Origin of the sequence: Mycobacterium paraintracellulare (assembly GCF_000276825.1) — a bacterium.
GTDB classification, from domain to species: Bacteria; Actinomycetota; Actinomycetes; order Mycobacteriales; family Mycobacteriaceae; genus Mycobacterium; species Mycobacterium intracellulare.
The window spans coordinates 1,131,101-1,361,786 of record NC_016948.1 but is presented as its reverse complement, the minus strand read 5'-3'; the positions used below and the strand labels follow the sequence as shown (position 1 = coordinate 1,361,786).

The 230,686-nt window shown below is 68.5% G+C and carries 201 protein-coding genes and 2 riboswitches (2 of these 203 cut by a window edge); of the genes, 88 read left to right on the top strand and 113 right to left on the bottom strand.

What is annotated here, in order from left to right; genetic code table 11:
* Together OCQ_RS06550 and OCQ_RS06545 are read left to right on the top strand one after the other, a co-directional pair.
* Positions 1–323, top strand: the 3' portion of a protein-coding gene (locus OCQ_RS06550) for a VOC family protein (RefSeq protein ID WP_008254757.1). 91 nt of this gene lie to the left of the window's left edge; the window shows 323 of its 414 coding nt (coding positions 92–414); its start codon lies beyond the left edge, outside the window; it ends in the stop codon at positions 321–323.
* Positions 324–366: 43 nt separating this feature from the next.
* Positions 367–756, top strand: a complete 390-nt coding sequence (locus OCQ_RS06545; RefSeq protein ID WP_014384074.1) for a VOC family protein — start codon at positions 367–369, stop codon at positions 754–756.
* Between the two features lie 17 nt (positions 757–773).
* Here the strand turns inward: OCQ_RS06545 and OCQ_RS06540 are convergent, their stop codons facing one another.
* Genes OCQ_RS06540 through cysD form a run of 3 tightly spaced genes read right to left on the bottom strand, consistent with a single transcriptional unit; the run spans position 774 to position 4,088 of the window.
* Positions 774–1,259, bottom strand: a complete 486-nt coding sequence (locus tag OCQ_RS06540) for an Rrf2 family transcriptional regulator (protein ID WP_008254753.1) — start codon at positions 1,257–1,259, stop codon at positions 774–776.
* Positions 1,260–1,317: 58 nt separating this feature from the next.
* Positions 1,318–3,159: an adenylyl-sulfate kinase gene (gene cysC, locus OCQ_RS06535; RefSeq protein ID WP_008254752.1), complete on the bottom strand. Its 1,842-nt coding sequence runs from the start codon at positions 3,157–3,159 to the stop codon at positions 1,318–1,320.
* On the bottom strand, positions 3,159–4,088 hold the full coding sequence (gene cysD, locus OCQ_RS06530; RefSeq protein WP_008254750.1) for a sulfate adenylyltransferase subunit CysD: 930 nt from the start codon (positions 4,086–4,088) through the stop codon (positions 3,159–3,161). Before cysD ends, cysC (OCQ_RS06535) begins: the two co-directional genes overlap by 1 nt.
* A 112-nt stretch (positions 4,089–4,200) precedes the next feature.
* Here cysD and OCQ_RS06525 point away from each other — a divergent pair, with 112 nt between their 5' ends.
* Positions 4,201–4,641 carry a PaaI family thioesterase gene (locus tag OCQ_RS06525; RefSeq protein ID WP_008254748.1) on the top strand — a complete coding sequence of 147 codons (441 nt, stop codon included), beginning with the start codon at positions 4,201–4,203 and terminating at the stop codon, positions 4,639–4,641.
* A 74-nt stretch (positions 4,642–4,715) separates the two neighbouring features.
* Here OCQ_RS06525 and OCQ_RS06520 read toward each other — a convergent pair whose 3' ends face one another.
* Positions 4,716–5,207, bottom strand: coding sequence for a beta-class carbonic anhydrase (locus OCQ_RS06520; RefSeq protein WP_014384073.1), 492 nt, complete (start codon positions 5,205–5,207; stop codon positions 4,716–4,718).
* 212 nt (positions 5,208–5,419) lie between these two features.
* Between OCQ_RS06520 and OCQ_RS06515 the strand changes: the two genes are divergently transcribed.
* From OCQ_RS06515 to OCQ_RS06500, 4 genes are all read left to right on the top strand, one after another.
* The gene (locus tag OCQ_RS06515) at positions 5,420–6,397 is read left to right on the top strand and encodes an ABC transporter permease (protein WP_008254743.1); all 978 of its coding nucleotides are present in this window, start codon (positions 5,420–5,422) and stop codon (positions 6,395–6,397) included.
* Positions 6,398–6,498: 101 nt separating this feature from the next.
* Entirely contained in the window at positions 6,499–7,374 is an 876-nt protein-coding gene (locus tag OCQ_RS06510) for an ABC transporter permease (protein WP_008254741.1), read from the top strand.
* Positions 7,371–9,206, top strand: coding sequence for a dipeptide ABC transporter ATP-binding protein (locus OCQ_RS06505; protein WP_008254738.1), 1,836 nt, complete (start codon positions 7,371–7,373; stop codon positions 9,204–9,206). Before OCQ_RS06510 ends, OCQ_RS06505 begins: the two co-directional genes overlap by 4 nt.
* Positions 9,207–9,240: 34 nt before the next feature.
* Complete coding sequence (locus OCQ_RS06500; protein WP_050989410.1) at positions 9,241–10,875, top strand: ABC transporter family substrate-binding protein; 1,635 nt, start codon at positions 9,241–9,243, stop codon at positions 10,873–10,875.
* Here OCQ_RS06500 and OCQ_RS06495 read toward each other — a convergent pair.
* From OCQ_RS06495 to OCQ_RS06485, 3 genes are all read right to left on the bottom strand, one after another.
* The gene (locus OCQ_RS06495; RefSeq protein WP_009955263.1) at positions 10,862–12,106 is read right to left on the bottom strand and encodes an alpha/beta hydrolase; all 1,245 of its coding nucleotides are present in this window, start codon (positions 12,104–12,106) and stop codon (positions 10,862–10,864) included. The genes OCQ_RS06500 and OCQ_RS06495 overlap by 14 nt on opposite strands.
* Before the next feature lie 95 nt (positions 12,107–12,201).
* Positions 12,202–14,823: an AAA family ATPase gene (locus tag OCQ_RS06490; protein ID WP_008254732.1), complete on the bottom strand. Its 2,622-nt coding sequence runs from the start codon at positions 14,821–14,823 to the stop codon at positions 12,202–12,204.
* The gene (locus OCQ_RS06485; protein ID WP_008254730.1) at positions 14,820–15,971 is read right to left on the bottom strand and encodes a metallophosphoesterase family protein; all 1,152 of its coding nucleotides are present in this window, start codon (positions 15,969–15,971) and stop codon (positions 14,820–14,822) included. The genes OCQ_RS06490 and OCQ_RS06485 overlap by 4 nt, the downstream gene beginning before the upstream one ends.
* Before the next feature lie 162 nt (positions 15,972–16,133).
* On the opposite strand from OCQ_RS06485, the gene OCQ_RS06480 reads away from it, so the two are divergent.
* A complete protein-coding gene (locus tag OCQ_RS06480) occupies positions 16,134–16,637 on the top strand; it encodes a SixA phosphatase family protein (protein ID WP_014384072.1) in 504 nt (167 codons plus the stop codon).
* 92 nt (positions 16,638–16,729) lie between these two features.
* Here the strand turns inward: OCQ_RS06480 and OCQ_RS06475 are convergent, their stop codons facing one another.
* Positions 16,730–17,260 carry a DUF3558 domain-containing protein gene (locus tag OCQ_RS06475; RefSeq protein WP_009953976.1) on the bottom strand — a complete coding sequence of 177 codons (531 nt, stop codon included), beginning with the start codon at positions 17,258–17,260 and terminating at the stop codon, positions 16,730–16,732.
* A gap of 8 nt (positions 17,261–17,268) precedes the next feature.
* Positions 17,269–17,826 (bottom strand): DUF3558 domain-containing protein, encoded by a 558-nt coding sequence (locus tag OCQ_RS06470; protein ID WP_008254722.1) that lies wholly within the window; start codon positions 17,824–17,826, stop codon positions 17,269–17,271.
* Between the two features lie 181 nt (positions 17,827–18,007).
* On the opposite strand from OCQ_RS06470, the gene OCQ_RS06465 reads away from it, so the two are divergent.
* The 3 genes from OCQ_RS06465 to OCQ_RS06455 all read left to right on the top strand — a co-directional run bounded on the left by OCQ_RS06465 (position 18,008) and on the right by OCQ_RS06455 (position 23,632).
* Positions 18,008–19,774: an ABC transporter ATP-binding protein gene (locus tag OCQ_RS06465; protein WP_009953975.1), complete on the top strand. Its 1,767-nt coding sequence runs from the start codon at positions 18,008–18,010 to the stop codon at positions 19,772–19,774.
* Positions 19,771–21,687, top strand: coding sequence for an ABC transporter ATP-binding protein (locus tag OCQ_RS06460; protein WP_009953974.1), 1,917 nt, complete (start codon positions 19,771–19,773; stop codon positions 21,685–21,687). The genes OCQ_RS06465 and OCQ_RS06460 overlap by 4 nt, the downstream gene beginning before the upstream one ends.
* 178 nt (positions 21,688–21,865) lie before the next feature.
* On the top strand, positions 21,866–23,632 hold the full coding sequence (locus OCQ_RS06455; protein WP_008254716.1) for a serine/threonine-protein kinase PknH/PknJ: 1,767 nt from the start codon (positions 21,866–21,868) through the stop codon (positions 23,630–23,632).
* Between the two features lie 43 nt (positions 23,633–23,675).
* On the opposite strand, the gene OCQ_RS06450 is transcribed toward OCQ_RS06455, so the two are convergent.
* Together OCQ_RS06450 and OCQ_RS06445 are read right to left on the bottom strand one after the other, a co-directional pair.
* Positions 23,676–24,248 (bottom strand): hypothetical protein, encoded by a 573-nt coding sequence (locus OCQ_RS06450; protein WP_008254711.1) that lies wholly within the window; start codon positions 24,246–24,248, stop codon positions 23,676–23,678.
* Positions 24,249–24,527: 279 nt separating this feature from the next.
* Positions 24,528–25,652, bottom strand: coding sequence for an adenylate/guanylate cyclase domain-containing protein (locus tag OCQ_RS06445; RefSeq protein WP_014382055.1), 1,125 nt, complete (start codon positions 25,650–25,652; stop codon positions 24,528–24,530).
* 40 nt (positions 25,653–25,692) lie between these two features.
* On the opposite strand from OCQ_RS06445, the gene OCQ_RS06440 reads away from it, so the two are divergent.
* Complete coding sequence (locus OCQ_RS06440; protein ID WP_008254704.1) at positions 25,693–26,217, top strand: DNA-deoxyinosine glycosylase; 525 nt, start codon at positions 25,693–25,695, stop codon at positions 26,215–26,217.
* Between the two features lie 78 nt (positions 26,218–26,295).
* Here the strand turns inward: OCQ_RS06440 and OCQ_RS06435 are convergent, their stop codons facing one another.
* On the bottom strand, positions 26,296–27,639 hold the full coding sequence (locus OCQ_RS06435) for an amidase (RefSeq protein WP_232065651.1): 1,344 nt from the start codon (positions 27,637–27,639) through the stop codon (positions 26,296–26,298).
* A 128-nt stretch (positions 27,640–27,767) separates the two neighbouring features.
* Between OCQ_RS06435 and OCQ_RS06430 the strand changes: the two genes are divergently transcribed.
* Entirely contained in the window at positions 27,768–28,202 is a 435-nt protein-coding gene (locus OCQ_RS06430; RefSeq protein WP_009953969.1) for an HIT family protein, read from the top strand.
* Positions 28,203–28,421: 219 nt separating this feature from the next.
* Complete coding sequence (locus OCQ_RS06425) at positions 28,422–32,288, top strand: bifunctional diguanylate cyclase/phosphodiesterase (RefSeq protein ID WP_014384070.1); 3,867 nt, start codon at positions 28,422–28,424, stop codon at positions 32,286–32,288.
* Between the two features lie 7 nt (positions 32,289–32,295).
* Here the strand turns inward: OCQ_RS06425 and OCQ_RS06420 are convergent, their stop codons facing one another.
* The 3 genes from OCQ_RS06420 to OCQ_RS06410 are packed head-to-tail and all read right to left on the bottom strand — an operon-like array spanning position 32,296 to position 35,338.
* On the bottom strand, positions 32,296–33,327 hold the full coding sequence (locus tag OCQ_RS06420; protein WP_009953967.1) for an LLM class flavin-dependent oxidoreductase: 1,032 nt from the start codon (positions 33,325–33,327) through the stop codon (positions 32,296–32,298).
* A 47-nt stretch (positions 33,328–33,374) separates the two neighbouring features.
* Positions 33,375–34,505, bottom strand: a complete 1,131-nt coding sequence (locus OCQ_RS06415) for an FAD-binding protein (protein WP_008254693.1) — start codon at positions 34,503–34,505, stop codon at positions 33,375–33,377.
* Positions 34,502–35,338, bottom strand: coding sequence for a uracil-DNA glycosylase (locus OCQ_RS06410; RefSeq protein WP_014379570.1), 837 nt, complete (start codon positions 35,336–35,338; stop codon positions 34,502–34,504). The genes OCQ_RS06415 and OCQ_RS06410 overlap by 4 nt, the downstream gene beginning before the upstream one ends.
* A 65-nt stretch (positions 35,339–35,403) precedes the next feature.
* Here OCQ_RS06410 and OCQ_RS06405 point away from each other — a divergent pair, with 65 nt between their 5' ends.
* From OCQ_RS06405 to OCQ_RS06395, 3 genes are all read left to right on the top strand, one after another.
* On the top strand, positions 35,404–36,771 hold the full coding sequence (locus OCQ_RS06405; RefSeq protein WP_008254690.1) for an FAD-binding oxidoreductase: 1,368 nt from the start codon (positions 35,404–35,406) through the stop codon (positions 36,769–36,771).
* Positions 36,772–36,885: 114 nt separating this feature from the next.
* Positions 36,886–38,127, top strand: a complete 1,242-nt coding sequence (locus tag OCQ_RS06400) for a cytochrome P450 (RefSeq protein WP_008254689.1) — start codon at positions 36,886–36,888, stop codon at positions 38,125–38,127.
* Positions 38,127–38,708, top strand: a complete 582-nt coding sequence (locus OCQ_RS06395; protein WP_008254688.1) for a TetR/AcrR family transcriptional regulator — start codon at positions 38,127–38,129, stop codon at positions 38,706–38,708. Before OCQ_RS06400 ends, OCQ_RS06395 begins: the two co-directional genes overlap by 1 nt.
* Positions 38,709–38,825: 117 nt before the next feature.
* On the opposite strand, the gene OCQ_RS06390 is transcribed toward OCQ_RS06395, so the two are convergent.
* Both OCQ_RS06390 and OCQ_RS06385 read right to left on the bottom strand, forming a co-directional pair.
* Positions 38,826–39,965, bottom strand: coding sequence for an acyltransferase family protein (locus tag OCQ_RS06390; RefSeq protein ID WP_014382023.1), 1,140 nt, complete (start codon positions 39,963–39,965; stop codon positions 38,826–38,828).
* The gene (locus tag OCQ_RS06385; RefSeq protein WP_014382022.1) at positions 39,962–41,665 is read right to left on the bottom strand and encodes a DEAD/DEAH box helicase; all 1,704 of its coding nucleotides are present in this window, start codon (positions 41,663–41,665) and stop codon (positions 39,962–39,964) included. Before OCQ_RS06385 ends, OCQ_RS06390 begins: the two co-directional genes overlap by 4 nt.
* A 99-nt stretch (positions 41,666–41,764) precedes the next feature.
* Here OCQ_RS06385 and OCQ_RS06380 point away from each other — a divergent pair, with 99 nt between their 5' ends.
* Positions 41,765–42,367: an LppP/LprE family lipoprotein gene (locus OCQ_RS06380; protein ID WP_036390547.1), complete on the top strand. Its 603-nt coding sequence runs from the start codon at positions 41,765–41,767 to the stop codon at positions 42,365–42,367.
* A 60-nt stretch (positions 42,368–42,427) separates the two neighbouring features.
* On the top strand, positions 42,428–45,841 hold the full coding sequence (locus tag OCQ_RS06375) for a TM0106 family RecB-like putative nuclease (protein ID WP_014384069.1): 3,414 nt from the start codon (positions 42,428–42,430) through the stop codon (positions 45,839–45,841).
* 5 nt (positions 45,842–45,846) lie between these two features.
* Here OCQ_RS06375 and OCQ_RS06370 read toward each other — a convergent pair whose 3' ends face one another.
* Positions 45,847–47,847, bottom strand: coding sequence for an MFS transporter (locus tag OCQ_RS06370; protein WP_014384068.1), 2,001 nt, complete (start codon positions 47,845–47,847; stop codon positions 45,847–45,849).
* A 273-nt stretch (positions 47,848–48,120) separates the two neighbouring features.
* Between OCQ_RS06370 and OCQ_RS06365 the strand changes: the two genes are divergently transcribed.
* The 4 genes from OCQ_RS06365 (at position 48,121) to OCQ_RS06350 (ending at position 54,707) form a co-directional block, all read left to right on the top strand.
* The gene (locus OCQ_RS06365; protein ID WP_029385054.1) at positions 48,121–48,900 is read left to right on the top strand and encodes a hypothetical protein; all 780 of its coding nucleotides are present in this window, start codon (positions 48,121–48,123) and stop codon (positions 48,898–48,900) included.
* Between the two features lie 182 nt (positions 48,901–49,082).
* Positions 49,083–52,835 carry a multifunctional oxoglutarate decarboxylase/oxoglutarate dehydrogenase thiamine pyrophosphate-binding subunit/dihydrolipoyllysine-residue succinyltransferase subunit gene (locus OCQ_RS06360; RefSeq protein ID WP_014384067.1) on the top strand — a complete coding sequence of 1,251 codons (3,753 nt, stop codon included), beginning with the start codon at positions 49,083–49,085 and terminating at the stop codon, positions 52,833–52,835.
* Positions 52,836–52,916: 81 nt separating this feature from the next.
* Positions 52,917–53,744 (top strand): SDR family NAD(P)-dependent oxidoreductase, encoded by an 828-nt coding sequence (locus OCQ_RS06355; RefSeq protein ID WP_008254671.1) that lies wholly within the window; start codon positions 52,917–52,919, stop codon positions 53,742–53,744.
* 111 nt (positions 53,745–53,855) lie between these two features.
* Positions 53,856–54,707: an SDR family NAD(P)-dependent oxidoreductase gene (locus OCQ_RS06350; protein WP_014384066.1), complete on the top strand. Its 852-nt coding sequence runs from the start codon at positions 53,856–53,858 to the stop codon at positions 54,705–54,707.
* A gap of 5 nt (positions 54,708–54,712) precedes the next feature.
* Here the strand turns inward: OCQ_RS06350 and OCQ_RS06345 are convergent, their stop codons facing one another.
* The 3 genes from OCQ_RS06345 to OCQ_RS06335 all read right to left on the bottom strand — a co-directional run bounded on the left by OCQ_RS06345 (position 54,713) and on the right by OCQ_RS06335 (position 57,834).
* Positions 54,713–55,585, bottom strand: a complete 873-nt coding sequence (locus OCQ_RS06345) for a glycine betaine ABC transporter substrate-binding protein (protein ID WP_008254666.1) — start codon at positions 55,583–55,585, stop codon at positions 54,713–54,715.
* Positions 55,582–56,781: an NAD(P)-dependent malic enzyme gene (locus OCQ_RS06340; RefSeq protein WP_008254665.1), complete on the bottom strand. Its 1,200-nt coding sequence runs from the start codon at positions 56,779–56,781 to the stop codon at positions 55,582–55,584. The genes OCQ_RS06345 and OCQ_RS06340 overlap by 4 nt, the downstream gene beginning before the upstream one ends.
* A gap of 63 nt (positions 56,782–56,844) precedes the next feature.
* Entirely contained in the window at positions 56,845–57,834 is a 990-nt protein-coding gene (locus OCQ_RS06335; RefSeq protein WP_008254662.1) for a malate dehydrogenase, read from the bottom strand.
* A 179-nt stretch (positions 57,835–58,013) separates the two neighbouring features.
* On the opposite strand from OCQ_RS06335, the gene corA reads away from it, so the two are divergent.
* On the top strand, positions 58,014–59,108 hold the full coding sequence (gene corA / locus OCQ_RS06330; protein ID WP_008254660.1) for a magnesium/cobalt transporter CorA: 1,095 nt from the start codon (positions 58,014–58,016) through the stop codon (positions 59,106–59,108).
* An 85-nt stretch (positions 59,109–59,193) separates the two neighbouring features.
* Here the strand turns inward: corA and OCQ_RS06325 are convergent, their stop codons facing one another.
* From OCQ_RS06325 to OCQ_RS06300, 6 genes are read right to left on the bottom strand one after another with little or no spacing between them, the layout of a single operon-like run.
* On the bottom strand, positions 59,194–59,787 hold the full coding sequence (locus tag OCQ_RS06325) for a suppressor of fused domain protein (RefSeq protein ID WP_041784837.1): 594 nt from the start codon (positions 59,785–59,787) through the stop codon (positions 59,194–59,196).
* Positions 59,784–60,962, bottom strand: a complete 1,179-nt coding sequence (locus tag OCQ_RS06320) for an ABC transporter ATP-binding protein (RefSeq protein WP_014382019.1) — start codon at positions 60,960–60,962, stop codon at positions 59,784–59,786. The genes OCQ_RS06325 and OCQ_RS06320 overlap by 4 nt, the downstream gene beginning before the upstream one ends.
* 4 nt (positions 60,963–60,966) lie before the next feature.
* A complete protein-coding gene (locus OCQ_RS06315) occupies positions 60,967–61,806 on the bottom strand; it encodes a carbohydrate ABC transporter permease (RefSeq protein ID WP_014382018.1) in 840 nt (279 codons plus the stop codon).
* Entirely contained in the window at positions 61,796–62,680 is an 885-nt protein-coding gene (locus OCQ_RS06310; protein ID WP_014382017.1) for a carbohydrate ABC transporter permease, read from the bottom strand. The genes OCQ_RS06315 and OCQ_RS06310 overlap by 11 nt, the downstream gene beginning before the upstream one ends.
* A gap of 50 nt (positions 62,681–62,730) precedes the next feature.
* Complete coding sequence (locus OCQ_RS06305) at positions 62,731–64,143, bottom strand: extracellular solute-binding protein (RefSeq protein ID WP_008254648.1); 1,413 nt, start codon at positions 64,141–64,143, stop codon at positions 62,731–62,733.
* A 23-nt stretch (positions 64,144–64,166) separates the two neighbouring features.
* A complete protein-coding gene (locus OCQ_RS06300; RefSeq protein WP_008254647.1) occupies positions 64,167–64,694 on the bottom strand; it encodes a general stress protein in 528 nt (175 codons plus the stop codon).
* A gap of 183 nt (positions 64,695–64,877) precedes the next feature.
* On the opposite strand from OCQ_RS06300, the gene OCQ_RS06295 reads away from it, so the two are divergent.
* The 5 genes from OCQ_RS06295 (at position 64,878) to OCQ_RS06275 (ending at position 70,111) form a co-directional block, all read left to right on the top strand.
* Complete coding sequence (locus tag OCQ_RS06295) at positions 64,878–65,456, top strand: DUF4190 domain-containing protein (RefSeq protein ID WP_008254645.1); 579 nt, start codon at positions 64,878–64,880, stop codon at positions 65,454–65,456.
* A gap of 60 nt (positions 65,457–65,516) precedes the next feature.
* Positions 65,517–66,824, top strand: coding sequence for a magnesium transporter MgtE N-terminal domain-containing protein (locus OCQ_RS06290; RefSeq protein WP_008254643.1), 1,308 nt, complete (start codon positions 65,517–65,519; stop codon positions 66,822–66,824).
* Complete coding sequence (locus OCQ_RS06285) at positions 66,821–67,363, top strand: DUF1003 domain-containing protein (RefSeq protein ID WP_008254638.1); 543 nt, start codon at positions 66,821–66,823, stop codon at positions 67,361–67,363. Before OCQ_RS06290 ends, OCQ_RS06285 begins: the two co-directional genes overlap by 4 nt.
* 104 nt (positions 67,364–67,467) lie before the next feature.
* On the top strand, positions 67,468–68,790 hold the full coding sequence (locus OCQ_RS06280; protein WP_179960063.1) for a lytic transglycosylase domain-containing protein: 1,323 nt from the start codon (positions 67,468–67,470) through the stop codon (positions 68,788–68,790).
* Positions 68,791–68,956: 166 nt separating this feature from the next.
* Positions 68,957–70,111, top strand: a complete 1,155-nt coding sequence (locus tag OCQ_RS06275; protein ID WP_008254633.1) for an Mrp/NBP35 family ATP-binding protein — start codon at positions 68,957–68,959, stop codon at positions 70,109–70,111.
* 7 nt (positions 70,112–70,118) lie between these two features.
* Here OCQ_RS06275 and tatB read toward each other — a convergent pair whose 3' ends face one another.
* From tatB to sigE, 4 genes are all read right to left on the bottom strand, one after another.
* On the bottom strand, positions 70,119–70,538 hold the full coding sequence (gene tatB, locus OCQ_RS06270) for a Sec-independent protein translocase protein TatB (protein WP_009956299.1): 420 nt from the start codon (positions 70,536–70,538) through the stop codon (positions 70,119–70,121).
* Positions 70,539–72,053, bottom strand: coding sequence for a serine protease HtrA (htrA, locus tag OCQ_RS06265; protein ID WP_014384064.1), 1,515 nt, complete (start codon positions 72,051–72,053; stop codon positions 70,539–70,541).
* A 154-nt stretch (positions 72,054–72,207) separates the two neighbouring features.
* A complete protein-coding gene (gene rseA / locus OCQ_RS06260; protein ID WP_020821917.1) occupies positions 72,208–72,603 on the bottom strand; it encodes an anti-sigma E factor RseA in 396 nt (131 codons plus the stop codon).
* Positions 72,604–72,744: 141 nt separating this feature from the next.
* Positions 72,745–73,500 carry an RNA polymerase sigma factor SigE gene (sigE, locus tag OCQ_RS06255; protein ID WP_014384063.1) on the bottom strand — a complete coding sequence of 252 codons (756 nt, stop codon included), beginning with the start codon at positions 73,498–73,500 and terminating at the stop codon, positions 72,745–72,747.
* Positions 73,501–73,701: 201 nt separating this feature from the next.
* On the opposite strand from sigE, the gene OCQ_RS06250 reads away from it, so the two are divergent.
* From OCQ_RS06250 to OCQ_RS06230, 5 genes are all read left to right on the top strand, one after another.
* Complete coding sequence (locus tag OCQ_RS06250; RefSeq protein WP_009956306.1) at positions 73,702–74,370, top strand: O-methyltransferase; 669 nt, start codon at positions 73,702–73,704, stop codon at positions 74,368–74,370.
* A gap of 72 nt (positions 74,371–74,442) precedes the next feature.
* A complete protein-coding gene (locus OCQ_RS06245) occupies positions 74,443–75,081 on the top strand; it encodes a TetR/AcrR family transcriptional regulator (protein WP_009956308.1) in 639 nt (212 codons plus the stop codon).
* Positions 75,071–76,036 (top strand): ABC transporter ATP-binding protein, encoded by a 966-nt coding sequence (locus OCQ_RS06240; protein WP_014941451.1) that lies wholly within the window; start codon positions 75,071–75,073, stop codon positions 76,034–76,036. Before OCQ_RS06245 ends, OCQ_RS06240 begins: the two co-directional genes overlap by 11 nt.
* Positions 76,033–77,676 carry an ABC transporter permease gene (locus OCQ_RS06235; protein WP_014384062.1) on the top strand — a complete coding sequence of 548 codons (1,644 nt, stop codon included), beginning with the start codon at positions 76,033–76,035 and terminating at the stop codon, positions 77,674–77,676. Before OCQ_RS06240 ends, OCQ_RS06235 begins: the two co-directional genes overlap by 4 nt.
* Positions 77,677–77,683: 7 nt before the next feature.
* On the top strand, positions 77,684–78,358 hold the full coding sequence (locus OCQ_RS06230; protein WP_009956312.1) for a methyltransferase family protein: 675 nt from the start codon (positions 77,684–77,686) through the stop codon (positions 78,356–78,358).
* Between the two features lie 113 nt (positions 78,359–78,471).
* On the opposite strand, the gene glgC is transcribed toward OCQ_RS06230, so the two are convergent.
* The gene (glgC, locus tag OCQ_RS06225; protein ID WP_008254617.1) at positions 78,472–79,686 is read right to left on the bottom strand and encodes a glucose-1-phosphate adenylyltransferase; all 1,215 of its coding nucleotides are present in this window, start codon (positions 79,684–79,686) and stop codon (positions 78,472–78,474) included.
* Positions 79,687–79,842: 156 nt separating this feature from the next.
* On the opposite strand from glgC, the gene glgA reads away from it, so the two are divergent.
* The gene (gene glgA / locus OCQ_RS06220) at positions 79,843–81,015 is read left to right on the top strand and encodes a glycogen synthase (protein ID WP_014384061.1); all 1,173 of its coding nucleotides are present in this window, start codon (positions 79,843–79,845) and stop codon (positions 81,013–81,015) included.
* Between the two features lie 27 nt (positions 81,016–81,042).
* Here the strand turns inward: glgA and OCQ_RS25845 are convergent, their stop codons facing one another.
* The 7 genes from OCQ_RS25845 to OCQ_RS06190 form a co-directional block, all read right to left on the bottom strand.
* Positions 81,043–81,216 carry a DUF3117 domain-containing protein gene (locus OCQ_RS25845; RefSeq protein ID WP_003878471.1) on the bottom strand — a complete coding sequence of 58 codons (174 nt, stop codon included), beginning with the start codon at positions 81,214–81,216 and terminating at the stop codon, positions 81,043–81,045.
* A gap of 166 nt (positions 81,217–81,382) precedes the next feature.
* Complete coding sequence (locus OCQ_RS06215) at positions 81,383–81,964, bottom strand: DNA-3-methyladenine glycosylase I (RefSeq protein ID WP_014384060.1); 582 nt, start codon at positions 81,962–81,964, stop codon at positions 81,383–81,385.
* A gap of 2 nt (positions 81,965–81,966) precedes the next feature.
* Positions 81,967–82,320 carry a DivIVA domain-containing protein gene (locus OCQ_RS06210; RefSeq protein ID WP_014384059.1) on the bottom strand — a complete coding sequence of 118 codons (354 nt, stop codon included), beginning with the start codon at positions 82,318–82,320 and terminating at the stop codon, positions 81,967–81,969.
* A gap of 59 nt (positions 82,321–82,379) precedes the next feature.
* Positions 82,380–83,378 (bottom strand): glucosyl-3-phosphoglycerate synthase, encoded by a 999-nt coding sequence (locus tag OCQ_RS06205; RefSeq protein WP_014379457.1) that lies wholly within the window; start codon positions 83,376–83,378, stop codon positions 82,380–82,382.
* The gene (gene folP / locus OCQ_RS06200) at positions 83,375–84,250 is read right to left on the bottom strand and encodes a dihydropteroate synthase (protein ID WP_036397383.1); all 876 of its coding nucleotides are present in this window, start codon (positions 84,248–84,250) and stop codon (positions 83,375–83,377) included. The genes OCQ_RS06205 and folP overlap by 4 nt, the downstream gene beginning before the upstream one ends.
* A 127-nt stretch (positions 84,251–84,377) precedes the next feature.
* Positions 84,378–86,156 carry a long-chain-acyl-CoA synthetase FadD6 gene (fadD6, locus tag OCQ_RS06195; protein ID WP_009956208.1) on the bottom strand — a complete coding sequence of 593 codons (1,779 nt, stop codon included), beginning with the start codon at positions 86,154–86,156 and terminating at the stop codon, positions 84,378–84,380.
* Between the two features lie 75 nt (positions 86,157–86,231).
* The gene (locus OCQ_RS06190) at positions 86,232–86,795 is read right to left on the bottom strand and encodes an LOG family protein (RefSeq protein ID WP_020188822.1); all 564 of its coding nucleotides are present in this window, start codon (positions 86,793–86,795) and stop codon (positions 86,232–86,234) included.
* Positions 86,796–86,882: 87 nt separating this feature from the next.
* On the opposite strand from OCQ_RS06190, the gene OCQ_RS06185 reads away from it, so the two are divergent.
* Positions 86,883–89,000: an ATPase AAA gene (locus OCQ_RS06185; RefSeq protein WP_041784835.1), complete on the top strand. Its 2,118-nt coding sequence runs from the start codon at positions 86,883–86,885 to the stop codon at positions 88,998–89,000.
* Here OCQ_RS06185 and dapE read toward each other — a convergent pair.
* The 3 genes from dapE to OCQ_RS06170 form a co-directional block, all read right to left on the bottom strand.
* Positions 88,997–90,061: a succinyl-diaminopimelate desuccinylase gene (dapE, locus tag OCQ_RS06180; RefSeq protein WP_009956183.1), complete on the bottom strand. Its 1,065-nt coding sequence runs from the start codon at positions 90,059–90,061 to the stop codon at positions 88,997–88,999. The two genes, OCQ_RS06185 and dapE, sit on opposite strands and share 4 nt — an antisense overlap.
* Positions 90,062–90,223: 162 nt before the next feature.
* Positions 90,224–91,384 carry a PPE family protein gene (locus tag OCQ_RS06175; RefSeq protein ID WP_020415601.1) on the bottom strand — a complete coding sequence of 387 codons (1,161 nt, stop codon included), beginning with the start codon at positions 91,382–91,384 and terminating at the stop codon, positions 90,224–90,226.
* 37 nt (positions 91,385–91,421) lie between these two features.
* Positions 91,422–92,234, bottom strand: a complete 813-nt coding sequence (locus OCQ_RS06170) for a PPE family protein, SVP subgroup (protein WP_014379453.1) — start codon at positions 92,232–92,234, stop codon at positions 91,422–91,424.
* Positions 92,235–92,542: 308 nt separating this feature from the next.
* Between OCQ_RS06170 and dapD the strand changes: the two genes are divergently transcribed.
* Positions 92,543–93,496, top strand: a complete 954-nt coding sequence (gene dapD, locus OCQ_RS06165; RefSeq protein WP_029385460.1) for a 2,3,4,5-tetrahydropyridine-2,6-dicarboxylate N-succinyltransferase — start codon at positions 92,543–92,545, stop codon at positions 93,494–93,496.
* On the opposite strand, the gene OCQ_RS06160 is transcribed toward dapD, so the two are convergent.
* From OCQ_RS06160 to OCQ_RS06145, 4 genes are all read right to left on the bottom strand, one after another.
* Positions 93,493–94,758 carry an MFS transporter gene (locus OCQ_RS06160; protein ID WP_009957210.1) on the bottom strand — a complete coding sequence of 422 codons (1,266 nt, stop codon included), beginning with the start codon at positions 94,756–94,758 and terminating at the stop codon, positions 93,493–93,495. The two genes, dapD and OCQ_RS06160, sit on opposite strands and share 4 nt — an antisense overlap.
* Positions 94,759–94,921: 163 nt before the next feature.
* A complete protein-coding gene (locus OCQ_RS06155; protein ID WP_014384057.1) occupies positions 94,922–96,346 on the bottom strand; it encodes an acyl-CoA synthetase in 1,425 nt (474 codons plus the stop codon).
* 29 nt (positions 96,347–96,375) lie between these two features.
* Positions 96,376–97,284, bottom strand: coding sequence for an alpha/beta fold hydrolase (locus OCQ_RS06150; protein ID WP_014379451.1), 909 nt, complete (start codon positions 97,282–97,284; stop codon positions 96,376–96,378).
* A 132-nt stretch (positions 97,285–97,416) separates the two neighbouring features.
* Positions 97,417–98,877 (bottom strand): aldehyde dehydrogenase family protein, encoded by a 1,461-nt coding sequence (locus OCQ_RS06145; RefSeq protein ID WP_009957214.1) that lies wholly within the window; start codon positions 98,875–98,877, stop codon positions 97,417–97,419.
* A gap of 198 nt (positions 98,878–99,075) precedes the next feature.
* On the opposite strand from OCQ_RS06145, the gene OCQ_RS06140 reads away from it, so the two are divergent.
* From OCQ_RS06140 to OCQ_RS06120, 5 genes are read left to right on the top strand one after another with little or no spacing between them, the layout of a single operon-like run.
* A complete protein-coding gene (locus OCQ_RS06140; protein ID WP_009957215.1) occupies positions 99,076–99,621 on the top strand; it encodes an FAS1-like dehydratase domain-containing protein in 546 nt (181 codons plus the stop codon).
* Positions 99,621–100,061 (top strand): Zn-ribbon domain-containing OB-fold protein, encoded by a 441-nt coding sequence (locus OCQ_RS06135; protein WP_014384056.1) that lies wholly within the window; start codon positions 99,621–99,623, stop codon positions 100,059–100,061. Before OCQ_RS06140 ends, OCQ_RS06135 begins: the two co-directional genes overlap by 1 nt.
* Positions 100,058–100,507 (top strand): MaoC family dehydratase, encoded by a 450-nt coding sequence (locus OCQ_RS06130; RefSeq protein WP_014384055.1) that lies wholly within the window; start codon positions 100,058–100,060, stop codon positions 100,505–100,507. Before OCQ_RS06135 ends, OCQ_RS06130 begins: the two co-directional genes overlap by 4 nt.
* On the top strand, positions 100,504–101,673 hold the full coding sequence (locus OCQ_RS06125) for a lipid-transfer protein (protein ID WP_014384054.1): 1,170 nt from the start codon (positions 100,504–100,506) through the stop codon (positions 101,671–101,673). The genes OCQ_RS06130 and OCQ_RS06125 overlap by 4 nt, the downstream gene beginning before the upstream one ends.
* A 15-nt stretch (positions 101,674–101,688) precedes the next feature.
* Positions 101,689–102,300, top strand: coding sequence for a TetR/AcrR family transcriptional regulator (locus OCQ_RS06120; protein WP_009957220.1), 612 nt, complete (start codon positions 101,689–101,691; stop codon positions 102,298–102,300).
* A 116-nt stretch (positions 102,301–102,416) separates the two neighbouring features.
* Here OCQ_RS06120 and OCQ_RS06115 read toward each other — a convergent pair whose 3' ends face one another.
* Together OCQ_RS06115 and pruA are read right to left on the bottom strand one after the other, a co-directional pair.
* Positions 102,417–103,376 (bottom strand): proline dehydrogenase family protein, encoded by a 960-nt coding sequence (locus tag OCQ_RS06115; RefSeq protein WP_014384053.1) that lies wholly within the window; start codon positions 103,374–103,376, stop codon positions 102,417–102,419.
* Complete coding sequence (pruA, locus tag OCQ_RS06110) at positions 103,376–105,007, bottom strand: L-glutamate gamma-semialdehyde dehydrogenase (protein WP_008254563.1); 1,632 nt, start codon at positions 105,005–105,007, stop codon at positions 103,376–103,378. Before pruA ends, OCQ_RS06115 begins: the two co-directional genes overlap by 1 nt.
* A gap of 83 nt (positions 105,008–105,090) precedes the next feature.
* On the opposite strand from pruA, the gene OCQ_RS06105 reads away from it, so the two are divergent.
* From OCQ_RS06105 to OCQ_RS06090, 4 genes are all read left to right on the top strand, one after another.
* Positions 105,091–106,731: a PucR family transcriptional regulator gene (locus OCQ_RS06105; RefSeq protein WP_008254561.1), complete on the top strand. Its 1,641-nt coding sequence runs from the start codon at positions 105,091–105,093 to the stop codon at positions 106,729–106,731.
* Between the two features lie 10 nt (positions 106,732–106,741).
* A riboswitch (cobalamin riboswitch) is annotated at positions 106,742–106,923 on the top strand.
* A gap of 135 nt (positions 106,924–107,058) precedes the next feature.
* Positions 107,059–108,735, top strand: coding sequence for a PPE family protein (locus OCQ_RS06100; RefSeq protein ID WP_014384051.1), 1,677 nt, complete (start codon positions 107,059–107,061; stop codon positions 108,733–108,735).
* 94 nt (positions 108,736–108,829) lie between these two features.
* The gene (gene fadD21, locus OCQ_RS06095) at positions 108,830–110,566 is read left to right on the top strand and encodes a fatty-acid--AMP ligase FAAL21/FadD21 (RefSeq protein WP_014384050.1); all 1,737 of its coding nucleotides are present in this window, start codon (positions 108,830–108,832) and stop codon (positions 110,564–110,566) included.
* Positions 110,567–110,583: 17 nt separating this feature from the next.
* Complete coding sequence (locus OCQ_RS06090; protein WP_014384049.1) at positions 110,584–111,270, top strand: GAP family protein; 687 nt, start codon at positions 110,584–110,586, stop codon at positions 111,268–111,270.
* Between the two features lie 25 nt (positions 111,271–111,295).
* Here the strand turns inward: OCQ_RS06090 and OCQ_RS06085 are convergent, their stop codons facing one another.
* The 3 genes from OCQ_RS06085 to cysC (OCQ_RS06075) are packed head-to-tail and all read right to left on the bottom strand — an operon-like array spanning position 111,296 to position 113,561.
* A complete protein-coding gene (locus OCQ_RS06085) occupies positions 111,296–111,613 on the bottom strand; it encodes a DUF6955 family protein (RefSeq protein WP_008254554.1) in 318 nt (105 codons plus the stop codon).
* Positions 111,610–112,869, bottom strand: coding sequence for a sulfate adenylyltransferase (gene sat, locus OCQ_RS06080; RefSeq protein WP_008254551.1), 1,260 nt, complete (start codon positions 112,867–112,869; stop codon positions 111,610–111,612). The genes OCQ_RS06085 and sat overlap by 4 nt, the downstream gene beginning before the upstream one ends.
* Positions 112,866–113,561, bottom strand: coding sequence for an adenylyl-sulfate kinase (gene cysC / locus OCQ_RS06075; RefSeq protein WP_008254549.1), 696 nt, complete (start codon positions 113,559–113,561; stop codon positions 112,866–112,868). The genes sat and cysC (OCQ_RS06075) overlap by 4 nt, the downstream gene beginning before the upstream one ends.
* 762 nt (positions 113,562–114,323) lie before the next feature.
* Between cysC (OCQ_RS06075) and OCQ_RS06070 the strand changes: the two genes are divergently transcribed.
* Positions 114,324–115,508, top strand: a complete 1,185-nt coding sequence (locus OCQ_RS06070) for a PPE family protein (RefSeq protein ID WP_014384047.1) — start codon at positions 114,324–114,326, stop codon at positions 115,506–115,508.
* Between the two features lie 74 nt (positions 115,509–115,582).
* Complete coding sequence (locus OCQ_RS06065) at positions 115,583–116,737, top strand: PPE family protein (RefSeq protein ID WP_014384046.1); 1,155 nt, start codon at positions 115,583–115,585, stop codon at positions 116,735–116,737.
* A 12-nt stretch (positions 116,738–116,749) separates the two neighbouring features.
* Here OCQ_RS06065 and pks2 read toward each other — a convergent pair whose 3' ends face one another.
* The 4 genes from pks2 to fdxA all read right to left on the bottom strand — a co-directional run bounded on the left by pks2 (position 116,750) and on the right by fdxA (position 127,274).
* Entirely contained in the window at positions 116,750–123,136 is a 6,387-nt protein-coding gene (gene pks2, locus OCQ_RS06060; protein WP_036454839.1) for a sulfolipid-1 biosynthesis phthioceranic/hydroxyphthioceranic acid synthase, read from the bottom strand.
* Between the two features lie 225 nt (positions 123,137–123,361).
* Positions 123,362–125,725, bottom strand: coding sequence for an APC family permease (locus OCQ_RS06055; protein WP_014384044.1), 2,364 nt, complete (start codon positions 125,723–125,725; stop codon positions 123,362–123,364).
* A 95-nt stretch (positions 125,726–125,820) separates the two neighbouring features.
* On the bottom strand, positions 125,821–126,906 hold the full coding sequence (dapC, locus tag OCQ_RS06050; RefSeq protein ID WP_085978365.1) for a succinyldiaminopimelate transaminase: 1,086 nt from the start codon (positions 126,904–126,906) through the stop codon (positions 125,821–125,823).
* Positions 126,907–126,947: 41 nt separating this feature from the next.
* On the bottom strand, positions 126,948–127,274 hold the full coding sequence (gene fdxA, locus OCQ_RS06045; protein ID WP_007773662.1) for a ferredoxin: 327 nt from the start codon (positions 127,272–127,274) through the stop codon (positions 126,948–126,950).
* Between the two features lie 373 nt (positions 127,275–127,647).
* Between fdxA and OCQ_RS06040 the strand changes: the two genes are divergently transcribed.
* Entirely contained in the window at positions 127,648–127,980 is a 333-nt protein-coding gene (locus OCQ_RS06040) for a hemophore-related protein (protein ID WP_008254522.1), read from the top strand.
* 24 nt (positions 127,981–128,004) lie between these two features.
* On the opposite strand, the gene OCQ_RS06035 is transcribed toward OCQ_RS06040, so the two are convergent.
* The 4 genes from OCQ_RS06035 to mshB all read right to left on the bottom strand — a co-directional run bounded on the left by OCQ_RS06035 (position 128,005) and on the right by mshB (position 133,036).
* Positions 128,005–128,769, bottom strand: coding sequence for a maleylpyruvate isomerase N-terminal domain-containing protein (locus tag OCQ_RS06035; protein ID WP_014941440.1), 765 nt, complete (start codon positions 128,767–128,769; stop codon positions 128,005–128,007).
* Between the two features lie 38 nt (positions 128,770–128,807).
* Positions 128,808–131,450, bottom strand: a complete 2,643-nt coding sequence (locus OCQ_RS06030) for a bifunctional FO biosynthesis protein CofGH (RefSeq protein ID WP_014384042.1) — start codon at positions 131,448–131,450, stop codon at positions 128,808–128,810.
* Between the two features lie 117 nt (positions 131,451–131,567).
* Positions 131,568–132,029: a hypothetical protein gene (locus OCQ_RS06025; RefSeq protein WP_008254516.1), complete on the bottom strand. Its 462-nt coding sequence runs from the start codon at positions 132,027–132,029 to the stop codon at positions 131,568–131,570.
* 92 nt (positions 132,030–132,121) lie between these two features.
* Positions 132,122–133,036, bottom strand: a complete 915-nt coding sequence (gene mshB / locus OCQ_RS06020; RefSeq protein ID WP_008254515.1) for an N-acetyl-1-D-myo-inositol-2-amino-2-deoxy-alpha-D-glucopyranoside deacetylase — start codon at positions 133,034–133,036, stop codon at positions 132,122–132,124.
* A 56-nt stretch (positions 133,037–133,092) separates the two neighbouring features.
* Between mshB and OCQ_RS06015 the strand changes: the two genes are divergently transcribed.
* Positions 133,093–133,707, top strand: a complete 615-nt coding sequence (locus OCQ_RS06015) for a TetR/AcrR family transcriptional regulator (RefSeq protein WP_008254512.1) — start codon at positions 133,093–133,095, stop codon at positions 133,705–133,707.
* Positions 133,708–133,713: 6 nt separating this feature from the next.
* On the opposite strand, the gene OCQ_RS06010 is transcribed toward OCQ_RS06015, so the two are convergent.
* The 7 genes from OCQ_RS06010 to OCQ_RS05980 form a co-directional block, all read right to left on the bottom strand.
* Entirely contained in the window at positions 133,714–135,609 is a 1,896-nt protein-coding gene (locus OCQ_RS06010; protein WP_162130207.1) for an ABC transporter family substrate-binding protein, read from the bottom strand.
* A gap of 45 nt (positions 135,610–135,654) precedes the next feature.
* A complete protein-coding gene (typA, locus tag OCQ_RS06005) occupies positions 135,655–137,544 on the bottom strand; it encodes a translational GTPase TypA (protein ID WP_014379425.1) in 1,890 nt (629 codons plus the stop codon).
* Between the two features lie 195 nt (positions 137,545–137,739).
* Positions 137,740–138,474 carry a respiratory nitrate reductase subunit gamma gene (gene narI, locus OCQ_RS06000; RefSeq protein WP_008254506.1) on the bottom strand — a complete coding sequence of 245 codons (735 nt, stop codon included), beginning with the start codon at positions 138,472–138,474 and terminating at the stop codon, positions 137,740–137,742.
* A complete protein-coding gene (gene narJ, locus OCQ_RS05995; RefSeq protein ID WP_041784830.1) occupies positions 138,467–139,135 on the bottom strand; it encodes a nitrate reductase molybdenum cofactor assembly chaperone in 669 nt (222 codons plus the stop codon). Before narJ ends, narI begins: the two co-directional genes overlap by 8 nt.
* The gene (gene narH / locus OCQ_RS05990) at positions 139,132–140,754 is read right to left on the bottom strand and encodes a nitrate reductase subunit beta (RefSeq protein WP_014384039.1); all 1,623 of its coding nucleotides are present in this window, start codon (positions 140,752–140,754) and stop codon (positions 139,132–139,134) included. Before narH ends, narJ begins: the two co-directional genes overlap by 4 nt.
* Positions 140,754–144,452, bottom strand: a complete 3,699-nt coding sequence (locus OCQ_RS05985) for a nitrate reductase subunit alpha (protein WP_041784829.1) — start codon at positions 144,450–144,452, stop codon at positions 140,754–140,756. Before OCQ_RS05985 ends, narH begins: the two co-directional genes overlap by 1 nt.
* 456 nt (positions 144,453–144,908) lie before the next feature.
* Positions 144,909–145,301, bottom strand: a complete 393-nt coding sequence (locus tag OCQ_RS05980) for a (deoxy)nucleoside triphosphate pyrophosphohydrolase (protein ID WP_014384037.1) — start codon at positions 145,299–145,301, stop codon at positions 144,909–144,911.
* Positions 145,302–145,458: 157 nt separating this feature from the next.
* Between OCQ_RS05980 and OCQ_RS05975 the strand changes: the two genes are divergently transcribed.
* Positions 145,459–145,674, top strand: a complete 216-nt coding sequence (locus OCQ_RS05975) for a hypothetical protein (protein WP_008254496.1) — start codon at positions 145,459–145,461, stop codon at positions 145,672–145,674.
* A 70-nt stretch (positions 145,675–145,744) separates the two neighbouring features.
* A complete protein-coding gene (locus OCQ_RS05970; RefSeq protein WP_009952356.1) occupies positions 145,745–146,029 on the top strand; it encodes a 4a-hydroxytetrahydrobiopterin dehydratase in 285 nt (94 codons plus the stop codon).
* Here OCQ_RS05970 and OCQ_RS05965 read toward each other — a convergent pair.
* A complete protein-coding gene (locus tag OCQ_RS05965) occupies positions 146,026–147,336 on the bottom strand; it encodes a mannosyltransferase (RefSeq protein ID WP_407937423.1) in 1,311 nt (436 codons plus the stop codon). The genes OCQ_RS05970 and OCQ_RS05965 overlap by 4 nt on opposite strands.
* Positions 147,337–147,485: 149 nt before the next feature.
* Here OCQ_RS05965 and OCQ_RS05960 point away from each other — a divergent pair, with 149 nt between their 5' ends.
* On the top strand, positions 147,486–148,238 hold the full coding sequence (locus OCQ_RS05960) for a hypothetical protein (RefSeq protein ID WP_038535309.1): 753 nt from the start codon (positions 147,486–147,488) through the stop codon (positions 148,236–148,238).
* Positions 148,239–148,286: 48 nt separating this feature from the next.
* Positions 148,287–149,348 (top strand): Rv1157c family protein, encoded by a 1,062-nt coding sequence (locus tag OCQ_RS05955; protein WP_014384034.1) that lies wholly within the window; start codon positions 148,287–148,289, stop codon positions 149,346–149,348.
* Between the two features lie 72 nt (positions 149,349–149,420).
* Here OCQ_RS05955 and OCQ_RS25840 read toward each other — a convergent pair whose 3' ends face one another.
* Together OCQ_RS25840 and OCQ_RS05950 are read right to left on the bottom strand one after the other, a co-directional pair.
* Positions 149,421–149,567 (bottom strand): hypothetical protein, encoded by a 147-nt coding sequence (locus tag OCQ_RS25840; RefSeq protein ID WP_003875447.1) that lies wholly within the window; start codon positions 149,565–149,567, stop codon positions 149,421–149,423.
* A 28-nt stretch (positions 149,568–149,595) separates the two neighbouring features.
* On the bottom strand, positions 149,596–150,168 hold the full coding sequence (locus OCQ_RS05950) for an HhH-GPD-type base excision DNA repair protein (protein WP_014384033.1): 573 nt from the start codon (positions 150,166–150,168) through the stop codon (positions 149,596–149,598).
* Between the two features lie 111 nt (positions 150,169–150,279).
* On the opposite strand from OCQ_RS05950, the gene OCQ_RS05945 reads away from it, so the two are divergent.
* The gene (locus OCQ_RS05945; RefSeq protein ID WP_009954635.1) at positions 150,280–150,813 is read left to right on the top strand and encodes a nuclear transport factor 2 family protein; all 534 of its coding nucleotides are present in this window, start codon (positions 150,280–150,282) and stop codon (positions 150,811–150,813) included.
* A 34-nt stretch (positions 150,814–150,847) separates the two neighbouring features.
* Here the strand turns inward: OCQ_RS05945 and OCQ_RS05940 are convergent, their stop codons facing one another.
* Positions 150,848–151,072, bottom strand: a complete 225-nt coding sequence (locus tag OCQ_RS05940) for a DUF5302 domain-containing protein (protein WP_009954636.1) — start codon at positions 151,070–151,072, stop codon at positions 150,848–150,850.
* Positions 151,073–151,120: 48 nt separating this feature from the next.
* Entirely contained in the window at positions 151,121–151,564 is a 444-nt protein-coding gene (locus OCQ_RS05935; RefSeq protein ID WP_008254475.1) for a PPOX class F420-dependent oxidoreductase, read from the bottom strand.
* Positions 151,565–151,639: 75 nt separating this feature from the next.
* Between OCQ_RS05935 and OCQ_RS05930 the strand changes: the two genes are divergently transcribed.
* Positions 151,640–152,161, top strand: coding sequence for a DUF1697 domain-containing protein (locus OCQ_RS05930; protein WP_014384032.1), 522 nt, complete (start codon positions 151,640–151,642; stop codon positions 152,159–152,161).
* A 55-nt stretch (positions 152,162–152,216) separates the two neighbouring features.
* Here the strand turns inward: OCQ_RS05930 and OCQ_RS05925 are convergent, their stop codons facing one another.
* Positions 152,217–152,582: a GntR family transcriptional regulator gene (locus OCQ_RS05925; protein WP_008254464.1), complete on the bottom strand. Its 366-nt coding sequence runs from the start codon at positions 152,580–152,582 to the stop codon at positions 152,217–152,219.
* A gap of 37 nt (positions 152,583–152,619) precedes the next feature.
* Here OCQ_RS05925 and OCQ_RS05920 point away from each other — a divergent pair, with 37 nt between their 5' ends.
* A complete protein-coding gene (locus tag OCQ_RS05920; protein WP_014384031.1) occupies positions 152,620–153,333 on the top strand; it encodes an NAD-dependent deacylase in 714 nt (237 codons plus the stop codon).
* On the opposite strand, the gene OCQ_RS05915 is transcribed toward OCQ_RS05920, so the two are convergent.
* A complete protein-coding gene (locus OCQ_RS05915) occupies positions 153,330–153,962 on the bottom strand; it encodes a class I SAM-dependent methyltransferase (protein WP_014384030.1) in 633 nt (210 codons plus the stop codon). The genes OCQ_RS05920 and OCQ_RS05915 overlap by 4 nt on opposite strands.
* Positions 153,963–154,028: 66 nt before the next feature.
* Complete coding sequence (locus tag OCQ_RS05910) at positions 154,029–156,344, bottom strand: MMPL family transporter (RefSeq protein ID WP_014384029.1); 2,316 nt, start codon at positions 156,342–156,344, stop codon at positions 154,029–154,031.
* A gap of 312 nt (positions 156,345–156,656) precedes the next feature.
* Between OCQ_RS05910 and OCQ_RS27195 the strand changes: the two genes are divergently transcribed.
* The gene (locus OCQ_RS27195) at positions 156,657–156,779 is read left to right on the top strand and encodes a hypothetical protein (RefSeq protein WP_003878506.1); all 123 of its coding nucleotides are present in this window, start codon (positions 156,657–156,659) and stop codon (positions 156,777–156,779) included.
* Positions 156,780–156,924: 145 nt separating this feature from the next.
* On the opposite strand, the gene OCQ_RS05905 is transcribed toward OCQ_RS27195, so the two are convergent.
* On the bottom strand, positions 156,925–157,689 hold the full coding sequence (locus tag OCQ_RS05905; RefSeq protein WP_014384028.1) for a 3-hydroxyacyl-CoA dehydrogenase: 765 nt from the start codon (positions 157,687–157,689) through the stop codon (positions 156,925–156,927).
* A gap of 49 nt (positions 157,690–157,738) precedes the next feature.
* Positions 157,739–158,821 carry a CaiB/BaiF CoA transferase family protein gene (locus tag OCQ_RS05900; protein WP_041785413.1) on the bottom strand — a complete coding sequence of 361 codons (1,083 nt, stop codon included), beginning with the start codon at positions 158,819–158,821 and terminating at the stop codon, positions 157,739–157,741.
* A gap of 120 nt (positions 158,822–158,941) precedes the next feature.
* Between OCQ_RS05900 and OCQ_RS05895 the strand changes: the two genes are divergently transcribed.
* Positions 158,942–159,754, top strand: a complete 813-nt coding sequence (locus OCQ_RS05895) for an enoyl-CoA hydratase (protein WP_009954649.1) — start codon at positions 158,942–158,944, stop codon at positions 159,752–159,754.
* A gap of 92 nt (positions 159,755–159,846) precedes the next feature.
* The gene (locus OCQ_RS05890) at positions 159,847–161,205 is read left to right on the top strand and encodes an NAD(P)H-binding protein (RefSeq protein ID WP_014384026.1); all 1,359 of its coding nucleotides are present in this window, start codon (positions 159,847–159,849) and stop codon (positions 161,203–161,205) included.
* A gap of 1 nt (position 161,206) precedes the next feature.
* Here the strand turns inward: OCQ_RS05890 and OCQ_RS05885 are convergent, their stop codons facing one another.
* Positions 161,207–161,929, bottom strand: a complete 723-nt coding sequence (locus OCQ_RS05885; RefSeq protein ID WP_014381995.1) for a CPBP family intramembrane glutamic endopeptidase — start codon at positions 161,927–161,929, stop codon at positions 161,207–161,209.
* On the bottom strand, positions 161,926–163,074 hold the full coding sequence (locus tag OCQ_RS05880; protein ID WP_014384025.1) for an NAD(P)H-binding protein: 1,149 nt from the start codon (positions 163,072–163,074) through the stop codon (positions 161,926–161,928). Before OCQ_RS05880 ends, OCQ_RS05885 begins: the two co-directional genes overlap by 4 nt.
* 91 nt (positions 163,075–163,165) lie before the next feature.
* Here OCQ_RS05880 and OCQ_RS05875 point away from each other — a divergent pair, with 91 nt between their 5' ends.
* Genes OCQ_RS05875 through OCQ_RS05865 form a run of 3 tightly spaced genes read left to right on the top strand, consistent with a single transcriptional unit; the run spans position 163,166 to position 165,782 of the window.
* Positions 163,166–164,248 (top strand): type III polyketide synthase, encoded by a 1,083-nt coding sequence (locus OCQ_RS05875; RefSeq protein ID WP_043955624.1) that lies wholly within the window; start codon positions 163,166–163,168, stop codon positions 164,246–164,248.
* Positions 164,249–164,268: 20 nt separating this feature from the next.
* Positions 164,269–164,769 (top strand): isoprenylcysteine carboxyl methyltransferase family protein, encoded by a 501-nt coding sequence (locus OCQ_RS05870; RefSeq protein ID WP_014379405.1) that lies wholly within the window; start codon positions 164,269–164,271, stop codon positions 164,767–164,769.
* Positions 164,766–165,782, top strand: a complete 1,017-nt coding sequence (locus OCQ_RS05865) for an NAD(P)/FAD-dependent oxidoreductase (protein ID WP_014384024.1) — start codon at positions 164,766–164,768, stop codon at positions 165,780–165,782. Before OCQ_RS05870 ends, OCQ_RS05865 begins: the two co-directional genes overlap by 4 nt.
* Positions 165,783–165,798: 16 nt before the next feature.
* Here the strand turns inward: OCQ_RS05865 and OCQ_RS05860 are convergent, their stop codons facing one another.
* Entirely contained in the window at positions 165,799–166,590 is a 792-nt protein-coding gene (locus tag OCQ_RS05860; protein WP_009957567.1) for a crotonase/enoyl-CoA hydratase family protein, read from the bottom strand.
* Positions 166,587–167,735, bottom strand: coding sequence for a thiolase family protein (locus OCQ_RS05855; protein WP_008254449.1), 1,149 nt, complete (start codon positions 167,733–167,735; stop codon positions 166,587–166,589). Before OCQ_RS05855 ends, OCQ_RS05860 begins: the two co-directional genes overlap by 4 nt.
* Before the next feature lie 176 nt (positions 167,736–167,911).
* Here OCQ_RS05855 and OCQ_RS05850 point away from each other — a divergent pair, with 176 nt between their 5' ends.
* Positions 167,912–169,354 (top strand): WS/DGAT/MGAT family O-acyltransferase, encoded by a 1,443-nt coding sequence (locus tag OCQ_RS05850; RefSeq protein ID WP_014381991.1) that lies wholly within the window; start codon positions 167,912–167,914, stop codon positions 169,352–169,354.
* Positions 169,355–169,375: 21 nt separating this feature from the next.
* Here the strand turns inward: OCQ_RS05850 and OCQ_RS05845 are convergent, their stop codons facing one another.
* The 10 genes from OCQ_RS05845 to OCQ_RS05800 form a co-directional block, all read right to left on the bottom strand.
* A complete protein-coding gene (locus OCQ_RS05845; protein WP_014381990.1) occupies positions 169,376–170,167 on the bottom strand; it encodes a lysophospholipid acyltransferase family protein in 792 nt (263 codons plus the stop codon).
* Positions 170,164–171,432, bottom strand: a complete 1,269-nt coding sequence (locus tag OCQ_RS05840; RefSeq protein WP_020188677.1) for a cytochrome P450 — start codon at positions 171,430–171,432, stop codon at positions 170,164–170,166. Before OCQ_RS05840 ends, OCQ_RS05845 begins: the two co-directional genes overlap by 4 nt.
* Positions 171,433–171,524: 92 nt before the next feature.
* The gene (locus tag OCQ_RS05835; RefSeq protein ID WP_014381988.1) at positions 171,525–172,187 is read right to left on the bottom strand and encodes a maleylpyruvate isomerase family mycothiol-dependent enzyme; all 663 of its coding nucleotides are present in this window, start codon (positions 172,185–172,187) and stop codon (positions 171,525–171,527) included.
* Positions 172,188–172,274: 87 nt separating this feature from the next.
* A complete protein-coding gene (locus OCQ_RS05830) occupies positions 172,275–173,759 on the bottom strand; it encodes an aldehyde dehydrogenase family protein (protein WP_014384023.1) in 1,485 nt (494 codons plus the stop codon).
* Between the two features lie 90 nt (positions 173,760–173,849).
* Positions 173,850–175,064, bottom strand: coding sequence for a cytochrome P450 (locus OCQ_RS05825; protein WP_014384022.1), 1,215 nt, complete (start codon positions 175,062–175,064; stop codon positions 173,850–173,852).
* Positions 175,064–176,065, bottom strand: coding sequence for an SDR family oxidoreductase (locus OCQ_RS05820; protein WP_014384021.1), 1,002 nt, complete (start codon positions 176,063–176,065; stop codon positions 175,064–175,066). Before OCQ_RS05820 ends, OCQ_RS05825 begins: the two co-directional genes overlap by 1 nt.
* Positions 176,058–177,206: a spirocyclase AveC family protein gene (locus OCQ_RS05815; RefSeq protein ID WP_041785410.1), complete on the bottom strand. Its 1,149-nt coding sequence runs from the start codon at positions 177,204–177,206 to the stop codon at positions 176,058–176,060. Before OCQ_RS05815 ends, OCQ_RS05820 begins: the two co-directional genes overlap by 8 nt.
* Before the next feature lie 5 nt (positions 177,207–177,211).
* Positions 177,212–178,330 (bottom strand): ABC transporter substrate-binding protein, encoded by a 1,119-nt coding sequence (locus OCQ_RS05810; protein WP_009957561.1) that lies wholly within the window; start codon positions 178,328–178,330, stop codon positions 177,212–177,214.
* Between the two features lie 87 nt (positions 178,331–178,417).
* On the bottom strand, positions 178,418–179,278 hold the full coding sequence (locus OCQ_RS05805; RefSeq protein WP_009957560.1) for a CbbQ/NirQ/NorQ/GpvN family protein: 861 nt from the start codon (positions 179,276–179,278) through the stop codon (positions 178,418–178,420).
* A 55-nt stretch (positions 179,279–179,333) separates the two neighbouring features.
* Positions 179,334–181,094 (bottom strand): nitric oxide reductase activation protein NorD, encoded by a 1,761-nt coding sequence (locus OCQ_RS05800; protein ID WP_014941421.1) that lies wholly within the window; start codon positions 181,092–181,094, stop codon positions 179,334–179,336.
* A gap of 140 nt (positions 181,095–181,234) precedes the next feature.
* Between OCQ_RS05800 and OCQ_RS05795 the strand changes: the two genes are divergently transcribed.
* From OCQ_RS05795 to metE, 8 genes are all read left to right on the top strand, one after another.
* On the top strand, positions 181,235–182,224 hold the full coding sequence (locus OCQ_RS05795; RefSeq protein WP_014384017.1) for an SDR family NAD(P)-dependent oxidoreductase: 990 nt from the start codon (positions 181,235–181,237) through the stop codon (positions 182,222–182,224).
* Between the two features lie 142 nt (positions 182,225–182,366).
* Complete coding sequence (locus tag OCQ_RS05790) at positions 182,367–183,542, top strand: acyl-CoA dehydrogenase family protein (RefSeq protein ID WP_179960062.1); 1,176 nt, start codon at positions 182,367–182,369, stop codon at positions 183,540–183,542.
* Complete coding sequence (locus tag OCQ_RS05785) at positions 183,539–184,660, top strand: acyl-CoA dehydrogenase family protein (RefSeq protein ID WP_014384015.1); 1,122 nt, start codon at positions 183,539–183,541, stop codon at positions 184,658–184,660. The genes OCQ_RS05790 and OCQ_RS05785 overlap by 4 nt, the downstream gene beginning before the upstream one ends.
* Positions 184,660–185,307: a nitroreductase family protein gene (locus tag OCQ_RS05780; protein ID WP_014384014.1), complete on the top strand. Its 648-nt coding sequence runs from the start codon at positions 184,660–184,662 to the stop codon at positions 185,305–185,307. The genes OCQ_RS05785 and OCQ_RS05780 overlap by 1 nt, the downstream gene beginning before the upstream one ends.
* 138 nt (positions 185,308–185,445) lie before the next feature.
* The gene (locus tag OCQ_RS05775; protein ID WP_014384013.1) at positions 185,446–186,726 is read left to right on the top strand and encodes a TetR/AcrR family transcriptional regulator; all 1,281 of its coding nucleotides are present in this window, start codon (positions 185,446–185,448) and stop codon (positions 186,724–186,726) included.
* 96 nt (positions 186,727–186,822) lie between these two features.
* Positions 186,823–187,665, top strand: a complete 843-nt coding sequence (locus OCQ_RS05770) for an SDR family oxidoreductase (protein ID WP_008254428.1) — start codon at positions 186,823–186,825, stop codon at positions 187,663–187,665.
* Between the two features lie 86 nt (positions 187,666–187,751).
* Positions 187,752–188,393 (top strand): SDR family oxidoreductase, encoded by a 642-nt coding sequence (locus OCQ_RS05765; RefSeq protein WP_014384012.1) that lies wholly within the window; start codon positions 187,752–187,754, stop codon positions 188,391–188,393.
* 73 nt (positions 188,394–188,466) lie between these two features.
* Positions 188,467–188,690, top strand: a riboswitch (cobalamin riboswitch).
* Positions 188,691–188,859: 169 nt separating this feature from the next.
* The gene (metE, locus tag OCQ_RS05760) at positions 188,860–191,130 is read left to right on the top strand and encodes a 5-methyltetrahydropteroyltriglutamate--homocysteine S-methyltransferase (protein WP_014384011.1); all 2,271 of its coding nucleotides are present in this window, start codon (positions 188,860–188,862) and stop codon (positions 191,128–191,130) included.
* A 66-nt stretch (positions 191,131–191,196) separates the two neighbouring features.
* Here metE and OCQ_RS05755 read toward each other — a convergent pair whose 3' ends face one another.
* Both OCQ_RS05755 and OCQ_RS05750 read right to left on the bottom strand, forming a co-directional pair.
* The gene (locus OCQ_RS05755; protein ID WP_014384010.1) at positions 191,197–192,921 is read right to left on the bottom strand and encodes a DUF3556 domain-containing protein; all 1,725 of its coding nucleotides are present in this window, start codon (positions 192,919–192,921) and stop codon (positions 191,197–191,199) included.
* Positions 192,922–192,973: 52 nt separating this feature from the next.
* Positions 192,974–193,696 carry a potassium channel family protein gene (locus tag OCQ_RS05750; protein WP_009957546.1) on the bottom strand — a complete coding sequence of 241 codons (723 nt, stop codon included), beginning with the start codon at positions 193,694–193,696 and terminating at the stop codon, positions 192,974–192,976.
* A 121-nt stretch (positions 193,697–193,817) separates the two neighbouring features.
* Between OCQ_RS05750 and OCQ_RS05745 the strand changes: the two genes are divergently transcribed.
* Positions 193,818–195,314 carry a potassium/proton antiporter gene (locus OCQ_RS05745; protein ID WP_026071435.1) on the top strand — a complete coding sequence of 499 codons (1,497 nt, stop codon included), beginning with the start codon at positions 193,818–193,820 and terminating at the stop codon, positions 195,312–195,314.
* Positions 195,315–196,415: 1,101 nt separating this feature from the next.
* Positions 196,416–197,795: a flavin monoamine oxidase family protein gene (locus tag OCQ_RS05740; RefSeq protein ID WP_051019762.1), complete on the top strand. Its 1,380-nt coding sequence runs from the start codon at positions 196,416–196,418 to the stop codon at positions 197,793–197,795.
* A 60-nt stretch (positions 197,796–197,855) separates the two neighbouring features.
* Here OCQ_RS05740 and OCQ_RS05735 read toward each other — a convergent pair whose 3' ends face one another.
* Complete coding sequence (locus tag OCQ_RS05735) at positions 197,856–198,377, bottom strand: DoxX family protein (protein ID WP_008254413.1); 522 nt, start codon at positions 198,375–198,377, stop codon at positions 197,856–197,858.
* 213 nt (positions 198,378–198,590) lie between these two features.
* Between OCQ_RS05735 and OCQ_RS05730 the strand changes: the two genes are divergently transcribed.
* On the top strand, positions 198,591–200,168 hold the full coding sequence (locus tag OCQ_RS05730) for a pyruvate, phosphate dikinase (protein ID WP_014384008.1): 1,578 nt from the start codon (positions 198,591–198,593) through the stop codon (positions 200,166–200,168).
* Positions 200,165–200,779, top strand: coding sequence for a hypothetical protein (locus tag OCQ_RS05725; RefSeq protein WP_009957540.1), 615 nt, complete (start codon positions 200,165–200,167; stop codon positions 200,777–200,779). The genes OCQ_RS05730 and OCQ_RS05725 overlap by 4 nt, the downstream gene beginning before the upstream one ends.
* On the opposite strand, the gene OCQ_RS05720 is transcribed toward OCQ_RS05725, so the two are convergent.
* The 3 genes from OCQ_RS05720 to OCQ_RS05710 form a co-directional block, all read right to left on the bottom strand.
* Entirely contained in the window at positions 200,780–202,021 is a 1,242-nt protein-coding gene (locus OCQ_RS05720) for a WS/DGAT domain-containing protein (RefSeq protein WP_041784825.1), read from the bottom strand. It abuts the gene before it with no gap.
* A 4-nt stretch (positions 202,022–202,025) separates the two neighbouring features.
* Positions 202,026–202,928, bottom strand: a complete 903-nt coding sequence (locus OCQ_RS05715; protein ID WP_008254405.1) for an alpha/beta fold hydrolase — start codon at positions 202,926–202,928, stop codon at positions 202,026–202,028.
* Positions 202,929–203,071: 143 nt separating this feature from the next.
* The gene (locus OCQ_RS05710; protein WP_041785406.1) at positions 203,072–203,560 is read right to left on the bottom strand and encodes a VOC family protein; all 489 of its coding nucleotides are present in this window, start codon (positions 203,558–203,560) and stop codon (positions 203,072–203,074) included.
* Between the two features lie 120 nt (positions 203,561–203,680).
* On the opposite strand from OCQ_RS05710, the gene OCQ_RS05705 reads away from it, so the two are divergent.
* Positions 203,681–204,544 carry an alpha/beta fold hydrolase gene (locus OCQ_RS05705; protein ID WP_008254400.1) on the top strand — a complete coding sequence of 288 codons (864 nt, stop codon included), beginning with the start codon at positions 203,681–203,683 and terminating at the stop codon, positions 204,542–204,544.
* Between the two features lie 9 nt (positions 204,545–204,553).
* Here the strand turns inward: OCQ_RS05705 and gnd are convergent, their stop codons facing one another.
* Together gnd and OCQ_RS05695 are read right to left on the bottom strand one after the other, a co-directional pair.
* Positions 204,554–205,576, bottom strand: coding sequence for a phosphogluconate dehydrogenase (NAD(+)-dependent, decarboxylating) (gene gnd, locus OCQ_RS05700; RefSeq protein WP_009953426.1), 1,023 nt, complete (start codon positions 205,574–205,576; stop codon positions 204,554–204,556).
* A gap of 16 nt (positions 205,577–205,592) precedes the next feature.
* Complete coding sequence (locus OCQ_RS05695) at positions 205,593–207,002, bottom strand: glucose-6-phosphate dehydrogenase (protein WP_014384005.1); 1,410 nt, start codon at positions 207,000–207,002, stop codon at positions 205,593–205,595.
* Between the two features lie 122 nt (positions 207,003–207,124).
* Here OCQ_RS05695 and OCQ_RS05690 point away from each other — a divergent pair, with 122 nt between their 5' ends.
* Entirely contained in the window at positions 207,125–207,958 is an 834-nt protein-coding gene (locus OCQ_RS05690) for an adenylate/guanylate cyclase domain-containing protein (protein WP_009953429.1), read from the top strand.
* Here OCQ_RS05690 and OCQ_RS25830 read toward each other — a convergent pair.
* Positions 207,910–208,119 (bottom strand): hypothetical protein, encoded by a 210-nt coding sequence (locus tag OCQ_RS25830; RefSeq protein ID WP_014381976.1) that lies wholly within the window; start codon positions 208,117–208,119, stop codon positions 207,910–207,912. The two genes, OCQ_RS05690 and OCQ_RS25830, sit on opposite strands and share 49 nt — an antisense overlap.
* A gap of 146 nt (positions 208,120–208,265) precedes the next feature.
* Here OCQ_RS25830 and OCQ_RS05685 point away from each other — a divergent pair, with 146 nt between their 5' ends.
* Complete coding sequence (locus OCQ_RS05685) at positions 208,266–208,949, top strand: hypothetical protein (RefSeq protein ID WP_014384004.1); 684 nt, start codon at positions 208,266–208,268, stop codon at positions 208,947–208,949.
* A gap of 48 nt (positions 208,950–208,997) precedes the next feature.
* On the opposite strand, the gene OCQ_RS05680 is transcribed toward OCQ_RS05685, so the two are convergent.
* The 8 genes from OCQ_RS05680 to OCQ_RS05645 form a co-directional block, all read right to left on the bottom strand.
* Positions 208,998–209,321, bottom strand: coding sequence for a putative quinol monooxygenase (locus OCQ_RS05680; RefSeq protein WP_009953431.1), 324 nt, complete (start codon positions 209,319–209,321; stop codon positions 208,998–209,000).
* A gap of 362 nt (positions 209,322–209,683) precedes the next feature.
* Entirely contained in the window at positions 209,684–210,316 is a 633-nt protein-coding gene (locus OCQ_RS05675; RefSeq protein ID WP_232065569.1) for a peptidoglycan endopeptidase, read from the bottom strand.
* Positions 210,317–210,440: 124 nt separating this feature from the next.
* Positions 210,441–210,800, bottom strand: coding sequence for a hypothetical protein (locus tag OCQ_RS26865; protein ID WP_179960061.1), 360 nt, complete (start codon positions 210,798–210,800; stop codon positions 210,441–210,443).
* Between the two features lie 85 nt (positions 210,801–210,885).
* Positions 210,886–211,269: a hypothetical protein gene (locus OCQ_RS05665; protein WP_014941409.1), complete on the bottom strand. Its 384-nt coding sequence runs from the start codon at positions 211,267–211,269 to the stop codon at positions 210,886–210,888.
* A 98-nt stretch (positions 211,270–211,367) separates the two neighbouring features.
* The gene (locus OCQ_RS05660) at positions 211,368–211,766 is read right to left on the bottom strand and encodes a VOC family protein (RefSeq protein WP_009953435.1); all 399 of its coding nucleotides are present in this window, start codon (positions 211,764–211,766) and stop codon (positions 211,368–211,370) included.
* 78 nt (positions 211,767–211,844) lie between these two features.
* Positions 211,845–212,396: a VOC family protein gene (locus tag OCQ_RS05655; RefSeq protein ID WP_038535279.1), complete on the bottom strand. Its 552-nt coding sequence runs from the start codon at positions 212,394–212,396 to the stop codon at positions 211,845–211,847.
* Between the two features lie 57 nt (positions 212,397–212,453).
* Positions 212,454–212,825 (bottom strand): type II toxin-antitoxin system VapC family toxin, encoded by a 372-nt coding sequence (locus OCQ_RS05650; protein ID WP_041784823.1) that lies wholly within the window; start codon positions 212,823–212,825, stop codon positions 212,454–212,456.
* Complete coding sequence (locus OCQ_RS05645; RefSeq protein WP_026071432.1) at positions 212,812–213,018, bottom strand: type II toxin-antitoxin system VapB family antitoxin; 207 nt, start codon at positions 213,016–213,018, stop codon at positions 212,812–212,814. Before OCQ_RS05645 ends, OCQ_RS05650 begins: the two co-directional genes overlap by 14 nt.
* 238 nt (positions 213,019–213,256) lie before the next feature.
* Between OCQ_RS05645 and OCQ_RS05640 the strand changes: the two genes are divergently transcribed.
* A complete protein-coding gene (locus tag OCQ_RS05640) occupies positions 213,257–213,919 on the top strand; it encodes a class I SAM-dependent methyltransferase (RefSeq protein WP_014384000.1) in 663 nt (220 codons plus the stop codon).
* Positions 213,920–213,998: 79 nt separating this feature from the next.
* Here OCQ_RS05640 and ychF read toward each other — a convergent pair whose 3' ends face one another.
* Complete coding sequence (gene ychF / locus OCQ_RS05635) at positions 213,999–215,072, bottom strand: redox-regulated ATPase YchF (RefSeq protein ID WP_009953440.1); 1,074 nt, start codon at positions 215,070–215,072, stop codon at positions 213,999–214,001.
* A 141-nt stretch (positions 215,073–215,213) separates the two neighbouring features.
* Here ychF and OCQ_RS05630 point away from each other — a divergent pair, with 141 nt between their 5' ends.
* Complete coding sequence (locus OCQ_RS05630; protein ID WP_179960060.1) at positions 215,214–216,359, top strand: DUF6542 domain-containing protein; 1,146 nt, start codon at positions 215,214–215,216, stop codon at positions 216,357–216,359.
* Between the two features lie 45 nt (positions 216,360–216,404).
* On the opposite strand, the gene OCQ_RS05625 is transcribed toward OCQ_RS05630, so the two are convergent.
* Complete coding sequence (locus tag OCQ_RS05625; protein ID WP_008254378.1) at positions 216,405–217,403, bottom strand: 4-hydroxy-3-methylbut-2-enyl diphosphate reductase; 999 nt, start codon at positions 217,401–217,403, stop codon at positions 216,405–216,407.
* An 89-nt stretch (positions 217,404–217,492) separates the two neighbouring features.
* Here OCQ_RS05625 and OCQ_RS05620 point away from each other — a divergent pair, with 89 nt between their 5' ends.
* The 4 genes from OCQ_RS05620 (at position 217,493) to OCQ_RS05605 (ending at position 220,757) form a co-directional block, all read left to right on the top strand.
* A complete protein-coding gene (locus tag OCQ_RS05620) occupies positions 217,493–218,092 on the top strand; it encodes a lipid droplet-associated protein (protein WP_009953444.1) in 600 nt (199 codons plus the stop codon).
* Positions 218,089–219,336: an exodeoxyribonuclease VII large subunit gene (xseA, locus tag OCQ_RS05615; RefSeq protein ID WP_014383998.1), complete on the top strand. Its 1,248-nt coding sequence runs from the start codon at positions 218,089–218,091 to the stop codon at positions 219,334–219,336. The genes OCQ_RS05620 and xseA overlap by 4 nt, the downstream gene beginning before the upstream one ends.
* Positions 219,326–219,595, top strand: coding sequence for an exodeoxyribonuclease VII small subunit (locus OCQ_RS05610; protein ID WP_008254374.1), 270 nt, complete (start codon positions 219,326–219,328; stop codon positions 219,593–219,595). The genes xseA and OCQ_RS05610 overlap by 11 nt, the downstream gene beginning before the upstream one ends.
* Positions 219,596–219,656: 61 nt before the next feature.
* A complete protein-coding gene (locus OCQ_RS05605) occupies positions 219,657–220,757 on the top strand; it encodes a 3-beta-hydroxysteroid dehydrogenase (protein ID WP_014383997.1) in 1,101 nt (366 codons plus the stop codon).
* Here the strand turns inward: OCQ_RS05605 and OCQ_RS05600 are convergent.
* Together OCQ_RS05600 and OCQ_RS05595 are read right to left on the bottom strand one after the other, a co-directional pair.
* Complete coding sequence (locus OCQ_RS05600; protein WP_014383996.1) at positions 220,754–222,298, bottom strand: carboxylesterase/lipase family protein; 1,545 nt, start codon at positions 222,296–222,298, stop codon at positions 220,754–220,756. The genes OCQ_RS05605 and OCQ_RS05600 overlap by 4 nt on opposite strands.
* 58 nt (positions 222,299–222,356) lie before the next feature.
* Positions 222,357–225,644: a non-ribosomal peptide synthetase gene (locus OCQ_RS05595; protein ID WP_014383995.1), complete on the bottom strand. Its 3,288-nt coding sequence runs from the start codon at positions 225,642–225,644 to the stop codon at positions 222,357–222,359.
* A gap of 154 nt (positions 225,645–225,798) precedes the next feature.
* Between OCQ_RS05595 and OCQ_RS05590 the strand changes: the two genes are divergently transcribed.
* Complete coding sequence (locus tag OCQ_RS05590; RefSeq protein WP_038535265.1) at positions 225,799–227,070, top strand: glycosyltransferase; 1,272 nt, start codon at positions 225,799–225,801, stop codon at positions 227,068–227,070.
* 7 nt (positions 227,071–227,077) lie between these two features.
* Here the strand turns inward: OCQ_RS05590 and OCQ_RS05585 are convergent, their stop codons facing one another.
* Together OCQ_RS05585 and OCQ_RS05580 are read right to left on the bottom strand one after the other, a co-directional pair.
* Entirely contained in the window at positions 227,078–227,875 is a 798-nt protein-coding gene (locus OCQ_RS05585) for a dienelactone hydrolase family protein (RefSeq protein WP_008254365.1), read from the bottom strand.
* A 12-nt stretch (positions 227,876–227,887) separates the two neighbouring features.
* Positions 227,888–228,589 carry a DUF4245 domain-containing protein gene (locus OCQ_RS05580; protein WP_041784822.1) on the bottom strand — a complete coding sequence of 234 codons (702 nt, stop codon included), beginning with the start codon at positions 228,587–228,589 and terminating at the stop codon, positions 227,888–227,890.
* 55 nt (positions 228,590–228,644) lie between these two features.
* Between OCQ_RS05580 and glpX the strand changes: the two genes are divergently transcribed.
* Complete coding sequence (glpX, locus tag OCQ_RS05575) at positions 228,645–229,724, top strand: class II fructose-bisphosphatase (RefSeq protein WP_026071430.1); 1,080 nt, start codon at positions 228,645–228,647, stop codon at positions 229,722–229,724.
* Between the two features lie 34 nt (positions 229,725–229,758).
* Positions 229,759–230,686, top strand: the 5' portion of a protein-coding gene (locus OCQ_RS05570) for a class II fumarate hydratase (protein WP_008254358.1). Its footprint extends 479 nt past the window's final position; 928 of the gene's 1,407 nt are visible here — the first part of the coding sequence; the start codon lies at positions 229,759–229,761; its stop codon lies off the right edge, out of view.

Genomic DNA, 230,686 nt, shown 5'->3' with positions numbered 1-230,686 from the left:
GGCCGGTGTTGCTGGAGGTCCCCGACAACGCCGACGAAGCCACCCGCAATCAGTTGAGCTTTTTGTTCGGCGGTGTCATCTACGACCTCGGCGGCACGCTGCTCGGCCTGCGGCCCGTCGCCGCGGGCCGCTTCGACGAGAATCGCGTCGGGCTGGACCACATCGCGTTCCGGCTCACCACTAGGGACGAATTGGATTCGGCGGCAGCGCATCTCGATGACCTTGGCGTCACTCACGAGCCGATCAAGGACATCGGGCCGTCTTACATACTGGAGTTCCGCGACCCCGACAACATCGCCCTGGAGCTGACCGCGCCGAAGTAGCGCGTTGTCGCGCGGGGCGTGCGGTGGTTGACTGGACAGAACTATGAGCATCAGTTTCAACCACACCATCGTCGCGTCGCGCGACAAACGAGAATCCGCCGAGTTTCTCACCGAGCTGTTCGGGCTGCCCAGCCGAAAGCCGTTCGGCCACTTCATGGTTGTCGAACTAGAGCACGGTGCCACCCTGGACTACGCGGATGCCCCCGACGGCGCGGACATCCCGCGTCAGCACTACGCCTTCTTGGTGTCCGAGCAGGAGTTCGACACGATCTACGACAAGATCCGGGCTCGTGGCATGCAGCACTGGGCCGATCCGGGCGCCACGCGTCCCGGCGAGATCAACCACAATGACGGCGGACGCGGGGTGTATTTCACCGACCCCTCCGGTCATGCCATGGAGATCCTCACCCGCCCCTACGGGTCGGGCGGCTGAGCCGTTGTGCACGTTGCCTAGTCGCCGGTGCGCGCCGAGCCGTGCCGCTGGCTCTCCTGTTTCCGATAGTCGTCGGCCAGTTGCGCCACATGCTTGGGCAGGCCGCCGGTCGCGACGTCGGCCAGGGTGGTTTGTTCCAGCACGGACCGCATGCTGGCGCGCAGCGCCCGCCAGACGTCGGTGAGCGCGGCGGTCGGTCCCGAATACGGCAGGTCCCCGAGTCCGATGTCGCGGACGCTGGCCAGTGGCCCATCGATGCAGCGCAGGACGTCGGCGATGCTGATGTCGCTGCCGGAGCGGGCCAATTCGTAGCCGCCCTCACGGCCACGATGGCTGCGCACGAGCCGGTCGGTGCGCAGGTTGGTCAGGATGTCGACGAGAAATTGCGGCGGGATGCCCTGGGCCTGGGCCAAGTCGTCGGTCTTCACCAGCGTCCCGTCGGACACCGTGGCGAGCTGGATCATCGCCCGCACGGCGTACTCCGCCTTCGCTGACATGCGCACTCTCAGGATTGTGCCATCCGGTGCGGGCATTTCGGCGCAGCCGGGCGGCACCGGCGTGCTACCCGCGCGATTCGAGCAGGTCGAGGACCCGCTGCGCCTGCTCCTCGATGGTGCCGTCCGGGGTGAGCCGCAGATCGGGATTCGCCGGCGGCTGATACGGACTGTCGATCCCGGTGAACTGGGTGATCTCACCGGCGCGCGCCTTCGCGTACAGCCCCTTGGGGTCACGCTTTTCGCATTCGTCGATGGGGGTGTCGCAGAAGACCTCGATGAACTCGAACCCGGCGTCGGCGTGCACCTTGCGGGCCAATTCGCGTTGTTCGGCCAGCGGGCTGATCGCCGGCACCAGCACGACGTTGCCGCAGTCGGCGAGCAGCGCCGCCACATGCGCGAGCCGGCGCAGGTTCTCGGCGCGGTCGGCCATGGAAAAGCCCAGGTCGGCGTTCAAACCGTGCCGCAGGTTGTCCCCATCGAGAACGTAAGCCAGAGACCCCTTTTCGAGCAGCTTTTGCTCGACCAGCATGGCCACCGACGACTTGCCGGAGCCGGACAGACCGGTGAACCACACCGTCTTGCCGCGGGGCCGGGCCTGCGCGATCGCCGAAGGCTTGTGCCGCACCGTGTTTGGGCTCGCCGCCTGCGCCGACGCGTCGCGCAACACCATGCCGGCGGCCACGGTGCCGTTGGTGTGCGGGTCGATGAGGATGAACGACCCGGTGCTCGGGTTCCGGGTGTACTCGTCGAGGAGCAGCGGAACCTGGGTGCGCAGCGAAATGCGGCCAAGCTCGTTGAGCTTCAACGCCGTCGCGGACTTGTCGCGGTGCAGCGTGTTGACGTCGAGGCGGTAGTCGAGCGCGGTCACCTTGGCGTGCGTGGTGCGGGTGGTGTGCTTGATGACGTAATCGCGGCCGGGCTCGAGCGCCGCGCCGTCGGCCATCCAGCACACCGTCGCGTCGAACTCCTGCGCGACCCGGGGCTGGTTGTGGGTGCGGGCGATCAGATCTCCCCGCGAGATGTCGATCTCGTCGGCGAGGGTGACGGACACGGCCATCGGCGGGAACGCTTCTTCCACCGGACCATTCGGGCCCTCGATCGCGGTGATGCGGGTGTGCTTGCCGACGGGCAGCACCACGACCTCGTCCCCGGCGCGCATGACGCCGCTGGCGACGGTGCCGGCGTAGCTGCGGTGGTCCTGATGTTCGCGGGTGTGCGGCCGGATGACGTACTGCACCGGGAACCGCACGTCAACCATATTGCGATCGCCGGCGATGTACACCTCTTCGAGGTGCGACAACAAGGCCGGCCCTTCATACCACGGCGTCTGGTCCGACTTCGTCACCACGTTGTCGCCGTGCAGCGCGGAGATCGGGATGGTGGCCACGTCGTGCACGTCCAACCGAGCGGCGAAGGCGTGGAACTCGTCGCGGATCGCCTCGAATTTCTCTTTGTCCCAACCGATCAGGTCCATCTTGTTGACCGCGAGCACGATGTGCTGGATGCCCAGCAGGGACGCCAGGAAAGCGTGCCGGCGTGACTGCTCCAACAGGCCGTGCCGCGCGTCGACGAGCACGATCACGAGCTGGGCGGTCGAGGCCCCGGTCACCATGTTGCGGGTGTACTGGATGTGGCCGGGGGTGTCGGCGATGATGAATTTCCGCTTGGGAGTGGCGAAGTAGCGGTAGGCGACGTCGATCGTGATGCCCTGCTCGCGTTCGGCCCGCAAGCCGTCGGTCACCAGCGCCAGGTCGGTGTAGTCGTGGCCGCGGTCCTTGGACGTCTGCTCCACCGCGGCCCACTGGTCCTCCATGACGGCCTTGGAGTCATACAGCAGGCGGCCGATCAGGGTGGACTTGCCGTCGTCGACGGAACCCGCGGTTGCGAGCCTCAGCAAGGTGGCCATCAGAAGTATCCCTGTCGTTTGCGGTCTTCCATGCCGGCCTCCGAGATCCGGTCGTCGGCCCTGGTCGCCCCGCGTTCGGTGAGCCGGGACACCGCGGTCTCGGCGATGACCTCGTCGACGGTGGCGGCTTGCGATTCCACGCATCCGGTGCACGTGACGTCCCCGACGGTGCGGAAGCGCACCGTCGCCTCGAACACCGGCTCGTCGGCGTTGGGCTGCATGTTCTTATCGACCGCCAACAACATGCCGTCACGGCGAAAGACCTTGCGCCGGTGCGCGTAATAGATCGACGGAAGGGCGATGTTCTCGGCGCCGATGTAGGACCAGATGTCGAACTCGGTCCAGTTGGACAGCGGGAAGACCCGGATGTGCTCACCCTTGTGATGCCGGCCGTTGTACAGGTTCCACAGCTCGGGCCGCTGCGCCTTCGGATCCCATTGACCGAACTCGTCGCGGAAGCTGAACACACGCTCCTTGGCGCGGGCCTTCTCCTCGTCGCGGCGCGCCCCGCCGAACGCCGCGTCGAACTTGTTCTCCCGGATGGCGCGAAGCAGGGTCACGGTCTGGATGGGGTTGCGCCCCTGACGTGGCTCGACCACCCGCCCGGCGTCGATGTCTTCCTGGACCGAGGCGACGACCAAGCGCACTCCGTGCTCGTTGACCAGCTCGTCGCGGGTCGCGATCACCTCGTCGAAGTTGTGTCCGGTGTCGACGTGCATCACCGGGAACGGCAACCGGCCCGGACGGAACGCCCGCAGCGCCAGATGCAGCATGACGATGGAGTCCTTGCCGCCCGAGAACAGCAGCACCGGCCGCTCGAACTCGGCGGCCACCTCCCGAATGATGTGGATCGCCTCTGCCTCCAGCGAGCGCAGGTGGCTCAATTCGTACTGTCCGACGGCGGGGGCCGCCTTCAGATCACTGGTCATAGCTTCCTTCACTCGCTAAAACCTGGCAGAACTGACCATATTTGGCATCTTAGCGATATATGAGACCAGCTGGCGCTGGACCTGTCAACCTGGGGTGCGAAAACATGGACGAATGACTTCTCACCCCGGACCTTCTCGCCCGCCCGCGCCCAGCGGCCGCGACGTCATCGCGCAGTTCATCCCCCAGTCCCCGTTCGTCGTCAAGCTGGGCATCGTCGCCGACCGGCTCGAGGAGGACGAGGTGCGGCTGCGGCTGCCCTGGGACCCGTCCAACGTGACGCTCGGCGACATGGTTCACGGTGGGGCCATCGCCACCCTCGCCGACCTCACCGTCATGGCGGCGGCGTGGTGCGGCGTCCCAGCCCCGCCGGAACTACGCGGCGTGACGGTGTCGATGGCGCTGGACTACATGGCCCCGGCTCGGGCCACCGACGTGATCGGCATCGGCCGGGTGCTGCGACGCGGCCGATCGCTGGTCAATTGCGAGGCCGAGATCGTCGACTCGGGGGGCACGCTGGTGGCCAAGGCCTTGGCGACCTACAAGGTCGGCTGAAGGGCCACCGAACGTGCACTGATGGCGGGGATCGGGCCGATTTTTCGCCGTGGCTACACGCTCGGCGCGCGCTTCTAGAGCGTGACCTCGTTGAGCTTGCCGGTGGCGACGTCGAAGAAGAAGCCACGCGCGGAGACCTGCTTGGTGACGAACGGACTGCCCTCGATGCGCCGCAGCGACTGCCGGACGTCCTCGGCGACATCCGGGAACGCCTCGGCCGCCCACGGCGGTTTGACCCCGGTCTCCTCCTGGATGGTGCGCTTGAAGTCGTCGTCGGTGAACGTGAGCATCCCGCAATCGGTGTGGTGAATCAGGATGATCTCTCGCGTCCCCAGTAGTCGTTGGCTGATGGCCAGCGAGCGGATGACGTCGTCGGTGACGACCCCTCCGGCGTTGCGGATGACGTGGGCCTCCCCCTCGTTGAGGCCGAGGAGGCGGTACACGTCGAGCCGCGCATCCATGCACGCGACGACCGCCACATGCTTGCCCGGCGGCATCGGCAGCGGCCCGTTGAAGGTCTTCGCATATTCGGCGTTGTTGCCCAGCAAGTCATCGGTAACCGTCACGCAAGCCTCCTCGACAGTGTCGCGGTCTGAGGCGTGCCGCAATCGCCGCACGGCTCGGTACCGCGGTGCATGTTAACAACCGATCACACGCGATTCACGCATGAGAATCAAGCAGATCTGAAGCTCACCGAACGCGCCCGGCGCTGCACGCGCGACGCCGTGCCGCCGGCTCGATAACCTGTCCCAATGCGACGCGTGCTGTGCGGACGGGTATGACCCGGTTTCTCGCCCGCCGCTTGCTCAACTACGTCGTGCTGCTGGCGCTGGCATCGTTTCTGACGTTCTGCCTGACGTCGGTGGCCTTCAAACCGCTGGACAGCCTGTTGCAGCGCAACCCGCGACCACCACAAGCCGTCATCGACGCCAAGGCCCACGCGCTCGGTCTCGACGAGGCGATCCCGATCCGCTACGCGCACTGGGCTTCACACGCCGTCCGCGGTGACTTCGGCAAGACCGTCACCGGGCAGTCCGTCGGGGAGTCACTGTGGCGCCGAGTCGGAGTGACGCTGCGCCTGCTGGTCATCGGGTCGCTGGTGGGCACCGTCGCGGGCATCGCGGCCGGGGCGTGGGGCGCGATTCGGCAGTATCGGCTCAGCGATCGCGTCGTCACCATGATGGCCCTGCTCGTGTTGAGCACCCCGACGTTCGTCATCGCCAACCTGCTGATCCTGGCCGCGCTGCGGGTGAACTGGGCCGTGGGTCTGCAGATTTTCGACTACACCGGGGAGACATCGCCGGGGGTGTCCGGCGGGGCCGGCGCGCACTTCTTCGACCGGTTGCGGCATTTGGTGTTGCCGTCGTTGACCCTGGCGCTGGCGGCCGCGGCGGGATACAGCCGCTATCAGCGCAACGCGATGCTCGACGTCCTGGGCCAGGACTTCATCCGCACCGCGCGGGCCAAGGGGCTGACCCGCCGGCGCGCGTTGGTCAAGCACGGGTTGCGCACCGCGCTGATCCCGTTGGCCACCCTGTTCGCCTACGGGGTGGCCGGGCTGGTCACCGGAGCGGTGTTCGTGGAGAAGATCTTCGGCTGGCACGGCATGGGCGAATGGCTGGTGCAGGGCATCGCGACGCAAGACACCAACATCGTCGCGGCCATCACCGTGTTCTCCGGCGCGGTGGTGTTGCTGGCCGGCCTGCTCTCCGACGTGTTTTACGCGGCTCTCGACCCGAGGGTCAGGGTGTCATGACCCGCGCCGCCGACGATGCAGAGCGAAGCGATGAGGCGGCGGGGCGTTCATGGACCTCCGCGGCGGATATCGATGGCGCCCACGGGTTTTCGAGTCACGACGTGGCGGACTTCACCTCGCGCCGCACGCTGGTGCTACGCAGGTTTGCGCGCAATCGGTTCGCGGTGGCGTCGCTGATCTTGTTGGTGCTGCTGTTCGTGGGCTGTTACACCCTGCCCGCGGTGCTTCCCTATTCCTACGAGGACCTCGATTTCACCGCGCTGCTGCAGCCGCCCAGCGCGCGCCACTGGCTGGGCACCAACGCGCTGGGACAAGATCTGCTGGCGCAGATCCTGCGGGGGATGCAGAAGTCGATGCTGATCGGTGTGTGCGTGGCGGTCATCTCCACCGGCATCGCCGCCACCGTCGGTTCGGTCTCGGGCTATTTCGGCGGTTGGCGCGACCGTGTGCTGATGTGGCTGGTCGACCTGCTGTTGGTGGTGCCCAGCTTCATCCTCATCGCCATCGTGACGCCGCGCACCAAGGACTCGGCGAACATCGTGATGCTCGTTCTGCTGCTGGCGGGATTCGGCTGGATGGTCAGTTCCCGCATGGTGCGGGGCATGACCATGAGTTTGCGCGAGCGCGAATTCATCCGTGCCGCACGGTATATGGGCGTATCCAGCCGCCGCATCATTGTCGGGCATGTGGTGCCCAACGTGGCGTCCATCCTGATCATCGACGCAGCGCTCAACGTCGCCTCGGCCATTCTGGCCGAAACCGGCTTGAGCTTCCTGGGTTTCGGCATCCAGCCACCGGATGTGTCGCTGGGCACCTTGATCGCCAATGGCACCCAGTCGGCGACCACGTTCCCGTGGGTGTTCCTCTTTCCCGCCGGGGTGCTGGTGCTGATCCTGGTGTGCGCCAACCTGACCGGCGACGGCCTGCGGGACGCGCTCGACCCGGGCAGCACCCCGGTGCGGGGCGGTGCGCGATGAGCCCCCTGCTCGAGGTGACCGACCTGGCCGTGACCTTCGCGACCGGCGGCGATCCGGTGACCGCGGTCCGCGGCGTCAGCTACCGCGTCGAACCGGGCGAAGTCGTCGCCATGGTCGGCGAATCCGGTTCGGGCAAGTCCGTTTCGGCGATGGCGGTCGTGGGCCTGTTGCCCGAGTACGCGCGGGTGCGCGGCTCGGTCCGGCTGCACGACACCGAGCTGCTGGGCCTGGACGACGACGCGATGTCGCGGTTCCGCGGCAAGACGGTCGGCATGGTGTTCCAGGATCCGATGTCGGCGCTGACACCGGTGTACACCGTCGGCGACCAGATCGCCGAGGCGATCGAGATCCACCAGCCGCGGGTGGGACGGCGGGCGGCCCGTCATCGCGCGGTCGAACTGCTCGAATTGGTGGGCATCGCCCAGCCGGAGCGACGCGCCCGCGCGTTTCCGCACGAGCTCTCCGGCGGTGAACGGCAACGGGTCGTCATCGCGATCGCGATCGCCAACGACCCCGACTTGTTGATCTGCGACGAGCCCACCACCGCACTCGATGTCACCGTGCAGGCGCAGATCCTCGAGGTCCTCAAAACCGCCCGCGACGTCACCGGGGCCGGGGTGCTGATCATCACGCACGACCTCGGTGTGGTCGCCGAGTTCGCCGACCGGGCGCTGGTGATGTACGCGGGGCGGGTCGTCGAATCCGCCGAGGTGCACGACCTTTACCGGGACCGCCGAATGCCCTACACCGTCGGGCTGTTGGGCTCGGTTCCGCGGCTGGACGCCGCACAGGGCACCCGGTTGGTGCCGATCCCCGGCGCACCGCCGTCGTTGGCCGGTCTGGATCCCGGCTGTCCGTTCGCCCCGCGCTGCCCGCTGGCCATCGACGAATGTCGGCTCGAGGAGCCGGAACTGCTTCCCGTCGGTGCCGACCATCGGGCGGCCTGCATCCGCACCGATCAGGTGGGCGGCCGCAGCGCCGCGGACATCTACGGCGTCAGCACCACGGCACAGTCGGTGAGACCCGATGACTCGTCGGTCGTCGTCCGGGTGCGTGACCTGACCAAGACCTACCGGCTGACCAAGGGCGTGCTGCGCCGCCGCGCCGGCGAGGTGCGCGCGGTCGACGGCGTCAGTTTCGAGCTGCGGCAGGGCCGTACCCTCGGCATCGTCGGCGAGTCCGGTTCGGGGAAATCGACCACGTTGCACGAGATCCTGGAACTCACCGGGCCCCAATCGGGATCGATCGAAGTGCTGGGCACCGATGTCACGACGCTGAGCCCGGCGAGCAGGCGGTCGCTGCGACGCGACATTCAGGTCGTGTTCCAAGACCCGGTCGCCTCGCTGGACCCGCGACTGCCGGTGTTCGAGCTTCTCGCCGAACCGCTGCGCGCCAACGGGGTCGACAAGGGCGGCACCAACGCGCGCGTCGCCGAGCTGCTCGAGATCGTGGGCCTGCGCCGCGCCGACGCGGTCCGCTACCCCGCCGAGTTCTCCGGCGGGCAGAAGCAGCGCATCGGCATCGCCCGTGCGCTGGCTCTGCAACCGAAGATCCTGGCGCTCGACGAACCCGTCTCCGCGCTCGACGTCTCCATCCAGGCCGGGATCATCAACCTGCTGCTCGACCTGCAAGCGCTCTTCGGCTTGTCCTATCTGTTCGTCTCCCACGATCTTTCGGTGATCAAGCACCTCGCCCACGAGGTGGTCGTGATGCGTTCCGGAACGGTCGTCGAGCGGGGCGACAGCCGGCAGGTCTTCGACAACCCGCAACACGAATACACCCGGCAGCTGCTGGACGCGGTGCCGCGACCCGATCCGGGCGCAGGTGGCTAGCGTCGGCATCCGGTTGGCGGCGGCGCTTTTCGCGATGGCGCTGGCGCTGTCGGGCTGCTCGCCGGCCATCAACCTGATTCCGGAAACGGGGCAAAACGCGCGGATCGGGACGTCCAGCGACATCAACCCGCGCGATCCGGCCACCCTGCGAGACGGCGGTGACCTGCGACTCGCGCTCACCGCCTTCCCGCCGAACTTCAACATTTTGCACATCGACGGCAATTCCGCCGAGGTCGCCGCGATGATGAAGGCCACCTTGCCGCGAGCCTTCGTCATCGGGCCGGACGGCTCGACGACGGTCGACACCAACTACTTCACCAGCATCGAACTGACCGGAACCGCACCGCAAGTGGTGACCTACACGATCAACCCCAAGGCGGTGTGGTCGGACGGCACCCCGATCACCTGGGAGGACATCGCCAGCCAGGTCCACGCGCTGAGTGGCGCCGACAAGAATTTCGAGATCGCCGGGCCCAGCGGCGCCGAGCGCGTCGCCTCGGTGACCCGCGGCGTCGACGACCGGCAGGCCGTCATGACCTTCGCCAAGCCGTACGCCGAGTGGCGCGGCATGTTCGCCGGCAACGGGATGCTGCTGCCCAAGAGCATGACGGCTACCCCCGAGGCGTTCAACAAGGGCCAGCTGGACGGGCCGGGCCCGTCGGCCGGCCCATTCATCGCCACCTCGTTGGATCGGACGACCCAGCGGATCGTGTTGAGCCGCAACCCGAAATGGTGGGGCCCGCGACCGCGCCTGGACAACATCACCTACTTGGTGCTCGACGACGCCGCGCGGCTGCCGGCCCTGCAGAACAACACGATCGACGCCACCGGGGTCGGCACCATCGATCAACTGACCATCGCGCAGCGCACCAAGGGAATCACCATCCGGCGCGCCCCCGCCCCGGCCTGGTCGCACATCACCTTCAACGGCGCCCCGGGGTCGATCCTGGCCGACAAGGCGTTGCGGGTCGCGGTGTCCAAGGGCATCGACCGCCAGACCATCGCCAAGGTCGTCCAGTACGGCCTCACCAGCGACCCGGTGGCGCTGGGCAATCACATCTACGTCGCGGGCCAGAAGGGCTACCAGGACAACAGCGCCGTGGTTCCCTACGACCCGGCCGCGGCCAAGCGCGAGCTCGACGCCCTGGGCTGGAAGCAGGTCGGCCAGTTCCGGGAGAAGGACGGTCGCCCGCTGGTCATTCGTGACCTGTTCTACGACGCCCAGGGCAGCCGACAGTTCGCCCAGATCACCCAGCACAGCCTCGCCCAAATCGGCGTCAAGCTCGAGCTTGTCGCCCGCGCGGGCAGCGGCTTTTTCACCAACTACATCAACGTCGGAGACTTCGACCTCGCCCAATTCGGTTGGCTCGGGGACGCTTTCCCGCTCTCATCGTTGACCCAGATCTATAAGTCCGACGGGGAAAGCAACTTCGGCAAGATCGGCAGCCCGCAGATCGACGCCGCCATCGAGCGGACCCTGGAAGAACTCGACCCCGACAGGGCGCGGGCGCTGGCCAACGACCTCGACCGGCTGATCTGGGCGGAGGGGTTCAGCCTGCCGCTCACCCAGTCGCCCGGGGACGTCGCGGTGCACAGCACGCTGGCCAACTTCGGCGCGGCCGGCCTCGGCGACCTGGACTACACCGCAATCGGATTCACGCGCAGCTGAGCCGGCGCAACAGCCGCGTGGGGACCGGCAGCGCGCCTTCGGCGGCGGCCGCCGTTTCGATCAACTTCCACAGCAGCCGCACCTCGGGGCGCGGCGGCAGCGCGTCCAGCGCCGACGCTTGGGCGGCAAGCCCTTTCAGGTCGCCGCGCCCCACCGCCTCGGCGGCGGCGAGCGCGACGGGCTCGCGGAAATCCAGCGCGCTGTGCGCCATGCTCGGCAGGCTCAAGAGCACCGCATCGGGCAGCAGCGACGCGACGCGCTCGGCCACCGCCGGCGGGGTGATGAGGTCACGGCCGCCGGAAATCACCGCGGTGGGCCAGTTGAAGTTCGGCATTTCCGTGGGCAGGTCATAGGGCTCGTCCTCGAAAGTCACTCGCTGCGTGCGCGCTTCGCTTTCGGCCACTGCGGGGTCCAGCGGCAGGCCGTCGGGTTCGGCGGCGTAGTCCAGCTCGCGAAACGCGATGCGGCTCACCAGATCTTCCTCGTAGCGGAACGGCAGATTGCTCAGGGTGGTGAACCGGGATAGCGTCCACCACAAGAGTTTCCGGCGCTGCAGTAACAGATCGAGTTGACGCTCGAGCAGGTCGGCGCCGCCGTAGCCGTAAATGGTCGCGACGACGTGTGTCGCCGCCGGGGTCATGACGCCGGCGTCGACCAGTTTGCGCATTTTCGGTGCCAAGGCGGCGGTTTCGGGGCTGTCGCCCCGAAGCAGCAGCCGGCGAATCGCCCGGCGCACGATGACGATGTCGTGCCGCGACAGCAGCGGCGAATCGAGCACCATCGCGTGCACGCGGTCGGGATGGCGCACACCCACTCCGGCCGCGATATAGGTGCCGTAGGACGCGCCATAGATGTCGGCCGAGTCGGCGTGGGCGTCGTCGAGCACCGCCGCCACGTCGTCGACGACCTGATTCACGGTCATGGACTGCGGCGGCAGGTCGGCACCCGAATCGTCGTGGCGCGACATCCCCACCCCGCGGTGTTCGATCATGATGACGTCGAGACCGGCCGCCGCCGCGCGCCTGCGCAGTCCCTTGTACATCTGCACCGACGCCACGCCCGGCCCGCCGGGGATGATGACCAGCGGGTGGCGGGACTTGCGGCCCGTGCGCACGTAGTACAGATCGAACTCGTCGGCGCTGTGCGGCGAGATCGGCCGGCGCACGGCGCGCACACCGGGCAATTCCGCCAGCTTCTGCTGCACCCGGCTCCGCTTCGCGTTCATCGTCATTCGTGTCGGACCGCCATGGTCCCATTCTGCAGGCAGCGCATCCCGGCACGCGCCGAGTCGTCACACCCGGCGGTATCGGCTGAGGTCAGCGGCCCTCAGGCGGTGAGGTCGATGCGATGCGCGCCCCGGACACCGTCGTAACGGTCGGGACTGCAGGTGAGCACGATCACCTGCCCGTGAGTGCCGACGCTGTCGAACAACTGACCCATTTTGGCCAGCCGGTCGGGGTCGGTGAAACCCAGTGCGTCGTCGACGACCACCGGCACGGCGTCCTCCTTGGCGACCAGGGCGGCACCGGCGAGCCGGGCCAGGATGCCCAGTTGCTCCTTGGCGCCGCCCGACAAGGATTCATAGGGCACCGTGATGCCGTTGAGCGTGCGGCTACGGATGCACAGGTCGCTGTCGATGTCGACCTCGAAACTCGGCCCGAACACGGGACGTCCGAGCCGCTGCAGCTCCGCGCGATAAGGCTCGACGTAGCGTCTGCGCGTGGTGTCGCGGTGACGCGTCATGACCGAGCGCAGCAGTTTCGCGGCCCGGGCCCGCGCGCCGATCTGACTGTGCTCCGTGGCGGCGTGCTCGCGCTCCGTTTCCGCGGCGTCCAGCTTGCCCTGGCGCCCCTCACTGCCGAACACCGAGAGTTCGATGGTGATCTCACGCAACGCGCGGGCGGCTTCTTCGTAGCGCTCCCGCAGCGACTCGGCTTCCTTTGTGGCCTCGGCCAATTCGGCGGCAACGGCATCGGGGGACGCGGCGGCCAAGGCGGCGGCGAGCTCGCCGACTCGTTGGTCCGCGGCCTGCGCGGCCCGCAACGCCGAGTCCGCCGACGCCGCGAGTTCCTCGTCGCTGACCGAGGCGCGCTCGGCGGCCAGCCGGCCCGCGGTCGCCTGCAGCTCGGCCCGCTGGGCTTCCAACGTGTTCTGCAGAACGGTTGCCCGGGTGGATAACTCGGCCAGCGCCGCGGCGGCGGTGGTGGCGGCCTGGCGGTGAGCCTCGCAGTCGGTCGACGCCGCCGCGTGACCCTGCTGGGCCGCGTCGAGTTCGGCGCGGGCGGCGCCGATGTCCGTGGCACCGGGCGCCGGCTCGGCCGGGTGCTGGGCCCGCAGCTGCGCCAGGCGCGAGCGCATCTCGTCGATCTGCTCGTCGCCGCACAGACCGGCCAGCGTGGCGCCGAGCTGATCGCGGGCGCTCACCAGCTCGCGGCGCCGCTGGTCGGCCGAGCGCGCGGCGGCGAGATCGGCCACCTCGGCGGCGGCCAGCGCCGCCGCCATTTCTTGTTGTGCCGCAGCATGTTTCGTGTGGATATCCAGCGTGGTCGCGCCGGGGGTGACCCGGGCGGTCAGGACGTCGGACACCTCGACCACGGTGGACCCGGCGGCGGTGATCGACCAGCTCTGCCCCGCCGACAACGAGATTCGCTCACCGCCGACCACCAGGTGAATGTCCGCGGCGGCGGTGAATTCGATCGCCGCCGACGTCGACGCCAACTGGTCCCCGATGCGATCGACCGCGGCGCAGGCGTCCTCGATTCGTCGCAGCAGTTCCTCGGTGACGGCGATCGTGCTGAGCTCGGCGCAGATTCGCTCACGATCCCGCTCGATGGCGTCGACCTTGGCCAGCCGGGTGCTCAACCGGTCGGCCTCCTCGAGGTCGGCGAGCCGGTCGACGCCGCGGCGCGCGGCGTCGACCCGGCACTGCAGGTCGGCCAGGACCTGCGTGGCCCGCTGGAGCGTGGCGTCGCACGCCTCGGCCTCGGCGCGCGCCGACGCGTGCGCGGACGCGGCTTGGTCCGCCTGGGCTTCCGTTTCGGCGACAGCGGCGGCGCGGGCGTCGATTTCGGCGAGCAGCTGCAAACGGCTGGTGTGGGCGGCGGTCGCCGCGGCGCTGGTGGCGTCCGCGGCCTCGGCGACCAACTGGGCTTCGCGCTGCTGCGCGGTGAGCTCGGCGATCCGGTCGGCGGCTTCCCGGGCGGCCGCCACGCGCGGGCCGGCGGCGATGCGCCGCTGGGAGAAGTCGGCCACCTGCTCGGTCAAAACGGCGTGGCGAGCGACCCGGTCGTCGACCTCGGCGACGGCGGCCGCGCACTCGGCGACCGCGGCCTCGGCGTCGGCGAGCCGGGCGATCGCGGCGGCCCACGGCCCCGTCGGACGCCCGGTCGGGGTGAAGTACCGCGCGTATTCGGTGTCGATCCGCTCGATCAGCAACGGCTCGGTGCCACAGAGCCCGCCGCTGTCGCCGGCGGCCACATCGAGCGCGCGTGACAGCGCGTCGCACCCGGACAAGTCCACCGCGGCGGTCGACGCCGACTGCAGCACACGCTGGGCATGCCAGAGGTCGCTGTCCACCGTCTCGGCCAGCATCGCCCGCACCCGTTCGTGGGCTTCGTCGCCGGTCAGCTGTTCGCGGCACGGCGTGATGATCGTCAGCTCCGTCTCGCACTTCTTGTGAAACCGCTTGCGATAGACGAAACGGTAGGGGCCGCAACTGATTTCGGCGGAGACCTCGGAGCCCACGTCGCTGTGGGTGGGTTTGACCTGCTTGACTTCCTTCTTCGTCGACCGATCCCGGGACTCCAGGAGCAGGTCCAGCGCCTCGATCATCGACGACTTGCCGATCTCGTTGGCGCCGCACACCACCACGACGCCGTGGTCGGGGAATTCGATCTCCCGGTGCGAGATGCCGCGGTAGTTCGTCAGGATCAACCGGTGCAGCTTCACGCCGCGCCCCGATCAGCGAGGCGCAGCAGCAGCGCCAGCGCCGCCTGGGCGTCGCCGGCGGTGGCGGAATCCTCCTCGCGCGCCGTCGCCATCAGCTCCTCGACCGCCGCGGCGGCGAATCCCCCGATCCCGAGATCGCTGAACTCGCCGTCGGCGGGGATCACCGCCAGGTCGGTGCGCCGTTCCCACAGGCCCAGCCAGGCGAACAACCGCGCGTATTTGTCCAGGCAGGCGTCCAGGGCGGCGCGGTCGGTGACCGTCAACGACCCGGTGAGCGCCAGGCGCACCACGGTTCGGTCCTTGTCGGTCATCAGGTCCAGGTTCACGTCGAGGTCGGCGATGTCGCGGCTCGTGTCGACCTGACGGTGCAGCGTGACGAAGCGCCAGCGTCCGACGTCTCGTGCGGTCACCGAGACCGCGCCCCGCGGGTCGGTTTCGTCGACGTCCACGACCAGGACGTGGCCCGGGTCGGATTCCACGTCATCGAAGTTGGTGACTTCCGGCGATCCGGAATACCAGACCCGGCCGCTGTCGCCGACCTGGGTCAGAGAGTGCTTGTCCCCCAGCGCCACATAGTGCACCGCGCCGCGGGACAGCGCGTCGTCGAGGGTGGCGAGCCGGATCAGCGAGGGCTTGTCCTTGTCGGGGTCCAGGACGTCGACCCCGCCGTGCGCGACGAGGATTCGGGTGCCCGCGGCCGCGGGCAGGCCGTCGAGGACGTCGGCGACCAGGTCGGTGGTCGGCACCTTCGACCGCCACGGCGCGGCGACGATCTCCAGGCCGGGGCGCACCTGATGCACGCCGGCACGGTCGAGCACCACGACGTTGTCGGGACGCTCGGCGGCGAACAGCGCGCTGGTGTACACCGATGAGGCGTCCAGGGGGTCGTGGTTGCCCGGAAGCAGATACACCGGAATTCCGATGGCGCGCATGGCTTCCAGGGACTGTCCGATGACCGTCGGCGGGAGCTGGTTGTGCTCGAAGACGTCGCCCGACACGACGACGAACTCGGCGCCTACCTCCGCGGCGAGCGCCCCCAGACCGGCAACCGCGTCGCGGCGGGCCGCCGAGTAGCGTGGCTGGGCGTCGCCGGCGAGGAAGTGCCGGGTCATGCCCAGTTGCCAGTCGGCGGTGTGCAGGAATCGCATGCGGGCGACCCCCTTTCGAACTGCGTGTTTACCGGGGCATCGCGAGTTTAGGTCTGCGCACCGACAAGACGGGGGACCTCGATCGGCAGGTCTTGGCACTGCGCAAATTCCGGCGCAGCGGGCGTGGCCGGCGGGGTGCCACACTGATTAATCTGATCCTTCGTGACTGCCGAGCGCACCCTGCTGTTGATGCGGCATGCGAAGTCCGACTACCCGGCCGGGGTCGGCGACCACGACCGGCCGTTGGCGCCCCGCGGCGTCAGGCAAGCCGGGCTCGCCGGCGACTGGCTGCGCGCCCACGTGCCCCCCGTCGACGGGGTGCTGTGTTCCACGGCGACCAGGACCCGCGAGACACTGCGGAACACCCGTATCGCTGCGCCGGTGCGATACAGCGAACGCCTCTACGCCAGCACCCCGGGCACGCTGATCGACGAGATCAACACGGTGGACGACGGCATCGGCACGCTGCTCGTCATCGGACACGAGCCGACGATGTCGGCGCTTGCGCTGGGGCTGGGCCGCGCCGGCGGCACCGACGCCGCTGCGGCCGAACGCATTTCGGCCAAGTTCCCGACGTCGGCGATCGCGGTCCTCGCGGTGCCGTGCGCGTGGAACGAACTGGAACTCGGGGGTGCGTCGCTGATCGACTTCGTCGTTCCGCGCTGAGCACACCGCTTCGCCGAACGTCGACTTGTTGGGCTCAAAACGCGAAATCGACGACAACAAGTCGACGTTCGGCGTGGTGGCGCAACCTCGGGCTAGGAGTTGGTGGCCAGCGTCAGTTCCATCAGCTTGATGGCCTGCCCGCACGCATCGATTCCCGGCGCCTGCGGGTTGACCCACCAACCGACCACCCCGGCCGCGTCGCTGGCCACGCCGCACGCGCCGTTGGCGTCGTCGGGACGCATCACGATCGAGTCGATCCCGGCGATGGGCCGCGACTCGATCTTGTACTTCAAGAACTCCGCGACCTTGCGCTCGTTGCTCAGGCTGCCCTGCTCGAACCAGAACCGGGTGATGTCGATCAGGCCGGCCGGGTTGGCCGCCTGCCACCGGCAGATCGCGCCGACGAACGTGCTCTGAATGTCGAGCGGGTCGGCCCCCACGGTCTTGGCCAGGATGTCGCTGGTCAACACCTCACATTCCTTGAGCAGGTTCGGGTATTGCTGCTGGGAGTTGTTGTTGCGGGGCACGTTGCCGCCCGCCTTGACCGCGTTGCCGCCGATCGACCTGGAGCAGCCCGTCAGCACCAGCAGCGCGGCCAGCAAAACCACGGCGGCGGCGCGCATCGGGGCCCTCATTTCGAGTTCGCAATCGACTGACGAGCCAGCTCTTTCGCGATATCGCACGGCGGCGGGAACGGCTTCTGACTGAAACTGATCGACCACTCGATGAAGTCGTCCTGAAACTGAATGCCTACTTCGCACAGCGAGTCACCCAGGTTGGGCTCGTTGCCGACGGCGATGAAACCGCCGTGGCCGTTGATGTTGATGTCGTCGACGCTGGCACGTGAGAGCTCCTCGGTCTTGCGTTCGCGTCCGATCGGGCTGCCGCGATACCAGGAGAAGGAGAAGTGCGGCCCGAGGATGCCGCCCCCGGCGAGCCATTGGCAGCCGACGGAGTTGCGGGCGGTGTTGATCAACCCTGTCACCCGGGTCAGCTCGGCCACCGTCTGGTCGCTGATGCCGCCGCACTGCGGGAACATCGGCCCGTGGTTGCCTTGCCCCTTCTGCGGCGTCGAAGACGCCGTCGCCCCGGGTTTGTTGCCGCCGGAATCGGAGCAGGCGGCAACGGCGGGAATCAGGATCGTCAATGCTGACGCCACAAGAGCCAGCGCCCTCGCGCTACGCCGCACCGCTACCCTGCTTCCGTTCCGCCCGCTGCTCGTCCACACGATGCACTGTAGCGGCAGCCCAGCGGGTCAACCACCGACGCGCCTGAGCAGGTATTTCAATGTCGCCGGCGAGTGCCGTGCGCGCGTTGACCGTCGCCGGTTGGCGGGGACGCCCGGGCCGCCGGTGTGCGACAGTTACCCCATGCTCCTGGCACTGCTGCGCCAGTACATCCAGCCGTACCGCCGGCTGGTCGCAATGCTGATGGTGCTGCAGCTGATCAGCAACCTCGCGTCGCTGTACCTGCCGACCGTCAACGCGGCCATCATCGACGAGGGCGTCGCCAAGGGCGACACCGCCGCGATCGTCCGGCTGGGCATCGTGATGCTCGGGGCCACCGGCTTGCAGGTGTTGTGCTCGGTCGGCGCGGTCTATTTCGGCTCCCGGACCGGGATGGGCTTCGGCCGCGACCTGCGCGCGGCGGTGTTCGAACACGTCCTCACCTTTTCCGAGCGCGAGAGCGCCCGATTCGGCGCGCCGACCTTGCTGACGCGCAGCACCAACGACGTGCGGCAAATCCAGTACCTGGTCCAGATCACGGCCACCGTGCTGGTGACCGCCCCGATCATGTGCCTCGGCGGAATCGTCATGGCCCTGCGCCAGGAGGCGGCGCTGACGTGGCTGTTGCTGGTCAGCGTGCCGGTCATGGCGGTGGCCAACTACTGGGTGATGTCGCACATGCTGCCGCTGTTCCGCAGGATGCAGGGCCTGATCGACGGCATCAACCGCGTGATGCGCGACCAGCTGGCCGGCGTGCGGGTGGTCCGCGCGTTCGCCCGGGAAGGTTTCGAGCGCGACCGCTTCGCGCGCGCCAACGCCGCGCTGTCGAACACCGCATTGACCGCGGGCAACTGGCAGGCGCTGATGCTGCCGGTGACCACGCTGACCATCAACGTGTCCAGCGTCGCGCTGATCTGGTTCGGGGGGCAGCGCATCGATCGCGGCCAGATGCAGGTCGGCTCGTTGACCGCCTTCCTGGCGTACTTCACGCAGATCCTGATGGCCGTGCTGATGGCGACGATGACGCTGGTGGTGTTGCCGCGGGCGTCGGTGTGCGCCGAACGGATCACCGAGGTGCTCACCACCCGTCCCGCCGTCACCGACCCGCCCGGCCCGGCGTCTCCCCCGGGCAAAATCACCGGTGTGGTCCGCCTGGACGGCGCAACATTCACCTATCCCGGCGCCGATCGCCCAGTGCTACAAGACATTTCGTTCATCGCCCGGCCCGGGACCACCACCGCGATCGTCGGCAGCACGGGATCGGGAAAGTCGACACTGATCTCCTTAATGTGCCGGCTCTACGACGTGACCGGCGGAACCGTCCTGGTCGACGACATCGACGTCCGCGATTACCACACCGAGCTGCTGTGGTCGGCGATCGGTCTGGTCCCCCAGCGCGGCTACCTCTTTTCCGGAACGATCGCCGACAACCTGCGTTACGGCGCCGCCCCGGGGCACGACATCACCGGCGACGAGATGTGGGAAGCGTTGCGGGTGGCCGACGCCGACGGGTTCGTGCGCGCGCACCCAGACGGGCTGCAGATGCGGGTGGCCCAGGGCGGCATCAACTTTTCCGGCGGGCAGCGGCAACGACTCGCCATCGCCCGGGCGGTCATCCGCCGCCCCGCCGTCTATCTGTTCGACGACTCCTTCGGCGCCCTCGACGTGCACACCGACGCGCGGGTGCGCGCCGCCCTCAAGCAGATATCGAAGGAAGCCACCGTCATCGTTGTCACCCAACGGGTTTCGACCGCCGCCCAGGCCGACCAGGTGATCGTCATCGACGGCGGAAGGCTGGTCGGCGCCGGCACGCATGAGTCGCTGCTCGCCGACAGCGCCACCTACGCGGAATTCGCCGACTCACAAGCCGTGGGCGCCTTGCCGTCAGGCCACGTCGGGGGCGCGCAATGACCTCGTCGACCAGCACCGCGACCCGGGGCGTGGCCCCGCCGCCGGCCGGGCGATCCCGCGATTTCTGGGGTTCGGCCGCCCGGTTGGTGAAACGACTTGCGCCGCAACGCAGACTGAGCATCGCGGTGATCACGCTGGGCCTCGCGGGCACGGTGATCGGCGTGATCGTCCCGCGGATCCTCGGCCATGCCACCGATCTGTTGTTCAACGGCGTCATCGGGCGGCAGCTTCCCGCCGGCATCAGCAAGGCACAGGCCGTCTCGGCCGCTCGCGGCCGGGGCGAGAACACCTTCGCCGATCTGCTGTCCGGAATGAACGTGGTGCCGGGCCACGGCGTGGATTTCGGGGCGGTCGCGCGGACACTGACGCTGGCGCTGGCCCTCTATCTCGTTTCCTCGGTGCTGATTTGGGCGCAGGCCCGGCTGCTCAACCTCACCGTGCAGCGCACCATGGTGGCGCTGCGTTCCGACGTCGAGGACAAGATCCACCGGTTGCCGTTGTCGTACTTCGACGGGCGCCAGCGCGGCGAGCTGCTCAGCCGGGTCACCAACGACATCGACAACGTCCAGTCGTCCCTGTCGATGACGATCAGCCAGTTGCTGACTTCGGTCCTGACAGTGGTGGCGGTGTTGGCGATGATGCTGTCCATTTCGCCGCTGCTGGTGGGGATCACCGTGCTGACGGTGCCGCTGTCGCTGCTGGCGACACGGGCGATCGCGCGGCGTTCCCAGCGGCTGTTCCTCGCCCAATGGGCGAGCATCGGGCGCCTCAACGCCCACATCGAGGAGACCTACAGCGGATTCACGGTGGTCAAGACGTTCGGCCACCAGGCCGCGGCCCGCGAGCAGTTTCGGGCCCTCAACGGCGACGTCTACCGGTCCAGTTTCGGCGCCCAGTTCTTCTCCGGGCTGGTGGCACCCGCGACCACGTTCATCGGCAACGTCGGCTACGTGGCCGTCGCCGTGGTGGGTGGCCTGCGGGTGGCCACCGGGCACATCACCCTGGGCGACATCCAGGCGTTCATTCAGTATGTGCGGCAATTCAATTCGCCCCTGAGCCAACTGGCCGGGATGTACAACACCCTGCAGTCGGGGGTGGCCAGCGCCGAACGCGTCTTCGCCCTGCTCGACGAACCGGAAGAATCCCCGGATCCCCAGCCCGCGGCGCCCCCGCCTGCCGATGGCGCCCCACGCTGGACCGGCCGCGTGGAATTCGCGCATGTCAGCTTCGCCTACCGGCCGGGCGTCCCGGTGATCGACGACCTGTCGCTGGTTGCCGAACCGGGTAGCACGGTGGCGATCGTGGGACCGACCGGGGCGGGCAAGACCACGCTGGTGAACCTGTTGATGCGGTTCTATGAGGTCGATTCCGGCCAGATCCTCCTCGACGGGGTGGACATCGCCACGTTGGACCGGCATTCGCTGCGGTCGCGGATCGGCATGGTGCTGCAGGACACCTGGCTCTTTGACGGGACGATCGCGCAGAACATCGCCTACGGGCGCCCCGAGGCCGGCGACGGCGAGGTGGTGGCGGCAGCCGAGGCAGCCCACGTCGACCCGTTCGTGCGGTCGCTGCCGGACGGCTACCAAACCCGGGTCAGCGGCGACGGCGCCAACATCAGCGCCGGCGAAAAGCAACTGATCACCATCGCGCGCGCGTTCCTTGCCCGCCCGCAGCTGCTGATCCTGGATGAGGCGACCAGCTCGGTCGATACCCGCACCGAGGCCCTTATCCAGCGCGCCATGTGCGATCTGCGCCGGGATCGGACGAGTTTCATTATCGCGCATCGTCTTTCGACGATCCGCGACGCCGATCGGATCCTGGTGATCGAGGGGGGCCGGATCGTCGAACAAGGCAACCACGCCGAGCTGCTGGCCCGGCGCGGCGCCTACTACGCCATGACCCGCGCATGACAACCGCGGCCGGCGTCGCGGCCACGAAATGCTGGCCCGCCGATTGTCGGCGTTATCATGCGGCGCGACGGGTGGGCGCTTACCGTCATGATTGCTCGGTCACGGGTCGACGATCGGGCGTGCGTCCGCAACGTTGCCACGGGACGGCGGGCCGGGGGTCGGGTTGGAAGGATGAGCAATGAGCGACGAGCAGGCCTCACGGGCGGGGTCGATGTTCGGCCCCTACCACCTGAAACGGCTGCTGGGCCGCGGTGGGATGGGTGAGGTCTACGAGGCCGAACACACCGTCAAAGAGTGGACCGTGGCGGTCAAACTTCTCTCCGAAAGCTTCAGCAGAGACCCCGTCTTCCGCGAGCGGATGAAACGCGAGGCCCGCACCGCCGGACGTTTGCAGGAACCCCATGTGGTGCCCGTGCACGACTACGGCGAAATCGACGGCCAGATCTTTTTGGAGATGCGCTTGGTCGAGGGCACCGACCTGGACAGCGTGCTGAAACGCTTCGGCCCGCTGACCCCGCCACGCGCGGTCGCCGTCATCACCCAGATCGCCTCCGCGCTCGATGCCGCCCACGCCGCCGGCGTCATGCACCGCGACGTCAAACCGCAAAACATCCTGGTCACCGCGGACGACTTCGCCTACCTCGTCGACTTCGGCATCGCCAGCGCCACCACCGACGAGAAACTCACCCAACTGGGCACCGCGGTCGGCACCTGGAAATACATGGCGCCCGAACGGTTTTCCGACGCCGAGGTCACCTACCGCGCCGACATCTACGCGTTGGCGTGCGTGTTGTTCGAGTGCCTGACCGGGGCGCCGCCCTACCGGGCCGACAGCGCCGGCATGCTGGTCTCCGCCCACATGATGGACCCCATACCCGCGCCCAGTCAGCGGCGCCCGGACATCCCCAAGGCCTTCGATGCGGTGATCGCCCGCGGCATGGCCAAAAGGCCCGAGGACCGCTACGCGAGCGCGGGCGACCTCGCGCTGGCCGCCAAGCAGGCGCTGAGCCACCCCGATCAAGACCGCGCCGCCACCATCTTGCGCCGCAGCCAGGAAGCCGCACTGCCCACGGCCGTCAACCCCGATCCCCGGCTGAGCACCGCGCCGCCTCCCCGGCCGTACCAGCCCGCGTTCAACACCCCGCCGCCGTCGCCGTCCGCGGCGCCGTATTACCAAGGCGCCAGCGCCAATTGGGGCGGCCCGCCGCCGCAGTTCGCCAATGCGACGCCGTGGGGTCAGCCCCCGCCCAGGCCCCGCCGCAACGTCTGGCTCATCGTCGCGGCCGTCGCCGTGGTGTTCGTTCTCCTCGGGAGCGGGTTGGGCATCTGGCTGGTCACGCGGCCCGATCCCGAACCGCCACCCCCCGCGCCGCTGGAGGCCGACCGTCTCAGCGCCCTGCTGCTCGGCCCGTCCGATATCAACACCGTGATGGGCTCGTCGACGATGCAGCCGGGCAAACCCATTACGTCGACGGACCATTCGGCGGTGACGGTGTCGACGCCCGACTGCCAGGGCGCGCTCTACACGACCCAAGACCCGGTATATGCGGGCACCGGTTACACCTCGGTGAGTGGACTGGTGTCCTCGGAGCCGGGCGACAACTACGACCACTGGGTGAACCAAGCGGTGGTGCTGTTTCCGTCCGCCGACAAGGCCAAGAGCTTCCTGGAGAACTCTGCGGAGAAGTGGAAGGGCTGCGCCGGCAAGACGGTCACGGTCACGAACAAGAGCAAGACCTATCGGTGGACGTTCGCTCAGGTTCAAGGGAGCCCGCCGAAGATCACGCTGATGGACACCCAGGAAGGCGCCGACGGTTGGGAGTGCCAGCGCGCACTGACCGTGGCCAACAACGTGATCGTCGACATCAACGCGTGCGGGTATCACATCAGCGACCAGGGCGCCCAGATCGCGGACAAGATCGCCGCCAGAATCGCCGACGAGTAGCCGGACGGTTACGCGCCAACGCCGTTAGGGCGTCACGGCATTGCTACGACTGCAGATCGGGACCCTGCGCACGCAGGTCGTCGACCGCCGTCATCGCGTCGCGCAATTTGGCCAGCCATTCCTCGGCATGTTCGCCGACCAGCTTCACCGACCACGCCAGGGCGTCGGCGCGCGACCGCGCGACGCCGGCATCCACCAACGTGTCGAGCACCTGGCGTTCGGGCTGCTTCAGCCGGGTCATCACAGGTACTGCGATGTGGGTGAACAGGATTCGCTCCGAGCCGACCTCGACCCCCCAGGAAACCTTGCGTCCGTAGCGATCCTGGGCTTCGTCGGCGATGTGCATTCTCTCGGATCGCGTCTCCTCGCGGAATCGCGACGCCCGTCCCGCCGCGCGGGCCTCACTCTCCCCGCTCTCGGCGCTCGCCGTGTCCGGGAGCCGTCCCATGACGGTGATCTCTTCGCGGTCGACGATCACCGTGGGGTCGCCGTCGAACCACTTCTCGGGAAGGCGTCCGGCGAACCATTCCGCGGCGTCGCCGGCGTCGGGTTGCTGGGCTTGCTGCCAGCCTCCGGGGCGACCGTACCGCCGCCCATGGGTGTGATGCGCTTTCATGATTACATGATTACACCGTTGCACGTATAACGGAACAGCGTTCGCCGGGGGCGAAAGACGGGCCGGTCGCCGAACACATCTCCACGCCTGAAAACCCGTTGATCCGGGCTGTTGTGCGGCGTATTTTGGGTAGCGAAGCAGGCCCGGGAAGCGACCAATTCGAAGCGCCGGAACACGGGGTAGGAATCCGGCCGCGTAGGACACGCGTAAGACGGAGTCAGACGCCCCCTGGAGTCGCACCGGGCCTGCCCATATTGATGTCACCGCGGCCGGCGGCCGTCAGTCCTCGGCATCGCCGCGCCGGATGCGGAACAGTTTGACCTCGCCCTTGATGCCCTTGAGGTGGCGGGAGCCCGCGAACGATGCCGAAAACTCACCGCGCTCCCCGATGACCTCCCACACCGAATCCGCCGCCAGGACCGTGCCCGGGCGCGCCACGCTCGTGACACGGCTCGCCACGTTGACCGGACTGCCGAACCAATCGCCGGCACGGCTCACCGCCATGCCGGAGGCCACGCCCGCCCGCAGCCGAGGGAAGTCGTTGTCAGAGTCGACGGCTTCGACCAGTTTCAGGACGACGTCGAGCAACGGTTGCGGCTCGGGGCAGACGAACATCACCGCGTCGCCGATGGTCTTGATGAAACGCACCGGAGGAACGGTCATGTCGCGGGCGAGGATGGCCAGCCGGTTGGCCAGATGCCCCAGCTCTTCGGGCGTGACCGCCTCACCGATCCGGGTGAAGCCGACCAGGTCGGCGAAGGCGACGCTGATTTGGCGCGCGCCCGGCAGCGGCTTGCCAGCGGCGCGCTCGGCGGCGTTGACCGCTTCGGTCTCCATCATGTGGCGCAGCTGCATGAACAGCATGTGCTGGATCATCGGGCCCAGCATGGGCGCGATTTTGGTCACCAAAGCCTTTGAGGCTTGGGCGATTTCGAGCTCGCTGGCGCCCGGGCGCATGATCGCCGAAAGCGCCGAGTACCGCATGACCTCGGCGGTCCGCGACAGACCTTCGGCGAGCACCCGGACCACGAGAATCACGTGCTCGGGGTCCAGGCCCAGCTCGACGAACCGCTGGGTGAAGGCGGCGGCCTCGCCGTCGGCGCGCATGTGAACGGCCGCGTCGGGGTCGTCGACGCGGACCAGACCGATGGCGCGTTGCACACGCTGCAGCAGTCCCAGGTCGATGCCGTGGGTCTCGCTGATCTCCCGCGTCGACACGTACGTGCCGTCGTCGCCGATGATGTGGCGGGTGGCCAGCAACAGAGGCGGGTTGGTCGCCCGGATCTCCTCGGCGGTGATGCCCTGCTCGAAGAGCCACCGCACCAGTTCGGCCCGTTCCGTGCGCGCGGTTCCCTCGAGCCCTTCGAGCAGGTCGTCGATGGTGTGGTCGTCCCCGTCGTGCACGTCGCCAACGTACAACGCGGGCGCGGCATGATGTGAGGTGATGAGCACACCGTTGCTGCGGGGATTCCCGCCGGTCGTCGACGAGCGCGCCAGGACGCTGATTCTGGGGTCGTTTCCCAGTGCGCAATCACTGGTGGCGGACCAGTACTACGCCAATCCACGCAACGCGTTCTGGTCGATCACCGGTGAGCTTTTCGGCTTCGACGCCGCCGCGCCCTACGACAGGCGCCTGGCGGGACTGCAATCCCACGGAATTGCGCTTTGGGATGTTCTTCACACGTGCCGCCGCCGCGGCAGTTCCGACTCGGCCATCGATCCAACCAGCCTGACGGTCAACGATTTTGGCGCGTTCTTCGCCGACTACCCCGCCATCACGGCGGTGTACTTCAACGGCGCCAAGGCCGCCGAGCTCTACCGCCGGCGGGTGGTGTCGCCCGACGAGATCCAGTGCCACCGGCTGCCGTCGACCAGCCCGGCCCACGTGATGCGGCCGGGCGCCAAGCTCGCGGCGTGGGCGCCGATCGCGAGCGCGGCGCCGCCGGGCGAAGCGGGTCGGCGCGCGTAGATCAAGCCGATCGCGAGCGCGGCGCCGCCGGGCGCCAAGCTCGCGGCTTGGGCAGTGGTTGCGGAGGCCCGTCCGCTCTCATGACACCGGCGGCCGGCGAAGGGCCCACGGTCGAGCGGCTTCGATCTGCGCCGACAGCGACAACAGCGTCGCTTCGTCATAAGGCCGGCCGACGAGTTGGACCGACATCGGCATCCCGTCTGCGTCGAGGTCCCAGGGAACCACCGCGGCGGGCTGTCCGGTCAGGTTCCAGACCTGTTGGTAGGGAACGTATTGCCCCACCCTCAGCAGGGTCGACACGGCGCCGCGCCGTTGGTAGGCGCCGATACGGGATGGGCCCGTCGCCGTTCCCGGCGTGACGACGACGTCGACATCGTCGAAGATCGCCTGGATCCGCGACACCACGGCCCCCTCGGCCGCCCGCAGGGACTCCATCCGGCGGTCCGAGAAGAAAGACCCCAAGCGGGCCATGTTGCGGGTGCGCGGTTCCAGGCGTTCCGGATGGGCCAGGGCGTCGGCGTCGTCGCAGATGCCGCGCAGGTAGCGGGGCAGGTAGTTGGTGAGGATCGCCGAGGCCGGATATTCCGGGTCGGCCGTAATGACGTCATGCCCGAGGTCGCGAAGCAACGCGCCGGCCTCGTCGACCGCGGCCAACTCCCGCTTGCCGACCCGAACCGGCAGCGGGGTTGGGACCTTGGTGCTCAACGCAATTCGTAGCCGCCCGGGACTGCGGGTCGCCGCGGACACGAACTCGCCCTCGGGCCCGGGCACCGTCGAGGTCGCGTCCAGGAACACGGCAGCGTCGATCACCGTGCGGGCGATCGGGCCGTTGACGCTCAGCCCGTACCAGGCGTCGTCGTGGGGTTCCAGCGATACCCGGTCGCGTTGCGGCTTCAGGCCGAACACGCCGCACCAGGTCGCCGGGATGCGGATCGACCCGCCCCCGTCGGAGCCCAACGCCAGCGGGGCCAGCCCGGCCGCGACCGCGGCGGCGCTGCCGCCGCTGCTGCCGCCCGGCGTGCGCCTGGGATCCCAGGGATTGCGGGTAGCTCCGAAGGTCAGCGACTCGGTGTACGGCAGCATCATCAGCTCGGGCACATTGGTCTTGCCGACGATGACGGCGCCCGCGGCGCGCAGCCGGCGCACCACCTCCGCGTCGGAGCTCACCGCGGGCCGGTGCCCGCCGCTGCCGAAGGTCGTCACCTCCCCGGCGACATCGACGTCGTCCTTGATCGCGACCGGCACGCCGAGCAGGGGCAGCCGTTCGCCCGCGTCCAGGCGGTCCTGCGCCACGGCGGCCTCGTAGCGAGCTTTGTCAGCGAGCACCACGCGGTAGCACCGCAGCTGGCTGTCGAGCTGCGCGATCCGCTCCAGGTAGACCTCGAGCAGCTCCGGTGCGGTCAGTTCACCGTCGGCCAGCATGCGTGCTTGCGCCGCCGCGCCGGCGAAGGCGAGATCGTCGTTCACTGCGGCAGCGTAACCCCGCAATTGGGCCGGGCCCGGGCTGGCGTCGGCGGGGCCGCGGCGCGGCAACAAGTACCGTGGGCGACATGTCCTGCGTGTTCTGTGCGGTCGTCGCCGGGGAAGCTCCGGCCATCCGGATCTACGAAGACGACGACTACCTGGCGATCCTCGACATCCGCCCGTTCACTCGTGGCCACACGCTGGTGCTGCCCAAGCGGCACAGCGTCGACCTCACCGACACCACGCCGGAGACGCTGGCCGGAATGGTCACCCTGGGCCAACGCATCGCCCGGGCCGCGCGCACGACGGAATTGGCCGACGCGACCAACATCGCCATCAACGACGGCAGCGCCGCCTTCCAGACGGTGTTCCACATCCACCTGCACGTCTTGCCGCGCCGCAACGGCGACAAGCTGTCGGTGGCCAAAGGAATGCTGCTGCGCCGCGACCCCGACCGCGACGCCACCGGCCAGATTCTGCGCAACGCACTGGCCCGTATCGACGCAAGTCAACCGGATTAGGCCCGTGGCGGCCGTCCTTCGGCGGCACCGGAAACGGCACCAACCTGGCAAAAGCCACACTTAGCGCGCGTCTGCAGCGGTTTAATGCCCTGTAACTCGTGGTGATGCTGTTGTTTCTTCACCACACAACAGGGGAGCTCAAGCGTGACGAAACGGCGGGCGGTGAATCCGTGGCGGCGGTCGGGGGTGCCGGCACCCGCCGGGTGGTCCCTCGTCTCCGTGTACGGCGTAGCCGGCGTGCTGATCGTGCTGTCGTCGTTCTGGGGATGGCGCGGCCCGTACGGGACGCACCCCATCAACGGGTTCGTCATCGCGATGTGCCTTGCCATCGCGGCGGCATACGCCGCGCGCGCGGCCCGCTTCAAGCCCCGGCGGCAACGATACGGATGGCTGGCGCTGGTGACGGCCCTGCTCGGCTGGGCGGCCGGTGAGGTCATCTGGGCGTTCTACGACGTGCGCCCGGAATTCGATCACGCCACCCACCCTGCGGCAACCGAGTTCGTCCTTCTGCTGTGGCCGGTCGGCGCCATGACGTCGTTGGTGCTGCTGTCCCAATTGTCTCGCAAGAGCCCCCGGCGTCTGCTGCTCGACGGTCTCATCGTGGCGACGTCGCTGTTCGTCATCGCCTGGGTGTTCGTGGTCGAAGCGCAGCTGCAGGAGCATTCCGGCGCGCGGCTGGTGACCTCGGCGGAGGTCTTCGCCGACATCGTCCAGGTGACGACGGCGATCCTGATGCTTTCCCGGGCTCGTCCCGGCGACCGGCCGAGCCGCAGCCTGCTCGCCGCCGGCGTCGCGACCATCTGCATCGCCGACATGGCGCTGGTCTTCTATACCGGCATCGCCAGCTATCACACGGGCGGGGTCGGCGACCTGGTCCGAGTCGCGGGCCTGGCGTTATTGGCGCTCGCGGCCCTGGCCGCCGCGCACGAGCGTCCCGCGCCCGCGCCGCCGGATGAGACCGAGTTCCGGGCCCGGCTGTGGCTGCCCTACTTGCCGCTGATCCTCGCCGCCGCGGCGGGCTGGGCGCACGCGGCGGGCCATTCGATACACGACCCCATGCTCGCCGCGCTGGGCATCCTGGTGGCCGCCGTGCTGGCCCGGCAATTCGTCGTCCTGGTCGACAACCAGAATCTGTTGTCGGAGGTCGCGCGCGAGGCGTTTCGCGACAACCTGACCGGTCTGGCCAATCGCGCCCTGTTCCTGCAGCGCCTGGAACAGGCCGTCGCGCGCCGGCATCCCAACGGCATGCCCATCGCGGTGCTGTGCCTGGACCTCGACAACTTCAAGTCGGTCAACGACGCCCTGGGCCATCCGGCCGGCGACGAGCTTTTGGTCAGGGTGGCCGGGCGGCTCACCGCGGCGTTGGGGGAAAGCGGGACCATCGCCCGGCTCGGCGGCGACGAATTCGCGGCGGTCATCGAGGCTTCCGTCCAAGAATCGCAGGCGGCCGCGCACCGGATCCTCGACGCGTTCACCGGGGCCATCCTGATCGACGGCATTCCGATCATGGTCCGGCCCAGCATCGGATTCACGGTGTGCACCGGCGCATCGGCCTGCACGGTCGACCAGCTGCTGAGGCACGCCGACCTCGCCATGTACGCCGCCAAACGCGAAGGCGGGCAATGCATCCGCAGCTTCATGCCCGACCTGCCGTTGCCGTACGCGTTCCCGGCGTCTCCCGATTCCGGGGAATCCGACGTGGCGCCGCCGGTCGATGGCGGCGGCGGTGTCGCGACGCCGCAGGCGTCACCGCCCGTTTCCGACGTCGCGACACCGACCACGAACTCGCCCTCCGGCGATGTCTCAGACGATGCCCCTCGGCCACCGAGGGGTATCCGGGTGGGCTTCGCGGTGCTGGCGGTCGGCGTGATCGCCTTCGCCGCGTCCAGCGTCGCGCATCCGGACGCGGGACACGGCATGTTCTCGGCCACAACGCTGTATTCGGCGCTGACCGTGTTGGCCGCCGGTCTGGTTGTCCTTCGCGCGTACCGCGTCTCGGCGGACCGGTTGGCGTGGTCACTGATCGCCGCCGGGATGGCGTTCTCGGCCGCGGGCGACATCGTCTACGCGTTGTTTGTGCCCAACGGTCGCTCCCCGTCGGTGGCCGACCCGGTGTACCTGGCGTACTACCCGCTGGTGTACGCCGGGCTGCTGCTGCTCATGCGGGCACGGTTCAAGCGGTTGCCGATCCCGATTCAGCTCGACTCGCTGGTGTGCGCCCTGACGCTGGCGGCGGTGGCCGCGGCCGTGACGGAGGGCCCCATGCGGGCGGCGACGTCACGCACGCCCGCGACGGTGTGGATGGGATTGGTCTACCCCTGGATTGACCTGGTGCTCCTGGCCCTGGCCGCCGGCATGCTGCCAATACTCGGTTGGCGCAATGACTTTCGCTGGGCGCTGCTGATGACCGGACTGGTCGTGTTTGCGGTGGCGGACGTGGCGTACCTGTTCCAGACGACGGCGGGCTCCTATCGGGTCGGCACCTTGCTGGATGCCTGCTGGCCGGCGTCGTCGTTGCTCATCGCGATGGCCAGCTGGTCCCCCTCGTCGCCGACGGCGCCAGTGCCCAGACACCGATTCAGCCCGTATGTCACCCCGGTGACGACATCGGTTGTCGCGCTGGGAGTCATCGTCCTGGCTCATCATTCGCGGCCGGCCGCCACCCTGGCGGCGTTGAGCCTGGTCGTGGCGACCGCGCGATTCTCGCTCACCTTCCGGGACGTGAGCCTGTTGCACACGAACGCCAAGCACGCCATGACCGACGAGTTGACCGCGCTGCCCAACCGGCACTCGCTGGCCAGCGCCCTCACCGCGTTGCCCACTACGGCGCCGGGGCCGACGTCGATTCCGGGCAGAGCGCGCGCGCGGCGGGCTCTGTTGCTGTTGAGCCTGAGCGATTTTCACGAGATCACCGACTCGATCGGTCGCCACTTCGGCGATGAGTTGCTGTGCCACATCGCAAACCGCTTGTCCGGCAGCGTCCGTCGCGACGACATGCTGGCGCGGGTCGGTGATGACCAATTCGCCGTGCTGCTCGCGGACGGGGCCAACCTGACCGCCGCCAGCGCTCAGGCGGGCCGCCTGCTGGAAGCGTTGAGTGAGCCGATCGCGTTGGACCCGATCACCGTGCAGGTCGAAGGCCGCATCGCCATCGCGCTGTGTCCCGACCACTGCGACCACCCGCAAGAGCTGCTGGGCCGCGCCGAAACCGCGATGGCGCACGCCGAATCCGCCCGCAGCAAGATCGCGGTCTACGACTCGTCCTTCGAGGTTTATCGGAACAACGACCCCAACCTCATCGAGGACCTGCGTACGGCACTGTTCGACACCGACGAACTGAAATTGCACTACCAGCCCAAGATCGACGGGCGCGACGGCAGCGTTCACAGCGTCGAGGCGGTGCTGCGCTGGCAGCACCCCACCCGTGGAACGCTGCTGCCGGAAGAGGTCTTGCCCGTCGCCGAGCGCGCCGGACTGATGCGCAAGATCTCCAACCGCACCCTGAGCATGGCGCTGAAACAGGTCCGGTGCTGGCGTGAGCAGGGCATCACGCTCACCGTCGCGGTGAACCTGTCGACGACCAACCTGCTCGACATCGAGCTCGTCGGCACCGTCGAGCGGCTGCTCGCGAATTATGACCTGCCCGCGGACGCGCTCATCCTCGAGATCACCGAGAGCGCGCTGGTGGATTCCGCGCGATCCCGCAACACCGTCGCCGCCTTGCAACGCTTGGGAATTCGCATATCGCTCGACGACTACGGCACCGGCTGGTCGTCATTGGCCCGGCTGCAAGAGGTTTCGGTCGACGAGCTCAAACTCGACCGGATTTTCGTAACCCGCCTGGATCACGACGCACGATCGGTCGCGATCGTGCGGTCCACGGTGGCGCTCGCCCACAACCTGGGCGCTGACCTCGTCGCCGAGGGTGTCGAGAACGAGGCCACCCTGGACGCGCTGCACCGGTACGGCTGCATGATCACCCAGGGTTACGTGCACACCGCGCCGTTGCCGCCGGACGAGTTGCGGAACTGGATCGCCAACCACACACCCGAACCCCACACCAGCCAGTCCCACCGGCGGGCGTGAGCGGGACTCAGAACAGCTCTTTGGCCAACAGCTCCAGCGTCGCGACGCGCGCCGGTGCGGTGTCCGGGTCGGTGCCGCGGCGGGCCGAGGCCACCGGGTTCACCATCACCTCGTCGACGCCGAAGTGTTCGGCGAGCGCGCGGATCTGCTCGGCGGCCTCCGCCGGCGTCCCCAGGACGGCGCGTCGCAGACCACTGTCGACGATCGCCTGCTGCTGTCCGGTCAACTCGGCCACCGCCGCCTCCTCCACCAGCGGCACCGGCCCGAGTGGCTGCCCGGTCCGCAGCCTGGCCATCATCTGCAGGTTGGGCAGCATCAACGCCGTTGCCTCCTGCTGGGTTTCGGCCACCGCGGCGTTGACCGTCAGAAACGTCCGCGGCTCGGCGGCAAACGCGCTGGGCGTGAATCGGGCGCGGTACACCTCGAGCGCCTCTTCGGTTCCCTTGCCGGAGAAGTGATGTGCGAACACGTACGGCAGCCCCTTGGCGGCGGCCAAATGCGCCGAATACATCGACGAACCCAGCAGCCACAGCCGCGGTTCGGTCGCGGCGGCCGGGGTGGCTTTGAGCGTGTAGTCGCCCGAGCGCAGCGGAACCCGCACGCCGCGCGCGCTCATCAGCGCCGCCACGTCGTCGAGGTATTCGGGGAAGTTCTCGATGTCCCGGCCGTCCTGCCCGCCCCGCAGCGCGTAGGAGGTCACGGGGTCGGATCCCGGCGCCCGGCCGATGCCGAGGTCGATGCGTCCGGGGGCGGCCGCTTCCAGCAGCGCGAACTGTTCGGCCACCGCGAGCGGCGCGTGGTTGGGCAGCATCACCCCACCCGAGCCGAGCCGTAGCTGCGAGGTCTGTGGTGCCAGATAGGCGAGGACCACCGGCGGGCTGGTGGCACCGACGGAAGGCATGTTGTGGTGCTCGGCGACCCAGTAGCGGGTAAAACCCAACCGATCCGCGGCCTGCGCCAGCTGCACGGTGGCCGCCAGGGCGTCGCCGGTCGTCTGGTCGGTGCGCACCGGGATGAGATCAAGGACGGAAAGACGCACGATGGCGTCAACGTGCGCGGGCCGGCAAACGTTCCCGAACCCCGGCCCTAGTAGTCCTTGAGGGTGATCGAGGAGACGATGCGGTCGAACACCTCCTGCGGTATCGGTGCGCCGCCGGGAATGTTGTCCACGACCAGCCATTGATTGCGCTGCACGTAGTCGGCGAATTCGCGGTGGTAGTTGGCGAATCCGCGCTCGTGGTCGGCGGTCCCGTCCGAGGTGGCGGACTTAAGCTCGCCGGCGAGGATGTAGGCGCCCAGCAGCGCGACGCTGGTGCCCTGTCCTGACAGCGGCGAGCAGCAGTACCCGGCGTCCCCGACCAGTACCACGCGGCCGTGCGACCAGCGGTCCATCTTGATCTGCGACATCTCGTCGAAGTAGAAGTCCGGTGCGGTCCGCATGTACTCCAGCAGTTGGGGGCGAACCCATCCTTCCCCGGCCATCCGCCGCTCCAGCTCGGCGAACTGGGCTTCGGTGTCGCGGTAGTCGATCCGCAGCTCCGGGTCCATGAAACCCAACATGGCCCGGGCCTCGGCGTTGTGACGCGCGCTGTAGATCCCCGCCATGGTGGAGTCGCCGTAGTGCCACATCTGCCAGTGGTCCAGGTCCAAGAAATTGGGCACGGTGAAGATCGCCGCGTGCGTGCCCAGCCGTTCGATGAAATCCTCCTCCGGCCCGAACACCAATCGCCGCACGTTGGAATGCAATCCGTCGGCGCCGACGACGAGGTCGAATTCCCGTGGTGCGGCACGCTCGAAGGTGACGCGAACGGCCGCACCATCGGCCTCCAACGCGGTGATGGTGTCGTCGAATAGGTAATCGGTCGTCCATTGGCTTGCGCCGTAAAGCAATTCGACCAAGTCGTCGCGCAGCAGTTCGATGTCGGGGCTGTCGATGCGCCCGCCGGTGGGTGTCGATTCGGTGTCGCGCGACAGTTCATTGCCGTCACGGTCGACCACGGAGGAGCCGCGGATTTGCGTCTTGCGCTTCTCGGCGGCGGCCAGCAGCCCCATGCGGTCGAGCACGGTCAGCGCCGGGCCGCGAACGTCGATCGCCTGGCCGCCCGGCCGCGGCCCGGTATGGCGCTCCACCACGGTCACCGAATGGCCGTGCCGCCCAAGCCAAAACGCGGCCGCCGTGCCCGCCACGCTGGCGCCGGAAACGAGAATCTCGCTCACTTGATCCCTGCCAGTTCTTTCGCGTCGCGGAAGATGTCGTCGAGCATTGCCGGTGTCAACCTACCGGTGAACATGTTTTGCTGGCTCGGGTGGTAGCAGCCGAGCAACCGCACCCCGGGGGCGAGGTCGGCAACGGCGCCGTGGCCGAACCGGGGCTTGGGTCTCGCGGCTCTACCGGAGGTGCCCGGCAGTCGCAGCGCGATCTGCCAGCCGAATCCGCCGAGGGCCACGACCACGCGGACGTGGTCGGCCACCAGCTGCCATTCGGCCTGCAGCCAGGGCCAGCAGGTGTCCCGCTCGGCGGGGGTCGGGGCGTTGGCCGGAGGCGCACACCGCACCGGCGCGACGATGCGAATCTGGTTGGTCCGCAACCCATCCGCGGCGTCGACGCTGGTCGGTTGGTTCACCAGGCCGGCCCGGTACAGCGCCGCGTACAACTGGTCGCCCGAGCGGTCGCCGGTGAACATCCGGCCGGTGCGGTTGGCGCCGTGGGCGGCGGGCGCCAGCCCGACGATGAGCAGCCGCGGCCGCGCCGCTCCCCAGCTGGGTACGGGCCGGCCCCAATACGGTTGGTCGGCGAAGGCCCGCCGTTTGACCCTCGCCACCTCCTCGCGCCAGTCGACCAGCCGCGGACAGGCCCGGCACACGCTGACCAGGGCGTCGAGCTCGGGGATCGAGGTGGCCTGTTCCGCGAGGGCGACGACCCGAGCGGCATCGGCCGCCACCGGGGTCTGCGGCGTGGCCGGGTCACCCGGCCATCCGGTGCCCGCGCCAACCGGAGAGTCGAACGGCTGGCCGGTACGCGGGTGGTCGAGCACATGAACATCCTGCATTCAGTGGCCACGTCGTGCAGACCCGGGCACCGTCCGGGGCCGCGACACGGGCTTACTATCGGGCCGTGAGCTCTGACGCCCTGGCCAGCCTGATCGCCGACCTGCCCGACGGGATGGTCGTCACCGATCCCACCGTGACCGAGGGCTATCGCCAAGACCGCGCGTTCGACCCGTCGGCCGGCAAACCGCTGGCCGTGGTGCGACCGCGGCGCACCGAAGAGGTGCAGACCGTGCTGCGCTGGGCCACCGCTAATCGGGTGCCCGTCGTGCCCCGGGGCGCCGGGAGCGGCCTGTCCGGCGGGGCGACCGCCCTGGACAACTGCATCGTGCTCTCGACCGAGAAGATGCGAGACATCTCGGTCGACCCGGTGACGCGGACCGCCGTATGCCAGCCCGGGCTGTTCAACGCCGAGGTGAAAAAGGCCGCAGCCGAACACGGCCTGTGGTATCCGCCGGATCCGTCCTCGTTCGAGATCTGCAGCATCGGCGGCAACATCGCCACCAACGCCGGGGGGCTGTGCTGCGTGAAGTACGGCGTCACCACCGACTATGTGCTGGGCATGCAGGTGGTGCTGGCCGACGGGACCGCGGTCCGGCTGGGCGGGCCGCGGCTCAAGGACGTCGCGGGCCTGTCGCTGACCAAACTCTTCGTCGGCAGCGAAGGCACGCTGGGCGTCGTCACGGAGGTGACGCTGCGGCTGGTACCCAAGCAGAACGCGTCCAGCGTCGTCGTCGCCACCTTCGCCTCGGTGCAGGACGCGGTCGACGCGGTGCTCGGGGTCACCGCCCGGCTTCGCCCCTCGATGCTGGAGTTCATGGACTCGGTGGCGATCAACGCCGTCGAGGACACCCTGCGCATGGACCTGGACCGCGGGGCGGCGGCCATGCTGGTGGCCGGGTCCGACGAGCGCGGCCGCGCCGGTAGCGAGGACGCCGAGATCATGGCCAAGGTCTTGGCGGAAAACGCTGCGACGGAAGTATTTTCGACCGACGATCCCGACGAGGGCGAAGCATTCGTCGTCGCGCGGCGGTTTTGCATCCCGGCCGTCGAAGCCAAGGGATCGCTGTTGCTCGAGGACGTCGGCGTGCCGCTTCCGGCGCTGGGCCGGCTGGTCACCGGGATCGCCGGCATCGCCGCCGAACGCGACCTGATGATCTCGGTGATCGCCCACGCCGGCGACGGCAACACCCACCCGTTGATCGTCTACGACCCCGCCGATGCCGACATGACCGAACGCGCCCACCTGGCATTCGGCGAGATCATGGACCTGGCCGTCGGTCTCGGCGGCACGATCACCGGCGAGCACGGGGTGGGCCGGTTGAAGCGGCCCTGGCTGGCTGGCTATCTCGGGCCCGAGGTGATGGACCTCAACCGGCGCATCAAGCAGGCGTTGGATCCGAAGGGCATCCTCAACCCCGGGTCGGGCATTTAGTTCTGGCTGCTGAGCGCCCGGCTGGCCGGGAAATCGATGTCGACTGCCCGGCTGGCCGAGCACTGGCGTCGCCGGGCGGTTGACATATCTCGGCTGCTGTCGTACGAATAAGACATGGCTGCTGTTATGTCTCAGAACGCACCGGTCGCCTTCCAGCTCGCGACCGCCGCCACCTGGTCGAACCCGTGGCCGATGTACCGCGCGCTGCGCGACCACGACCCCGTGCACCACGTCGTTCCGGCGAATTCTCCCGAGCATGACTACTACGTGTTGTCGCGGCACGCCGACGTGTGGGCGGCGGCCCGCGACCACGAAACCTTCTCCTCGGCAAAGGGCCTGACCGTCAACTATGACGATCTGGAACTGATTGGCCTGCAAGACAATCCACCGTTCGTGATGCAGGATCCACCGGTGCACACCCAGTTCCGCAAGCTGGTGTCGCGCGGGTTCACGCCGCGGCAGGTCGAGGCGGTGGAACCCAAGGTGCGGGAATTCGTCGTCGAGCGCATCGAGGGGTTGCGCGCGGCCGGCGGCGGTGACATCGTCACCGAGCTGTTCAAACCGCTGCCGTCGATGGTGGTCGCGCATTATCTCGGTGTGCCCGAAGAGGACTGGGTGCAGTTCGACGGCTGGACCCAGGCGATCGTCGCGGCCAACACCGCCGAGGGCGGCGTCGCGGGGGCACTGGAGACCGTCGGCGACGCGGTCGGGTCGATGATGGCCTACTTCACCGGCCTGATCGAACGTCGTCGCACCGACCCCGAGGACGACACGATCTCCCACCTGGTGACCGCGGGGGTGGGCGCCGACGGTGACGTCGCCGGCACGCTGTCGATCCTGGCGTTCACATTCACGATGGTGACCGGCGGCAACGACACCGTCACCGGCATGCTCGGCGGCTCGATGCCGCTGCTGCACGAGCGTCCCGATCAGCGAAAGTTGTTGGTGGACAACCCCGAATTGATCACCGACGCTGTCGAGGAGCTGCTGCGGATGACCTCACCGGTCCAGGGGTTGGCGCGCACGACCACCCGCGAGGTGACGATCGGCGACACCACCATTCCCGCCGGGCGCAGGGCGCTGCTGCTGTACGGGTCGGCCAACCGCGACGAACGCCAATACGGGCCCGACGCGGCCGAACTCGACGTGACCCGGTGCCCGCGCAACATTTTGACGTTCAGCCACGGCGCGCACCACTGCCTGGGCGCCGCCGCGGCCCGGATGCAGTCCCGGGTGGCGCTCACCGAGCTGCTGGCCCGATGCCCCGACTTCGAGGTCGACGAATCAGGGATCGCCTGGGCCGGGGGCAATTACGTGCGGCGGCCGCTGTCGGTGCCGATTCGAGTGGGGTCCTGATGCCGGGAAACGACTGGCTTTCCGCGCGGCGCAGCGAAGCGGCCGCCGACCGGATACTCGACGCGGCCGAGGAACTCTATACCCAGCGCGACTCGGATTCGATCGGCATGAACGAAATCGCCAGGGCCGCAGGGTGTTCCCGAGCGACGCTGTACCGGTATTTCGAGAATCGCGAGGCATTGCGCACCGCGTACGTGCACCGCGAGACCCACCGGCTCGGCCGCGCCATCCTCGCGCGCACCGGCGGCATCGAGGACCCGCACGAAAGACTGGTCGCGAGCATCCTGGTCACCTTGCAAATGGTGCGCGAGAGTCCCGCGCTGGCGTCGTGGTTCGCCACGACGCGCCCGCCAGTCGGCGGCGAGTTGGCGGGCCAGTCCGACGTGATCGCGGCCCTGGCGGCGGCGTTCCTGAACTCGTTGGGAGCCGATGATCCCGCGGTGGTGGAGCGCCGGGCGCGCTGGGTGGTCCGGGTGATCGTGTCGATGCTGCTGTTCCCGGGCCACGACGAAGCCGACGAGCGGGCGATGATCGAGGAATTCGTCGTGCCGATCGTGGCGCCGGTGTCCGCCCGCGGCTAGGGCCGCCGGATTCGTCGCGCTCCCGGGCCGGAAGCAATGTCCTCAGCGCCCGCCTCCAAGCAACGTCGGCTCGGCGCGCTGAGCAATGCGCTTGTCGCTGGGAGGCGGGCAAAGGCGCTAGTCGCGAACCCGCGTGAAACGGTGCAACAGCCACGCCAACGGGATCGTCAGCGCCAGCGTCGCGACGAACAGATAAAGCATCGGCCCGGTGTAGACGCGCGCGCCCACCACGTAGTCCATCGCGAATTCCATGGTGATCAGGTGGATCAGGAAGATTTCGTAGGAGATCTCCCCCAGCCACACCATGGGGCGGCTGGCCAACAGCCGCGAATACCATCCGTGATCCCCCAGCGCCAAGGGCGCCACCGCCAGTGCGGCGATCACGGCATAAAAACAGGTCTTGAACAACGCCTCGCTCAACGTCGCCGGGGAGGTGGTGGGCGCGCCGGCGATGGGTGTGGACGCGATGAAATAGCTGATGATCGCCAGCGGGATGGCCACAAACCCGTACGCGCGCACGCCCATCTCCTGCAACACGGTGAGCATCATGCCGGCGAGGAACCAGGCCAAATAGGTGGGCAGCCACAGCCGGGCGCCGTCGGGGAACCAGTGGTCGGTGTGCACGAGAACCAGCCACGCCGGGCTGATCAACGCCATCGCCGCGAGGGCGCCCAGCACCAGCTTCGGCTGCCATTGACGCCGGCATATCAACACCAGCAGCAGGTAGGCCAGCAGCGGGAGGATGACGTAGAACGAGGCCTCCACGGCCAGGCTCCACATCTGGGTCAGCCCCTGGTGCAGATACTTGCCCAGGTAGCCGTTGCAGTAGATCTGGGTCAGCGTCAGGTTGCGCGCCAACCCCAGCCACGAGTGCCCGGGGTTGGGCCCCGCCTCGCGGTAGTGGTACAGCACGTAGGCGAACAACACCGTGACGACGTAGGCGGGCATGATGCGCCGAACCCGGTGCCACGCATAGCGACTCAGCGACGGCGGCGGGCCGCCGGTTGCGGCGGACTTCACCCACGGGCGGAACAACAGGTAACCGGACAGCACGAAGAAGATCGGCACCCCGATCTCCATCCGGGAACCGACCAGGCCCCAATAGCCGTGGGTGTATTTGCCGGTGGTGTAGGCCGCGTGGGTGCCGACGACGAGCAGCGCGGCGACGGCCCGGACGCCCGTCAGCGAGGCGACGCGGTCGACGCGCGAGGTCTGCTCGAGTCCGCCCTGGGCGTCCTGTTCTTCGGACAGCGTCATTCGCCGTGTTTCCTGCGCGGTTTCCCGCCGTCCCGGCCGCCGCGGGCCTTGGCTGAGGACCTGTCCGGCTGAAGGTTGATCAACACCCCCGAGATGCGGGTCTGCTCAAGCCTTTTGAACGTCGACTTGGGCAACTTGGCCGGCAGTTCCACCAACGAGAAGTCCGGGCCGATCGCGATGTGGCCGAAGTCGCTGCGATGCAGCCCTCCCTCGTTGGCGATGGCGCCCACGATGGCGCCCGGACCGATCTTGTGGCGCTTGCCCACCGCGATGCGATACGTGGCGAACGGCCGTGTAGACCTTGGCTTTTCGGGGCGGTCGCGGCGCTCGGTGCGCCGCTCGCGACGCTCGGGCGGAGGTTCGGGCGACATCAGGAATTCCTCGCCGTCGCGGGATTGCAGGGCCAGCGCGGCGGCGATATCGGCCATCGGGGTGTCGTGTTCGCGTTCGTAGTCCTGGACCAGCTTGCGGAACAGGTCGATGCCGGGGGCCCCGAGCGCGGTGGTGATCGAATCGGCGAACTTGGCCACCCGTTGCGCGTTGACGTCCTCGACGGTGGGCAAGGCGGTTTCGGTGAGCGTTTGCCGCGTGGCCTTTTCGATCGCCTTGAGCAGGTGGCGCTCTCGCGGCGAAACGAACAGCAGCGCGGTGCCCGAACGTCCGGCCCTGCCGGTGCGCCCGATCCGGTGCACGTACGACTCGGTGTCATGCGGGATGTCGTAGTTGAGCACGTGCGAGATCCGCTCCACGTCGAGTCCGCGTGCGGCCACGTCGGTGGCGACCAGGATGTCGATGCTGCCGTCCTTTAAGGCGGCGACGGTCCGCTCGCGCTGGCCCTGCGGGATGTCCCCGTTGATGGCCGCGGCGGAGAAACCTCGCGCCCTTAGCTTTTCGGCGACTTCCTCGGTGGCCTGTTTGGTTCTGACGAAGACGATCATCGCCTCGAACGGCTCGACCTCGAGCACCCGGGTCAGCGCGTCCATCTTGCGGGGACCGGCGACCTGGATGTAGCGCTGCGAGATGTTCTCGGCGGTCGCGGTTTTCGCCTTGGTGCTGACCTCGAGCGGGTCGTGCAGGTACTTGGTGGTGAGCTTGCGGATCGCGGGCGGCATGGTCGCGGAGAACAGTGCCACCTGCTTGTATTCCGGGGTCTCCGACAGGATGCGATCGACCTCTTCGGCGAAGCCCATGGTGAGCATCTCGTCGGCCTCGTCGAGCACCAGGTAGTCGACGTGGGACAGGTCCAGCGTCCCCCGTTCGAGGTGGTCGATCACCCGGCCGGGCGTGCCGACCACCACGTGCGCCCCGCGCCGCAGCCCGGCCAGCTGCACGCTGTAGGACGAGCCGCCGTAGATCGGCAGCACGTTGATCTTGGGCAGGTGGGCTCCGTACCGGCTGAACGCCTCGGCGACCTGCAGGGCCAGCTCCCGGGTCGGGGCGAGCACCAGGGCTTGGGTGGCGGTGCTGGTGACGTCGATTTTGGACAGGATCGGGATCGCGAACGCGGCGGTCTTGCCGGTGCCGGTCTGCGCCAGCCCGACCACGTCGGAGCCCGCCATCAGCGCCGGGATCGTCGCGGCCTGGATACCGGTGGGTGATTCGTAGCCGACGTCGGCAACCGCCCGCAGCACCGAGGGGTGGATCTGCAGGTCGGCAAACGTCGTAGAGGCAGCCCCGGTCGAGCTGTCTGAGAGGGTCATCGCCCAAGAAGTCTAGTGGTGACCGGCTGTCCGGCGGTCCGCGTGATCATCAGCACAGCCGAGCGGGCCTCGGCCACGCCTGCCACACCCGCGGCGCCGATGACGGTACGGTGCGTCGATGTGTGGTCGCTACCGTGTCGTACCGAGCCACTGACCTGCTCGGCCGCTGTTGCATTGATCGCCGCCACTTTGACCGGCTGCGGTTCAGGAGATTCCACAGTCGCAAAGACACCGCAGGCAAGGACTTCTGAGACCCCGTCGATCACGGCCCCGGCCACGCCATTGCCGGCCGCCCAGCCGGGCAACGCGCCACCGGCCGATCCATGTGCGGTCAACCTCGCCTCGCCCACCATCGCGAAGGTGGTGTCCGAACTGCCACGCGACCCGCGCAGCCAGCAGCCGTGGAATCCCGAGCCGCTGGCCGGCAACTACAACCAGTGCGCGCAGCTGTCGGCGGTGATCATCAAGGCCAACACCAATGCGGTCAGCCCCACCACCCGCGCGGTGCTGTTCCACCTCGGTCAATTCATCCCGCAGGGCGTCCCCGACACCTACGGCTTCAACGGCATCGACCCGGCGCAAACCACGGGCGACACGGTGGCGCTGACCTATCCGGGCGGGATCCAGGGCCTCAACACCCACGTGAAGTTTCATTGGAACGGCAACGCCGTCGAACTGATCGGCAATACGCCCGCGCACTGATCCCGGGCACGCCCGCCCGGCGCGACCATCGTGTCGGAGCCCTGTCCTACAGTGGCTCCAGTGTTCGTGACCGGCGACAGCATCGTTTACAGCGCGTCGGACCTTGCCGCCGCCGCCCGCTGCGAATTCGCGCTGCTGCGGGATTTCGACGCCAAACTCGGCCGCGGGCCGGCGACCGCGATCGAGGACGAACTGCTCACGCGGACAGCCACCCTCGGCGACGAGCATGAGCGGCGCGAGCTCGCCCGATTGCGCGAGCGATTCGGCGATGCCGTCGCGGTCATCGGCCGCCCGGCCTACACACCCGCGGGGCTGGCGGCGGCCACCGACGCGACGCTGCGCGCCGTCGCCGACCACGCCCCCGCGGTGTATCAGGCCGCGATGTTCGACGGCCGCTTCCTCGGATTCGCCGACTTTCTGGTCCGCGACGGCGAGCAGTATCGGGTCGTCGACACCAAGCTGGCCCGCTCCGAAAAGGTGACCGCGCTGTTGCAACTGGCCGCCTACGCCGACGTGCTGGCGGCCTCGGGTGTGCCCGTCGCGCCCGAGGCCGAACTGCGGCTCGGCGACGGAACGGCCGTGCGGCACCGCGTCAGCGACCTGGTCCCGGTCTACCGATTGCAGCGGGTGCGGCTGCAGCGGCTGCTCGACGACCACCATGCGAGCGGCGCCGCGGTGCGATGGGACGACGAAAGCGTGGCCGCCTGTTTTCATTGCCCGTCGTGCATCGAGCAGCTGCGCGCCGCCGACGACGTGCTGTTGGTCGCCGGTCTGCGGGTAAGCCAGCGGGACAAGCTGTTCAAGGCCGGCATCACCACCGTCACCGAACTTGCCGCCCACAGCGGGCCGGTTCCCGAGCTGGCCGCGGGTGTCGTCACCGCCTTGACCACCCAGGCGAAACTGCAAGTGCGCCAACGCGATACGGGCGTTCCGCAGGTCCAGGTCATCGACGCGCAGCCACTGGCGCTGCTCCCCGAGCCGGACCCCGGTGATTTGTTCTTCGACTTCGAAGGCGACCCGCTGTGGACCGCCGACGGCCGCGAGTGGGGCCTGGAATACCTGTTCGGCGTCTTGGAGGCCGGGCCTACGGGCAGGTTTCGCCCGCTGTGGGCGCACAACCGGGCAGACGAACGCAAGGCGCTGACCGATTTCTTGGCGATGGTGGCCAAGCGGCGCAGGCGCCGCCCCAACATGCACATCTACCACTACGCACCCTACGAGAAGACCGCGTTGCTGCGGCTCGCCGGGCGCTACGGCGTCGGCGAGGACGAGGTCGACGAACTGCTGCGCAGCGGCACGCTGGTCGACCTTTATCCGTTGGTGCGCAGGAGCATTCGCGTCGGCGCGGAGTCATTCAGCCTCAAGGCGCTCGAACCGCTCTACATGGGGTCACAACTGCGCGCGGGCGACGTGACCACGGCGACCGGTTCGATCACCTCCTACGCGCGCTATTGCGAACTGCGCGCGGAGGGCCGCGGCGACGAGGCCGCCTCCGTGCTCAAGGAGATCGAGGACTACAACCACTACGACTGCCGGTCGACACAGGAACTGCGTAACTGGCTGATGTTGCGCGCCTACGAATCCGGTGTCGTACCGATCGGCGCCCAGCCCGTCGGCGACGGCAACACCGTCGAGGACCGCGACGAACTGGCGGTGACCCTGGCGGCGTTCACCGGGGCCGCCGGCATCGACGAGCGCACCCCGGAGCAGACGGCGGTGGCGCTGGTGGCCGCCGCGCGCGGCTACCACCGTCGCGAGGACAAGCCCTTCTGGTGGGCGCATTTCGACCGGTTGAACTTCCCGGTCGACGAATGGGCGGATAACACCGACGTGTTCGTCGCTGAGCGCGCGTCCGTCAGCGTCGACTGGCACACACCTCCCCGCGCGCGCAAACCCCAGCGGCGGCTGCAGCTACGCGGCGAACTCGCGCGTGGCGACCTGAAAAGCGACGTATTCGCGCTCTACAACCCGCCGGCGCCGCCGGGCATGACCGACAACCCGGACCGGCGGGCGGCCGGACGCGCCTCGGTCATCGAGGCCGACGATCCGGCGGTGCCCACCGAGGTGGTGGTCGTTGAACGAGTTGGCAGTGACGGCAACACCTTTGACCAATTGCCTTTTGCGCTGACTCCCGGCCCGCCCATCCCCACCACCGCCCTGCGGGAATCGATCGAGGCGACCGCCACCACGGTGGCCGCCGGATTGCCGCAGCTGCCGCACAGCGCCGTGGTCGACGTGCTGCTGCGCCGAGCGCCCCGGACGCGCAGCGCTGATCCCCTCCCGCACGGCGGTGACACCGTCGCCGACATCACCGCCGCGCTACTCGATCTGAACTCGTCGTACCTGGCGGTTCATGGGCCGCCCGGAACCGGCAAGACGCACACCGCCGCCCGGGTCATCCACGACCTGGTTACCCGACACGGCTGGCGCGTCGGTGTTGTCGCGCAATCGCACGCCACCGTGGAGAACCTGTTGGACTGTGTGATCGACGCCGGTCTGGATCCGCAGCGCATCGCAAAGAAGCGCTACGACCGCCAGTCCCCGCGCTGGCGGGAGATCGATGGCGGCGCGTACGCCGCCTTCCTGGCTGACACACCGGGATGTGTGATCGGCGGCACCGCATGGGATTTCGCCAACGCCAATCGGATACCGCCGAAAAGCCTTGACCTGCTGGTGATCGACGAAGCGGGCCAATTCTGTCTGGCCAACACCATCGCGGTGGCCCCGGCAGCTGACAACCTGCTGCTGCTCGGGGATCCGCAACAGTTGCCGCAAGTCAGCCAGGGCACCCATCCAGAGCCGGTGGACACCTCGGCGCTGGATTGGCTGGTCGACGGTCAGCGCACCCTGCCCGAGGAACGTGGTTACTTCTTGGACCGCTCCTACCGAATGCATCCGGCCGTCTGCGCCGCGGTTTCGGCGCTCTCTTATGAGAACAGGCTGCAGTCCGACGACTGCACGGCCGCCCGCCGCCTCGATGGGTATTCACCTGGCGTGCAGCTACTTTCGGTAGAGCACCAAGGGAACTCGACCGAGAGCCCCGAGGAGGCGGCCGCCATCGTCGCCGCGATCGGACAGCTGCTCGGCGCGGCGTGGACCGACGAGCATGGCACCCGAGCCTTGACCGCCGCCGACGTGCTGGTGCTGGCGCCTTACAACGCCCAGGTGGCGCTGCTGCGCCGCCGCCTGACCGCGGCGGCGCTCGGCGGGGTCCGGGTGGGGACGGTCGACAAGTTCCAGGGCGGACAGGCGCCGGTGGTGTTCATCTCGATGACGGTGTCGTCCATGGATGTGGTGCCACGCGGAATCTCGTTTCTACTCAACAGGAATCGGCTCAACGTCGCGGTCAGCCGGGCTCAGTACGCAGCCGTGATCGTGCGCTCGTCGTCACTGACGGAATACTTGCCCGCCACACCAGCGGGCCTGATCGACCTGGGCGCCTTCCTGGCGCTGACCCAACCCGATCTGCGGTAGACCGGCTAACCGCTCGAGGAGTGCCGGCCCGACCCGGTGGGGTCGTCGTCCGGATCGGGACGGTGGTGTTGACCTCGCAGCGATTCGCCTTCGGTGAAATAGTGGCCCGCCGATCCATTGTGGTGGCGACGCGGCGGCCGGGTGAGCCGATCACCCGGTGGCATCGATTTGGGCGGGCGCCGCACCGCCACCTGGCGAAGGCGTTTGCCGCTGTCCACACGAGAACCGTTGTGGGCATAGCCAATTGGTTGGACCTTTGGTTCATCGAATGCGTTGTGCCACGAATCGGCCCGAGGCGGCACTTCGCTACGCCGTGGCTGCGGGGGATCGAGCCGCGGCGGCGCGGGTTGGCTCGACTGCCCGGCGTCGGGTTCGCGCACCAGCACCAATTCGACGTACTCGTCGTCGTCATAGTCGTCGTCGACGACGTCATCGTCGGGCCCGAGCAGATCGTCGCCGCCCCTACCGTTGTCGGTCCACGGCGCAGAGCCGACCAGGAACAGTGCGGCGATGATCCCGAACAATGCGATGAATGCGGGCAACAGCACCGATTGCGACATCGCGGCCGAGAACGGTTCGCGCAGGAATTCGGGCAGCTGCAACGCCAAGGCACCCTCGTCGGTGGCCCCGCCGGACGGCTGCCGCGGCATCTCGACAGTAATCCGCCAGGTCATGAACGCGGCCATGCCGGCGCTGCCCAGCACCGCGCCCAACTGGCGCACGGAGTTGTATACCGCGGAACCCGCGCCCGCCAGCTCCGGCGGCAAATTCCGCGTCGCGGTGGCGGTCAGCGGTGACCACACGCACGCCATCCCCACACCCGTCGCAAAGAACGGCAACACCAGCCGCCAAATCGGCGTCGTCGGCGACATCTCGAAGGTCAGCCACGTCAGCGCAATCGCCAGCACCGAGAACCCGAAACCGAGCACCGGCAGCGGATGGTATTTGTCGACGATCTTGCCGACGAACGGGGCGAAAACGCCGTTGGCGATCGCCATGGGCGCGATCAGCAGAGCCGAGCGCGTCGGCGAGAGCCCGCACACGGCCTGCGCGTAGAACGTGAGCGGCAACATCATTGCCGTCGCGGCGAAGGAGATGACGGCGACCCCGACGTTGCACACGCTGAAATCGCGGTCACTGAAGATCACCAACGGAATCAGCGGCTCGTGCGCGTTCAGCGACTGCCAGAACGCGAAGGCCGTCATGAATCCGACGCCCGCGACGATCAGCGCCCAAATCCACGGTTGCCAATGTTCGGCCTGCCCCTGTTGCAGTCCGAACACGATCAGGAAGATGCCGATGCCGGACAGCGCGACCCCGATCAGGTCGAAGCGGTGCGACTGGGTGGGCAGCACCGGAATCAGCCAATAAGCCAATCCCAGCCCGATGACACCGATGGGGACGTTGACGAAGAAGATCCACTGCCACCCCAGGCCGTCGACCAGCACCCCGCCGGCCAGCGGGCCGACCAAGCTGGCGACGCCGGCGGTGGCGCCCCACAGGCTGACCGCGACGCCACGCCGCTGCGCCGGGAAGATTCGGGTGATGGTCGACAAGGTCTGCGGAGTGAGCAGCCCGGCGCCGACGCCCTGCACGACGCGGGCCGCGATCAGCATGGTGGCGCTGCCGGCCAACCCGCACCACACCGAGGAGATGGTGAACACCACCAGGCCGAAAAGGTAGAGATTCTTGGGACCGAACCGGTCACCCAGGCGCCCGGCCACCAGCAACACGACCGCATAGCCCAGCAGGTAGGCGCTGGTCACCCAGACCACGGTGTCGTAGCCGATGCGCAAGCTGGCCATGATGGTCGGGTTGGCAATGGCGACGATGGTCGAGTCGACCATGATCATGAAAAAGCCGATCATCATCGCCCACAGCGGGTTCCAGGGGTTCTGCGACTGCGGCGAGCTCTGGGTGAAGAAATCCCAGCGGTGGGCGGACCGCGCCGGCCCGGATCTCGCGCGCCGCGCTCCCCCGGGCGTGCGGGGCGTAGCCGTGGTCATCCACCCCACCTCGTTTCGCTCCCGACGATGCCGTTACGCCGCATCGGCCCGTCCGGTCGATCGGCCTGAACTCCCAGGTCATCGACCGCGCGCGCGGCGAACCGTTCACCACGACGACCGGCCGGCGGCACGGCCGTCGCAGACATCCAGCCTGCATTATTCCCGGCGGCGCAAGAGGGCCGGCAGCCACGGATCCGGTGGGCGTCGATAACGGCGTCAGGATTTGGCGCGGGCACGTTAGCCTGAAAGAACCCCATTTGCAGGAGAGACACTATGCGGGCCCGACGGAACAGGTCGCCGAAGCGGTTATTCACCATGGCCAACGCGGGAGAGGCGCCGACCGGCAAGAACGGTCGACCCAAGATGTCCGCGCGGGCGTTGGCGCAGGTCATCGAGCGCAGCTCGCGGATACAGGGCCCCGCCGCCGAGGCCTATGTGACCCGGCTGCGCAACGCCGATCCCGATGCCAGCCCGGCCGAGATCCTGGCCAAGCTGCAGAAGCGCTACGTGGCCATGGTGACGGCCGGCGGTGTTGCGGTGGGAGCCGCGGCGACCGTCCCCGGAATCGGCACGTTGAGTGCCCTGTCCGCGGCGGCGGCGGAAACGGTGACGTTCCTCGAGGCCACCGCGTTCTTCGTGTTGGCGGTCGCGGTGGTCCACGACATTCCGGCCGATCACCGGGAACGGCGCCGCGCCCTGGTGCTGGCGGTGCTTGTCGGTGACAACAGCGAGCAAGCCGTCACGCAGTTGATCGGTCCGCGGCGCACCAACGGCGGCTGGATCTCCGAGAGCCTGGCCGCGCTTCCGCTGTCGTCGATGTCGGGACTGAACTCGCGGCTGCTCAAGTCGTGGGTCAGGAAGTACACGGTGCGGCGGGGCGCCCTGTTGTTCGGCAAACTGCTGCCGGTCGGGATCGGGGTCGTGGTGGGAGCGGTCGGCAACTACCTCGCCGGCAAGAAGATGGTCCGCAACGCCAACCGGGCGTTCGGCCCCCCACCCGGGCGCTGGCCCCGCGCGCTGCATCTGGTGCCCCCGATCCACGAAGCCGGCTGACCCGCCCCGAGGCCCCGGTCCGCCTGGCAGATTGGTGGCGAGAGGTTAGCCTTTATAGGGCGGCAGCAATGGGTACCGCCATGGATATGAGGTGCTCGGCCCGCCGGGCAGACGAGGGTGCAGGCACCGCGCGATAGCTGCGGTGGCCCTGTAGGACAAAGGGATTGAGGCGAACTGCGGTCGTGAGCAACATAAGTTCACCATTCGGTCAAAACGAATGGCTGGTCGAGGAGATGTACCGCAAGTTCCGCGATGACCCCTCGTCGGTGGATCCGAGCTGGCACGAGTTCCTCGTCGACTACAACCCCGAGCCGACGGGCGAGGCGGCGACGGCCACCCCGACCAGCGGCGATGGCCGGCCGGCCGTGGCCCCCGCCAAGCCGGCCGCAGCGGCCCCCGCCAAGCCGGCCGCGGCGGCCCCCGAAAGCCCCAAGCCCGCGCCCCCCGCCAGCACGGCGCCCCCCGCCAGCACGGCCGCCGGCAACGGGGTCCCGGCGCGCCCCGCGCCGGCGAAGGCCGCCGCCCCCCCGCCGGCCGAAGGCGACGAGTTGCAGACGCTGCGCGGCGCCGCGGCGGCCGTCGTCAAGAACATGTCGGCGTCGCTGGAGGTGCCGACGGCGACCAGCGTGCGCGCCGTTCCCGCCAAGCTGCTGATCGACAACCGGATCGTCATCAACAACCAACTCAAGCGCACGCGCGGCGGCAAGATCTCGTTCACCCACCTGCTCGGGTACGCGCTGGTGCAGGCGATCAAGAAGTTCCCGAACATGAATCGGCACTACGCCGAGGTCGACGGCAAACCCACCGCCGTCACCCCGGCGCACACCAACCTGGGCCTGGCGATCGACCTGCAGGGCAAGGACGGCAAGCGTTCCTTGGTGGTGGCCGGCATCAAGGGCTGCGAGACCATGCGGTTCGCGCAGTTCGTCACCGCCTACGAAGACATCGTGCGGCGGGCCCGCGACGGCAAGCTGACCGCCGAAGACTTTGCCGGCGTGACGATTTCGCTGACCAACCCGGGCACCATCGGCACCGTGCACTCGGTGCCGCGGCTGATGAACGGCCAGGGCGCCATCATCGGCGTCGGCGCCATGGAGTACCCCGCCGAGTTCCAGGGCGCCAGCGAGGAACGCATCGCCGAGCTGGGGATCGGCAAGCTGATCACGCTGACCTCGACCTATGACCACCGCATCATCCAGGGCGCGGAATCCGGCGACTTCTTGCGCACGATCCACGAGATGCTGCTCTCGGATGCGTTCTGGGACGAGATCTTCCGCGAGCTGGGCAACCCGTATCTGCCGGTGCGCTGGAGCACCGACAACCCGGACTCGATCGTCGACAAGACCGCCCGGGTTATGGAATTGATTGCGGCCTACCGCAATCGCGGCCACCTGATGGCCGACATCGACCCACTGCGCTTGGACGGCAGCCGGTTCCGCAGCCACCCCGACCTCGAGATCCTCAACCACGGCCTGACGCTGTGGGATCTCGATCGGGTGTTCAAAGTCAACGGCTTCGCCGGTTCCGAGTACAAGAAGCTGCGCGATGTGCTGGGCCTGCTGCGCGATGCCTACTGCCGGCACATCGGCGTGGAGTACACCCACATCCTCGATCCCGAGCAGCAGGAGTGGCTGCAACAGCGCGTCGAGACCAAGCACGTCAAACCGACGGTGGCCGAGCAGAAGTTCATCCTGAGCAAACTGAACGCGGCCGAGGCCTTCGAGACCTTCCTGCAGACCAAATACGTTGGGCAGAAACGGTTTTCACTCGAGGGGGCGGAAAGCATCATTCCGATGATGGACGCGGCGATCGACCAGTGCGCCGAGCACGGGCTCGACGAGGTGGTCATCGGGATGCCGCACCGTGGCCGGCTCAACGTGCTGGCCAACATCGTCGGCAAGCCGTACTCGCAGATCTTTTCGGAGTTCGAGGGCAACCTCAACCCCGCGCAGGCGCACGGCTCCGGCGACGTCAAATACCACCTGGGCGCCACCGGCGTTTACCTACAGATGTTCGGCGACAACGACATTCAGGTGTCGCTGACCGCCAACCCGTCGCACCTGGAAGCCGTCGACCCGGTGCTGGAGGGCCTGGTGCGCGCCAAGCAGGACCTGCTGGACCGGCGCGCCGAGGACCAGGGGGACGACAAGGCCTTCTCGGTGGTGCCGATGATGCTGCACGGCGACGCGGCGTTCGCCGGTCAGGGCGTGGTCGCCGAGACCCTCAACCTGACCCACCTGCCCGGTTACCGCGTCGGCGGCACCATCCACATCATCGCCAACAACCAGATTGGCTTCACCACCGCGCCGGAGTACTCACGGTCCAGCGAGTACTGCACCGACGTCGCGAAGATGATCGGGGCGCCGATCTTCCACGTCAACGGCGACGACCCGGAGGCGTGCGCGTGGGTGGCCAAGCTGGCAGTCGACTTCCGGCAGGAGTTCAAGAAGGACGTCGTCATCGACATGCTGTGCTACCGCAAGCGCGGGCACAACGAAGGCGATGACCCGTCGATGACCAACCCCGCCATGTACGACGTCGTCGACATCAAGCGCGGGGTCCGGAAGAGCTACACCGAGGCCCTGATCGGCCGCGGCGACATCTCGATGAAGGAAGCCGAGGACGCCCTGCGCGACTACCAGGGCCAGCTCGAGCGGGTGTTCAACGAGGTCCGCGAGCTGGAGAAGCACGGCGCGCTGCCCAGCGAATCGGTGGAGGCCGACCAGATGCTGCCCGCGGGCCTGTCCACCGCGGTGGACAAGGCGTTGCTGGCCCGCATCGGTGACGCGTTCCTGGCGCTACCCGAGGGCTTCACGGCGCACCCGCGGGTGCAGCCGGTCCTGGAGAAGCGCCGGGAGATGGCCTACGAGGGCAAGATCGACTGGGCCTTCGCCGAACTGCTGGCGCTCGGCTCGCTGGTGGCCGAGGGCAAGCTGGTGCGCCTATCGGGGCAAGACACCCGGCGCGGCACCTTCTCGCAGCGCCACTCGGTGATCATCGACCGCAACACCGGCGAGGAGTTCACGCCGCTGCAGCTGCTGGCGACCAACCCCGACGGCACCCCCACCGGCGGCAAGTTCCTGGTCTACGACTCCCCGCTGTCGGAATACGCGGCCGTCGGCTTCGAGTACGGCTACACCGTGGGCAACCCGGACGCGCTCGTCCTGTGGGAAGCCCAATTCGGGGACTTCGTCAACGGCGCGCAGTCGATCATCGACGAGTTCATCAGCTCCGGCGAGGCCAAGTGGGGCCAGCTGTCCAACGTGGTGCTGCTGCTGCCGCACGGCCACGAAGGCCAGGGCCCCGACCACACCTCCGGCCGCATCGAGCGCTTCCTGCAGCTGTGGGCAGAGGGTTCGATGACGATCGCGATGCCCTCCACGCCGTCCAACTATTTCCACTTGTTGCGCCGGCACGCCCTCGACGGGGTGCAGCGCCCGCTGATCGTGTTCACGCCCAAGTCGATGCTGCGCAACAAGGCGGTGGTCAGCGACGTCAAGGACTTCACCGAGATCAAGTTCCGCTCGGTGCTCGAAGAGCCGACCTACGAGGACGGCATCGGCGATCGCAGCAAGGTCAGCAGGGTCCTGCTGACCAGCGGCAAGCTCTACTACGAGTTGGTGGCCCGCAAGGCCAAGGACAACCGGGACGACGTGGCGATCGTGCGGATCGAGCAGCTCGCCCCGCTGCCGAAGCGCCGGCTGGGCGAAACGCTGGACCGCTACCCGAGCGTCCAGGAGTACTTCTGGGTTCAGGAAGAGCCGGCCAACCAGGGCGCGTGGCCGCGCTTCGGCCTGGAATTGCCCGAGCTGCTGCCCGACAAGCTGACCGGGCTCAAGCGGATTTCCCGCCGGGCGATGTCGGCCCCGTCGTCGGGCTCGTCGAAGGTGCACGCCGTCGAGCAGCAGGAGATCATCGACACGGCCTTCGGCTGATTCGCCGTTCACACCCGAAGAAAGTGGGACCGCCGGTACCGGCTAGCCTCGACGCAAACGGGCCGACTAGGAAGGGTGCTCATGCAAGGATTCGCCGGCAAGGTCGCGGTGGTGACGGGCGCGGGTTCGGGTATCGGGCAGGCGCTGGCCGTCGAGTTGGGGCGCTCGGGGGCCAAGCTGGCCATCAGCGACGTCGACCTCGAAGGGCTGGCCCAGACCGAGGAGCAGCTGAAGGCGATCGGCGCCCAGGTCAAGGCGGATCGCCTCGACGTGACCGAACGCGAAGCGTTCCTGGCCTACGCCGACGCGGTCAAAGAGCACTTCGGCACGGTCAACCAGATCTACAACAACGCCGGGATCGCCTTCACCGGCGACGTCGAAGTCAGCCAGTTCAAGGACATCGAACGCGTGATGGACGTCGACTTCTGGGGCGTGGTCAACGGCACCAAGGCGTTCCTCCCGCACCTGATCGCCTCCGGCGACGGGCACGTCATCAACGTCTCCAGCGTGTTCGGGCTCTTCTCGGTGCCGGGGCAGGCGGCCTACAACTCGGCCAAGTTCGCCGTCCGCGGCTTCACCGAGGCGCTGCGCCAGGAGATGGTGGCCGCCGGCCACCCGGTGGCGGTGACCACGGTGCACCCGGGCGGCATCAAGACCGCGATCGCCCGCAACGCCACCACCGCCGAGGGCCTCGATCAGGCCGAGCTGGCCAAGTTGTTCGACAAGCGGCTGGCCAAGACCACCCCGCAGCGCGCGGCCCAGATCATCCTCGACGCGGTGCGCAAGAAGAAGGCGCGGGTGCTCGTCGGCGCGGACGCCAAGGTGTTGGACATCTTGGTGCGCCTGACGGGTTCGGGGTATCAGCAGCTGTTCGGCCCCGTCATGGGCCGGCTGCTGCCCAAGCAGTGATCGATCTCTCAGTGTGACGGGCGCGCGCGTTCACCGTTTCGCCCTGCGCTAGCCACCATCACTGGTAACGATTAGCCTCAACGCGGTCAAGCCTGGTCGAGGGAGTGTTGCATGGATGGGTTCGCCGGCAAGGTCGCCGTGGTCACGGGCGCGGGCTCGGGCATCGGCCAGGCGCTGGCGGTCGAGCTCGGTCGCGCCGGCGCCAAGGTCGCGATCAGCGACGTGGACACCGCAGGGCTGGCGCAGACCGCAGAGCAACTGGCGGCGATCGGCGCACCGGTCAAATCCGACCAGCTCGACGTGACCGAGCGCAGCGCCTTCCTCGCTTACGCCGACGCGGTCAACGAGCACTTCGGCGCGGTCAACCAGGTCTACAACAACGCCGGCATCACGTTCATCGGATCCATCGAGGACAGCCGGTTCAAGGACATCGAGCGCGTCATCGACGTCGACTACTGGGGCGTCGTCAACGGCACCAAGGCGTTCCTTCCGCACCTGATCGCCTCCGGGGACGGACACGTCATCAACATCTCGAGCGCGCTCGGCCTGTTTTCCGCGCCCGGCCAGGCGGCGTACGTCTCGGCCAAGTTCGCCGTCCGCGGCTTCACCGAGGCGCTGCACCAGGAGATGGCGCGCGCCGGTCACCCGGTGCGGGTGACGACAGTGCATCCGGGCGGCATCAAAACCGCGTTCGCCCGCAACGCCACCGGCGTCGAGGGGCTCGACCACGCCGAGTTGGCCAACCTGTTCGAGGAACAGCAGGCCAAGACCACCCCGCAGCGTGCGGCTCAGCTCATCCTCGAAGGGGTGCGCAAGAACAAGGCCCGGGTGCTGGTTGGGCCGGACGTCAAGGCGATGGACCTGGTCGTGCGGCTGACGGGTTCGCGGCCGGAGCTGCTGCTGGGCGGGCCGGTGATGAGCCGGCTTCAGCAGGTCGTGCACCGGCTGCTGCCCAAGCGCTGATTTGTTCAGCGGCCCAGCGGGTGCTCGGCTAACCAGCCGGCCGCCACCGCCTGCGGGTCGGCGCCGGCACGCACTTGCCGGCGCATGTCGACCAGGGCCGCGGTGTCGAGCACGCCGGCCACTTCGTTGATCGCCAACACTTGCCGTTCGCTGAGCGCGTTGCGCCGATACAGCGGCACCACGTTTTCGGCCCGGATCAGCGTGGGCTTGGTGTCGGCCAGCGCGACCAGGTCGGCGGGGACACCCGGGTCGGCGGTGGTCGTCCATGCCGCGGTCAGCCGTCCGGACGCGACCGCCGCGAACATCGTTGTGCCATCCGGGAATTCACGCGGATCCGGAAGGCGGCAGGGGCCGATGGCCGACGGCGCCCGGTGGCCGGCGACGGTCCCGAGGACGAGATCGGCGCAGTGCCGCGGCAGCGTGCTCAAGTCCGCGCTGACGTCGCTGCCGCCCCATGACTTGGCGGTGGCCCGGCTCACCAACAGCACGGGTTTGTCCTCGGCGGCCGTCGTGTAGTCGCCCGCCACGATGCCCTCGGGTAGGGCGGCGATCATCGCTCGGTAGACGTCTTTGTCGGACATCGCTGTGGCGCTTGGCTGCAGGCGTTGCAACACCCGGCCGGTGAAGGCGGGAACGACGGTGATTGCGCCCGAATCCAATTCGGCCTTCGGGTCGGTGGTCGGCTGGAACCGCGCGCCGAATCCGTAGGACCGCAAGGCGGCCACGTAGATGCCGGCCAGCAGCGCCGATTCGGCATCAGACCGGGACCCGACCACGACCTCCGCGCGGGCGCGAGGATCGCCGCCGGTGTCGGTCGCGCAACCGGAAACGGCGAGTATGGCGGCGAGCAGCGGTGCCGCCAGCCTGCCGATTTTCACCCCCCGGAGACGGAAATGTCGGCGGCGATCGCCACGGCCGCGGCAACCGCCTCCCCGACGCGCAGGTCCAGCGGGCTGGGGACGATCCGGTCGGGGGCAAGGTCGTCGCTGACGACGGAGAAGATCGCCTCGGCCGCGGCGACCATCATCTTCTCGGTGATCCGGCGGGCACCCGCCTCTAGCGCGCCGCGGAACACCCCTGGGAATGCCAGCACGTTGTTGATCTGGTTCGGGAAGTCGCTGCGGCCGGTGGCCACCACCGAGGCGTACTTGGCCGCGATCTGGGGGTGGATCTCCGGATCGGGGTTGGACAGTGCGAACACGATTCCGTTGGGTGCCATCGTGGCGATCATCTCTTCGGGGACCACGCCGCCCGACAGGCCGAGGAACACGTCCGCGCCGCGGAGGGCTTCCGCCGCGCTGCCGGTCAGGCCGTCGGGATTGGTGCGCCGCGCCAGGGCCGCCTTGACGTCGTTCATGTCGTCCCGAGCGGTGTGCAGGATTCCGCGCGAGTCGAGGACGGTGATGTCCGAAACACCCATCACCATAAGGAGATTGGTGCACGCGACACCGGCGGCCCCGGCCCCGGACACCACCACCTTCAGCGAGTTCATGTCCCGGCCGAGCAGCTTGCTGGCGCCCATGAGCGCGGCCAGCACCACGATGGCCGTGCCGTGCTGGTCGTCGTGCATCACCGGGCAGTCCAGGGCCTCGATGGCCCGGCGTTCGATCTCGAAGCAGCGCGGCGCGGAGATGTCCTCGAGGTTGACGGCGCCGAACGTCGGGCGCAGGCGCACCAGGGTTTCGACGATCTCGTCGGGATCCTTGGTGTCGAGCACGATCGGGATGGCGTTCAGCCCGCCGTACGCCTGAAACAGGGCGCACTTGCCCTCCATGACCGGCAGCGACGCCGCGGGCCCGATGTCGCCCAGGCCGAGCACCGCGCTGCCGTCGCTGACGACGGCCACCAGCCGGTTCGCCCAGGTGTAGCGGGCCGCCTGAGCGTGGTCGGCGGCGATCGCGCGGCTGACCTGCGCCACGCCGGGGGTGTAGGCGATCGACAGCGCGCGCTGGGTGTCCAGCGGGGACGTCAGGCTCACCGAAAGCTTGCCGCCTACGTGTGCCTCGAAGATCTCGGCATCGGTGATCGCACCATGCTCGGCCTGCGTCTGTATCGATTCAAGCAATTCGGACACGGGGTTCAGGGTAAGGCCTACCCATTAGTAGGCCTAATTGGTGATCTGGGTCATACTCCGGCGTTAGATCAGCTTGAGCTCGGTGACCGCGGTGCGCTCCTCCACCAGCTCGGCGGTGGTCTTGTCGATGCGCCCCTGGGAGAACTCGTCGATCTCCAGGCCCTGCACGATCGACCAGTTGCCGTCCTTGGTGGTCACCGGGAACGACGACACGATGCCTTCGGGCACGCCGTAGGAGCCGTCGGAGTAGACGGCCATCGACACCCAGTCGCCCTCCGGGCTGCCGAGCAGCCAGGAGCGGGCGGCGTCGACGGTGGCCGAGGCGGCCGACGCGGCCGAGGACGCGCCGCGGGCGTCGATGATGGCCGCGCCGCGCTTGGCGACGGTCGGGATGAAGTCGTTCTCGATCCAGGCCTGGTCGTTGACCACCTCGGCGGCATTCTTGCCGCCGATCTCGGCGTGGAAGATGTCGGGGTACTGGGTCGCGGAGTGGTTGCCCCAGATCGTCATCTTCTTGATGTCGGTGACCTTGGCGCCGGTCTTTCGGGCCAGCTGCGAGATAGCCCGGTTGTGGTCCAGCCGGGTCAGCGCCGAGAACCGCTCCTTGGGGATGTCGGGGGCGTTGCTCAGCGCGATCAGCGCGTTGGTGTTCGCCGGGTTGCCGGTCACGCCGATGCGGACGTCGTCGGCGGCAACCTCGTTGAGCGCCTTGCCCTGGGCGGTGAAGATCGCGCCGTTGGCCTCCAGCAGGTCGCTGCGCTCCATGCCCGGGCCGCGCGGCCGCGCCCCGACCAGCAGGGCCAGGTTGACGCCGTCGAAGATCTTGTTCGCGTCCGCGCCGATCTCGACGCCGGACAGCAGCGGGAAGGCGCAGTCGTCGAGCTCCATCACGACGCCCTCGAGCGCCTTGAGCGCGGGCTCGATCTCCAGGAGACGCAGCTCGATCGGGCGGTCGGGGCCCAGCAGCGAGCCACTGGCCAGGCGGAACAAGAGGCTGTAGCCGATCTGGCCGGCGGCGCCGGTGACGGCGACCTTGAGAGGACTTGCGCTCACGTCGATGTACTCCTTGTGGAGAAGGTCGTGCGGATTCCGGTTTCGGCTCGAAACTAGCGCACCCTTTTTCGATCGCATTCTCCGGTCCGCTACCAGGGCTGATCGTCAGGCTTTGAACAGCCGGGACGCGTAGCATGGAGCACCGCCTGGTCGGGACCTGCGCTGCGAGGGAGGTGGATGTGTTCCAAGGATTCGACGCACTGCCCGAAGCGCTTCGGCCCCTCGCGCAGGAACCCGAACCGCAGCCGGGCGCGCGACCGGCCAAGGAGACGCTCGTCGACTGCGCCGTCTACGCCGACGGCCACCGGCTGCCCGGCAAGATCGGTTACGCCGCCTCCCTGGACAAGGTGCGCGAGATCGAAGCGCAGGGGCACGAAGGGTTCGTCTGGGTGGGCCTGCGCGAACCCAGCCAGGCCCAGATGCAGGAGGTGGCCGACGTCTTCGGCCTGCACCCGCTGGCCGTGGAAGACGCGGTGTGCGCCCATCAGCGGCCCAAGGTGGAGCGGTACGACGACACCCTGTTCCTCGTCCTCAAGACCGTCAATTACGTCCGGCACGAATCGGTTGTGCTGGCCCGTGAGATCGTCGAGACGGGCGAGATCATGGTCTTCGTCGGCCGCGACTTCGTGGTCACGGTCCGCCACGGTGAACACGGCGGACTGTCCGAGGTGCGCAAGCGGATGGACGGCGACCCCGAGCAGATGCGGCTGGGCCCCTTCGCGGTGATGCACGCGATCGCCGACCACGTGGTGGACCACTACCTCGAGGTGAGCAGTTTGATGTTGTCCGACATCGACAGCATCGAGGGTTTGGCCTTCGCGCCGGGCAGCAAGATCGACGTCGAGCCGATCTATCTGCTCAAACGCGAGGTCGTCGAGCTCCGCCGGTGCGTCAACCCGCTGTCGGCCGCGTTCCACCGGATCCAGGTGGAGAACAAGGACGTGATCTCCAAGGAGTTGCGGCGCTATCTGCGCGACGTCGCCGACCACCACTCCGAGGCCGCCGACCAGATCGCCAGCTACGACGACACCCTCAACTCGTTGATCCAGGCCGCGTTGGCTCGCGTCGGGATGCAGCAGAACAACGACATGCGCAAGATGGCGGCCTGGGCCGGCATCCTGGCGGTGCCCACCATGGTCGCCGCCATCTACGGGATGAACTTCCGTTTCATGCCCGAGCTGACTTGGACGTGGGGCTACCCGGGGGTGATGGCGGTGATGGTCGTCGTCTGCCTGGTCCTGTATTTCCAGTTCCGCAACCGCAACTGGCTCTGACGCTTCCTCGCCGAGCGTGTACTCACGGCGACGAAATCGCAGAATTCTCGCCCCGAGTGCACGTTCGGCGATGCGCTCAGTACGGTCAGTTGGGTTGTGCGGCGGGGCGATTCGTGTTCAGCACATCGACGCCGTCGTTATCCCACGCTTGCCGCATCGCCTCGGCGCCTTTCAACCGCACCCACGCCGCCTCGGTCGCGGTGATGGGGGTCGCCAACAGGAAGCGCACCGGGTCGCGCGGCGGTTCCAGCGGCAGATCCGCGATCTCGCTGCGGCCCAGCAACACCGCGGTGAACGGCACCTTCCGCGACGGCGACGCCCACAGCGGCGAGCCGAGGTCGATCAGCGCATCGGCACTCAGCACGGCGCCCTCGACGGCGGGAGTTGCCGCCAGTATCGCGATGCTGCGGGCGATGCCGGTGATCGGGCCGGGATCGCGCAACTGGAGGACGATTTCGGCCCGCGGGCCGCGCACCGGGTCGGCGATATCGAGGGTCGGTTCGGCCATGGGGTGGCGCGAGCAGCCCAGGGAGACGTAGTGCACCAGCCCGCTTGTCTCGCGGAATCGCAGCACTTCGATGGTTTCGGTGCCCAGGAATGTCACGCTCGCCGAATCGGGTTCGAGGTCGCCGAAGTGGGCGCGTACATGCGCACGGACCTGCTCCAACGGCTGTGTCACCGCGCGTCCGACGGCGCGATGGTCAGGTTGGCCCCGGAGTCGGCGTCGAAGACCACGAGCCGTGTCGTGTCGAACGCCAACTCGATCGACTGCCCGATGACCGCCTTGGATTCGGCGGGAACCCGTGCCACGAACTGGTTTTCGTGCGCGTCTCCCTCGGCGGCCAGATCGTCCAGTTGCGCCGAGTGCGCGGCCCATGCCGCGGTGGAGAAGTACACGTACTTGTCGGCGCCCAGCGATTCGACCAGGTCGACCTTCACCTCGAAGGTCAGCGCCCTGATGCGCTGGTAACCGTCGATCAACGCGGCGTCGGACAGATGCTCGGGCCGCACCCCCACGATGACGTTGCCCGGCGTGGGGTGCTGGGCGATCACCTCTTGGACGTCCGGTGTCAGCATCACCTCCCCGAAGGGCACCGTCAGCCCGATCGGCGTCAACGTGGCCGGGAAGAAGTTCATCGCCGGCGAGCCGATGAAGCCCGCGACGAACAGGTTGGCCGGGTGCTCGTAAAGCTCATCGGGGGTGCCTATTTGCTGTGCGACGCCCGAATGCATCACCACCACCCGGTCGCCCAGTGTCATGGCCTCGGTCTGATCGTGGGTGACGTAAACGGTCGTCGTGCCCAGGCGCTTTTGCAGCCTGGCGATCTCGCCGCGCATCTGGACGCGCAGTTTGGCATCCAGGTTGGACAGGGGCTCGTCCATCAGAAACGCCTTGGGATGGCGCACGATCGCGCGGCCCATCGCCACCCGCTGCCGCTGTCCCCCGGACAGCTGGGAGGGCTTGCGGTCCAGAAAGTCGGTCAGGTCAAGGGTTTTGGCGGTCTCGGCGACCTTTTGCGCGATCTCGGGCTTCGGCATCTTCGCCAGCGTCAACGGGAACGCGATGTTCTGCCGCACCGTCATGTGCGGGTACAGCGCATAGGACTGGAACACCATCGCGATGTCGCGGTCTTTGGGCGCCTTCTCGTTCACCCGTTCGCCGCCGATGCGCAGCTCACCCGAGGAGATATCTTCAAGCCCGGCAATCATGTTCAGCGTCGTGGTCTTACCGCAGCCCGACGGACCGACCAGGATCAGAAATTCGCCGTCGGCGATGGTGATGTTCAGGTCGTGCACCGCCACGGCGCCGTCGGGATAACTCTTGCTGACATGGTCCAGCACAATCTCGGCCATCGCGTCATCCCTTCACGGCGCCGGAGGTCAACCCGGCGACGATTCGTCGTTGGAAGATTAGAACAAAAGCGATGATGGGAACGGTGATCACCACGGCGCCGGCCGCGATCGATCCGGTCGGCTCCTCGAACTGTGAACTGCCACTGAAGTTCACGATCGCCACCGGCGCGGTGATCGCCGCCTTGGTAGCGGTCAGGGTCAGCGCCAGCAGCAGATCGTTCCAGGCGAAGATGAACACCAGGATCGCGGCGGTCACCACGCCCGGCGCCGACAGGGGGACGATCACCTTACGGAACGCCTGCGCCGGGGAAGCGCCGTCCATTTTCGCCGCCTTCTCCAAATCCCAGGGGATCTCGCGGAAAAACGCCGACAACGTGTAGATCGCGAGCGGCAGCGCGAACGTGATGTAGGGCAGGATCAGGCCCGGCCAGGTGTCGAACAGGCCGACGAAGCGTTCGATGTTGAACAGCGGTGTGACCAACGAGATCGCGGGAAACATCGTGATCAGCAGCGTGGCGCCGACCAGCGCCCGCTTGCCCGGAAAATTCAGGCGCGCGATCGCGTAGCCGGCCATCGCCCCGAGAGTCACCGCGATCGCGGTGGTGATCAACCCGATCCCGACGGAGTTGATCAGCGCCGAGCTGAAGATGTCGCCGCGAAAGATGCCGCGATAGTTGTCCAGGGATACCGACGACGGAATCAGCTTGCCGTCCTTGACCGTTGACGTCGGCTTCAGCGAGAGGCTGAAGATCCACAAAACCGGCAGCAGCGCGTACACCACGACCACCGTGTCGATGACGACCCAGATCGTGGTGCGCCGCGCGTCCTGCCGGTTAGCGGCCATCGACGTCACCACCGGGCGCCGCCGCCCCGAAGACCTTGATGAACAGTAGGGCGATGAGGCCCACGCACACGAAGATCAGCACGCTGATCGCCGAGCCGAGTCCGACGTTGAACCCCTTGAACAGGTTGTCGTAGCCCAGGATCGACACCGAATCGGTGTTGTTGGCGCCGTTGGTCAAGACGTAGATGTTGTCGAAAATGCGGAACGCGTCCAGGGTTCGGAACAGCAGGGCGACCACCACGGCCGGCTTGATGATCGGCAGAGTGACGCCGGTCAGCCGGCGCCAGGGGCCGGCGCCGTCGACCTGGGCGGCCTTCAGCAGCTCCTCTGGCACCAGTGCCAGCCCGGCCAACAGCAGCAGCGACATGAACGGCGTCGTCTTCCAGACCTCGGCGACCACGACGATCGCCAGCGACGGGATCTGCGAAGTCAGCGGAGCGCTGCCATGCGGCAGCAGGTTGGCCAGGTAGCCCGTCCCGGGCGTCCAGGCGTAGTACCAGCTGTACGACGCGACCACGGTGACGATGCCGTACGGGATCAGGATCGCGGTGCGCACCATGCCTTTTCCGACGAGGGTGCGGTGCATCACCAGCGCCAGTGTCAGGCCCAGGACGAATTCGACGGTCACCGACACGACGGTGATGCCCAGCGTGACCGCCAGCGCGGTCCACCAATACCGATCGGTCAGGATCGTCACGTAATTGCCCAGCCCGATGAACGCGGTGTCGTCGGGGACGGCAAGGTTGTTGCGCTGCAGGCTCAACCACACGGCGTAACCGATCGGATAGGCCGTCACCGTCAGCATCAGAAGCGCCGCCGGGGCGACGAGCAACAAGGCCAAGCGCTGTTCGGAGAGCCGGTTTCGGGTCCGCAAACGCGGTGCGACGGAAGACGGCCGGGCGCGCGTTGCGGGGGCGGTGGCCGTCACGGCAACAGCCCCTTCCCGTCGATCGCCTTCTGCACCTCGGCGCTGAGTTCGTCGGCGGTTCGCTCCGGGTCGATCTCGGTGATCGGGCTCAGTGTCGCGGCCAATCGGATGGCCACCGCCTGGTAGACCGGCGTGGCCGGACGCACCGCGGCGTCGGTGAGTTGCCGCCGGATGATCGTGTACATCGGATACTTGGCCTGGAACTGCGGATCGGAATACAGCGACGTGCGCACCGGGGGTAGGCCGCCTGCGATCGACACGTACTTCTGATGTTGCAGGCTGCGCAGGCAGCGGATGGCCTCGAACGCCTCGGCGCGGTGGCGGGTGGTGCTGGCCACCGCCAGGTTCGCCCCGCCGATGGTCACCTTGGCCGGATGACCCGGCGCCACACCGGGATACGGCGCGAAGCCGAAGACCTTCTGGCTGGCCTGATAGGCGATGCGGAATTGCTCGTCGCTGGGCACGAACGTCCCGACGTCGTTGATGCTGCCGGCCAGCCGCGGATCCTGGTTGAGCGGCAGAACGGGCACACCGCCTTTCACCGCGTTCTCCAGCATGGATGCCAGCGCATACGGCCAGTTGACCGCGAGTGCGGCCCGGCCCTGTTCGACCGCCAACCGCGCGGTGCCCTCGTCGGTGCGGGTGATCGACGGATCGGCCCCGGGCGCGGTCGCCACGGATTTGAGGGTCCGCAGCGCATCGACGGTGGCGGCCCGGTGCGCCGGCGTGTCGGTCAACGTGACGCGGCGGCCGTCCTCCGAGAGGACCTGGCCGCCCCCACTGGCCAGCAGCGTGTTGAACCAGACCACCAGGCCTTCGCCCTCATTGGCCTGCACGGCGATCCAGCTGGGCTGCCCCGCGGCGTGCAATCTGGTGGCCTCGCGCACCATCCCATCCCAGGTTCTCGGCGGCTGACGCACCAAATCGGGCCGATACCAAAGTAATTGGGTGTTCGTCGTGACGGGGGCCGCGAACAACTTGCCTTCCCAGCGCGCCGTCGACAGCGGGCCCGGCAGGACGTCGGCCGTCGCGTCGGGTTCGGCGCGCCCCGCGGGATCGTCGGACAGCGGTAGCGCCCAGCCCGCCTCGGCGAACTCGGCCGTCCACACCACATCGAGCGACATCACGTCCAGCGTGCGGTCGCGACCGGTCAGCCGCCGCGCCAGCTGCAAACGCTGCTCGCCGGGGGCTCTGGGCAGACTGATCTGTTGAATGGCGAAGCGGCCATCGAACTGCTTCGTGCAATCCTGAGCGACCGCGGTGAACGTCGCGCCGTCGGCGGCCGTGGTGTAGAAGCTGATTACCAGCCCGTGGGTTCCCGAAGCGCACGCGGGTACCGTCGCGGCGATGGTGAGCGTCGCCAGCGCGATTGCGCCTGCCCGGCGTACGCGCCCACGACGACTCACCACCGCTCACACCTCTCGTGCGCGCCTCAAATCGCCAAGCGCGCCAACAGGTCCCGCGCCTTCTCTGCGTTTTGCGGGTCACACAGCACGTCGTAACGCCCGGCCACCAACTGCATGGTCGAGCTGAAATCCCTTGTGCCACGGGCCATTGAGTACGGAACGGCCGAAGTGATCAGCCCAAAGAAGACACCCGCGACCAGGCCCGTGATCAGCGCACCCCACGGATTGGGACTGAAGAAACCCAGCACCAAGCCGATGAACAGGCCCAGCCACGCCCCGCTCAGCACTCCTCCGCCGAGCACCTTGGGCCACGTCAACCGGCCGGTGACCCGCTCCACCTGCATCAGGTCGACCCCGACGATCGTCACCTGCTGGACCGGGAACTGCTGCTCGGACAGATAGTCGACGGCACGCTGCGCCTCGGCGTAGGTGGGATAGGAGCCGACCGGCCAGCCCCTGGGCGGTGTCGGCAGTCCGGGCGCGCCTCGTCCACGCCCCGTCGCGTTTCCTGGTGTCGCCCCGGGAACCTGCCCAGGCTGGTAAGGATTAGTCATCGCCGTTCATTGTCCTCCGCCTTGGGGATGGTTTCATCTCAGGCCCTCCCCAGCCTAACCACCGGCCTTCCTCCACCTGCGAAAACACGGCGCACGGGGTGGCGGGAACCCTCCCGGGCGCCCGTGGCGCGCTGACGTTTCGCACCCACGGCCACCGGCGGCGGATGGGTTAGGTTGAACACCATGACAGCTCCCGGCGGCGGCTTCGGCGAGGGCGGCCACGACGACAACACCGACTCGCCCCCCACCGGCGGCGAAGCCTCCGAGCCCGCCCCCTGGGAGTCCCCCGCCGCCGAGTCGGCGCCCCCGGCGTACCCGCCGCCGGGTCCCACCGACCACCCGCCCGGGTACCCGCCGTCGTATCCCCCGCCCGTCCCCCCGCCCCCTGGGTACGAACAACCGCCCGGCTACTTCGGACCGCCCTACCCGATGGCGCCGCCGCCGTACGGCGGCCCGCCCCCCTACGGGGCGCACGGATATCCGGGCTATTACCCGCCGCCGGACTACCAGGGCGGCTATCCCACTCAAGCCGCTGTGCCCGGCACCAACGCGCTGGCGATCGCCTCGCTCATCGCGTCGTTCACCGGCCTGTTGTGCGGGCTGGGCTCAATCGTCGCCATAGTGCTGGGCGCGATCGCCCTGGATCAGATCAAGCGGACCCGGCAGGAGGGCTTCGGCCTGGCGGTCGCCGGCATCGTCATCGGGATCGCCACGCTGGTGGTGATTTTGGTGGTCGTGCTCTTCACACTGCGCACGCATTAACGGCCTGACCGCCCCCGGCCGGTCTGCCATCGGGCCGGCGGCTGCCTAGGCTCTACTTCCATGGGATCGGTCAACAGGGTGTACATCGCGCGGCTCGCGCGAATGTTGGTGTTGGGTCCACTCGGGGAATCCGTCGGTCGGATCCGCGACGTGGTGATCAGCATCAGCATCGTCCGCCAGCAGCCGCGGGTCCTGGGACTGGTCGTCGACCTCGCGACCCGGCGCAGCATCTTCATCCCGATCCTGCGGGTCGCGTCCATCGAGCCCAACGCCGTGACGCTGAGCACCGGCAACGTGTCCCTACGCCACTTCGTGCAGCGACCCGGGGAGGTGCTGGCGATCGGCCAGGTGCTGGACACTCAGGTCAAGGTCAACGACCCCGAACTGCCGGAGCTGGCCGGCCTCGACGTGGTGGTCACCGACCTGGGCATCGAACAGAACCGGACGCGCGACTGGATGGTGAGCCGGGTCGCCGTGCGCACCCACCGGCGGCTCGGACGGCGCGGTCCCGTGCACGTCGTGGACTGGCAGAGCGTGCAGGGTTTGACCCCGTCGGCCCTGGCCTTGCCGGGGCAGGGCGTGGCGCAGCTGCTGGGCCAGTTCGAAGGGCGCAAGCCGGTCGATGTGGCCGACGCGATCCGCGGGCTGCCGGCCAAGCGCCGCTACGAGGTGCTCAGGGCGCTCAACGACGACCGGCTGGCCGACATCCTGCAGGAGCTGCCGGAGCAGGATCAGGCCGAGGTGCTCTCGCAGCTGGGCACCGAGCGATCGGCCGACGTGCTCGAGGAGATGGATCCCGACGACGCCGCCGACCTGCTCGGCATGCTGAACCCCACCGACGCCGAGATGCTGCTGACCCGGATGGACCCCGACGAGTCCGCCCCCGTGCGCCGGCTGCTGACGCATTCGCCGGACACCGCGGGCGGCCTGATGACCTCCAATCCGGTGGTGCTCACCCCCGACACGTCGGTCGCGGAAGCGCTGGCACGGGTCCGCGATCCGGACCTGAGCACCGCCCTGTCGTCGATGGTTTTTGTCGCGCGGCCGCCAACGGCGACGCCGACGGGCCGCTATCTGGGCTGCGTGCACTTGCAGCGGCTGCTGCGCGAGGCGCCGGCCGAGCTGGTCGGCGGGATCGTCGACAGCGAGTTGCTCACGCTGACACCGGAGACTCCGCTGGTCGCCGTGACCCGCTACCTCGCCGCGTACAACCTGGTGTGCGGTCCCGTCGTCGACGACCAGAACCACCTGTTGGGCGCGGTCACGGTGGACGACCTGCTCGATCACCTGCTGCCGCACGACTGGCGCGTGGACATGCAGGAACTCGACACCGCCGGCCGGTTCGAAGGACTGGGAGGATCCTCGTGAGCAAATCCACGGCTCCGCGAGGGCTGTACACCCCGCGGACATCGCGCAGATACTCGCCGCGGCTGGACCCCGAGACCGTCGGGCAATTCACCGAGTCCATCGCGCGGTTCTTCGGCACCGGCCGCTACCTTTTGCTGCAGACGGTCGTGGTGTTCGTGTGGATCGCGTTGAACCTGTTCGCGGTGACGGTGCGCTGGGACCCCTACCCGTTCATCCTGCTGAACCTGGCGTTCTCAACCCAGGCCGCCTACGCGGCCCCGCTGATCCTGCTGGCGCAGAACCGGCAGGAGAACCGCGACCGCGTCACGCTAGAAGAGGACCGCCGTCGCGCCGCCCAGACCAAGGCCGACACCGAGTACCTGGCCCGCGAACTGGCCGCGTTACGCCTGGCCGTCGGCGAGGTGGTGACGCGTGAATACCTGCGCCACGAGCTGGATGACCTGCGCGAAAGGCTGGCCAATCTGCAGCCCGGGACCCCGGACTCGGGGCCTCCGCGGCAGGGCGACAACTTGGAGCGCGCGGCTAAGAAATCCAGGTGAGAACCTCTTCAACCATTGCGCCACTCGTGTCACAAGAGTTATGTATGGTGATCTGGTTCACCGAGCTAACAGAAAGTACGCCCAGCTCACACTAGGACGGTCGAGTGCGCATAGGGGGAAGCCGGGGTGCGAGCCCGGCCGCCGCGACTGTGCGGCAGCAAGCACTTCGGAACACGCGCAAGCCGATATTCGGCGTCGCCATGATTACTCCATTGGTCTTCGCGGGCGCCGTCAGCGGGGCGGCTCCTGAACTTCCGGCGCACATGCCGCCGGTCCACGCCGCCGTCACTCCGGTGGCCGCGGTCTCGCCCTCCTTCCCGGACCTCTCCGGGCCCGCCGTCGTCCCAATCGACCGCAGCCCCACCGCCTTTCACGTCGCCGAGCCCGCGCTGTCCGCGCCGCCGCCGGCGATGATCGTCAATGCGCGTGGCGCACTGGGCATTCCGAGCATCGCATTGGCCGCCTACCGCAATGCGGAGCAGAAGATGGCCGTCGCCGCCCCGGGTTGCGGCGTCAGCTGGAATTTGCTGGCCGGCATCGGGCGCATCGAATCGGGCCACGCGGGCGGCGGTGCGGTGGATGCACGCGGGACCGCGATCAACCCGATCTACGGCCCGTCGCTGGACGGCACGCTGCCCGGCAACGAGGTCATCATCCAGAGCAGCGCCGGCAGTCGCGTCACCTACGCCCGCGCGATGGGACCGATGCAGTTCTTGCCGGGGACCTGGGCGCGCTACGCCTCCGACGGCAAGGGCGACGGCGTGGCCGACCCGCAGAACCTGTTCGACTCGACGCTCGCGGCCGCCCGGTACTTGTGCAGCGGCGGGCTGAACCTGCGTGATCAGTCGCAGGTGCTGGCCGCGATTCTGCGCTACAACAACTCGATGCCCTACGCGCAGAACGTGCTGGGCTGGGCGGCAGCCTACGCCACGGGCGTCGTCCCGGTCGACCTGCCGCCGATGACCGGACCGCCGCCGCCGCTGGGCGACGCGCACCTCGAGCATCCCGAGGGGCTCGGACCCAACCTGCCGATGAACATCAACGGCCTGCCGATGGACGACCCGCTGGCGCGCGTGCCGCTGATCGACCTGAGCAGCCCGGCGATGGTCAGTCCGCCGCCGATGTTCCCCTGGATGTCTCCCACGCCTCAGCAGGCGCCGACCCAACTTCCCGGGTGCACCGTGATCTGCATCGGCACCCAAAGCGCGGCGCCCGCGGGGCCCCCGCCACCGTTCGCGCCGCCTGCGCCCTTCGCGCAGCCGCCGTTCGCTCCGCCGCCCCCGGATGTCGTCACGCCCCCGGCACCGATCGCGCCGCCGGCACCCCCGGTTGCGCCGCAAGCCGCACCGTCGCCCAAGCCGGCCGCTCCCCCGGCGGCGCCGAACGCGTCAGCGCCGCTTAAGCCCACGCCGGGCCCGGCCAACTGACCCCGCGGCGATCGCAAGCGCGGCGAAGCCGGGCGCAGCGGGTCGCCGCCAACTGACACGCGGCGATCGCAAGCGCGGCAAGGCCGGGCGCAGCGGGTCGCCGCCAAACGATCCTGAGCGGGTCGCCGCCCAACCGCTCCGTCGCGCACGCCTACACTCGGCGGTGATGTCCAGCCACGACTCTTCTGACGCAGCCGACCTGAGCGCGGCGATTCGCACCGCACTGGGGAAGGTGATCGACCCCGAACTGCGGCGCCCCATCACCGATCTCGGGATGGTCAAAAGCATCGACACCGAACCCGACGGCTCGGTTCACGTCGCGATCTATCTGACCACCGCCAGCTGTCCGAAGAAGAACGAGATCAGCGACCGGGTCAGCCAGGCGGTCTCCGACGTCCCGGGCACCGGCGCGGTGAAGGTCACCCTGGACGTGATGAGCGACGAACAGCGCACCGAGCTGCGCAAGCAGCTGCGCGGTGACGCCCGCGAGCCGATTATCCCGTTCGCACAACCGAATTCGCTGACGCGGGTCTATGCGGTGGCGTCCGGGAAGGGCGGGGTCGGCAAGTCCACCGTCACGGTCAACCTGGCCGCGGCGATGGCGGCCCGCGGCCTGTCCGTCGGGCTGCTGGACGCCGACATCCACGGCCATTCCATCCCCCGGATGATGGGCACCACCGACCGGCCCACCCAGGTCGAGTCGATGATCCTGCCGCCCATCGCGCACGAGGTGCGGGTCATCTCGATCGCTCAGTTCACCGAGGGCAACACTCCGGTGGTGTGGCGCGGACCGATGCTGCACCGCGCGCTACAGCAGTTCCTGGCCGACGTCTACTGGGGCGACCTGGACGTGCTGCTGCTCGATCTGCCGCCGGGGACCGGCGACATCGCCATCTCGGTGGCTCAGCTGATCCCCAACGCGGAGATTCTGGTGGTGACGACGCCACAGCTGGCGGCGGCCGAGGTCGCCGAGCGGGCCGGCAGCATCGCGCTGCAGACGCGCCAACGCCTCGCCGGCGTCGTGGAGAACATGTCCGGGCTCACGTTGCCGGACGGCTCGACGCTGAAGGTGTTCGGTGAGGGCGGCGGCGAGCAGGTGGCCGAGCGGTTGTCGCGCGCGGTCGGCGCCGATGTGCCGCTGCTGGGCCAGATCCCGCTGGATCCCGAGCTGGTGGCCGCGGGCGATTCCGGCGTTCCGCTGGTACTGAGTGCGCCGGATTCGCCGGTGGGCAAGGCGCTGCGCGGGGTGGCCGACAGTTTGTCCTCACGTCGGCGCGGGCTGGCCGGCGTATCGCTCGGGCTCGATCCCAAAGGCCGCTGAAACCGGTTCAGGTCGCGTCGGTGTCGAACGGCGTGCGGTCGCCCGTCTGCTGTTCCGCCCCAAGCGTCTGGCCGTTCGCCGGCGTGGGAGGCGCGGGTGGCGGCGTCTCCGGCGGGGCGCCGTTCACCGGCTTGTCGAAGTTTCCGGTCAGAAACGAGTCGTCGCCGTCCAGCAGGTGCTTGGTGAGCGCGGCGCGGGGGGTCATGCCGCGCAGCTTCTGCAATTCGCTGAGCGGGCCCCGCAGGTCGTCGAACTCGGGCCCGAGGTCCTCGCGCAGCTGACTGGTCACACCGCTGAGGTAATCGCGCGCCTGACGCAGCGCGTTGGCCGACCATCGGATGGCGCCGGGGAGCCGTTCGGGGCCGAGGACCACCAACCCGACCACGACGAGGACGAGCATCTCTCCCCAGCCGACGTTGGCGAACATCTAGCCGTTATCCGGGTCCGGTTTCACCGTCAGGGTGACGTGGCGGCCATCGCGGACCACCTCGATCGGGGAATCCTGGCCGATGGTCAGCTGCCGCACCGCGACCACGAACTCGTCGGCGTCGGCAACCTTGCGGTTACCCACCTTGACGACGACGTCGTTTTCCAGGACGCCGCCCTTCTGCGCCGGACTTCCCGCCTTCACGTTGGCGACCTGGGCGCCGGAGGCGATCGCGTTGCTCACCGAGCGGGTGCTGACGCCCAGCGTCGGATGCACGATCTTTCCGTCCCGGATCAAGGTCTGGGCGACTTCCTTGGCCTCGTTGATCGGGATCGCGAAGCCGAGCCCACTTGCGCTGTCCGACAACGACTTACCCGCGGTGTCGATGCCGATCACCTGGGAATCCATGTCGATCAGCGGGCCACCCGAGTTGCCGTGGTTGATCGACGCGTCGGTCTGCAGGGCGTCGATCACCGTGTCGGTGTCCGAGCCCTCCCCGGACAGCGGAACCGGCCGGTGCAGCGCGCTGATGATGCCGTGCGTCACGGTGCTGCGCAGCCCCAGCGGCGCACCCGCGGCGAGGACCTCGTCACCCACCCGCACCTTGTCGGAATCGCCCAGGCGCGCCACGCTCAGGTTGTCGACGTTGTCGACCTTGATCACCGCCAGGTCGGTCTTGGGGTCGCGCCCGACCAGGTTGGCGGGCACTTCCTTGCCGTCGTTGAACACCACGGTGGTCTTGAACTGGCTGGGGTTGTTCGCCGCTTCGGAGATGACGTGGTTGTTGGTGACGATGTAGCCACGCCCGTCGATGACGACGCCGGAGCCCTGCATGCCCTCCTGGTCACTCTTGGACTCGATGGTCACCACGGAGTTCGCGGTCGCCGACGCCACCTTGGCGAAGCGCCCGGCCGGGCCTTCCCCGTTGCCGTTGGTCGACAGCGTCACCTTGGAGGTGGTGAACGCCTCGGCGACCTCGGCCGTCTTGCGGCCCACCACCCCGCCGACGAGGCCGATGACCAACGCGATGAGCGCCAACACGAGCAGCGCGAGGTAGGACACCCGGCCGCCGAACAGCACGTCGCGCACGCCCAGTTTGCCGCCGTAGCCCAGGGCGGAGCGCGACGTCGATGGCGCGACCGCCGGCGTTCCTAGGGCCGCCGCGGCCCCCGGGTCCCGCCAGGGGTCGTCCAGCTCGTCGGGCTCCCCGCCGTTTTTCTCGGCGGCCAGCGCGCCCACGTCCACGGGGTGGCGTTGCAGCGAATCGGAGCTGCCCTCCGGCCGGTGGAACGCCTCCTCGAGGACGGGGTCGGCCGGACGATCGCTCGGCCGGAATTCGGCCTGGTCCCGGTACTTCTGCGGGCGGACGCGCTCGGCCACGAACGACCCGCGCAACCCGTCGGGACGACTGAACTCCCGACGCGATGCGGGGTCGACCGGCGGACGCGAGACGGGGCGCGGCGCCAGGCGGTTGCCGCTGTCATTGCTTCGGTCGAAGCCTTGGTCGGACGTCACGTTATCCCTTTTGGATCCTCTACTTGAGCGCGCGAGACGGGCCTTTACCGGCCGAGATACGCGGCACCGGCGTTGTCCGTGTCCACCCTAGTATCCACGGCGCGCCGTAGGGCGACATGAACGAGCGTGTGGGGCGAGTGCGCAGCGGGTCCGACTATCGGCGCTTGCGCCGCTCGCGGGCCTCGCGGTCGGCGAAGGGGTCGGAGGCCGGCGCGGTCGAGTCGTCGCGCGAGTCGTAGGGAATTTCGGCCAGCATGCCGAGCAGCGTGCTGGGGATGCGGATGGGGTGGGAGTCGCGCAGCGCCGCGCGCGTCCGACTCTGATCGTCGACCTCGGCCGCGCACTGGGGGCACATCGACAGGTGATGCGCGGCCCGCAGGTGAGCGTTCATCCGCAACTCGCCGTCGACGAACGCGGCGATTGCTTCGACGGACAGGTGCTCGGTGGAACCGAACTGGCGGGGTGCGCCCACGGGCGCGTCGCTCTGGGAGGCGAACTGGGCGGGAAGCCAGGAGAACGCGCGGCGGAACACATGTCCTCGATCGGGCATTACCAGCTCCTTGCCACTCATTCTCATTGCCGCCTCCTCTCGAATGTAGCGCGAGCCGGTGCGCAATACCGCAGCTACGGGCGCAAAGCCGCTGAATATCTACCTGATCGCTCCGCTGCCGAAACAGGCGGGCGACGCTGCCTACGCCGACTGGGCGCGCAGTTCCTGCCGACCGGAGTGGGCGGCCAGGTAGTCCCGCAAGGCTTGGCGTCCGCGGTGGATGCGGCTGCGGACGGTCCCGAGCTTCACGCCCAGGGTGGCACCGATCTCCTCGTAGGACAGGCCTTCGATGTCGCACAGGACGACGGCCGCGCGAAATTCCGGCGGCAGCGAATCGAGCGCGGCCTGCAAATCGGGCCCCAGCCGTGAATCGTGATAGATCTGCTCGGGGTTGGGCTCGTCGGCGGGCACCCGCTCGTAATCCTCGGGCAGCGCCTCCATCCGGATGCGCGCGCGTCGGCGCACCATGTCGAGGAAGAGGTTGGTGGTGATGCGGTGCAGCCACCCTTCGAACGTTCCCGGCTGATAGTTCTGCACGGACCGGAAGACCCGGATGAAGGTCTCCTGGGTGAGGTCCTCGGCGTCGTGCTGATTGCCGGAAAGCCGGTAGGCCAGCCGGTACACCCGGTCGGCGTGCTGGCGTACCAGCTCGTCCCACGACGGCATGGCCGCCTTGTCCCCGGTCGCGTCGAAAACCGCGGTCCCCTGCGGGACGTCCGAGGGCTCCACCCACTCGTCGGTGGGGCGCTCTTGCGCGTGCGACATGCTGGACGGACTGAGAAGAGTGGTGATAATCAATTCCTCCGAATCGGGTGCGCCACCCAGTGGCACTTCGTCATTGACGGCAACAGGCAGCTGCCATTCGGTATTCCCCGTCCAACGCGCTCCGCGATCCATACGGACACCGTCGCGTATCGGCGTATGTGCGGTATATGAACAATCTGAGCTGCGCCTGAGAAACCGTTTCTTGCCCTGCGTTGTGCAGGAAATATCCACCGCGCGGTGACCTTAAACGCGCCGGGCCTCTTGGGCGTGTCGCCAGCGTGCGGTTCAGGCACGCCTGTCCGTTCGTGCGATGAATTGGAATACGCTGCGGGCATGGACGGCACCGACGCAGAAGCCCCTGGCCACACGGCGCCCAGCCGGGCCGAATCGCTGTTTGCCCACGCCGAGGGATCGATATCGGAGGACGCGCTGCTGGCCGCCGCCCGGGAGCGGGCCGTCGACATCGGGGCGGGCGCGGTGACGCCGGCCGTCGGGGCGTTGTTGAGCATGCTTACGAAGCTGAGCGGCGGCAAGGCCGTCGCCGAAGTGGGCACCGGCGCCGGCGTCAGCGGCTTGTGGTTGCTGTCGGGCATGAGCGACGACGGCGTCTTGACCACGATCGACATCGAGCCCGAATACCTGCGGCTGGCCAAGCAGGCGTTCAGCGAGGCGGGCATCGGACCGTCGCGCAGCCGGCTGATCGGCGGCCGCGCCCAAGAGGTGCTCACCCGGCTCGCCGACGAGTCCTATGACCTGGTGTTCATCGACGCCGACCCGATCGATCAGCCGGACTACGTCGTCGAGGGCGTCCGGTTGCTGCGCCCGGGCGGCGTGATCGTGGTGCACCGGGCCGCACTGGGCGGGCGGGCCGGCGATCCGACCGCCCGCGACGCCGAGGTGGTGGCGGTGCGCGAGGCGGCCCGCCTCATCGCCGAGGACGAGCGGCTCACCCCGGCGCTGGTGCCGCTCGGCGACGGCATCCTGGCCGCCGTTCGCGACTGATTCGCACTTTTACGAATTCTTGACGCGGGTCGTCCTTGACCGCGGGCTGAACGCATGTTTAGTGTACTGAACATGCGTTCAGCCGACCTGACGGCCGCCGCCCGGATCCGCGATGCGGCCATCGAGCAGTTCGGCGAGCACGGGTTCGGTGTCGGGCTTCGCGCCATCGCCGAAGCGGCGGGCGTGAGTGCCGCGCTGGTGATCCACCACTTCGGCTCCAAGGAGGGCCTGCGCAAGGCCTGCGAGGACTACATCGCCGAAAAGATCCGCAACACCAAGTCCGAGGCTATCCAGTCCAACGACCCGGCCACCTGGTTCGCCCAGTTGGCAGAGATCGAGGACTACGCACCACTGATGGCATACCTGGTGCGCAGCATGCAGACCGGCGGCGATCTAGCGAACATGATGTGGCGCAGGATGATTGACAACACGGAAGGGTACATGGAAGAGGGCGTGCGCGCAGGGACGATCAAACCCAGCCGCGATCCCCAGGCCCGGGCCAAGTATCTGGCGATCACCGGAGGCGGCGGATTCCTGCTCTACATCCAAATGCACGACACACCAACGGATCTGCGCGCGGTGCTGCGCGACTACTCGCGCGACATGATCCTGCCCGCCCTCGAGGTCTATACCGAAGGGCTGCTGACCGACCGGACCATGTACGACGCGTTCCTGGCTGCCGAAGATCAAGGAGAATTCCATGGCACCTGAAAATTCAGTCGGCTCCGCCCCTGTCGAAATCCGGGGCCTCACCAAGAGATTCGGCGCGGTGCAGGCGCTGGACGGCCTCGATCTCACTGTGCGAGAGGGGGAGGTCCACGGATTCCTCGGCCCCAACGGCGCCGGGAAGTCCACCACGATCCGCATCCTGCTGGGCCTGGTGAAGGCCGACAGCGGTAGCGTGCGGTTGCTGGGCGGTGATCCCTGGACCCAATCCGTTGCGCTGCATCGTCAAATCGCTTACGTTCCTGGTGATGTGACGCTGTGGCCGTCGCTGACAGGTGGAGAGACCATCGACCTGCTGGCCCGCATGCGCGGCGGCATCGACAAGCGGCGCCGCGCGGAGCTGATCGAGCGCTTCGATTTGGACCCGCACAAGAAGGCCCGCACGTATTCGAAGGGCAACCGCCAGAAGGTCTCCCTCATCTCGGCGTTCTCGTCCCATGCCAGGCTGTTGCTCCTGGACGAGCCCAGCAGTGGACTGGACCCGCTGATGGAGAACGTGTTTCAACAGTGCGTGGCGCAGGCCCGTGACCGGGGCACGACGGTGTTGTTGTCCAGCCACATCCTGGCCGAAACGGAAGCGTTGTGCGAACGCGTGACGATCATCCGGGCGGGCAAGACCATCGAAAGTGGTTCGCTGAGCTCCATGCGGCATCTGAGCCGCACCTCGATCAGGGCCGAAATGATCGGCGATCCGGGCGATCTCAGGCGGATCAAGGGCGTCGAGGACATCAGCGTCGAGGGTAATACGCTGCGCGCCCAGGTCGATAGCGAAAGCCTGGGTGAGCTCATCCGCGTGCTCGGTGACGCCGGCGTGAGCAGTCTCGTCAGCCAGCCGCCGACGCTCGAAGAGCTCTTCTTGCGCCACTATGACACGTCCGGAGACGCGTCCGGCGGCGACGGCCGGCACGGGCGCGATGCGCAAAAGGTGTCGTTGTCATGAGCGCGACCACACTGGACCGGCCTCACGCGTCGGCATCGCCTGCGCCCCAGCGCAGTTCGAACTTCTCCGGAACGCTTGCGATGTTGCGGCTATACCTGCGCCGGGATCGGCTCTCGTTGCCGCTGTGGGTGTTTCTGCTGTCGGTGCCGCTGGCGACGGTGTACGTCGGCAGCATCGAAAAGATCTACCCCACCGAGGCCGCCCGTGCCGGGTTCGCCGCCTCCATCATGGCCAGCCCGGCCCAGCGTGCGCTGTATGGCCAGGTCTACAGCGACAGCCTTGGCGCCGTGGGGATTTGGAAGGCCGGGATGTTCCACGTGCTGATCGCGGTGGCCGTCATCCTCACGATGATCCGGCACACCCGCGCCGACGAGGAGAACGGACGGACCGAGTTGGTGGACTCGACCGCGATCGGTCGCTACGCCAGCCTGAGCGCGGCGCTGCTGCTGTCTTTCGGGGCCTCGCTCGGCACCGGCGCGATCGGCGCGGCCGGCCTGCTGAGCACCGACGTCCCGGCGGCCGGGTCACTGGCGTTCGGTGCGGCGCTGGCCTGCTCCGGCCTGGTGTTCACCGCGGTCGCCGCGGTGACCGCGCAGTTGTCGCCCAGCGCCAGGTTCGCCCGCGGTGCCGCGTTCGCCGTCCTGGGAACCGCGTTCACGCTGCGCGCCGTCGGCGACGCCGGGTCGGGCACACTGTCGTGGCTGTCTCCGCTGGGGTGGTCGCTACTGGTCAAACCGTATGCGGGTGATCGCTGGTGGGTGCTGCTGCTGCACCTGGTCACGGCGTCCGCGTTGACCATGGTGGCGTATTGGCTGCTCGCCGGCCGTGACGTCGGCGCGGGGCTCATCGCGGAGCGGCCCGGTCCCGCGACCGCCGCGCCGGCGCTGGGCAACGCGTTCGGGCTGACGTGGCGTCTCGACCGGGCCGCGCTGCTGTTGTGGACGGTCGGACTGTGCCTATACGGGTTGCTGGTGGGCAGCGTGGTGCACGGCATCGGTGACGAGCTGGGCGACAGCGGTCCGGCCCGCGATATCGTCGCGCGGATGGGCGGCACCAGCGCCCTCGAGCAGGCCTTCATCGCCGTGGCTTTCGCCATGATGGGCATGGTGGCCGCCGCGTTCGCCGTTTCGCTCACGTTGCGGTTGCACCAGGAAGAATCCAGCCAGCGAGCCGAAACGGTGCTGGCCGGCGCGGTGTCGCGAACTCGTTGGCTCGCGAGCCATTTGGTGACCGCGCTGGGCGGATCCGCGCTCGCGATGCTGGCCTGCGGGGTAACCGCCGGAGTTGTCTACGGCATCGCGGCCGGCGATGTGGGCGGCAAACTCGCGATGGTCGTCGCAAGCGCGGCGGTCCAACTCCCGGCCGTCTGGCTGTTGTCGGCCGTGACGGTCTGCGTATTCGGCGTCGCGCCGCGGTTCACACCGGTGGCCTGGGGCGTGCTGATCGGTTTCATCGCTCTGTACCTGATCGGATCGTTGGCCCGGTTCCCGCAGTGGTTGCTCGACCTGGAACCGTTCGGGCACATCCCGAGAATTGGCGCCGATTTCACCGCCGTGCCCTTGCTATGCCTACTGGCCATCGACGTAGGGTTGGTAATTCTGGGCGCCCTGGCTTTTCGGCGCCGCGATCTACGCTGCTAGGAGCGAGATGAAAACCGGGATCCGCGTGACGACGACATCCCTCGGAGGCATTCTCTCGTGGGTGTTGATCCTGCTCTTGCCGGCGGGCACGCTGCACTACTGGCAGGCGTGGGTTTTCATCGCCGTGTTCACGGTGGCGACCATCGTGCCCACGGTCTACCTGAGCAGGGCCAACCCCGCGGCCCTGCAGCGGCGCATGCGTGCCGGCCCGCGGGCCGAACCCCGAACCTCGCAGAAGTTCATCATCACCGCCTCGTTCCTGGGTCTCTTCGCGACGATGGTGTTCAGCGCGCTCGATCATCGGTTCGGCTGGTCGTCGGTACCGGTCTGGCTGTCGCTGCTCGGCGATCTGCTGGTGGCGACCGGGCTCGGCATCGCCATGCTGGTGATCGTCCAGAACAACTATGCCGGCGCCACGGTCACGGTGGAAGCGGACCAGACCTTGGTGTCCGGTGGCCTGTATCGATTCGTGCGCCATCCGATGTACGTCGGAAACGTGATCATGATGATCGGTATCCCCCTGGCGCTCGACTCGTATTGGGGGCTGCTCTTCGTCATCCCCGGCACCATCGTGCTCGCGCTGCGCATGTTCGACGAAGAGAAGCTCCTCTTCGACGAATTGCCCGGGTACCGCGAATACGCCGAGCGCGTGCGCTACCGGTTGGTTCCCTACCTCTGGTAGCCGGCGCGCCGAGGGTATTGGCCCGGCGTCGGCGCCACCAGGCGCGACGATGTTGCGGATCAACAACTTTCGCAATGTCGGCGCCGAAGCACGCTTCGCGGTGCGTGACCGAGCTAGATCCAGACGCCCTTGCCCACCGCGACCACACCGCCGGCGCTGATCGCGAAGCGCTCGCGGTCCTTCTCCAGGTCCACCCCGACCATCTCGCCCGGCCCCACGACGACGTTCTTGTCCAGGATCGCGTGGCGCACCACCGCGCCACGGCCGACGCGAGCGCCGGGCATGATCACGCTGCCCTCCACGATCGCGCCGTCGTCGACCACGACGTTGGACGAAAGCACCGAGTTGCGCACCGAGGCCGCCGAGATGATGCTGCCGGCGCCCACCACCGACTCCTGCGCGGAACCGCCGTTGACGAACTTTGCCGGCGCCAGGTTCTCCGACTCGCCGCGGATCGGCCAGCGCTTGTTGTAGAGGTTGAACACCGGATGCACCGACACCAGGTCCATGTGTGCGTCGTAGAACGCGTCGAGCGTTCCGACGTCACGCCAGTAGGCCCGGTCACGGTCGGTGGCGCCGGGCACCTCGTTGTCGCTGAAGTCGTACACCGCGGCCATCCCGTCGTCGACCAGTCGCGGGATGATGTCACCACCCATGTCGTGATCGGAATGGTCGTCGTCGGCGTCCGCGCGGATCGCGTCGATGAGCACCTTGGTGGTGAAGATGTAATTGCCCATCGACACGAACGTCGTCTCGGGGTCGTCCGGGGTGCCGGGCGGATCCAGCGGCTTCTCCACGAATTGGCGGATGCGCCCGGACTCGTCGGAGTCGATACACCCGAACGCGGTGGCCTCGCTGCGCGGCACCCGGATGCCGGCGACGGTCGCGCCCGCCCCGCTGTCGATGTGGAACCGGACCATCTGCTCGGGATCCATCCGGTACACGTGGTCGGCGCCGAAAACCACTATGTAGTCGGGGTCTTCGTCGTAGATCAGATTGAGCGACTGGTAGATCGCGTCGGCCGAACCGGTGTACCAGCGCGGACCGAGCCGCTGCTGCGCGGGCACCGGGGTGATGTACTCACCGGCCAAGCCGGACAACCGCCAGTTCTGTGATATGTGACGGTCCAGTGAATGCGACTTGTACTGCGTCAGAACGCAGATCCGCAAATAGCGGGCGTTGACGAGGTTGGACAGCACGAAGTCGATCAGCCGATAGGCGCCGCCGAAGGGAACCGCGGGCTTGGCGCGATCCGCGGTCAGCGGATACAGCCGCTTGCCCTCACCGCCGGCCAGGACGATGCCCAGCACGTGTGGTGCTTCCCTCATGGTGTCAAACCTATCGGCCGCCGCGAAACGCTGCCAGGGGGAAGGGGCTATTGCCCGCGTTCTGTGGGGCTGTCTGTCAAGGTATTTGGCTGCGCGGGCGCACCGAGGGTGCCGCCCGGCTCGCGGCCGTCCCCGTCGCGGAACTACCGTGCGGGTATGCGGGTGGCGATGATGACTCGGGAATACCCCCCAGAGGTCTACGGAGGGGCGGGCGTACACGTCACCGAACTCGTCAGCCAATTGCGCCGGCTGTGCGCGGTGGACGTGCATTGCATGGGGGCACCCCGGCCGGGCGCCCAGGGCGTGCAGGTGCATCAGCCCGACCCGCGGTTGCATGGCGCCAACGCGGCGATGACGACGCTGTCCGCCGACCTGCTGATGGCCAACGCGGCATCGGCGGCCACCGTGGTGCATTCACACACCTGGTACACCGGCATGGCCGGGCACCTTGCCGCGCTGCTCTATGACGTCCCGCACGTGTTGACCGCGCATTCGCTCGAGCCGCTGCGCCCGTGGAAGGCCGAACAACTCGGCGGGGGCTACCGGATCTCGACCTGGGTCGAACACACCGCGGTGCTGGCCGCCGACGCGGTGATCGCGGTGAGCTCCGCGATGCGCGAGGACATCCTGCGCGTCTACCCCGCGCTGGATCCCGGGGCCGTGCACGTCATCCGCAACGGCGTCGACACCGACGTGTGGTGCCCGGCGGCCCCATCGCAGGGCGAGTCGATGCTGGCCGCACTGGGTGTCGATCCGGACCGTCCTCTGGTGGTGTTCGTGGGCCGCATCACCCGGCAGAAGGGCGTCGCGCACCTGGTGGCGGCCGCCCACCGGTTCAGCCCGGAGGCGCAGGTGCTGCTGTGCGCCGGGGCGCCCGACACCCCGGAGATCGCCGAGGAGATTCGGGATGCGGTCGCCGGCCTGGCCCGCGGACGCACCGGCGTCTTCTGGATCCGGGAAATGCTTCCCATCGGCGAGTTGCGCGAAATCTTATCGGCCGCAGCGGTTTTCGTGTGCCCGTCGGTGTATGAGCCGTTGGGCATCGTGAATCTGGAGGCGATGGCCTGCGGGGCCGCGGTGGTGGCCTCGGATGTGGGCGGGATCCCGGAGGTGGTCGCCGACGGGGTCACCGGGACTTTGGTGCATTACGACCCCGGCGATGTGGCGGGCTATCGGGCCGGACTGACCGAGGCGGTCAACGAGCTCGTCGCCGACCGCGGAAAAGCGCAGCGCTACGGCAAGGCGGGACGCCAACGCTGCGTCGAGGAGTTCTCGTGGGCCCACGTCGCCGAGCAGACCCTGGAGATCTATCGGAAGGTGTGTGCGTAGCACCGCCGAATCGTTCGGCGGCAAGCCCTAGCTGGAGCTTGTGACGCCCTTGAGTTCGTCACCGAGGGCAGCGGCTTCGTCGGGCGTCAGCTCGACGACCAGTCGACCTCCACCTTCAAGTGGTACCCGCATCACGATGCCGCGCCCCTCCTTCGTTGCTTCAAGAGGACCGTCTCCGGTCCGGGGCTTCATCGCCGCCATCGAGTGCTCCCTCCAGGTTCGAGCTGGCCCGCCCGCGCGGACCTGGTCGGCACCGAGCACGCCCCGCCAGCGAACTTCAAGCCATGCCCGGCCACGAACTGACTTATCACCCCTCCATTGTTCCCTATCCAGGTCACCGCTCGTACAAAGACCCACAACTGTGTGCTCAGCGGGCGGTCGCGGGCACCCAGCAACCCCGGATATGGTCGTCGACCATGCCGGTTGCCTGCATCAACGCGTAGGCGGTGGTCGGACCGACGAAGCGGAACCCGCGCCGCTTGAGTTCACGGGCCATGGCCTTCGATTCGTCAGTGGCCGAGGGAATTTGGGATGCGTCGGCCGGGCGTGACCGCGGCGACGGCGCAAACGACCACAGCAGCTCCGCCAGGTCCGCCGGAGTACCCAGCTCGGCGGCCGCGCGCGCGTTGGCGATCGTCGCGTCAATCTTGGCGCGGTTGCGCACGATTCCCTGATCGGCCATCAGCCGCTGCACGTCGTCGTCGCCGTACTCGGCGACCGTCGTGATGTCGAAACCGGAGAACGCGCGCCGGAAATTCTCCCGTTTGCGCAGGATGATCAGCCACGACAGGCCGCTCTGAAAGGCCTCGAGGCTCATCCGTTCGAACAGGGCCACCCCGTCGTGCAGCGGGCGACCCCATTCCTGGTCGTGGTAATCGCGGTACATCTCGAAGTCCGGCCCGGGCCGAATGGCCGCCCAGCTGCACCGAACCAGCTCGTCTTCGCTCACATTCAGTCCTGACGATCCTCGCCCTCGCCGGGTTCCGCCGAATCGTCCTCGGTGTCCTGGTCGGCGGCGGGCGCGGCGTGCACCGCGGCCAGCTGGCCGCGCAGGGCCTCCAGCTCGCGGGCGAGGCGGTCCAGCACCCAGTCCACCTCGCTGGTCTTGTATCCGCGCAGCGTCTGGGTGAACTTGACGGCGTCGACGTCGGAGCCGGTCACCCCGTAGGCGGGCAGCACGGTCGCCGTCGTCCCCCGGGGCAGGGGCGGCAGCTGCTCGCCGCGACCGAACAACAGGCTGGCCGCGCCGAACAGGACGATCGCCACCAGCACCAGGACCACCAGGTACAGCAACACCAACGCCACGGGATCGATACTGCCCTATGCCGCCGACACGGCGATGCCCAGCGTGACCGCGTCGGCGGCTACCGGGGCCTGATCGCCTGCATCGGCGGCCGGTCCGCCAGTGACACCGGCGAGGTGTGCTGGGTGTAGCCCTCGCCGTCGGGCCCGTGGGCCACGAACTGGGTCAGGCCGACCCCGGAGTCGGGGATCCCGCAGCGCGACAGCAGGGTCGCGATGACCTGGCGGCTCATCGCGCCCAGCTCGGCCAGCGGCCGGTTGCGGTGCTCCCGCACGCCCAGGTTGACCTGGGCGATCGCGTCCAGCCCCAGCCGGTCGAAGGTGTCCACCAGCAGTCCGATCTCCACGCCGTAGCCCGGGGCGAACGGCACCGACGTCAGCAATTCGCGGGTGGCCGCGTATTCGCCACCCAGCGGCTGCAGCACTGCGCCCAGCTCGGGGCGCAGCGCCGCGAGCAACGGCCGGGCCACCAGCTCGGTGACCCGCCCGCCGCCGGTCGCGCCCGCGCTGCCGCCCACGTCGGCGACGTTGAGGGGCCGCCGGTAGAAGCTCTTGACCAGGTGAATCCCGCGGGAGGGTGGGCAGGTGAGCAGGGGGCCGACGAGCCACGGCACGAACATCGGGTGCGGGTTGATCAGGTCGGAGTCGACGAACACCACGATGTCGCCGCGGGTGGCCGCCAGCGACCGCCACAACGCCTCGCCCTTGCCGGGCCGTATCGGCACCTCGGGCAGCGCCTGCTCGCGGCTGACCACGCGGGCGCCGGCGGCGACCGCCCGGATCTCGGTGTCGTCGGTGGAGCCGGAGTCCAACACGATCAGCTCGTCGACCAGCCCATCAACCAGCGGTGAGATGCTGTCGATCACCGACTCGATGGTGTCTTCCTCGTCGAGGGCCGGCAGCACCACCGAGATGGTCCGCCCGGCCTTGGCCGCCTCCAGCTCGGCGACGGTCCAGCTCGGACGGTTCCAGCTGCGGTCGCCCAGCCAGGTGTCCCCCGGCCTCGCGGCGAGCATCCCGTCGCTGGCCAGATCGCCGGCGACCAGGTCCGACATCGTCATGCGAGCCCCCTCACCGTGCGGGTCGGCGGGCGCGTCCCCTGGATCGACGCCACCATTTCCAGCACCCGGCGGGTGGCGGCGACCTCGTGCACGCGAAACATCCGCGCACCGGCGGCCGCGGCCAGCGCGGTGGCCGCCAACGTTCCCTCGAGCCGCTCCGTCAATTCCACACCCAGAGTCTCCCCGACGAAGTCCTTGTTACTCAAAGCCATCAGCACCGGCCACCCGGTATCGACGAGATCGCCGACGTGCCGCAACAGCAGCAGCCCGTGGAAGGTGTTCTTGCCGAAGTCGTGGGTCGGGTCGATCAGTACTCGGTCGCGCGCCACCCCGCACGCGACCGCCCGCTCGGCGGCGGCGGTGACCTGGGCGATCACGTCGTCGACGACGCCGCGCGTGGCGGTTCCGTAGTTCACCCGGAACGGGCGCGTGCGCGGCTGCGCGTTGCCGGTGTGCGAACAGACCAGACCCGCCCCGAACTCCGCGGCCACCTCCGGTAGGGCGGGGTCGACGCCGGCCCAGGTGTCGTTGATCAGGTCCGCCCCGGCCGCGCAGGCCACCTTGGCGACCTCGGAGCGCCAGGTATCGGCGCTGATCACGTGGTCGGGATAGGCGTCGCGCAACCATTCGATGAACGGCACCAGCCGGGCGATCTCGGTGTCGGCGTCGACCTCTTGGCCCGGGCCGGCCTTGACGCCGCCCACGTCGATGACGTCGGCGCCGTCGGCCACGGCCCGGTGCACGGCCGCCCGGGCGGCCTCGTCGCTGAAGGTCGCGCCCCTGTCGTAGAACGAGTCCGGGGTGCGGTTGACGATCGCCATGATCAGCGCGCGATCGGCTGACACGGGACGGCCGCAGAACGACGATTGCACGCGTCTATGGTGCCTGGTCGCCGAACAGCGTGCAGTGCCAGGTCGCGAGCGTGACGGCACTGCGAAATCCGACTCGCCCTCTCGCAGTGTGGTTACGCTCGCGACCGGCCGATCGGCGCTGCCGGCCCTACGGGCGTTTACCCTCGGCCACCTCGTCGGGGTACTCGTCGTAGAACGGCACGTAGCCCTCGTCGCGTCCGGCCAGCACGTAGAGCGGGTCCTCGACGTCGGGGCCGTAGGCCTGCTCGCGCAACTCCACCTTGCGGCTCTTGAAGGTCGTGGTCTGCTCGATCGACTCCACCACCCGCACGAACAGCGGCAGCGCGTAGCCGGGCAGCTGCTCGTAGACGGCGCGGGCCAACGACTGCCCGTCGAACTCGGCGCCGTCGCGCAGCTTGACAGCGGCCATCCCGGCGCGACCGCCGGTGCGCGGCACCTCGACCCCGAAGACCGTGCAGTCCTCGACGGAGTCATCGGATGCCAGTGCGGCCTCGACCTGGGTGGTGGCCACGTTTTCGCCTTTCCAGCGGAACGTGTCGCCCAGCCGGTCGACGAACGCCGCGTGTCCCATGCCCTGCGGGCTCATCACGTCGCCGGTGTTGAACCAGCAGTCGCCCTCACGAAAAGCGTTGCGCACCAACTTTTTTTCGCTGGACTCCGGATCGGTGTAGCCGTCGAACGGCTGCAGCCGGTTGACCGGGCTGAGCAACAGGCCCGGCTCCCCGGCCGGCACCCGGCGCACGCGCCCGTCGTCGCCGCGCAGCGGGGCGCCGGTGTCGGGGTCGTACTCGACGTAGGCCAACGGCATCGGGAAGACACCGGTGGAGCGGGGCACGTTGAAGACGTTGATGAACGCGGCGTTGCCCTCGCTGGAGGCGTAGAACTCGCAGACGCGCGCGATCCCGAACCGTTTCGTGAACTCGTCCCAGATCTCCGGGCGCAGGCCGTTCCCGGCGATCACCCTCACCTTGTGCGCTCGGTCGGTCGGCTTGGCCGGTTGGTTGAGCAGGTAGCGGCACACCTCGCCGATGTAGATGAACGCCGTCGCATCGTTGGCGATGACCTCGTCCCAGAACTTCGACGCCGAGAACGACTTGCCGAGCGCCAGCGTCGCTCCCGACGTGATCACCGACGACAACGCGACCGTCAGCGCGTTGTTGTGGTACAGCGGCAGGCAGCAGTAGAGGGTGTCCGAGCTCTTGAGCCGCAACCCGATGCCGCCGAACGCCGCGAGCGCCTTCAGCCAGCGCAGGTGCGTCATGACGCTGGCCTTCGGGAAACCGGTTGTGCCCGAGGTGAAGATGTAGAACGCGGTGTCCCGGGCGTGCACGGCCGACGCCGACGCCGGGTTGGTGGCCGGGGCGCTCGCCGCGAACCGTTCGAGGTCTTCGACGGTCAGCGTCTGGGTGCCGCCCGAGCCCCCGCACTCCGCCACGGCGCTGACCAGATCGGTCTCGGCGATGAGCACCTTGGCCTCCAGCAGGCCGAGACTGTGCGCGAGGACCTCGCCGCGCTGGTGGTAGTTGAGCATGCCGGCGACCGCACCGCACTTGACCGCGGCCAGCATGGCCAGCACGGCGTTGGGCGAGTTGCGCAGCATGATGGCGACGACGTCGCCGTGGCCGACGCCGCGCGCGGCCAGCACCGCGGCGTACCGGTTGGCGGCCGCGTTGGCGTCGCGGTAGGTCAGTTGCTGGTCGCCGAAGCGCAAAAAGATCCGGTCGCCGTAGCGGGCGGCCCGCTCCTGGAACACCGTGCCGATCGATTTCTTGGACCCCGGCTGGGCCGCCAGCCCGGTCAGCACGCCGCGCGCGATCACCGGCAGGTCGGCCAGCACGGCCGGCACCCGAGATGCGATGTCGGTCAGTTTGACCGCCGTGCGCGCTCCCCCGTCACGATCGGACACGTGATCCCCTCGATTCGTTTGGTAAAAGTCAAGCTCGGCGGACAGCCTAGTAGGGGCTGGGACGGGCCGGCGGGCTCAGCCGGGCGCGCACGCGTCCAGCGCCGCGCCCACCTTGTCGACCAGCACCAATCGGTCCATCGCCACCTGGGAGACGTAACCGCTGTCGAGCAAGCCGCACAACCACGTCCACAGCCCCTCGTAGTGGCCGACGGGGTCCAGCAGCACGATGGGTTTGTCGTGGAGACCGAGGTAGGCCGTGGTCCAGGTGTCGAGCAACTCGTCGAGGGTGCCGATGCCGCCCGGCAGCGCGATGAACGCGTCGGCGCGGTCTTCCATGATCTGCTTGCGCTCGTGCAGGGTGTCGCTGACGATCAGCTCGTCGGCGTCCGCGTCGGCGATCTCGCGCCGCATCAAGACCTGGGGGATGACGCCGACGGTCCGGCCCCCGCGGGCCCGCGCCGCGCTCGCCACCGCGCCCATCGCCGAAACGCGGCCACCGCCCCACACCAGCGTCCAGCCGCGCTCCGCGATGGCCTCGCCGAGTTCTGCAGCGACACCGAGCAATTCGGGATGCTGCGGACCGGACGCGCAGTACACACACACCGCCCACTCGCGGGCTGAATCGCGTTCCCCGGGCATATCCGCCAAAGGTAGACCAATTGCGATCACCGCTCATATGTGGGGCTTTCGCCGTGCCGACGGGCCCGCGCGCCATAAAATCCGGCAGTGCCGATTCGATGGAACGTCCCCCAACATGCGACGGCCTCAGAGCGGCTGGATGCGGCGTTGGCCGCGGGGGGCCGGGGAGCGGCGGTGTTGGGGCCCGACGGCGTCGGCAAATCCACCTTGGCCCGCGTGGCCGCCGAGCACTTCGCCGGTCAACATCCCGACACGCTCGTCCGCTGGGTCACCGGCACCCCGACCGAACGCGCGGTGCCCTTCGGGGCCTTCAGCCACCTGGTGCAGATCGCCGACATCGGCAAGCCGGCCGCGCTGCTGCGGGCCGCGCGCGCCTCGCTGGGCGGCGACGACCTGCTGCTCGTCGTCGACGATGCCCAACACCTGGACGTGCTGTCGGCCACGCTGGTCTACCAGCTGGCGCGGGCCGGGACGGCGCGGCTGATCGTGACCGCCCGCGCCGACGCCTCCCCCGATGCGATCGCCGCGCTGTGGAGCGACGGCCTGCTCGACCGGATGGATATCGAGCCGCCCGGCGGGACGACGCCGCCCGCGGAGGTCGACGCCTTCCTCGCCGAGTTGCCCGCGCCGGCCCGGTCGGTGCTGGAGTATCTCGCCGTGTGCGAGCCGCTGTCGCTCGCCGACCTGACCGTCCTGGCCGGCGACGGCGCGGTGGCCGAGGCGGTCAGGTGGGGCGCCGCCGAGACCCGGGTGCGGGGCGGGGCCTCCGAGGACCCCGTCGTCTACACGGCCCACCCGCTGTTCGCCGAGCGGACGCTGGCCGCGCTGGACCCCGACGACGCGCGACAACGGCGCACCGAGCTGGTCACGTTGCTGTCGCAGCGTCCATCCGAGCATCTCAGCGACCGGCTGCGGCTGATGTCGTTGGCGCGAGACAGCGACGCGCGCCAACGGCCCGCCGACGTCGTCGCCGCCGCGCAGCAGGCGCTGAGGCTGGGTGACATGGCGCTGGGCGAGCGGCTGGCCCGCTCGGCGCTCGAGCGCTCCGGCGGGCTGGCCGCGCGGCTCGCGCTCGCGCACGCGCTGGGCTGGCAGGGCCGCGGCCGCGAGGCCGATGCGCTGTTGGCCGACGTCGACTCCGCCGGGTTGACCGAAGCCGCCCTGATGGAGTGGGCGTTGCTGCGGGCGGCGAACCAGTTCTGGATTCTGAGCGAGCCCGAGCGTGCGACGGCGTTCTTGCGGACCGTCCGCAATCGCGTCGCAGATGCCGGGCCGCGGACCACGCTGGACGCGCTTAGCGCGACCTTCGCGATGAACGCGGGCAACGTCGGGCACGCGGTCAAGGTCGCCGAGGAGGTGCTGGCCTCGGCGTCGGCCGACGACCAGGCGGTGGCCTGGGCCGGCAGCGCGGCCGCGTTGTGCGCGGCGCGGCAGGGCCGGTTCGGTGACGTCGAGCCGTTGGCGCAGCGCGCCCTGGGAGCCGAACATCCCGGGTTGCTGCGCTTCACCATCGGGCTGGGCCAGACGACCACGTTGTTGATGGCGGGCAGGCTCGAGGAGGCCCGCCAATTGGCCCGGCAGTTCACCGATTTCGCCGAACTGCAGCAGCCGGGCCGCGCGATCGGCGAGGTGCTGCTGGCGCATGTGCTGCTTGCCGGCGGCGAATTCGCCTCCGCAGCAGACATTTTGATCCCGGCGACCGCCACTCTGGAGCGCACCGGCTATTCGTGGGGGCCGCTGTCGCTGACGCTGCTGGCCACGGCGCTGTCCCAGCTCGGAGATACCGCTGCCGCGGCAAAAGCGTTGAGCAGGGCCGAATCCCGGCACGGAACCAAGTCGGCGTTGTTCGCCCCCGAGCTCGGGGTGGCGCGCGCGTGGCGGCTGGCGTTGCTGCGCGACTCGCACGGCGCGGTGGCCGCCGCGCGCGAGGCCGCCCGCGCGGCCGAGCGCGGCGGGCAGCGGGCCGTGGCGGTGCGCGTCTGGCACGAGGCCGTGCGGTTGGGCGACAGCCGGGCCGGCGATCCGTTGGCCCGGCTCTGCGACGAGATCGATTGTGTCGTGGGCAGAATCGCGTTGGCCCACGCCCGCGCGCTCACCGCGGGCGATGCCGAGGCGTTGCGGGCGGTGTCGGACGAGCTGACGTCGATCGGGATGCACGCGGCCGCCGCCGACGCCGCCGCGCAGGCTCGGCGCTGCGGCGGCTAGCCGCCCAGGTAGCGGCGCAGCATGTCCACCGCCGCGGTGATGTTGGCGACCGCCACGCGTTCGTCGCGCCGGTGCGCCAAATTCGGGTCGCCGGGGCCGAAGTTGACCGCCGGTATACCCAGCGCGGCGAACCGCGCGACGTCGGTCCAGCCGTACTTGGCCCGCACGTTACCGCCCGCCGCCTCGACCAACGCCTTGGCGGCGGGCTGGGACAGCCCGGGCATCGCCCCGGCCGCGGCGTCGGTCTGTTCGATGTGCACGTCCAGTCCGGCGAGCACGTCGTGCACGTGTTGCAGCGCGTCGGGCACCGACCGGTCCGGGGCAAAGCGGAAGTTGACCGTCACCGCGGCAGCATCGGGAATGACGTTGCCCGCCACCCCGCCGTCGATGCGCACGGCCGACAAGCCCTCGCGGTACGTGCAGCCATCGATGTCCACGCTGCGTGCCTCGTACGCGGCCAGCCGTTCGAGCACGGCACCCAGTTTGTGAATAGCGTTGTCCCCCAACCAGGATCGCGCCGAGTGGGCGCGGGTCCCGGCGGCGCTGACGACCACGCGCAGGGTGCCCTGGCAACCGGCTTCGATGTAGCCGCCCGTCGGTTCGCCCAGGATGGCCACGTCGGCGGCCAGCCAGTCCGGCAGTTCCCGTTCGATGCGGCCCAAACCGTTTGCCGCCGCGTCGATTTCCTCGCAGTCGTACATCACCACCGTCAGATCGTGCACGGGTTCGGCGACGGTGGCGGCGAGATGGAGGAACACGGCGTCCCCGGATTTCATGTCGGCGGTGCCGCAGCCGTGCAGCTCGCCGCCCTCGTGACGGCTGGGCAGGTTTCCGGCCACCGGGACGGTGTCCAGGTGGCCGGCCAGCAGCACCCGCGACGGCCGCTGGTGTCGGGTTCGCGCCAACACGGCGTTGCCGTTGCGGACGACCTCGAAGCCGGAGGTCTGCGCGCGCAGCGCTGCCTCGACCTCGTCGGCCAGGCGCGCCTCGTTCCTCGATTCGCTGGGGATGTCGACCAGCGCCGCGGTCAGCGCGATCGGATCCCCGCGTAAGTCCAGCACGGTCTCAGGGTAGTGGCGATCGCAAGCGCGGCGGAGCCGGGCGCAGCGGGTCGCCACCATCAACACCCAGTGGCGATCGCAAGCGCGGCGGAGCCGGGCGCAGCGGGTCGCCACCATCAACACCCGTGGGTGACCGTGATGGCGAGCCGCCGGACGCAGCGGCTACACGAGCAACCGCGTGGGCATCACCGTCGGCTTGACCCCGTAACGCGGGCCCATGCCGTAGCCGCCGCGCCCGGCCGAGGCCACCGCCGGCATGCCCGTCGCCCACGTCGTGCGCGGCTCTTCAACCGGCGCGGTCCACCCCGAACTCACAGGCGTCGCGGCGGCAGGCGCGGGCGTGGCCGCGGACCACGCGGCGGGCGTCGACAAGCCGCCGACCGGTGATGCCGACGCCATGCTCGCCAGCACCGGCGCGGCGCCGACGCCCGCGGTGCTCGCCGGGGCCGCCGCGCTTACCAACATGCCGCCGCCGACCGCGCCCCCCACCTCGCCGGCCGTGCCGGTGGCCGCCGCCACGTCGAGGGTGTGGTTGTAGAGGATGTTGGACACCATGGTGTTGAACACGTTCCAGGAGACCACGTCGAAACCGGCGTTGCCGACGTTGTTCACCACCGGGTTGCCCAAGAAGCTGTCCAGCCCGCTCAGTGCCGACGGCGGGTCGGCCATCGGGGCCGCCAGTGCCCGAACCGCGTTGGGCGCGTTGGTGACGGTCTGCTGGAGGCCGCTCGTCTGCGCGCCCGTTGCCGCGGCCTGGGAGACGGCCGCGGCCTGCGCCCCCAGCCCGCCCGGGTTGTTCGTCGGCGCCGGCGAGGTCAGGGGGCTCAGCTTGGCCGCGGCCGCCGACGCCGCCGCGTAGCCATACATGGCGGCGGCATCCTGGGACCACATTTCGCCGTACTGCGCCTCGGTGGCCGCGATGGCCGCGGTGTTCTGACCCAAGACGTTCGTCGCGATCAGGGCCGCGAGTTGGGCCCTGTTCGCCGCGATCAGCGGGGGCGGGACCGTCATCGCAAATGCCGCCTCGTAGGCCGCCGCCGACGCCATGGCCTGGGAGGCCGCCTGCTGCAGCTGGGCCGCGGTGGTGTGCATCCACGTGATGTAGGGCTCGACCGCGGTGGCCATCGCGGATGAGGAGGGCCCGATCCACTCCTCGCCGGTCAGGTTAGAGATCGCCGACTGGCTGGCCGAGGCCGTCGTACTCAATTCGTCGGCGAGGCTGCTGAAGGCCGCCGCGGCGGCCATCATCGGCGCGGCCCCCGCCCCGGTGTACATGCGGAGGGAGTTGATCTCGGGGGGAAGTGCTCCAAAGTCGAAAGACATTGCGTCGCTCCTATTCTCGGTTGTGGTTCGTGGGGTGCTAGATGGCTGGCTTGGGCATGACGGTCGGCTTGACCCCGTAGCGCGGCGCGCCGAGGCCATAGCCGCCGCGTCCGCTCGTGGCCATCGACGGCAGGCCGCCCGGCACGGTCGTCACCGGCGCGGCGTGGGGCGCGGCGCTGGTAAAGCCCGCGCCGACCAACTGCGTCGGGGTGGCGTTCACCGACGGGACACCGCCGGCCGCCCAGCTGGGCGGCACCGACAACGCGCCGATCGCGGGCCCGCGGCCCATGCTCGCCAGCACCGGCGCGGCACCGACTGCGGCGGGGGCCGCGGGCGCGGGCGCTGACGCCGAGGTGAGCCCGGGAGTGAAGTTGGGAATCCCCGCGGCGCCGGTGACGGGGGCGAATTGCCCCTCCCCCAGGGTGATGAAGTCCGACGCGGCGGCACCGACGTTCTGGCCCCACCCGATCCCGGTCCCGAGCGTGGTGCTCCCCGCGGGCGGGGGGTCGGCCGCCGCAGTCGGTGAGGCGGCAAGCGGCGACAGCGACGAGGCGGCGGTCGTCACCCGATTCGCGGTTTCGGTCTCGCCATAGGAACCGGCGCTGGTGTCCAGGTTGTTGACCATCGTCTGGTGGATCGCCTTCGCCTGGGCGCTGACCTGCTGATACCAGGCGCCGTAGGCGGAAAACTGCGCGGCCTGCAGCGCGGACACTTCGTCGGCCGCCGCCGGGGCGATGCTCGTGGTGGGCGCCGCGGCGGCGGCGTTTTGGGCGTCCATCGAGGAGCCGAGCGCTTCGAGCATGCTCGCCGCGGCCATCAGCGCCTCGGGGCGTGTGGTGACAAAGGACATGGTGTTCTCCTTCTCTAAACGAGCCGGCCCCTTGCGGACCCGCGCCGGTGGCTCCCCACCAGGCTCAGGACGTGACCAGCCGATCCCCGGGACCGAGGTACCCCGAAACGGCCGAGTTCACGCGGTTGACCTGGTAAGACGGTGGGCCTCGACACCCGCAGCGCAGCGGCTGCGCAGCGAGGGCCTCCGAATCACGTTGCGCGGGCCAGCGTTTCACAGGCGGCGGCGCACTCCGTGTATTTCGCGGCGCCCCGGGTCCGCGTTGCCGTGCAGGGTGGACGGACCTACGCAACCACCCAGGAAGTAACCTGACCGCCGTGACTGGAGCTGCAGGTATCGGGCTGGCAACGCTGGCCGCCGACGGATCGATCCTCGACACATGGTTTCCCGCACCGGAACTGACCGAGTCGGGCGCGAGTGCCACGTCGCGACTCGCGCTGTCCGACGTTCCCCCCGAGCTGACCGCATTGATCGGCCGGGACGACGACCGCGGCACCGAGACCGTCGCCGTGCGCACGGTGATCGGCTCGCTCGACGAGGCGGCCGCCGACGCCTACGACGCCTACCTGCGGCTGCATCTGCTGTCGCACCGACTGGTGGCGCCGCACGGGCTGAACGCCGGCGGCTTCTTCGGGGTATTGACGAATGTGGTCTGGACTAATCGCGGGCCCTGCGCCGTCGAGGGGTTCGAGGCCGTGCGGGCCCGGCTGCGCCGCCACGGACCGGTCACGGTCTACGGCGTCGACAAGTTCCCGCGGATGGTCGACTACGTGTTGCCGACCGGGGTGCGCATCGCCGACGCCGACCGGGTGCGGCTCGGCGCCCACCTGGCCCCGGGGACGACGGTGATGCACGAAGGCTTCGTCAACTACAACGCCGGCACGCTGGGAGCGTCGATGGTGGAGGGCCGCATCTCGGCCGGCGTGGTGGTGGGCGACGGCTCCGATGTCGGCGGTGGGGCCTCGATCATGGGCACGCTGTCCGGCGGTGGCACCGAGGTCATTTCGATCGGCAAGCGGTGCCTGCTCGGCGCCAACGCCGGCCTGGGCATCTCACTGGGCGACGACTGCGTCGTGGAAGCCGGCCTCTATGTCACGGCGGGCACCAAGGTCATCACACCCGAGGGCAAACAGATGAAGGCGCGGGAGTTCTCCGGCGGCAATAACCTGTTGTTCCGGCGCAATTCGCTGAGCGGGGCCGTGGAGGTGGTGGCGCGCGGCGGCCAGGGCATCGCCCTCAACGAGGACCTGCACGCCAACTAACCGACGCCGAGCGCCGTGCCGTTGGTTTCGGGCAGCAGATAGGTGCACGCCAGGCTGACCGCCGTGAGGGCGGCCAGCATGAAGCCGATCGCCCAGCTGCCGTATGTCGCCTGCAGGGTCCCGGCGATCAGCGGCGGCGACGCGCTACCGACGATGCCGGCGAGGTTTTGCGCCAGCGCCGTTCCGCTGTAGCGGTAGCGGGTGGCGAACAGTTCGGGGATGAACGCCGCCGTCGGGCCGGAGCCGATCGCCGCGGCCGTGCACATGCCGACGATCGCCACCGCGTACCCCACGGGTTTGCCGGTGTTCAGCAGCGGCATCACCAGAAACGACCACAGCAGACAACAGCTCCACCCCACCAGCATGATGCGACGGCGCCCGAGCCGGTCGCACAGAGTGGCCGACACCGCCATGAACGCCATGCTCGCGACCCCGCACAGCGCGCCGACGAACCAGATGAAGTTGCGCGAATACCCCAGGTGGGAGTGCGCGTACATGGCCAGATAGGTGTGGGCCATGTAAATGAACCCCAACGCGCCGAGGATGCTGCCCGCGGCCAGCGCGATCTCACGGCGCTGCAGCCGCAGCAGCTCCGCGAGCGGGGTTTTGGGGATCAGCTGGCGCGCCTTCTCCTCCGCGAACACCGGGGTCTCCTCGATGTTCAGGCGCACATACAGCGCGAGCCCGACCAACACCGCGCTGAGCAAAAACGGCACCCGCCATCCCCACTGCAGGAACGCCGCACTGCCCTCGCCGATGGTGAGGTTGACCGCGAGAAAGGTCGCACTGCTCAGCACGGCCGCGATGCCGCCGCCCATCAAGGTGAACACGCCGTATCGGCCGCGCCGGTCGGCCGGGGCGTATTCGGCGCTCAGCAACGCCGACCCCGCCCATTCGCCGCCGACGGCGAACCCTTGCAGCAGCCGAAGCGCGACCAAGATCAGCGGCGCCGCGGCACCGATCACCCCGGAGCTGGGGACCAGGCCGACGCACACCGTTGACACGCCCATGATCAGCAGCGTGGCGACCAGGGTCTTCTTGCGCCCCAGCCGATCCCCGAAGTATCCGAACACGGCCGCGCCGAGGGGCCGGGACAGAAAAGCCGTCGCGAACGTCCCCATCGAGGCGATCGTGGCTCCGGAGGGGCTGAGGTGCGGGAAGAACACCATCGGGAACACCAGTGCCGCCGCGGTGCCATAGATCATGAAGTCGTAGAACTCGATCGCCGAGCCCACGAGGCAGGCGACGGCGATCCGCCGCATCGGCGTGGGCGCGGTTACGACGGTCGCGGCGGCGCCGGCGGGGGGTACGTTCCGTCCTTGCACCGTTACGACGGTACCTGCCGCCGCTCGGACCGCGGGCGTAACGGGACTGCGAAGAATCGAGCCGAAATTTTCGGTGGGGTTGCGCTCGCGCGCAAGGCGCTCAGCCGTCGGACAGCAGCTCCTTTTTGAGGACCTTACCCATGGCGTTGCGGGGCAGCGTGTCGACGACGCGCACCTCGCGTGGCCGCTTGTGCACCGAAAGTTGTTGCGCGACATAGTCGATCAGTTCGTCGCCGTTGGCGGATCCGACGATGTAGGCGACGATGCGCTGACCGAGGTCCGCGTCGGGCATCCCGACCACCGCGGCCTCCTGCACGCCCGGATGACCGAGCAGCACCGTCTCGATCTCGCCCGCACCGATGCGGTAGCCGCCGGACTTGATCAGGTCGACCGACTCGCGTCCCACGATGCGGTGCATCCCCCCGCCGTCGATGACGGCGACGTCACCGGTGCGGTACCAGCCGTCGGCGTCGAACGCCTCGGCGGTGGCGTCCGGCCGGTTCAGGTAGCCGTCGAACATCATCGGACCGCGAACGTGGAGCTTTCCCACGGTTTCGCCGTCGTGCGGCACCGCGCCGCCGTCGTCGTCGAGCACCCGGGTCTGCACCCCGGCCAGCGGCAGGCCGACCCACCCCGGTCGCCGCTCGCCGTCGGCCCGCGTCGAAATGGTGATCAGCGATTCCGAGGCGCCGTAGCGTTCGACGGGCTGGTGCCCGGTGAGGGCGGCCAACCGGTCGAACACCGGAACCGGCAGCGGTGCGCTTCCGGAGACCAGCAGCCGCGCCGGGCCCAGCGCCCGGGCGGCCGCCTCGTCGGCGCCGACCCGCGACCACACGGTGGGCACGCCGAAAAACAGCGTGCCGCCGAAGTCGGTGCGGGCCTGGGCGTAGCCCTCCGGCGTCGGCTTCCCGGTGTGGATGAAGCGGTTCCCGACCCGCAACGAGCCGAGCAGGCCCAGCACCAGGCCGTGCACGTGAAAGAGCGGCAAGCCGTGCACCAGGAGGTCGTCGGCCGTCCATTGCCAGGCTTGCGCCAGCGCGTCGAGGTCGGCGGCGATCGCGCGCCGGCTCAGCACCACCCCTTTGGGCAACCCGGTGGTGCCCGAGGTGTAGATGATCATCGCGGTGGCGTCCGGCGAGGGTTCGGGATAGCGGTGCCAGGAGCGGGCGTGCAGCCGCACCGGGATGTGCGGCAGCCCCTCGGGCGCCGAGTCTTTTGGGGGCGCTGCCCCAAGCCAGGCCTGGGCTCCCGAGTCCGTGAGCATGTGGCGGCGTTCGGCGGCGCCGACGTCGGCGGGCACCGGGACGAAGGGCACACCCGCGATCAGGCAGCCGGTGACGGCCAGCACCGTCGCGGCGGTCGGCGCGGCCAGGATGGCGACGCGGCCCGCGCCGCCCACCCGTTCGGCCACCGACGTCGCGGCTCCGGCGAGGTCGCTGCGGCTGAGCACGGTGCCGTCGATGCGCACCGCGTCGGCGACATCGGTGGCGGTCAGGACCGAGGGATCAAGGGACGCCAGCAGCACGTCAGCAGGCTACCCGGCGCCGGACGAGGTCAGCCCCGCTCGTCCCAGATCTTCATCAGGGTGGACAGGATCTCCTCACCGCGCCCCAGCCCGCCGAGGTGGCTTTCGCCCGGGAGCACGATCAGCTCGCAGTCGGGCAGCCTGGCCACGACGTGCTCGCCGTGGGCGAACGGCACGATGTGGTCGCTGTCGCCGTGCCACCAGCGCACCGGGACCTTGACCTCGTCGAGCCGGAATCCCCAGTCCCGGGTGAACAGGATGATGTCGTTGAACGGGGCCGCCAGCTGCTTGCGGCTGCCGTTGAGCAGGTCGTCGAGGAACATGGCCCCGAACTCGGGCCGGGTCAGCAGGCGCCGGTCGCCCTCGGGCGATATCGCGGCATACAAAAACAGCGCGGGGTTCGCGACCGGGCGGATCGCCCGGACCACCAGGCTCGCACCGATCCGCAGCGGGTCACCGCCCAGCCGCAGCAGCGGCGCCACCCGCTTGCCCAGATTCATCAGGCCGCTGGTGATCCCCTCGTCGCCGAGGAAGGGCGCGACGCCGCCGAGGATGCCGGCGGCGACGACGCGATCGGACAACACCGCGCCCGAGGCGAGCGCGTACGGACCGCCGCCGGACAGGCCGATGACGGCCATCTTGTCGATGCCGAGCGTGTCCGCGATGGTCCGCAGGTCCTCGGCGAACGCGCGAATGTTCTCGTACCGATGTGGTGTCGACGAGCCGATCCCGGGGCGGTCCAGGCCGATCAGCCGGATCTTGTGGTTCTCGGCGTACAGGCGGGCCTCGGTGGGGATCTGGCGGCGCGCGCCGGGGGTGCCGTGCAGCCAGAAGACCGCGCGGCCCTGCGGGTCACCGAATTCGGCGAAGCCGATCTGGCGGTCTTCGCCGACGGCGACGTTTCCTTCGAGTTTGGGGCGGGCGATCTCGATGGCCATGTCAGCAGCTTGGCATGGGACGCACGGTTTACCAAAGGTGGACCGGGCCGGCGCCCGGCGGGCCCGACGTTAAGGCATCATGTCGGCGTCGGATGTGCCTCTGGCGCAGGGCATTTCGTGGAGCGGAGCCCGTCACGCGGGGACGCCGACGGCCATCGGCTCCATGTACTGGTGTAGCCCGCCGATGCCGCCGCCCTCGCGGCCCAGCCCGCTGAGTTTGAAGCCGCCGAACGGCGCGCCGCCCGGGCCGCAGCCGTTGACCGCGATCTGTCCGGTGCGGATGCGGCGTGCGACGCCGACGGCGCGGTCGACGTCGCCGCCCCACACCGCCCCGGAGAGGCCGTATTGCGAATTGTTCGCGATGGCGACGGCGTCGTCGTCGTCGCGGTAGCGCAGCACCGTCAACACCGGACCGAACACTTCCTCTTGCGCGATGGTCGAATTCGGCTCGACATCGGACAGAATCGTCGGTTCGAAGTAGAACCCGATGTCCAAGCCGGCCGGACGGCCGCCGCCGGTCACCAGCTTCGCCCCGTCGTCGAGCGCACCGGCGACGTGGGCCTCGACCCGGTCGCGCTGCGCCGCGCTGATCAGCGGGCCCATCTGAACGTCGGGATCGGTGGGATCGCCCACCTTGACTTCGCGCGCCAGCGCGGCGAGCCGGTCGACGACGTCGTCGTGTAGCGAGTCCGGCAGCAGCAGCCGGCTGTGCAGGATGCAGGCCTGTCCGGCGTGCAGCGAGCAGCAGTCGAACAGCATCTGCTGCAGCATCTCGTCGGTGACCTGCGCGTCGTCCAGGACGATGCTGGCGGACTTGCCGCCGAGCTCGAGCAGGATCCGCTTCATCGTGTCGCCGGCGGCGGACATGACCTGGCGGCCGACCACCGAGCTGCCGGTGAAGCTCACCATGTCGATCCGCGGATCGGTGGTCAGCAACTTGGCCGCCTCGACCCCGGAGGGGGTGACGACATTGACCACGCCCGGCGGGATATCGGTGTGTTCGTCGATGATCCGCGCGAGCGCCAGCCCGGCCAGCGGGGTCAGCGGCGAGGGCTTGAGCACGACGGTATTGCCTGCGGCCAGAGCATGATTCAGCTTCATCACGTTGAGGCAGTGCGGGAAGTTCCACGGGGTCAACACCGACACGACACCCAGGGGTTCATGGCGCAGCAACGTGGTGCCGGCGCCCATCCCGGTGACCGCTTCGTCCTTCAACTGGGTGGCCAGCTGGGCGGCGTGCATCGACATGAAGCCGGCGCCGTCGATCTGCATGAGGCGTTCGTTCGCAACGCAGCCCCACTCCACCTGGGACAGCGCGAAGAAGTCATCGGCGTGTTTGCTCAGCGCCTCACCCAACTGGTTGAGGCACCCGGCGCGCTCCTCGGCGCTCATGGTGCGCCAGGGTCCGCTGTCGAACGCGCGGCGCGCGGCGGCGATCGCCTCACCGACCTGGGCGATGCTGGCGTCGGGCGCGGTGGCGATCACGTCCTCGGTGGACGGAGAGATGTCGTCATAGCGGCCGTCCTGCGGCTCGACCCAGTCGCCGTCGATGTAGAGCGGATAGGACTGAACAAGGGCGGGCGAATCGGCCATGTGCTTCCTCCGGTCATCTGATCACTTGGTGTACCCGTCCCAGCGGCCGCCGTCAATCGTCATTTGCATGAATTCCGGAGCTCCTCGCGCACTTTGCTGTTGTATTGACACCATGCGACGGCGCAGAGTACACACAACTCGCGAGACAGATCGCATCAATCTGTCGGATCAAGGTGTTCTGCGAGAGGGGCTTGCTACGTGACCGACCCAGAATCCGTCAGCGCCAAGGTGCGGGCCCTCGTCGGGCAGCCGACCGGCGGCACCGGGAAGCCCTCGGTGGCGCCGGACCCGGTGAACCAGCCGATGATCCGGCACTGGGCGTACGCGATGGCCGACATGAACCCGGTGTACCTCGACCCGGAGTTCGCGGCCTCGTCCCGGTTCGGCGGCATCGTGTCGCCACCGGTGATGCTGCAGACGTGGACGATGCCATCGCCGATACTGGAGGGAATCGGCGAACGGGGCGGGGCGCCGATCGAGATCAAAAGCAACCCAACGGAATTCCTCGACGAGGCCGGCTACACCAGCACAGTGGCGACCAATTCGGAGTTCGAGATCGAACGTTACCCTCGGCTGGGCGATGTGATCAGCGCGACGACGGTCTACGAATCGGTCTCCGACGAGAAGAAGACGGCGCTGGGCACCGGTTTCTTCCTGACGTGGCTGACCACCTACACCGACCAGAACGGCGAAGTGTTGGGGCGGCAGCGATTCCGGGTGCTGCGATTCAGGCCGGCGAACTGATGGCGGCCCGTCTGGCGCCGGCGGTCACCCCGGACACCGAATTCTTCTGGAATGGATTGCGGGAGAACAAGCTCCTGATTCAGCGATGCGGTGGCTGCGGGGAGCTCCGGCACCCGCCCCGGCCAATGTGCCCGCACTGCCGTTCTCTCGAGTGGGACACGATCGAGGCCTCCGGCCTCGGCACGGTGTACAGCTACGTGATGCCACACGAACCCAAGTTTCCGTTCTTCGACTATCCCTACGTCGTCGCGCTGGTGGAACTCGAGGAGGGGGTGCGGCTGGTGTCCAACCTGACCGGCATCGATCCCCCCGACGTGACAACCGGATTGGCGGTACAGGTCTACTACCAGACGTTCGACGACGGCCTCGTGTTGCATCAATTCCGGCCCCGCGGTCGGTCAGCGCGCCTTGACGCAATCGATTCGGAAGGACAGGCATGACGACCACCGCGAACCGCACTTTGCAGTGGCGGGACATTTCGGTCGGTGACGAGGTCACGCCCCTGGAAATCCCGATCACCACCACGATGATCGTTGCCGGCGCGATCGCCACCCGTGACTTCATGCCCGTGCATCACGACCGTGACTACGCCAAGCAGCAGGGTTCGCCGAACTTGTTCATGAACATCCTGACCACCAACGGCTATTGCGTACGCTTCCTCACCGATTGGGCGGGGCCCGAGGCGATGGTCAAGAACCTGTCGATTCGCCTGGGCGTGCCGTGCTTTCCGGACGATCCACTGCGGTTCACCGGCAGCGTCACCGGAAAGCGTGAAGGCTCGGGGGGCGAGAACTTCGTCGAGGTGACCTTCGCGGGGGCCAACAGCCTGGGCGACCACGTCTCCGGCACCGCGGTGCTCAGCCTGCTCGACGGGCTGGGCGCATGAGCCGGACGCTGCCGGGCGCGGCGGCCATCGTGGGGATCGGTCAGACGGAGTTCTCCAAGGAATCCGGGCGCAGCGAACTGCAATTGGCGTGCGAGGCGGTCAGCGCCGCACTGGATGACGCCGGCCTGACGCCCGGCGACGTCGACGGCATGGTCACGTTCACCATGGATTCCAGCGACGAGATCGACATCGCCCGCAACGTGGGCATCGGCGATCTGAGCTTCTTCTCCCGCGTGCACCACGGCGGGGGCGCCGCCGCCGGCACCGTGGTGCACGCGGCGATGGCGGTCGCCACGGGCGTGGCCGATGTGGTGGTGTGCTGGCGTGCCTTCAACGAACGTTCCGGGTTCCGGTTCGGCGGCAGTGGGCGCAGCATGGCCGAAACCCCGTTGTTCATGGCGCATTACGCGCCGTTCGGGCTGCTCACTCCCGCGGCCTGGGTCGCGATGCACGCCCAGCGGTACATGTCGACGTACGGCGTCACCAACGAGGACTTCGGCCGGATCGCCGTCGTCGACCGAAAGCATGCGGCGACAAACCCCGACGCCTGGTTCTACGAGCGTCCGATCACGTTGGAAGATCATCAGAATTCGCGCTGGATCGTCGAACCTGTGCTGCGGTTGCTGGACTGCTGCCAGGAGAGCGACGGCGGTGTCGCGCTCGTCGTCACCAGCGCCGAACGCGCCCGCGACCTACGGCAGCCCCCGGCGGTCATCACCGCGGCCGCGCAGGGCGCGGCCTACAACGGCGAGATGATGACGAGCTACTACCGCGACGACATCACCGGTCTGCCCGAGATGGGGGTGGTGGCCCGCCAGCTGTGGCGCGATTCGGGTCTCAAGCCGCAAGACATCCAAACCGCCTTCATCTACGACCATTTCACGCCGTTCGTGTTCACCCAGCTCGAGGAACTGGGCTTCTGCGGGCGCGGCGAGGCCAAGGACTTCGCCACCGTCGAGCGACTGTCGTTGGGCGGCGATCTTCCGATCAACACCAACGGCGGCCTGTTGGGTGAGGCGTACATCCACGGGATGAACGGGATCACCGAGGGGGTGCGCCAGGTCCGCGGCACCTCGCACAACCAGGTCGACAACGTCGAGCACGTTCTGGTCACCTCCGGAACCGGCGTGCCCACCAGTGGGCTGATCCTCGCGCCGGCGGGTTGAGGGGGCATCGGTCTTGTGACGACTCAACCGGCCCAGGCCGCAGACACCCGCGAGCTCATCGTCGAATCGGCGTTCACGTGTTTCGGCAAGCAGGGATTGGACAAGGCGACGATCGTCGACATCGCCAAGCAAGCGAGGGTATCCCGCAGCACCATCTATGAATACTTCAGCGACAAGGCCGCGATTGTCGAGGCGTGCGCCGAGCACGCGTCGCAGCAGTTCTACCGCGAGATGACCAAGGCGATGAGCCGCGGCAGCACGCTGGAGGACAAGCTCAGTCGCGCAGCGGTATTCGTCACTCAGGCGCGGCGGACCATTGCCTCCGAGAAGTATTTTGACGAGGAGGCGATCAGCCTGTTGTTGACCAAGGACGCCCGCGTGCTGCTGCGCGAATGCGTCGAGTTCTTCGCCCCGTACCTGTCGGCCGCCAGGCTCACGGGTGAGGTGCGCAAGGATCTCGACGTCGAGGCGGCCGGCGAGTGGTTCGCACGGATCCTGTTCTCGCTCTTCAGCACTCCGTCGTCGACCCTGGACATGGACGATCCCGACGTGGCGGCGGAGTTCGTGCGCGCCCATGTGGTGCGCGGCTTCGCCAGCGACCGGCCGCGGCCCCGCCGCGCTCAGTGACAGGGCTTTGCGTGTGAATCGTCGGCTTTGCGTGTGGATCCTCGGCGGGGATCATCGGCGTGTCGCCGCCGTACGCTCACACTCGAAGCCGTGAGCGCACACTCAACGCGACCGGCTCAGCGCCCGACCAAAGCCCGCAAGAAGAACGTCAGGTTGGCGGGCCGCTCAGCCAGTCGCCGCATGAAGTACCCGTACCACTGCGTGCCGAACGGCAGATACACGCGCACGTGGTTACCGGCCCCGGTGAGGCGGCGCTGCTCGTCGTCGCGGATGCCGTACAGCATCTGGTATTCGAATTCGCCGGCGCCACGGCCCGATTCGCGGGCAATGACGCTGGCCGCGTTGATCACAGCCGGGTCGTGGGAGGCCGCCATCGGGTAGCCAGTCCCGGTCATCAGCACCCGCAGGCAGGCCAGGTACGCCTCCGTCACCTCGGCGCGCCCCCGGTACGCCACCGACGCGGGCTCGTCGTAGGCGCCCTTGCAGAGCCGGACCCGGGCCCCGGACGCCGCGAACTCCTCGCAGTCGCCCGGCGTGCGCCGCAGATACGCCTGCAAAGCCACGCCGAGCCAAGCGAACTCGGCCCGCAGATCGCGCACGATGGACAGCGTCGACTCGGTGGTGGTGTGGTTCTCCGCGTCCACCGTCACCCACACACCCGCGCGCCGGGCCGCATCGCAGATCGACCACGCGTTCTCCCGCGCGATCTTGTGCCCGTCGCGCCCCAGCGTCTGTCCCAGCGCGGACAACTTGATCGAGACCTCCAGCGGCCGCACCACGTCGCCCCCGGCATCGAGGTCGCCCAGACCGTCGATCAGCTCCAGGTAGACCTGCACCGCCGCGTCGGCGTCGTCGGTGCTCAGGACGTCCTCGCCCAGATAGTCGACGCTGACGAGCCGGCCCGACGAGCGCAGCGCCGCAACGCCATTCAGCGCGGATCCGATCGTCTCCCCGGGAACGAAGCGGCGCACCACACGACGGGTGACCGGCAACCGCTGGGCGGCACGGCGCACCACGTCGCCTCGTGCCGCCGCCAGGATCGCCGGGCGCAGGGTGCTCGCGAAGACTCCGGGCATCACTCGGCGCCCATGTGCGGGTAGGTGTGCCGGGTGGCGGGGACGAACGTCTCCTTGATGGTGCGGGCCGACGTCCAGCGCAACAGGTTCAGCATCGATCCGGCCTTGTCGTTGGTGCCCGAGCCGCGCGAGCCCCCGAACGGCTGGCGCCCGACGACCGCGCCCGTCGGCTTGTCGTTGATGTAGAAGTTGCCGGCGGCAAACCGCAGCCGGTGCTGGGCCGTCAGCACGGCGTCCCGGTCGTCGGCGATCACCGCGCCGGTCAGCGCGTACCGGGAACCGCGGTCGACGACGTCGAGGATCCTGTCGTAATCGTCGTCGGGATAGACGTGCACCGACAGCAGCGGCCCGAAGTATTCGGTGGAAAACGACTCATCGGTCGGATCATCGGACAGCAAGACGGTGGGGCGTACGAAATAGCCTTCGCGGTCGTCATATTCGCCGCCGACGGCGATGGTCACGTGTGGCGCGCCCTTCGCCCGCTCGATGGCGTCGACGTTCTTGATGAAGGCGCGCCGGTCGATCAGCGCGCCGCCGAAGTTGGCGAGATCGGTGACGTCGCCGTAGCGCAGCGCGGCCGTCTCCCCCAAAAAGTCGTCACCCATGCGGCGCCACACCGACTGCGGGATGAAGGCCCGCGATGCCGCCGAGCATTTCTGCCCCTGGTAGTCGAAGGCCCCGCGAATCAGGGCCGTGCACAACACATCCGGGCGCGCGGACGCGTGCGCGACCACGAAGTCCTTGCCGCCGGTCTCGCCGACCAGGCGCGGATAGCTGTGGTAGTGGCCGATATTCGTGCCGACCTGATACCACAGCCGCTGGAAGGTGGCCGTCGACCCGGTGAAGTGAATGCCGGCCAGCCGCCGATCGGCCAGCGCCACATCGGAAACCGCGAAGCCGTCGCCGGCCACCAGATTGATCACCCCGGGCGGCAGGCCGGCGGCCTCGAGCAGCTGCATGGTCAGATAGGCCGACAACGTCTGGGTGATCGAGGGTTTCCAGATCACGGTGTTACCCATCAGCGCCGGGGCGGTCGGCAGGTTACCCGCGATGGAGGTGAAGTTGAACGGCGTGATCGCGTACACGAAGCCGTCGAGCGGGCGGTACTCGCTGCGGTTCCACTCCCCCGGCCCGCTGATCGGTTGCTGCGCCAGAATCTGTTGCGCGAACGCCACGTTGAAGCGCCAGAAGTCGATCTGCTCGCACGGCGAGTCGATCTCGGCCTGATAGGCGGACTTGGATTGGCCGAGCATCGTCGCGGCGGCGATTTTCTCCCGCCACGGCCCGGCCAGCAGGTCGGCGGCGCGCAGGAACACCGCCGCCCGCTCGTCGAACGGCATTGCCGCCCAGCCGCTTTTGGCGGCCATCGCGGCGTCGATCGCCGCCGTCGCGTCGGCGTGCACGGCGTTGGTCAGGGTGCCCAGCTTCGCGGCGTGCCGGTGCGGCTGGACGACATCGATGCGCTCACCCTCGCCCATCCGGTGATCGCCGCCGATGACGTGCGGCAGGTCGATCGGATGCTCGGCCAGCGCGGTCAGTTCGGCGCGCAGTCGGGTGCGTTCCGGGGAACGCGGCGCGTAGTCGTGGACCGGCTCGTTGGCCGGCATCGGGACCTGAGTGACGGCGTCCATGACGCCAGGATCCTCGCGGCGATCGCGCATGGAGTTAGCTGATCGAACAATACACGACTGGATTCATAGTAGAATCGGACAACATGGCCGGTGTGGGGCTGGGTCAGCTGTTGCTCGCGCTGGACGCGACCCTGGTCAGCCTCGCCGATGCCCCCCGTGGCCTGGACCTGCCGGTGGGTTCGGCCGCGCTGATCGACTCCGACGACGTGCGCCTGGGTCTCGCGGCCGCGGCGGGCGCCGCCGACGTCTTCTTCCTGTTGGGGGTCGCCGACGACGAGGCGATGCGATGGATGGGCAGGCAGTCGCGCGCGCGCGTGCCGGTGGCCATCTTCGTCAAAGAGCCCTCCCCCGCGCTGGTGAGCACGGCCGTCGCGGCGGGCGCGGCGGTGGTGGCCGTCGAGCCGCGCGCCCGGTGGGAACGCCTCTACCAATTGGTCAATCACGTCCTCGAGCATCACGGCGACCGCGCCGACGCGATGGACGACTCGGGCACCGACTTGTTCGGGCTGGCGCAGTCGCTCGCCGACCGCATCCACGGCATGGTCAGCATCGAGGACGCGCAATCCCATGTCTTGGCCTACTCGGCGTCCAACGACGAAGCCGACGAGTTGCGGCGCCTTTCCATCCTGGGCAGGGCCGGCCCGCCCGAACATCTGGAGTGGATCGGCCAATGGGGCATCTTCGATGCCCTGCGATCGGGCACCGAGGTGGTGCGCGTCGACGAGCGGCCCGAGCTGGGCCTGCGCCCGCGGCTGGCCCTCGGGATCCACCAGCCCGCGACCGACGCGCGGCGCCCGCGCGAATTCGCCGGAACCATCTGGGTGCAGCAGGGCTCACAACCGCTGGCCGACGACGCCGAGGAGATGTTGCGCGGCGCCGCCGTGCTGGCCGCCCGCATCATGTGGCGGCTGGCGGCCCGGCCCTCCACCCACGCCCGGCGGGTCCAGCAATTGCTGGGCCTGGCCGACGAACCCGTCGACGCCGCGATCATCGCCGGCGAACTCGGACTGGCCGCCGACACCACCGCAGCCCTGATCGGGTGGGACGCCGCCGACGCTTCGGCCGGCCAGGCGCGGCTCGCCGACATAATTGCGCTGAGCGCCAGCGCATTCCGCCGCGACGCCCAGGTGGCCTCGAACGGTTCACGAACGTACGTGCTGCTTCCCGTGGCCCGGACCCAGACGCAGCATCGGTCGGTCATCTCCTGGGTGCGGGGCACCATCGGCGCCATGCGCGCCGAGCTCGGGGTGCAGCTGCGGGCGGCCATCGCGGCTCCGGTCGCGGGCCTGGCCGGGGCCGCCGCGGCTCGCGTCGAGGTGGATCGCGTGCTGGACAGCGCTGAGCGCCATCCCATTTCGTTCGGGCAGGTGACTTCGCTGGCCGAAGCGCGCACCACCGTCCTGGTCGACGAGATCGTGACCCTGGTCGGCAGCGACGAGCGCCTGATCGATCCGCGGATCGTGCAGCTGGGCGAAGACGATCCGGTGCTCGCGGAAACGCTGCGGACCTACCTGGACGCCTTCGGCGACATCGCCGCGGCCGCACAGGCATTGCGGGTGCATCCGAATACGGTTCGCTACCGCGTGCGGCGAATCGAGAAGCTGCTGTCGACCTCGCTGGCCGACCCCGAGGTCCGGCTGCTGTTCTCGCTGGGACTGCGGATCCTGGAACGGCGCCGACACACGGGCACGCCGGTCCGCGCCGACCGCCTTGGGACGATTTGACGACATTTGCTCGGAGGGGATGCAAGAATGTCACCCCGTAAGGTGATGACGACGCAGGAAGCCGGTGCGAATCCGGCGCGGTCCCGCCACTGTCATCGGGGAGCGAACCTCAACGGCCACGGCTGAAAAGCTGGAAGGCGAGGCGAGCGGCGATCCGAGAGCCAGGACACTCGCGTCATCGCGTACTGCGACCCGGGGCGGGTGTACCCCGAGAGAGCTGTCAACGTCCATGTTTCGTCCGGCATGGGTGGCCTTCAATGCCGCCGTCACAGCGGCGCGGTGCCGCCGCGCCCACTCCCGTCACACCGATCCGCGCGGCGGCGAGCGATGACCGCCCCGATCTGGATGGCCTCCCCTCCCGAGGTGCATTCGACGCTGCTCAGCAGCGGACCGGGGCCGGGCCCGCTGCTGGCGTCCGCGGCGACCTGGAGCTCGCTGAGCGTGGAATATGCCGAAACGGCCGACGAGCTGACCGCGCTGCTGGACGCCGTGCAGGCCGGCAGCTGGGACGGTCCGAGCGCCGCGGAGTACGCGGCCGCGCACGCGCCGTATCTCGCCTGGCTGGCGCAGGCCAGCGCCGACAGCGCGACCATGGCCGCCCAGCAGGACCTCGCCGCCACCGCCTACACCGTGGCCCTCGCGGCCATGCCGACGATGCCCGAGCTGGCCGCCAATCACGCCGCCCACGCCGTCTTGACGGCGACGAATTTCTTTGGCATCAACACGATTCCGATCGCGGTGAACGAAGCCGACTACGCGCGGATGTGGGTTCAGGCGGCCACGGTGATGAGCACCTACGAGGGCGTGGCGACCGCCGCGGTGGCCACCGCGCCGCCGGCCGAGCCGGCTCCCGAGGTCATGAAGGCCACCGCGCTGGCCGCCACGGCGGAGCAGTCGTCGTCGTATCCCCCCGACACGCAGGACCAGTGGATGGACTGGCTGGAGAAGACCGGGTTCGTCGACTTCTACAACCGGTTCATCCAGCCGTTGATCGACCAGCTGATGAACAATCCGTTCTTCCAGTCCATGTTCTCCGGTTTCGACCCGTGGCTGCCTTCACTGGGCAACCCGTTGAGCTTTTTGAACCCGTTCAACATCGCGTTCGCGCTGGGCTACCCGATGGACTTCGGTTCGTACTTCGCCTATCTCGGGCAGATGTTCAGCTTCGTCGCGGCGGACCTGGCGGCGGCATTCGCCTCGGGCAACCCCGCGACGATCGCGTGGACCATCCTGTTCACCACCATCGAAGTGATCGGCACGGTCATCACCGACACCATCGCGCTGATCAAGACGTTGCTCGAGCAGATGATCGTGCTGATTCCGCTCATCGTGCCGCTGCTGACCGTCGCCGTGGTCCCGCTGGTCGTCCCCACCCTGATCGGAAGCTTGGCGGGCCTGACGGGCCTGGCCGGGCTGCACGCCATCCCGATCGTGCCGATCATCCCGGCCCCGGCACTCGTCCCCGTGGCACTGGCACCCACCCCGCCGCCCACGCCGACCCCGGCGCCATCTCCGGCGCCCACGCCGGCCTCCACACCCGCCGCGGCTCCCGCGTCGCCCGCGCCCGGCGCCCCGCCGCCCACACCGGCGGGACCGCCGGTCGCGGCGATGCAAGGCCTGGGCTACATGGTCGGTGGCCTGGCCGCGGACGCGCGCCGGGCCGCGAGCACCAGCGCCCGCGCCCGAAGGGCGGCGGCGGCCGACGCCGCCGAGGCCGAAGCCGTGGCCCTGCCGGAGGAAGACGCGACGAAGAAGCGCCGGCAACGGGTCAAGGTCTCCCAGCTCGGCCGGGGCTACGAATACATGGATCTCGAGCCCGAGCCGGCGACGACGGCCTCGGACCGGCCCGCGCCGACGATGGGGTTCGCCGGAACCGTCCCCACGAAGACCGCCGCCGCACCGGCGGGATTGAGCGCACTCGTCGTCGACGAGTTCGACGACGGCCCCCGCACGCCGATGATGCCGGGAACCTGGGACACTGGCGCGACGGGTTCGAAAACGTAAGGCGCATAGGCCGTTTGGCCCGCCACGGTTTCTCGCGGCCCGGGCCTCGCACGACCGTCATACGCGAAAGGGCCGAGGCGGTAACCTGGCCCGCATGCAACATACGTCCGTCGTCTCCCTGTTGCGGGAACGCGCCGGTCTGCAGCCCGACGAGTTAGCCTTTCTCTATACCGATTACGAGCAGGACTGGGCGGGCGTCACCGAATCGCTGACGTGGGCGCAGCTGTATCGGCGGACCCTGCACGTTGCGCACGAGGTCACGCGGACCGCCAGCAGCGGGGAGCGGGCCGTGATCCTTGCCCCCCAAGGCCTCCCCTACATCGTGGCGTTCCTCGGCGCGATACAGGCCGGGCTGATCGCGGTACCGCTGATGGTTCCGCAGCCGGGCACGCACGACGAGCGGGTCAGTGCCGTCCTGGCCGACACCGGGCCGGCCGTCGTTCTCACCACCTCCACGGCCGCCGCGGCCGTGGACGAATATCTGCAGCGGCCGCACGGTGCGACCCCGGCCGTCATCGAGGTCGACTCCCTGAGCCTCGACGATCCGAATCCGCCGGGCATCCGCGTCAGCGACGCCCCGAGCATCGCGTACCTGCAGTACACGTCGGGCTCCACCCGCCTTCCGGCCGGAGTCATGGTCTCGCACCGGAACCTGCACGTGAATTTCCAGCAGCTGATGGCCGCCTACTTCCCGGATTTCAACGGCGTGGCCCCCCGCGACAGCGTGTGCGTGTCGTGGCTGCCCTTCTACCACGACATGGGCCTGATGCAAGGCGTCATCGCTCCGATCCTCGGCGGTTACCCCGGTGTGCTGACGAGCCCGGTCGCGTTCCTGCAGCGGCCCGCACGGTGGATCCAGGCGATGGCCCAGGCCGTTCCGGTCTTCTCGGCCGCACCGAACTTCGCCTTCGAACTCGCGGCGCGCAAGTCGACGGACGCGGACCTGGCCGGGCTCGACCTGGGCAACATCATCAGCATCGTCAGCGGCGCCGAACGAATTCATCCCGCCACGCTCGACCGGTTCTGTAAACGGTTCGCCCCGTACAACTTTCGCGAAGACATGATGCAACCCTCCTACGGCCTGGCGGAGGCGACCGTCTACGTGGCCAGCCGTGCGCAGGCCGGCGCCCCGAAAGTCGTTCACTTCGACCCGGAGAAGCTGGCCGAGGGCAACGCCCAGCCGTCCTCCACACGGACCGGCTCGCCGCTGCTGAGCTACGGCGTGCCACAATCACCGACGGTACGAATCGTGGACCCCGACACCGGCACGCTGTGCCCGCACGGAACGGTCGGCGAAATCTGGGTCCACGGCGACAACGTGGCCGACGGCTATTGGCAAAAGCCGGAGGAAACGCAGCGCACCTTCGGCGCCGTCCTGGCCGACCCGTCGCCGGGCACCCCCGAGGGCCCGTGGCTGCGCACCGGTGATCTCGGCTTTCTCTGCGACGGCGAGTTGTTCATCGTGGGCAGGATGAAGGATTTGCTGATCGTCTACGGGCGCAACCACTATCCGGAGGACATCGAGTCGACCGTGCAGGCGATCACCGGCGGCCGCGTCGCGGCGATCGCGGTGCCGGTGGACGAGACCGAGAAATTGGTGACCATCATCGAACTGAAGAACCGCGGCGAGTCCGGCGAGCGCGGGCAGCGCGGCCTCGACGCCCTCAAGAACGATGTGACCGCGGCGATTTCGGACTCGCACGGGCTCAACGTGGCCGACCTGGTGCTGGTGGCGCCCGGATCGATTCCCACCACGACGAGCGGCAAGATCCGGCGGGCCGCGTGCGTCGAGCGGTACCGACGGCAACAGTTCACCCGGCTGGACGCCTGACCGGTCCGGTATCTGCGATGTTGTTCACCGTCGGTGTGATGGCCCTTGCCGTGAGCCTGGAGCCGTTCCGGATCGGCATGACGGTGCTGATGCTCAATCGCCCCAAGCCGCTGCTGCAATTGCTCGCATTTGTGGCCGGCGGGTTCGCGATGGGGTTGACGGTGGGTGCGACCGTCTTGTTCGTCCTCCGGCGCGTACTGCTGCGCTCGACATACTTCACCTTGCCCCGCGTGCAGATCCTCATCGGCGCACTGGCATTGGCGGCCGCCGCGGGACTGGCGGTGAAGATCGTCGCGGACCGGCGGCGGGGATCCCGGGGCGTTCCTCCCGACCGCGACCGCGCCGGGCCCGCCTGGCTGACGACTCGGCTCCGACGACTGCTCGACGGACGTTCCCTGTGGGTCGCCGCCGCCGCGGGCCTCGGCATCGCGCTGCCGTCGGTGGATTACCTGGCCGCCCTGGCGGTCATCCTGGCGTCCGGAGCGCCGGTCATGACGCAATTGGGTGCGCTGCTGATGTTCAACGTCATCGCGTTCTCACTTGTCGAGATTCCATTGGTCGCTTACCTGTTGGCGCCGACGGCGACGCGCGCGGCGATGACCGCGCTGCAGGACTGGATACGGTCGCGGCGTCGCATCGAGGTCGCCGCGCTGCTCGTCGCGGTCGGGCTCGTCCTGCTGGCGGCGGGCTTGGCCGATCTCTGACAGCGGCGGCGGCACTACCGTCGGCTCAGGGCTTCGTTTCCTCGAGGAAGCGGCCCATCACATCCGGACCGGTGGAATGCATCGCGATCGACAGCTCCAACAGCCTGTCCTTGGCCTGCTTGGGCAGCAGCTCAATGGAGCGGGTGGTGGCGGAATCGTACTTGGATCCCGGATAGCGTTGCAGGACAATATTTTTCTGCTCTTCGGTGGTGTATATCTCCAGCAGCTTCATGCCTGCGAAAGCCTCGTTGGCCAGGTCGGCCATCCCGGCGTTCGCCAGCGCCTCCAGCCGCTCCTCGTTGATCCAGACGTTGACCTTGAAGTGTTTGTCGTCGCTGCTCACGAACCCTCCAATTGGTTGAGCGTGAAGACCGGCAGCCTGTCCCGCAAGTACTCCTCGGTGACGAACGGCGAACCCTGACCGTGCTTTGCGGCGCACTCCATCACGACCTCGAACACCTCGTGGCGCATCACCTTCTGCGTCGGCTTGACTTCGTCGGTCAGGATGCTTCGGATCAGGCTGCCGCTGAAGCTTTGCGCTTGTGAATCATGGCCGCACAGGGCGGAGTTGGTGACCTCCAGGCACACCGGGCAATACCAGTTCTCCCGCAGGAACACCGGCTTGATGCCCAGCTGGTCGCGGTACTGCTTGAGGATGTTCTGGGAATCGTACGGGTGGTAGAAATCGCCCACACCCGCGTGGTCTCGCCCGAACATGTGATGCGTGCAGCCCAGGTTCGTCCGCAGGATCGCGTGGAATATCGCCTCGCGTGGCCCCGCATACCGCATGTCCCAGAGGGTGAAGGACACCATGTGCACGTTCTCGCGAAAATATCCGCTGGTGCGTAGGGCGTTCTGCGCCAACAGTATTGCCTCGTCGATGTAATCGCCCACCCGCTTCTGGCCGATGATCGCGTTCACCAGCACGCCGGTGTTCAGATTGTCGACGGGCTGATCCTCGTTCGCGGCCAGCCACGCCTGTTTCATCAACGCCTCGTGCCCGGTGTGCGGAACGTTCCTGGTCTGGTGGGCGACCACCCGCTGCCAATGCCGCTCGGCCAACGCGTCCTGGTGCTGCTTGGGGGTGAGCCAGAAGCCTGCGAAGGGCTCGTTGAAAACGGGTTCGTTGATCAGCGTGACATCCCCGCCGATGAACCGGTTTTCGTAGCCCATGGTCTTCTTCACCCCGGGGTGTCGGGGATCGGTTGTGCCGTAGGTTTTTTCGGCCATGCGCTCGAGGTCGTATTCGTAGATCTCGGTGACGTCGAAGACGGCCATGGGGGCCCCGAGATAGTCGAGAACGACGCTGGCGCCTTCCTTGATATCGAATTCCGCGATGTCGTCGGCGGACATGTCGAAGACGATCGGAATGCTCCACAACGTTCCGTCCGGCAGCGCGAAGTTGTCCAGGGTCCCGTCGACCTCTTGGCGGCCCATGAAGCCGGTCAGTGGGGTGAAGAAACCGTAGGAAAGGCTGATGACTTCGTGCGCGGTGGCCTTCGAGATCGGCACGCGCGCCAACCCCTCGATCCGGCCGCTCGCGTCGTCCGTGGCCACCCGCTCCACGATCGGCTTCCCGTTGTGACCCGTGTAGCTCATGCCGTGACCTCGCTGCTCTCCAGGTCGTCGTGAACTCGGTGCAAGGCCCGGATGATGCCCGCCCTCTCGAGGTGGGCGATCACCTCGTCGGCCAGCGTGTCCGCGTCCTTCGTTCCGCCCTCGAGGCGCAGCTCCGGGCGCGCCGGGGCTTCGTAGGGGTCGTCGATCCCGGTGAATCCCTTGATTTCACCGGCCCGGGCCTTCTTGTAGAGACCCTTGGGATCGCGCTGCTCGCACACCTCGATCGGGGTGTCGATGAAGATCTCCTGGAAATCGCCGTCACCCAGCGTGGCCCGGATCGCGTCCCGATCACGCACGTAAGGGCTGATGAAGGCCGTCAAAGCGATGACGCCGGCCTCGCAGAACAGCTTCGCGACCGCGCCGATGCGGCGGATGTTCTCCTCACGGTCCTCGGCGGTAAATCCCAGCCCGAACCGCTTGGCGAACTCGGGCCCATGGCGTTCCTCGAGCAGCTCCGGACCGGCGTTGAGCCCGTAGCGGACGTTGTCGCCGTCCAGGAGATAGCTCCGGATGCCCCGCTCGTAGAGCTTTTGTTCGACGATGTTGGCGACCGTGCTCTTGCCGCTGCCGCTCAGCCCGGTGAACCAGATGACGCAACCCTGGTGGCCGTTGAGTTCCTCGCGCTCGCCGCGGCTGATCTTGTGTTCGTGCCAGGTGATGTTGTTCGGCATTTCTCGATCCTGTTCGCAACGAAGTCGATGCGCAGCTACGGCGCCGCCGCCACACACCTTCACCATATTGCTTATCAACCAAACCCGATCAGAACCAGCCTACAAGTAAAGATGGTCAACTTACGGAGTTTTTGGCGGCGGGGATCGCGCCCCCGCGGTCCCCGCACGGGGTTCGGCCAGCAAACGAAATCCCCAGGGGTCGAGCGACGCCGGCCGGCGCGGTCTTCGCCGTGACGCCGGGAGGTGACCCGTGTTTGCTACAACGCCGGCCCGGGACGCAATTAACTGACGAGCGCGTCGACACTCGGCCCGCTGGTGACCCCGGCTGTCGATCGCTTGTGCGTCAACCGCTTCTGGCCGTCGAATGCGGGTCGTTGGGTTTTACTCAAGCAGAGAAAAATTTGCTTTCACGCCGCCCCGGGCGCCAAAGGGCCAGGACGCCAGACGCGCAAGCCCGTCATAACCGCGCGTGAGCCTCGATCGTCGACAATCCGGCGAACATGCCGCAACGTCGCCGGCAAATTTGCAGCAGACGAGGCGACGCCGAGGCGGCCGTAAACACCAAGTAAATTTCATTTAACATTCCGATGATCAAGTCCCTTGACTCGCTTGCCATTGCCTGCTCGTCGACGCGCCTGGGCCGCAACGCACGAGGCCGTCGTCGCCCGCGAGAGCTAGCGACGGTCCCGGGTTCACCGCCAGTCGGCTCTGCCGCCTGGTGGCGGAATGCTCCCGGGGCCGACCGACGAAGAGGAAGTACCAATGCTCGATTTCGGGGCCCTGCCACCAGAAATCAACTCGACCAGAATGTATGCCGGCCCCGGCTCGGCGCCGATGGTCGCCGCGGCGGCCGCCTGGGACGTGCTGGCCAACGGGCTGGAGACCGCGTCGCGCGGGTACTCCGCGGTGATCGCCCAGCTGGAAGGTGAGAGCTGGACCGGCAGCGCCGCGGCCGCGATGGCCACCGCGGCGGCCCCGTACGTGGCATGGCTGGCGGCCGCGGGGGCCCAGGCCGAACAGGCGGCCAGCCAGGCGCGGGCCGCGGCGGCCGCCTACGAGGCGGCCTTCGGCGCGACGGTGCCGCCCGCGCTGGTCACGGCCAACCGCACCCTCCTGGCGCAACTGGTCGCGAGCAACCTCCTGGGACAGAACACCGCGATGATCGGGGCGACCGAGGGCGCCTACGAACAGATGTGGGCCCAGGATGCCGCCGCCATGTACGGCTACGCCGCCTCGTCGTCGGGCGCGACGACGCTGACGCAGTTCCACGAGCCTCCGCGGACCACCAACGCCGACGGCCAGCCCGGGCAAGCCGCCGCGGTCGCCCAGGCCACGAACGGCTCGGCCGCGTCGCAATCTCATGCCGCGTTGTCCCGGACGATGTCGACCGTGCCGCAGAAGTTGCAAAACCTCTCCGAAACGCCACCTTCTGGCGGCACTTCGACAGGCTCCGCCCTCGACGCCGTCGACGATTTCAACACGCTGACGGCGCCGGTGAATCTCGGCGACGCCATGAGCCGCACCGTCACGTCGGCGGGCACCTTCGGCACCGGGGCCTTCCGCGCCAACCTGCAGGCGGCGAGCGAAGCCGCCAAAGCCGCCGCCCCCGCCGCGGCGGCGAGTGTCTCGACCGGCACGGCGGGCGTCGCCGGGCCGACCCTCGCGAGCACGGGCAGCGCGAGCGCGGTGGGGCGGCTGTCGGTCCCGCAGAGCTGGGCGGCGACGAACCCGACGATCGCCACCGTCGCCGAGTCGCATTGGCTGTCGGATGCCGAGCTCGACGGTGGGCCGTCATGGCACGAAGGGCCGGCGACCAATATGTGGGGCGGGGCTCCGGCGGCGGGTGCGGGGGCATCCTCGGCGCTGCTGTCGCGGCCCTCGGTCAACAACGTCTTGCGGGTGGCCCCACGCCAATTCAAGATGCCGCGTCCTTCCGCGGGCGGATAGCCGCCACTTCCACTCTTCAGTGCAGGCATGGACCTGCAGCGACCGCGTGTGCGCTTGTTCAGAAAGGATCGCCGATGCTTGATTTCGGGGCGCTGCCGCCCGAGATCAACTCGGCCAGAATGTATGCCGGCCCGGGCTCGGCCCCGATGTCGGCCGCCGCCTCGGCGTGGGACGCGCTGGCGGCGCAACTGGAGTCCCACGCCGCCGGCTACTCCGCCACGCTTTCGGAACTGCGTGGACGCGCGTGGTCCGGCGATGCTGCCACGGCAATGGCCGCCGCGGTCGAACCGTATGTGGCGTGGGCGTCCACCACGGCGGCCCAGGCCGGCCAGACCGCCGCGCAGGCACGCGCAGCCGCCGCCTATGAGGCGGCCTTCGCCGCAACGGTGCCGCCACATGTGGTGGCCGCCAACCGATTTGCGCTCCTCACCCTGATCGCGACCAACTTCTTCGGACAGAACGCCGCGGCGATCGCGGCCACCGAGACCGCCTACGCCGAGATGTGGGCGCAGGATGCCACCGCCATGTACGGCTACGCCGCAACGTCGTCGGCAGCCACCGTTTTCACGCCGTTCACCGAGCCGCCCCGCACCACGAATGCGCACGGCCAATCGGCCCAGGCCGCCGCGGTCAACGAAGCCGTGGGCACGGCCGCGGGTCAGGCCCGCGCGGCGCTGGCGTCGGGCGTGGTCACGAACGCTTCCTCGGCCGGCCTTGGCGAGGCGCCGGCGGCCGGATCCGGTCTGTCCCTTATCGGTTCGGTCGACGACTTCAACACACTCATCACCACACCGGGACAGACGTTTCTGGCCGGGGCCCGCACACTGCTGGGATGGGGGCAATTGGGTTACGGGCTAGACCTTTCCGATATCCAGGCCGCCAAGGCCGCCGAGGGCGGGGTGCCCATCGTGCCGGACATCCCCGCGCCCGCGGTGCCGCAAGTCGCGGGCGTCCGCGGTCCCGTGCTGGGTGGCCTGGGCCGGGCGGCACTGGTGGGCAAGCTGTCCGTCCCGCAGACCTGGACGGTTGCGAATCCCGCGCCCACCGCCGGTATCGCACTCAAACCGTTGCCGGACACCATGTTTCGAGCAGCGTCGGCGTCCGCGGCGGACCCTTCCAACGTCCCGGGACCCCTGCCCGCGACGCGCACCGCGGGGCAGGCCGGTGTCCCGGTGTTACGCAACGGACGTCGCATCTTCAAGATGCCGCGCCCGGCGTACGGCGGGTAGCGACACCGCGAGTCAAGACGCCGACGGCGCCGCTTCCAAACCCGCCAGCTCGTCGCACAGGTGGTCCGCCAAACCGCGGACGGTGGTGATCTTGGTGGGGCTGATGCGCACGCCCGTCTCGGTTTCGATGCGGGTCCGCAGCTCCAGATTTCCCAGCGAATCCAGGCCGTAGTCGGATAGCGGGCGATCCGGATCGATTGTGCGCCGCAGCAAGAGGCTGATTTGGCCGGATACCAGCCGTCGGATTGCCGACGGCCATTCCTCGCGCGGCAACGCCTGCAGCTCGGCGAGGAACTTGCCCGTGTCCGGATTACCCTGCCCCACCGACCCGAACGCCTCGGCGAAGCGGCTGCGTTGCGCGAAAGAGGTCAGCCACGGCGTGCCCATGATCGGCGCGTAGCCCGAGTAGGGGCGGTCGTAGCGCAGCAGCGTCTCGAATGCGCGAAAACCCTCGGCCGGCTTGACCGCCATCCCGGCGCCGTCGGCGAGGGACGTCGCGCGGCCGACCTCTGACCATGCCCCCCACGCGATCGCGGTGGTCGGCAGGCCCTGAGCGCGGCGCCAATAGGCGAACGCGTCCAGCCAGCTGTTGGCCGCGGCGTAGGCGCCCTGCCCCGGCGAACCCACCAGCGCGGCGGCCGACGAGAAGGAACAGAACCAATCCAGCGGTTCGCCCGCGGTCGCTTGATGAAGGTTCCACGCGCCGTGCACCTTTGGCGCCCAGCACCGGTCGATGAGTTCATCGGTGACGTTCGCCAGCGTGGCGTCCTCGACGACGGCCGCCGCATGCAGCACCCCCCGCACCGGTAGCCCGGTGGCCGTCGCGCACGCCACCAGCCGTTCGGCGGTCCGCGGCTCGGCGATGTCACCGCACTCCACCACGACATCGGCCCCGGCGGCGCGGAGGCGCTCGATGGCTTGGCGCGCTTGCTCGTTGGGTTGCGAGCGGGAGTTGAGCACGATCCGGCCGCAGCCCGCCGCGCCGCCACGCGAAGCCATCTTCCCGGCCAGGAACAGGCCCAGGCCACCGATCCCGCCCGTGATGATGTAGGCGCCGTCGGCGCGGAACGGCCGGACCTTTTCCGGGGGCACCGTCGCCACGCTGGTGCCCGCGCGCGGCACGTCGAGCACCACCTTGCCGGTGTGCCCGGCGGAGGCGACCAGGCGCACCGCGGCGGCGGCGTCGTGGATCGGATAGCGGGTGCAGCGCGGCAACGGCAACTTGCCCGCCGCGGTGCGCTGGTACACCGTGGTCAGCAGGCGCCGAACGGTGTGCGGGTGGCTGACGGTCAGCAGCGCCAGGTCGACGGCGAACAGCGAGAGGTTGCGGCGGAACGGGAACAGCCCCAGACGGCTGTCGCCGTAGATGTCGCGCTTGCCCAGTTCGATGAAGCGGCCACCCAAGGCCAGCAGTTCGATGCCCGCCCGCTGCGCGGCGCCGGGCAGCGAATTGAGCACCACGTCGACCCCGTATCCGTCGGTGTCGCGGCGAATCTGGTCGGCGAATTCCGTGCTGCGCGAGTCGTAGACGTGTTCGATGCCCATGGTGCGCAACAGTTCTCGCCGCTGCGGGCTGCCCGCGGTCGCGAAGATCTCACAACCGACGGCCCGGGCGATCGCGATGGCCGCCTGCCCGACGCCGCCGGTGCCGGAGTGGATCAGCACCTTGTCCGTCGGGGCGATCCGGGCCAGGTCGTGCAGGCCGTACCACGCGGTCGCCGACGCGGTCGCCACCGCGGCGGCGTCTTCCAGCGGCACCCCGGCGGGCAGTGTCACCGCGTGCCGCGCGTCGGCGATGACGAAGGTGCCCCAGCAGCCGTGCCGGGACACCCCGCCGACGCGGTCGCCGACCTCGTGCTCGGTGACGCCCGGCCCGACGGCGGTGACCACGCCGGCGAAGTCGCCGCCCAATTGCTGCCGGTAGCCCTCGAACGTCGGATAGCGCCCGAACGCCACGAGCACGTCGGCGAAGTTGATGGTCGACGAGGTGACCGCCACCTCGATCTCGCCGGGTCCGGGCGGAACCCGGTCGAACGCGGTGAATTCCAGCGATTCCAGGTCGCCGGGGGTGCGGATCTCTAGCCGCATGCCGTCACGCTCGTGGTCGACGACGGTGGTGCGCCGTTCGGCCGCACGCAGCGGACCGGGCCGCAGCCGGGCGGTGTACCAGTGACCGTCGCGCCAGGCGGTCTCGTCCTCTTCGGAGCCGCTCTTCAGTTGCAGCACAAGCTTTTCCGGGCCGGTGGCGTCGTCGACGTCGATCTGGGTGGCGCTCAGATGCGGGTGCTCCGAATCGATCACCCGCATCAGTCCGCGCAGGCCGCCCTGCGCCAGGTTCGGCGCGTCGCCGGCTGTGACGCTCGCCGCGTTACGGGTCACCACGAACAACCGCGGCGATTCCCCGGGAAGATCCGAGAGTTCGCGGGCGATGGTCACCAGGTGCGACACGTAGTCGCGGCCGCGCCGGCGGCCCTGGGGGTCGTCCGGGTGGTCGCCGGGGGCCGCGGTCACCACGACGACGCCGGCCAGCCCCTTGAGGGGCCCGTGGCCGTCGGGGGCGGTCCGGCCGCCACCGGTCAGCAGCGAACGCAACTGTGCGGTGTCCACCGATCCGACGGGTGCCGTCGCGCATTGCGCCCCATCGGTATTCAGGGCTTCGGCGAGTTGTGCGGCCAGGCGGTCGTGGCCTTCGGCGGCGTCGGACGTGCTGAGCAGCAGCCAGGATCCGCGCTCGCTGTGCGCCGGCTCGGGCAGTTCGCGGGGCTCCCATTCGATGGTCAACAACCGCTCGTTGAGCAGCCGGTGGGCGTGTTCGCGTTCCGACGTGCCGCCGGCCAGCCGTAGCCCCTCGACGGTCAGCAGCACCGTCCCGGATTGGTCCAGCACGTCGATGTCGGCCTCGCACTCGCCGGGGCGCGAGGAGGTGACCCGGGTGAGGCAGTATTGCGCGTTGCGCGTCGAGTGGTGGTTGCGCAGCCGGCGCACCCCCACCGGCAACAGCAGAGCGCCGTCGCCGGCCTGTTGCACCTCCGGTGCGACGACCACGGACTGGAAGCAGGCGTCGAGCAGCGCCGGGTGCGAGCAGTAGGCCGACTGCTGCGAGCGGATCGCCCCCGGCAGCGCGACTTCCGCGAGCACCGTCGTGGTGTCCGCGTCGCCGACCAGCACCGCGGACAGACCCGAGAACGCGGGCCCGTACTGAATGCCGATGGCGTCGAAGGCCTTCCGCAACTCGGCGCCCTCCATGCGGGTCGGGTGATTGGCGATCAGCGTGTCCAGGTCGTGTGGGGGCGGCTCGGGTCCCGCATCGTCGGCGGCGACGCGCAGGACGGCGGTGGCGCGGCGGAGGCGTTCGCCTTCTTCGTGCGTGTCCACCGTGAAGTCGAGGGCCCCGGGCGCGGAGATCGTGGCGGTTGAAGAAGCCCACGTGTGGTCGGCCAGCAACAGCGTCCGCTCGAACGTGACGTCGCGCACCTCGGCGCGTTCGCCGAGCGCCGCGGCGGCGGCCGCGAGCGCCATTTCGCAGTAGGCAGCGCCGGGAAACGCTGCCACTCCGTGGATTTGGTGGTCGGCGAGCCACGGGTGGGCGTCGGTGCCGACCTCCCCTTGCCACACGTGGCGCTCGGGCTCCTCGCGCAGATGCACGTGCGCACCGAGCAGCGGGTGGACGGCCCGCAGCGAGGCTCCGTGCGCCCGCTCCACCGACTCGCGGCTCAGCAACAGCCGGCGATGCGTCCACGTCGGCAGCGGTGCGTCCACCAAACGCCCACTGGGGTATTGGACGGAGAAGTCCACCAGCGCGCCGGCGCTGTGCACGTTGGCGACCAAACCGCGCAAGCCAACTGGGAGCTGTCCCCCGCAAGCGGGTGGTGCCTCCGGCTCGCTTCTGCGCATGGCCGCGAGCGCGGCGATGGGCATGTCCAGGCTGGCGGCGTTCTGCTCGACAGCGTGGGTGAGCAGCGGATGCGGCGACAGCTCACCAAAGACGCGGAAGCCGTCTTTGAGGGCGGCTTGCACGGCGGCCGCGAATCGCACGGTGTGCCTCAGGTTTTCGGCCCAGTAGCCGGCGCTGAAGGACGGCCGTTCGCGTGGGTCCCACAGGGTGGCGGAGTAGTACGCGACCTCGGGGGCCGCCGGCCGCAGGTCCGCGAGCGCCTCGACCAGCTCGTCGAGGATCGGCTCCACCTGCGGTGAATGCGAGGCGACGTCCACCGCCACCTCGCGTGCCAGCACATCCTGCTCCTGCCATGCCGCGACCAGGTCGCGGATGGCCTGGGCCTCGCCGCCGACGACGGTCGACGTCGGCGAGGCGACCACCGAGAGCACGACGTCGGAGATTCCGCGGATGGACAGTTCCGAAAGGACTTGCTGGCCCGGCAGTTCCACCGATGCCATGGCGCCGCTGCCGGCGACCCGCCCCATCAGCCGCGAGCGGCGGCAGATCACCTTGACGCCGTCGTCGAGCGATAACCCGCCGGCGACCACGGCCGCCGCGGCTTCGCCGAGCGAATGGCCGATGACGGCACCGGGGCGCACCCCGTAGGACTTCATCGTCTCGGCGAGCGCGACCTGCATGGCGAAGATCGTCGGCTGGACCCTGTCGATGCCGGTCACCGTCTGCGGCGCCGTCATGGCCTGGGTGACCGAAAACCCAGATTCGCCGGCGATCAACGGCTCGATGGCGGCGATCGTGGAGGCGAACACCGGTTCGGTGGCCAGCAGTTCGACGCCCATCCGCGGCCATTGCGAACCCTGCCCGGAGAACACCCACACCGGTCCGCGGTCGTCGTGGCCCACGGCTGGCTCGTACGGAAAATCGTTGTCGGAGACTGCGCGTAGCCTCGCGCTCAACTCGTCAAAGGTGTTCGCGCACACCACCGTCCGTACCGGTCGGTGCGCGCGGCGGCGCGATAGCGTGTAGCCCAGATCCCACAGGGCGGCGCCGGTGTCGCGGTCGGGGCCGGCGCTGCGCTGCTCGTCGACCCAACTCGCGAGCCGGGCGGCCGTGACGCGCAACTGCTCGGCCGAGGTGGACGACAACGGAAATAGTTGTGGCCCAACTGGTCCGGGCGTGTCCGGACCATCGGGTGCCCGCGCGGGGGCGTCTGCCGGCGCCTGCTCCACGATGGCGTGCACGTTGGTGCCGGACATTCCATAGGACGACACCGCGGCGCGGCGCGGGTGAGCGGAGCCGGTGGGCCACGGCGTATTCGACTGCGGCACAAACAGGTCCGTCTCGATCCGGGCCATCTCATCGGGAAGCCGGGTGAAGTGCAGATTCCGCGGCACCACGCCGTGCTGCAGCGCGAGAATCGCCTTCATCAACCCCAGTGGCCCGGACGTCGACTGCATGTGGCCGAAGTTGGTCTTCACCGACCCCAGCACACAGGGCCCGTCGGTTCCGTACACGGCTGCCAGGCTGGAGAACTCGATCGGGTCGCCGACCGGGGTGCCGGTGCCGTGCGCCTCGACGTAGCCGATTGTCCTCGGGTCGATGTCCGCCACGCCCAACGCCTTTCGGTAAACGGCGACCTGGGCCGTTTCCGAGGGCGCCGCGATGTTCACGGTGCGGCCGTCCTGGTTGGCGGCCGTGCCGCGCAGCACCGCCAGGATGCGGTCGCCGTCGCGTTGCGCATCGTCGAGCGGCTTGAGTAGCAGCATGACGCAGCCCTCGCCGGAGACGAAGCCGTCGGCCCGCACGTCGAAGGCGTGGCAACGGCCGGTCGGGGAGAGCATGCCTTGCAGCGAACCCGAAACGGACTTGCGTGGTTCCAGGGTCACCACCACGCCACCGGCCAGAGCGAGGTCACTTTCGCCGGCGGCCAGGCTGCCGCACGCCTGGTGGACGGCCATCAACCCCGACGAGCACGCCGTGTCCACCGTGACCGCCGGACCGTGCAACCCCAGTGCGTAGGCGACCCGTCCGGACGCGAAGCTGTTGCTGGTGCCGGTGAACCCGTATGGTCCTTCGGCGGCGCCGCAATCGGCGGACAGGAGTTCGTAGTCGCCGTGTGTCAGGCCGACGAACACGCCGGTCTGCGTCTGGGCCAGGGACCCGGGGGCGAGGCCGGCGTGCTCGACGGCATCCCACGACGTTTCCAGCAGCAGGCGGTGTTGCGGGTCGACCGCGATGGCCTCACGCTCGGTCATCCCGAAGAAGTCGCAGTCGAAGCCCCCGACGTCGTCGAGGAACGCCCCCCACCGGGTCACCGAGCGGCCGGGCACACCGGGCTCGGGGTCGTAGTACAGGTCCGCGTCCCACCGGTCCGCGGGGATCTCGCCGACGAAATCGTCACCGCGCAGCAACGCTTCCCAAAGGCCCTGCGGGGAATCGATCCCCCCGGGAAGTCGGCAGGCCATCCCGATGACGGCCACCGGTGTGGCGTTCGCGGCACGCAAAGCGCAGTCCCCTCTTCTCGCCCGACCACCCGTGAGCATCGGGCGCACCATCGCTTCTCACGCGGTCGGGCGTAATTGTGCAGGCGTCAGTTTACCCACCGGAGCCACGTCAGTTAGCGGGATTAAACAATTTCGTCCGCGGCACCAGGGGGCCGCCGCGGCGGGCGGGAGCGCCGGGACAGAAAGTTCGAAATACCTTGCTGCGCAGTGCGTTTCACACCGACGCTAAGACTGGTCGGCTTGTTCGGGGGCCCCGGACTCGGCCTCCTTCGCCGGATCCTCGATGATCTGATAGGTCGGATCGACCATCGACAGGGAACGCTGGCCGGCCTGCCGGGCCTTGCCGCTGATCCGCAACAGTTGACCGGGCTGGATGTCGGCGCCCCCGCGCCCGGGGCGGAACGTCACGGTGATCTCCCCGCTGCTGTCCCCGACGACGATCTCTCGCCGGGTTCGCCCGCGTTCGGCGACGTCTTCGACCTCGCTGACGCGTCCTTCGATGGTGGCGCGCTGCCCGGAGATCAGGCCGGCCACCATGATCACCGACGACGGCCGTTCGGGGTGTTCGTAGGCCTCGACCTTCTCGTCCTCGTCCTGCGAGACCCAGGCCTGGATCTTGTCGATCTGCTGCGCGATGCGCTGTTCGAACGAGTCCGGGTAGGCCTCCCTGATCCGCGATTCCACGTCATAGGGCACGATCGTCGCCGCGGCGTCGGGGATGAGGCTGACGGCCTGGGCGACCTTGTCCGCGGTCCGGTCGTGCAACAGCCGCCCCAGCAGTGGCGCGAATGTCCGGCGCGGCAGGAGGACCGTCACGTTGGTGTCCGGTTGCTCGTCGCGCGCCTTGGCGACCAGCAGCTGCGCCGACCTGCTGATCCGCCGGTCGGGGCAGTCCACGATTCGCAGCGGTGTGTCGAGACCGAAGTGGTCCCAACGGTTTCGCAGTTGCGTGGCGTGGGCGGGGTCGACCATGAAGTGCACGGCAACCAGTTCGTCGGCCCGCAGTCCGCGGCCGTAGCGCAACGCTTCGATCACCGCGAGGTCGACCGAGTCGACGAACACCAGCACCTTGTGCCGCGCGTACTTCACCAGTTCCGGGCGATCGGTGCGGAACATCTCGAGAATGGCGGCCTCGGCGCGGTATTCGCGGTTCAGCCGCGTCAGGACGAACACCAGCAGCGGGAACACGACGACCACCAGCCAGGCGCCCTCGGTGAACTTCGCCACCGCGAAGATGCCCACCACGATCGTCGACAGGATCGCCGCGGACAGGTTGATCGCCAGCCGGTGCCGCCATCCCGGTTCGCGATGCGTCAAGTGGTGCTTGGTCATGCCGTAGCCGGCCATCGAGAATCCGGTGAACACGCCGATCGCGTAGAAGGGAACCAGCGCGTTGACCGAGCCGCCGGTCACCACCAGCAGCGCCACCGACAGCGTGGTGAGCGTGATGATCCCGTTCGAAAACACCAGGCGGTGACCGCGTTTCGTCAGTTGCCGTGGCAGGAAACGGTCTTCGGCGACGAAGCTGGCCAGGGCCGGGAAGCCGTTGAAGCTGGTGTTCGCGCCGGTGAACAAGATGGCCGCCGTCGAGGCCTGGACCAGGACGTAGAACACGTCACCGACCACGCCGTTGCCGTAGACGGCACGACCGATCTGCGACAAGACCGAGGGATATTCGGTCAAATACGGGGTGGCGTGGGTGACGTGGGCCAGGTAGGCGACCCCGGCGAGCAGGAAGCCCAGTATGCAGGCCATCGCCGTGAGCACCCGACGGGCGTTGCGGCCCTGGGGCTTTCGGAAGTAGTCGACCGTGTTGGAGATGGCCTCGACGCCGGTCAGCGACGAACCCCCGTTGGCGAATGCGCGCAACAACACCAGAATCGTCGCGCCCAGCACCAACCCGTTGCTCTGATGAACCGGCACGGCCCCTGCCGTGTGCGCCGGGTCGTAGAGCGGTAAACCCCCGCCGATTACGCGGACGACTCCGACCAGGATGGTCAGCGCGACCATGGCGATGAACGAGTAGGTCGCCACCGCGAACGGCATTCCCGCTTCCCGCAATCCACGCAGGTTCGCGTAGCAGATGATGAGCACCACGCCGACCGTGATCGCCAGGCTGTAGGGACCCAACGCGGGGATCGCCGAGACCACCGCGACCGTCCCCGCCGCCGATTGCACCGCGACGGTCACCACGTAGTCGATCAGCAGGGCCGCCGCGGCGATCTGAGCGACGCGGGGCCCGAAGTTGTCGCGCGCCACGATGTAGGAGCCGCCGGCCCGGGTGTAGGCCATGACCACCTGCCGGTACGAGGCGGCCACCAGCACGAGGATGAGCAGGATGACGCCGGTGATCGGAAGCAACAGGAGAAACGCCGCCAACCCGGCGTGCGGCAACAGTTCGATCAGGATCTGCTCGGGACCGTAGGCGACCGATGACACCGCGTCCGGCGAAAGCGCTCCCAGCGCAACGCCATTGGACAACTTCTCCGACGCGATGTCCTCGGTGATCAGTGGCTTTCCCAAAAACACACGCCTGGCGACGTCCCCGACCGAGAGCGGGATGCGCAGCTTGCCGGTCGAACTGGTCACAAGCACCGTCCTTACCCGAGGTTCAAGAACGTGAAACGCCTCCGAAGCATTGTGCACGTTCGGACCGCCCGCGGCGGCGCGCGCACTGCGGACGGTCAGGCGAGCCGGCGCACCGCGGCAGCGATCCGCTCGTCGCTGGCCGTCAGGGCAACGCGCACATGCTGTGCGCCGCGCGGGCCGTAGAACTCGCCGGGGGCCACCAGGATGCCGCGCTGCGCCAGCCAGGCGACGCTGTCGTGACAGGACTCGCCGCGGGTGACCCAGAGATAGAGGCCGGCTTCGGAATAGTCGACCGCGAAGCCGGCCGCGCGCAGGGCCGGCAACAGGGCGGCCCGGCGCCGCTCGTAGCGCTGCCGCTGTTGCAGCTCGTGCGCGTCGTCCTGCAGGGCGGCCACCATGGCGGCCTGCACCGGCCTCGGCACCATCATCCCGGCGTGCTTGCGCACGGCGAGCAGCTCGGCGACGAGGTCGGAATCACCGGCGACGAAGCCGGCGCGGTACCCGGCCAGCGACGAGCTCTTCGACAGGGAATGGATCGCCAGCAGCCCGGTGTGGTCGCCGTCGCAGACCGACGGATGCAGGATCGACAGCGGTTGGGCGTCCCAGCCCAAGCCGAGGTAGCACTCGTCGGAGGCCACCAGGCAACCCCGGTCGCGGGCCCATCCGACGACTTTGCGCAGGTGGTCGACGCCCAGGACCCGCCCGGTCGGGTTGCTCGGCGAGTTCAGGTAGTACAGCGCCGGCGATTGCGGGCCCAGCTGGGTGAGCGAATCCGCGCGCAGCACCCGCGCCCCGGCCAGCCGCGCTCCGACGTCATAGGTCGGGTATGCCAGCTCGGGCACCACGATCATGTCCGCGGAGCCCAGGCCCAACAAGGTCGGCAGCCAGGCGATGAGCTCCTTGCTGCCGATCACCGGCAGCACGTCGGCCTCGGCCAGCCCGGTCACACCGAACCGCCGGGCCAGGGCTGCGACCGCCGCTTCGCGCAGCCGGGCGGTGCCCGCGGTGGCCGGATACCCCGACGCCGCGCCGGCCCCGGCCAGCGCGTCGGAGATCACCGGGGCGACCGGGTCGACCGGGGTGCCGACGGAGAGGTCGACGATCCCGTCGGGGTGGGCGCTGGCCTGCGCTTTCGCGTCGGCCAGCGTGTCCCAGGGGAATTCCGGCAGGGACGCCGACACGGCGGGCCGCCGCTTTTTGAGCTGGTGTGGCACCGGGTCGCTCAGTCGCCTTCGCCCTGCGGTGGCAGGTCCTTGACCACCTGCGGGTCGTTCTCGGTCATGCCGACCTTGGCGGCGCCGCCGGGCGATCCCAGCTCGGCGAAGAAGTCGGCGTTGATCTGCGTGTACTGGCTCCACTGGTCCGGCACGTCGTCTTCGTAGTAGATCGCTTCGACGGGGCAGACCGGCTCGCACGCGCCGCAGTCGACGCATTCGTCGGGGTGGATGTAGAGCATCCGGGCGCCTTCGTAGATGCAGTCGACCGGGCACTCCTCGATACAGGCCTTGTCCTTGATGTCGACACAGGGTTCGGCGATCGTGTACGTCACAGACGTCTCCTCCATGTACTACTCAATGTGGGCTGCTGTTCAGCTCGCACCGGCGCGTCCGTCCTCTTCCGGTGAAGCTTTCGGTTACTGATACTAGACGTTGCAGATACAGGTCAACCATTTGGCGCGCCTGTCGGAATACCGATTTAAGACTGACAGTCTCGGGGCCCGCACGCGGCCCCCGTTTCGCCAAGGGCGAACACTACGACCAACGCGCTGACCTGCGCAGAGTCTCGGCCCCGGGGTAGGCTTCGGTATCTGTTGCGTTGCAAGCACGCTCGCGGGGCCTGGTAATCTCATCGGAAGGACGGCAACCGCTGGGCAGATTTTCTCGCCGTAAGAGCGGTGCATTAACTGGGGAAGGTGTCCACACATGAGGGTGTCGTTGAGCAAATTGGGCGTTGCGGTTGGCAGCGCGGCAGTGGCGTTGACCGCCGCGGCCGGGATCGCTTCCGCCGACCCCACGGACGCGATCATCAACACCACCTGTAACTACGGACAGGTGATTGCGGCGCTCAACGCGACCGACCCGGCAGCTGCCCAGCAGTTGAACTCGTCGCCCGTGGCGCAGTCCTACATCCGCAACTTCCTGGCAGCGCCGCCGCCCAAGCGCGAGCAGATGGCCCAGCAGATCCAGGCCATGCCGGCGGCGCAGAAGTACTACAACACGATCAACCAGGTCGCGGTCACCTGTAACAACTACTGAGCCGACCGCTTCGCACGAAGCGGTTCAGTAGCCGCCGAGCAGGCGGCGCACGCGTCCCAATGTTTCCGGTCCGACGCGGCTGCGAATGCGTGACGGGTCGGCGGGCCTGCGCCCCCACAGCAGCAGCACCCGCGCGGCCGCATCGGTATCCAGGGTCGCCGGGCCGTCCGGCTCGGCGAACCCGATGGTGACCTGATCCGCGCCGGCCGTCAGAACGATGTCGTCGGTGCCCTCGGCCCGCAGCCGGGCGTCGATCCGCTCGCCGACCTCCAGCTGTCTGGCGCCTTTGGCCAGCAGCGGCTTGCCAACGGCGAGCACGCTGTGCGTCGTCATCCACGGTTCGGCCAGCCTCGCCTGGGCCGCGGGCTCGTCGCCGGTGATGTCCCAGCTGTGCAGGACGAGCTCTTCGCGCATGTGCTCGGCGAACCACGGCACCTTCATGGTGCGGCCGGTCCAGGCGACGTCGGTGTCGGCGGGCACCCCTTCGGCCGCCTCCGCGACGTCACCGAGGGCGGCCATCCGGTCCAGCAGCGCGTCCCACAGGTCCGCGTCGTTCAAGGCGCGCAACGGGCCCTCGCGCTCCTCGAACCCGCGGGTGGCCACCGGCTGGCCGGCGAGGTGGCCGCCGAGCACCCGGGCGAGTTCCTCGGCGTTTCCGGCCTGATGGACGACGATGTCGCGCACCGTCCAGGCCTCACACCAGGTTCCGGCGTCCGGGCCGTGCCGTTGCACGGCATCCGCGAATGGCCGCCACTCCGGGAACCGGTCGTCGTCAACTCGTCGCGTCACGGTGTCGGGTATACCCGTCGCGCCCGCCCGGCAAGCGGTCAGGCGGCCAACGGTGTGTAGTCGGTGGTGCGCTGGCGCGCCGGTCGCCCGATGCCCTCGGCGATCGCGGTCAGCTCGGCGACCGTCTTGGCCGACCCGTGTTCCGAACCGGCCATGCGCGAGATGGTTTCCTCCATCAGCGTGCCGCCCAGGTCGTTGGCGCCGCCGTTGAGCATCACCTGCGTGCGCTCGACACCGAGCTTGACCCAGCTGGTCTGGATCTGGGAGATGCGGCCGTGCAACATGATTCGCGCCAGCGCGTGTACGGCTCGGTTGTCGCGATGGGTGGGTCCGGGCCGGGCCGCGCCGGCCAGATACAGCGGCGAACTCTGGTGCACGAACGGTAGCGGCACGAACTCGGTGAAACCGCCGGTGCGGTCCTGGATGTCGCGCAGCACGTTGAGATGGCCCACCCAGTGGCGCGGGCTGTCGACGTGGCCGTACATCATCGTCGATGACGACCGCAGCCCGACCTCGTGCGCGGTGGTGACGATCTCGATCCACATCGACGTCGGCAACTTGCCCTTGGTCAGCACCCAGCGCACCTCGTCGTCCAGGATTTCGGCGGCGGTGCCCGGGATGGTGTCCAGGCCCGCCTCGCGCAGGCTGGTCAGCCAGTCGCGAACGCTCAACCCGCTCTTGGTCACACCGTTGGCGATCTCCATCGGAGAGAACGCGTGCACGTGCATCGACGGCACCCGCGCCTTGACGGCCCGGACCAGGTCGGCGTAGCCGGTGACCGGCAGCTCGGGGTCGATGCCGCCCTGCATGCACACCTCGGTGGCGCCCTCGACGTGCGCCTCCCAGGCGCGGTCGGCGACCTCGTCGGTGGACAGCGAATACGCGTCGGCGTCGCCCTTGCGCTGCGCGAACGCGCAGAACCGGCAGCCGGTGTAGCAGATGTTGGTGAAGTTGATGTTGCGGTTGACCACGAACGTCACGTCGTCACCGACGGTGTCGCGGCGTAACGAATCCGCCAGTGCGGCAACCGCTTCCAGCGCGGGACCGTCGGCGGTGGCCAGTGACAGGTATTCGTTGTCGCTGCACCCGGCGGGGTCGCGTTCCGCGGAGCGCAGCGCGGCAAGCACGTCGGTGTCCAGGCGTTCTGGCGCTGTGGCGCCCTGCGCGGCCAGCTCGTGGACGTGCGCCCGGATCGATTCCCAGTCGCCGAACGCGCTGTCGATATCGCTGCGGGTTTCGGTGTTGCGGCCCTCGCTGTCGATCGCCGCGTTGAGGTCGACCCGGCCCACCGAACCGACGTCGTCGGGCTCCTGCCACGGCAACCCGACCGGGTTGACGTCACGGGCCAGGCCGGTCGCCGGGTCGGCCAGCGCCGCCACGTGTCCGGACACCCGCGGGTCGATCCAGGCCGCGCCGCCCTGCACGTATTTGGGTTGCGCGGTCAGCCGCTGGACCAGCTCGTAACCGGCTTCGGCGGTGACGGCGGCCAATTCGTCCAGGGCCGGCCACGGCCGCTCCGGGTTGACGTGGTCGGGCGTCAGCGGCGAGACACCGCCCCAGTCGTCGACTCCGGCGCCGACCAGCGCCAGGCACTCCTCGCGCGAGACCAGGTTCGGCGGCGCCTGGATACGCATCCCCGGGCCGAGCACCAGCCGCGCCACCGCCACCGTCGCCAGGTAATCCTCGATGCCGGCGTCGGGGACCGCGGCCATGGCGGTGTGTTCCTTGGCCCGGAAGTTCTGCACGATCACCTCTTGCACATGGCCGAACTCCTTGTGCGACTTGCGGATCGCGTGCAAGGTGTCGGCGCGTTCGGCGAGTGTCTCGCCGATGCCGACCAGCAGGCCGGTGGTGAACGGAATCGACAGCCGGCCCGCATCGGTCAAGGCGCGCAACCGGACCGCCGGATCTTTGTCCGGGCTGCCGTAGTGCGCAAGCCCTTTCGTCTCGAACAGCCGCCGCGAGGTCGTCTCGAGCATCATGCCCATCGACGGCGCCACCGGCTTGAGGCGGGCCATTTCCGACCAACTCATCACGCCGGGGTTCAAGTGTGGCAACAACCCGGTTTCCTCGAGCACCCGGATCGCCATCGCCCGCACGTAGGACAGCGTCGAATCGTAGCCCCGTTGACCGAGCCACTCACGCGCCTCCGGCCACCGATCCTCCGGCCGATCCCCCAGCGTGAATAGCGCTTCCTTGCAACCGAGTTCGCCGCCGCGGCGGGCGATGTCGAGGATCTCGTCGGGTTCGAGGTACATGCCGGCGCCCTGGGCGCGCAGCTTGCCGGGCACGGTGACGAAGGTGCAGTAATGACAGGTGTCGCGGCACAGATGGGTGACCGGGATAAAGACCTTGCGGGAGTACGTGATCGGCAGCCCGCCGCCGGGGCCGCGCCGTCCGGCCGACTCCAGGCCCGCGTCGCGCACCCGCGCCGCACTCGCGCACAGGTCGGCCAGATCCGCGCCGCGCGCGGTCATCGCGAGCGCCGCCTCGTCGACGTTGAGTGCAACGCCATCTCGGGCCCGCCGCAATACCCGTCGCAGCGCCGACGCGTCGGCCCTCGACGCACTGGCCTTCGCCGGAATCGGTGGATCAGGCAAAGCGGTAGGCTCCTCGCCCGGAGTCAACAGCACCTTGGTGTAACTTCCCCACGATCGATTTTCATCCGTGCGTCCCAACATGTGAATTCGTGACACCCATGGCGGGTCCCGTATGGGCAACAGTCAACAGTAGACCCACGCCCGTAGGCGCAAGCGGGCGACATCCCGGCCGAAATGTCCACTCGCCACAGGCCGAGATCAACCGCCGCGGCCGCGCCGCCACAGCACCCAGACCGGCGGCACGACGCCGAGCACCAACAGCAGCAGGGCCCCGTAGGCCATCAGGCCGCGACCACCCAGGATGACGTCGTCGGCCGGTCCGCCCATGCTGATCACCGCCACCGTCAGCAACCACGTCCACAGCGGCAGCGCCGCCAACCGGGGTGACCGGGTCCACCGCCCCGCGGCCCACACCAGGGCCGCGTTGACCAGCCCGGAAATCAATCCGCTGAGGGGAAACGGAACCGTCCCGATATAGAAAGGCAGCAGCAGGGCCCCGGCTAGTGCGGACAGAACCCCATCGACCGCCAGGAGGGACAGGACAACGAAACGGATCGCGGGGTCTGTGGCGCCGCCGTCCTCGACGGACGCGACGCGAGGCTGGGTGTCGGTCAGGTCGGAACGCTGTCGATGTTGGAGAGTATCGAGCCGATAACCCACTGCAGGCTGTCGAGCCGGTCCTGCCAGTGCTGCTGATTAGGGTCCAGGTCGGGGTCCATGCGAATTCCTTCCGTGGCTGCCTGTTTGGCAGCCTACCGCGTACGGGTCGCGGTCAGATCGAGCCCTGCGAGCAGATCCGTCTCCCAGCCACGCCCGTCGCGCTCCCCCGCGTCGCCGGCGGCCAGGACGTAGTGCTCCTCCCCCACGATCGGCAGGGCCACGTTGTTGGACAGGGCGCAGGCGCGACCGGTGGGCCCGACCACCACTTGGGTGGCGTGCGCCGCGAGCGCCGCCCGCTTGGCGGCCAGCGCATCCTCATCGGTCTCGACGACGGCGTCGATGTCGCCGTCGTCGTATCCGAACGTGAACTCCTCTTCGGACGGGAGCGACCACTCCGGCCGCAGATCCTCGGGCGTCAGCGCGGCCAGGCCGGCCTCGAACGCCCGGGTGGAAAAGACCGACCAGTAGAACTTCGGCACGGCCCACGGCTCGCCGGGAAACGTGGCAGCGCCGCCCGACGAGCCGGCCGCCGCTACGGCCGCCGTCGTCACCGTGTGCGCGTGCACGTGATCGGGATGGCCATAGCCGCCGGCCGGGTCGTAGGTGACGACGACGTGGGGGCGCTGCTCGCGGATCAGGGCCACCAGCGCGCCGACGGTCTCGCGCTCGTCGGCGTCGATGAATCGTTGCCGGTGCCGCGTGGGGGTGCCGCGCATGCCCGAATCGCGCCACCGGCCCGCGCCGCCGAGATAGCGGGGTCCACCGACCCCGAGCGCCCGCAACGCGGCGGTCAATTCGCCAATCCGGTAGCCGCCGAGCTGGTCGGCGCGATCGACGGCGAGTTCGGCCCACCGATCGCCGATCACCTCGCCCTCCTCGCCGAGCGTGCAGGTGACCACGCGGACGTCGGCGCCGCGGGCGGCGTAGTGGGCGATGGTGGCGCCGGTGCCGAGGCTTTCGTCGTCGGGATGTGCGTGGACGAACAGCAGCCGCGGCGTCTCAGGCATGGTCGGCACCCTACCGACAAGCAGCAGATAGGAACGCGCACGGCTACTATCAAGAAATGCCTCAGCTCACGGACGCAGACCGGACCGGCAGCCGGAGCCGCCGGCGAGGCGAGGTCCTCGAACGCGCCCTCTACGAGGCCACCCTGGCCGAACTGACCGAAGTCGGGTACGGGAGCCTGACCATGGAGGGGATCGCGGCGCGCGCCCACACCGGCAAGGCCGCGCTCTACCGGCGCTGGGACACCAAGTGCGAGCTGGTGCACGCCGCTTTGGTTTTCGCGCTGCCACCGGTGCCCGAGCTGCGGTCCGGCCGCTCGGCCCGGGAGAACCTGCTGGCGATGTTCACCGCCCAGCGTGACCTGCTGGCCGGAAAGACCGCCTTCCCCAGTTTGGACGTCATCCATCAGCTCCTGCACGAACCCGAGATGCGGGCCATCTTCGCCGATGCCGTGGTGCGCCCGCGCCTGCAAATCGTCGAATCGATCCTGCAGGCCGCCGTGGACGACGGCGACCTCGATCCGACGGCCATCACGCCGCTGACCGCCCGGATCGGCTCGGCGCTGATCAACCAGCACTTCCTGCTGAACGGGTCGCCGCCGAACCGGCGCGAGCTGGCCCTCATCGTCGACACCGTGATCCCGCCGCGGGCGTCGCGCCCGCCCGCCGACTGAGGGCGGTTACGGCCCGGTCTTGATCCACTGGCCGGCGTCGCCGACGATGCCGACCGGAACCGCTCCGGACAGGCTGACGTTCTGCACGCTCGGTCCGGCCGCGACGATCGTGGTGTCCTGCAGGATCGGCAGCACCGTGGACATGTTCCACAGCCGCGGTTCGACGGCGGTGATGACGTCGTTGATGCTCTTGGTGCCGTTGAGGGCGGCGTCGATGTTCGACTGGACGCTGCGATCGCAGATGCCGGTGAGGTTCGACGGCGCCTGCACCAGGGCGTTGGGATCCGCGGGGCGGCTGGGTGGGGGCGCCGACGTCGGTGTCGCGGTCGTGGTGCCCGGCCCGGTCGACGGTGGGGGCCCGGCGGGAGCGGACGAGACCGGCGTCGTCTCGCCGGTGGACGGGACCTGGGTCGATTGCAGCGCGGGACAGCCGTAGCGGGAGGCGAGCCGGGTGGCCAGGTTGCCGCCGGCCTGATGCCAGCCGACGATCGCGTCCACGCGGCCGTCGTTCAGCGCGTCGCGGTAGAGGGTGACCGGGTCCAGCGCCAGCACGGTCGCGGCGATGCCGACGTTGCGCAACTGGTCGGCGGCGGTGTTGGCGACGGCCACCGAGGTCGGGTCGTTGGCCGCCACCCCGATCGCCAGCGACAGCTGTTGGCCGTCCTTGCTGATCCGGCCGCGGATGACCTCGGGCGGCCCGGTGTTCGCCGGGGTCGGCGCGGGGGAAGCGGACGAGTTGGGTTCGACCCGGTACCCGGCCCCCTGCAGCAGGGTCAGCGCGGCCGCGGTCGTCATCGCCGGCGGCGCGGTCGGCTCGTAGCCGGGGTCGCTCGGCGCGCGGATCTGGGCCTGATCCAGCGTGACCGTGTTGTCGCTGCCCGCGCCGACGGCGGCCAGCAGGTCGACGTCGAGCAACCCCAGGATCGCCTTACGGACTTGGGTATCAGACAGTTTGGGTTCGTTGGCCCGCAGCGTGAGCTGCATGACCCGCGGCGTCACGATCCGGGCGGTGCGGACGTCGGGAATGGCGGACAACTGCGCGAAGGCCGCCGAACCGCCGTGGACCTGCGCCACCTGGGTGTCGCCGTTGCGCACGGAGTCGGCCAGGGCGGCGGGCGCCCCGGCGCGCCGGAAGAGGATGAGCGCGGGTTTGGCCGGCGGCCCCCAGTAGCGGTCGTTGCGGGCGACCAGGATCTCGTCGCGCTGCGGGTCGATGCTCTCCACCCGGAACTGCCCGCCCGTGACCGGAAGGGCCCGGGCCAGCCCGGCCGCGAATCCGCCGGGCACGTCCTTGACGATGTGCGCCGGAAGGATGTTGCTGAACAACTCCTTCCACGCCGGATACGGCTGGGCGAAGGTCACCACCGCCTGCTTGCCGCCCTCCAGCGACTGCACGCCGGTGATGAGGTCATACCCGGCCGGGTCGACGACCCCGGGCTGGCTGACCATCTGGCGCCACAGGTACCAGAAGTCGTCGGCGGCGATGGGGGCGTTGTCGGTCCACTGCGCCTCCGGCCGGATCTTGTAGGTCACCGTGAACGGGTTCTGGCTGGTCACGTCGGCGGACACCAACAGCGTCGGGTCCATCTCCCAGCGCGAGCCCGTCGGCGCGGCGGTGTCCGGAACCGGCCGAAAGGCGCTGGGCAACACCAACGCGCTGATCGCCGCGTTCACCGGGGACAGGTCGGACAACAGGTGCGGATTGAAGCCCGCGCCGATCGAGTCGATGCCCATGATGATCTCGCTGACCCGGGGCGGCGGAGGCACCGAGTTGTGCGGCGTGTCGGTGCTCTGCGGCGCCGGCGGCGGGTTGACCGTGCACGCCGAAACCACCAGCCCGACCAACGAGACGAGGCCGCCGAGCACCATGAACAAGCGACGGACGCGTCTCGGCACGCTGATCAGGGTATCGAGCAGCCGCACAGCGGCCCGTCCGACCACCAGGTGTTAACCCCGGGCCTTGGCGCGCGACCGGCTGCGGGCCCGGGAGGTGGCGTCCAGCTCGACCTTGCGCACCCGCACGATCTCCGGGGTCACCTCCACGCATTCGTCTTGCGCGCAGAATTCCATGGCCTGCTCGAGATCGAGTTCGAGCGGCCTGGCCAACGTTTCGATGACATCGGCGGTCGACGACCGCATGTTGGTCAGCTTCTTCTCGCGGGTGACGTTGATGTCGAGATCCTCTGCGCGCGGGTTGATCCCGACGACCATGCCCTCGTAGGTGTCCTGGCCGGGCTCGACGAAGAACTGGCCCCGGTCGGCGAGCTGGATCATGGCGAACGGGGTGATGGTGCCCGCGCGGTCGGACACCAGCGACCCGGTGTGGCGGGCGCGGATCTCCCCGGCCCACGGCCGGTAGCCGTCGAACACCGCGTTGGCGATCCCGGTGCCGCGGGTCAGCGTGAGGAAGTCGGTGCGGAAGCCGATCAGGCCGCGGCTGGGCACGATGAAGTCCATCCGGACCCACCCGGCGGCGTGGTTGGTCATCTCTTCCATGCGGCCCTTGCGGGCGGCCATCAGCTGGGTGATGGCGCCGACGAATTCCTCGGGGCAGTCGATGGTCATCGCCTCGAAGGGCTCGTGCAGCTTGCCGTCGATCGTCTGCGTGACGACCTGCGGCTTGCCCACCGTGAGCTCGAAGCCCTCGCGGCGCATCTGTTCCACAAGGACCGCCAGCGCGAGCTCGCCGCGGCCCTGCACCTCCCAGGCGTCGGGCCGGTCGATGTCGACGACCTTGATGGAGACGTTGCCCACGAGTTCGGCGTCCAGGCGCGACTTCACCATGCGAGCGGTCAGCTTGTGCCCCTTCACCTTGCCCGCCAGCGGCGAGGTGTTGGTGCCGATGGTCACCGAGATCGCGGGCTCGTCGACGGTGATGCGCGGCAGCGCATGCGCGTGGTCCGGGTCGGCCAGCGTGTCGCCGATCATGATCTCCGGAATGCCCGCGACGGCCACGATGTCCCCGGCGACGGCCTCGTCGGTCGAGGAACGCTCGACGCCCTCGGTCACCAGCAGCTCGGTGATCTTCGCGTTCGTGATGACGGGGTGGCCGTCCACTTCCCGCATCCAGGCCACCTGCTGGCCCTTGCGGATACGGCCCTTGTAGATGCGGATCAGCGCGAGCCGGCCCAGGAACGCCGACGCGTCCAGGTTGGTGACCAGCGCCTGCAGCGGGGCTTCGGGATCACCCTGCGGCGGCGGGATGTGCTCGAGCAGCACGTCGAACAGCGGATCGAGGTTGTCGCCCTCGGGGTTCTCGCCATTGGCCGGTTCCGTCGTGCTGGCGATGCCGGCCCGTCCCGAGGCGTACAGCGTGGGCAGGTCCAGGGCGGCCTCGGCGGCCTTCTGCGCGTCCTCGTCGAGGTCGGAGGCGACGTCGAGCAGCAGGTCGTGGCTTTCGGAGACGACCTCGGAGATCCGGGCGTCCGGCCGGTCCGTCTTGTTGACGACCAGGATCACCGGAAGGTGGGCGGCCAGGGCCTTACGCAGCACGAACCGGGTCTGCGGCAGCGGCCCCTCCGAGGCGTCGACCAGCAGCAGCACCCCGTCCACCATCGACAGGCCGCGCTCCACCTCGCCGCCGAAGTCGGCGTGGCCCGGGGTGTCGATGACGTTGATGACGGTCGTCGTCCCGTCCGGGTTCTTGCGATGCACGGCCGTGTTCTTGGCCAGGATCGTGATGCCTTTTTCCTTCTCTAGGTCCCCGGAGTCCATCAGGCGTTCGACCGCGTCGTCCCCCCGGTGGTGCAGCGCACCCGACTGCCGCAGCATCGCGTCAACCAGGGTGGTCTTGCCGTGGTCGACGTGGGCGACGATGGCGACGTTGCGAAATGACACGTCGGAGATTGTGGCAGCGGGGGCCGTGGATAGCGAACTGGCAGGTCGCCGGCGGCGGCGTTGAGTGTGCGTCAGCGGCGTTGAGTGTGCGCTTGCGGCGCGGCGGATCGGCGTGTCGCCGGCGCGGCTTCACAACCAGCGCCCACGTTGCACACCGAACGGCGAGGCGGGGCCTGCGCGCGCCGTGGCCGTCGGCTACCAGCCCCGGCGGCGCGGCGCCGTGCCCACCAGTTGTTGGCCCTTGCCCGTCGCCTCGCGGCTGCGATAGACGATGTAGGGCCGGAACAGGTAGACGACCGGGGCGCTGAACACGTGCACCAGCCGGGTGAATGGCCACAGCGTGAACAGCACCATGCCGATCAACGCGTGCAGCTGGTAGTCCAGCGGCGCGTTGATCATCACCTCGCCGTGCGGCTGCAGTATCCAGATCCGGCGGAACCACAAACCGACCGTGTAGCGGTAGTGGAATTCGCCGCCGTGCGGGCCGGTGCCGATCAGGTCGCAGTACAGGCCCACCACGATCGCCAGCACCAGCACCAGATACATCACCTTGTCGCTGCGGGTGGTGGCCATGGACACGGCGGGACGGGTGAACCGCCGGTAGACGAGCAGCCCGATCCCGACGAGCGTCGCGACGCCGGCGATCGAGCCGGCGATGACCGCCTGCATGTGGTAGACGTGGTCGCTCATCTTCATCAGCTGCGTGACCTTCGGCGGGATGAACAGCCCCACCACGTGTCCGGCGAAGACCGCCAGGATGCCGAAATGGAAGATGGGGCTGGCGATGCTGAGCAGTCGCGACTCGTAGATCTGCGAGGATCGTGAGGTCCAGCCGAACTTGTCGTAGCGGTAGCGCCACCAGGTCCCGACGATCAGGACCGACAGCGTGACGTATGGGGCGATATCCCAGAACAGGACGTTGCTAAACACCTGGCGTTCCTTTGCGGGGTGGCACGGTCAAGGTAAACGGTTGCAGCCCAACGGCTTCGGCGGGCGGCCCGGCCTGCGCCAGTCGCTCGGCGCGGCGCACCTCCTGATCGGTGGCCGCCGGCAGGGTCTCGCAGATCGCGGCCACGACCGGCCCGTACGATGACTCGGCCTCGGCCAGGGCGCCGCGCAGCACGTCGATCGGCACGCGGTGCTGGGTCAGCAGCCGCCGTCCGGCCTCCGGGTCGACGGTGGCGGCGAATTCGAGCACCACGGCCAGATGATCGGGGGCCTCGCCGCTCGGTGGCTGCGCACCCGCCTCGCGGTAGGCGGTGGCGAACGCCAGCATCTCCCGTCCGCGGTTGCGGGTGTCCCCCGCGGTCCAGTACGTCAGATACATGGTGGCGCGCCGGCGCATATCGAACGTCGCGACGTAGTCCATCGCCGCGGCCATCGGCTCACGGGCACGCAGCGCCGCGACCGTCTGCCCGAGGAGCGTCGCCGCGGGACCGCTGATATGGCCGAGGATTTCGTCGACGGCGTCCAGGCGTTCGGTGAACCCGTCGTCCGGGTAGGCCAGCAGGAGCGACGCCGCCTGCCACACCAGGCGGTCCTGCATCGCCCGGCCGGTGGAACGCTCCCGGAGCGCGGACAGCAGCCTCACCGCTTCTGCTCCTCGGGGAACATTCCCGCGGGCACCTGGCCGCCGTCCCAATTGAGCAGGTTCACCCGAGGCCGGGCGGCGTGAGCGGGTTCTGCTTCCGCGGAGCCGCCGCGCTGGAGCGCGTGGAAGGTTTCCACCGACACCGGTATCGGTTCGGATTCGTACATACCCGGGCCGCCCTCGCCCGTCAACGAACAGCCCATCTCCTCGAGCTCACGGGCCTGCGGGGCGAACGCCGTCGGAATCACGTAGCGCTCTTCGTATTTCGCGATGGCGAGCAGCCGGTACATCTCGTAGATCTGCTCTTCGGTCATGCCGACCGAATGCGGGATGTGCGGCTGGGTGTCGCGGCCGAGGTTGATGTCGCGCATGTAGGAGCGCATCGCCGCCAGCCGCCGCAGCACCCCTTCCACGACGGCGGTATCGCCGGCGGTGAACAGTTCGGCGAGATATTGCATCGGGATGCGCAGCGCGTCCAGCGCGCCGAACAGGTTGCCGATGTCCTCCCCGTCGTGCCCGTCACGGCTGACCGCGTCGACCACCGGCGACAGCGGCGGGATGTACCAAACCATCGGCATGGTGCGGTATTCCGGGTGCAGCGGCAACGCCACCTGGTAGGTGTGGATCAGCGCGTAGATCGGGGAACGCTGCGCGGCCTCGATCCACTCGTCGGGGATGCCCTCGGCCCGGGCACCGGCGATGACGTTCGGATCGTTAGGGTCCAGCAGGATCTCGCACTGCGCCCGATACAGATCGGTGTCTTTTTCCACCGACGCCGCTTCCAGCACCCGGTCGGCGTCGTAGAGCACCACGCCGAGGTAGCGCAGCCGGCCCACGCAGGTCTCCGAGCAGATGGTCGGCAGCCCGACCTCCATGCGCGGATAGCACAGCGTGCACTTCTCGGCTTTGCCCGTCTTGTGGTTGAAATAGACCTTCTTGTAAGGACATCCGGACACGCACATCCGCCAGCCGCGGCAGCGGTCCTGGTCCACCAGCACGATGCCGTCCTCGCTGCGCTTGTACATCGCGCCCGACGGGCACGACGCCACGCAGGAGGGGTTGAGGCAGTGCTCACAGATCCGGGGCAGGTAGAACATGAAGGTCTCTTCGAGCTTGAGCTTGATCTCCTCGTTGACCTTCTTCAAGATCGGGTCCCCGGCCAGGATCTCCGACGAGCCGGCCAGGTTGTCATCCCAGTTCGGCCCCCACGAAACCTTCATCGGCTCACCGCTGATCGCGCTTCGGGGCGCGGCGGTCGGGAACGTGTCACCCGCGGGAGCCGTGGTCAGGTTCTCGTAGTCGTAGGTCCACGGTTCGTAGTAGTCGCCGATGACGGGCAGCTTCGGGTTGGCGAAGATGCGCAGCAGCTTCTGGATGCGGCCGCCGTCGCGCAGCCGCAGCCGGCCCTTCTTGTCGCGAATCCAGCCGCCCCGCCAGCGCTCCTGGTCCTCGTAGGTGCGCGGATAGCCTTGGCCGGGACGGGTTTCGACGTTGTTGAACCACACGTATTCGGTGCCGGGCCGGTTGGTCCACGCCTGCTTGCAGGTCACCGAGCAGGTGTGACAACCGATGCACTTGTCGAGGTTCATCACCATCGCCAACTGCGCCATGACCTTCATCAGTACGTCACCTCCTGGCTGCGGCGCCGCACGACGGTCACCTCGTCGCGCTGGTTGCCGGTCGGCCCCAGGTAGTTGAACGCGAAGGCGTGCTGGCCGTAGCCGCCGGCCAGGTGGCTGGGCTTGATCCGCACCCGGGTGAGCGCGTTGTGGTTGCCGCCCCGCTTGTTGTTGGTTTCGGTGCGCGGGGTGTCGATGGTGCGCTCCTGGACGTGGTAGACGTACACCACCCCGTCGGGCATCCGGTGCGAGACGATCGCCCGGCACACGTAGATGCCGTTGACGTTCACCGCTTCGACCCAATCGTTATCGCGCACTTGGATTTTCGCTGCGTCGCCGGGGCTCATCCACATCGTCGGGCCGCCGCGGGACAACGAGAGCATGTAGAGGTTGTCCTGGTAGGTGGAGTGGAAGGACCACTTCGAGTGCGGCGTCAGGTATCGCACCGTGAGCCCGATTCCGTCCTCGGTCGGCCCGAGTGTCGGTGCGCCGAACAAGCGCGCCATGTCCAGCGGCGGGCGGAAGACCGGCAGGTGCTCGCCGAGTTCCTCGACCCAGTCGTGGGCGAGATAGAAATGCATCCGCCCGGTCAGGGTGTGGAACGGCTTGAGGTTTTCGATGTTGATGGTGAACGGTGCGTAGCGGCGACCGCCCGTTTCGCTGCCCGACCATTCCGGGCTGGTGACCACGGGCACGGGCCGCGCCTGGGTGTCGGCGTAACTGATGCGCTTGTCCTCGCTGCCCTCGGCCAGGTGCACCAGCCGCTGTCCCGTGCGCTTTTCCAGCTCGTGGAAACCCTCGACCGCCAGGCGCCCGTTGGTCGTCCCCGACAGCAGCAGCAGTACGTCGGCCATCCGGGCGGCGGTGGTCACGGCCGGGCGGCCCGCTGCCACACCGGATTTGAGCACGCCGAACTTGGCGGCGAGCTCCTCGACCTCCCGGAACGGGTGCACGGTGATGCCCTTGGTGGTCAGCCCGAACTTGTCGACCAGCGGCCCCAGCGTCAGCCACTTGTCGTAGATGGCGCCGTAGTCACGTTCCACCACGGTGAGCTTGCCCATGGTGCGGCCCGGCACCGGCGTCGCACCGGTGCGCAGCCAATCGGATTCGGTGCCATCGGGATAGGCCATCGCGTCGGGCGTGTCGTGCTGCAGCGCGCTGAGCACCACGTCGGTGCGGGTGCCCAGATGCTCCTTGGCCATGGCGCTGAAGGCGCGGGCGATGGCGCCGAAAGCGTCGAAGTCCGAACGAGTTTCCCAGGGCGGGTCGGTGGCGGCGCTGAACGCGTGCACGTAGGGGTGCATGTCGGTGCTGGAGATGTCGGACTTTTCGTACCAGGTCGCCGCCGGCAGCACGACGTCCGAAACCAGGGTCGTCGACGTCATCCGGAAGTCGATCGACATCATCAGGTCGAGCTTGCCCTCGGGGATGTCCCCCTCGCACGTCACGTCGACGGGCCGCACCCCGTCCTCGGGCGGCAGCGCCGATGCGTTGGAGTCGGTTCCCAGCAGGTGGCGCAGGAAGTATTCGCCCCCCTTGCCCGACGACCCGATCAGGTTCGCGCGCCACACGGTGAGCACCCGGGGCCAGTTGACCGGGTTGTCGGGATCGGTCACCGCGAGTTTGAGTTCGCGCTGGCCGAGCTGCTCGGCCACGTAGTCGGCGACGTCGCGACCCGCGGCGCGCGCCTCGTCGGCGACGTCCAAACTCGACCGGTCGAACTGCGGGTAGTACGGGCTCCATCCCATGGCCACCGACGACGCCAGCAGGTCCATGGTGTGCTTGCCCGCGAAGCGCCCCCGGCCCACCGGGCTGGACAGCTTGTCCGCGCCGTAACCGTCATAGCGCCATTGGTCGGTGTGCGCGTACCAGTACGAGGCGCCGGGCACCTGGCGCGGCGGGCGCACCCAGTCGGTGGCCATCGCCATCGTGTGGAATCCGGTGAGCGGGCGCACTTTTTCCTGGCCCACGTAATGGGCCCAGCCGCCCCCGTTGCGGCCCATCGACCCGGTCAGCATCAGCAGCGCCAGCACCGCGCGGTAGATGGCGTCGGCGTGGAACCAGTGGCAGATGCCCCCGCCCATGATGATCATGGAGCGGCCGCCGGATTCCTCGGCGCTGTGGGCGAATTCCCGCGCGACGCGGATGGCTTGGGCGGCCGACACACCGGTGATCGCTTCCTGCCACGCCGGGGTGTTCTGCTGCGTCGCGTCGTCGTAGCCGGTGGGCCATTCGCCGGGCAACCCCGCGCGGGCGACGCCATACTGCGCGAGCATCAGGTCGAAGACGGTGCACACCATGTGCTTGCCGATGCGGCGCACCGGGACACCGCGCGCCACGGTGGTGCCCTCGCCGTCGACGGTGTCGAAGCTGGGCATGTGCACCAGCGCGGTGCTGCCCTCCCCGTTGGAGCCGTGCGCGTCGCGCACGCTGAGCGCCGGCACCAGGTCACCGAGGTCCAGGTTCCACTTCCCGACACCGGATTCGCCGTACCGAAATCCCAGCGAACCGTGTGGCACCACAACGGAATTGGTCGTTTCGTCCAGCACCGCGGGCTTGAGTGCCGCGTTCTCGACCGCCTCGCCCAGGTCCGCCGCCGTCAGGTTCTTGCCCGGCACCAGCATGTCGCCGCGTTCTTCCAGCTTGATCAGGAACGGCAGATCGGTGTAGCGACGCGAATAGTCGACGAAGAACGGAACCTGCTTTCGCACATAGCATTCCGAGAGAATGACGTGCCCCATCGCCATGGCCAGCGCCCCGTCGGTGCCCGCCGCGCACGGCATCCACTCGTCGGCGAACTTGGTGTTGTCGGCGTAGTCGGGGCTGACGGTGACGACCTTGGTGCCGCGGTAACGCGCCTCGGCCATCCAGTGCGCGTCGGGGGTCCGGGTGATCGGCACGTTGGAGCCCCACATCATCAAATACGCTGCGTCCCACCAATCTCCGGATTCGGGGACGTCGGTCTGGTCGCCGAACACCTGCGGTGAGGCCACCGGGAGGTCGGCGTACCAGTCGTAGAACGACGTCATCGGAGCGCCGATCAGCTCGAAGAATCGCGAGCCGGCGGCATACGACACCATCGACATCGCCGGGATCGGGGAGAATCCGGCGACCCGATCCGGGCCGTAGGTCTTGATGGTGTGCACGTGGGCGGCGGCGATCAGCTCGGTGGCCTCGGCCCAGGTGACGCGGACCAGTCCGCCCTTTCCGCGCGCCCGCTGATAGCGCCGGCGCCGTTCGGGGTCGGCCTGGATGTCGGCCCACGCCAGCACGGGATCACCCAGGCGCGCCTTGGCCTCCCGGTACATCTCGACCAGCACGCCGCGGGCGTAGGGATAGCGCACCCGGGTGGGCGAGTAGCTGTACCAGGAGAACGACGCACCGCGGGGGCAACCCCGCGGCTCGTACTCGGGGCGGTCCGGACCCACCGACGGATAGTCGGTCTGCTGGGTTTCCCAGGTGATGATCCCGTCTTTGACGTAGATCTTCCAAGAGCAGGACCCGGTGCAGTTCACGCCGTGCGTGGAGCGAACCACCTTGTCGTGGCTCCACCGGTCGCGGTAGAACACGTCGGCCTCGCGGCCGCCCCGCCGCGTCACGGTGCGCAGGTCGGCCGAGATCTCGCCCGGCGTGAAGAACCGCCCGCTGCGCTCCAAGAGCTCCTCGAGCACTCCACCAATGTGCGGTGTGGCAGTCAAGAAGTACTCCTCCTCGTCGGTAGCGTCGCGCCGCGTCGCCCGGCCCTGTGCGTGGCCCCAGTTGAGTTGTGTTCGGCGATCAGCCCCGTGAGCCGCCCGTCCGCACCAACTCGGATCGGCTCAGCCATCGGCATTTCGGGCCCGCGGGCCGGGCGGCGATACCGCACCAGCATAGGTCGATGTGCGCGGGGCGATCACCTTCGCCGCGCGCGGTGAGTCTGCGAGAAACAGGGTCATGAGCATCGGTTTTCGCGCACGCGAAGGCCTCCCGGTCGGGCACCGAGCCGGGACGGCAAAGGTCTGGACAACCATCTGGCTAGTTATCGGCACGCACATCCAGGGCAGATTCGTGTGGCGTTATTACAAGTCATTTTGTTGCCTTCAGTTCACTGTGGCGACCTGCAACGCGGCTGTACATCAGCTGCGGGAAGTCTGTGGACTTGTTGCCAGGCCCGTTCACAGGGCGCCGGCCAGGGCCGGAAGCCAGCCCCGGTCGGCCGGCACCCAGTCGAGATCGTGCAGCTCAGCGGCTGTGATCCAGCGCAGGGCCCGGTGCTCACGCGCGTCCGGACGGCCGCCGAGCAGATGCACCCGGTAGGCGCGCAGCGTGATCCCGCCGTCCACCGCGATGTCCGCGCCGAGCCGCTCGCCCACCGCGACGTCGCCCGCCGCCAAACCGAGCTCCTCGGCCAGCTCGCGGGCCAGCGCGTCGCGCTCGGTCTCACCGGGCGCGACCTTGCCCCCGGGCAGCTCCCAGCGCCCGGCCAGCTCCGGCGGGCGTACCCGCTGTGCCACCAAGACGCGCGCGTCGCGGATGAGGGCGCCCGCGACGACGATCTGGTTCGGCATGGCCAGTGACGGTATACCGTCGCGTCCTGGCTGTGTTATCGCGCGGCCACCACGGCTGGCACCGAGGTTGGCGCACTCATTCGCGGCGCGCTGTGAAGGCCGGCGTTGTCTGGGTATGCACTAGGTCGGCCGATCGCACTCAGTGAGGAGAAGCGCCATGCCCAACGTGTTCATCGAACCGCGACCAAAGGGCCGCGACGGAGACCCGATCACGCACTACGTCGTCGAGGACCACGGCGACAGCGAGCTCCACCAGAGCCAAACCCAGCAGGAGGCCATCGACTGGGCGAAGCAGCAGGGCCATTCACCCCTCGTCGCCCGCGTCCGCCATCTCAGCGACAAACAGAAGCCCGACCAGTGGCGGGGAGTCTAGGTCCTGACGTCCCGGATCTCCGTAACATTCTCGGTAGCAAGGATTTTGGACAACAGAACGGTGACGAGTCATGGCTGTGTTAACGGATGAGCAAGTAGACGCCGCATTGCCCGATCTGGACGGATGGGAGCGTGCCGACGGCGCCCTGCGCCGCTCGATCAAATTCGGAAGCTTCCTGGCCGGCATCGATGCGGTGCGCCGCGTCGCCGAGCACGCGGAAAGCAAGGACCACCACCCCGACATCGATATACGCTGGCGGACAGTGACTTTCGCTCTCGTCACCCACTCCGAGGGTGGCATCACCCAAAACGATATCGACATGGCCCGCGACATCAACGGGATCGTCGACAGCTAGCCGGCGGCCCGTACCCCGGGCGCGGCGTCTCGGCCGCGGTTGCCGGTGGCCGCGATCCAGATCAGCGTCGCCACCGCGGCCGCGGTGTAGATCAGCCCGGCCCAGGCCAGATACCACGGGCGGCCGATCTGCCAGATGGTCGGTTGAGCGAAGCTCAACAACCACGGCACGCCGATCAGGGTGAGCGCCAACCACGCCCAGCCGGCGATTCGCGCCCCGCGCAGCGTGCGCCCCGCGCCGTGGATCGCCCAGATCATCAACGGCACCAGCCACACCCAGTGGTGGGTCCAGGAGATCGGCGACAGCAGCAGCCCGAACAGCTCGACCACGATCAGCCTGCCCAGCTGATCGGCGGCGTCCAGCGCGCGCCAGGCCAGGACGGCCAGCACCGCGGTGACGACGAGCGCGACCACCAGCGGCGGCCCGAATCCGACGTCGTGGCCCAGGATGCGTGAGATGGCGCCGCGCCACGATTGATTGAACGAGGTGGCGATGGGACCCACCCGGTGAGCGTCGCCCAGTAGTTCGGTGAAGTAGTAGCGGGTCTGGTCGCCGACGACCACGACCGAAATCCCAACGGTGGCAACGAAAACGACCGCCGAGAACACCGCCGCGCCCCACCGCCGGGCGCCGGCCAGATAGACCCCGGAGATCGCGGGGGTCAACTTGATTCCGGCGGCCGCGCCGACCAGCAATCCCGACAGCCACCATCGCGTGGTGTAGACCGCCCACAGCACCGCGGTCATGAGCAAAACATTGACCTGACCGTAGTCGAATGTGCTGCGCAGCGGCTCAATCCAGATCGTGATCGCCGTCCACGCCATCGCCAGTCGGCGGCCGCGGGGACCGGCCGGCGCGGCCGTCAGGCGCTGGCTGATCCGGATCGCGCCGTACAGGGCGGCCATGGTCGCGATCTGCCACAGGAATGCGACGAGCCCGAACGGCAGCAGGTGCAGCGGGTAGAAGACGACGGCCGCGAAGGGCGGGTAGGTGAACGGCAGCGGGAAGTCCGGCGTCTGGTCGGCGTAGACGTAGCTGTACAGGGTGCCGGGATGGTCGATCGCGGCGGCTCCGCCGAGGTAGACGTGCAGGTCGACGAAGTTCGCGCCGTTGGGGGCCAGGTACGTCCAGGCCAGCCGCGCCGCGACGCTCGCGATGAGCAGGATCGGCGCGGCCACGACGAGGCGATTCGCCAACCGCTGGGTGATGGGTGCCGCCGCGGCGGCAGAGATGGTGTCTATCCGCCCGACTTTAGCGATCAAACCATGCGGCGCGGCCCCGTCGGTCCCCCGATGACCCATGCACATCTATGCAGTGCGCGCCATTTCGCGCGTTCGGTCACCGCTCCCACTCGTATCCGTAACGAATAAATAAATGCCACACGTGTCACTTGAGTCCCATCTGCATCAAAGTAGCTTCAGCGCCGGGACCTGTAATCGATCAATCAGGGAGAGTCATGCCAACCATCTGGACTTACTTGCGTGCAGCCGCCGTCCTGGCCGGTTCGTCCGCAGCACTATTGACGGGCGGTATCGCCCACGCCGACCCCGTGCCGGCTCCGGCGGTGCCGAACATTCCGCAGCAGCTGATCAGCTCGGCGGCCAACGCACCGCAAATCCTGCAGAACCTCGCGACCGCGCTCGGCGCCACGCCGCCCGCGGCGCCCGCCACACCGGGCATCAGCTTCCCGGGTGTTCCCTCGGCCGCCTCGCCGGCCTCGGCGACCACGGCGGGCATCCCGTCGATCCCCGGCCTGACGCCGGCGGCACCCGCCGCTCCCGCGTCATCTCCGGCGGCGGTGCCGTCCATTCCGGGGCTGGCGCAGTCGGCGACGCCCGCCGCGCCGGCGTCACCCTCCGCGGCGAGCGGCATTCCGGGGATGATTCAGGGCCTGACCGGCGCACAGCCGGCGGCCGCGAGTCCGGCCGCGCCGGCCTCGTCGATCCCGGGCCTGCCCGCGATCCCGGGGCTGTCGGCGCCGAGCGCGCCGGCCACCCCGCCCGCACCGCAAATCCCGCAGGCGCAGGTCAACATGCCGGCGATGCCGGCGGGCCTTCCGGTCAACGTGCCCCCGCAGGTGCGGCTTCCGCAGGATCTGCCGGCGCTGGCCTCGGGCCAGACCCCGGCGGCACCAGCCGCTCCGGCCGCACCCGCGCCGGCCGCCAGCCCGGCCGGACCGGCAGCGCCGCTGCTCGCCGCACTGCCTTGAGCAGCGTCGTCATCGGCCTAACCCACCACTGAGAACCGAAGGACAACCGTGGCAACCACTTGGAATCTGTCCAAAGGTTTGGCCGCTGTCGTCACGGCATCGGTTGCCGCGCTCGGGCTTTGCCCGAGCGCGGCAGCCGACCCGGCGGCGCCGCAGCCGACACCACAATCCAGCGCGGCCCAACAGCTGCCGGGGCTGCCTGCCCTGTCGCAGCTCAGCCCGCTCATCCAGCAGGCGGCCGGCGACCCGCAGCAGGCGACACAGCTGCTCATGGCCGCCGCGCAAGCCTTCGCCCACAGCCCGACCGCTCCCAGCGAGTCCAAAAACGTGGCGGCGGCGGTGAATCAGTTCGTCCAAGAGCCCACCGCGCCGGTGCAACACGTTCCGGCGACCGGGGTGGAACCCGGTTCGCAGGCGCACCTGCCGGCCGGGATCAACCCGGTGCACGCGGCGGGTCCCGCACCCCAGCCGGCACCCGAGGCGCACCTGCCGGCCGGCGTCGACCCGGCGCACGCGGCCGGGCCCGCACCCGCCGCCGCGCCGGCGCCCGCGCCCGCCCAGCCCGCGAATGTGCCCGTCGCGGCGCCGATTCCGGCACCACCAGCACCCGCCGCCGCACCCCCGGCACCGGAGGCCGCCCCGGCGCCCGCACCCGCGCCGGACGCCGCCCCGACCGCGGCCGCCCCGGGATTCGGCGCCGACACGCCGCCCACGCAGGACTTCATGTATCCCTCGATCGGCACCAACTGCCTGGCGGATGGCAGCAGCGCCATCGCCACCGCGCTGTCGGTCGCGGGCCCGGCCAAGATTCCGCTTCCCGGCCCGGGGCCCGGCCAGACCGCCTACGTGTTCACCGCGGTCGGCACGCCCGGACCCGCCGAGGTGCAGAAGCTGCCGTTGAACGTCACCTGGGTGAACCTGACCACCGGCAAGTCAGGCACCGTCGCCCTCAAGCCGCGACCGGACATCAACCCGGACGGGCCGACGACGCTGAGCGCGATCGCCGACACGGGCTCGGGCAGCATCATGTCGACGATCTTCGGTCAGGTCACGACCAAGGAAAAGCAGTGCCAGTTCATGCCCACGATCGGCTCGACGGTGGTGCCGTAACACACCGGCGCCGTCACCGTTTCGCCGCCTGCGAACGCGCGTGTCCCCGCACCGGGGTCACGCGCGTTCGCTTTAGTACGCCATGAACAGGATCGCGTCGCGGTCGTATTCGAGGCCGGGATGAACGCTGGCGAGATGAGCCTGGGTCAGTTCGACCAGCTCGTCCTCGTCCTTGCCGACAATGGCCTCGCCGCACGGACACGTTATGTGTGTCTTCACGTTGCTGCCCTTCCCTTCTGTGCACCGACTACTTCGCCGCTTTGGCTGCCGCCTTCATCTGCTTCTTATAGGCACGCACCGCGCCCATCGACTCGGCGTCGACGATATCGGCGACGGAGATGTGCGTGCCCGCCTTGCCGAACTCGCCGGCGGCCGCGCGCCAGCCCTTCGGCGTCACGCCGTACTGCTTGCCCAGCAGCGCCAGAAAGATCTGCGCCTTGACCGCACCGAAACCGGGCAGCGCCTTGATGCGCCGCAGCAGCTCCTCGCCGTCGGGGTCACCCGAGGTCCACAAGCCCGCGGCGTCACCGTCGTAGCGGTCCACGATGATCTGGGCCAGGGTCTGGATACGTTTGGCCATCGATCCCGGAAAACGGTGTATCGCAGGTCTTTCCGAGCACAGCGCGGCGAACTTGTCCGGGTCGTACTCGGCGATCTCGTGAGCGCCGAAACCGCCCATGCGGTCCGCGATCTTCTTCGGTCCCGAAAAGGCGGTCTCGAACGGCACCTGCTGATCGAGGACCATCCCGATGAGCAGGGCCAACGGATTCTCGTCCAGCAGCGCGTCGGCCTCGGGATCTTGAGCCAGCCAAAGTTTCACCGTCAACGACCTTCCTTTCGGTGAACACCCTACGACCGAGACCGGTTGGTGCGACAGCAACCACCGAAACCGCGCCTACGATCAGCACCCTAACCGTCGAGTTATCGTGACGTGGTGGTGGATGAGGCCCGATTGGAGCTGATGCTGGCCCGCGACGAACTGCACGCGCTCGTCACGTCCTACTGCCGCGCCGTCGACCGCGCCGACTACGAAGGCCTGCGGGAGATGTATCACCCCGACGCGACCGACTCGCACGGCTCGTTCTCGACCGGCGGTGTCGAACAGTTCATCGCGCAGTTGCAGGCCGCGCAGCCGTATGTGCGTGTCTCCCAACACAACATCACCACGACGAACTTCGTGGTCGCGGGCGAAAAGGCCCACGGTGAGGTCTACTGCCTGGTGTTTCACACCTTCGCCGGTCCCGACCACGACGTCGACGTCATCATCGGCGGCCGGTACCTGGACGAGTACACCAGGCACGACGGCCGTTGGAAGTTCAGCCGGCGCACCATCGTGGCGGACTGGGCCTACCAGAACGACCCGTCCCGACTGGACTTCGGACATCCCAGCACCCGAGGAAGCCTGCGCGGCAAACCGGGGCGAGACGACCCCTCGATCGGCCTGTTCTGCCCACCCAGCGGCTAGGCGAATCGGGCCGTCTACCAACGAGTCTCGGGGGTCAGCCGCTCTTGCGGCGGAACTCGCGCCGGTTACCCGCCGCGCCGTGCGCCCGGGACTGCTTGCCGGCGCCGTCCTTGTGGTCGGATCCGGTCGAGGATTTCGCCATCTTGCGGTCGAGCGCTTCGCGGAACTTGCGCTTGGTGTCCTCGTCCGACCCGGGCGGTTCAGAAGCCCCCGAAGCCTTGGACGACTGTGAACCCTGCCGGGCATTCGATGCGGCCATAGGGGCAGCTTAGCCCCGGTTTGACGGGCGGGCGCGCAGGCGGCGCGGCTACCGCATGCCGGGCGGCATGCCGTACAGGTGCGAGATCGGCAACGTCAGCAGCACCCGCCGATCGGTGACCATCGCCTGCCGGTATTCGTCCCAATCGGGATGTTCGCCGGCGATGTTGCGGTACAAGGCAATCAACGCCTCCACGGTGCTGTCGCCGGGCGCGGCCGCCGGGGGGGTCAGTTCGGCGGTGCCCTCGGCGACGGCGTACGACCAGCCGTCGTCGGCGTCGACCAGGATCGACGCCCGCGGGTCCCGGCGCAGGTTGCGCGTTTTGGCGCGCGGCTCGGTGATCGACACCTGGATCGCCATGCTGCGCGGGTCGAAGTGGTAGCTCACGTTCGACAGTTGCGGTCGCCCGTCGCGCTTGATGGTGGCCAGCACCCCGAGGGAATGTCCGCTTATCAAGGCCAGCAGCTTGTCGTCGAAGACTTGGCGTCCCATGACGAAAGCCTACGTCGCGCGCCGCCCGGGCGGCCCGGGATGGTCGTCCCCCGGCCGGGCTGGTGGAATCGGGGCATGACCAAGTACGCGGCGTTTCTGCGTGGCGTGAACGTCGGGGGCGTCAATCTGAAGATGGCCGAGGTGGCGGCCGCGCTGACCGACGCGGGCTTCACCGAGGTGCGAACCGTGTTGGCCAGCGGCAACGTCGTGCTGGAGTCGTCGGCCGGCGTGGCGGCGGTGCGCAGGAAGGCCGAGGCGGCGTTGCGCGAACGGTTCGGCTACGACGCCTGGGTGCTCGCCTATGACATCGGCACCGTGCGCGAGGTGGTCGACGCCTATCCGTTCGAGCGCGACGCCGACGGCTACCAGTCCTACGTCACGTTCGTCGCCGATAACGCGGTGCTCGACGAGCTCGCCGCGCTGGGTCAGGAGGCCGGCCCGGACGAGCGGATCAGCCGCGGTGACGGCGTGGTCTACTGGCAGGTCCCCAAGGGCGGCACCCTGGACAGCACCATCGGCAAGACGATGGGCAAGGCGCGCTACAAGTCGTCGACCACGACGCGCAACCTGCGCACGCTCGACAAGGTGCTGCGCTGAGCGGTACTACCGCATGGGCTGCGCGCCAACGCTTTTCGATGCCGAACGGTAGCGCTTACTCGTCGGGCACCGATTCGATGTAGCGCAGGGCATCGGCTTTGTCCAACCCGAGTCCGCGCGCTACCCGGACGTACTCGCGTGCGGCGGCGGCCATGGCGGCGTCGGTCGGGTCGTAGCGGGCGACGAATGTGCCGAAGCGGCCGCGGGTTTCGATGATGGCGGCGGTCTCCAGCTCGCGGTAGGCGCGAGCCACGGTGTTGACCGCGACCCCGAGCTGGCCGGCCAGGTCCCGCACGGTGGGCAGGCGCGTGCCCGGCGGCAGCGCGCCCTCGCGGACCCCGTCGATAACCTGCGTCCTGAGCTGGTCGAACAACGGCTTGCCCGCCTTCACGTCGACCCGCAACCAGTCACCCAGCTCCACCCGTTCAGTATCCCCCACCTCCGGCTATCTTGGTGGGATGCGCGTAGCGGTGCTCAGCGGCGCGGGGATCTCCGCGGAAAGCGGTGTGCCGACGTTCCGCGACGACAAGAACAGGTTGTGGGCCCGCTTCGATCCCTACGAGCTGTCCAGCACGCAACGGTGGCGCGACAACCCCCAGCGCGTCTGGGGCTGGTACCTGTGGCGGCATTACCTGGTCGCCGACGTGCAACCCAATGCGGGTCATCGCGCCATCGCCGCCTGGCAGGACGACGCCCGGGTCACCGTCATCACCCAGAACGTCGACGACCTGCACGAGCGCGCCGGCAGCGGCTCCGTCCACCACCTGCACGGGAGCCTGTTCGAATTCCGTTGTGCGCGTTGCGCTGAGCCATACAGCGGCGCGCTCCCGCACATGCCCGAACCGGCGCTCGAGGTGGAGCCCCCGGTGTGTCATTGCGGCGGCCTGATCCGGCCCGACATCGTGTGGTTCGGTGAACAGTTGCCCGACGAGCCGTGGCGGCGCGCCGTCGAGGCGACCCAGTCCGCCGACGTGATGGTGGTGGTCGGGACGTCGGCGATCGTCTATCCGGCGGCCGGGCTCGCGGAGCTGGCGCTGGCGCGCGGCGCCGCCGTCATCGAGGTCAATCCCGAAGTCACGCCGCTGTCGGCCAACGCCACCCTCAGCATCCGCGAATCGGCGAGCCAGGCGTTGCCGGGACTGCTGCAGCGGCTGCCCGCCCTGCTGAACTAGGCGGGCCGGCGCGCGCGGCCCAGCAGGAGTTCGGACACCGGCATCGGCGCCCAGACCGGCAGCGTCCACTCCCGCCGCGAGGTGTCGACTTCGAATCCCGCGTCGAGGATCGAGCGTTCGGTGTCGCGATGGGTGTGGCAGTTGCCAAACAGCCGGGGCCACAACGTCGCATCGACGAAACGCTGAAAGCGGCCCCGCGCGCCGGCACTGGCGATGTGCTCGAGGTAGCGCAGTTCCCCACCCGGTCGCAGCAACGAGTACAGGCGCCGCAGCACGGCGCCGGGGTCACGCACCGAGCACAACACCAGCGAGCACACCACCGCGTCGAACGGCTCACCGGCGCTGAGGCTTTCGGCCGTCTCGCCGGAAACGATCACCCGGGCGGGGGCCGCGTCGGCGGCGGCGCGGGCCCGCGCCGCCAGCCGCGGTTCGGGCTCCACCGCGATGACCTCGTCGACCGAGGCCGGATAGTGCGGAAAGTTCGTCCCGATCCCCGCGCCGAGCTCCAACACCCGGCCGGACAACCCGGCCAGGTTCTCCCGGCGCAGGACCCGGATCGCCTCGGCTTCATGGTTGGCGACGAAAGGCCAGACGCGCGCGAAGAAGGGATTGTCGACCGCCGTTGTCATACGTGGGTGAACCTTCCGACTCGGATGACGCCCAGAATAGGGTTCGGCGCCGGGACAGGCCGGACGTTAACCGATATTGGGCACCGGCTCCGCGAGCGCCGCCCCGGCGACGGGCTCGGGGGTGGGCGGGCGGGGCGCGGGGTCGACGCCTTCGCTGATCCCGAACCGATCGTGCAGCCACGCCAGGGGCCGGGGCGCCCACCAGTTCCAGCGGCCCATCACGTGCATGAAGGCCGGGACGACCACCATCCGCACCAGGGTGGCGTCGGCGAAGACGGCCAGCACCAGGCCCAGACCGAACATCCGCATGAACGAGACGTGCGCGGCGATCAGCGCGGCGAACGACATCGACATCACCAACGCGGCCGCGGTGATGACCCGACCGGTGCGGGCGACGCCGAGGGCCACGCTCTCGTCGTTGGCGGCGTGGGCCTGCTTCGGGGTGGGGCGGGCGGGCCGGGCGGCGCCGGACGCCAGCCAGTATTCGCGGATCCGGGAGAGCAGGAAGACCTCGTAATCCATCGACAGCCCGAAGGCGATGCAGAACAGCAGCACCGGCATGTTGGCGACCAGCGTCCCGCTCGGCGTGGTGCCCAGCGCACCGAGATGGCCGTCCTGGAAGATCCACACCAGCGCGCCGAACGCCGCGGTCAACGACAGGAAGTTGCACGCGAGCGCCTTGATCGGCAGCAGCACGCTGCCGGTGAGCAGGAACAGCAGCACGAAGGTGATCGCGGCCATCAGCCCGAGGACGAGCGGAAGCCGTTCGGTCACGGCGTCGACGCTGTCGCGGTTGACCTGCGCCACCCCGCCCATCTCGACGGCCCGCCCGGCCGGTCCGGGGACGTCGTGCAACCGTGCGAGCTGGGCGTCGTTCGCCGCGGAGAACAGCGGCGCCGTGCTGCTGACGGTCAAAAAGGCGCTGCCCTGGGCCAGCCCGGTCGCCCCGGCCGGTGGCCCCACCCGATTTCCGCCCGTGAAGGTGCCCCCGGGCGCGGACACGGCCGCCACGTCGGGCACGCGCGAGAGCGCGGCGGCGTAGCTGTCGAAATCCCCGGGATTCAGGCCGGAGGCATCGGGGACGACGACGGGCACCGACGTCGCGGAATCGTCGGCGAAGTCGTTGCGCAACCGGTCGCCGACCTGGTGCGCCGACGCCGAGCGCGGCAGCACCCGGTCGTCGGGGAACCCCCACTTCACCGAGAAGAACGGCAGCCCGAGCAGCAGGAGCAGGCCGACGACGGCCAGGCCGACCGGCGCCCAGCGGCGCATCACGAACTTGCTCGACCGATACCAGAACAGTTGCTCGACGGGCTTTGGCGCCGGCTCGGGTCGCCGCAGCATCCGCCGCAAGAACCGGCGCACATTGAACGCGTCCAGCCGGTCGCCCAACAGCACGATCGCGGCGGGGGTGATCACGATCGAGGCGGTGGCGACGAAGGCGACCGTGGCCACCCCGGCGTAGGCGAACGACTTGAGGAAGTACATCGGGAAGGCCACCGTCGCCGACATCGACAGCGCCACGGTGACCGCGGAGAACAGCACCGTGCGGCCGGAGGTGGCCATCGTCCGGATCAGCGCCTGGTCGCGGTCGTGGCCCTCGGCCAGTTCGTCGCGGTAGCGGCTGACGATGAGCAGCGTGTAGTCGATGGCCAGCGCCAGGCCCAGGGCGGTGCTGAGGTTGAGGGCGAAGATCGACACCTCGGTGGTGAAGGTGATCAGGCGCAACACCGACATCGAGCCGACGACGGCAAGCGCGCCCAGCGCCATCGGCAACGCGGCGGCCAGCAGCCCACCGAACACCCAGATCAGCACCACGAAGCTCAGCGGCAGCGCGATCATCTCCATCACCAGCAGGTCGTCCTGGTTCTGCTTGTTGATCTGGGCGTACTGCATGGCCGCGCCGCCGGCGCGGACGGTCACCCCGTCGCGGTCGTGGACGAACTGGTCCGACAGCGTCTGCGCGTTGTTCTGGACGAAGTTTTCGCCGCCTTTGAGGTTGACCACGATGAGGCCCGACTTGCCGTCGCGGCTCACGAGATCGGCTGGGGCCGCGCCGGTCCACGGCGAGGACACGTTGTAGACCAGCGGGGACCCTTGGAGTTGGTGGACGAGGTCGGTGCCCACCGCGCGGGCCTGTTCGCTGTTGGTGCCGCCGGGGGCAGTCACCAGGATCAGCATCTGCTGACCGCTCTGCCCGAACTTGTCGGTCAACACGGCGATGGCGCGGGCGGACTCCGAGTCCGGATCCTGGAAGCCGCCGGGAGACAAGCTCTTGGCGACGGGAACGCCGAAGACGGCCGCGGCGATGAAAACCAGCACCCCGATCGCGATGATCCGGCGCGGCGCCGCGATAGCGACTCGGGCGATTTTCTGCAGCATTGTGAGCCCTTCCGCTGCCGGTGCCCCGTTGCGCTGGCGGCTGGCTAGTCCGCGACAACGTAACAAACGCTAATGTCCACGCGTCGAACAGTGTTGTCCTTAAGCACGCAGGCGGGCGGGTGGATCGTTCAACGCCGCATTTTCTAAACCGGTAGAACGGTAAGAGTCCGGCCAGAAAATTGTGTCGCAAATAAGCAGCTCAGGGCGCAAATCCCAGCGGAAATGGCGGCCACCCTACCCGCGGGTAAATTGCCACCATTTTCCGAATCGTGACTCAAAGTTTCCTTAAGGGTGGCCCATACGCTCAGTGTCATGTGGATCGACGACACAAGTGCCGACGTCATCAAGGTCGACTTCGAGGCCCTCTACCACGGCGACGTGCTGGTGGAAGGCGAGACCTCGGAGCAGTTCGACGAACTGCAAGCGGCGAGCTGAGGCAGACCATGAGCATGCTCGCACGGCTGTTAATGGCCGAACCCTCCGTCAGTCGGTGGTTCCGCAAGTAACCATCGATCGTGGTCATCACGAAAGCCCCCCGCCGACGCGGGGGGCTTTCGTTTTGTCCGACGGCGGCACGCGCCTAGCGCGGCGCCATGCGAATGGCGCCGTCTAGGCGGATGACCTCGCCGTTGAGCATCGGGTTCTCGACGATGTGCACGGCCAGCGCGCCGTACTCGTCGGGGTCGCCCAGCCGGGCCGGGTGCGGCACCTGCTTGCCCAGCGAGGCCTGCGCCTCCTCGGGCAGCGAACCCAAAAGCGGGGTCTTGAACAGCCCGGGCGCGATGGTCACCACACGGATGAGCTCGCGCGAGAGGTCGCGGGCGATCGGCAGCGTCATGCCGACCACGCCGCCCTTGGATGCCGAGTAGGCGGCCTGGCCGATCTGGCCCTCGAACGCCGCGACGGAGGCGGTGTTGATGATGACGCCGCGCTCTGGGCTCGTTTCGGGCCCAATGGGTTCGGTCCTGGCGATGCGCTCGGCGGCCAGTCGCAGCACGTTGAAGGTGCCGATCAGGTTGACGCCGATGACCTTCTTGAACCCGTCCAGCGGGAACGGGCCGTCCTTGGACAGCGTCTTGATGGCGTTGCCGATGCCGGCGCAGTTGACGTTGATGCGCAGCGTGCCCATCGACTCCGCGGCGTCCAAGGCCTTGCCGACGGCGGCCTCGTCGGTGACGTCGGCCTCGACGAAGCGGGCGCGCTCGCCCAGCTCGCGGACGGCGTCCTCGCCACGCAGGTCGATCACCACCACCTGGGCGCCCCGGTCGAGTAGCCGCTTGGTGGTGGCCAGGCCCAGCCCTGAGGCGCCCCCGGTGACGACGGCGACGGCGTCTTTGATCTCCATGCGAGTCCTTCCCTGATTTCCTGGATTCCAGCCAACTGGTTGGTTGGGACTATACCCAGTCGTTGAGTACGGCTTCGGCGTCGGCCACCGGCGTCGCGGGGCGCGGTGTCTCGGGCGCCGTGCGGGAGAACCTTGGCGCCGGCCGCGGCTGCAGGCCGCCGTCGACCTCGTAGAAGGTGTCCCGCTCGGTGATGTGCGGCTCGGTCTGCACCTCGCCGAAGGCCAGCACCGGCGTCACGCACGCGTCGGAGTCGGCGAACACCTTGGCCCAGTGGTCGCGGTCCTGGCTGGCGAATTTCTCGGTCAGCACCGCCCGCAGTTCCGGCCAGCGGCCGACGTCGTTCTGCCCGGGCAGGTCCGCGCCGTCCAGCCCCAGCCCGGCGAGCATGGCGGCGTAGAACTGCGGCTCGATGGCGCCGACCGCGACGCAGCGCCCGTCGGCGCATTCGTAGGTGTCGTAATACGGGGCGCCGCCGTCGAGCAGGTTGGTGCCGCGCGCGTCGGTCCACATGCCCGACGAGCGCATCTGCCACATCATCTGGACCAGCACGCTCGAGCCGTCCACCATCGCCGCGTCGACGACCTGCCCCTTGCCGGACGTCTGCCGCTCCCACAGCGCCGACAGGATGCCCAGCAGCAGGAACATCGAGCCGCCGCCGAAGTCCCCGACGAGGTTCAGCGGCGGGACGGGCCGTTCGTTCACCCGGCCGATGGAGTGCAGGATGCCGTTGAGCGAGATGTAGTTGATGTCGTGGCCGGCCTGCTGGCTGCGCGGGCCGGTCTGACCCCAGCCGGTCATCCGCGCGTAGACGAGGCGGTCGTTGACCTTCGCGCAGTCCTCGGGGCCGAGGCCGAGCCGCTCGGTGACGCCTGGGCGGTAGCCCTCGATCAGCACATCGGCCTTGGCGATCAGTTTGAGGACGAGACCGCGGCCTTCGTCGGACTTCAGATCGGCGGTCACCACGCGGCGGTTGCGCATCATGGCGTCCTTGGCGACACCCCCGGGGCCCGAGGAGGGACGATCGATGCGCACCACGTCGGCACCCAGATCCCCCAGGATCATCGCGGCGTGTGGGCCCGGCCCGATGCCGGCCAACTCGACGACACGCAACCCCTTCAACGGTCCAGCCATGATCCACCGACCTTTCGTCCGCTCTGACGACTCCGACCGTTCGTGCTCAAACAACCGGTCGTTCGACATCTTCGCAGCCGTGCCCGTGGCCCGCGCAGCCCGGTCACTTATGGTGAGCCCATGCCTTCATCCGCGATCGCCACCCTCGCCCCCGTCGCCGGCCTCGACGTCACGCTGTCCGGCGGCGTGTTCTCGGTGACCATCAACCGGCCCGACAGCCTGAATTCCCTGACCATTCCGGTGATCACCGGGATCGCCGACGCGATGGAGTACGCGGCGACCGACCCCGAGGTCAAGGTGGTGCGGCTCGGCGGCGCCGGACGCGGCTTCAGCTCCGGTGCGGGCATCAGCGCCGACGACGTGTCCGACGGGGGCGGCGTCCCGCCGGACGAGATCATCCTCGAGATCAACCGGCTGGTGCGCGCGATCGCCGCGCTGCCCCACCCGGTGGTCGCGGTCGTCCAGGGCCCCGCCGCCGGGGTGGGCGTTTCCATCGCCCTGGCCTGTGACGTCGTATTGGCTTCGGAGAGCGCGTTTTTCATGCTCGCCTTCACCAAGATCGGCTTGATGCCCGACGGCGGCGCGTCGGCGTTGATCGCGGCCGCGATCGGGCGGATCCGGGCCATGCAGATGGCCTTGCTGCCCGAACGGTTGACCGCCGCCGACGCGTTGTCCTGGGGGCTGGTCACCGCGGTCTATCCGGCCGACGACTTCGAGGCCGAGGTGGACAAGGTGATCGCACGGTTGTTGGGCGGCCCAACCGTCGCCTTCGCCAAGACCAAGCTGGCGATCAACGCGGCCACGCTCACCGAACTGGATCCGGCCCTGCAGCGGGAGTTCGACGGGCAGTCGGTGCTGCTGAAGTCCCCCGACTTCGTCGAGGGCGCCACGGCCTTCCAACAGCGCCGCACGCCCAACTTCACCGACCGCTGACGGCCGTCGCGCCCACCCGCCGCGACGCTTGAGCCCGCGCCGATGCGGTAACCCTCTCGTCAGGAGAACGACGGCTGACGAGCGGAGAATCGATGCCCGAACAGGTGCGGTGCCTGGTGACCGGAGCGACCGGCTACATCGGCGGGCGCCTGGTGCCCCGGCTGCTGGACGCGGGACATCACGTTCGGGCCTTGGCGCGCAACCCGGACAAGCTGGCCGAGGTGCCGTGGCGGCAAGGGGCGGAGGTCGCGCGCGGCGACCTCGGTGACGTCGATTCGCTCATCGCCGCCTGCGACGGGATCGACGTGGTGTACTACCTGGTCCACTCGATGGGAACGTCGAAGGACTTCGCCGCCGAGGAGACCCGCGCCGCCCGCAATGTCGTGACGGCCGCCCGGCGCACCGGGGTGCGCCGGATCGTCTACCTCAGTGGCTTGCATCCCGAAAACGCTGATCTCTCACCGCATCTCGCGTCGCGCAAGGCCGTCGGCGAGGCCCTCATCGACTCCGGCGTCGAGACCGTGGTGCTGCAGGCCGGGGTGGTCATCGGGTCGGGGTCGGCGTCGTTCGAGATGATCCGGCACCTCACCGACCGGTTGCCGGTGATGACCACACCGAAGTGGGTGCACAACCGGATCCAGCCGATCGCGGTGCGCGACGTGCTGCACTACCTGGCCGCCGCGGCGACCACCCCGGTCCCGAAGTCGCGGACCTGGGACATCGGTGGCCCCGACGTGTTGGAGTACGGCGACATGATGCGCGTCTACGCCGAGGTCGCCGGGCTGGGCAACCGCTACCTGTTCGTGCTGCCGTTTCTCACCCCGGCGATCGCCAGCCTGTGGGTGGGTCTGGTGACCCCGATCCCGTCCGGCCTGGCCCGGCCGCTGGTCGAGTCGCTGGAATGCGATGCGGTGACCCGTGATTCCGACATCGACGACATCATCGCCCCGCCGCCGGGCGGGCTCACCGGATACCGCCGCGCGGTCGAGTTGGCGCTGCGGCGGGCCGCCCGCGGCGTCCCCGAGACCAGCTGGTCCTCGCTGCGGTCCGAGCCGGCCGAGCCGTTGCCCAGCGACCCCGACTGGGCCGGCGAGATCGTCTACACCGACGTGCGGACCGCGATCGCCGGCGCCGCACCCGGCGACGTGTGGTCGGCGGCCCGCGCCGCGGCAACCGCCCGCCGGTGGCAGCGACGCCTACCGCTTAGCGGCTGGACGGTCGAGGAAAGCGATCCCGGCGTCGGCCTGCGGCTGCACTCCACGCCGAGTCGAGTGGGCCGGGCCTGGCTGGAGATCACGACGCGGCCGCACGACGGCGGCGCCAGCCGGTACACGCAACGGCTGATCTTCGTGCCGCGCGGCGTCCTCGGCCGGATGTACCGGCGCACGGTGTGGCCGTTGCGCGTCGCGGCGCTGCGGGGCCTGGCGCGCGACGTCGTCACGCCGGGGTGACTCAGACCCCGAACATCGGCGGCAGGACCAGCACCATGATCAGCCCCCAGCCGACGTGGGTCAGCACCGGCGCCAGCACGCCGCCGCTGGCCCGGCGCTCCAGCGCGCACACCGTCCCGAGGATGATCGCGGCAAATCCCAGCATGGGGTTGCCGCTGGCCATGGTGGCGGCGGTGTAGAGCAGCGTGGAGATCAGCACCGGGTGATAGCGGCCCAGCGCGGTGTAAAGCGCGCCGCGGAAGAACAGCTCCTCGGCGACGCCGTTGATCACGGTGATCAGCACGACCAGCAGGAAGGACCCCTGATGGGCGAAAAGCAGGACCCGGGTGATCAGGTCGGAGACGGCCGGGATCTCTCGGGCGATCAGCCCACCCACCACGAACGCGCCAGCGACGAGCAGGCCGACGGTCGTCCCGGTGATGACCGGCCGCTGGTTGCGGCCCCGCCAGCAGATGCCGCCCAGGTGCAGCGGGCCGGAGACCAACGCGCCCGCGGTCCACACCGCCGCGAGCGCCAGCGTCAGCCAGTAGAAGCTGGCCTCCCCCGGATGGCGCCGCAACGAATACCCCAGCACCGCCGCGCCGACCACCAGCGTGATCGCGACGATGACGCGGCGCCGCCGCACGACGGACGGCGATTCATGATGGGGCACAGCAACATTGGTGATCGCGCGCCGCAACTCGGCGAAGACGCTGCTGTGGTAGGGGGCCGTTGACTGGCTCATGCGGGACGCACCTTCGGGGTCAGGGCGATCAAAATGTCGAGGCCGGTGCGAAGCGCTCCGGCAACCGGACCGGGGACCCTGTTCACCAGCCCCAGGGTCGGCCGCGCGATGGACGGTGTGACGCGCTGAGCGAGTTGGCGGAGGCGCCGCGCGTCGCCACCGGCCCAGGCGGCGTCGGTGTTGGCGAGGTCGTGCGGATCGGCCAGGGCGTTGACCGGGCGCGGCCGCTGATTGGAGAGGCCGCGCAGCGCCAGCGCGATGGCGTCGTCGATCCCGAGCAGGCCGCCGGGCGGATCGGGTACCCGGTCGCGCAGGTCGCTGACCGACGCCACCATCGGGTGGTCCAGCGACTCGACCAGGTCCCCAGCCAGGCCCGGGGGCACCGGCAGGGCGACGCCGGTGATCAGCGAGGCCAGCCCCGTGTCGACCCTGCCGACCGGCAAGCCGGTGTGCCAGCGCCCGGAAATACGGGCGTAGGTCTTCAGCAGCCGCCGGTAGGAGGTGGTGTCGGGCCCCGAGATGTCGTAGGCCCCCGCAGGCACCCGGTCACGATCGGCCGCGGCGACGAGATAGTGCAGGACGTCGCGGATCGAGATCGGGTCGATCGGGTTGTCCATCCAGCTCGGGATCGGGATGACCGGGAAGCGGTCCCCCACGTAGCGCATCATCTCGAACGACGTCGAGCCGGCGCCGATGATCATCGCCGCGCCAAGCCACACCAGCTCCGGGCCGTCGGGGACAGCGAGCGCCTCGGCCACCTCGGCCCGGCTGGTCAGGTGCTCGGATAACGCCTCGTCGGCGGGCACGAAGCCGCCCAGGTAGACGATGCGGCGCACCCCCGCGTCGCGGGCCGCGGTCGCGAGGTTGGCGGCCGCGGACTTGTCCGCGTCGCGGAAACCGGGCTGACCGATGGCGTGCACCAGGTAATACACCACGTCAATGGGGTCGCAGCCGGCGAAGGCCGCCCGCAGCGACTCCGGGTCGGCGGCGTCGAGGGTCACCGGTGTGATGTCGTCGAACCAGCCGAAGCGCTTGAGCCGCAACGGGTTTCGCGTGGCGGCCACCACCTGGTGCCGGTTTTCCAGCAGCGCCGTGACCAGCCGTGATCCCACATAGCCGGTGGCACCGGTGACCAGAACCCGCATACCCCGACCCTAGCCCGACGATCTGGCCCGTGGCCCGCGCGACGCAAAGACGAATTTGAACCGGTGCGGCACCGGCACCGTGACCGGGGGCATGAAGAAGTTCACTGGGGGCGCCGCGGACACCGCGGTGAAATATCCGTCCATCGCCGGCGTGGCGGTGAAGTTCCCGCCCAATCGCTACACCCAACACGAGGCCATCCGCGCGCTGACCGACATCGCCGGCCCCGATTTCCGCCGGTTCGGCGGCAGCAGCGGGGTCGAGTTCCGCAACACCGCCTTGCGGCTGCCCCGCTACCGCGAGCTGAGCGGCTTCACCGAGGCCAACGACGCCTACCTCGACGTCGCGCTCGAGCTCGGCGAGCAGGCGCTGGTGGCGGCCCTGGACGAGGCCAAGGTCAAGCCGTCGGAGCTCGACATCGTGTTTTCCACGACGGTCACCGGGCTCGCCGTGCCGACGCTGGAGGCGCGCTTGGCGACGCGGGTCGGGCTGCGGCCCGACGTCAAACGCGTCCCGCTGTTCGGGCTGGGCTGCGTCGCCGGCGCGGCCGGGGTGGCGCGCATGCACGACTATTTACGTGCCTTCCCCGACCACACGGCCGCGCTGCTCGCGGTCGAACTGTGCTCGCTGACCATCCAGCGCGACGACACGTCCGTCGCCAACCTGGTCGCCACCAGCCTCTTCGGCGACGGCGCGGCCGTGGTGATCAGCGAGGGCGCCCAACGCACCGGCGCCGAACACACCGGACCCCGGGTGCTGGCCACCCGCAGCCGGATCTATCCCGACACCGAAGACGTCATGGGCTGGAAGATCGGCGGCGACGGATTCCGCATCGTGCTGTCCGCCGACATCGCCACCATCGCCGAGAAATACCTGGGCGACGACGTCCGCGATTTCCTCGCCGACTACGGTTTGCGCCCCCGCGACGTGACGACCTGGGTGTGCCACCCGGGCGGCCCGCGGGTGATCGAGGCCGTCGAGCACGTGTTGGACCTGCCCGCGGACGCCCTGGACCGCACCCGAAAGTCGTTGCGCGAGAACGGCAATCTGTCGTCGGTCTCGGTGCTCGACGTGCTCGCGGCCAACATGGCCGATCCGCCGGCGCCGGGCTCGATCGGCCTGATGATCGCGATGGGGCCGGCGTTCTGCTCCGAACTGGTGCTGCTGGCCTGGTAGCGCTGGTAAAGACTGTAGCCATGTATTACCTGCTGGTGCTGGCCGTCGGGGTCGAGCGCGTCGCCGAGCTGGTGGTGTCCACCCGCAACGCGCGATGGTCGTTTACCCAGGGCGCCAAAGAATTTGGCCGATCGCACTATCCGGTGATGGTGGTCATCCACACCGGGCTGCTGGTCGGTTGCCTCGTCGAACCGTGGGCGCTGCACCGGCCGTTCATTCCGTGGCTGGGCTGGCCGATGCTGGCGGTGGTGGCGGCCAGCCAGGCGCTGCGCTGGTGGTGCATCGCGACGCTGGGGCGGCGGTGGAACACCCGGGTGATCGTGCTGCCGCAGGCCCCGCTGGTGCGACGGGGTCCCTACCGCTGGCTGCACCATCCGAACTATGTTGCAGTGGTGGCTGAGGGGTTGGCATTGCCGCTGGTGCACACGGCGTGGCTGACCGCGGCCATCTTCACGCTGGCCAACGCCGCGTTGCTCGGGGTGCGGCTGCGGGTGGAGAACTCGGCTCTGGGTTACACATGAGCGATTACGACGCGGACCTGCTGATCGTCGGCGGCGGCCCCGGCGGCCTGGCCACGGCGTTACACGCTCGACGCCTTGGACTTTCGGTGATCGTGGCCGAGCCGCGCGAGAGCCCCATCGACAAGGCGTGCGGTGAGGGGCTGATGCCCGGCGGCCTGGCCGAGCTCACCGCGCTGGGCGTCGACCCGGCCGGCATGCCGTTCCATGGCATCGCCTACGTGAGCGAACGGCGGCGGGCCCAGGCGCGGTTTCGCGGCGGGCCGGGGCGCGGCGTGCGTCGCACCACGCTGCACGCGGCGCTGGCCGCGCGCGCCAAAGAGCAAGACACCGACTGGATCCGAGCGCGGGTGACCGGTGTCCGGCAGGACGCGCACGGCGTCTCGGCCGCGGGGGTGCGCGCGAAATGGTTGGTGGCGGCCGACGGCCTGCATTCACAGGTCCGGCGGGACGTCGGCATCGCGACGACGGCGGGAACGCCGCGACGCTACGGCGTGCGTTGGCACTACCGGGTGCCGGCGTGGACCGACTTCGTCGAGGTGCACTGGTCGCGCTGGGGCGAGGCGTACGTGACGCCGGTCGAGCCCGACCTGGTCGGGATGGCGATTCTGTCCCGCGGGCGGCCCGACCTGGCCTGGTTTCCGCGGCTGGCCCGGCAGCTGGAGGGCGCGAGCCGCGGGCAGCCGCGCGGCTGCGGCCCGCTCCGCCAGGTGGTCTCGCGGCGCGTCGCGGGCCGCGTCCTGCTGGTCGGCGACGCCGCCGGTTACGAGGACGCCCTGACCGGCGAGGGCATCAGTCTGGCACTCAAGCAGGCCGCCGCGGCCGTCGATGCCATCGCCGCCGAGGCGCCCGCGTCCTACGAGCAGGCCTGGCACCGGATCACCCGCGACTACCGGCTGCTCACCCGCGGGCTGGTGCTGGCCAGCACGCCGCCCGCGGTGCGCCGCGCCGTCGTGCCGGCGTGCACGCTGCTACCGGGGGTGTTCCGCCGCGGGGTGAACGTCCTGGCGCACTAGCCCGCCTAGCAGCGCGTTACCGCGCCTTCCAGACCGGCTCCCGCTTCTCGGCGAACGCCAGCGGCCCCTCCTTGGCGTCCTCGGATTTGAGCAAAACCCGCATCTCGCGCACGGTGCGGTCCCAACCCGGCTCGTCGCCGACGACGACCCCGTCGTCGACGCCGTAGGCGACCCGCTTGCTGGCCTGCACCGACAGCGGCGCGTTGACGGTGACCCGCGCCGCCAGCGCCAGCGCTGCGTCCAGCACCGAGCCCTGCGGGGCGACCTCGTTGATCAGCCCCCACTCGCAAGCGGCGGCCGCGGTGAGCGGCTCGCCGGTCAGCAGCAGTTGCATCGCCACCTTGCGCGGCAGCTGCTGCGCGATGCGGAAAACGCCACCGGCGGCGGCGATCAGCCCACGCTTGACCTCGGGGAGCCCGAACTGGGCCCGCTCGTCGGCCACCACCAGGTCACTGGCCAACGCCAGCTCGGTGCCGCCGCCCAACGCGGTCCCGTTCACCGCCGCGATGGTCGGCTTGTCGATGAAGTGGTGCACGTAGCCGGCGAAGCCCCATTCGGGATGGTCGGGGTGATACAGGTTTTCGCGCCGCGCGATCGCCTTGAGGTCGGCACCGGCGCAGAACGACTTGTCGCCCGCGCCGGTGAGCACCACCGCCCGCACCTCGGGGTCGTGTTGCGCCGCTTCGAGCGCATCCCCGACACCGATGCTGACCGCGGCGTTGACCGCGTTGCGGGCCTCCGGCCGGTTGATGGTTATCACCATCACGTTGCCCCGGCGTTCGGCCAGGGCGCCCGGCTCCTGGGTCACAACAGTTCCACGATGGTGGCGTTGGCCTGGCCGCCACCCTCGCACATGGTCTGCAGACCGTAGCGAATTCCCTTGTCCCGCATGTGATACAGCAGGGTGGTCATGATCCGGGCGCCGGATCCGCCGAGCGGGTGGCCCAGCGCGATGGCGCCGCCGTTGGGGTTGAGCTTCTTCTCGTCGGCGCCGATGTCCTTGAGCCACGCCAGCGGGACCGGCGCGAACGCCTCGTTGACCTCGTAGGCGCCGATGTCGTCGATGGACAGCCCCGATTTCTTCAGCACCTTCTGCGTCGCCGGGATGGGGGCGGTCAGCATGATCACCGGGTCGGCCCCGGCTAGCGAAGCGGTGTGCACCTTGGCGATCGGCTTGAGGCCCAGCTCCTTGGCCTTCTCGGCCGACATGAAAAGCAGCGCCGCCGAACCGTCGGAGATCTGCGACGAGTTGCCGGCGTGGATCACGCCGTCCTCCTTGAACGCCGGCTTCAGCGAGGCCATCTTCTCCATCGGCGTGCCGCGGCGGATGCCCTCGTCCTTGAGGACCACATTGCCGTCCTGATCCTTGATGCCGACAATCTGATCGTCGAAGGCACCGGAATCCTGTGCGGCCGCGGCCTTTTCGTGCGAGGCCAACGAGAACTCGTCGAGCGCCGTGCGGTCGAAGCCCCACTTCTCGGCGATCATTTCCGCCCCGATGCCCTGGTTGGGGATCTGGCCCTGGTAGCGGTCCAGGAACGCCTGCGAGTACGGCCGCCCGCCGTTGGCCAGCGACGCCCCCATCGGGGTGCGCGACATCGACTCGACGCCGCCGGCGACGACGACGTCGTAGTGCCCGGCGATCACCCCGGCGGCCGCGAAGTGGATCGACTGCTGGCTCGACCCGCACTGACGGTCGACGGTCACGCCGGGGACGGTCTCGGGCCACCCGGCGGTCAGCAGCGCGGTGCGGCCGATGTCGAGAGCCTGCTCCCCGGCCTGCATGACGCAGCCCCAGATGACGTCGTCGACGATGCCCGGGTCGACGCCGGCCTTGTCCACCAGGCCGTTGAGCACCTGCGCGGACAGATCCGCCGGGTGCACCCCGGACAATCCGCCGTTGCGCTTCCCGATCGGTGAACGCACTGCCTCGACGATGACGGCTTCAGCCATGGTCTTGTCTCCTTTGACACGTGGACTTCGAAAAACGAGTGAGTCTTGCCTCGATTGTCAACCAAGGGGTTGGGAGGGCGAGGGCCGGGGGTTGGTTTTAGGCCAGCCGCCGACGTCAACGCCCACGAACCAGAATTTTGTTCTCATCGCAGGCGGTGCGGGGCAATAATGGTCGAGTGAAGCGGCTCAACGGTATGGACGCGATGCTGTTGTACAGCGAGACGCCGAACCTGCACACGCACACGATGAAGATCGCAATCGTCGATGCCGCCGACTTTGACGGTGAGCTGAGCTTCGACCTGTTCCGGCACACGCTGCGTCGGCGCTTGCATCGGCTGGATCCGTTGCGCTACAAGCTGATCGAAATCCCATGGCGGTTGCATCATCCGATGTGGCTGCAAAACTGCGACGTCGACATGGACTATCATGTGCGGCGCGTTGCGGTGCCCGCCCCGGGTGGGCGCCGCGAGCTTGACGAGGTGATCGGGCAGATCGCCAGTATTCCACTGGATCGCGACCGTCCATTGTGGGAGTTCCACTTCGCCGAAGGCATGGCCGATCACAAATTCGCGATCATCGGCAAGATTCACCACGCCTTGGCCGACGGCGTCGCCTCCGCCAATCTGCTGGCCAGGATCATGGACTTGCCCGGTCCAGTGCAGGACGACCGCGACACTGACACAACGTGCGCTACGCCCTCAACCGCGCAGCTGCTGCGCGCCGCCGCGGAGGATCACGCCCGGCAGGCCGCCGGGTTACCCGGGGTGCTCACCGAGGCGCTCGCCGCGACGCGACGGCTGCGACGACGCGCACGGCAGCGCAGTAGGCAGCCGGACCTTGCCCGCATCTTGCATGCGCCGCCGACGTTCATCAACCACAAGGTCTCTCCTGCAAGGACTTTCGCCACCGCCACCCTATCTTTGGCTCAGGTTAAAGAGACGGGTAAACAGTTGCAGATCACCATCAACGACATGGTAATGGCAATCGCCGCGGGCGCGTTGCGCGAACTGCTCTTGCGCTATGACGGCACGGCGGACCAACCACTGGTAGCTTCGGTCCCGGCCACGACGGACAGGTCACCACAGCGGATCAGCGGCAACGAGCTGGGTGGCATGGCGGTGTCGCTGCCGACGCACATCGCCGATCCGCTAGAGCGGGTGCGGCTGACGACGATCAGCACTGCAATCGCCAAGGAGAACAACGAGCTGTTCGGCCCCGAGCTGTATGGCAGATTGATCAGCTACCTGCCGGGCGCCGCAGCCCCGCTTGCGTTCAGATGGCTGGCCCGGCGAAACACCCGAAACAGGCTGTTCAACATCCCGATTTCCAATGTGATGGGGCCTCGTGAACGCGGCCGTTTCGCAGGCGCCCCGGTCAGCGAGATATATTCGGCGGGTCCGCTCATCACCGCCTGCGCCATCAATATCACCGTATGGAGCTACGTCGATCAGCTCAACGTATCAGCAATCGCCGACGACCGCACCCTGCGCGATACCCATGAACTCACCGACGCCATGGTCAGCGCGTTCTGCGAAATTCGAACTGCTGCAGGCTTTCCCGATGACATAGCCGTCGTGCAGAGCGCCATGCCGCCCGCCGCTGTCAAGTCGACGGGCTAGCACAGTTCCGTCGAACTGGCCCTACCCCAGAACCGGGAAGCGCCGCTCGCGGGCCAGCCCGTCCAGGGCCTGCTGCATCGCCGCGCGGACGTGCTCGTCGACCTCGACGGCGTCAGGCGTGTCCCCGAATTGGGTGACGACATCGATCGGTTCCAAGACCTGGCTGACGATTTTCGTGGGCAGCGGCAGATTGGGCGGCATGATCATGCTCAGCCCGAACGGCAAACCCACCGTGACGGGCAGAATGTCGGATCGCCAGCGCGACAGGCCAAGGCGCTTCGCCAGCCATGTGCCCCGCGTGAGGAACAATTGCCCCTCCTGCCCGCCGATCGAGACCACCGGCACGATCGGCACCTGCGCCTCGATCGCCGCCCTGACGTATCCGGTCCGGCCGTTGAAATCGATGACGTTCTCCGCCACCGTCGGTCGATAGGCGTCGTAAATCCCGCCCGGAAACACCAGCACCACACCACCGGCCCGAAGGGCCCGCGCGGCGTTTTTCGAGTTGGCACGAATGAGGCCAAGGCGAGCCAGCCATCCCGCCACCGGCCCTGCGAACATCCCGTCGTGACCGAGGGTGTACAGCGGACGCTTGTAGCCAAACTTGCGATAGAACGCCGCGCCGAAGATCAGCACGTCGGGCGTGAGTATGCCGCCCGAGTGGTTGCCGACGACCAGGGCACCGCCTTCAGGCGGCATCGATTCCAGCCCCCGCACTTCGAAGCGAAACCAGCGCCGCGCCAATGGTTCCGTCGCGGCGAGAAAGCGCTGGGTGAAGCCGGGATCCCACCCGCCGAAATCATGGACACTCACGGAATCGGGGTGAATTCGAGGTGCAGCTCGGACAGACCTCGCATCTGCCAAGTCGGGTCGTAGGTGTAACGACGGGCGTCCGTCGGCCCGTGCTTCGCCTCCGCAATGGTGATGTCCGCCATCCGGTCGAGTATGCGATTCAGCGAGATCCGTCCCTCGGCGCGGGCCAGCGGCGCGCCCGGGCACGAATGATTGCCACGACCGAAGGCCACATGCTCGCGCACATTCGGCCGGTCGATGAGAAACGCATCGGGTCGCTCGAACTTTCGTGCATCCCGGTTGCTCGCACCGGGCAGCAGCATCACGGTGCTCCCTGCCGGCACGTCGATGCCACCGATCGAGGTCGTCGTGCGTGCCATCCGGAAGTGGCATTTGACCGGACTTTCCATACGCAGCGTCTCTTCGACGAAATTCGATATCCGGCTGCGGTCTTCGCGGAGCAGCTTTTGCAAGTCCGGGTTCTCGGCGAGGATGCGGACGCCAAAGCTGAGTAGCTTGGTCGTGGTTTCCTGGCCGGCCGCGAACAGAAACGTCGCCAGCCGGACCACGTCGATGACTTCCGGTATCGAGCCGTCGGGATACTTCGCCTGGGACAGCTCGGTCAACACGTCTTCGCGTGGTTGTCGGCGTCGTTCTGTGATGTGGGTGGTGAACTTCTCGTCGAGGTATTCCAGCGGATTGTGCGCGCGGGTCATCGAGTCGTCCTCGACCCCACCGGAGAACTTGCCGGAAAACACGTCCCGAAACTCTTCGTGGTCCTCGACTGGAACCCCCAGGAGGTCGGCGATCACCAGGCCGGAGAACGGTCGCGCGTACTCGTCGAGGAATTCACAACTCCCGCGTGACAGGAACTCGTCGAGCTGCTGATCGGCGAGTCGCCACATGAAGTCTTCATTTTCCTTGAGCCGCTTGGGCGTTAGCAGGCGACTGAGCAGACCCCGCGTCCGGGCGTGCTCCGGTGGGTCTTGAGTCACGATGTGTTCGCTCATTGGGATCTGCGAGCGATATTGTTCGATCAAGTGACCGATGTCGTCGCCTTCGGGCTCGAAAGGCAATCCCGCAAACGGGCCAGCGACCGAGACGCACGACGAGAACGCCGGATCTTTGTAGACCGCGAGCGCCTCGGAGTGTCCCGTTACCGCCATCACGCCCTGCTCGGGTCGCTCCAACACCGGGCAACGCGCGCGCAGGTCGTCGAAGTAGGGGTACGGGTCAGGAATCAGGGATAGGTCAGTGAAGAAATCGACCGATTCGAGATCACTCAACAGGACTCCTAGGCATCCAGGTAACCGCACCACCAGCGTGAACCCGGGCGACGCGACTTCACCTGCCAATCTAGGGCTGAACAAATATTAGGTCAAGCTTTGCGGCGAGGGTCACCGGACTGCACCGACAACCGCGAGACAAGTATCGGCAGGCCGGGCCCGTCGAGCATGCCTAGGAGCGCAGTGCGGCCGGTGACAGCCAGCATCAGAGCGGCGACCGGTCCGCGGATTTCCGCACCGCTGCCCCAAGCCCAGTCAATATCACCGGCGCACAGGCGGATTCCGCGTAATCGCCCGAGGGGAACGAAGCCGAACGGCCACCGGCCGGTCAAGAAGTCCATGGCCAATGCTGCTCGCTGCGGATCGGGTTGGAAGGGCAGTCCGAGTGGGATCCGGATGTCAGCGCTATGCACCAAGACATCCGCCAGTGGGTCCAGCGGTCCGAATAGTGGCGGATCGATCCGGCGATCCGCGCACTCGCGCAGACTGGCTACGATCTCAGCGGCCGGCAATTCGCCACGGCGGCGGGCCAATTCGTCGATCGCGCGAGCCATGCTCCTACGGCGCAGCGCGAGCCGCAGGAATGTGGGGGTGCCATCCGTGGCACTGCTGACCGCATGAGCGGCGACTGTCTTGACATCCCAACCCGCACACAGGCTCGGCGTGGCCAATTGTGCGGGGCTCAATCCGTCCAGCAGACATGCGATGCGACGCCGCTCGTCGGCGACGGCGGCGAAGACGAATTCGCGGTCCACACGCATGGGTTACCGCAACGAGATTGTCACCACGGCCGTGCCTAAGCCCGAAACCGCGACCCTGGCGGCAATCCGTCGAAAGGTGATCTACCCGGCAGGGTATGCGACCGACTTGATCTCGGTGTACTGGTCGAACCCGGCCACACCGTTCTGGCGCCCCACACCGCTTTCCTTGTAGCCACCGAACGGCGTGTCGGCCCCGTACGGGGCGCCACCGTTGACGCCCATGAAGCCGGCCTTGATGCGGCGTGTGACCGACAGCGCACGCTCGAGGGAACCGGCGAAGACGTTGCCGGCCAGCCCGTACACGCTCTCGTTGGCGATCCGGATCGCGTCCTCTTCGTCATCGAACGGGATGACCGAGAGTACCGGGCCGAAGATCTCCGCCTGCGCGATGGTCATCTTGTTGTCGACGTTGGTGAAAAGCGTCGGCCGGATGAAGTATCCCTTATCAAAGCCGGTTTCCGCGCCGGGGCCGCCGACCAGCGCGGTGGCGCCCTCGTCGACACCCTTCTGGATGTAGCCGGTGACGCGCTCGAACTGGCGTTGCGAGATCACCGGCCCGCACAGCGTTGCGGGGTCCTGCGGGTCGCCGCATGTCACGTTCTCGTAGATGTTCTTCAGGATCTCCACGCCCTCGTCGTACCGGGACCGTGGCAACAACAGCCGGGTCGGGTTGGCGCACCCCTGACCGGCGTGCATGCACGGCGCGATGCCGACCATGCACGCCGTCCCGAAGTCCGCGTCCTCCAGGACGATGGTCGCCGACTTGCCGCCGAGCTCCAAAAACAGCCGCTTCATGGTGGCCGCACCCTTTTCCATGATCCGCTTGCCGACGACCGTCGAACCGGTGAAGGAGATCAGGTCGACCTTCGGCGACAGCGTGAGCTCCTCGCCCACGAAGTGGTCGGACGCGGTGACGACGTTGACCACACCGGCGGGGATGTCGGTCTTCTCGGCGATCAACCGGCCGAGCCGGGTGGCGTTGAACGGCGTGTTCGGCGCCGGCTTGAGCACCACCGTGTTGCCGGTGCCCAGCGCCTGGCCGAGCTTGTTGAGGGTGACCTCGAACGGGAAGTTCCACGGCACGATCGCCCCGACCACACCCACCGGCTCCCGCCAGACCTTGCGGGTGGTTAGCGTGCCGGTGAGGCTGATGACCTTGTCGCCCAGGTCGGTCTCCCACGCATACTCGTCGATCAACCGGGCGGGATACTTCAGCCCGTCTTCCAGCGGGGCGTCCAGCTGGGGGCCGAACGTGATGGCCCGCGGCGAGCCGACCTCAAGGATCAGCTCCTCGCGCAGTTCTTCCTTCTCCGATTCGATCGCCTCGTGCAGCTGTAGCAGGCAGCGTTTGCGCAACTCCTTGTTGGTGGACCAGTCGGTCTCGTCGAAGGCGCGCCGGGCGGCGTCGATGGCCCGGTGCATGTCCTCCTTGGAGGCGTCGGCCACCTCCCCGAGCGACTCTTCGGTCGCCGGATTGATGTTCGTGAAGGTGCCGGCCTGCCCGTCAACGAGCTTGCCGTCGATCATCATCTTCGGCTCGAAGCGGACCTTTACAGCCTCAGTCATATCTGTCACTCTCTTCTGGGTCGTTGAAGGGCTACTGAGAGCCTTACCGCAACCTAGCCGATTGGCAAGTTGCAACCGCTGCCGGGCTGGTTACTGCGGATCGAACAGCACCGGAACCGACGTCGGTGACCGGAAGACCTGACCGCGGATGTGCGGGTCGTCCCCGTCGGGGTCCAGCCGAAGATTCGGCAGGCGGTCGAGCAGCAGGTTGATGGCGGTGCGCATCTCGAGGCGCGCCAGGTGCATGCCGAGGCAGACGTGTACGCCGTGCCCCCAGCCCAGGTGCGCCCGAGCCTCCCGGTGGATGTCGAACGTGTCCGGTTCGGGGTAGCGGTCTTCCTGCCGATTGGCCGCGCCCAGCATCGGCATCACCGTCGAGCCGGCCGGTATCGGCACCCCGCCGAGTTGGGTGTCGCGGGTGGCCACCCGGGTGATGGTCAGCAGGGGCGGTTCCCACCGCACGCCTTCTTCGATGGCCTGAGGCAGCAGCGACCGGTCGGCGCGGATGGCATCGAGCTGCACGGGGTCGGACAGCAGCGCCAACAGCAGGCTGCCGAGCGACCGGTAGGTCGTCTCGACGCCGGCGGGGAGCAGCAGGCGCAGGAACGAGTAGATCTCCTCGTCCTCGAGTTTCTCGCCGTCGATCTCCGCCTGGGCCAGCCCGCTGATCAGATCGTCCTTGGGCTCGGCGCGGCGGGACGCGAGGATCGGCGCGAAGTAGTCGCACAGCGCGGCCGAGGCGGCAAGCCCGCGTTCCGGATTCAGCATCCAGCTCAGCAGCGAGATGGACCAGCGCTGAAACTGCGGGTAGTCCTCCTGCGGCAGGCCCAGCAGGCCGGCGATGATCTGACTGGGATAGTCGAAGGTGAATTCCTTGACCAAATCGGCCTTGCCGTTGGCCGCGAACTTGTCGATCAGGCTGTTGCCCACGCGCCCGACCAATTCGTCTTCCCACCGCGCCAAGGCCTTCTGCGAGAAGGCCTTTGACACCAGCGATCGCAGCCGGCCGTGCACCGGCTCGTCCATGCCGAGCATGACCCGCTCCCCCAGCACGGGGCCGAACGCGGCGATGACGGCCGCCGAGGAGAACGTCTCGTTGTCGCGCAGCATCTGCTGGGCTTCCTCGTGGCGGTAGACGATGAAGACGGGCTTGGATTCCTCATGCGGCATGCCCGACGCGTCGAGGCGCTGAATGGGTTCCTCGCGGCGCAGCCGGGCCAATTCGGTGTACGGGTCGCGCACGTCGCCCGACACCGCGTCATCGAACGCGCCGAAGTCTTCCAGGTCGTCGAAAAGTTGCTCCATCAGTTCCCCTCACTCCCCTGTTGACGCCGCCCCGCCAGCGCCGCAAGGCGCTGCAGCACGGGCTGCGGAAGAACGCGTGCGGCGAGCACCATCGCCTTTTGACTTGTCGTCAACGGCCACGCCCCGCCCCGCATCGACCCCTGTTTGGGTATGCCCAGCACGGTCCGCGACATGTGGTGCATGCCCGAGGCGGGCAGGATCCTGTTGGCCGCCAGCAAGATCGACGCGTCCGGGCCGATGCCGCGGCGGCGAAACGGCGCGCGGTCCTCGAGCGCCCTGAGCAGGCCATCGGTGAAGCGCTCCGGTGGCCGGGCCATCTTCATCGCCAAGCGACCGCGGCTGTTCATGGTGTTGTGCAGCCGGGCGTACGGGCCCTCGAAGTTGCGATCGTCGGTGGTGCCGGCGTCGGTGATGATCTCGGTGTCATAGGTGCCGGCGACCACCACGGTGACCCCGAGTCCGAAGGGCGCGATCTCGCACGCCATCGATTCCCCCCACCGCTCCAGCGCCCCCTTGGCCGCCGAGTACGGCGCGGTGGCGGGCTGACCGCGCACTCCAGCGGCGCTGGACACCAACACAATTCGGCCCGCACCGGCCGCGCGCATCGACGGCAGCAGGGCCTGGGTGAGCGCGACGGGCCCCAGGACGCTGGTGGCGAACATGCGCTGCCACAACGCCATGTCGGTCTCCTCCACCATTCCGGCGGCGGAGATGCCCGCGTTGTGCACCAGCGCATACGGTGCACCCACGGCCTCTTCGATGGCCTTGGCCGCCGCGGTGATCGACGCGGTGTCCGTCAGGTCGAGCTGCACACCGATCAACCGTTCGTCGTCGGGCGACAGCCCTCGGTCCTGAATCGCCCGACGCAGCAGCGGCATTCCCCGGTCGGGTGTGCGCATGGCCGCGACGACCCGCCACCCCTCCCGATACAGCCGCACCGCCGAGGCGAACCCCAACCCGCGCGACGCGCCGGTGATGACGACCGTGCGCGGCTCAGCCATGGTTGCCCGACGGGGGAGTCGCACACGGGCCTTCGCCCGGCGGCGGCGGCTCGACGTGGGGTCGACCGTTGGGCTCCCCGCTCGCCCACGTCGACCAGATGCCGACCGAGAACGGACCCTGCGCGCCCGCCTTCTCGTAGAAGCCTTGCGGGTCATAGACTTTGGCCTCGGGGTACGGCCACGGGCACGCCACCGAGGTGGCGGCATGGCTGACCTTGATGACCCAGAACCAGCCGCCGTACGCGAAGTAGGACACGTTGATGATGACGAACATCACCAGGAACGTGCCCAGCACCGGTCGCCCCGGGAACAACTTCGCCTTTGCAGCAAGCTTTTCCGCGACCGACTTACCCGTGTCGTCGCGGTAACACAGGATCGCGGCCGGCACCATCACGAAGCACACCGAGAACGACTCCCAGATCAACGGGAACTGGAATGTCGTGCCGGTGAACACCGATCCCCAGGGAATGACCTGCGAGTAGATGTACATGCCCCAGTGGACGAGGGTGTTCTCCAGGAAGGCGTCGAAAACGAAACCGATCACCAGGGTGATCAGACCCAGGCACACCAACGGGTGCCGCGACGCATAGCTCGCGGGCCCGTATTTCGCCTGCAGCTTGCGCAGCAGCCAGACGGCCGGGAAGTAGGGGCCGAAGTAGAACATCACGTAACCGAAGACCACGAACGGCTCGACCGTCGGCGACAGCGAAACCAGCGGCCAGGATTCCGGCCAGTGCACCAGATCGGGGTTGTAGACCGCGAACGGCGACCAGTTCATGATCGGGTCCTGCCACACGATCAGCGTGGTGCACAAGAACATCAGCATCGCCGGGCTGCCGGGGTTGCGGCGCCAGCCCCTGATGAAGACGATCAACAGCACGATCAGCGCCACCACGGTGGCCCAGTCCAGGAAGTCGATGTAGTCCAGCCCGAACATGAACTTCACCGGGCGCGGCCGCCCCTGCACGTTCGGATTGGCCACCCGCGGGTCGAGGGCCACCCGGCAGTTCGCGATGAAGAACAACACGAAGGCGGCCAGCGCGGCGCCGGAGATCCAACCGCCCCAGCCGCGCCTGTCGGTTCGCGGCGGGGAAACCGTTTCCTGCTGCGCGGCAGGGGGTGTGGACTGTTCGGTGGACATCGTCGTCACCCTTCCTCGCCGAAGCGATCAACCAGGTGCGAGTTGACGCCGTCGGCATCCAACGTCCGGGCCACGAGATACCCGGCGCCCATCCATGCCCGGCGCGTCCACTTGCCGAAGGAGACTCGGGTTCCGGGCGCCCCCGAGGCGGCGGGCATCATCTTCACCCGCTCCAGCGCCTCCTTGACGCCGCGCGGGCTGAGCGGGTGCGCGTCGGTGAATGCGCGCACGAGTGTCGCGGCGACGTCGCGATTCACCACGGTCACGCAGAACTCGGGGCGGCTGCCGTTGTACTTCTTGGCGTAGCTGTCGAGGAAGTCCTGGCCGATACGGTTGGCCTCGTCGTATTGGTCGACGCCGATCCAGCCCATGAACGCGTTCCACATGATCGGGTTCACCCAGGCGTTCTGCCACGCGGTGGTGGTGAAGCGGGGTGGGTCCCAGCCGAGAGCCTCGAGCGCCGGGTTGATGAAGACGATCCCGAACCCGAATCCCAGGTGCACGATCGCCTCGGCCTTTGCCTCGTGGAGCGTCTGCACCGCAGCGTTGATGTCCTGAGCCGTCTGGGCGATCGCCGCCTCCGCCACGATCCGAATGCCCTTGCGCCGACAGGCACTTCGCAGGTTCTTCAGGTAGCTCTCCCCGATGAGGCTCTGCTCGACCAGGACACCGACCTCGGCGAGTCCCCGCTTGGCGATCAGGTCGGCCAGGAAGATGGGTTCGTCGGTCATCGATCCCTGGGGGAACGCGAAGGTCCACTCGCCTAGCCAGTCGTCGGTGCCGGTCACGCTGATCGCGGGCACCTTGAACCGCTCCTCGATCGCTTCGCGCAACGGCACACAGTTGTCGGTGATGTTGGGGCCGAAGACCACCAGGCAGCCCTCGTCGACCAGTTCGCCGTAGGCATCGATCACCGCCTTGACCGAACCCTTGGGCAGGCCCTCCACCTCGCGATAGATCATCTGCACCGGACGGTCCATCAGGCCCTGGGCGACGGCCTCCTCGAAGATGAGGTCGAAGGTCTGGGTGAACGACGCGAACAGATCCTCCGGAAAGCCCGGCGGCAGCGTGAAATCCATCAGGTAACCGACCTTGATCGGCTCAGCGCTGCTCTCGTAGGACATCTGACCTCCCGGGTGACGAACTCAGGCGCGCGCCCCAAATCAAAAACCTAATATTTGTTCAGACCCTAGCCGGGCCGGTATGCAGCGTCAATGACCGGGCCCGTCGGGCCCGCACAGATAGATCTCGATCATCTCGCCCAGGGCCCTGCCCACCGCCACATCGTCGGTGAGCGGCCCCGCTATGGCGGCCCGGGCGGCCTCTTTCATGCTCAGCCCCTCGGCCACCAGCCTGCCCGCCGCGATCAGCACGCGCGTCGACGCGACCTCACGCAGCCCACCGGTCTCCAGCCGGCGGATCGCCTGGCCGAAACGGACCAACTCGGCCGCGATGGCGGCGTCCACCCCGGCCTCGTGCGCGACGATTCCCTCTTCGACATCGGCTGCGGGGAAGTCGAATTCGATCGCCACCATACGCTGCCGGGTCGAATCCTTGAGGTCCTTGAGCACGCTCTGATACCCCGGGTTGTACGACACCACCAGGCCGAATCCGGGGGCGGCGTCCAGCGTGACACCGAGCCGCTCGATGGGCAGCTGACGGCGGTGGTCGGCGAGCGGATGCAGGACCACGGTGGTGTCCTGCCGGGCTTCGACCACTTCGTCGAGGTAGCAGATGGCACCCTCGCGCACGGCCCGGGTCAGCGGGCCGTCCACCCAGACGGTCTCGTCACCGCGCAGCAGATAGCGGCCGACCAGGTCCGCGGTCGTCAGGTCGTCATGACAGGCGACGGTGATCAGCGGCCGGCCCAGGTCGTAGGCCATCGCCTCGACGAATCGGGTCTTTCCGCAGCCCGTCGGACCCTTGAGGACCAGCGACAGGCCCTGGCGGTACGCCGCCTTGAAGACGGCCTCTTCGCTGCCGACCGCCTGGTAATAGGGCCGCACTTCTCCCTTTTCGTCCCCCTCGGACTTACCGCGGTCGAAGTACGCAAGCCCGGACTCGTTGGCCATAGCTTCCCTTCAGATCGTCCGGCGATTGGAGCCTAGCCGGAACAGATGTTTGTTTTCAAGCGTCGTAGCGTGCGGGGCCGGTGAGTTGGCGCGCCAACTGTGTTCTGGGACTTGACATCACCGACACCCTGCGGCGAACCTCCGCCGAGCGCAGCGCAGACCGAAACAGCGGGCCGACGACGCCGGCCAGCTGATCGGGGCGTGCGATCGTCGCGTGCGCGGCGCTGCCGAACACCCTGCGCAGCGATTGCACGTCGGTGCCCGCGCCGACGGTCAGGCACACACAGCCGGTCCCCCGCCGGCGGGCCTCGGTCAGGGCGCGGCGCGCGTCGGCGGCACCGTAGGCGCGCTCGTATCCGTGGTCGTAGGCGAGCCCGTCGGACAGCACCACCAGCAGCCGCCGCGACGTTCCGCCGCGCGCCTCCAGGACCGCCGAACCGTGCCGGATCGCCGCGCCGAGCCGCGAGTACGCGCCGGGTTCCAGGCTGTTGAGCCGCCGGATGACCAGGGCGTTCAGCTGGTCGTCGAAGCGCTTCACGGGCACCATGCTCACCGCGCGCCGGCCCTGCGAGTAGTAGGCGTAGAGCGAGACGCGGTCGCCCAGGTCGTGCAGGGCCACGGTGAGGTTGGCGACCGCGGCGCGCTGTTGCTCGTGGACCGTCCGCCCGACCGTTCCCGGTTCGCCCGCCGACCCCGACACGTCGAGCAGCAGCAACACCGACAGGTCGCGCCGGCGCCGCAGGCTGTCGAGGTACACCGCCTCGTCGGGCACCGCGCCGGCCCGCACTTCGACCCGGGCTTCGACGGCGGCATCGATGTCGATGTCGTCGCCTTGCGACTGCCGGTGCCGGCGGTGCAACCCCATGCCGAGCCGCGAAAGTGGCCGGCGCACACCGATGGCGTCGTCGATGGCCTGTGTCGCGGTGGCCTTGATCTCGGGTTGGATCTCGCGCACGGTGCACCATGCGGGCCGGTAGCTCTTGCGCGCCACATCCCATTCCGGATACCGCACGCCGTCCGCGATGGGGTCCTGCTCGTTCCCCTCGTCCCCGGGCGCCGACGCCAGCGACGCCACGGCGTAGGCGCCGCGCTTGGTGGAGTTGGTGCGATGCGTGAAGCCGTCCGCGCCGGGCGGACCCCCGCCGCTCCCGGTCTTGCGCGCGGACGACAGCATCTTTTTCAGCCATTTGCCGATGAAGCCGCCCCCGCCCACCGGGCTGGTGAACAAGTCCGGGTCGTCGGAATCGTCGACGTCACCGTCGTCGAGCTCCTCGAGTTCCCGCTTCTGATCGCTCGAATTTCGCGGAACGTGTTGGGATTCAGCCTGATTCCGTTGCGGTGCCAAGCGGGAGGCCGCCGTCACCACCTTTGCCGCACGTATCACGCCGAATTCCGGCCGCGGGACCTCGACGGCGCCCCGGCCGGAGGCGATGCGCAGCGACGCCGCAGGCGAGTCACTGCGGCCGGCGACGCCGCGATCACCGACCGACGCAAGGATGCCCGGCAGCACGTCGGCGTTACTCACCAGTGCGCGATGACCCTCCACCGCCAGATAGCGTCTGGCCAGCCGCGGGTGGCGTACCAGGGCACGCACAATGGCGGGATCCAGACTGCCGGCCGCGATCAGCGAGGCCTGCACCGCAACCGATGCGAGCCGCGCGCGGTCTGGCGCGACCGGGTCGACGTAGATCGTCTGGCCGTCCGTCCACGGCGGTTCACCCGGCTGCAGTTCGGCGACGGCCACCGCGCGGCCCGCCAGCGCCGAGGCCAGCATCGCGAGCCCCCGCACCCCGTCGCCACGCGCGTCGTCCGCCACCCCGGACCTCCGAACCAGTCGTTGACCAAATATCTGTTCCACCGTAAAGTCCGCCGTGAGCGCAGTCAATCGCCCGGGTTGGTCTGTCCCAACGGGTCGGAGCTCCACCTGGGTGGACACGAGTTAGTCGGGAGCACATCATGATTGACTTCACCGGCCAGGTGGCGGTGGTGACCGGCGCCGGCCGCGGGCTCGGTCGGCTGTACGCGCTGGACCTGGCCCGCCGCGGCGCCGCGGTGGTGGTCAACGACCTGGGCGGCGGAATGCGGGGCCTTCCAGACGAAGCCGCCGACGCCCGCGTGGCCGACGACGTGGTCGACGAGATCACGAAGGCCGGCGGCACCGCGATCGCTTCCTACGACTCGGTCGACACCCCCGCCGGTGGTCAGGCGATCGTCGACACCGCGGTCGACACGTACGGTCGCCTGGACGCGGTGATCAGCAACGCCGGCATCTTCGGCAGTGCACCCTTCGAGGACCTCTCGCACGACGACTGGGCGCGCATGCTGCGGGTGCATCTCGACGGCGGCTTTCACCTGTCGCAGTCCGCGTACCGCGTGATGAAGAAGAACGGCGGCGGCCGATTCGTGTTCATCTCGTCATCCGCCGGGATCTTCGGTCAGCCGATGGAGGCGCACTACGCCGCAGCCAAGGCCGGCCTGGTCGGGTTGACGAACGTCATCGCGATCGAAGGCGAGGCACACGGGATACTCGCCAATTCCGTGCTGCCGACCGGCTTCTCGCGCATGGTCACCGAAACCGTCGGTGACGAGAAGTTCCTCGCCGAATCCGGGTTCATGCAGGCCATCAGGCCCGAACTCGTCGTGCCGTTGGTGATTTTTCTCGCCAGCAGGGCCTGCACGTTCAGCCATCGCAACTATTCGGCATCCGCCGGCCGCTACGCGCGGGTGTTCGTGGGCCTCACCCAAGGATGGCTCTCCGACGCGGGCAGCCGGCCCACCGCCGAGGACATCGAGGCACACCTCGAGCAGATGTCGTCGACGGAGAAGTTCATCATCCCCTCATCAATCGTCGACGAGGTGCTCGAAGTGTGCGCGCGGCGCGGTGTCAGCCCGATGCCGGGCGGGACCGACATCGAATTCCCCGCACCCCAACACCACGGGAGCTGACCGTGGATGACCAACTGCGCGAGCAGGTCCGGCGCCCGGTCGATCGCACGGCGATCTACGACCGCGCGCAGCGCTGCGCGCGCGGTCGGGGCCGCGCACGCCCCGTGATCGTCCGCTTCTGGCGTCGCGTCATTGACCCCCTATGTGCCCAACCGTAAAGTCCGGGAAAGTGGACTTCTCATACCCGGCGGAAGTGGAACAGTTCCGCACCGAGCTGCGTGAGTGGCTTTCGGAAAACCTGACCGACGAGCTGGTGGCCGCCCGCCGGCCCACCGGGCGCGACGACGCCGCGTTCGAGAAGCTGCGCGTGTGGAACGCGACGATGGCCGACGCGGGATGGGCCGCGGTGTCGTGGCCGCGTGAGTACGGCGGGCGCGGCGCGTCGGTGCTCGAGCAACTGGTCTACACCGAGGAAACCACCCGCGCCCGAGCGCCCGTGCCGCTCAACGTCATTGGGCTGAACAACATCGCGCCGGCGATCATGCAATACGGCACCGAGTCCCAGAAGCGCACCCTGCTCCCGCGCATGATGCGCGCCGACGACATCTGGTGTCAGGGCATGTCGGAACCCGAGGCGGGCTCGGACCTCGCGGCGTTGCGCACCCGCGCCGTGCGTGACGGCGACGACTTCATCGTCAACGGCCAAAAGATCTGGACGTCGCTGGGACATCGGGCCGACTGGTGCCAGCTCTACGTGCGCACCGATCCCGACGCTCCCAAGCACAAGGGGATCTCCTGTCTGATCGTCGACATGACCCTGCCCGGCATCGAGGCACGCCCGCTGGTCACGCTCAACGGCGACGCCGACTTCGCCGAGGTGTTCTTTCACGACGTGCGGGTGCCGTCGGACGCCTTGCTCGGGCCACTCAATGCCGGCTGGCAGGTGGCCACCACCACGCTCAGCCACGAGCGTGCCGGGGCCGCCCGGTTGTACGCCGAGATGCAGGTGCGGCTCGAAGAGCTGGTGGACGATCTCGCCGCGGCGGACACCGGCGCGCTGGACGACCCGGTCACGCTGCGGCGCCTCGGCGAAATCGCCGTCCGCATCAAGTATCTCGAAGTCCTGTGTCAACGATCGATCTCGGCCACGATGCACGGCGGTGATGCATTGGGGTCGGCCAGCCTCGCCAAGACCGTGTGGGGCGAGATCGGGCAGGACCTGGCCGCCCTGGCCTTTGACGCGCTGGGCGGCCGCGACACCGGTGCCCCGTGGGCGGACTACCGCCTGACGTCGCGCGCGCTGACCATCGCGGGCGGCACCAGCCAGATCAACAAGAACATCACCGCCCAACGGGTACTGGGGCTGCCGCGAAAATGAACCTCGAACTCAGCGACGAGCAGGTAGCGCTGCGCGACACCACGCGGCGCTTCCTCGCCGAAAAGGCCTCCGTCTCCGACCACGTGCGCCCGCTACTCGACGACCCGACCGGCACCGATGAGTCGGTGTGGCGGGGCCTGGCCGGTCTCGGCGTCACCGGTCTGCTGGTGCCGGAGGACTGCGGCGGCTCCGGCATGACGATGGTCGAGGCCGGCATCGTCGCCGAAGAGCTGGGGGCCGCACTGCATCCGGGACCGTGGTTGTCGACCGCGGTGGCCGCCCCACAGGCGCTGAACCTGTTGGGCGCCAACGATACCGCCGCAGAGCTGCTGTGCGGGATCGCGGACGGCACCACGATCGCCGCCGTCTGCTTCCTGGACCTCGGCAACGCGTCCGTCACCGCCAGCCGCCGCGACGACGGTGTGGCCCTCCGCGGCGAGGCCATCGGCGTACCCGATGCCGCCGCCGCCGACGAGCTGCTCGTGCTCGCCGACGATGCCGGCGACACCGGGCTTTTCGCGGTGCGAAACGGCTCGCCCGGGGTGTCAATTGCGGCCCAGCCCGGCATCGACCCGACCCGCAAGCAGTTTCGCGTCTCGTTCGACGCCGCCCCCGCCCGGCGCCTGGCCCCGGTGTCTGCGCACCAGATCGCCGCGGTGATCGACGACGTGCTGATCGCGTCCGCCGCCGACGCGCTCGGCGTCGCGCGCGCAGTCATGGACCTCGCCGTCGGCTACGCCAAAGCCCGAACGCAATTCGGTCAGCCGATCGGCTCGTTCCAGGCGATCCAGCATCTGTGCGTCGACATGTACGAGACCGTCGAGCTGGCCCGCAGCGGGGTGATCCACGCCCTGTGGGCCAGCGACGCGCACCCCGGCGCCGACGGGCAATCCGGCGGCGAGCGGCATCTTGCCGCGCTGCGGGCCAAGGCGTTCGCCGGGCGGCTGGCGACCGTGGCCGACACCGCCATCCAGGTGTTCGGCGGGATCGGCTACACCTGGGAGCACGACGCTCACCTCTATCTCAAGCGCTTGCTGGGCTGGAGCGCGTTTCTCGGCGGGCCCGACCGGTACCTCACCGAAATCGGTGCGCGCCTTGCGAAGAGAGGCCGTCACTGATGGAGATCGATTATCTGCTCACCGCAACCCCGTCGGCGCGAAAGTCGCTCGACCTGGACGCCGACGTCGATCTCGGCAACATCCGTGAGTGCCTGCGGATCGGCCTGCAGGCCGCGAACGGGTCCAACGCGCAGTCGTGGCGCTGGCTCGTGATCGCCGATCCGGCGCTGCGCGCCAAGATCGCCGAGCTGTATCGCGAGGCCTACCTGCGGCGGGTCGGCGGGCAGCTGCTTGCCGATCTGATGCCGGCGGGAACACCCGAGAGCCGGGTCATGTCGTCCACCGAGTGGCTGGTGGAGAACATGGCGCGCGTGCCGCTGCTGGTGATCCCTTGCTACGAGCCCTACTTGCCGCGCATCGACGGTGACGAATCGTTCCACCTGGCAACGCTGTACGGTTCGATCTTCCCGCCGGTGTGGAATTTTCAGCTGGCCCTGCACACCCGCGGATACGGGACCTGCATCACGACGCTGCACCTGCACCACGAGGAAGAAGTCCGAAAGTTGCTCGGGATTCCGCAAACCTACGTTCAGGGCTGCCTGCTGCCGGTGGGCCGCCTACGCGCGGGCCGCACCTTCCGGCCGGCCCCGCGGCGCCCGGTCGAGGACGTGGTCGCGCGCGACCGCTGGGATGGCCCGGCGCTCTAGAATGGGGTTTTCGCCGCTTGTGCAGCGCATTCATCGGGCCCGGGTCTGATAGCCTCTAACAAAGATTTGGTTCGGCACGAGAGGACGAATGCGCATGCTCGCCACCCCGCGCTCGTCCGGACTCCCACACCGCTGATCATGGCGAAAGCCGAGTCACTGCGGTCCGGCGGAACCACCGACTCCCCCACGCGCCGCGTCGAGATCCTTGCCACGGCGGCATCACTGATCGCGTCCTCCGGATTGCGGACCTCGCTACAGGAAATCGCCGATGCCGCAGGCATTCTTCCCGGCAGCCTGTATCACCACTTCGAGTCCAAAGAGGCGATCCTCGTCGAGCTGATCCGGCGCTACCAAGACGATCTGGAACGGATCGGCCGGTCCGCGCAGGCGAAGCTGGACGAACCGGACTCCCGTCCGGTCGCCGAACAGATCATCGAGCTCGGGGCGGCGATCGCCAACTGCGCCGTCGAACACCGCGCCGCCCTGCAGATGTCCTTCTACGAGGGGCCGAGCACGGATCCGGAGCTGATCAAGCTGACGCAGCAGCGGCCGGTCGCGATTCAGGAGGCGATGCTGCAAACGCTGCGCGCCGGCCGGTGGAGTGGTTACATCAAACCCGACATCGACCTGCCCACACTGGCCGACCGCATCTGCCAAACCATGCTGCAGGTCGGCCTCGACGTCATGCGCCACAAATCTCCCGGGGATCAGGTGGCCGGCCTGCTGTGCCGAATCATCCTGCAAGGGTTGGCAACTCGCTCGCCGACCGACGCCGCGCTGGACCGCTCGAAGGCCTTCGCCGCCGCCGACGACGTCATCGCCACCTGGTCCGACGACAGCGACGCCGACCCCAGCGACAAGGCGGCACTCGTGCGCGCGGTGGCGCGAACGGAATTCGGACGCAGGGGTTATGAGGTCACCACCATCAGGGACATCGCGTCGGCCGCCGGGCTTGGCACCGGGACCGTGTACCGGGTGATCGGATCCAAGGACGAGCTGCTCGCCTCGATCATGGAGTCCTTCGGCAAGAAGGTGGAGGCGGGCTGGGTCAACGTCCTGCGCTCGGATGCCACCCCGATCGAAAAGCTGGACGCGCTGAGTTGGGTCAATGTCAACGCGCTCGACCGGTTTTCCGACGAGTTCAGGATCCAACTCGCCTGGATGCGTCAATCGCCCCCGGACACGCCCAACCCGGGCTGGCTGTACGCCACGCGGCTGCGGCAAATGAAAACGCTGCTTTCCGAGGGGATCCGGTCCGGGGAGATCGGCGTCGACGCGCCGTCCACCGCGATGTTGGCACGCTGCGTGGTCGGCCTGCAGTGGATACCGGAGAACATCCTCCGAGACGTCGGCAAACGCGCGGGACTGGTACACGCCCGCGACACCGTGCTGCGCGGCGTCGCCGTGCGCGGCAAGTAAACCGCAATAACCCGCCCCGGTATTGAACCAAATAACTGTTACCCATACAGTTGAGCAGTTAGAACCGCGTTGGCATTATCCGAGAAGGGGATTTCCATGACCATTGTCGATCGGTTGCGCTACGACGGCAAGCGCGCTCTGGTGGTCGGCGGCGCGACTGGCATGGGCGCCGCCGCGGCCAAGTCAGCGGCCGAACTGGGGGCCGAAGTGATCGTGATGGACTACGCGCCGGTGGACTACAAGGTCGCCCAGTCCGTCCAGGTGGACCTGCGCGACCCCGCGTCCATCGATTCCGCCCTCGAGCAGGTCGACGGCCCCATCCACGCGGTGTTCTCCGCCGCCGGCGTCGCCGACGGAACGATCGACCTGATGAAGATCAACTTCATCGGCCACCGCCACCTGATCGACCGCCTGCTGGAAAAGGACCAACTGCCCAACGGCTCGGCCATCTGCTTCATCTCCTCGGTCGCGGGCATGGGCTGGGAGAACGACCTGGACCTGATGCTGGAATTTTTGGCCACCCCGGACTTCGCGGCGGCGGAGGCGTGGTGCCAGGCGCACGAGGCCGAAGGGATCAACCACTACGGCACCAGCAAAAAGGTGATCAACACCTACGTGGCGACCCAGGGCTACCCGTTGGCGAAGAAGGGCATTCGCATCAACGCGATCTGCCCCGGCCCGACCGACACCCCGCTGGCCCAGGCCAACGCCGACCTGTGGCTGTCCTTCGCCCAGGACTACCGCGACGAGACCGGCTCCAAGGTGCACACGCCCGAGCAGATGGGCGACGTGATGGCCTTCCTCAACAGCGAGGCGGCCTGCGGCGTCAGCGGGATCACCCTGCTGGTGGACTCGGGCCACACCATGGCCTCGATGACCGGCGCCTACGCGCCGGGCAAGCCGATCATCGACATCATCATGGGCAAGGTGAAGCTCTAACCTTTCTCCCGTGAGACCGTAACCGCCTACCGCTTACCCGGCGTTCGCGTCGGGAGTTGCAGTTTGGCGGGAAGTAGCGTGGGGGCATGGCTCGCATCGCCCTCATCGGCGGCCACGGCAAGGTCGCCCTGCAACTGGCCCGGATCCTGACCGAACGCGGCGACGACGTGAGCTCGGTCTTCCGCAACCCGGACCACGCCGGCGATGTCGCCGCCACCGGCGCCGAACCGGTGACGGCCGACATCGAGCGGCTCGACACCGACGCGTTGGCCGGCTTGCTGGCCGGGCATGACGCGGTCGTGTTCTCCGCCGGGGCCGGCGGCGGCAACCCGGCACGGACCTATGCCGTCGACCGCGACGCGGCCATCCGGGTGATCGATGCCGCGGCCCAGGCGGGCGTCACGCGGTTCGTGATGGTGTCCTACTTCGGCGCGGGCCCGGATCATGGTGTGCCACAAGGCGACCCGTTCTTCGCCTACGCGGAGGCCAAGGCGGCAGCGGACGCCCACCTGCGCGCCAGCGACTTGGACTGGACGGTCCTGGGCCCGGGTCGGCTCACCCTCGAGCCGGCGACCGGGCGCATCGCGCTGGGCGAGGGCAACGGCTCGGTTTCGCGCGCCGACGTCGCGCACGTCGCCGCCGCCGCGCTGGCGGACGACTCCACGATCGGCCGCACCATCGAGTTCAACAACGGCGACGTCCCGATCGCCCAGGCACTGGCTCGCTGACCCCGTCACCAGCGGAGTAAGCTGCGCTACGCAGCTGGTCTGCCGTCACCGCACAACGCGGCGTCGGCATCGAGCGAGACATGTTAGACATGCTTCGCAAGAGGGAACCCGGTGGGAGTCCGGGACTGTCCCGCAGCGGTATGCAGGAACGACCGCCGTCACGAGCACTGGTCTGGCGAAAAGACTGGGAAGCGACGGCCATTAGGAACTGCCCGGCTCCTCAGCGGCCCTTCCGGGCCGCATCGTCGGCCGGGCGTGAGCACCACCTGGTGCGCGCCTGCGAGTCCGAAGACCTGCCAGCTGTGCCGGACGCGCCGCGTCCGGCGGGCTCATCGCCTCGTGGAATGGGCGTTTGACCGTAACCGTTAGTGGTAAGTGCCTGAAAGAAAATCGGGCACGCACCGCGAGACGGTTCGGCCTCGCGTCCGCCGGCGGTGACCAGACCGTTGATAAAAGGACGAAAAACGTGACCACTCAACCATTCACCGCCACGGTTACCGGCTCGCCGCGCATCGGCCCGAAACGCGAACTCAAGCGCGCCACCGAGGGCTACTGGGCCGGCCGCACCAGCAGATCGGAACTGGAATCCGTCGCCGCGACACTGCGCCGCGACACCTGGGCGAGCCTGGCGGCCGCGGGCCTCGACTCGGTGCCCGTGAACACCTTCTCCTACTACGACCAGATGCTGGACACCGCGGTGATGCTCGACGCGCTGCCGGCGCGGGCCACGCACGTCTCCGACGACCTCGACCGCTACTTCGCTGCCGCGCGCGGCAATTCCGACGTCGCGCCGCTGGAGATGACCAAGTGGTTCGACACCAACTACCACTACATCGTTCCCGAGATCGCCCCCACCACGAAGTTCGCGCTGAACCCCGACAAGGTGCTCTCGGAGCTGAAAGAAGCACTGGCACAGGGCATTCCCGCGCGGCCGGTCGTCATCGGGCCGATCACCTTCCTGCTGCTCAGCAAGGGCGTCGACGGCGCGGGCGCACCCATCGAACGACTCGAGGAACTGGTGCCGATCTATTCCGAGCTGCTGTCGCTGCTCGCCGATAACGGCGCGCAGTGGGTGCAGCTCGACGAGCCGGCGCTGGTGACCGACGCCTCCCCCGACGCGCCCGCGTTGGCCGAGGCCGTCTACAACAAGCTCGGCGCGGTGAGCAACCGGCCGTCGATCTACGTCGCCACCTACTTCGGTGACCCCGGCGCGGCGTTGGCCGGTCTGGCCCGCACGCCCGTCGAGGCCATCGGCGTCGACCTGGTCTACGGTCCCGACACGGCGATCGCCGCGGTCCCCGAACTAGCCGACAAGGTACTGGTGGCCGGCGTCGTCGACGGACGCAACATCTGGCGCACCGACCTGCAGGCGGCGCTGGACAAGCTGGCGAGCCTGCTGGGTTCGGCTGCCGCGGTTGCCGTCTCGACATCCTGCTCAACGCTGCACGTCCCGTATTCGTTGGAGCCGGAGACCGGACTCGACGAGGCGCTGCGCAGCTGGCTGGCCTTCGGACAGGAGAAGGTCGGCGAGGTGGTGGCGCTCGCTCGCGCGCTGCGCGAGGGGCGCGAGGCGGTCGCCGAGGAGATCGCGGCATCGAACGCCGCGGTGGCCTCCCGCAAGAGCGATCCGCGCCTGCACAACGACCGCATCCGTGCCCGCATCGAATCGATCGTGGCCTCCGGCACACACCGCGGTGACGCGGCGAGGCGCCGGGCCAGCCAGGACGAGCGGCTGCAGCTGCCGCCGCTGCCGACGACGACGATCGGGTCGTTTCCGCAGACCGTTCAGATCCGCAAGGCCCGCGCCGCGCTGGTCGCCGGCGAGACCGACGCGGCCGAGTACGAAAAGCGGATGAAGCAGGAGATCGCCGACGTCATCAAGCTGCAGGAGAACCTCGGGATCGACGTGCTGGTGCACGGCGAGCCCGAGCGCAACGACATGGTGCAGTACTTCGCCGAGCAGCTGGAGGGCTTTTTCGCCACCAAGAACGGCTGGGTGCAGTCCTACGGCAGCCGCTGCGTGCGTCCGCCGATCCTCTACGGCGACGTGATCCGCCAGCACCCGATGACGGTGGAGTGGGCCAAGTACGCGCAGTCGCTGACCGACAAGCCGGTGAAGGGCATGCTGACCGGTCCGGTGACGATCCTGGCGTGGTCGTTCGTGCGCGACGACCAGCCGCTGGCCGACACCGCCAACCAGGTGGCGCTCGCGATTCGCGACGAGACCGTGGACCTGCAGTCCGCCGGTATAGCGGTGATCCAGGTCGACGAGCCGGCGCTGCGTGAGCTGCTGCCGCTGCGTCGCGCCGACCAGGACGACTACTTGCGTTGGGCCGTAGGGGCTTTCCGGCTGGCCACGTCGGGTGTCGCGGACTCCACGCAGATCCACACCCACCTGTGCTACTCGGAATTCGGCGATGTGATCGGCGCGATCGCCGATCTGGATGCCGACGTGACGTCGATCGAGGCGGCACGCTCACACATGGAGGTGCTCGACGACCTCAACGCGATCGGCTTCTCCAACAGCGTCGGACCGGGCGTCTACGACATCCACTCGCCCCGGGTGCCGAGCACCGAGGAGATGGCAGAGTCGCTGCGCGCGGCGCTGCGAGCCGTTCCGGCCGAACGGCTTTGGGTCAACCCCGACTGCGGACTGAAGACCCGCAACTCCGACGAGGTGACCGCGTCGCTGAAGAACATGGTCGCCGCCGCGCAGGAAGTGCGCGCGGGGGTCTGAGGCATCGCGGGAGTAACGCCACGGCGGTTTCCGGCGGGAAATGTCGCCGTGGCGTTACAACCGCGCCTACCCCGACACCACCTCGACGGGAACGTCGTCGGCCCAGGGCTGGCGGGTGACCATGTCGGCGACCCGGACGATGCCGCGCTCGAACTCACCGGTCGCGGCGTCGACCAACCGATACGCCTGCGTTTGCTTGTGAATCGGTTGCGCGTCAAGCAGAACCACGCGGACCTCGCCCGGTTCGAAGTGGCAGCGCTCCTGCAGCGCGCTGATCAGCTGCTCGTTGTGCATGTGGCCGTCGCCGAAGTTCCAGCCGATCGCGGTGCTGCAGATCCGCTCGCCGTCGGTGAGGACGTAGTCGTCCTCGTTCTGGCCGGCCATGGCGCGGTGCGCCAGCGTGAACAGCGCCCGGCCGTGAGTGTTGAAGCCGCGGAACGCGTATCCCATGTAGAGCGGAATCTGCGCCGCCTCCGGGCTGCCATAGAACCGTTCCAGCTGGGCCTGCGGCATGCTGGCGATCGCCACGATGCCCCTGCCGATCTTGTCGTTGGCGGACGGCTTGATGCACCACAGCGTGGTGTCCCAGTTGCCCGCGTAGTACCGCATCCCGGGCAGAAACGAGATCTTGCGCGGAAACATGTTGCCCAGCAGAACGATTCCCGCGATCACGACAAACAGGATCGCCACCACCACCGGGTGCTTGAGATCCGCGAGACCGAGCTGGGTGTGGGCGACGAACAGCGACAGCACCCCGAAGATCATGAAGACGTTCCACTCCAGCGGCACGCCCATCGGGATCGAGACCAGGATGCCGAGGTGGAAGCACACCATGACCACCGCGGCCACCGTGACGGGCCAGCCGCCGTGACAGAAGAACAGTGGCAGCGGCACCAGCATCTCGATGGCGGTGCTCAGGTGCGCCAGCCACCGCGACAGCCACCCCGGCCGCAGGTCGTCCGGGAACTTCTCGAAGAAGCGCCTTTTCAGCCAGCGGGGCCGCACCAGCGGATTGTTCGACATCATCGTGGAGATCACGAACGGAAAGTGTTTGTTGAGTTTGGATGTCGCGGCGCCCATCCAGATCACCAGGAACACCACCTTGGACCCGACGATCATGTCGGGCGCGGCGAACAGGAACGTCACCGCCATCGTCGCGTAGACCTCGCCACGCGCGGCCAGGAAGATCACCTTGTCGCGCAGGCCGAGCACCGCGAGCAGCACCAGGATCAGCACGACCTTCCATGCGGGCAGCAGCCCGATGGTCGTGCCCAGTTCGGGGATCGGCCCGGTGCCGTCGGCGAACAGCGCCGCGAACGTCACCAGAAGGAACAGCGCATACAGGGCCACGTCGACCGGTTTGCGCTTGGTGCCCTTGGTCAGTGGCACGCGGTCCGGCCAGGGTGGCAGCCGGATGGTGCCGAAGCGCATCCAGTACAGGACCGAACCCATCGGCGGGAAGAACCGGTTGTTCAGCGGGCCGAAGCCGCAGCCCAATCCGATCACCTCGAACAGCATCGTGTAGAGCACGACCTTCTCGAACACGATCGGCTCCGACCACCACGACGCGACCTGTGTGAACCCGCCGAGGCCGCGGGTGGCCGAGGCGAACACCCACGCGCCGAGGATGTAGAGCAGGATTTTGACGACGTAGAACAGGTGCAGCGCGACCGGTGTGCCGAAGCCGACCTCGGCCCAGTGCTTGGCCATCGGGCGGATCTTGTCGCTGCGGCTGCCCTTGTTCCATTCGGCCATGTCGAGCTGCGGTAGCTCGGGCTTCAGAAATCCCATGGTTCCACAGACTAGAACGTGTTCTAGGTAGGTGGCACGCGTTGGGCCCGAACTAGGCGGGCAAGTTTCTCACCGGGCCGGCCGGTATTTCACGCCGGCGCGCCGCCCGGGCCGGGGCACCCTGGACGATGAGGGCGCGGACCTGATTCTCGGCGGCACTGCCTGCGACGAACAACATTTCGTCGCCGGCCTCGAGCACGTCGTCGGGCTGCGGCAAGATGACGCTGCCGGCGCGCAGCACGGTGATCAACGCGGCGTTATCCGGCAGCGGCAGGTCACTAATCCGGCGGCCGACAAGCGGGTTGTCCACCGGCAGTGTCAGTTTCGACAGGCCGACCTGACCGCGCGCGAGCCCCATCAGCTGCACGAGGTGGCCGACGTCGATGGCCCCCTCGACCCCGGCCACCATGGCGCGGGGCGTGGAGACCGCCACGTCGATGCCCCACGCCTCGGTGAACAGCCACTCGTTTCTCAAGTCGTTGACGCGCGCCACCACTCGGGCGACCCCGAACTCGGCCTTGGCCAACAACGCCGCCGCGAGGTTCACCTTGTCGTCGCCGGTTGCCGCGATGACGACATCGCACAGCTGCAGTCCCGACTCTTGGAGCGACGCCAGCTCACACGCGTCGGCGAGTAACCACTCCGCGTCGGGCACCGTCTGCGGTACGTAATGGTCGACGTTGCGCTCGATCAGCAAGACGCGGTGACCGGCCTCGAGTAGCTCGAGTGCGACCGAACGACCGACCGCGCCCGCGCCGGCGATCCCGATGCGCACTATCCACTCTCCTGACGGCTGGTCGGCGTGTACCCCAGCTAGTCATTAGTGTTACTAGTGATTCACTTGCACACAACCCGACTTCGCTGGCCTGAGCCGCGACCGAACGGCGATGAACAACATGACCTTGCAGCAGCTGTACGTGACGCTGCTGGTCGGGGGCCTCGTGCTGCTGGCCAGCATCGTCGCCACCCGGGCGGCCGCCAAAGTGGGGTTGCCCAGCCTGCTGCTGTTCCTCGCGGTCGGCGTGGCCCTCGGCAACGACGGGCTGGGGCTGGAATTCAACGACGTCCAGCTCGCCAGCGACCTCGGCACCACGGCGCTGGCCGTCATTCTGGTCGAAGGCGGATTGACGACGCGGTTCGCCGACATCCGCAAGCTGCTGGCACCCGCGGGTGTGCTGGCCACCCTCGGGGTGGGCATCAGCATGGTGATCACCGCCGCGGGCGCGCACCTGCTGCTCGGCATCAACTGGCAGCTCTCGTTGTTGCTCGGGGCGATCGTTTCGCCCACCGATGCCGCCGCGGTGTTCTCGGTCCTGCGCGTCCTACCGCTGCCCAGGCGCCTCGCCGGTCTTCTCGAGGCCGAGTCCGGATTCAACGACGCGCCCGCCGCGATTCTCGTGCTCATGTTCAGCACGACCCCCATGACGCTGGCGCCGGGAACCGCCGCGACTGGCGTGGTGTACGAGCTGGTCGTCGGCGTCGCGGTCGGCCTGTTCAGCGGCGTGCTGGGCGCCTTCGCGATGCGACGGGCGGCGCTGCCGGCCTCCGGCCTCTATCCGTTGGCGACGTTTGCGCTGGGCATGGTGGCGTTCGCCGCGGCCGCCAGCGCCCACGCCAGCGGGTTCATCGCCGCGTATCTGTCGGCGGTGATATTGGCGAACTCCGGGTTGCCCCATCGCTCGGCGACCCGGTCCTTCGCGGAGGGGCTCGGCTGGCTGGCCCAGATCGGGCTGTTCGTGCTCCTCGGCCTGTTGGTGAGCCCGAGCCAATTGGGCAGCGAACTGATCCCGGCGATCGTCGTGGGCGCGGTGTTGCTGTTGCTCGGTCGGCCGCTCTCGGTCTTGATCTCCCTGGCCCCGTTCCGGGTGCCCTGGCGCGAGCAGGTGTTCCTCTCGTGGGCCGGGTTGCGCGGCGCGGTCCCCATCGTGCTGGCGACGTTTCCCATCGTCGAAGGGGTCGCGGACAGCTACCGGCTGCTCAACATCGTGTTCATTTTGGTCGTGGTCTTCACCCTGATCCAGGGCCCCGGATTGAGCCTGCTGGCGCACAGGATCGGGCTGATCTCGCGTGAAGCCACGAGGGAGATCCAGGTGGAAGCGGCGCCGCTGGACGTGTTGGAGGCCGAACTGTTGACGATGACGGTGTCGCCACCGTCGCGGCTGCACAACGTCTCGGTGCTCGAGTTGCGGCTACCCGACCCCGCCGTCATCACCCTCATCATCCGGAAAGGCCGCACCTTCGTCCCCCAGCCCCACACCCGCATCCAGGCCGGCGATGAGCTGCTGATCGTCACGACACCCAAGACGCGCGCCCCCACCGAGCGCAGGCTCCGCGCGGTGAGTCGCCGCGGCAAACTGGCGTACTGGTTCGACGAGTACGGCGAACCGGACTGATCTGCCGCCTGTCTGGCCACGGTCGGCACATATGAGATCGGCCAGAGTTTCGGCGGCGCCCAGCGCGCCGTCGCTAGAATCCAATCATTGTGTGGTTCAACGACGGAACCAGACCGCGACGGTCGCGCCCGGTCATTGCGATCGCCGCCATGGTGGTGTTGCTAGCCGCGGTCGTCGGATCCGGCCCGTGGCGCTCGGAGTCAGCGGGGTCCGGGCCTCCCGCGTCCGCGGCCCCGCATCCGGTGGTCGCCGCTATTGGCCACGACGACCACCCGGCTCCTGACCAGGGTTTGTCCGCCGAGTACCACAAGCCTCCCGCGACCGCGGCCGCACCTCATGGCCGGCAAGCGAATTCGCCGCGCTGGACGCCGGCGCCGCCGTGGTCACCGTCGCCGGCTTCATCCATGTCGAGTTGGCGAGCCGACGCCGTCGACCCGTGCACACCCGGCACTTCCCTTGGCGCCCAAGATCTTTTGACCCGGCTCTGCGTCTCCAGACGCTGATCGGCCAGGACCGGCCGTCATGCCATGCGCGACGGCCGCTCAGACGCATCGACGTTAACTCCTGCTGCTCACGCGCCACCGCACACCTCTCTCAATCGGCGGGTGTACGCGCGGGACCTTGTATTTCAGGGAGAAATTTTGTCCACATTCTTGGTCGCGAAGACCCTCACAATTCTCGGTGGTGCCGCGCTGCTTGTCTCGGCGGTCGGATGCGACGACGGTGTCGTCGCGACGTCGGCGGGCCCGTCGATCACCACGACGGCCGCTTCGTTCGGCGGGGCGCCGGCGCAACCGCTTCCGGCTTCGCCCGAAAGTCGTGCTGGCGGTGCGGGATTCACTGGCTGCATCATCGGCCTAAACTGCGGTTGCTTCCCTCGTCAAGGCAAGTGTGGGCGGCAGCGGTCGCCACGGGTGGTGCCTCCGCCCCCGCCGCCGGGCGAGTTCGGCAACAACGGTCCCGCCGACGACCGGCATGTGCCCGTGGTTCCGTGAGCCGCCGACCACACCGTCGTCTCGGAAATCCGGGTGAACTCGCTGTCGCGGACGCCGCCGTCGGTGTAGTTTGCTGCTGGGGCGGGACTACGGTGAGGAGCCGGCCATGTCCGACGTCGATTATTGCGTGGTCGGAGCGGGATTCGCGGGCCTGACGGCAGCGCTGCGGCTCCAGCGGGCCGGCCGATCGGTGGCCTTGCTGGAGGCGCGCGACCGGGTCGGTGGGCGCACCTTCACCGAGACCCGCCCGGACGGGACGTGGATCGACCGCGGCGGCGCGTGGATCGGCCCGGGCCAGGACCGGATCTACGCGCTGATGAACGAGTTCGGCGTGCCGGAGTACAAGCAGCACAACGACGGCGACGCGATGATGATCGTCGGCGGCAAGAAGCACCGCTACGGCGGCACCATCCCCTGGACGATGAGCCCGTGGGCCGTCACCAACCTGGGCCTCGCCCTGATGTCGTTCGAGAGAATGTGCAAAGCGCTCCCGCGCGAAGCCCCTTGGGAGGCAACGCAAGCCGCCGCGTGGGACCGGATCAGCCTGGGCGAGTGGATCGAGAAGCACACGCTGTCCAAGGCGGCCCGGCAAATGCTGGACATGGCCCTGTCCGGCCTGTACACCTCGGCGGGATCCGAGACGTCGTTGCTGTGGGCGCTGCTGCAGACGGGATCGGCCGGCGGCCCGACGTTCGCCATTTCCGGCAAGGGCGGCTCCCAGGACGCCCGCCCGGTCGGCGGCATGGCCGCTATCTACCGACAGATCGCCGCCGAGCTCGGTGATGCGGTGCACCTGTCGCGGCCGGTCCGGCAGGTCGCGCAGGACGCCGACGGCGTCACCGTCAGCGCGGAGGGCATGACGGTGCGGGCGCGGCGGGTGATCGTTGCGATCCCGCTGGCGATCGCCACGTCGATCGCCTACGAACCGGCCCTGCCGGTGGATCGGGCGTTTCTGCACCAGCGCATGCCGAGCGGCGCGGTCGTCAAGATCTCGGTCGTCTACGACGAGCCCTTCTGGCGGGCCGACGGGCTGTCCGGCCAGTCGGCCGCGCCGGGATGCCCGGCGACGCTGACCATCGACGCCTGCACCGACACCGGGAACCCGGGGGTCATGTGCGTCATCAGCGAGGGGCCCGCGGCGCGACGGCTCGGCAGGCTCGGCGAGGCGGAACGCCACGCGGTCATCATCGGCGAGCTGGTCGACCGCTTCGGGAGCAAGGCGAACGATTACCGCGAATTCCACGAACAGAACTGGACGGTGGAGCGCTATTCCGGCGGCGGCATGATCAGCCACGCGCCCACCGGCGTGCTGACCGAATTCGGTTACACCCTGCGCGAACCCTGCGGCCGCATCCACTGGGCCGGCACCGAGAGCTCGGCCGTCATGTGCGGGTGGGTCGACGGCGCGATCCGCTCCGGGGAGCGCGCCGCGGCCGAGGTGACCGCGGCCGACACGGCGACCGTGGCGGCCTCGAGCGTCGACTAGTTGCGCGCGTCGCCGGCGTGTCGGCCCAACAACTCGACGTTCGGCGCGGGGGCGCCGTGGCTAGCCGGCTTGCTTGGCCGGCGGCCGATAGAAGATGACCAGCTGGCCGATGGCACCGGCCAGGCCGAGCACCACCGAGATCAGCAGGCCGTGCCAGCCGTCCATCCAGTTCTTCCCGAAGACCAGGTAGTCCAGGCTGTACTTCCCGGCGCCCAGCGTGGCCACGACGACCGCGCTGACGGCCAGCACCAGGTTGTATTCCCAGCCCTCCTTGACGATGAAGAAGCCGTTGGCGCGGTGCACGGTCCAGGCCGCGACCAGCATCAGCGAGACGAAGCCCGCGGCCGGGATGGGGGTGAGCAAACCCGCCGCCAGGCCCAGGCCAGCGGCCATTTCCGTGGTCGCCGCCACCGTGGCGTGAAACTTTCCGGGTTTCATGCCGATGCTCTCGAACCACCGTGCGGTGCCCGGGATGCGGCCGCCGCCGAAGAACTTGTTGTAGCCATGCGCGGCCAACGTCACGCCCAACACCAGCCGCAGGATCAGTACTCCGACGTCATGGAACGTGTCATATGAAGTCATAACTGTAAACCTAGATCATGGGGCGGGTGGCAAGACAAGAGCCGCCGAGCAGCTACGGCGCTTTATCCGCTGGTACGTGTGGGAACATAGCGGGCGTTCCGACGTCGGCATCGGTAGCTAAGTCCACAAAGGGGGTGCACCACGGCTCGCACCGCATCAGGTAGCGGCGCCCACCGCCATGCGTCGAGCGGGGCCACGCGTGCCGAGCATCCCGTGGTGTTGCTGGACGGCGCATCGAACCACCCGCGCGAACTGCTGGGCAACAAGGGCCACGGCATCCAGACGATGCGCCGCCACCAGCTGCCGGTGCCGCCCGCCTTCTGCATCACCACCGCGGTGGGGCTGCGGTACCTCGCCGACCCCGCGGCGACGATGGACGCCATCTGGGACGACGTGCTCGACCGGATGGGCTGGCTGGAGACCCAGACCTCGCGCACGTTCGGACGGGGACCGAATCCCCTGCTGGTCAGCGTGCGCTCGGGCGCCACCCAGTCCATGCCGGGCATGATGGACACCATCTTGGACCTGGGCATCAACGACGACGTCGAGCAGGCGTTGGCGGCGGGCGACCCGACGTTCGCCCGTGACACCCGCCGGCGGTTCTGCGACATGTACCGCCGCATCGTGGGCGGCGGTGAGCAGCACGACGTTCCGTCCGACCCGTACGCTCAATTGCGCGCCGGCGTGGAGGCCGTGTTCGCCTCGTGGAACTCGCCCCGCGCGGTCGCCTACCGCACCCACTACGGTTTCGGTGATCAGCACGGCACCGCCGTGGTCGTCCAGGCCATGGTGTTCGGGAATTACGGCCCCAATTCCGGTGCCGGGGCATTCATTTCACGCAATCCGATAACCGGCGACAACGAGCCGTTCGGCGAGTGGCTCCCCGGCGGCCAGGGCGACGACGTGGTGTCGGGATCGGTTGAGGTGCAACCGATCACCGCGCTGCGCGACGAGCAGGCGGCCGTCTACGACGAGCTGGTCGCCGCCGCCGGCACCCTCGAGCGGCTGGATGCCGACGTCCAAGAGATCGAGTTCACCGTCGAAAGCGGCAAACTGTGGTTGCTGCAGACCCGGGCGGCGGAGCGGTCGGCGCAGGCCGCGGTGCGCACGGCGCTGCAGCTGCGGCACGAGGGACTCATCGACGACGCGGAAACACTGCGGCGGGTGACCCCGGCCCACGTGCAGACCCTACTGCTTCCCGCGCTTCAGCCCGAAATACGCTTGGCGGCGCCGCTTTTGGCCAAGGGGCTGCCGGCCTGCCCGGGCGTGGCGTCGGGCACGGCATACACCGACGTCGACGAGGCGCTGCGTGCCGCCGACCGTGGCGAACGAGTGATCCTGGTGCGCGATCACACCCGGCCCGAAGACGTGTCGGGGATGCTGGCGGCGCAGGGTGTCGTCACCGAGGTGGGTGGCGCCGCCAGTCATGCGGCGGTGGTCAGCCGCGAATTGGGCCGGGTGGCGGTGGTGGGCTGCGGCCAGGGCGTGGCGGCGTCGCTGGCAGGCAGACAGATCACCGTCGATGGCGCCGAAGGTGAAGTGCGTGAAGGCCTTTTGACCTTGTCCGCGTGGTCGGAAGACGATTCGCCGGAGCTGCGCGAGCTGGCCGACATCGCGCGACGCGTCAGCCCGCTGCGCGCCCACGTCACCGGCGACAATCCGCGGCTGGACGACAACTCCGAGGCCGCCGTGCGCGCCGCGATCGATCGCGGACACACCGACGTGGTCTCGGCCACCCCGTTGATCGTCATGCTGACCGCGCTGCGGCTGGCCGCGAGGGCGGCGCCATGACCGAACTGGATGTGCTGCAAGGGGTCCGGCTCAAGGGCCGGGTGAGCAGAACCGATCTGGCCGCGACATTGGGGGCCGATCCCGGCGACATCACTACCATCGTCGAGCAACTGACCGCGGCGGGCCTGCTGGCCGAGGGCGCAACCGTGCAGATAACCCGCGCCGGCAGCGACCGGTTGGCGACGCTGCTGGCCGAGGAGCGCGAGGGCATCGATGCGGGCGCGATGGCCGCCGCGTACAAGGACTTTCGCGCCGTCAACGCCGACTTCAAGCGCCTCGTGACGGATTGGCAGCTCAGGGGAGGCCCCGGCGGCGTTCCCAACACCCACGACGACGCCGAGTACGACGCCGCCGTGCTCGCCCGCCTCGACGACGTGCATGCCCGCGCCGTGCCGATCGTCGAGGCCGCCGCGGCCCAACTGCCCCGGCTCAACGCCTACGCGACGAAACTTGCTGCGGCATTGGACAAAATCAAGGCCGGGGAGACCTCCTGGCTGGCCAGGCCGCTGGTCGACTCCTACCACACGGTGTGGTTCGAGCTGCACGAAGAACTCATCGTCGCCGTCGGCCTGACCCGCGAGGAAGCGGCCAGATCCGGCGACGCGCAATAGCTAAAGGGCCTCGTCGAGCAGCGCCGTGTAGGCGTCGATATCGGGAATGGCCGAGGCCGCCGCGTGCACGCTGATCGCGATGGTGTCGCCGATGCCGTGCACGCCGTGCGTCAGACCCATCATCGGCGACAGCGCCGGATATCCGGCCGTCAGCACCACCGGGGCGCCGCCGAAACTCAGGTCGGCGGCGCCGCGGTAAACGCTGGACACCACGGTGTTGCCGGCCACCTGCGTCGGACGCTGGTCGAGGTCGAACTGGTTGATCCCCCAACGCAACAGCGGCGCGGGCACCGCGGCGAAGGCCCGGTCCGCGGTCCGCGTGGCCGGATGCTCGAACCGGCGCCGGCCATCGGCCAACTCGGCCGCGATCCGCCGCAGCCGCGCATCCAGATCAAGCTGTGGGTACAGCCCGACGACCACGTTCCCGAAGTGGTTATTGGCATGAGGCACACCGGGTTTGGCCATCGGGACTTCGGCCCCTAACGTCTCGGATCCCGGTCCCAGCAGTCGATACAGCGCGGTCGACACGGCGGCGAGAGCCCCGACGGTCACCGTGGGCCCGCGAAGCTGCGCGCGGGGACGCACCAGCGTGCGCACCGAGCGCGCGCCGTTCGGGCGGGCATTCGTCGGCAACAGCGGGCGGGGCCCGGCACCGGGCGTCAGCACGCCCGCGCGGATATCGCGGACCCGGCGGCGGTCGGCGCGGGCCGCCTGCACGGCCCGCCACGGCAGGAACCCCGCCGGCAACCGTTGCACCTCGGGCACCGGAACGTCCCGGCCGAACAGCCAGGCCGCCATCGCCGCACCGCGACCCCCGTCTGCCAGCGCATGCGCGAGCTGCACGACCGCGACCGCGCCCGGGCCGTCGACGCCCGGGATGCCGTCCACCGGCGTGAACAGGTGCACCCGCCAGGGCATCCGGCGAACGTCCAGCTGGCTGTTGGCGAGGCCGGCGACCGCTTCCAGGCACGCACCCCAGCTGCGCTCGACGAGCTCGTGGCGCACGATCTGCTCCGACACCACCCGAGCGGGAACCCACTGCGGATACCTCAGTAAGGACCGGTCGCGGACCCGCACCGACAGGGCGGGGCAACCATTCGCCCGGCGGCGAACCTGTTCGACGGCGCGGCCGAGGTCGGCGGGCTCGCCGGCGAAGGCGTACAGCAGGAACTCGTCGCTGGGGATTTTCGCCGACATCCAGTAGAACTGCGCATCGACGGCCGCCATCCGGCGCGCAGTCATCGCGTCAGCCGGGTGGGCCGACGAACGCAAGCACCCGCTCGGCCACCTTCTCGGGCTGTTCGAGCTGCAGGAAATGCCCGGCGTGATCGATGATGGCCACGTCGCTTCCGGGCGGCAGCACTTTTTCCGTCCAGTGCGCGAAAGCCGGAGTCATGCAACCGTCGTCGAGGCCGTGCAGATACAAGCTCGGCAGGATGGGCGCCTCGGTCCAGCGCTCGTTCAGCTCGGCGTACCGCTGCGGGGGCTTGGTGTTGCGCAGGGTGGCCCGGTAGGTCCCCAGGGCCGCGCGCCAACTTTCCGGTGTGCCGATCGCGGCGTCGACGTGCCGCAGATCCTCGTCGGCACCGCGATAGCCCGGCGACCATCGCCGCCACAGCAGCGGCAAGATCCAGCGCGCGGAACGCTCTGGCAGCAAAGGCAATTGGAAATAAAACATGTACCAGCTGCGCAATAACTGGCGCGGCAGCTGACGGGCCAGCCGGCCCCGCTCGCTCACCTGCCCCCGGAACGCGGCCGAGACCGGCACCGACATGATCACGGCTTTGGTGAACGGGCTGTTGGGCATCGCGGCCAGGCCGGTGGCCGCCAGCGCACCCCAGTCGTGACCGATCACCACGTCGCGGTCGGTTCCTCCCGCGGCCGCCCGCACGCGCAGGGCGTCGTCCATGATCGCCCCGACGTGATAGCTGCCGTCCTCGGGAATCGACGAGGGCGCGTATCCGCGCATGAACGGCGCGATGACCCGCCAGCCCGCCGCCGCGAGGAGCGGGGCCATCTTGCGCCAGCCGTAGGCCGTGTCGGGAAAGCCGTGCAGGCATAGGGCGATCGGACCGTCGGCGGGTCCCCAGGTCAGCGCCTTGAGATCCCCGGGCGGCCCCGGCACGTCGATCCACCGCGGCTCGGTCATCTCGCGTTGTCCGCCATATCCACTCCTGTTCGGCGCGTCCGCACGGACAAACCTAACCCGTGGGACTCCGCGATGCACCGACCGGCGCGGGATATTCGTCAAATATGGCCCGCCTCAGGGGGTTTCGCGGTCAGAGTGAGTCATCACCGCGCGGGGTCGCCGGACGCCTCCGCGGCCCGTTCCAGCTCGGCGATGATGATCTTGCGCATGCCGTACATCGCCTGGGTGGCGGCCGCGGCCCGGCCGCGATCGGGATCGCCGATCAATTCGTAGAGCCGATCGGGGACGATTTGCCAGCTCAGGCCGAAGCGGTCTTTGAGCCAGCCGCATTGCGATTCCTCGCCGCCGTCGGTCAACCGGTCCCAGTAGTAGTCGACCTCGTCCTGGTCCTTGCAGTGGACCGTGAAGGAGACCGCCTCGCTGAACTGGAAGTGCGGACCGCCGTTGATCCCGATGAACCGGGCGCCGTCGAGCACGAAGCTGCCGGACAGGACGGTGCCGGGCTCCCCAGGTCCGGCGTCGGTGGTCCGGTTGAGCCCCTCGATGTGGGAGTTCGGGAACACCGAGGTGTAGAAGCCGGCGGCTTCCTCCAGGTTGTCGTCGAACCATAACGACGGGGTGATCGATGGCATGTGCATGGCCTCCTGGGTCGCTCGTGGGGGTTCGACAGACAGACCCCAGCGAACACCGAAAGTCATCGCGCCGTCGACCCGCGCAAGAGTGCTTATGCGACCTATGTAACGTCAGGACGCATGAGCACCGTCAGCAGCAGCCCCCAGACGGTTGAGTTTGCCGGCGCCAAGGGCATCACCCTGATCGCCGACGAATGGAATCGGGGCACCGATGCCGCCGGCCGGCCGAGCATTCTGATGCTGCACGGGGGCGGCCAGAACCGGTTTTCGTGGAAGAACACCGGTCAGAGGCTGGCCGACGAGGGTTTGCATGTGGTGGCCCTGGACTCCCGCGGGCACGGTGACAGCGATCGCTCACCCGATGCCGACTACGAGATCGAGACGTTGACGACCGACGTCCTTCGGGTGCTGGACGCGATCGGGCGGCCGGTGACGATCATCGGGGCGAGCATGGGCGGGTTGACCGGCATCCTCGCCGCGCACCGGGCCGGCCCGGCGAAGGTGACCCGCTTGGTGCTGGTCGACGTGGTGCCCCGCTTCGAGAAGGGCGGCAGCGCCCGCATCCGCGATTTCATGTTCAGCGGCCTCGAGGGGTTCGAGTCGCTGGAGGAAGCGGCCGACGCCGTCGCCGCCTACCTGCCCTACCGCAGCAAGCCCCGCAGCCCCGAGGGGCTGAAGAAGAACCTGCGCCTGCGCGACGGCCGCTGGTACTGGCACTGGGACCCGGCGTTCATGACCAAGCCCGGCGACGATCCCGAACTGCGCACCGAGAGCTTCGAGCAGGCCGCCAAGAACCTGAGGATTCCCGTCCTGCTGATCCGCGGCAAGCTCTCCGACGTGGTGAGCCCCGAGGGCGTTCGGCACTTCCTGGCCACCGTGCCGCGCGCGGAGTTCGTCGAGCTGTCCAACGCCGGGCACACCGCGGCCGGCGACGACAACGACGCGTTCAGCGACGCCGTGGTGAAATTCGTCCAACGCCACTGACCAGTTCGGTCAGTTCGCCGGCTTCTCCGCGTGCCCGCCGAATTGCTTACGCATCGCCGAAAGCGCCTTGTTGGCGAAGTCGTCGAGCGAACGCGAGGCGAAGCGCGACTGCAACGCGGTGGTCAGCACCGGCGAGGGGACTCCCTCGTCGATCGCGGCGATGGACGTCCACCGTCCCTCTCCGGAGTCCGAGACGCGCCCGGAGAATTCCTTCAGCTCCGGGGATTCGTGCAGGGCGATCGCCGTCAGATCCAAGAGCCAGGACCCGATGACGCTGCCGCGCCGCCACACCTCGGCGACCTCGGGGATGTCGAAGTCGTACTGGTAGAACTCCGGATTCGACAGCGGCGCCGTTTCCGCGTCACCTTCCTGGACGTGCTTGCCGATGTCGGCGTTGCGCAAAATGTTCAGCCCCTCGGCGAGCGAGGCCATCATGCCGTACTCGATGCCGTTGTGCACCATCTTCACGAAGTGCCCGGCGCCGGCCGGCCCGCAATGCAAGTACCCCTGCTCCGACGTCGCGACCTCGCCGTCGCGGCCCGGTGTGCGCGGTGCCGCGTCGACGCCCGGCGCGACGGTGGCGAAGATCGGCTCGGCGCGCGCGAACGCTTCGTCGTCGCCGCCGACCATCAGGCAGTACCCACGTTCGCGGCCCCACACCCCGCCGCTGGTGCCGCAGTCCAGGAAGTGAATGCCCTTCTCCGACAGCGTCTTTGCGTGGCTGATGTCGTCGCGGTAGTAGGAGTTCCCGCCGTCGATGACGATGTCGCCGGACTCGAGTGTCTCGGCCAGTTCGTCGATCACCCCGGTGGTGATCGTCCCGGCCGGCACCATCACCCATACGACGCGCGGCGCGGTCATCTTCTCGGCGAGCTCTTGCAGCGAGGACACCCCGGTGGTCTTGTCCTCCCCCGCCATCGCCTCCACCGCGTCGGGGTTGTGGTCGTACACCACGCATTCATGTCCTCCCGCGACCACGCGTCGGACGATGTTGGCGCCCATCCGGCCGAGGCCGATCATCCCAAGCTGCATGCTGTCCCTGGTCTCCTTACTGTTTCGTGGCCGTGCTGCGCGGCAGCCACGGCTCCTGCCAGGCGTGGTGGCCACGCACCAGCGCTTCGGCGGCCTCCGGCCCCCAGGAGCCTTGGTCGTAGTGGTGGATTCGACCCGGCTTGTCCAGCAACGGCTGCACGATCCGCCACGTCTCTTCGATGGCGTCCTCGCGGGCGAACAGCTGGCGATCTCCGTTGAACGCGGCGTAGAGCAGCCGTTCGTAGGGGCGTACCGGCTCGCCGAGATCCTCGGCGAACGACGAGTCCAGGTGAACGTCGTGCCACGAATCGCCGACCTGAGCGGACAGCTGCAGCCGCATCCCGGGGTCGGGGTCGATGCGCAGCACGATCTGGTTGGGATCGGGTGGGCGACGGTTGGGCAGGAACGAAAACCCGGGGACATGGTGCAGGAACATCCGGACCTCGGTGACCTTTTCCGGCAGCGCCTTGCCGGCGCGCAGGAAGATCGGCACGCCGGCCCAGCGCCAGTTGTCGATCTCGGTGCGCAGCGCGACGTAGGTCTCGGTGGTGGAATCCTTTGCCACGCCGGCGACTTCGGTATAACCGCGGTACTGCCCACGCACGCAGCGCTCCGGGTCCAGCGCGGGCATGGCCCGGAAAACCTCGGCCTTCTTGTCGTTGAGGTCGTCGGCGCCGGCGCCCACCGGGGGCTCCATGGCGACCAGCGCCAGCACCTGCAGCAGATGGTTTTGCACGACGTCGCGCAGCGCTCCCACCGCGTCGTAGAACTTGCCGCGGTCCTCGATCCCGAAGTCCTCGGCCATGGTGATGTGGATCTCGGAGATGCTCTCGCGGTCCCACAGCTTCGCCAGGCCGTTGTTGGCGAAGCGCAGGTACTGCAGTTCTTCGACGGGTTGTTTGCCCAAAAAGTGGTCCACGCGCAGGATTTGGTCTTCGTCGAGCACCGCGCGCAGCCGGGCGTTGAGGTCGCGCGCCGACTCCAGGTCGTGGCCGAACGGCTTCTCGATCGCCACCCGCGCCCGCTCCAGCAGGTCGGCCTTCGCCAGGTTCTCCACGATGGGCGCGAACAGCGCCGGCGGCATCTCGAGGTAGTAGAGCGGATGCGCGTCCGAATCGATCTCCTTGGCGAGCTGCTTGTAGAGATCGGCATCGGTGACGTCGCCGTGCAAGTAGGAGATCCGGCCGGCCAGCCGGTCGAACACCGCGTCGTCGAACTTCTCGCCGGATTTCTGGATGGCGTCGCGCGCCCGGTCCAGCAGCTGCTCGGTGGTGATGTCGTCGCTGGCCACGCCGATGATCGGGTGGTGTAGCTCGTCGCGACGCTCGAGGCGATACAGGGCGCGAAACGTCATCTTGCGCGCCAGGTCGCCGGTGATTCCGAAGATCACCAGCAGGTCGGATGAATCACCGTCGCCGTCGGCCAAAACCGCTCCTCCCGAAAGTCACCTGATGGGACGCCCCTGAGATCACTACCCGCGGCCGGCGGCCTCAACCCTAGACACTGCTCACAGGGCCGACAACCTAGCCGGACCGCGGCCTTGCAAGGATGACCGGCATGGGTGACGCGCTGCATGTCTCGGTCTACATTCTGGCCGGGTTTGCTGCGATCGAGGCCATCGGGTTGGTGGTGCTGTGGCAGCTGCTCGCGCGCAGTCAGCGCGAGCTCGACGAGCTGCGCCAGCGAAACGACGCCCGCAGCTGGTTGCTGTCGGGCGGCCGCGAAGCCGTGAAGACGGTGTGGAACACCGCCAACCTGGTGCGCAAGGAGGGCTTCGGGGCGGCGGTGCGCAGCTCGATCGAAGACCTCGCGGACTGGGCCGAGGTCGAACGGCCCGACCTCGCGCGGGTCACGCCGGACGGCCGGGTGGTGATCCTGTTCTCCGACATCGAGGAGTCCACCGCGCTGAACGAGCGCATCGGGGACCGGGCGTGGGTCAAACTGATCAGCTCGCACGACAAGCTGGTCTCGGATCTGGTGCAGCGGCGGTCCGGGCACGTGGTGAAGAGTCAGGGCGACGGATTCATGATCGCCTTCGCGCGCGCCGAAGAGGCGGTGCGCTGCGGGATCGACCTGCAACGCGCGTTGCGCAGGGATGCAAACCGCAAGCGGCACGAGGAGATTCGCGTTCGGATCGGCATCCATATGGGACGGTCGGTGCGCCGCGGCGATGACTTGTTCGGCCGCAATGTCGCCATGGCGGCGCGGGTCGCGGCACAAGCCGCCGGTGGCGAGATCTTGGTGAGTCAGCCGGTGCGGGACGCGCTTTCGGAGTCCGAGGGCATCCGTTTCGACGGCGGCCGCGACGTCGAGCTGAAGGGTTTTTCGGGCAGCTATCGGTTGTTCGCCGTTGAGCCCTCGGCCGATCCCGGCCCGGACTGAAGGCCTCCCCCTTCGTATTCGGCCAACCGCTGATGCAACCGATTGCGGACCTCGTCGGCGGTGTAGGCGCGCCGCTTGCGCTGGTCGCGAGCCACCAGCACGCCCCCGGCGACGACGCCGGCGGCACCGGCCAGTCCCAGCCACTTCCACACACTGCGCATGAGACCAGGCTATGCGTAGTCCCCGTCGTCGCGCGCTGGTTGTGATTGACTGGTGTGCCCGCGAGGCACGGCACCGCGACGCGCAGGCGGGCTCAGGAGACGAGGAGACCGGCGAAAGCCGCAGCGGCGAACGGGCTTACACAACCATGCTCACCTTGAACCAAGCGCTCGAGGAGACCCGTACGGGCGATCTTTGGCTGTTTCGCGGCGGTTCGGGACCCGACCGTGCCATCCAGACCTTGACGAACGCCCCGGTGAACCACGTGGGAATGACGGTGGCCATCGACGACTTGCCGCCGCTGATCTGGCACGCCGAACTGGGTGACAAGCTCGCCGACCTGTGGACGGGGACGAACCACCGCGGCGTGCAACTCAACGATCTGCAGCAGTCCGTCTTGCAGTGGACCCAGCGCTACCACCAGCGGTGCTGGCTGCGCCAGCTGACGCCGCCGGCCAACCGCGAGCAAGAGAACAAGCTGCTGCGCGTCATCGCCCGCATGGACGGCACCGCGTTTCCGACCACCATGCGCCTGACCGGCCGGTGGTTGCGCGGCCGCCTGCCGAACGCGTACGACTGGGCGCGCGGAATCCCGGTCGTGGACAGGAAAGTTCGAGAGTCGACGCTGCGGCGCAAGGAGCGCCAGCGCCTCGGCCTGGAGGCCGCCTACTGCGCGGAAACGGTGGCCATCACCTACGAGGAAATGGGTTTGATGGCCACGGAGAAGTACTCGAACTGGTTTGACCCCGGCTCGTTCTGGAGCGGTGAGAGCCTGCCGCTCACACCGGGATACGCGCTGGGCGACGAAATCGAGATCGTGGTGGCCGGCTAGCTTGGGGGGAAGGGTGTCTGGCCGGCCGCCGACATCCGTGGCCGGCGGCTAGCCGACCGACATCTCGCCCATCTCGGACCACCCAGTGGCATCGAGCGTCTGGTTGATGATCTTCGGCGTCGACTTCAACGCCTGCGGAAGTTCGTGCATGGCCCGCTTGAAGTGATCGCTGTTGACGTGGACACCGCCCGCCTCATCGTCGCGGAACGCTTCCACCAGGACGTACTCCGCCGGGTTGTCCAGGCTGCGCGACCACTCGAACCACAGGTTGCCCTCCTCGGCACGAGTCGCCGCCGTGAACGCGGCGACGAGTTCAGGCCACCGGTCCGTCCACTCGGGTTTGGTTTCGAACTTGACGACGATGAAGATCATTGCGGCCCCGCCTCGGTTCGCCGATTTCGGTGTGCCCGCACCGCAGGCAGCGCCAGCCTATCTGGCGGCGGGCACTGTTGCGGCGGGGTGTCGGGCGCGTTTCCGGTCAGCGAACGCGGCAGCAAAGTGTTCTCACGAGTCACAAGCAACCCATGAGAAACTTTCGCCGCGGCGCGCACTTCCGCCACTTTTCCGAAGGCAGTGTCGTAGCTCACACACGACTCGGCGATCGTGTCATTTCACTATTGTGCCGGCCCGTCGGGATGGCCGCCGCCAATCGTCGGAAAGAACCGATAAATGGCCGACGGCACGCATTTCATTTGTTATGAATCCGCAATTACCGCGCTGTCGGACAAATACAATTAAAGTGCCGGCGGGGTGTCCATCGGCGGTGCCGGAGCGTCGATCAAAACGGCGGGCTCTTCCGGCGGGGGCGCGGGCGCGTCCGCCGGCGCAGGAGCGTCGGGCGGAGGCGGCAAAGCGTCCGCCGGCGAAGGGGCGTCGGGCGGCGGCGGCAACGCGTCCGGCGGCAAAGCGGCGTCCGGCGGCGGCGGCAACGCGTCCTCCAACTCCATCGGAAGGAACATGTGATGCGTGAATCCGGCCTGGTAGGCGCCGGGGCCGCCCACGTGGACGCCGCCGCGCTCACCGCTGGCCACCGACGTCCCGTCGGGCAGCGTCACCGCGGTGTGGCCACCGTTCCATCCGATGACCAAGGCGTTGGGCGCGGTCCCGTATTGGAACCCTCGCGCCAGCAACGCCGCTTCTTCGTTTCCGGTATTAAATCGATCCCCAAAAACTGGCCTATCGGTTGCGGCATTCGCAATCCACGAAGCGAGTCCCGAACAATCGGTCCCGGCGGGAGAATCTCCGCCCGCGATATACGGCGTGCCGGAAACCTGATTGATCAACGACATCAATGTAGCAATAACGACCATGGGCAGCGAGGCTAGCAATAACATATATTGCCAACCAAAATTTGTGGCGCACGTCATTCGGTAAACCAACAATGACCTGTGCCGCAGCTAAAGCAAATTTATTACACACGGGTATATTTTTGGCGGCAAATTGCCCGCATTTAGGCGATGCCGTCCAGGGGTACCTCGGTCGCGTCACCCATCAGGCGGGGTCAGGGCCCCGTTCGCTTTGCGCAATCTCGCGGTCAACGTCGGCCTGGTCCCGCTCCGCGCGCGCCTGTGCGCGCTGCACCCCTTCATCGGCGCGCCGCAGTCGCGCGCGTTCCTGCTCTTCGCTCGTGCCCTCGCGTTCGTCCGCGCGCTGCTCTCGTTCGTCCGCCGCCCGCTCGCGCTCGTCGGCAATCTGGTCGCGCTGGTCGGCAATCCCGTCCCTTTTGCCGGCAAGAAATTCACGCTTTCGGAGCTCAGCCTCCTGCCGGACCAGGGCCCTTTCGCGCTCCTCGAGCGCGTCGGGCCCGCATTCCGGCCCCTCGGGCGGCTCGGCGCGGTCGTCTGCGGCCACAGTTCACCCTAGCCCCGGGAGGGTTGACCGTTAGCGCCGCCAATCGCGTCTGATCAAAGCGGCCTTGGCCCGAGACGGTGCCTGCTCAGATGGGCGTCCATATCCCGTTGTTCCACAGGCCCCAATCGGCGTCGGTCGGGTTCCACATCAGTTGAGCCCCCGGCGCCCACGCCGGTTGAGGTGGCTGCGGCGGCGCCCACGCCGGCGGGGGGCCCCAGGGACCCCAGCCCGACGGGGCGGTCGGGCCGCCCGGATGTTGCCACTCGTGGCAGCGATTCCAGTCCCAGTCCAAGACGTTGCCCCAGGCCGGGTTCCATGGCTCGCCCGGGCACCAGTGGTCGGTGGGCGCCGGCGCCGCCTGCGCGCCCGGGCCGCCGGCCAGCCCCAACGCGGACAATGCCAACCCGCTGCTCACCAGCACGCGCGCAGCCCGCCGCGGCCACGGTCCCGTTCGCTTGACAATCGTCATCTCCCCAGGATTTCCCTGGACCGGGATCCGGGCAAGTAGTTCTGCGGATCATCTGCAACCTGCAGGTCCGTCGACCGCCTCATCGCGGCGCCCGGCGATCAGAGCCCGAACTTCGCGCGCGCCTCGTCGGTGACCGGAGTGAACAGGTTGACGAGGTTTCCGTCGGGATCCCGGAACAACAGCGCGCGGTTGCCCCAGGGCATGGTCGTCGGCGTCGTCACGACCTCGGTGACACGCTCGCGCAGCCGCTCGAACTCGGCGTCCACGTCCTCGACGATGAATTCCACGATTGCGCTCCGGTTCGCCGCCGGCTCGGCCGATCCCGCCCCGAACAGCGGCACCGTCTTGTCGCTACCAATGGCCAGCGTGCCGGCCGGGGTCGGAATCTCCGCGAACAACTCGTTGCCCCACACGGCCGCGATCTGGGTGACCATCTCGTAGAAACCCACCAGGCGCTTGACGTCGGCGGTGATGATGCGGGTCGATACGAACTTCATGCGGTCCTCCTGCGGGCCCCGGCGGTGTGGGTGTCGTGCGGGAAGGATGCTAAGCGCCACCCCCGACAACGGCGGCGGTCATCGGGCCGGCAGGGTTCTCCTGGCCTGCATCGTGACGCCCGGGACCGTGTTCGCCAGGTCCGGCCGACTCTTCGCGAAGGCACGAATCGCGCGATAGAACGCCCAAAGTTGGCGAGGCGTAGGGACTTTCGGCACCCAGGCCAATTCCCAGTGAATCCCATTGATCGGGTCGTCGAAGAACACCGCGTAGTAGCCGGGCCAGTACTGCGGGTACTCCTTCGGCTCGTCGGTGACCGGGATCGCACGTTCGACCAAGAATTCACGATGGAAGCGGTCGACCTCTGCCCTACTGCGCGCCCACAACGCGATGTGGTTGATGCCGACCGCCTGATCGGAGTGCGTCAACTTGTCGCCGGTGCGGGCGGGTTGGATGCCGATGTAGCTGTGCGGGTTGACATTACGCGTCATGTAATACGTCGACTGGTATTCCATGTTGAGCGACGAGAAGCTGCTGTAGCCGAGCCAGCCGAACAACGCGTCGTAGAACGCGATCGAGTCGTCGTAGTCCAACACCGCGAACTCGACGTGACACACGCCCCGCCACCGCATAGCGCCTCCTTGTGTGACTGTTGAAGCGGAGCTGGATGACGGCTGCTCCAAACAACGTCACGACTCATCGACGATCGCAACACCCACTTCTTTACACGCCGCTTTCAACTTCTTGTCCCTCGTCCAAAGCCGTGCACCGTCGACGACAGCAACCGACCCAAGAAGGTGGGCGTCGATTGCGCTCAATCCCCTTCCCCACAAGCGGCGACGGTCAACGAGATGGAGGATTTCCGCGTGCGTCAACAACGGAAACTCGCGCAGATGGGACAGCAATCTCAGTACGTCGTCGCGCTGCTTGATCATACCGAGTGCCAGCTCCTCGATCACCATTTGGTGGCAACCGATTTCGTCGTTGGTCAAGCGGCCGACGAGGCGATGCTCGGCGACGTGCAGATGGTCAATCCATATCGATGTGTCAACGAGGATCACGGGTCGGCGGCCTCCGCCGCGGGGCGGCCGACGCCTTGGGGTCCGTGCCGCCGAGCGCCGCGAGACGGCGGGCGCTCTCTACCCGAATGAGGGTCTGCAATCCCTGACGGAGAAGCGCCGCACTCTCCGTCACGCCGGTCAGTTCCGCCGCCTGAGCCAGTAAGGCATCGTCGATGGTCACTGTTGTCCTCATCGACACCTCCATACGCATCATTTGATGCATACCATGATGCCACAAGTCGACCGGCGAGTCCTTCGGGCCATGATCACGCGGCCGGCGTTGGTCTGGGACGGAGCTAGACGTTGAACCGGAACTCCACGACGTCGCCGTCGGCGCGTCGTCACGATGTGCTGGACGATATTCGTCCGCCGACCGGACACCTTCGTTGCCCAGGCTCCAGTCACTTCATCCGATAAGCCGTGCCGCATCAGTGTCCGTGCTCTACGGTCGTCAAATGGGTGTCCGGGACGCGGTCATGGCGGGTATTGCTCAGCAGCTCGGCCATCCAAGTGGTCTGCGCGGGCGGTTGGTTGGTGCGGCGCTCAATCGGGGCAACCGGCGCTTCGTGAGCGCCGCCGCGCGGGCGCTGCAACCCGATGAAGCATCGGCGGTGGCCGATGTCGGATTCGGTGGCGCAGTGGGGCTGAAATTCCTGCTCGACAGTGTCGGTCCGTCGGGCAGAGTTCACGGTGTCGAGGTGTCGGAGACGATGCTCAGCCGAGCCGCGCGACGCTACCGCCGTGACATCGCAACCGGGCGGCTGTCGTTGCATTCCGGGTCCATGACGCAGTTGCCCTTTCCCGATGGGGCATTGGACGGCGCCATCACCGTCAACACCATCTACTTCGTCGCCGAGCTCGACAGAGCGTTCAGAGAGCTTGCCAGGGTGATAAACGGTCGGGGCCGACTCGTCATCGGACTGGCCGACCCCGACGTCATGGCAAAACTGCCATTCACGGAACACGGCTTTCACCTCCGTCCGGTGCCGGACGTGATCGACACGTTACGCAGCACCGGCCTCACGGTCGAACACCGCCAGATCAGTGGAGACGCCAACGCACGGCACCTGCTGATCGCCCACGGCGTCGCGTGAGAGGTCGCGAACGAGTGCGGGACATCGATCGAGGCAGACTTTCGACTTCGTTCGCCAGCGACCGCCCTACTTTGATGGCTTAGACGTTGAAGCGGAACTCCACCACGTCGCCGTCGGCCATGACGTAGTCCTTGCCCTCCATGCGGACCTTGCCGGCCGCCTTGGCCGCCGCCATCGAACCCGCGGCGATCAGGTCGTCGTAGGACACGATCTCGGCCTTGATGAAGCCCTTTTCGAAGTCGGTGTGAATCACCCCGGCGGCCTTGGGAGCGGTGTCGCCCTGGTGAATCACCCAGGCGCGCGCCTCTTTTGGGCCCGCCGTCAGGTAGGTCTGTAGCTTGAGGGTGTGAAAACCGGCCCGCGCCAACGCGTCTAGCCCCCGCTCGGTTTGCCCGATGGACTCGAGCAGCTCGGCGGCGGATTCGTCATCCAACTCCTGCAGCTCGGCCTCGATCTTCGCGTCCAGGAACACCGCGTCGGCGGGGGCGACCATCGCGGCCAGCTCGGCCTTGCGGGCATCGTCGGTCAGCACGGACTCGTCGGCGTTGAACACGTACAGAAACGGCTTGGTGGTCATCAGGTTCAGCTCGCGCAGCAGGGACGCGTCGACGCCGGCCGCGAACAGCGTCTTGCCCGAGTTCAGGACCGCCTCCGCGGCGACGGCCGCCTCGTGCACCGGCTTGCGTTCCTTGTTGTTGCGGGCTTCCTTCTCCAGGCGCGGCACGGCCTTCTCCAGGGTCTGCATGTCGGCGAGGATCAGCTCGGTCTCGATCACCTCGATGTCCGAGCGCGGATCGACCTTGCCGTCGACGTGCACGACGTCGTCGTCGGCGAACACCCGCACCACCTGACAGATCGCGTCACACTCGCGGATGTTGGCCAGGAACTTGTTGCCCAGCCCGGCGCCCTCGGACGCGCCCTTCACGATCCCGGCGATGTCGACGAATGTGACCGGCGCCGGCACGATTTTCTCGGAATCGAACATCTCCGCCAGCTTGTCCAGCCGCGGATCGGGCAGCGGGACGACGCCCTCGTTGGGTTCGATCGTCGCGAACGGGTAGTTGGCCGCCACCACGTTGTTCCGGGTCAGCGCGTTGAACAACGTGGACTTGCCGACGTTGGGCAGGCCGACTATTCCCAGGCTCAGGCTCACAGGGAGCCAAGTCTAGGGGCCGCGGGCGTGCCGGACGATCGGGACCGCCACGCGGCCGAGCGTGCGCGGGAATGGGGCACGCCACAGGATCGCTACGAGGTATTTACGAGCCTTTCGGTCCATTCCCGGTACGGTCTACATGTGTCAGCACAGCGGGCTAGTGCGACGGTGGATGGTGCTCACCGTTCGGTCCACCCCAACATCCCAGGCGCCCCCTGGTATGCAGCCCTGCTTATCGCCGTCACCGCGACAGCTATCGGCTACGGAATCGACGCTGGTCACAAGGAACTGACCCACGTCTTCGCGGGCTTCTATATAGCGGGTTGCGTGGCGGCGGTGCTCGCGGTGCGCCAGGACGGCATTTTCACCACCATCATCCAGCCGCCGCTGATCCTGTTCTGCGCCGTGCCCGGCGCCTACTGGCTGTTCCACGACGCCAAGATCGGCCGCCTCAAAGACCTGCTGATCAACTGCGGCTATCCGCTCATCGAGCGCTTCCCGCTCATGCTGGGCACCGCCGGCGCCGTCCTGGCGATCGGACTGGCCCGCTGGTATTTCGGAAACGCCCAGGGCACGAAGGCGGCGAGCACGTCGGCCGATTCCGCCGGCGCCACCGGCGTGCACGTCAAGTCCTTCTTCAACAGCATCGGCGCCAAACTGCAGTCGGCGCTGCAGCCCGATGCCGACGACACCGACGAGGCCACCGAGTCGCGCCGCGGCCGCACGTCGGGCTCGTCGGCCAGGACACGCAGAACGGCGCGCGACGGTCGCTCCTCCACGCGTTCCCGCTCCCGGCATGCGCGACCGTCCCTCGACGACGAGTCGGTCGAGCGGCCCGAGCGTCCACGGCGCAGTACCCGCCGCAATCCTGCGGCCGCCCGCGACTACGACGCCGAACCGCCCCGCCGGTCACGGCGCCGGCCCAGGCCGGAGGGCGACCCGGACTTGCGCGGCCAAACCCCCCGGGAGCCGCGCCGCGAGCCGCGCACCCGCCGCAATCCCTACGAGCGCCCCTACGACCGGCCCGCGCCCCGCGGCAGCCGTTTCGACGGCTTTGAGCCCTACGGCGACAGGTACGAGGAGAGCCGCGAGCCCTATGAGCCGCGGCGCCGGCGGCCCCCGTCGACCGGGAGCGGCGGGACGCATCACCCCATCTCGCAGGTCCGCTACCGCGGCGGCACCCAGGACCAACCGCGGGAGCCGCACACCGAGCGCCGGAGTCGCTCACGCACACCGGGTCGCGCGCACGGGCGGCCCGCGGCGGAATCCTGGGAGTACGACGTCTAACGGCGCAGCCGGGCGCGGCGAGTCACCGCCAGCGGTCCAAGGCCCTCAGCGGGCTGAGCGGATCTCGCGCGGCAGCGCGAACACGAGGGTCTCCTGCGCGGTGGTGACCGGTTGCACCAGGTCAAAGCCGCACTCGGCGAGCCGCTCGAGCACCCCTTGCACCAAGACCTCGGGAACGGACGCCCCGGACGTGACGCCGACCGTGGTGACTCCCTCGAGCCAGGCCGGGTCGATGTCGTCGGCCCAGTCGACCAGGTGGGCCGCGGCGGCCCCGCCGCCCAGCGCCACTTCCACCAGGCGCACCGAGTTCGACGAATTGCGCGACCCGACGACGATCACCAGCTCGCACTCCGGCGCCATCGCCTTGACCGCAACCTGCCGGTTTTGGGTGGCATAGCAGATGTCGTCGCTCGGCGGGTCCTGCAGCTTGGGGAATCGTTGCCGCAGCCGTTCGACGATTTCCATGGTCTCGTCGACCGACAGCGTGGTCTGCGAGAGCCACACCACCTTGTCCTCGTCGCGAACCGTCACGTTGTCCACGGCGGCGACCCCGTCGACCAGCTGCACATGGTCGGGCGCCTCCCCGGCGGTGCCGACGACCTCCTCGTGGCCCTCGTGGCCGATGAGCAGGATGTCGTAGTCGTTGCGGGCGAATCGCCGGGCCTCGTTGTGCACCTTGGTGACCAGGGGGCAGGTGGCGTCGATGGTGTGCAGGTTGCGTTCGGCGGCCGCCGAGTGCACCGAGGGGGCGACGCCGTGCGCGGAGAACACCACGATGGCGCCTTCGGGCACCTCGTCGGTCTCCTCGACGAACACCGCACCGGCCTTTTCCAGCGTGCTGACCACGTGCCGGTTGTGCACGATCTCGTGACGCACATAGACCGGCGGCCCGTGCTTTTCCAGCGCGCGCTCCACGGTCTCGACGGCCCTGTCCACGCCCGCGCAGTAACCGCGCGGCTCCGCCAGGAGCACGCGCTTGCGGGTCGGGGGGACGGCGACCGAGCTGGCTGCGCCGGGAATCCCCATGTCGACGGTCGAGGGCATGTCCCCCAGGGTACGTTCTGCCGACACGGGGCTGCCAGCTCGCGGCGGCGGGCTTGGAGTTAGCCGCCGCTTAAGGCAATCTTGGACCCATGGCTACTGCACCGTATGGGGTTCGGCTGCTGGTCGGCGCGGCGACGGTCGCCGTTGAGGAGACCATCAGGCTGCCGAAAACCATCCTGATGTACCCGATGACACTGGCCAGTCAGGCGGCGCACATCGTGATGCGCTTCCAGCAAAACCTCGCCGAGCTGGTGATCAAGGGGGACAGCACCCTCGAGTCGATTTTCCCGCCCAAGGACGAGAAGCCGGAATGGGCGACGTTCGACGAGGACGTGGACGACGCGATCGACGGGGCTTATGCCACGGTGACCGACGGCGGCGAGGGCGAACGCCGGGCCGAGGGACGGTTCGCGCTGTACTCGGTGGCCGACGCGCACGAAGATGCCAGCGCGCTGACCAAACCCGCCCGCCCATCGAAGAAGCCGGCGGCCGGCGCGTCGGTCTCGCAGCCGGCGGTGGCCACCGAGCTGGACTACTCGGCGCTGACGTTGGCCCAGCTGCGGGCCCGTCTGCAATCGCTGAGCGTGGATGAACTCGAAGACCTGCTGGCCTACGAGCAGGCGACCAAGGGCCGCGCCCCGTTCCAGACGTTGCTCGCCAACAGGATCACCCGCGCGAACGCGAAGTGACCCGAGCCAATACGTCCGAACCGAATTCCGCGGAAAACCCTTTTCCGGTGCGCGCGGTGGCGATCCGGGTGGCCGGCTGGATCGACAAGCTGGGCACCGTCTGGGTGGAGGGTCAGCTCGCCCAGGTCTCGATGCGGCCCGATTCCAAGACCGTGTTCATGGTGCTGCGTGACCCCGCCGCCGACATGTCGCTGAGCGTGACGTGCCCGCGCGACCTGGTGCTGAATGCGCCGGTGAAGCTGGCGGAGGGCACGCAGGTGGTGGTGTGCGGCAAGCCCTCGTTCTACACCGGTCGCGGCACATTTTCGTTGCGGCTCAGCGAGATTCGCGCGGTGGGGGTCGGAGAGCTGCTGGCACGCATCGATCGGCTGCGCAGGCTGTTGGACGCCGAAGGGCTTTTCGATCCGCGGCTCAAGCGCCCAATCCCCTTCCTGCCCAACATGATCGGCCTGATCACCGGCCGGGCGAGCGCGGCCGAGCGCGACGTGAGAACGGTGGCGGCGGCCCGCTGGCCTGCGGTCCGTTTCGCGGTGCGCAACACGGCGGTCCAGGGGCCCAGCGCGGTTGCGCAGATCGTCGACGCCCTACGTGAGCTCGACCGCGACGCCGACGTCGACGTCATCGTCCTCGCCCGCGGCGGCGGCAGCGTCGAGGACCTGTTGCCGTTTTCCGACGAGACGCTGTGCCGCGCGATCGCGGCGTGCCGCACCCCGGTGATCAGCGCCGTCGGCCACGAACCCGACAACCCGCTGTGCGATCTGGTCGCCGATCTGCGTGCGGCCACCCCGACAGACGCGGCCAAAAAGGTGGTTCCCGACACCGCGGCCGAACAGCGGCTGATCGACGACCTGCGCCGGCGCAGCGCACAGGCGTTGCGCAACTGGGTATCTCGCGAGCAACGTGCCCTGGCCCAGATACGCAGCCGCCCGGTGCTCGCCGAGCCACTGACGGCGCTGAAGGCACGCGCGGAGGAGATTCACCGCGCCCGGTCGGCGATTCGCCGCGACATCACCCGGCTGGCCGCCACTGAAACCGAACGGATCGGCCATCTGAGCGCGCGGCTGGCGACGCTGGGCCCGGCGGCCACATTGGCGCGCGGCTATGCGGTCGTGCAATCGGTCGGTCCCGCCGAGAGCCGAGTGCTGCGTTCGGTCGACGACGCGCCGGCGGGCACCCGCTTGCGGGTGCGGGTGGCTGACGGCGCCGTGGCCGCCGTCAGCGAGGGGCCGGCCGATGGCCCGTAAGAATGACGCCGGGGAGGGCCCCGCCGAGCCGGAGGGGACCGAATCCATTACACCTATTAGTCAGCTGGGCTACGAAGCGTGCCGGGACGAACTGATCGAGGTCGTGCGGCTGCTGGAGCAGGGCGGGCTGGACCTCGATGCGTCGCTGCAGCTATGGGAACGAGGCGAACAGCTGGCTAAACGCTGCGAGGAGCATTTAGCTGGCGCCCGCAAGCGGATCGAGGACGCGCTCGCCTCCGGCGACGCCGACGACGCCTGAGACCCGCAACATCGGAGGGCTGCGTTGAAAGATTTTTTCCGAACTGGAACACGTTTCAGTTATGATTTCGCGCATGGGTGATGCATCTCTGACGGCCGAGCTCGGCCGCGTCCTGGTCACCGGGGGGTCCGGATTCGTCGGCGCCAACCTGGTGACCACCCTGCTCGACCGCGGGCATCAGGTCCGCTCGTTTGACCGCGCCCCTTCGCCGCTACCGGAGCATCCCCAGTTGGAGGTGCTGCAGGGAGACATCACCGACACGGCCGTGTGCGCCCGAGCGGTCGACGGCATCGACACGGTGTTTCACACCGCGGCGATCATCGACCTGATGGGCGGCGCGTCGGTGACCGAGGAGTACCGCCAGCGCAGCTTCGGGGTCAACGTCGGGGGCACCGAGAACCTGGTCCGCGCCGGGCAGGCGGCCGGGGTGCAGCGCTTCGTCTACACCTCGTCGAACAGTGTCGTGATGGGCGGCCAGAACATCGCGGGCGGCGACGAGACGCTGCCCTACACCGACCGGTTCAACGATCTGTACACCGAGACCAAAGTGATCGCCGAGCGATTTGTATTGGGCCAGAACAATGTTGACGGCCTACTGACGTGTGCGATCCGGCCCAGCGGCATCTGGGGCCGCGGCGACCAGACGATGTTCCGCAAGCTGTTCGAGAGCGTGATCGCCGGTCACGTCAAGGTGTTGATCGGCCGCAAATCGGCCAGGTTGGACAACTCCTACGTGCACAACCTGATTCACGGTTTCATCTTGGCGGCCCAGCATCTGGTACCCGGCGGCACCGCACCCGGTCAGGCGTACTTCATCAACGACGCCGAGCCGATCAACATGTTCGAGTTCGCGCGGCCGGTGATCGAGGCCTGCGGCGAGAATTGGCCCCGCGTCCGGGTGAACGGCCCCGTCGTGCGCGCGGCGATGACGGGTTGGCAACGGCTGCATTTCCGGTTTGGGATACCGGCGCCGCTGCTCGAGCCACTGGCCGTCGAGCGGCTGTACCTGGACAACTTCTTCTCGATCGCCAAAGCGTCTCGTGACCTCGGCTATCAACCGCTGTTCACCACGGAGCAGGCGCTGTCGGAATGTCTGCCGTACTACGTGGGCATGTTCGAGCAGATGAAGCGAGACGCGTTGACGGCCAAGGTATCCGGTTAGCGAAAGCTCACCATCTCGCTGCCCCAGGCGGCGCGGATGTTCGCGTCGACGTCATGGGCGAGGGTGTCCTTCTTGCCGATGAGCAGGCAGGCACGGTCGGTCGCCCGGTAGCGGGGCCATTCCGGCTCACCGGCGGGTCCCGCGGGCGCGCCGTGCGCGGCGAAGTTGATCCATCGGGTGCGCACCCTCTTGGAGACCGCCTTGGCGGTTCTGGTGCCGCCGAGCTTCAGCGTGGGATCCTTGGGCGCACCGAGAGTTCCCCAGACGTAAGGCAATTCGGTGGCGTGCGCGGCTCCGACCGTCAGCAGCCTCAACAACGGGGTGGAGTAGTCGAACCGGTACAGATACACCGGTGCCGCGTGGGCGTGTCCCTCGGCCAGCCACACCGAGGGCATCCGGAAGCCGACGTCGGTGGCGATGCTCAAACTCCGCGCCTTGCGCCGCAATCGCGAATACGCCGAGCCGATCTCCTCCTCGGTGGGCAACTGCAAATCGGGTTGCTCGGCGGCGATCTGGTTGAACATCGAGGTGATCGCGCTCGGGGTGATCGGCATCAGCGGCGAGCGCATCAGCCGGAAGAGTGCCGCCTCGTGTTTGTTGGTGCCGATGATCAGCGGGACCGGGTGGGTGCGGCCCTCCTGCGCCAGCTTGACCGGGTAATCGCCCAGCACGTCGCCATCGACGATCGGCACGAACGCCAGCGTTCCCGGGTTGCGCGCCGGCACTTCGTCGAACACCTCTTGCGACGCGGCCAGGATCGCCGCCATCGGCATGTCGACCAACCGCTGCGCCTCCGACGGGGCGATCCCCAGTTTGCCGAGGAAGGCTTGGGTGACCCGGTGCGCGCGGTCGCGGTCGTACACCGAGGTGGCCGGCGAGCTCTGCGCGATCGCGCCGGCGAACAGGCCGTCGGCCGCCGGGCTGGCCAGCAGCGTCGTGACGATGCCCGCCCCGGCGGATTCACCGAACAGCGTGACCCGGTGCGGATCGCCGCCGAAGGCGGCGACGTTGTCGCGCACCCACTCCAGCGCCGCGAGCGCGTCGCGCAGCCCGACGTTCGAGTCGAACCGTCGCCCCGCGGTGTCCAACGACGTCAGGTCGAGGAAGCCGAGCACGCCGAGCCGATAGTTGACCGTCACCACGACGACGTCGCCGTGGCTGACCAACCTGCTGCCGTCATAGAGCGTCTGGCTGCTCGATCCCAGGACGTAGGCGCCGCCGTGCAGCCACACCAGGACCGGTTTGGCGTCCCCGGGCCGGGTCTCAGAGGATGCCCAGACGTTGAGCCGCAGGCAGTCCTCGCCCTGCGGTGCGCCCAGATCCAGCGGCATGTTGGGAAAGACCGGTTGCGGGCAGGCCGGCCCGAACACGGTGGCGTCGGCGATCTCGGTCCAGCGCCCGGGCGGTTGCGGCGCCCGGAAACGTAAGTCGCCCACCGGCGCCGCCGCGTAGCGGATGCCCTTCCACGCCTTGACGCGGCCGTCGTCGACGCCGCGGACCGGGCCGTTGCTGGTTTCGACCACCAGGTCGTCGATCGCCATGCGCGTGCACAATCTCCCGAGTGAGCTCAACAGGGTCGTTCGCCATTATCGTCGACGATCAGGCCGACGGTGCCGGCTCGCCGCCGCCACCGTGCCGCACATGCGCGCAGATGCCGGTCAGTGCCTCGAACAACAGCCGGTTCAGCCGCTGGATCTGTTCCTCGTCCAGCGCCGAGGGTGCCCACGTCCATGTCGTGTGCAGGCGCTGGCCGGTACCGGTATCCAGGAGGGCGGCGTTGAATTCCACGGTGTGGCCGAGCGGCGTGGGTATCGCCGACGCCGCGGGGATGGTCGCCATGGCGTCCTCGTCGACCCGCCAGAGATGTTCGGACAGAACGGCCGCATCGGCGTCAAACCGCCCGAGGTAGTTGAATTCGATGGTCGGCTCCGAACCAGCCAGTCCCACTTCGGGATTCAAATAGCGCAGGAGACCGTAGGTCAGGCCGTCAGGCATGGCGCGAAGCCGTTCCAAAGTGGCCGCGATCAACGGTCCCAGCGCGGCCCCGCCGGCGGCTACGTGCGCCCACGGCAATTCACCCACCGTCAGCGCCACCGGGTACTTACTGGTGAACCATCCCACGGTGCGCGACAGGTCGACGTCGCGCCGCAGTTCTTCGGCGCGGCCGTGACCTTTGACGCTGATACCGATCGGTGCGCCGGCGGCGCCGAGGAATTCGTTCCAGGCCAACCCGAACGCGATCAACAGAACGTCTTGCACCCCAGCGTGAAACGCGGCCGACACCTCGCCCAGCAACTGGTGAGTGGTCTCGATATCCAGCGTCGCCAACAGGTGACCAGCGCGGGCGTAGGTGTCGACCGCCGGTCGCACCGCGGGCAACGCGGCGGGCGTCGCCAGCAATTGGCGCCATGCGTCGGCCAGCTCCACGACCGCCGGGCTGCGCGCGTGCTCACTCAGTATCGCCGCCCACCGCGCGAACGACGTTCCACCAGTGGGCAATTCGACCGGCTGCCCGTGGTGATGTTGCGCCCATGCAATGTTCAAGTCTTCGAACAGGATTCGCCACGACGGCACATCCACGGACAGGTGGTGAATCATCAACGCCAACTGGCCCGTGTTCGGCACCCACAACGCGGTGAACATCGCCCCGGTCGCCGGATTCAACCGTGACCGCGCGGCCACGAGCGCCTCGTCGGACAGCGCATCCACCGACTGCAGGCAGGCGCGGGCGTCCACGGCCCCTACCTCGGGCACCCACAGCGACCAATCCCCGTTCCCGGTGTCCGCGGCGCGCAGCCGCAGCATGGCGTGGCGGTCCAGCAGGGCTTGCAACACGACGACGACGTCGGCCTCGGTCACTCCGGGGGGAGCTTGCAGCACCACCGTCTGGTTGTACTCATCGACCGGACCGTCAAAATCGTGTAGCCAGCGCATGATCGGGGTGGCCACCACCGCACCGACGCCCTCGTCGACCTCCGCCGCCTCGCCATCGAGCAAGACGGCCACCTGCGCAAGCCGGGCCACCGTCTGCTCGACGAAGACATCGCGCTGTCGACACGCCACACCGGCCGCGCGCGCCCGGGCCACCACCTGCATCGACAACACGCTGTCCCCGCCCAGGTCGAAGAACGAGTCGTCCACGCCGACCCGATCGACACCGAGGACCTGGGCATAGATGTCGGCCAGGACCTGCTCGACCGCGTCTCCCGGCGCGCGGTAACGGTCGGCGTCCCGGTACTCCGGTGCCGGCAGGGCGCGTGTGTCGAGTTTGCCGTTGACCGTCAGCGGCAGAGCCTGCAGCCCCACGACCGCGGCCGGCACCATATATTCCGGCAATCGATCCGCCAGTTGCGCGCGCACCTTGACCGGATCGGCGGTCCCGGTGACGTAGCCGACCAGGCGTTTGTCGCCGGGACGGTCCTCACGGGCGATCACGGCAGCCTGCTCGACGCCGTCCAGCGCGCCGAGTGCCGCCTTGACCTCGCCCAACTCGATGCGATATCCGCGGATTTTCACCTGCTCATCCGCGCGGCCCACATACTGCAGCTCACCGTCAGCGTCCCAGCGCACCAGATCGCCCGTGCGATACATACGTTGACCGGGCGCCTGGGCATCGCCGAACGGGCACGCCACGAACCGCGACGCCGTCAACCCGGACCGGCCCCAGTATCCGCAGGCCACTCCCGCACCGGCCACATACAGCTCACCGACGGCGCCCGCCGACACCCGACGCAGGAACTTATCGAGCACGAAGAAGGCGAGATGCGCCAACGGCACGCCGATCGGGCTGACGCTGTTCTCGACGTCGCGGACGGCGATCTCCCGGAATGAGGCGTGCACCGTCGTCTCGGTGATGCCGTACATGTTGATCATCCGTGGCGACCCCGGATGATTACGGAACCACGACGCAAGGCGTTGCGGTTCAAGCGCTTCGCCGCCGAAGACCACCGTCTGGAGGTTCAGCTGCCCCATCCCGGAGTGCAGCGCGTCGGCGGTCTGCAGCGCGTGGAACGCCGACGGGGTCTGGCTCAAGACGCTGACCTGTTCGCGCACCAGCAGGGCGTGGAATTCTTCCGACGAACGCACGACACCGTCGGGCACGATCAGCAGCCGAGCGCCATACAGAAGCGGAGCCCAGATTTCCCAGACGGAGTAGTCGAAGGCCAGGGAATGGCATTGCGTCCACACCTGTCCCCGCGCCAGTTCGGCGTCGAGTGACTCGAGGAGCCGGGTCACATTGCGGTGCGTGACGGCCACGCCCTTGGGCATGCCGGTGGTGCCCGAGGTGTAGACGATGTAGGCGAGGTTGTCGGCGGCGGGGGCCGGCAACGCGGCAGCAACTCCGGCGTCGATCGCGGAGTCGTTGATGTCGATGACGGGCACGTCCAAGGTGTCCACCCGCAGACGCAGGTCCGCGGTGGTGATCACGGCGATCGGGGCAGCGTCACCGAGGACCATCCCGAGGCGCGCGTCGGGGTGCGCCGGATCCATCGGCACGTAGGCCGCCCCGGTCTTGATCACGGCCAGGACCGCCACGATCGCCTCGGCGCAGCGCGGCAGCAGCATCGCCACACGCTCGCCGGGGGCGGCGCCGCGGTCAACGAGCAGGTGCGCCAATCGATTAGATGCCGCGTTCAGCTCGCCGTAGGTCATCGAGCGGCTCCCGCACGTGACCGCTACCGCCTCCGCGTCGCGGGCCACCTGCGCCGCGAACAATTGCGGAATCGAGACCGGCGTGCGGGCCGGCTGTGCGAGCACCGCTCGGTTGCCCCATTCGTCGAGCTGGCTGTGTTCATCGGCATCGAGTAGGTCGATCGACAACAACCTCTTGGCCGGTTCGGCCGCCGCGGCCGCCGGTAACGCGCCGCCATCAGATTCCATTTTCACCGTTCACACGCCGAGAGAGCTGCCATAGAGTGCAGCGATATTAGGCACACTGATTTCCTCAGCCCCCTGGACGACATCGTGAAATGGTCCGAATTGTACTCAGAGATAACGTGACCCGTCCCGGTTTCACTCGATTGAAAGTTTGAGATCCGTCATGAGATTTGCGCTGGCAAGCTATGGAACTCGAGGCGATATCGAGCCTGCTGTTGTTGTCGGCCGCGAACTGCAGCGCAGAGGGCATGATGTGTGCATCGCAGTCCCGCCCGATTTGGTCGGCTTCGCGCAATCGGCCGGCCTGTCCGCGGTGCCCTACGGGGCGGAGACGAACGCCTGGATGGACGCGTTTCGCACCTTCACCACGACGCTGTTCAGCAGGTTCTGGAGGGTTCGGGACATATCGCGGTCTGGGCTCGAAATCAAGAAGGTCACCGACCAGTCTTGGGCGCACATGAACGAGACATTGAAGTCGTTGGCGGAGGGGGCCGACTTGGTACTCGCCGGGCAGACCTATCAGGAAATCGCCGCCAATGTGGCTGAATACCATGGTCTTCCGTTGGTTACCCTGCACCATGTTCCGATGCGTCCCAACGGCCAGGTTGTGGCGATCTTGCCGGCACCGGCCTCTCGCTTCGCGGTGCGGGTGTTCGACTGGCTGACGTGGCGCCTGAGCAAAAAGCTCGAGGACGCGCAGCGCGGCGAACTCGGCCTGCCGAAGACAACGTCTTCCTCACCGCGACGAATTGCCGCATTGAGAGCCTTGGAAATTCAGGCCTACGACGAGGTTGCCTTCCCGGGATTGGCGGCCGAATGGGCGAAATGGCGGCGCCAACGGCCCTTCGTGGGCGCGCTGACGATGGAGTTGGCGACGGGCGCCGACGACGAGGCCGCATCGTGGATTGCCGCGGGAACACCGCCGATTTTCTTCGGCTTCGGCAGCATGCCGGTGGAATCTCCGTCCGACACGATCGAGATGATCAGCGGAGCGTGCGCGCAGTTGGGCGAGCGGGCGTTGATTTGCGCCGGCTGGAGCGACTTCGACGACGTCCCGCATTCCGATCACGTCAAGGTGGTCGGCGCGCTGAATTACGCGTCCATCTTTCCCCTGTGCCGGGCCGCCGTGCACCACGGCGGATCGGGCACCACCGCCGCAAGTCTGCGTGCCGGAATTCCCACCCTGGTCCTGTCCGTGGACGGCAATCAGATCATCTGGGGAGCCCAGGTGAAACGCCGCCTCAAGGTGGGCACCCACCGCCGCCTATCCGCCACCACCCGGGAATCGCTCGTCGCAGACCTGCGCCGAATCTTGGCGCCGGAGTATGCAATCCGAGCTCGCGACCTTGCCGCCCGGATGACGACACCCGCCGAAAGCGTCGCCAAGGCAGCAGATCTCGCCGAGAATTTCGCCAGTTCGAGGCGGTCGGCCTAGCGGACCGCTAGGTGAGCCGCTCGGTGAGGAATTGAACCACGCGTTTACGGGCCTCGTAGGCGGGGTGTCCGTCGATTTCGCGGACCTCATCGGTCAGCACCGAATGCGCTGCCTTGCCGAAGCCGTGCTGGTTGGTCGGGCCCGAATCGATGTCGATCACCTCGAACGCGTCCCCGAGGCGCTCCTTGAGCGTCGCGAACCGCTCGCCCGGCGACAGTTTGTCCTCGCTGAATCGTAATCCCATGGCGCACAAGCCGTCGGTGGCGCAGCGGTCGGCCACGGTGGTCAGCTCGGACTCGCTCAGGCCGGGGTCGCGGCGCCGAGCGGCGCCGAGCGGGAACGGCACCGACGGCTGCGACAGTACCGGGGCCAGCACGCTGTCGTCGACCGCGGCGGCCAATGCGAATCCCCCGGTGAAACATTGGCCGATCACGCCGACGCCCTTGCCGGGAGTCGAGGCGTTGAGGTCGCGCGCCAGCGCGCGCAGGAACGCCGACACCGGCCGCTGCTTGTTCAGCGCCAACGCCGCGAATTCCCTTGCCACACAGGCTCGCCCGATGGCGCCGACGAGGTAACCGGCCGTCTTGGCACGGCCCGGCTCGCCGAACAGCGACGGGATGGCGACGGTGAAACCGTTGTCCACCAGGTGATTACCCAAGCCCAGCACGCCGGGATGTATTCCGGGCAGCTCAGGGATCAGCACCACACCGGGGCCGGCGCCCTTGCGGTAGACGTCGTGAGTGTAGCCGCCACCGCTGAACGGCGCCGCCGACCACCCGGACAGATCGGCCTCCGGTGCACCCATGCGAGTCCCCTTCTATCGGCTCGTCGGCAGCGGCGGCTGCGATTGCGTCGCCGAGGCCAGCGTACGAAACTGATCGCTGCTTCCGGCGCCGGTTATCGCGATCTGCGTCGCGCCGCCCGGGCCGCTTAGCCGGGTCGTCCACACGGCTTCGGCGTCCGCGCCGCTTTCGCCGGACCCCTGATAGACGACCCAGTTGGTCCCGCTGACGTCGACCGCCCCGGTGGGATACGCCGACGGATGGATCGAGTTGATCAGCTTGTCCTCGTCGGCGTTGCTCTGGGTCAGACTCAGATACATGCCGCTCGGGCTGATGTATCCGACCACCGAGATGGGCGCGTTCGCGCGTTGACCCGTCGCGGGGTCGGATCGCCCGTTGGGGATGCCGCCGCGGTGCCCGGAGTTGGCCTGCCAGCCGCTGGGCAACTGCGGTTGGCGGATGGGAAAGCCGAGCGTCGCCGCGTCCGCCCGCAGGGCCGCCGCGGCGTCATAGGACGGGATGGGGCCCTTGCGGCTGTCGAGCTGAAACGAACACATGCCCAGCAGGCCGGCCAGCACCACGCAGCCGATGACCAGCGGAATCAGGGACCAGAACATGTCCCGGCCGTCCTGCAGCAGCCGGGGCTTCGCCGGCCTGGGCGCGGGCCCGGCGGCCGGGGCCGGCTCGTCGGCCACAGAGCCGTCCGAGCTGGCATTCAGCGGCGGCTTCTCGGTCATCCCCCGAGTATCCCAGTTCCAGCGGACCGATCCGCTTCTGGGACAATCAGCAACCATGACAGTTGAGGGCGACCGCTCGTCCACCGCCAATGGCCGAGCTCCAGCGCAAGCGCGGCCGCGCGGTGAGGCTCCAGACCGCAACCTGGCCTTGGAACTGGTCCGGGTCACCGAGGCCGGCGCCATGGCGGCCGGACGCTGGGTAGGCCGCGGCGACAAAGAGGGCGGTGACGGCGCGGCCGTCGACGCGATGCGCGAGCTGGTCAACTCGGTGTCGATGCGCGGCGTGGTCGTGATCGGCGAGGGTGAGAAGGACCACGCGCCGATGCTCTACAACGGCGAAGAGGTCGGCAACGGGGACGGCGCGGAGTGCGACTTCGCCGTCGATCCGATCGACGGCACCACACTGATGAGTAAGGGCATGCCCAACGCCATCTCCGTGCTGGCGGTGGCCGACCGCGGCGCGATGTTCGACCCGTCGGCGGTCTTCTACATGAACAAGATCGCCGTCGGCCCCGAGGCGGCGCACGTGCTCGACATCACCGCGCCGATCGCCGAGAACATCAAGGCCGTCGCGAAGGTGAAGGCGTTGTCGGTGCGCGACATGACCGTATGCATTCTCGACCGGCCGCGGCACGCCCAGCTGATCGAGGACGTCCGGGCCACCGGGGCCCGCATCCGGCTGATCACCGACGGCGACGTCGCGGGCGCGATCTCGGCCTGCCGGCCGCACTCGGGCACCGACATGCTGGCCGGGATCGGCGGTACGCCGGAAGGCATCATCGCGGCCGCCGCGATCCGGTGCATGGGTGGCGCCATCCAGGCGCAGCTGGCCCCCACCGACGACGAGGAACGCCAAAAGGCCATCGACGCCGGCTATGACCTCGATCAGATCTTGACCACCGAGGACCTCGTGTCCGGCGAGAACGTCTTCTTCTGCGCCACCGGGGTCACCAACGGCGACCTGCTCAAGGGCGTGCAGTACTACCCCGGCGGCTGCACCACCCAGTCGATCGTCATGCGGTCGAAATCGGGCACCGTCCGCATGATCGAGGCCTACCACCGGCTTTCGAAGCTCAACGAATACTCCGCCATCGACTTCACCGGCGACAGTTCTGCCGCCTATCCCCTGCCCTGACCGCCAGATCGAAGAACGAGGAAGCCAGCACTCTATGGCCACGGATGACACCGAGTACCGCATCGAGCACGACACCATGGGCGAGGTCCGCGTCCCCGCAAAAGCGTTGTGGCGCGCGCAAACCCAGCGCGCGGTCGAGAACTTTCCGATCTCGGGCCGCGGGCTGGAGCGCACCCAGATCCGCGCCCTGGGCCTGCTGAAGGGCGCGTGCGCGCAGGTCAACAAGGACCTCGGGCTGCTGGCCCCGGAGAAGGCCGACGCGATCATCGCCGCGGCCGCCGAAATCGCCGACGGCCGCCACGACGACCAGTTTCCGATCGACGTCTTCCAGACCGGTTCGGGCACCAGCTCCAACATGAACACCAACGAGGTGATCGCCAGCATCGCCGCGGCCAACGGCGTCACGGTGCACCCGAACGACGACGTCAACATGTCGCAGTCGTCGAATGACACCTTCCCCACCGCGACCCACATCGCGGCCACCGAAGCCGCCGTGCGCCACCTCATCCCGGCGCTCGAGGTGCTGCATGACGCGCTGGCGAGCAAGGCCCGCGAATGGCACACTGTGGTCAAGTCGGGCCGCACCCACCTGATGGACGCCGTGCCCGTGACGCTCGGCCAGGAATTCAGCGGGTACGCCCGCCAGATCGAGGCCGGCATCGAGCGGGTGCGCGCCACGCTGCCGCGGCTCGGTGAGTTGGCGATCGGCGGCACCGCGGTGGGCACCGGCCTCAACGCTCCCGACGGCTTCGGCGCCAAGGTCGTCGAAACGTTGGTTGCCTCCACCGGCCTGAGCGAATTGCGCACGGCGGCAAACTCCTTCGAGGCCCAGGCCGCGCGCGACGGCCTCGTCGAGGCGTCCGGTGCGCTGCGCACCATCGCCGTGTCGCTGACCAAGATCGCCAACGACGTCCGCTGGATGGGCTCGGGCCCGCTGACCGGCCTGGCCGAGATTCAGCTGC

What these genes read in the sequence shown, in the direction of transcription:
- OCQ_RS06070 (WP_014384047.1), top strand. Translation starts at nt 114,324, where the DNA reads ATGCTCGATTTCGGGGCCCTGCCACCAGAAATCAACTCGACCAGAATG.
- OCQ_RS06275 (WP_008254633.1), top strand. Translation starts at nt 68,957, where the DNA reads ATGTCCAGCCACGACTCTTCTGACGCAGCCGACCTGAGCGCGGCGATT.
- OCQ_RS06205 (WP_014379457.1), bottom strand. Translation starts at nt 83,378, where the DNA reads ATGACGATGTCGGACCTGGTCGCCGGCGATCTGGCCAGCGACGGGATG.
- OCQ_RS05720 (WP_041784825.1), bottom strand. Translation starts at nt 202,021, where the DNA reads ATGACTGCGCGCCGGATGGCGGCCGTCGATGCGCAGTTCTACTGGATG.
- sigE (WP_014384063.1), bottom strand. Translation starts at nt 73,500, where the DNA reads ATGGATCGCGGAGCGCGTTGGACGGGGAATACCGAATGGCAGCTGCCT.
- OCQ_RS05785 (WP_014384015.1), top strand. Translation starts at nt 183,539, where the DNA reads ATGAACCTCGAACTCAGCGACGAGCAGGTAGCGCTGCGCGACACCACG.
- OCQ_RS05725 (WP_009957540.1), top strand. Translation starts at nt 200,165, where the DNA reads ATGACCGAACTGGATGTGCTGCAAGGGGTCCGGCTCAAGGGCCGGGTG.
- OCQ_RS06410 (WP_014379570.1), bottom strand. Translation starts at nt 35,338, where the DNA reads ATGCAGGATGTTCATGTGCTCGACCACCCGCGTACCGGCCAGCCGTTC.
- OCQ_RS06495 (WP_009955263.1), bottom strand. Translation starts at nt 12,106, where the DNA reads ATGACGATGAACGCGAAGCGGAGCCGGGTGCAGCAGAAGCTGGCGGAA.
- OCQ_RS05970 (WP_009952356.1), top strand. Translation starts at nt 145,745, where the DNA reads ATGGCTGTGTTAACGGATGAGCAAGTAGACGCCGCATTGCCCGATCTG.
- OCQ_RS05805 (WP_009957560.1), bottom strand. Translation starts at nt 179,278, where the DNA reads ATGGCCAACGAGTCCGGGCTTGCGTACTTCGACCGCGGTAAGTCCGAG.
- OCQ_RS25845 (WP_003878471.1), bottom strand. Translation starts at nt 81,216, where the DNA reads ATGGCGGCGATGAAGCCCCGGACCGGAGACGGTCCTCTTGAAGCAACG.
- OCQ_RS06290 (WP_008254643.1), top strand. Translation starts at nt 65,517, where the DNA reads ATGGGATCGGTCAACAGGGTGTACATCGCGCGGCTCGCGCGAATGTTG.
- OCQ_RS06460 (WP_009953974.1), top strand. Translation starts at nt 19,771, where the DNA reads ATGACCTCGTCGACCAGCACCGCGACCCGGGGCGTGGCCCCGCCGCCG.
- OCQ_RS06320 (WP_014382019.1), bottom strand. Translation starts at nt 60,962, where the DNA reads ATGGCCGAGATTGTGCTGGACCATGTCAGCAAGAGTTATCCCGACGGC.
- OCQ_RS06350 (WP_014384066.1), top strand. Translation starts at nt 53,856, where the DNA reads ATGGATGGGTTCGCCGGCAAGGTCGCCGTGGTCACGGGCGCGGGCTCG.
- OCQ_RS06175 (WP_020415601.1), bottom strand. Translation starts at nt 91,384, where the DNA reads ATGTCTTTCGACTTTGGAGCACTTCCCCCCGAGATCAACTCCCTCCGC.
- OCQ_RS06545 (WP_014384074.1), top strand. Translation starts at nt 367, where the DNA reads ATGAGCATCAGTTTCAACCACACCATCGTCGCGTCGCGCGACAAACGA.
- OCQ_RS06090 (WP_014384049.1), top strand. Translation starts at nt 110,584, where the DNA reads ATGTTGTTCACCGTCGGTGTGATGGCCCTTGCCGTGAGCCTGGAGCCG.
- OCQ_RS05865 (WP_014384024.1), top strand. Translation starts at nt 164,766, where the DNA reads ATGAGCGATTACGACGCGGACCTGCTGATCGTCGGCGGCGGCCCCGGC.
- OCQ_RS06065 (WP_014384046.1), top strand. Translation starts at nt 115,583, where the DNA reads ATGCTTGATTTCGGGGCGCTGCCGCCCGAGATCAACTCGGCCAGAATG.
- OCQ_RS05590 (WP_038535265.1), top strand. Translation starts at nt 225,799, where the DNA reads ATGAGATTTGCGCTGGCAAGCTATGGAACTCGAGGCGATATCGAGCCT.
- OCQ_RS05605 (WP_014383997.1), top strand. Translation starts at nt 219,657, where the DNA reads ATGATTTCGCGCATGGGTGATGCATCTCTGACGGCCGAGCTCGGCCGC.
- OCQ_RS06015 (WP_008254512.1), top strand. Translation starts at nt 133,093, where the DNA reads ATGCCTCAGCTCACGGACGCAGACCGGACCGGCAGCCGGAGCCGCCGG.
- OCQ_RS05915 (WP_014384030.1), bottom strand. Translation starts at nt 153,962, where the DNA reads ATGACAACGGCGGTCGACAATCCCTTCTTCGCGCGCGTCTGGCCTTTC.
- OCQ_RS06190 (WP_020188822.1), bottom strand. Translation starts at nt 86,795, where the DNA reads ATGCCCGGGGAACGCGATTCAGCCCGCGAGTGGGCGGTGTGTGTGTAC.
- OCQ_RS05830 (WP_014384023.1), bottom strand. Translation starts at nt 173,759, where the DNA reads ATGACTGAGGCTGTAAAGGTCCGCTTCGAGCCGAAGATGATGATCGAC.
- narH (WP_014384039.1), bottom strand. Translation starts at nt 140,754, where the DNA reads ATGAAGGTCATGGCGCAGTTGGCGATGGTGATGAACCTCGACAAGTGC.
- OCQ_RS06465 (WP_009953975.1), top strand. Translation starts at nt 18,008, where the DNA reads ATGCTCCTGGCACTGCTGCGCCAGTACATCCAGCCGTACCGCCGGCTG.
- OCQ_RS06240 (WP_014941451.1), top strand. Translation starts at nt 75,071, where the DNA reads ATGGCACCTGAAAATTCAGTCGGCTCCGCCCCTGTCGAAATCCGGGGC.
- OCQ_RS06245 (WP_009956308.1), top strand. Translation starts at nt 74,443, where the DNA reads ATGCGTTCAGCCGACCTGACGGCCGCCGCCCGGATCCGCGATGCGGCC.
- OCQ_RS06450 (WP_008254711.1), bottom strand. Translation starts at nt 24,248, where the DNA reads ATGAAAGCGCATCACACCCATGGGCGGCGGTACGGTCGCCCCGGAGGC.
- OCQ_RS05620 (WP_009953444.1), top strand. Translation starts at nt 217,493, where the DNA reads ATGGCTACTGCACCGTATGGGGTTCGGCTGCTGGTCGGCGCGGCGACG.
- OCQ_RS05810 (WP_009957561.1), bottom strand. Translation starts at nt 178,330, where the DNA reads ATGTCCTACGAGAGCAGCGCTGAGCCGATCAAGGTCGGTTACCTGATG.
- OCQ_RS05775 (WP_014384013.1), top strand. Translation starts at nt 185,446, where the DNA reads ATGGCGAAAGCCGAGTCACTGCGGTCCGGCGGAACCACCGACTCCCCC.
- OCQ_RS05655 (WP_038535279.1), bottom strand. Translation starts at nt 212,396, where the DNA reads ATGCGGTGGCGGGGCGTGTGTCACGTCGAGTTCGCGGTGTTGGACTAC.
- OCQ_RS05820 (WP_014384021.1), bottom strand. Translation starts at nt 176,065, where the DNA reads ATGGCTGAGCCGCGCACGGTCGTCATCACCGGCGCGTCGCGCGGGTTG.
- OCQ_RS06250 (WP_009956306.1), top strand. Translation starts at nt 73,702, where the DNA reads ATGGACGGCACCGACGCAGAAGCCCCTGGCCACACGGCGCCCAGCCGG.
- OCQ_RS05780 (WP_014384014.1), top strand. Translation starts at nt 184,660, where the DNA reads ATGGAGATCGATTATCTGCTCACCGCAACCCCGTCGGCGCGAAAGTCG.
- cysC (WP_008254549.1), bottom strand. Translation starts at nt 113,561, where the DNA reads ATGCCGAACAACATCACCTGGCACGAACACAAGATCAGCCGCGGCGAG.
- OCQ_RS05665 (WP_014941409.1), bottom strand. Translation starts at nt 211,269, where the DNA reads ATGACGATTGTCAAGCGAACGGGACCGTGGCCGCGGCGGGCTGCGCGC.
- OCQ_RS05965 (WP_407937423.1), bottom strand. Translation starts at nt 147,336, where the DNA reads ATGTGCATGGGTCATCGGGGGACCGACGGGGCCGCGCCGCATGGTTTG.
- OCQ_RS06135 (WP_014384056.1), top strand. Translation starts at nt 99,621, where the DNA reads ATGGCGGCCCGTCTGGCGCCGGCGGTCACCCCGGACACCGAATTCTTC.
- OCQ_RS05610 (WP_008254374.1), top strand. Translation starts at nt 219,326, where the DNA reads ATGGCCCGTAAGAATGACGCCGGGGAGGGCCCCGCCGAGCCGGAGGGG.
- OCQ_RS05790 (WP_179960062.1), top strand. Translation starts at nt 182,367, where the DNA reads ATGTGCCCAACCGTAAAGTCCGGGAAAGTGGACTTCTCATACCCGGCG.
- OCQ_RS05710 (WP_041785406.1), bottom strand. Translation starts at nt 203,560, where the DNA reads ATGCCATCGATCACCCCGTCGTTATGGTTCGACGACAACCTGGAGGAA.
- OCQ_RS06125 (WP_014384054.1), top strand. Translation starts at nt 100,504, where the DNA reads ATGAGCCGGACGCTGCCGGGCGCGGCGGCCATCGTGGGGATCGGTCAG.
- OCQ_RS05660 (WP_009953435.1), bottom strand. Translation starts at nt 211,766, where the DNA reads ATGAAGTTCGTATCGACCCGCATCATCACCGCCGACGTCAAGCGCCTG.
- OCQ_RS06100 (WP_014384051.1), top strand. Translation starts at nt 107,059, where the DNA reads ATGACCGCCCCGATCTGGATGGCCTCCCCTCCCGAGGTGCATTCGACG.
- OCQ_RS05815 (WP_041785410.1), bottom strand. Translation starts at nt 177,206, where the DNA reads ATGTCCACCGAACAGTCCACACCCCCTGCCGCGCAGCAGGAAACGGTT.
- OCQ_RS25830 (WP_014381976.1), bottom strand. Translation starts at nt 208,119, where the DNA reads ATGCGCAGTGTGTGGAAGTGGCTGGGACTGGCCGGTGCCGCCGGCGTC.
- OCQ_RS06400 (WP_008254689.1), top strand. Translation starts at nt 36,886, where the DNA reads ATGGCTGCTGTTATGTCTCAGAACGCACCGGTCGCCTTCCAGCTCGCG.
- OCQ_RS05795 (WP_014384017.1), top strand. Translation starts at nt 181,235, where the DNA reads ATGATTGACTTCACCGGCCAGGTGGCGGTGGTGACCGGCGCCGGCCGC.
- OCQ_RS05600 (WP_014383996.1), bottom strand. Translation starts at nt 222,298, where the DNA reads ATGGCGATCGACGACCTGGTGGTCGAAACCAGCAACGGCCCGGTCCGC.
- OCQ_RS05715 (WP_008254405.1), bottom strand. Translation starts at nt 202,928, where the DNA reads ATGACCGAGCCGCGGTGGATCGACGTGCCGGGGCCGCCCGGGGATCTC.
- OCQ_RS06150 (WP_014379451.1), bottom strand. Translation starts at nt 97,284, where the DNA reads ATGGCCATCGAGATCGCCCGCCCCAAACTCGAAGGAAACGTCGCCGTC.
- OCQ_RS06355 (WP_008254671.1), top strand. Translation starts at nt 52,917, where the DNA reads ATGCAAGGATTCGCCGGCAAGGTCGCGGTGGTGACGGGCGCGGGTTCG.
- OCQ_RS06440 (WP_008254704.1), top strand. Translation starts at nt 25,693, where the DNA reads ATGAGCACACCGTTGCTGCGGGGATTCCCGCCGGTCGTCGACGAGCGC.
- OCQ_RS05645 (WP_026071432.1), bottom strand. Translation starts at nt 213,018, where the DNA reads ATGAGGACAACAGTGACCATCGACGATGCCTTACTGGCTCAGGCGGCG.
- OCQ_RS06380 (WP_036390547.1), top strand. Translation starts at nt 41,765, where the DNA reads ATGACGGTACGGTGCGTCGATGTGTGGTCGCTACCGTGTCGTACCGAG.
- OCQ_RS05960 (WP_038535309.1), top strand. Translation starts at nt 147,486, where the DNA reads ATGCCAACCATCTGGACTTACTTGCGTGCAGCCGCCGTCCTGGCCGGT.
- OCQ_RS06515 (WP_008254743.1), top strand. Translation starts at nt 5,420, where the DNA reads ATGACCCGGTTTCTCGCCCGCCGCTTGCTCAACTACGTCGTGCTGCTG.
- OCQ_RS05975 (WP_008254496.1), top strand. Translation starts at nt 145,459, where the DNA reads ATGCCCAACGTGTTCATCGAACCGCGACCAAAGGGCCGCGACGGAGAC.
- OCQ_RS06395 (WP_008254688.1), top strand. Translation starts at nt 38,127, where the DNA reads ATGCCGGGAAACGACTGGCTTTCCGCGCGGCGCAGCGAAGCGGCCGCC.
- OCQ_RS05755 (WP_014384010.1), bottom strand. Translation starts at nt 192,921, where the DNA reads ATGGGATTTCTGAAGCCCGAGCTACCGCAGCTCGACATGGCCGAATGG.
- OCQ_RS05980 (WP_014384037.1), bottom strand. Translation starts at nt 145,301, where the DNA reads ATGCCGAACCAGATCGTCGTCGCGGGCGCCCTCATCCGCGACGCGCGC.
- OCQ_RS06435 (WP_232065651.1), bottom strand. Translation starts at nt 27,639, where the DNA reads ATGCTGGCCGACGGTGAACTGACCGCACCGGAGCTGCTCGAGGTCTAC.
- glgC (WP_008254617.1), bottom strand. Translation starts at nt 79,686, where the DNA reads ATGAGGGAAGCACCACACGTGCTGGGCATCGTCCTGGCCGGCGGTGAG.
- OCQ_RS06500 (WP_050989410.1), top strand. Translation starts at nt 9,241, where the DNA reads ATGGCGCTGGCGCTGTCGGGCTGCTCGCCGGCCATCAACCTGATTCCG.
- OCQ_RS06040 (WP_008254522.1), top strand. Translation starts at nt 127,648, where the DNA reads ATGAGGGTGTCGTTGAGCAAATTGGGCGTTGCGGTTGGCAGCGCGGCA.
- rseA (WP_020821917.1), bottom strand. Translation starts at nt 72,603, where the DNA reads ATGCCCGATCGAGGACATGTGTTCCGCCGCGCGTTCTCCTGGCTTCCC.
- OCQ_RS05900 (WP_041785413.1), bottom strand. Translation starts at nt 158,821, where the DNA reads ATGGCTGGACCGTTGAAGGGGTTGCGTGTCGTCGAGTTGGCCGGCATC.
- OCQ_RS06315 (WP_014382018.1), bottom strand. Translation starts at nt 61,806, where the DNA reads ATGGCCGCTAACCGGCAGGACGCGCGGCGCACCACGATCTGGGTCGTC.
- OCQ_RS05680 (WP_009953431.1), bottom strand. Translation starts at nt 209,321, where the DNA reads ATGATCTTCATCGTCGTCAAGTTCGAAACCAAACCCGAGTGGACGGAC.
- cysC (WP_008254752.1), bottom strand. Translation starts at nt 3,159, where the DNA reads ATGGCCACCTTGCTGAGGCTCGCAACCGCGGGTTCCGTCGACGACGGC.
- glgA (WP_014384061.1), top strand. Translation starts at nt 79,843, where the DNA reads ATGCGGGTGGCGATGATGACTCGGGAATACCCCCCAGAGGTCTACGGA.
- OCQ_RS05930 (WP_014384032.1), top strand. Translation starts at nt 151,640, where the DNA reads ATGACCAAGTACGCGGCGTTTCTGCGTGGCGTGAACGTCGGGGGCGTC.
- OCQ_RS05705 (WP_008254400.1), top strand. Translation starts at nt 203,681, where the DNA reads ATGAGCACCGTCAGCAGCAGCCCCCAGACGGTTGAGTTTGCCGGCGCC.
- OCQ_RS06475 (WP_009953976.1), bottom strand. Translation starts at nt 17,260, where the DNA reads ATGCGCGCCGCCGCCGTGGTTTTGCTGGCCGCGCTGCTGGTGCTGACG.
- OCQ_RS05685 (WP_014384004.1), top strand. Translation starts at nt 208,266, where the DNA reads ATGCTCACCTTGAACCAAGCGCTCGAGGAGACCCGTACGGGCGATCTT.
- pruA (WP_008254563.1), bottom strand. Translation starts at nt 105,007, where the DNA reads ATGGACGCCGTCACTCAGGTCCCGATGCCGGCCAACGAGCCGGTCCAC.
- OCQ_RS05935 (WP_008254475.1), bottom strand. Translation starts at nt 151,564, where the DNA reads ATGGGACGCCAAGTCTTCGACGACAAGCTGCTGGCCTTGATAAGCGGA.
- OCQ_RS05770 (WP_008254428.1), top strand. Translation starts at nt 186,823, where the DNA reads ATGACCATTGTCGATCGGTTGCGCTACGACGGCAAGCGCGCTCTGGTG.
- mshB (WP_008254515.1), bottom strand. Translation starts at nt 133,036, where the DNA reads ATGCCTGAGACGCCGCGGCTGCTGTTCGTCCACGCACATCCCGACGAC.
- OCQ_RS05745 (WP_026071435.1), top strand. Translation starts at nt 193,818, where the DNA reads ATGACCTTGCAGCAGCTGTACGTGACGCTGCTGGTCGGGGGCCTCGTG.
- OCQ_RS06235 (WP_014384062.1), top strand. Translation starts at nt 76,033, where the DNA reads ATGAGCGCGACCACACTGGACCGGCCTCACGCGTCGGCATCGCCTGCG.
- OCQ_RS06030 (WP_014384042.1), bottom strand. Translation starts at nt 131,450, where the DNA reads ATGTTGGGACGCACGGATGAAAATCGATCGTGGGGAAGTTACACCAAG.
- OCQ_RS27195 (WP_003878506.1), top strand. Translation starts at nt 156,657, where the DNA reads ATGTGGATCGACGACACAAGTGCCGACGTCATCAAGGTCGACTTCGAG.
- fadD21 (WP_014384050.1), top strand. Translation starts at nt 108,830, where the DNA reads ATGCAACATACGTCCGTCGTCTCCCTGTTGCGGGAACGCGCCGGTCTG.
- OCQ_RS06300 (WP_008254647.1), bottom strand. Translation starts at nt 64,694, where the DNA reads ATGACTAATCCTTACCAGCCTGGGCAGGTTCCCGGGGCGACACCAGGA.
- OCQ_RS05890 (WP_014384026.1), top strand. Translation starts at nt 159,847, where the DNA reads ATGCCCGAACAGGTGCGGTGCCTGGTGACCGGAGCGACCGGCTACATC.
- OCQ_RS05740 (WP_051019762.1), top strand. Translation starts at nt 196,416, where the DNA reads ATGTCCGACGTCGATTATTGCGTGGTCGGAGCGGGATTCGCGGGCCTG.
- OCQ_RS05885 (WP_014381995.1), bottom strand. Translation starts at nt 161,929, where the DNA reads ATGAGCCAGTCAACGGCCCCCTACCACAGCAGCGTCTTCGCCGAGTTG.
- OCQ_RS05920 (WP_014384031.1), top strand. Translation starts at nt 152,620, where the DNA reads ATGCGCGTAGCGGTGCTCAGCGGCGCGGGGATCTCCGCGGAAAGCGGT.
- OCQ_RS05905 (WP_014384028.1), bottom strand. Translation starts at nt 157,689, where the DNA reads ATGGAGATCAAAGACGCCGTCGCCGTCGTCACCGGGGGCGCCTCAGGG.
- OCQ_RS06230 (WP_009956312.1), top strand. Translation starts at nt 77,684, where the DNA reads ATGAAAACCGGGATCCGCGTGACGACGACATCCCTCGGAGGCATTCTC.
- OCQ_RS06455 (WP_008254716.1), top strand. Translation starts at nt 21,866, where the DNA reads ATGAGCGACGAGCAGGCCTCACGGGCGGGGTCGATGTTCGGCCCCTAC.
- OCQ_RS06160 (WP_009957210.1), bottom strand. Translation starts at nt 94,758, where the DNA reads ATGCGGCGGATCGCCGTCGCCTGCCTCGTGGGCTCGGCGATCGAGTTC.
- OCQ_RS06170 (WP_014379453.1), bottom strand. Translation starts at nt 92,234, where the DNA reads ATGTCCTTTGTCACCACACGCCCCGAGGCGCTGATGGCCGCGGCGAGC.
- OCQ_RS06485 (WP_008254730.1), bottom strand. Translation starts at nt 15,971, where the DNA reads ATGCGATTCCTGCACACCGCCGACTGGCAACTGGGCATGACCCGGCAC.
- OCQ_RS05895 (WP_009954649.1), top strand. Translation starts at nt 158,942, where the DNA reads ATGCCTTCATCCGCGATCGCCACCCTCGCCCCCGTCGCCGGCCTCGAC.
- OCQ_RS06145 (WP_009957214.1), bottom strand. Translation starts at nt 98,877, where the DNA reads ATGGCCGATTCGCCCGCCCTTGTTCAGTCCTATCCGCTCTACATCGAC.
- OCQ_RS06430 (WP_009953969.1), top strand. Translation starts at nt 27,768, where the DNA reads ATGTCCTGCGTGTTCTGTGCGGTCGTCGCCGGGGAAGCTCCGGCCATC.
- OCQ_RS05880 (WP_014384025.1), bottom strand. Translation starts at nt 163,074, where the DNA reads ATGCGGGTTCTGGTCACCGGTGCCACCGGCTATGTGGGATCACGGCTG.
- OCQ_RS05910 (WP_014384029.1), bottom strand. Translation starts at nt 156,344, where the DNA reads ATGCTGCAGAAAATCGCCCGAGTCGCTATCGCGGCGCCGCGCCGGATC.
- OCQ_RS06115 (WP_014384053.1), bottom strand. Translation starts at nt 103,376, where the DNA reads ATGCCCGGAGTCTTCGCGAGCACCCTGCGCCCGGCGATCCTGGCGGCG.
- OCQ_RS05675 (WP_232065569.1), bottom strand. Translation starts at nt 210,316, where the DNA reads ATGACGTGCGCCACAAATTTTGGTTGGCAATATATGTTATTGCTAGCC.
- OCQ_RS05875 (WP_043955624.1), top strand. Translation starts at nt 163,166, where the DNA reads ATGAAGAAGTTCACTGGGGGCGCCGCGGACACCGCGGTGAAATATCCG.
- OCQ_RS05580 (WP_041784822.1), bottom strand. Translation starts at nt 228,589, where the DNA reads ATGACCGAGAAGCCGCCGCTGAATGCCAGCTCGGACGGCTCTGTGGCC.
- glpX (WP_026071430.1), top strand. Translation starts at nt 228,645, where the DNA reads ATGACAGTTGAGGGCGACCGCTCGTCCACCGCCAATGGCCGAGCTCCA.
- OCQ_RS05870 (WP_014379405.1), top strand. Translation starts at nt 164,269, where the DNA reads ATGTATTACCTGCTGGTGCTGGCCGTCGGGGTCGAGCGCGTCGCCGAG.
- OCQ_RS05585 (WP_008254365.1), bottom strand. Translation starts at nt 227,875, where the DNA reads ATGGGTGCACCGGAGGCCGATCTGTCCGGGTGGTCGGCGGCGCCGTTC.
- OCQ_RS06390 (WP_014382023.1), bottom strand. Translation starts at nt 39,965, where the DNA reads ATGACGCTGTCCGAAGAACAGGACGCCCAGGGCGGACTCGAGCAGACC.
- OCQ_RS06385 (WP_014382022.1), bottom strand. Translation starts at nt 41,665, where the DNA reads ATGACCCTCTCAGACAGCTCGACCGGGGCTGCCTCTACGACGTTTGCC.
- OCQ_RS06525 (WP_008254748.1), top strand. Translation starts at nt 4,201, where the DNA reads ATGACTTCTCACCCCGGACCTTCTCGCCCGCCCGCGCCCAGCGGCCGC.
- OCQ_RS05735 (WP_008254413.1), bottom strand. Translation starts at nt 198,377, where the DNA reads ATGACTTCATATGACACGTTCCATGACGTCGGAGTACTGATCCTGCGG.
- OCQ_RS05690 (WP_009953429.1), top strand. Translation starts at nt 207,125, where the DNA reads ATGACCGGCATGGGTGACGCGCTGCATGTCTCGGTCTACATTCTGGCC.
- OCQ_RS05625 (WP_008254378.1), bottom strand. Translation starts at nt 217,403, where the DNA reads ATGCCCTCGACCGTCGACATGGGGATTCCCGGCGCAGCCAGCTCGGTC.
- OCQ_RS05765 (WP_014384012.1), top strand. Translation starts at nt 187,752, where the DNA reads ATGGCTCGCATCGCCCTCATCGGCGGCCACGGCAAGGTCGCCCTGCAA.
- OCQ_RS06505 (WP_008254738.1), top strand. Translation starts at nt 7,371, where the DNA reads ATGAGCCCCCTGCTCGAGGTGACCGACCTGGCCGTGACCTTCGCGACC.
- OCQ_RS06295 (WP_008254645.1), top strand. Translation starts at nt 64,878, where the DNA reads ATGACAGCTCCCGGCGGCGGCTTCGGCGAGGGCGGCCACGACGACAAC.
- OCQ_RS05855 (WP_008254449.1), bottom strand. Translation starts at nt 167,735, where the DNA reads ATGGCTGAAGCCGTCATCGTCGAGGCAGTGCGTTCACCGATCGGGAAG.
- gnd (WP_009953426.1), bottom strand. Translation starts at nt 205,576, where the DNA reads ATGCAGCTTGGGATGATCGGCCTCGGCCGGATGGGCGCCAACATCGTC.
- OCQ_RS05940 (WP_009954636.1), bottom strand. Translation starts at nt 151,072, where the DNA reads ATGGCCGCATCGAATGCCCGGCAGGGTTCACAGTCGTCCAAGGCTTCG.
- sat (WP_008254551.1), bottom strand. Translation starts at nt 112,869, where the DNA reads ATGAGCTACACGGGTCACAACGGGAAGCCGATCGTGGAGCGGGTGGCC.
- OCQ_RS06130 (WP_014384055.1), top strand. Translation starts at nt 100,058, where the DNA reads ATGACGACCACCGCGAACCGCACTTTGCAGTGGCGGGACATTTCGGTC.
- OCQ_RS06365 (WP_029385054.1), top strand. Translation starts at nt 48,121, where the DNA reads ATGCGGGCCCGACGGAACAGGTCGCCGAAGCGGTTATTCACCATGGCC.
- OCQ_RS05825 (WP_014384022.1), bottom strand. Translation starts at nt 175,064, where the DNA reads ATGGAGCAACTTTTCGACGACCTGGAAGACTTCGGCGCGTTCGATGAC.
- OCQ_RS06370 (WP_014384068.1), bottom strand. Translation starts at nt 47,847, where the DNA reads ATGACCACGGCTACGCCCCGCACGCCCGGGGGAGCGCGGCGCGCGAGA.
- cysD (WP_008254750.1), bottom strand. Translation starts at nt 4,088, where the DNA reads ATGACCAGTGATCTGAAGGCGGCCCCCGCCGTCGGACAGTACGAATTG.
- OCQ_RS06105 (WP_008254561.1), top strand. Translation starts at nt 105,091, where the DNA reads ATGGCCGGTGTGGGGCTGGGTCAGCTGTTGCTCGCGCTGGACGCGACC.
- tatB (WP_009956299.1), bottom strand. Translation starts at nt 70,538, where the DNA reads ATGTTCGCCAACGTCGGCTGGGGAGAGATGCTCGTCCTCGTCGTGGTC.